At 66.2% G+C, this 230686-nt stretch carries 194 protein-coding genes, 2 tRNA genes and 3 pseudogenes (2 of these 199 running past the window's edge); 96 read left to right on the top strand and 103 right to left on the bottom strand.

The genetic code is table 11. From position 1 onward, the window contains the following. The 7 genes in view from IY145_RS14700 to IY145_RS14670 are tightly spaced (at most 11 nt apart) and all read left to right on the top strand, a layout consistent with a single transcriptional unit that may run on beyond the window. Positions 1-18: the end of a precorrin-8X methylmutase gene (locus tag IY145_RS14700; RefSeq protein ID WP_196408889.1), read on the top strand. 615 nt of this gene lie to the left of the window's left edge; the window shows 18 of its 633 coding nt (coding positions 616-633); its start codon lies off the left edge, out of view; it ends in the stop codon at positions 16-18. Continuing rightward, a complete protein-coding gene (locus tag IY145_RS14695) occupies positions 15-788 on the top strand; it encodes a precorrin-2 C(20)-methyltransferase (protein ID WP_196408888.1) in 774 nt (257 codons plus the stop codon). Before IY145_RS14700 ends, IY145_RS14695 begins: the two co-directional genes overlap by 4 nt. A gap of 11 nt (positions 789-799) precedes the next feature. Further along, entirely contained in the window at positions 800-1567 is a 768-nt protein-coding gene (gene cobJ, locus IY145_RS14690) for a precorrin-3B C(17)-methyltransferase (RefSeq protein ID WP_196408887.1), read from the top strand. Beyond that, the gene (gene cbiE / locus IY145_RS14685) at positions 1564-2775 is read left to right on the top strand and encodes a precorrin-6y C5,15-methyltransferase (decarboxylating) subunit CbiE (RefSeq protein WP_196408886.1); all 1212 of its coding nucleotides are present in this window, start codon (positions 1564-1566) and stop codon (positions 2773-2775) included. The genes cobJ and cbiE overlap by 4 nt, the downstream gene beginning before the upstream one ends. Then, a complete protein-coding gene (locus tag IY145_RS14680) occupies positions 2772-3227 on the top strand; it encodes a cobalamin biosynthesis protein (protein WP_246722047.1) in 456 nt (151 codons plus the stop codon). The genes cbiE and IY145_RS14680 overlap by 4 nt, the downstream gene beginning before the upstream one ends. Further along, positions 3224-3991, top strand: a complete 768-nt coding sequence (cobM, locus tag IY145_RS14675) for a precorrin-4 C(11)-methyltransferase (protein ID WP_196408884.1) — start codon at positions 3224-3226, stop codon at positions 3989-3991. The genes IY145_RS14680 and cobM overlap by 4 nt, the downstream gene beginning before the upstream one ends. After that, a complete protein-coding gene (locus IY145_RS14670) occupies positions 3988-5313 on the top strand; it encodes a cobyrinate a,c-diamide synthase (RefSeq protein ID WP_196410558.1) in 1326 nt (441 codons plus the stop codon). Before cobM ends, IY145_RS14670 begins: the two co-directional genes overlap by 4 nt. 283 nt (positions 5314-5596) lie before the next feature. Here IY145_RS14670 and IY145_RS14665 read toward each other — a convergent pair whose 3' ends face one another. Next, positions 5597-7117 (bottom strand): murein L,D-transpeptidase family protein, encoded by a 1521-nt coding sequence (locus IY145_RS14665; RefSeq protein WP_196408883.1) that lies wholly within the window; start codon positions 7115-7117, stop codon positions 5597-5599. Positions 7118-7361: 244 nt separating this feature from the next. After that, positions 7362-8315, bottom strand: a complete 954-nt coding sequence (locus IY145_RS14660; protein WP_196408882.1) for an acetyl-CoA carboxylase carboxyltransferase subunit alpha — start codon at positions 8313-8315, stop codon at positions 7362-7364. A gap of 393 nt (positions 8316-8708) precedes the next feature. Between IY145_RS14660 and IY145_RS14655 the strand changes: the two genes are divergently transcribed. Together IY145_RS14655 and IY145_RS14650 are read left to right on the top strand one after the other, a co-directional pair. Then, complete coding sequence (locus IY145_RS14655; RefSeq protein ID WP_196408881.1) at positions 8709-10802, top strand: ABC transporter ATP-binding protein/permease; 2094 nt, start codon at positions 8709-8711, stop codon at positions 10800-10802. Then, positions 10799-11491: an RlmE family RNA methyltransferase gene (locus IY145_RS14650; RefSeq protein WP_196408880.1), complete on the top strand. Its 693-nt coding sequence runs from the start codon at positions 10799-10801 to the stop codon at positions 11489-11491. Before IY145_RS14655 ends, IY145_RS14650 begins: the two co-directional genes overlap by 4 nt. 24 nt (positions 11492-11515) lie before the next feature. Here the strand turns inward: IY145_RS14650 and IY145_RS14645 are convergent, their stop codons facing one another. The 3 genes from IY145_RS14645 to map all read right to left on the bottom strand — a co-directional run bounded on the left by IY145_RS14645 (position 11516) and on the right by map (position 14593). Then, positions 11516-12922 (bottom strand): DHA2 family efflux MFS transporter permease subunit, encoded by a 1407-nt coding sequence (locus IY145_RS14645; RefSeq protein ID WP_196408879.1) that lies wholly within the window; start codon positions 12920-12922, stop codon positions 11516-11518. A 97-nt stretch (positions 12923-13019) separates the two neighbouring features. Then, entirely contained in the window at positions 13020-13760 is a 741-nt protein-coding gene (gene radC, locus IY145_RS14640; RefSeq protein ID WP_196408878.1) for a RadC family protein, read from the bottom strand. Continuing rightward, complete coding sequence (map, locus tag IY145_RS14635; protein WP_196408877.1) at positions 13757-14593, bottom strand: type I methionyl aminopeptidase; 837 nt, start codon at positions 14591-14593, stop codon at positions 13757-13759. Before map ends, radC begins: the two co-directional genes overlap by 4 nt. Before the next feature lie 168 nt (positions 14594-14761). On the opposite strand from map, the gene IY145_RS14630 reads away from it, so the two are divergent. Together IY145_RS14630 and gpt are read left to right on the top strand one after the other, a co-directional pair. After that, a complete protein-coding gene (locus IY145_RS14630) occupies positions 14762-15514 on the top strand; it encodes a molybdopterin-binding protein (RefSeq protein WP_196408876.1) in 753 nt (250 codons plus the stop codon). Between the two features lie 34 nt (positions 15515-15548). Further along, positions 15549-16034 (top strand): xanthine phosphoribosyltransferase, encoded by a 486-nt coding sequence (gene gpt, locus IY145_RS14625; protein WP_196408875.1) that lies wholly within the window; start codon positions 15549-15551, stop codon positions 16032-16034. A gap of 1 nt (position 16035) precedes the next feature. Here gpt and IY145_RS14620 read toward each other — a convergent pair whose 3' ends face one another. Beyond that, entirely contained in the window at positions 16036-17991 is a 1956-nt protein-coding gene (locus IY145_RS14620) for a hypothetical protein (RefSeq protein ID WP_196408874.1), read from the bottom strand. Positions 17992-18161: 170 nt separating this feature from the next. Between IY145_RS14620 and IY145_RS14615 the strand changes: the two genes are divergently transcribed. Continuing rightward, positions 18162-18247 (top strand) — tRNA-Leu (locus IY145_RS14615). 64 nt (positions 18248-18311) lie between these two features. Beyond that, positions 18312-19481: an acyl-CoA dehydrogenase family protein gene (locus IY145_RS14610; protein WP_196408873.1), complete on the top strand. Its 1170-nt coding sequence runs from the start codon at positions 18312-18314 to the stop codon at positions 19479-19481. Between the two features lie 10 nt (positions 19482-19491). Here IY145_RS14610 and IY145_RS14605 read toward each other — a convergent pair whose 3' ends face one another. The 33 genes and pseudogenes from IY145_RS14605 to IY145_RS14445 all read right to left on the bottom strand — a co-directional run bounded on the left by IY145_RS14605 (position 19492) and on the right by IY145_RS14445 (position 43156). Beyond that, positions 19492-19926, bottom strand: coding sequence for a hypothetical protein (locus IY145_RS14605; protein WP_246722045.1), 435 nt, complete (start codon positions 19924-19926; stop codon positions 19492-19494). Between the two features lie 34 nt (positions 19927-19960). Beyond that, positions 19961-21343, bottom strand: a complete 1383-nt coding sequence (locus IY145_RS14600; RefSeq protein ID WP_196408872.1) for a sensor histidine kinase — start codon at positions 21341-21343, stop codon at positions 19961-19963. Positions 21344-21349: 6 nt separating this feature from the next. After that, entirely contained in the window at positions 21350-22024 is a 675-nt protein-coding gene (locus IY145_RS14595) for a response regulator transcription factor (RefSeq protein ID WP_196408871.1), read from the bottom strand. Positions 22025-22058: 34 nt separating this feature from the next. Beyond that, positions 22059-22385: a PepSY domain-containing protein gene (locus tag IY145_RS14590; RefSeq protein WP_196408870.1), complete on the bottom strand. Its 327-nt coding sequence runs from the start codon at positions 22383-22385 to the stop codon at positions 22059-22061. Positions 22386-22505: 120 nt separating this feature from the next. Further along, positions 22506-22703: a hypothetical protein gene (locus IY145_RS14585; protein WP_196408869.1), complete on the bottom strand. Its 198-nt coding sequence runs from the start codon at positions 22701-22703 to the stop codon at positions 22506-22508. A 74-nt stretch (positions 22704-22777) separates the two neighbouring features. After that, the gene (locus tag IY145_RS14580; protein ID WP_196408868.1) at positions 22778-23236 is read right to left on the bottom strand and encodes a M15 family metallopeptidase; all 459 of its coding nucleotides are present in this window, start codon (positions 23234-23236) and stop codon (positions 22778-22780) included. Between the two features lie 46 nt (positions 23237-23282). Continuing rightward, entirely contained in the window at positions 23283-23807 is a 525-nt protein-coding gene (locus IY145_RS14575; RefSeq protein ID WP_196408867.1) for a DUF4376 domain-containing protein, read from the bottom strand. A 3-nt stretch (positions 23808-23810) separates the two neighbouring features. After that, positions 23811-25250 carry a DUF2793 domain-containing protein gene (locus IY145_RS14570; RefSeq protein ID WP_196408866.1) on the bottom strand — a complete coding sequence of 480 codons (1440 nt, stop codon included), beginning with the start codon at positions 25248-25250 and terminating at the stop codon, positions 23811-23813. A 6-nt stretch (positions 25251-25256) separates the two neighbouring features. Then, on the bottom strand, positions 25257-29123 hold the full coding sequence (locus IY145_RS14565; protein WP_196408865.1) for a glycoside hydrolase/phage tail family protein: 3867 nt from the start codon (positions 29121-29123) through the stop codon (positions 25257-25259). Positions 29124-29138: 15 nt separating this feature from the next. Further along, positions 29139-29576 carry an NlpC/P60 family protein gene (locus IY145_RS14560; RefSeq protein WP_196408864.1) on the bottom strand — a complete coding sequence of 146 codons (438 nt, stop codon included), beginning with the start codon at positions 29574-29576 and terminating at the stop codon, positions 29139-29141. Further along, entirely contained in the window at positions 29573-30463 is an 891-nt protein-coding gene (locus tag IY145_RS14555) for a DUF2163 domain-containing protein (RefSeq protein ID WP_196408863.1), read from the bottom strand. Before IY145_RS14555 ends, IY145_RS14560 begins: the two co-directional genes overlap by 4 nt. A gap of 12 nt (positions 30464-30475) precedes the next feature. After that, on the bottom strand, positions 30476-31117 hold the full coding sequence (locus tag IY145_RS14550; protein ID WP_196408862.1) for a DUF2460 domain-containing protein: 642 nt from the start codon (positions 31115-31117) through the stop codon (positions 30476-30478). A gap of 12 nt (positions 31118-31129) precedes the next feature. Beyond that, positions 31130-31720, bottom strand: a complete 591-nt coding sequence (locus tag IY145_RS14545; RefSeq protein ID WP_196408861.1) for a phage tail tape measure protein — start codon at positions 31718-31720, stop codon at positions 31130-31132. Further along, positions 31717-31920, bottom strand: coding sequence for a rcc01693 family protein (locus IY145_RS14540; protein WP_196410556.1), 204 nt, complete (start codon positions 31918-31920; stop codon positions 31717-31719). The genes IY145_RS14545 and IY145_RS14540 overlap by 4 nt, the downstream gene beginning before the upstream one ends. After that, complete coding sequence (locus tag IY145_RS14535) at positions 31917-32267, bottom strand: gene transfer agent family protein (protein ID WP_196408860.1); 351 nt, start codon at positions 32265-32267, stop codon at positions 31917-31919. Before IY145_RS14535 ends, IY145_RS14540 begins: the two co-directional genes overlap by 4 nt. Before the next feature lie 9 nt (positions 32268-32276). Beyond that, positions 32277-32687, bottom strand: coding sequence for a phage major tail protein, TP901-1 family (locus IY145_RS14530; RefSeq protein WP_196408859.1), 411 nt, complete (start codon positions 32685-32687; stop codon positions 32277-32279). A gap of 30 nt (positions 32688-32717) precedes the next feature. After that, positions 32718-33128 carry a DUF3168 domain-containing protein gene (locus tag IY145_RS14525; RefSeq protein WP_196408858.1) on the bottom strand — a complete coding sequence of 137 codons (411 nt, stop codon included), beginning with the start codon at positions 33126-33128 and terminating at the stop codon, positions 32718-32720. Positions 33129-33138: 10 nt separating this feature from the next. Beyond that, positions 33139-33465 (bottom strand): phage head closure protein, encoded by a 327-nt coding sequence (locus tag IY145_RS14520; protein WP_196408857.1) that lies wholly within the window; start codon positions 33463-33465, stop codon positions 33139-33141. Beyond that, the gene (locus tag IY145_RS14515; RefSeq protein WP_196408856.1) at positions 33462-34043 is read right to left on the bottom strand and encodes a head-tail connector protein; all 582 of its coding nucleotides are present in this window, start codon (positions 34041-34043) and stop codon (positions 33462-33464) included. The genes IY145_RS14520 and IY145_RS14515 overlap by 4 nt, the downstream gene beginning before the upstream one ends. Before the next feature lie 79 nt (positions 34044-34122). Continuing rightward, positions 34123-35352, bottom strand: coding sequence for a phage major capsid protein (locus IY145_RS14510; RefSeq protein WP_196408855.1), 1230 nt, complete (start codon positions 35350-35352; stop codon positions 34123-34125). A 261-nt stretch (positions 35353-35613) separates the two neighbouring features. Next, positions 35614-36240 (bottom strand): HK97 family phage prohead protease, encoded by a 627-nt coding sequence (locus IY145_RS14505; protein ID WP_409455306.1) that lies wholly within the window; start codon positions 36238-36240, stop codon positions 35614-35616. Further along, the gene (locus IY145_RS14500) at positions 36240-36413 is read right to left on the bottom strand and encodes a hypothetical protein (RefSeq protein ID WP_196408854.1); all 174 of its coding nucleotides are present in this window, start codon (positions 36411-36413) and stop codon (positions 36240-36242) included. Before IY145_RS14500 ends, IY145_RS14505 begins: the two co-directional genes overlap by 1 nt. Beyond that, complete coding sequence (locus IY145_RS14495) at positions 36414-36599, bottom strand: hypothetical protein (RefSeq protein WP_196408853.1); 186 nt, start codon at positions 36597-36599, stop codon at positions 36414-36416. Positions 36600-36816: 217 nt separating this feature from the next. Beyond that, a pseudogene (locus IY145_RS14490) lies at positions 36817-37320 on the bottom strand (phage portal protein); the annotation flags it as partial. A gap of 3 nt (positions 37321-37323) precedes the next feature. Further along, positions 37324-37644 (bottom strand): hypothetical protein, encoded by a 321-nt coding sequence (locus IY145_RS14485; RefSeq protein WP_196408852.1) that lies wholly within the window; start codon positions 37642-37644, stop codon positions 37324-37326. Between the two features lie 9 nt (positions 37645-37653). Further along, complete coding sequence (locus IY145_RS14480; RefSeq protein WP_196408851.1) at positions 37654-38112, bottom strand: RNase A-like domain-containing protein; 459 nt, start codon at positions 38110-38112, stop codon at positions 37654-37656. A 69-nt stretch (positions 38113-38181) separates the two neighbouring features. Then, positions 38182-39396, bottom strand: coding sequence for a phage portal protein (locus IY145_RS14475; protein ID WP_196408850.1), 1215 nt, complete (start codon positions 39394-39396; stop codon positions 38182-38184). 147 nt (positions 39397-39543) lie between these two features. After that, entirely contained in the window at positions 39544-40872 is a 1329-nt protein-coding gene (locus IY145_RS14470) for a DNA-packaging protein (RefSeq protein WP_196408849.1), read from the bottom strand. Then, entirely contained in the window at positions 40826-41377 is a 552-nt protein-coding gene (locus tag IY145_RS14465; protein WP_196408848.1) for a hypothetical protein, read from the bottom strand. Before IY145_RS14465 ends, IY145_RS14470 begins: the two co-directional genes overlap by 47 nt. 121 nt (positions 41378-41498) lie before the next feature. Continuing rightward, a complete protein-coding gene (locus tag IY145_RS14460; RefSeq protein ID WP_196408847.1) occupies positions 41499-41909 on the bottom strand; it encodes a hypothetical protein in 411 nt (136 codons plus the stop codon). Between the two features lie 116 nt (positions 41910-42025). After that, positions 42026-42340 (bottom strand): type II toxin-antitoxin system RelE/ParE family toxin, encoded by a 315-nt coding sequence (locus IY145_RS14455; protein WP_196408846.1) that lies wholly within the window; start codon positions 42338-42340, stop codon positions 42026-42028. Positions 42341-42344: 4 nt separating this feature from the next. Then, positions 42345-42599 (bottom strand): type II toxin-antitoxin system ParD family antitoxin, encoded by a 255-nt coding sequence (locus tag IY145_RS14450; RefSeq protein WP_196408845.1) that lies wholly within the window; start codon positions 42597-42599, stop codon positions 42345-42347. A 59-nt stretch (positions 42600-42658) separates the two neighbouring features. After that, a complete protein-coding gene (locus tag IY145_RS14445) occupies positions 42659-43156 on the bottom strand; it encodes a YcgN family cysteine cluster protein (RefSeq protein WP_196408844.1) in 498 nt (165 codons plus the stop codon). A gap of 155 nt (positions 43157-43311) precedes the next feature. On the opposite strand from IY145_RS14445, the gene IY145_RS14440 reads away from it, so the two are divergent. From IY145_RS14440 to IY145_RS14425, 4 genes are all read left to right on the top strand, one after another. Next, entirely contained in the window at positions 43312-45501 is a 2190-nt protein-coding gene (locus IY145_RS14440) for a transglycosylase domain-containing protein (protein ID WP_196408843.1), read from the top strand. Between the two features lie 10 nt (positions 45502-45511). Beyond that, complete coding sequence (locus IY145_RS14435) at positions 45512-46081, top strand: DUF1214 domain-containing protein (RefSeq protein ID WP_196408842.1); 570 nt, start codon at positions 45512-45514, stop codon at positions 46079-46081. Next, positions 46078-46671 carry a hypothetical protein gene (locus IY145_RS14430; protein WP_196408841.1) on the top strand — a complete coding sequence of 198 codons (594 nt, stop codon included), beginning with the start codon at positions 46078-46080 and terminating at the stop codon, positions 46669-46671. The genes IY145_RS14435 and IY145_RS14430 overlap by 4 nt, the downstream gene beginning before the upstream one ends. A gap of 86 nt (positions 46672-46757) precedes the next feature. Beyond that, positions 46758-47039, top strand: a complete 282-nt coding sequence (locus IY145_RS14425; RefSeq protein ID WP_196408840.1) for a hypothetical protein — start codon at positions 46758-46760, stop codon at positions 47037-47039. Positions 47040-47112: 73 nt separating this feature from the next. Here the strand turns inward: IY145_RS14425 and IY145_RS14420 are convergent, their stop codons facing one another. Further along, on the bottom strand, positions 47113-48198 hold the full coding sequence (locus IY145_RS14420) for an alkene reductase (RefSeq protein ID WP_196408839.1): 1086 nt from the start codon (positions 48196-48198) through the stop codon (positions 47113-47115). Positions 48199-48314: 116 nt separating this feature from the next. Here IY145_RS14420 and IY145_RS14415 point away from each other — a divergent pair, with 116 nt between their 5' ends. From IY145_RS14415 to IY145_RS14405, 3 genes are all read left to right on the top strand, one after another. Further along, complete coding sequence (locus IY145_RS14415) at positions 48315-49253, top strand: polyprenyl synthetase family protein (protein WP_246722042.1); 939 nt, start codon at positions 48315-48317, stop codon at positions 49251-49253. 8 nt (positions 49254-49261) lie between these two features. Next, on the top strand, positions 49262-49963 hold the full coding sequence (locus IY145_RS14410) for a DUF1345 domain-containing protein (RefSeq protein ID WP_196408837.1): 702 nt from the start codon (positions 49262-49264) through the stop codon (positions 49961-49963). A gap of 63 nt (positions 49964-50026) precedes the next feature. Beyond that, positions 50027-50389 (top strand): cupredoxin domain-containing protein, encoded by a 363-nt coding sequence (locus IY145_RS14405; RefSeq protein WP_196408836.1) that lies wholly within the window; start codon positions 50027-50029, stop codon positions 50387-50389. A gap of 220 nt (positions 50390-50609) precedes the next feature. Here IY145_RS14405 and IY145_RS14400 read toward each other — a convergent pair whose 3' ends face one another. From IY145_RS14400 to IY145_RS14375, 6 genes are all read right to left on the bottom strand, one after another. Beyond that, positions 50610-51782 carry an MbnH family di-heme enzyme gene (locus IY145_RS14400; RefSeq protein ID WP_409455305.1) on the bottom strand — a complete coding sequence of 391 codons (1173 nt, stop codon included), beginning with the start codon at positions 51780-51782 and terminating at the stop codon, positions 50610-50612. Next, positions 51779-52762 (bottom strand): MbnP family copper-binding protein, encoded by a 984-nt coding sequence (locus tag IY145_RS14395; RefSeq protein WP_196408835.1) that lies wholly within the window; start codon positions 52760-52762, stop codon positions 51779-51781. The genes IY145_RS14400 and IY145_RS14395 overlap by 4 nt, the downstream gene beginning before the upstream one ends. A 157-nt stretch (positions 52763-52919) precedes the next feature. Next, the gene (locus IY145_RS14390; protein ID WP_246722040.1) at positions 52920-55445 is read right to left on the bottom strand and encodes a TonB-dependent siderophore receptor; all 2526 of its coding nucleotides are present in this window, start codon (positions 55443-55445) and stop codon (positions 52920-52922) included. Between the two features lie 112 nt (positions 55446-55557). Next, on the bottom strand, positions 55558-56487 hold the full coding sequence (locus IY145_RS14385) for a FecR domain-containing protein (protein WP_196408834.1): 930 nt from the start codon (positions 56485-56487) through the stop codon (positions 55558-55560). Positions 56488-56594: 107 nt separating this feature from the next. Beyond that, positions 56595-57095, bottom strand: a complete 501-nt coding sequence (locus IY145_RS14380; protein WP_196408833.1) for an RNA polymerase sigma factor — start codon at positions 57093-57095, stop codon at positions 56595-56597. Positions 57096-57229: 134 nt separating this feature from the next. Continuing rightward, on the bottom strand, positions 57230-57637 hold the full coding sequence (locus IY145_RS14375; protein ID WP_196408832.1) for a hypothetical protein: 408 nt from the start codon (positions 57635-57637) through the stop codon (positions 57230-57232). A gap of 136 nt (positions 57638-57773) precedes the next feature. Here IY145_RS14375 and IY145_RS14370 point away from each other — a divergent pair, with 136 nt between their 5' ends. Further along, entirely contained in the window at positions 57774-58091 is a 318-nt protein-coding gene (locus IY145_RS14370) for a hypothetical protein (protein ID WP_196408831.1), read from the top strand. Between the two features lie 148 nt (positions 58092-58239). Here IY145_RS14370 and IY145_RS14365 read toward each other — a convergent pair whose 3' ends face one another. The 3 genes from IY145_RS14365 to IY145_RS14355 all read right to left on the bottom strand — a co-directional run bounded on the left by IY145_RS14365 (position 58240) and on the right by IY145_RS14355 (position 62339). Then, a complete protein-coding gene (locus tag IY145_RS14365; protein ID WP_210332672.1) occupies positions 58240-59424 on the bottom strand; it encodes a PepSY domain-containing protein in 1185 nt (394 codons plus the stop codon). A gap of 61 nt (positions 59425-59485) precedes the next feature. Beyond that, positions 59486-61774 carry a TonB-dependent siderophore receptor gene (locus IY145_RS14360; RefSeq protein ID WP_196408830.1) on the bottom strand — a complete coding sequence of 763 codons (2289 nt, stop codon included), beginning with the start codon at positions 61772-61774 and terminating at the stop codon, positions 59486-59488. A gap of 67 nt (positions 61775-61841) precedes the next feature. Next, positions 61842-62339 (bottom strand): hypothetical protein, encoded by a 498-nt coding sequence (locus IY145_RS14355; RefSeq protein WP_196408829.1) that lies wholly within the window; start codon positions 62337-62339, stop codon positions 61842-61844. 135 nt (positions 62340-62474) lie between these two features. Here IY145_RS14355 and IY145_RS14350 point away from each other — a divergent pair, with 135 nt between their 5' ends. Next, the gene (locus IY145_RS14350) at positions 62475-63152 is read left to right on the top strand and encodes a response regulator transcription factor (RefSeq protein ID WP_196408828.1); all 678 of its coding nucleotides are present in this window, start codon (positions 62475-62477) and stop codon (positions 63150-63152) included. Next, positions 63149-64534, top strand: coding sequence for a sensor histidine kinase (locus tag IY145_RS14345; RefSeq protein ID WP_246722038.1), 1386 nt, complete (start codon positions 63149-63151; stop codon positions 64532-64534). The genes IY145_RS14350 and IY145_RS14345 overlap by 4 nt, the downstream gene beginning before the upstream one ends. 37 nt (positions 64535-64571) lie before the next feature. On the opposite strand, the gene IY145_RS14340 is transcribed toward IY145_RS14345, so the two are convergent. The 7 genes from IY145_RS14340 to IY145_RS14310 are packed head-to-tail and all read right to left on the bottom strand — an operon-like array spanning position 64572 to position 70903. Further along, positions 64572-65813, bottom strand: a complete 1242-nt coding sequence (locus IY145_RS14340; protein WP_196408827.1) for a BatD family protein — start codon at positions 65811-65813, stop codon at positions 64572-64574. Next, positions 65813-66691, bottom strand: a complete 879-nt coding sequence (locus tag IY145_RS14335; protein WP_196408826.1) for a tetratricopeptide repeat protein — start codon at positions 66689-66691, stop codon at positions 65813-65815. Before IY145_RS14335 ends, IY145_RS14340 begins: the two co-directional genes overlap by 1 nt. Further along, complete coding sequence (locus IY145_RS14330; RefSeq protein WP_196408825.1) at positions 66688-67599, bottom strand: vWA domain-containing protein; 912 nt, start codon at positions 67597-67599, stop codon at positions 66688-66690. Before IY145_RS14330 ends, IY145_RS14335 begins: the two co-directional genes overlap by 4 nt. Next, a complete protein-coding gene (locus IY145_RS14325; RefSeq protein WP_196408824.1) occupies positions 67596-68561 on the bottom strand; it encodes a VWA domain-containing protein in 966 nt (321 codons plus the stop codon). The genes IY145_RS14330 and IY145_RS14325 overlap by 4 nt, the downstream gene beginning before the upstream one ends. Continuing rightward, positions 68558-69007, bottom strand: a complete 450-nt coding sequence (locus IY145_RS14320) for a DUF4381 family protein (RefSeq protein ID WP_196408823.1) — start codon at positions 69005-69007, stop codon at positions 68558-68560. The genes IY145_RS14325 and IY145_RS14320 overlap by 4 nt, the downstream gene beginning before the upstream one ends. Then, positions 68991-69908, bottom strand: a complete 918-nt coding sequence (locus tag IY145_RS14315; protein WP_196408822.1) for a DUF58 domain-containing protein — start codon at positions 69906-69908, stop codon at positions 68991-68993. Before IY145_RS14315 ends, IY145_RS14320 begins: the two co-directional genes overlap by 17 nt. Then, a complete protein-coding gene (locus IY145_RS14310) occupies positions 69905-70903 on the bottom strand; it encodes a MoxR family ATPase (protein WP_196408821.1) in 999 nt (332 codons plus the stop codon). The genes IY145_RS14315 and IY145_RS14310 overlap by 4 nt, the downstream gene beginning before the upstream one ends. A 352-nt stretch (positions 70904-71255) precedes the next feature. On the opposite strand from IY145_RS14310, the gene IY145_RS14305 reads away from it, so the two are divergent. The 7 genes from IY145_RS14305 to IY145_RS14275 all read left to right on the top strand — a co-directional run bounded on the left by IY145_RS14305 (position 71256) and on the right by IY145_RS14275 (position 82022). Then, complete coding sequence (locus IY145_RS14305) at positions 71256-74672, top strand: response regulator (RefSeq protein WP_196408820.1); 3417 nt, start codon at positions 71256-71258, stop codon at positions 74670-74672. Continuing rightward, on the top strand, positions 74669-75499 hold the full coding sequence (locus IY145_RS14300; RefSeq protein WP_246722036.1) for a protein-glutamate O-methyltransferase CheR: 831 nt from the start codon (positions 74669-74671) through the stop codon (positions 75497-75499). The genes IY145_RS14305 and IY145_RS14300 overlap by 4 nt, the downstream gene beginning before the upstream one ends. Next, positions 75496-77100 (top strand): response regulator, encoded by a 1605-nt coding sequence (locus IY145_RS14295; RefSeq protein WP_196408818.1) that lies wholly within the window; start codon positions 75496-75498, stop codon positions 77098-77100. Before IY145_RS14300 ends, IY145_RS14295 begins: the two co-directional genes overlap by 4 nt. Before the next feature lie 75 nt (positions 77101-77175). Then, complete coding sequence (locus tag IY145_RS14290; protein WP_196408817.1) at positions 77176-77577, top strand: DUF2946 family protein; 402 nt, start codon at positions 77176-77178, stop codon at positions 77575-77577. Positions 77578-77685: 108 nt separating this feature from the next. After that, positions 77686-78186: an RNA polymerase sigma factor gene (locus IY145_RS14285; RefSeq protein WP_196408816.1), complete on the top strand. Its 501-nt coding sequence runs from the start codon at positions 77686-77688 to the stop codon at positions 78184-78186. Positions 78187-78375: 189 nt separating this feature from the next. Beyond that, complete coding sequence (locus tag IY145_RS14280; RefSeq protein ID WP_312030592.1) at positions 78376-79368, top strand: FecR family protein; 993 nt, start codon at positions 78376-78378, stop codon at positions 79366-79368. 167 nt (positions 79369-79535) lie between these two features. Then, on the top strand, positions 79536-82022 hold the full coding sequence (locus tag IY145_RS14275; RefSeq protein WP_196408815.1) for a TonB-dependent receptor: 2487 nt from the start codon (positions 79536-79538) through the stop codon (positions 82020-82022). 27 nt (positions 82023-82049) lie between these two features. On the opposite strand, the gene IY145_RS14270 is transcribed toward IY145_RS14275, so the two are convergent. Then, complete coding sequence (locus IY145_RS14270; protein ID WP_196408814.1) at positions 82050-83030, bottom strand: LLM class flavin-dependent oxidoreductase; 981 nt, start codon at positions 83028-83030, stop codon at positions 82050-82052. 185 nt (positions 83031-83215) lie between these two features. Between IY145_RS14270 and IY145_RS14265 the strand changes: the two genes are divergently transcribed. From IY145_RS14265 to IY145_RS14255, 3 genes are read left to right on the top strand one after another with little or no spacing between them, the layout of a single operon-like run. After that, positions 83216-85573 (top strand): Orn/Lys/Arg decarboxylase N-terminal domain-containing protein, encoded by a 2358-nt coding sequence (locus IY145_RS14265; RefSeq protein ID WP_196408813.1) that lies wholly within the window; start codon positions 83216-83218, stop codon positions 85571-85573. Beyond that, positions 85570-86142 carry a GNAT family N-acetyltransferase gene (locus tag IY145_RS14260; protein WP_196408812.1) on the top strand — a complete coding sequence of 191 codons (573 nt, stop codon included), beginning with the start codon at positions 85570-85572 and terminating at the stop codon, positions 86140-86142. Before IY145_RS14265 ends, IY145_RS14260 begins: the two co-directional genes overlap by 4 nt. Positions 86143-86187: 45 nt before the next feature. Further along, complete coding sequence (locus IY145_RS14255) at positions 86188-86940, top strand: phosphodiester glycosidase family protein (RefSeq protein ID WP_196408811.1); 753 nt, start codon at positions 86188-86190, stop codon at positions 86938-86940. Between the two features lies 1 nt (position 86941). On the opposite strand, the gene IY145_RS14250 is transcribed toward IY145_RS14255, so the two are convergent. From IY145_RS14250 to aroC, 3 genes are all read right to left on the bottom strand, one after another. After that, entirely contained in the window at positions 86942-87253 is a 312-nt protein-coding gene (locus IY145_RS14250) for a hypothetical protein (protein ID WP_196408810.1), read from the bottom strand. Between the two features lie 106 nt (positions 87254-87359). Further along, on the bottom strand, positions 87360-88397 hold the full coding sequence (locus tag IY145_RS14245; RefSeq protein ID WP_246722034.1) for a histone deacetylase family protein: 1038 nt from the start codon (positions 88395-88397) through the stop codon (positions 87360-87362). A 4-nt stretch (positions 88398-88401) separates the two neighbouring features. Further along, a complete protein-coding gene (aroC, locus tag IY145_RS14240; protein WP_196408809.1) occupies positions 88402-89490 on the bottom strand; it encodes a chorismate synthase in 1089 nt (362 codons plus the stop codon). Between the two features lie 157 nt (positions 89491-89647). Between aroC and IY145_RS14235 the strand changes: the two genes are divergently transcribed. Together IY145_RS14235 and IY145_RS14230 are read left to right on the top strand one after the other, a co-directional pair. Continuing rightward, entirely contained in the window at positions 89648-89887 is a 240-nt protein-coding gene (locus IY145_RS14235; RefSeq protein WP_196408808.1) for a CopG family ribbon-helix-helix protein, read from the top strand. Then, positions 89884-90705: a DinB family protein gene (locus tag IY145_RS14230; RefSeq protein ID WP_196408807.1), complete on the top strand. Its 822-nt coding sequence runs from the start codon at positions 89884-89886 to the stop codon at positions 90703-90705. Before IY145_RS14235 ends, IY145_RS14230 begins: the two co-directional genes overlap by 4 nt. Positions 90706-90789: 84 nt before the next feature. Here the strand turns inward: IY145_RS14230 and IY145_RS14225 are convergent, their stop codons facing one another. Together IY145_RS14225 and IY145_RS14220 are read right to left on the bottom strand one after the other, a co-directional pair. Next, positions 90790-94887, bottom strand: coding sequence for a Pls/PosA family non-ribosomal peptide synthetase (locus IY145_RS14225; RefSeq protein ID WP_196408806.1), 4098 nt, complete (start codon positions 94885-94887; stop codon positions 90790-90792). Positions 94888-95385: 498 nt separating this feature from the next. Then, positions 95386-95796: a copper chaperone PCu(A)C gene (locus tag IY145_RS14220; RefSeq protein ID WP_196408805.1), complete on the bottom strand. Its 411-nt coding sequence runs from the start codon at positions 95794-95796 to the stop codon at positions 95386-95388. Between the two features lie 454 nt (positions 95797-96250). Here IY145_RS14220 and IY145_RS26175 point away from each other — a divergent pair, with 454 nt between their 5' ends. From IY145_RS26175 to ribB, 13 genes are all read left to right on the top strand, one after another. Beyond that, complete coding sequence (locus IY145_RS26175) at positions 96251-97654, top strand: SCO family protein (RefSeq protein WP_196408804.1); 1404 nt, start codon at positions 96251-96253, stop codon at positions 97652-97654. Positions 97655-97725: 71 nt separating this feature from the next. Next, on the top strand, positions 97726-98067 hold the full coding sequence (locus tag IY145_RS14210) for a hypothetical protein (protein WP_196408803.1): 342 nt from the start codon (positions 97726-97728) through the stop codon (positions 98065-98067). 107 nt (positions 98068-98174) lie between these two features. Beyond that, entirely contained in the window at positions 98175-98720 is a 546-nt protein-coding gene (locus IY145_RS14205; RefSeq protein WP_196408802.1) for a DUF1097 domain-containing protein, read from the top strand. 151 nt (positions 98721-98871) lie between these two features. Next, positions 98872-100950 carry a sigma-54-dependent Fis family transcriptional regulator gene (locus IY145_RS14200; protein ID WP_196408801.1) on the top strand — a complete coding sequence of 693 codons (2079 nt, stop codon included), beginning with the start codon at positions 98872-98874 and terminating at the stop codon, positions 100948-100950. A gap of 4 nt (positions 100951-100954) precedes the next feature. After that, positions 100955-101290 carry a hypothetical protein gene (locus IY145_RS14195; protein WP_196408800.1) on the top strand — a complete coding sequence of 112 codons (336 nt, stop codon included), beginning with the start codon at positions 100955-100957 and terminating at the stop codon, positions 101288-101290. 54 nt (positions 101291-101344) lie between these two features. Further along, positions 101345-103027, top strand: a complete 1683-nt coding sequence (locus IY145_RS14190; RefSeq protein ID WP_196408799.1) for an Hsp60 family chaperonin — start codon at positions 101345-101347, stop codon at positions 103025-103027. A 360-nt stretch (positions 103028-103387) separates the two neighbouring features. Further along, entirely contained in the window at positions 103388-104968 is a 1581-nt protein-coding gene (mmoX, locus tag IY145_RS14185; protein ID WP_196408798.1) for an aromatic/alkene monooxygenase hydroxylase subunit alpha, read from the top strand. Positions 104969-105102: 134 nt separating this feature from the next. Then, positions 105103-106290 carry an aromatic/alkene monooxygenase hydroxylase subunit beta gene (mmoY, locus tag IY145_RS14180; protein WP_196408797.1) on the top strand — a complete coding sequence of 396 codons (1188 nt, stop codon included), beginning with the start codon at positions 105103-105105 and terminating at the stop codon, positions 106288-106290. Positions 106291-106303: 13 nt separating this feature from the next. Continuing rightward, on the top strand, positions 106304-106720 hold the full coding sequence (gene mmoB, locus IY145_RS14175) for a methane monooxygenase regulator MmoB (protein WP_064032849.1): 417 nt from the start codon (positions 106304-106306) through the stop codon (positions 106718-106720). Positions 106721-106745: 25 nt separating this feature from the next. Continuing rightward, positions 106746-107255, top strand: a complete 510-nt coding sequence (gene mmoZ, locus IY145_RS14170; protein WP_196408796.1) for an aromatic/alkene monooxygenase hydroxylase subunit gamma — start codon at positions 106746-106748, stop codon at positions 107253-107255. A gap of 80 nt (positions 107256-107335) precedes the next feature. Further along, entirely contained in the window at positions 107336-107671 is a 336-nt protein-coding gene (mmoD, locus tag IY145_RS14165; RefSeq protein ID WP_196408795.1) for a soluble methane monooxygenase-binding protein MmoD, read from the top strand. A 17-nt stretch (positions 107672-107688) separates the two neighbouring features. Continuing rightward, entirely contained in the window at positions 107689-108720 is a 1032-nt protein-coding gene (gene mmoC / locus IY145_RS14160) for an aromatic/alkene monooxygenase hydroxylase FAD-binding subunit MmoC (protein ID WP_196408794.1), read from the top strand. Between the two features lie 210 nt (positions 108721-108930). Next, positions 108931-110013: a 3,4-dihydroxy-2-butanone-4-phosphate synthase gene (gene ribB, locus IY145_RS14155; protein ID WP_196408793.1), complete on the top strand. Its 1083-nt coding sequence runs from the start codon at positions 108931-108933 to the stop codon at positions 110011-110013. A 48-nt stretch (positions 110014-110061) separates the two neighbouring features. Here the strand turns inward: ribB and IY145_RS14150 are convergent, their stop codons facing one another. Continuing rightward, a complete protein-coding gene (locus tag IY145_RS14150; protein ID WP_196408792.1) occupies positions 110062-110676 on the bottom strand; it encodes a L,D-transpeptidase in 615 nt (204 codons plus the stop codon). A 226-nt stretch (positions 110677-110902) separates the two neighbouring features. Between IY145_RS14150 and IY145_RS14145 the strand changes: the two genes are divergently transcribed. Then, entirely contained in the window at positions 110903-111835 is a 933-nt protein-coding gene (locus IY145_RS14145; RefSeq protein WP_196408791.1) for a histone deacetylase family protein, read from the top strand. Positions 111836-111922: 87 nt separating this feature from the next. On the opposite strand, the gene ykgO is transcribed toward IY145_RS14145, so the two are convergent. Then, complete coding sequence (gene ykgO, locus IY145_RS14140) at positions 111923-112048, bottom strand: type B 50S ribosomal protein L36 (protein ID WP_196408790.1); 126 nt, start codon at positions 112046-112048, stop codon at positions 111923-111925. 266 nt (positions 112049-112314) lie between these two features. On the opposite strand from ykgO, the gene IY145_RS14135 reads away from it, so the two are divergent. Continuing rightward, positions 112315-114504, top strand: coding sequence for a TonB-dependent receptor (locus tag IY145_RS14135; protein WP_196408789.1), 2190 nt, complete (start codon positions 112315-112317; stop codon positions 114502-114504). Here IY145_RS14135 and IY145_RS14130 read toward each other — a convergent pair. Then, positions 114501-115946, bottom strand: a complete 1446-nt coding sequence (locus tag IY145_RS14130) for a lipopolysaccharide biosynthesis protein (protein WP_196408788.1) — start codon at positions 115944-115946, stop codon at positions 114501-114503. The genes IY145_RS14135 and IY145_RS14130 overlap by 4 nt on opposite strands. Between IY145_RS14130 and IY145_RS14125 the strand changes: the two genes are divergently transcribed. From IY145_RS14125 to IY145_RS14105, 5 genes are all read left to right on the top strand, one after another. Then, positions 115945-116184, top strand: a complete 240-nt coding sequence (locus IY145_RS14125; RefSeq protein ID WP_196408787.1) for a hypothetical protein — start codon at positions 115945-115947, stop codon at positions 116182-116184. The two genes, IY145_RS14130 and IY145_RS14125, sit on opposite strands and share 2 nt — an antisense overlap. Before the next feature lie 29 nt (positions 116185-116213). Beyond that, entirely contained in the window at positions 116214-118013 is a 1800-nt protein-coding gene (locus IY145_RS14120) for a hypothetical protein (protein WP_196408786.1), read from the top strand. Then, the gene (locus IY145_RS14115; RefSeq protein ID WP_196408785.1) at positions 118010-118993 is read left to right on the top strand and encodes a glycosyltransferase family 2 protein; all 984 of its coding nucleotides are present in this window, start codon (positions 118010-118012) and stop codon (positions 118991-118993) included. Before IY145_RS14120 ends, IY145_RS14115 begins: the two co-directional genes overlap by 4 nt. Then, a complete protein-coding gene (locus tag IY145_RS14110) occupies positions 118990-120279 on the top strand; it encodes an O-antigen ligase (protein ID WP_196408784.1) in 1290 nt (429 codons plus the stop codon). The genes IY145_RS14115 and IY145_RS14110 overlap by 4 nt, the downstream gene beginning before the upstream one ends. 93 nt (positions 120280-120372) lie before the next feature. Next, a complete protein-coding gene (locus tag IY145_RS14105; RefSeq protein WP_196408783.1) occupies positions 120373-121299 on the top strand; it encodes a DUF6492 family protein in 927 nt (308 codons plus the stop codon). Between the two features lie 74 nt (positions 121300-121373). On the opposite strand, the gene IY145_RS14100 is transcribed toward IY145_RS14105, so the two are convergent. Next, positions 121374-122702, bottom strand: a complete 1329-nt coding sequence (locus tag IY145_RS14100; protein WP_409455304.1) for an MFS transporter — start codon at positions 122700-122702, stop codon at positions 121374-121376. Positions 122703-122984: 282 nt separating this feature from the next. On the opposite strand from IY145_RS14100, the gene IY145_RS14095 reads away from it, so the two are divergent. The 6 genes from IY145_RS14095 (at position 122985) to IY145_RS14070 (ending at position 128447) form a co-directional block, all read left to right on the top strand. Continuing rightward, a complete protein-coding gene (locus IY145_RS14095; protein ID WP_196408782.1) occupies positions 122985-123704 on the top strand; it encodes a response regulator in 720 nt (239 codons plus the stop codon). Beyond that, positions 123701-125182 (top strand): HAMP domain-containing sensor histidine kinase, encoded by a 1482-nt coding sequence (locus IY145_RS14090; protein ID WP_196408781.1) that lies wholly within the window; start codon positions 123701-123703, stop codon positions 125180-125182. Before IY145_RS14095 ends, IY145_RS14090 begins: the two co-directional genes overlap by 4 nt. 148 nt (positions 125183-125330) lie before the next feature. Beyond that, the gene (locus tag IY145_RS14085; protein WP_196408780.1) at positions 125331-125696 is read left to right on the top strand and encodes a c-type cytochrome; all 366 of its coding nucleotides are present in this window, start codon (positions 125331-125333) and stop codon (positions 125694-125696) included. 69 nt (positions 125697-125765) lie between these two features. Next, positions 125766-126398: a 7-carboxy-7-deazaguanine synthase gene (queE, locus tag IY145_RS14080; RefSeq protein ID WP_196408779.1), complete on the top strand. Its 633-nt coding sequence runs from the start codon at positions 125766-125768 to the stop codon at positions 126396-126398. Next, positions 126395-126772, top strand: a complete 378-nt coding sequence (locus IY145_RS14075) for a 6-pyruvoyl trahydropterin synthase family protein (protein WP_196408778.1) — start codon at positions 126395-126397, stop codon at positions 126770-126772. Before queE ends, IY145_RS14075 begins: the two co-directional genes overlap by 4 nt. Before the next feature lie 409 nt (positions 126773-127181). Then, the gene (locus IY145_RS14070) at positions 127182-128447 is read left to right on the top strand and encodes an Hsp70 family protein (RefSeq protein WP_196408777.1); all 1266 of its coding nucleotides are present in this window, start codon (positions 127182-127184) and stop codon (positions 128445-128447) included. Between the two features lie 7 nt (positions 128448-128454). Here IY145_RS14070 and IY145_RS14065 read toward each other — a convergent pair whose 3' ends face one another. Together IY145_RS14065 and IY145_RS14060 are read right to left on the bottom strand one after the other, a co-directional pair. After that, positions 128455-129807 (bottom strand): ATP-binding protein, encoded by a 1353-nt coding sequence (locus IY145_RS14065; RefSeq protein ID WP_196408776.1) that lies wholly within the window; start codon positions 129805-129807, stop codon positions 128455-128457. After that, positions 129804-130466 (bottom strand): response regulator transcription factor, encoded by a 663-nt coding sequence (locus tag IY145_RS14060; RefSeq protein ID WP_196408775.1) that lies wholly within the window; start codon positions 130464-130466, stop codon positions 129804-129806. Before IY145_RS14060 ends, IY145_RS14065 begins: the two co-directional genes overlap by 4 nt. A 133-nt stretch (positions 130467-130599) precedes the next feature. Here IY145_RS14060 and IY145_RS14055 point away from each other — a divergent pair, with 133 nt between their 5' ends. The 3 genes from IY145_RS14055 to IY145_RS14045 are packed head-to-tail and all read left to right on the top strand — an operon-like array spanning position 130600 to position 136193. Then, positions 130600-131724, top strand: coding sequence for an efflux RND transporter periplasmic adaptor subunit (locus tag IY145_RS14055; protein WP_196408774.1), 1125 nt, complete (start codon positions 130600-130602; stop codon positions 131722-131724). Positions 131725-131736: 12 nt separating this feature from the next. Then, a complete protein-coding gene (locus tag IY145_RS14050; protein WP_196408773.1) occupies positions 131737-134877 on the top strand; it encodes an efflux RND transporter permease subunit in 3141 nt (1046 codons plus the stop codon). Then, positions 134874-136193 carry a TolC family protein gene (locus IY145_RS14045; protein ID WP_196408772.1) on the top strand — a complete coding sequence of 440 codons (1320 nt, stop codon included), beginning with the start codon at positions 134874-134876 and terminating at the stop codon, positions 136191-136193. The genes IY145_RS14050 and IY145_RS14045 overlap by 4 nt, the downstream gene beginning before the upstream one ends. 62 nt (positions 136194-136255) lie before the next feature. On the opposite strand, the gene IY145_RS14040 is transcribed toward IY145_RS14045, so the two are convergent. The 5 genes from IY145_RS14040 to IY145_RS14020 all read right to left on the bottom strand — a co-directional run bounded on the left by IY145_RS14040 (position 136256) and on the right by IY145_RS14020 (position 141482). Beyond that, positions 136256-137917 carry a L,D-transpeptidase family protein gene (locus tag IY145_RS14040; RefSeq protein WP_312030591.1) on the bottom strand — a complete coding sequence of 554 codons (1662 nt, stop codon included), beginning with the start codon at positions 137915-137917 and terminating at the stop codon, positions 136256-136258. A 584-nt stretch (positions 137918-138501) separates the two neighbouring features. After that, a complete protein-coding gene (locus IY145_RS14035; RefSeq protein WP_196408771.1) occupies positions 138502-139107 on the bottom strand; it encodes a TPM domain-containing protein in 606 nt (201 codons plus the stop codon). Further along, on the bottom strand, positions 139107-139949 hold the full coding sequence (locus IY145_RS14030; RefSeq protein WP_196408770.1) for a YgcG family protein: 843 nt from the start codon (positions 139947-139949) through the stop codon (positions 139107-139109). The genes IY145_RS14035 and IY145_RS14030 overlap by 1 nt, the downstream gene beginning before the upstream one ends. A gap of 14 nt (positions 139950-139963) precedes the next feature. After that, positions 139964-140560, bottom strand: a complete 597-nt coding sequence (locus IY145_RS14025; protein ID WP_108916219.1) for a LemA family protein — start codon at positions 140558-140560, stop codon at positions 139964-139966. 265 nt (positions 140561-140825) lie between these two features. After that, on the bottom strand, positions 140826-141482 hold the full coding sequence (locus IY145_RS14020) for a GNAT family N-acetyltransferase (protein ID WP_196408769.1): 657 nt from the start codon (positions 141480-141482) through the stop codon (positions 140826-140828). A 149-nt stretch (positions 141483-141631) separates the two neighbouring features. Here IY145_RS14020 and IY145_RS14015 point away from each other — a divergent pair, with 149 nt between their 5' ends. From IY145_RS14015 to ispG, 5 genes are all read left to right on the top strand, one after another. After that, positions 141632-143014, top strand: coding sequence for a M20/M25/M40 family metallo-hydrolase (locus tag IY145_RS14015; RefSeq protein WP_196408768.1), 1383 nt, complete (start codon positions 141632-141634; stop codon positions 143012-143014). 81 nt (positions 143015-143095) lie between these two features. Beyond that, positions 143096-145621, top strand: coding sequence for a cation-translocating P-type ATPase (locus IY145_RS14010; protein ID WP_196408767.1), 2526 nt, complete (start codon positions 143096-143098; stop codon positions 145619-145621). Positions 145622-145679: 58 nt separating this feature from the next. Then, complete coding sequence (locus IY145_RS14005) at positions 145680-146423, top strand: N-acetylmuramoyl-L-alanine amidase (protein ID WP_196408766.1); 744 nt, start codon at positions 145680-145682, stop codon at positions 146421-146423. After that, the gene (locus IY145_RS14000) at positions 146420-147289 is read left to right on the top strand and encodes an SDR family oxidoreductase (protein WP_196408765.1); all 870 of its coding nucleotides are present in this window, start codon (positions 146420-146422) and stop codon (positions 147287-147289) included. Before IY145_RS14005 ends, IY145_RS14000 begins: the two co-directional genes overlap by 4 nt. Positions 147290-147522: 233 nt before the next feature. Beyond that, entirely contained in the window at positions 147523-148818 is a 1296-nt protein-coding gene (gene ispG / locus IY145_RS13995) for a flavodoxin-dependent (E)-4-hydroxy-3-methylbut-2-enyl-diphosphate synthase (RefSeq protein WP_196408764.1), read from the top strand. Here the strand turns inward: ispG and IY145_RS13990 are convergent, their stop codons facing one another. Next, complete coding sequence (locus IY145_RS13990; protein WP_196408763.1) at positions 148819-149643, bottom strand: uracil-DNA glycosylase family protein; 825 nt, start codon at positions 149641-149643, stop codon at positions 148819-148821. It lies immediately after the preceding gene. Between the two features lie 132 nt (positions 149644-149775). On the opposite strand from IY145_RS13990, the gene IY145_RS13985 reads away from it, so the two are divergent. Further along, a complete protein-coding gene (locus tag IY145_RS13985) occupies positions 149776-150213 on the top strand; it encodes a hypothetical protein (RefSeq protein WP_196408762.1) in 438 nt (145 codons plus the stop codon). Between the two features lie 11 nt (positions 150214-150224). On the opposite strand, the gene IY145_RS13980 is transcribed toward IY145_RS13985, so the two are convergent. From IY145_RS13980 to IY145_RS13970, 3 genes are all read right to left on the bottom strand, one after another. Then, the gene (locus IY145_RS13980; RefSeq protein WP_409455303.1) at positions 150225-150431 is read right to left on the bottom strand and encodes a YbdD/YjiX family protein; all 207 of its coding nucleotides are present in this window, start codon (positions 150429-150431) and stop codon (positions 150225-150227) included. Continuing rightward, positions 150418-152511 carry a carbon starvation CstA family protein gene (locus IY145_RS13975; RefSeq protein WP_196408760.1) on the bottom strand — a complete coding sequence of 698 codons (2094 nt, stop codon included), beginning with the start codon at positions 152509-152511 and terminating at the stop codon, positions 150418-150420. Before IY145_RS13975 ends, IY145_RS13980 begins: the two co-directional genes overlap by 14 nt. A gap of 548 nt (positions 152512-153059) precedes the next feature. Further along, positions 153060-154433, bottom strand: coding sequence for a sorbosone dehydrogenase family protein (locus IY145_RS13970; protein ID WP_196408759.1), 1374 nt, complete (start codon positions 154431-154433; stop codon positions 153060-153062). Positions 154434-154602: 169 nt separating this feature from the next. Here IY145_RS13970 and fae point away from each other — a divergent pair, with 169 nt between their 5' ends. Together fae and IY145_RS13960 are read left to right on the top strand one after the other, a co-directional pair. Beyond that, positions 154603-155142 (top strand): formaldehyde-activating enzyme, encoded by a 540-nt coding sequence (gene fae / locus IY145_RS13965; RefSeq protein WP_196408758.1) that lies wholly within the window; start codon positions 154603-154605, stop codon positions 155140-155142. Between the two features lie 133 nt (positions 155143-155275). Further along, positions 155276-155668 carry an HU family DNA-binding protein gene (locus tag IY145_RS13960; RefSeq protein WP_196408757.1) on the top strand — a complete coding sequence of 131 codons (393 nt, stop codon included), beginning with the start codon at positions 155276-155278 and terminating at the stop codon, positions 155666-155668. A 136-nt stretch (positions 155669-155804) separates the two neighbouring features. Here the strand turns inward: IY145_RS13960 and IY145_RS13955 are convergent, their stop codons facing one another. Next, on the bottom strand, positions 155805-158126 hold the full coding sequence (locus IY145_RS13955; RefSeq protein WP_196408756.1) for a transporter substrate-binding protein: 2322 nt from the start codon (positions 158124-158126) through the stop codon (positions 155805-155807). A 197-nt stretch (positions 158127-158323) separates the two neighbouring features. On the opposite strand from IY145_RS13955, the gene IY145_RS13950 reads away from it, so the two are divergent. Next, positions 158324-159592, top strand: a complete 1269-nt coding sequence (locus tag IY145_RS13950) for an alpha/beta hydrolase (RefSeq protein WP_196408755.1) — start codon at positions 158324-158326, stop codon at positions 159590-159592. 37 nt (positions 159593-159629) lie between these two features. Here IY145_RS13950 and IY145_RS13945 read toward each other — a convergent pair whose 3' ends face one another. After that, positions 159630-160322 (bottom strand): SDR family oxidoreductase, encoded by a 693-nt coding sequence (locus tag IY145_RS13945; RefSeq protein ID WP_196408754.1) that lies wholly within the window; start codon positions 160320-160322, stop codon positions 159630-159632. A gap of 149 nt (positions 160323-160471) precedes the next feature. Between IY145_RS13945 and IY145_RS13940 the strand changes: the two genes are divergently transcribed. From IY145_RS13940 to IY145_RS13920, 5 genes are all read left to right on the top strand, one after another. Beyond that, positions 160472-161074, top strand: coding sequence for a DUF2975 domain-containing protein (locus IY145_RS13940; RefSeq protein ID WP_196408753.1), 603 nt, complete (start codon positions 160472-160474; stop codon positions 161072-161074). Position 161075: 1 nt separating this feature from the next. Next, positions 161076-161312 (top strand): helix-turn-helix transcriptional regulator, encoded by a 237-nt coding sequence (locus IY145_RS13935; RefSeq protein WP_196408752.1) that lies wholly within the window; start codon positions 161076-161078, stop codon positions 161310-161312. Positions 161313-161317: 5 nt separating this feature from the next. After that, complete coding sequence (locus IY145_RS13930) at positions 161318-162577, top strand: peptide-binding protein (protein ID WP_196408751.1); 1260 nt, start codon at positions 161318-161320, stop codon at positions 162575-162577. 85 nt (positions 162578-162662) lie between these two features. Beyond that, complete coding sequence (locus IY145_RS13925) at positions 162663-163862, top strand: YjgN family protein (protein ID WP_196408750.1); 1200 nt, start codon at positions 162663-162665, stop codon at positions 163860-163862. A 12-nt stretch (positions 163863-163874) separates the two neighbouring features. Then, positions 163875-164951 carry a M48 family metallopeptidase gene (locus tag IY145_RS13920; RefSeq protein ID WP_196408749.1) on the top strand — a complete coding sequence of 359 codons (1077 nt, stop codon included), beginning with the start codon at positions 163875-163877 and terminating at the stop codon, positions 164949-164951. A 33-nt stretch (positions 164952-164984) separates the two neighbouring features. On the opposite strand, the gene IY145_RS13915 is transcribed toward IY145_RS13920, so the two are convergent. Continuing rightward, on the bottom strand, positions 164985-166142 hold the full coding sequence (locus tag IY145_RS13915; protein WP_246722032.1) for a GNAT family N-acetyltransferase: 1158 nt from the start codon (positions 166140-166142) through the stop codon (positions 164985-164987). A 435-nt stretch (positions 166143-166577) separates the two neighbouring features. Between IY145_RS13915 and dxs the strand changes: the two genes are divergently transcribed. Beyond that, entirely contained in the window at positions 166578-168506 is a 1929-nt protein-coding gene (dxs, locus tag IY145_RS13910) for a 1-deoxy-D-xylulose-5-phosphate synthase (protein ID WP_196408747.1), read from the top strand. 230 nt (positions 168507-168736) lie between these two features. Here dxs and IY145_RS13905 read toward each other — a convergent pair whose 3' ends face one another. After that, positions 168737-169207 carry a hypothetical protein gene (locus tag IY145_RS13905; RefSeq protein WP_196408746.1) on the bottom strand — a complete coding sequence of 157 codons (471 nt, stop codon included), beginning with the start codon at positions 169205-169207 and terminating at the stop codon, positions 168737-168739. A 169-nt stretch (positions 169208-169376) separates the two neighbouring features. Between IY145_RS13905 and IY145_RS13900 the strand changes: the two genes are divergently transcribed. Further along, positions 169377-170552 (top strand): lytic murein transglycosylase, encoded by a 1176-nt coding sequence (locus tag IY145_RS13900; RefSeq protein ID WP_196408745.1) that lies wholly within the window; start codon positions 169377-169379, stop codon positions 170550-170552. A gap of 4 nt (positions 170553-170556) precedes the next feature. Here IY145_RS13900 and IY145_RS13895 read toward each other — a convergent pair whose 3' ends face one another. The 3 genes from IY145_RS13895 to IY145_RS13885 form a co-directional block, all read right to left on the bottom strand. Beyond that, positions 170557-171192, bottom strand: a complete 636-nt coding sequence (locus tag IY145_RS13895; protein WP_196408744.1) for an FMN-binding negative transcriptional regulator — start codon at positions 171190-171192, stop codon at positions 170557-170559. 28 nt (positions 171193-171220) lie between these two features. Then, positions 171221-171343 carry a hypothetical protein gene (locus IY145_RS26170; RefSeq protein ID WP_281433671.1) on the bottom strand — a complete coding sequence of 41 codons (123 nt, stop codon included), beginning with the start codon at positions 171341-171343 and terminating at the stop codon, positions 171221-171223. A 101-nt stretch (positions 171344-171444) separates the two neighbouring features. Further along, positions 171445-172770: a dihydroorotase gene (locus IY145_RS13885; RefSeq protein ID WP_196408742.1), complete on the bottom strand. Its 1326-nt coding sequence runs from the start codon at positions 172768-172770 to the stop codon at positions 171445-171447. Between the two features lie 186 nt (positions 172771-172956). On the opposite strand from IY145_RS13885, the gene IY145_RS13880 reads away from it, so the two are divergent. Beyond that, on the top strand, positions 172957-173799 hold the full coding sequence (locus IY145_RS13880; RefSeq protein WP_196408741.1) for a folate-binding protein YgfZ: 843 nt from the start codon (positions 172957-172959) through the stop codon (positions 173797-173799). Positions 173800-173866: 67 nt separating this feature from the next. On the opposite strand, the gene IY145_RS13875 is transcribed toward IY145_RS13880, so the two are convergent. Continuing rightward, complete coding sequence (locus tag IY145_RS13875; RefSeq protein WP_246722030.1) at positions 173867-174442, bottom strand: hypothetical protein; 576 nt, start codon at positions 174440-174442, stop codon at positions 173867-173869. A gap of 197 nt (positions 174443-174639) precedes the next feature. Here IY145_RS13875 and sppA point away from each other — a divergent pair, with 197 nt between their 5' ends. The 4 genes from sppA to IY145_RS13855 all read left to right on the top strand — a co-directional run bounded on the left by sppA (position 174640) and on the right by IY145_RS13855 (position 176659). Continuing rightward, positions 174640-175614 carry a signal peptide peptidase SppA gene (gene sppA / locus IY145_RS13870; protein ID WP_196408739.1) on the top strand — a complete coding sequence of 325 codons (975 nt, stop codon included), beginning with the start codon at positions 174640-174642 and terminating at the stop codon, positions 175612-175614. Between the two features lie 44 nt (positions 175615-175658). Next, a complete protein-coding gene (ihfB, locus tag IY145_RS13865; protein ID WP_196408738.1) occupies positions 175659-175949 on the top strand; it encodes an integration host factor subunit beta in 291 nt (96 codons plus the stop codon). Positions 175950-176002: 53 nt separating this feature from the next. Next, complete coding sequence (locus IY145_RS13860; protein WP_196408737.1) at positions 176003-176365, top strand: lipopolysaccharide assembly protein LapA domain-containing protein; 363 nt, start codon at positions 176003-176005, stop codon at positions 176363-176365. A gap of 218 nt (positions 176366-176583) precedes the next feature. Then, a tRNA-Thr gene (locus IY145_RS13855) sits at positions 176584-176659 on the top strand. Between the two features lie 112 nt (positions 176660-176771). Here IY145_RS13855 and IY145_RS13850 read toward each other — a convergent pair. The 3 genes from IY145_RS13850 to IY145_RS13840 all read right to left on the bottom strand — a co-directional run bounded on the left by IY145_RS13850 (position 176772) and on the right by IY145_RS13840 (position 180615). Further along, entirely contained in the window at positions 176772-177407 is a 636-nt protein-coding gene (locus IY145_RS13850) for a condensation domain-containing protein (protein ID WP_312030635.1), read from the bottom strand. A gap of 567 nt (positions 177408-177974) precedes the next feature. Further along, positions 177975-178886 (bottom strand): LysM peptidoglycan-binding domain-containing protein, encoded by a 912-nt coding sequence (locus tag IY145_RS13845; protein WP_196408735.1) that lies wholly within the window; start codon positions 178884-178886, stop codon positions 177975-177977. A gap of 361 nt (positions 178887-179247) precedes the next feature. Next, entirely contained in the window at positions 179248-180615 is a 1368-nt protein-coding gene (locus IY145_RS13840; RefSeq protein ID WP_196408734.1) for a glycosyltransferase family 4 protein, read from the bottom strand. Between the two features lie 593 nt (positions 180616-181208). Here IY145_RS13840 and IY145_RS13835 point away from each other — a divergent pair. From IY145_RS13835 to IY145_RS13810, 6 genes are all read left to right on the top strand, one after another. After that, the gene (locus tag IY145_RS13835) at positions 181209-188624 is read left to right on the top strand and encodes a type I polyketide synthase (protein ID WP_246722028.1); all 7416 of its coding nucleotides are present in this window, start codon (positions 181209-181211) and stop codon (positions 188622-188624) included. Between the two features lie 37 nt (positions 188625-188661). Continuing rightward, positions 188662-189915 carry a 3-oxoacyl-[acyl-carrier-protein] synthase III C-terminal domain-containing protein gene (locus IY145_RS13830; RefSeq protein ID WP_196408732.1) on the top strand — a complete coding sequence of 418 codons (1254 nt, stop codon included), beginning with the start codon at positions 188662-188664 and terminating at the stop codon, positions 189913-189915. Between the two features lie 8 nt (positions 189916-189923). Further along, positions 189924-191648, top strand: a complete 1725-nt coding sequence (locus tag IY145_RS13825) for a polyketide synthase dehydratase domain-containing protein (RefSeq protein WP_196408731.1) — start codon at positions 189924-189926, stop codon at positions 191646-191648. A gap of 139 nt (positions 191649-191787) precedes the next feature. After that, complete coding sequence (locus IY145_RS13820; protein WP_196408730.1) at positions 191788-192918, top strand: ABC transporter permease; 1131 nt, start codon at positions 191788-191790, stop codon at positions 192916-192918. Then, positions 192915-193634 carry an ABC transporter ATP-binding protein gene (locus IY145_RS13815; protein WP_196408729.1) on the top strand — a complete coding sequence of 240 codons (720 nt, stop codon included), beginning with the start codon at positions 192915-192917 and terminating at the stop codon, positions 193632-193634. Before IY145_RS13820 ends, IY145_RS13815 begins: the two co-directional genes overlap by 4 nt. After that, entirely contained in the window at positions 193634-194683 is a 1050-nt protein-coding gene (locus tag IY145_RS13810; protein ID WP_196408728.1) for an HlyD family secretion protein, read from the top strand. The genes IY145_RS13815 and IY145_RS13810 overlap by 1 nt, the downstream gene beginning before the upstream one ends. Positions 194684-194735: 52 nt before the next feature. On the opposite strand, the gene IY145_RS13805 is transcribed toward IY145_RS13810, so the two are convergent. The 5 genes from IY145_RS13805 to IY145_RS13785 all read right to left on the bottom strand — a co-directional run bounded on the left by IY145_RS13805 (position 194736) and on the right by IY145_RS13785 (position 211338). Next, positions 194736-196103, bottom strand: coding sequence for a TolC family outer membrane protein (locus tag IY145_RS13805; RefSeq protein ID WP_246722026.1), 1368 nt, complete (start codon positions 196101-196103; stop codon positions 194736-194738). 292 nt (positions 196104-196395) lie between these two features. Continuing rightward, a complete protein-coding gene (locus IY145_RS13800; RefSeq protein ID WP_312030590.1) occupies positions 196396-207462 on the bottom strand; it encodes an SDR family NAD(P)-dependent oxidoreductase in 11067 nt (3688 codons plus the stop codon). Continuing rightward, on the bottom strand, positions 207459-209603 hold the full coding sequence (locus tag IY145_RS13795) for an AMP-binding protein (RefSeq protein WP_196408726.1): 2145 nt from the start codon (positions 209601-209603) through the stop codon (positions 207459-207461). Before IY145_RS13795 ends, IY145_RS13800 begins: the two co-directional genes overlap by 4 nt. 152 nt (positions 209604-209755) lie before the next feature. Continuing rightward, complete coding sequence (locus IY145_RS13790; RefSeq protein WP_196408725.1) at positions 209756-210082, bottom strand: SCP2 sterol-binding domain-containing protein; 327 nt, start codon at positions 210080-210082, stop codon at positions 209756-209758. Between the two features lie 101 nt (positions 210083-210183). Continuing rightward, entirely contained in the window at positions 210184-211338 is a 1155-nt protein-coding gene (locus IY145_RS13785; protein ID WP_196408724.1) for a Rieske 2Fe-2S domain-containing protein, read from the bottom strand. Positions 211339-211740: 402 nt separating this feature from the next. Here IY145_RS13785 and IY145_RS13780 point away from each other — a divergent pair, with 402 nt between their 5' ends. Together IY145_RS13780 and IY145_RS13775 are read left to right on the top strand one after the other, a co-directional pair. After that, positions 211741-212529: a thioesterase II family protein gene (locus IY145_RS13780; protein WP_196408723.1), complete on the top strand. Its 789-nt coding sequence runs from the start codon at positions 211741-211743 to the stop codon at positions 212527-212529. A gap of 15 nt (positions 212530-212544) precedes the next feature. Then, positions 212545-220071 carry a non-ribosomal peptide synthetase/type I polyketide synthase gene (locus tag IY145_RS13775; RefSeq protein ID WP_196408722.1) on the top strand — a complete coding sequence of 2509 codons (7527 nt, stop codon included), beginning with the start codon at positions 212545-212547 and terminating at the stop codon, positions 220069-220071. A gap of 927 nt (positions 220072-220998) precedes the next feature. Here IY145_RS13775 and IY145_RS25745 read toward each other — a convergent pair. The 5 genes and pseudogenes from IY145_RS25745 to IY145_RS13750 all read right to left on the bottom strand — a co-directional run. Beyond that, positions 220999-222090 (bottom strand): annotated as a pseudogene (locus tag IY145_RS25745) (recombinase family protein); the annotation flags it as partial. Positions 222091-222108: 18 nt separating this feature from the next. Next, on the bottom strand, positions 222109-222342 hold the full coding sequence (locus IY145_RS13765; RefSeq protein ID WP_196408721.1) for a hypothetical protein: 234 nt from the start codon (positions 222340-222342) through the stop codon (positions 222109-222111). Between the two features lie 150 nt (positions 222343-222492). Then, on the bottom strand, positions 222493-222789 hold the full coding sequence (locus IY145_RS13760; protein ID WP_026598234.1) for a helix-turn-helix domain-containing protein: 297 nt from the start codon (positions 222787-222789) through the stop codon (positions 222493-222495). Next, a complete protein-coding gene (locus IY145_RS13755) occupies positions 222786-223142 on the bottom strand; it encodes a type II toxin-antitoxin system RelE/ParE family toxin (protein ID WP_246722025.1) in 357 nt (118 codons plus the stop codon). The genes IY145_RS13760 and IY145_RS13755 overlap by 4 nt, the downstream gene beginning before the upstream one ends. Positions 223143-223306: 164 nt before the next feature. Beyond that, on the bottom strand, positions 223307-223507 hold the full coding sequence (locus IY145_RS13750) for a hypothetical protein (protein WP_196408720.1): 201 nt from the start codon (positions 223505-223507) through the stop codon (positions 223307-223309). 66 nt (positions 223508-223573) lie between these two features. On the opposite strand from IY145_RS13750, the gene IY145_RS13745 reads away from it, so the two are divergent. Then, positions 223574-224334 (top strand): IS5 family transposase gene (locus IY145_RS13745; RefSeq protein WP_196408719.1). Its coding sequence is split into 2 segments (ribosomal slippage): positions 223574-223907 and positions 223907-224334, totalling 762 coding nucleotides; the frame shifts between segments, so codons are not numbered across the junction. Here IY145_RS13745 and IY145_RS13740 read toward each other — a convergent pair. Continuing rightward, entirely contained in the window at positions 224324-224719 is a 396-nt protein-coding gene (locus tag IY145_RS13740) for a hypothetical protein (RefSeq protein ID WP_196408718.1), read from the bottom strand. The genes IY145_RS13745 and IY145_RS13740 overlap by 11 nt on opposite strands. Positions 224720-224941: 222 nt before the next feature. Here IY145_RS13740 and IY145_RS13735 point away from each other — a divergent pair, with 222 nt between their 5' ends. Then, the gene (locus tag IY145_RS13735; protein WP_196408717.1) at positions 224942-225172 is read left to right on the top strand and encodes a helix-turn-helix transcriptional regulator; all 231 of its coding nucleotides are present in this window, start codon (positions 224942-224944) and stop codon (positions 225170-225172) included. Between the two features lie 132 nt (positions 225173-225304). Here IY145_RS13735 and IY145_RS25740 read toward each other — a convergent pair whose 3' ends face one another. Beyond that, a complete protein-coding gene (locus IY145_RS25740) occupies positions 225305-226561 on the bottom strand; it encodes a DUF3363 domain-containing protein (protein ID WP_246722305.1) in 1257 nt (418 codons plus the stop codon). A gap of 213 nt (positions 226562-226774) precedes the next feature. Here IY145_RS25740 and IY145_RS25735 point away from each other — a divergent pair, with 213 nt between their 5' ends. Then, positions 226775-227629: a hypothetical protein gene (locus IY145_RS25735; protein ID WP_246722021.1), complete on the top strand. Its 855-nt coding sequence runs from the start codon at positions 226775-226777 to the stop codon at positions 227627-227629. Positions 227630-228101: 472 nt separating this feature from the next. Here IY145_RS25735 and IY145_RS13725 read toward each other — a convergent pair. The 3 genes and pseudogenes from IY145_RS13725 to avs3a form a co-directional block, all read right to left on the bottom strand. Next, positions 228102-229180: pseudogene (locus IY145_RS13725) on the bottom strand (IS110 family transposase). Between the two features lie 570 nt (positions 229181-229750). Next, positions 229751-230467: an AVAST type 3 anti-phage proein Avs3b gene (gene avs3b / locus IY145_RS13720; protein WP_312030589.1), complete on the bottom strand. Its 717-nt coding sequence runs from the start codon at positions 230465-230467 to the stop codon at positions 229751-229753. Further along, positions 230418-230686 carry the end of an AVAST type 3 anti-phage nuclease/ATPase Avs3a gene (avs3a, locus tag IY145_RS13715; RefSeq protein WP_196408715.1) on the bottom strand. It continues 6040 nt past the right edge of the window, so 269 of the gene's 6309 nt are visible here — the last part of the coding sequence; its start codon lies beyond the right edge, outside the window — the gene reads right to left on this strand; the stop codon is at positions 230418-230420. Before avs3a ends, avs3b begins: the two co-directional genes overlap by 50 nt.

Here is a 230686-nt window from a genome sequence, read left to right as displayed (position 1 = left end):
GCGAGCGAAAAAGAATGAATATCGTCGATCCGAATTTGCGCGCCGACCAAGAAACGCCCGTCACGCTCGGCGCGCTCCTCGGCGTCGGCCTCGGCCCCGGCGATCCGGAGCTGATGACTCTCAAAGCCGCGCGGCTGGTGAGCGAGGCCAAGGTCATCGCCTATTTCTCCAAACGCGGAAAGCCGAGCCATGCGCGCGCCATCGCCGCGCGCTTTGTCGCGAAGGATTGCGCAGAAATTCCGCTCGCCTATCCGCTGACGACGGAAATCCCCTTCGACCATCCGGACTATGTCGCCGCGCTCGCCGCTTTCTACGAGGAAAGCGCGGAGCGCCTCGCGCTGCATCTGTCGCTCGGCCGTGACGTCGCTCTCCTCTGCGAGGGCGATCCGATGCTCTATGGCTCCTTCATGCATCTGCAGACGCGATTGTCGCCGCGCTTTCGCGTGGAGGTCTGCGCGGGCGTATCGGGAATGTCCGGCTGTTTCGCAGCGGCGCGCCAGCCGATGACCTGGGGCGACGATGTGCTCACCGTCATTCCCGCCACCCTGCCGCGCGATGCGCTCGCAGAACGGCTCGCTTCGACGGACGCAGCTGTGGTGATGAAGCTCGGCGGCAATCTGGCGAAGCTGCGCCTCGCGCTCGAGGATGCGAAGCTCGTCGAGCGCGCGATCTATGTCGAACGCGGCACGATGGCGGATGAGAAAATCATGCGCTTCACCGAGAAGCGCGACGACGAGGCGCCCTATTTCGCGCTCGTCCTCGTGCCCGGCCACGGACGACGTCCATGAATTCGGCGGCCATGAACTCTGCTGCAGTGAATGGGCGTCTCTCTGTCATCGGCCTCGGGCCGGGCGACGCGCGTTTTCTCACCCATGAGGCGCAAGAGGCTTTGCGTTCGGCGCAGGATATCATCGGCTATGCGCCCTATGTGGCGCGCGTTCCCGTCACGCCCGGCCAGACGCGCATCGCCAGCGACAATCGCGTCGAGATCGCGCGCGCCGAGGAGGCGCTGCGCCTCGCCGCGAGCGGACGCAGAGTCGCTGTCGTCTCGGGCGGCGATCCGGGCATTTTCGCCATGGCGGCGGCGGTGCTCGAGGCGATCGACACTGGCGATCCCGCGTGGCGCGATCTCGACATAGAAATTCTGCCGGGAATCTCGGCCATGCAGGCGGCGGCGGCGCGGCTGGGGGCGCCGCTCGGTCATGATTTCTGCGTGATCTCGCTCTCCGATAATTTGAAACCCTGGTCGGTGATCGAGACGCGTCTCGAGCTCGCGGCGCGCGCCGATTTCGTGATGGCTTTCTACAATCCCGCCTCGCGCGCGCGGCCGCAGCGCATTCATGACGCATTCGCGCTGCTGCGCCGCGCGCTGCCGGACGACCGCCTCGTCGTCTTCGCGAAATCCGTCGGACGCGCAGAGGAGGACGTCATCATCACCACGCTCGGGCAAGCCGATCCGGGTGTCGTCGACATGTCGACTCTCGTGCTCATCGGCGCCAGCGGCACGAAGCTGATTGCGCGCAGCGACGCGCCTCCTTTCGTCTATACGGCGCGGAAGGCGATATGAGCGCGGCGCGCTGGCTCTCGCTGATCGGACTGGGCGAGGACGGGCTCGACGCGCTGACGCCCGCCGCGCGCGCGCTCATCTCCAATGCTTCGCTGATCGTCGGCGGCGCGCGTCATCTCGATTTGATCGGCCCGCAGAAAGCCGAGACGCTATGCTGGCCCTCGCCGCTCTCCGCCGCGATGGAGACGATTCTGTCGCGGCGCGGCGCGCCGGTCGTGGTTCTGGCGAGCGGCGATCCTTTCTTCTTCGGCGTCGGCGATATGATCGCGCGCAATGTCGCGACGGAGGAAATTCTCTGCCTTCCGGCGCCCTCCTCCTTCGCGCTCGCCGCCGCGCGCCTCTGTTGGAGCCAGCAGGATTGCACGTTGCTGTCGCTGCATGGCCGGGCCTTCGAGCGCGTGACGCCGCATCTGCAATCTGCGCATCGGCTGCTCATTCTCTCCTGGGACGGGACGACGCCTGCACGCCTCGCCGCGCATCTCACCGCGCTCGGCATGGGCGAGTCGCATGTGCATGTGCTCGAGCATATGGGCGGCTCGAAGGAGCGTGTTCGCAACGCGCGCGCGAGCGATTTTTCGCTGAACGACATAGCGGCGCTCAACACCATAGGCGTCGAAGTGATCGCCGGGTCCGATGCGCGCGTTTTGCCGCTGACGCCGGGCCTGCCGGACGAGTGGTTCGAGCATGACGGGCAGATCACCAAGCGCGACATTCGCGCAGTGACTCTCGCAGCGCTCGCGCCGCGCCGCGGCGAACGCCTGTGGGACATTGGCGCAGGCTCTGGCTCCATCGCGATCGAATGGATGCTCGCCGACGCGGCCAATCGCGCGACCGCGGTCGAGCAGAATGCAACGCGCATAGCGCGGATCGCGCGCAACGCCGTCTCGCTCGGCGTTCCCGATCTCGACATCGTCGAAGGCGCGGCTCCACAGGCGCTCGCAGGCTTGCCGACGCCGGATGTCGTCTTCATCGGCGGAGGCGGCGATGCGAATGTGATCGAGGCGGCCTGGGACGCTCTTCTGCCCGCTCGCGGGCGCATCGTCGCCAATGCGGTAACGATCGAGACGCAAGCGCTGCTGATCGACGCCTTTCAAAGGAGAGGCGGCGAGCTGGTGAACATGGCGATCTCGAAAGCGCGCCCGATCGGCGGCTTTCACGCGCTGGAGCCGGCGCTGCCCGTGCTGCAATGGCGGGCGGTGAAGAGTTGAGCGCGCCTTCGGCGGTCATTGCGCGCTACGCCATCGGCATAGGCGCGCGCAGCGGCGTCGATGCTCGGGAAGCGGTCGCGCTGATCCGAAAGGCTTGCGAAACCTATGTGCGCGCCCCTTCCCCCGCCTTCTCCCATCAGTGGGAGAAGGAGTCGCGCGTCGAGATCGCGCTCTTCACCATCGATGCGAAGTGCGGCGAGCTCGGCCTCCACGAAGCCGCTCGACTGTTGGACATGACGATCGTCTTTCTGCCGCTGGAAGAGCTGCGCGCGCGAAAGCACGAAACCCTCACCCGCTCGCCCCGCGTGGAAGCCCTCACCGGCGTCGGCAGCGTGGCGGAAGCGGCGGCGCTCGTCGGCGCCGGGAAGGGCGGCCTCCTTCTCGGCCCGCGCCTCGCCAGCGCGCGGGCGACCTGCGCAATCGCGCGAAATGCGCTAGACGAGGGCCCATGACCATCCATTTCATCGGCGCCGGCCCAGGCGCCGCCGATCTGCTGACGTTGCGCGGCCGCGACATTCTCGCGCGCTGCCCGATCTGCCTCTACGCCGGCTCGCTGGTCGCGCCGGAGATTCTCGCCCATTGCCCGGAGGGCGCGCGCATCGTCGACACAGCGCCGCTCTCGCTCGACGCCATCGTCGCGGAAATGCTGGCGGCTCATGAGGCCGGGCAGGATGTCGCCCGGCTCCATTCCGGCGATCTCTCCATCTGGAGCGCCGTCGGCGAGCAGACTCGGCGGCTCGAAGCGCTCGGCATTCCCTACACCATCACTCCTGGCGTGCCGGCCTTCTCCGCCGCCAGCGCCGCGCTGAGACGGGAACTGACGCTGCCGGAAGTCGCGCAATCCGTCGTGCTGACGCGCACCTCGGGCCGCGCCTCGGCCATGCCGCCGACCGAGACGCTCGCCGCCTTCGCCGCGGCGCGCGCGACCATGGCGATCCATCTCTCCATTCATGCGCTCGTACGGGTCGTCGAGGAGCTCACGCCCTTCTATGGCGCGGATTGCCCCATTGCGCTCGTCTATCGCGCCTCCTGGCCCGACGAGCGCATCCTGCGCGGAACGCTCTCCACCATAGAGCCGCTGGCGGGCGTTGCGCCGATGGAGCGCACCGCGCTCATTCTCGTCGGCGAGGCGCTGGCGGCCGATGATTTCCGCGAGAGCGCGCTCTATGACGCGGGCTATGACCGCCGCTTTCGCCCCAAAGGAGCCGGACGCTGATCGCCCCCGGCCTCCTCGTCGCCGCGATCCGCTCCGGCGCGGGCAAGACGACGGTGGCGCTCGGGCTGATGCGCGCGCTGGCGCGGCGAGGCCTGCGCGTGTCCGGCGTGAAATGCGGGCCGGATTATATCGATCCCGCCTTTCACGCGGCCGCGACCGGGCGCGCGAGCTTCAATCTCGATTCCTGGACGATGGAGGCCGAGCTGCTGGGCCAGCTCGCGCTACGCGCCGGCGAGGACGCCGATGTGATCGTCGCGGAAGGGTCGATGGGCCTTTTCGACGGCGCTCCCGGCGCCCCGGCGCAGACGGGCGCCTCGGCCGATATCGCGGCCCATCTCGGCTGGCCGGCGCTGCTGGTGATGGACGTCTCGGGACAAGCGCAGAGCGCCGCCGCGATAGCGCGCGGCGTCGCGGCCCATGACGCGCGGGTGAAGCTCGCCGGCGTCCTGCTCAACCGCGTCGGCTCCGAACGGCATCGCAAGCTCGCGCAGGAGGCCATCGAGGCGATCGGCGTCAGAGTATTCGGGGCGCTGCCCCGCGACAGCGGGATCGCTCTGCCCGAGCGGCATTTGGGCTTGGTGCAGGCGGGCGAGACGCGCGGCCTCGGAGCACTGCTCGACGCGCTCGCGGAGCGCATCGAGACGCATGTCGACCTCGACGCCCTGCTGGCCGCCGCGGCGGGAGGCCCGGCCGGCGTCGCGCGGGGCTCGCTCGACGCCCCACGACCGCCGGGCGGGCGCATCGCCGTGGCGCGGGACGAGGCCTTTTCGTTCTTCTATCCGCATCTCGCATGCTGTTGGCGCGAGGCCGGCGCCGAGATCGCATTTTTTTCGCCGCTCGTCGACGAAGCCCCGCCCGACGATTGCGACTCCTGCTGGCTTCCCGGCGGCTATCCGGAACTGCACGCCGGCCGGCTCGCGGCGGCCACGAATTTTTTGGGTGGGCTTCGGCGCTTCGCTGCGACGCGCCCGGTCCATGGCGAGTGCGGCGGCTATATGACGCTCGGCCGAACGCTCACCGACGCCGCCGGCGAGCTTCATACGATGGCCGGCCTGCTCGATCTGGCGACGAGTTTTGCGCAGCGCAAACTTCATTTGGGCTATAGACGCGCGCGACTGGCGGCCGATTGCGCGCTCGGGACGGCGGGCGCAGAGCTCGCCGGGCACGAATTCCACTACGCCACGATAGTGAGCGAGAAGGGCCTGCCCTTTGCGATGGTTACAGACGCTTATTCGCAGGAGGAGCGGCCCGCCGGCCTGCGCGCAGGGCCGGTCACGGGAAGTTTCTTCCACGCAATGACGAAAAAAAAGGGCCGCCGGTAACGCCAGCGGCCCAAGTCAAGGGAGGAAACGCCCAAGGAGGGCTACGGAGCGAGAGAAGTTCTCGCTGCGTCGCACTGTTGTATTGCTGCGGCGCACAAGTGTCAAGCGCATTTTTGGAAGACCGTCGCTATGTCGCACCCCGATCGAATTTTCGGCGGAATTTTCAAGGGGCCGCCCGGCGAACAGTCGCGCTCAGGACGCCTTTTTCCGAGGAATGCGGGCAAAATTGAGACGATCCGCGCCGGGCGGATCGTCCAATTCCCAAAATATGGAGTGATGGCCGTCAGGGGCGAGCGGAGGGCGACAAACCTTCGCGCAACGCCGGTGCGCTTGCGGCGGCCTCGGCGACTTTGGCGCGATGCTCGCCGCCCAGCGACGCCTGCGGCTTTTTCGCGGGATCGACGCGATGCGGCGGCAGCGAGGCCGGCGCCTGAGACGCAGCAGACTGGCCGGTGGCTACGGTCTTGGTCGCAGAGGCCTTTACGGGCCCCGCCTTCCCCGCCTTGGCAACCTCGGTCTTGGAGAATACGGCCTTCGAGAGCTCGGCTTTGGCGGGCTCGGCTTTGGCGACCGGCGCGGGAGCCTCGCTCTGAGCCGCGGGCGCGGCCGGCGGCGCCTCCTTGGGGAAGCCGAGCAATCCGCCGATCGAATCGGTCGCGCCGGCGAAGGCGCTGAGCTTGGTCGGCTCGGCCGGCGCGGCTTCTGCGGGCTTGATGGTCGTGGCCGGCTGCGCGGCGATCTTGATCTCCGCCTCTTTCTTGGCCTTGGCGGCGAGCTTGGCCGCGCTCATGGCGATGAGCGGCGAACGCGACTTGGAGCCGCCGATCTTCTCGTCGAGCGCGATTTCGATCGGCGCGATGAGCGCGTCGGGTCGGCTCACCTCGGCGACGCGGGCATAGAAATCCGGATGCTGGCCGCCGTCCTGATAGACGACGCGCACCGGCCGCACGCCGGCCGCCGCCAGTTGCGCCACTTTCGCCTCGTCGGCGGCAGCCTTTTGCGCGACCTGCGCCTCTATCTCCGCATTGCGCCTCAGTGGCGGACAGGCCAAGGAGGCGTCGAGCGGCTGGCCATTGGCCGAGGCGGCGTCGAAAACATAGCGCCGCCCGCAAACGCCGACCGCGGGCTCCTTGCCGGCGATCTCGAAATGATCGGAGCCTTCCTTCAGCTGCTTCCAGAAGCCGATATTCGGGTCCATCCGATGCTTGGCCAGATTTTCCGCCGTCATTTTGAACGGATAGGACTGCATCTGGATCGAACGCTGCCCATTGTTGAACGACGTGCGCAGAATGGCGTAGATCTCGCCGATCTGCCGATCCGTCATCGAGAAACAGCCCGCCGAAGAACAGGCACCATGCACCATGATGGAGCCGCCGCCATGGCCGAAAGCGCGGTCATAGGCGTTGGGATAGCCGACGTTGAAAGAGAGATAATAAGCGGAGTTCGGATTCATCTGCCCCGGGGTGATGGAATAGAACCCCTCCGGCACTTGGCGGTCGCCCTCGCGAACCTTGGGCCCGAGCTGGCCGGACCAGCGGCACATGGGGAAGGTCTTGAGGTAGGCGTAACGGCCGTCGGGCCGCTGCTTCCAGACTTCGAACTCGGCTTCTTTCTTATAGGCGCGGATGAGCGTCGGCGATTCCTTGGTGACGCCGGCCTGCTCCATCATCGCCAGAGTCTCCGGCGGAATGGGCGTCAACGAGCGCTGGGAGCCCGAGCCGAGATCATTGCAGGCGGAGAGCGAGAAGGCGGCGCCGACGAGGCCCCAGCGGGCGAGACGCCCGGCGTTTTGGAAGAGACTCATTCTCGCCCCTCGATGTCCACGCCCGCAAGCGCGAATCACGCCTCGGGAGCCTAGCACGACAATAGACGTCGAATTACCAACGTCCTTCTAACGCAAGAGGAAGAATAAGGCCAGAGCGTGGCTGTCCACGCCTGACAGAGGGCGGGAAACGTTTGAAAGGTTAACCGATGGTTCACGCCGAGAGATCGGCGCCGATCGAGGATTCGTGATCGGCGAATGCTGGAAGACGCCGAATCTCGTCTGCTCAGACCTTGCGGCCGACCGAGAGAAAGCGATCGGCCCGCGCCTCGACGATCTGCGCGCGGGAAAGATTGGCGAGGCTCGCCAGCGCGTCGTCGATCCCCTCGCCGACGGCGGCGACAGCCGTCTCCGGATCGCGATGCGCGCCGCCCGCCGGCTCGGCGACGATGACGTCGATGATGCCGAATTTCAGCAAGTCCTGGGCGGTGATCTTCATGCTGGTGGCGGCGTCCTGCGCCTTGGAGGCGTCGCGCCACAGAATGGAGGCCGACGCCTCGGGCGAAGCGACCGTGTAGACGGCATGCTCCAGCATCAGCACCTTGTTGCAGCTGGCGATCGCTATGGCGCCGCCGGAGCCGCCCTCGCCCACCACGACGGCCACATTGGGCACGCCGAGCGACAGCGACACATCGATGGAGCGGGCGATCGCCTCGGCCTGGCCGCGCTGCTCGGCGTCTATGCCGGGAAAGGCGCCGAAAGTGTCGACGAGCGAGATGACCGGCAGGCCGAATCGGTCGGCGAGATCCATGAGCCGGGCCGCCTTGCGATAGCCCTCCGGCCGCGCCATGCCGAAATTATGCTCGAGCCGGCTCTCCGTGTCGGAACCCTTCTCCTGGCCGATGAGGCAGACCGGCTCGCCACGAAAACGCGCGAAACCGCCGACGATGGCCGCGTCCTCGCCAAAGGCGCGGTCGCCCGCGAGCGGCGTGAATTCGTCGAACAAAAGCCGCACATAGTCGGAGAAATGCGGCCGCTGCGCATGGCGTGCGACCTGTATTTTCTGCGTCGGGGTGAGGCTGGCGTAGAGATCGGCGAGCGCCTTGTGGGCCTTGGCCTCGAGCTTGGCGAGCTCGTCGGAGATGGACACGCCGTCGCCCTTGGAGGCCAGCGCGCGCAACTCCTCCACCTTGGTCTCCAATTCGGCGACGGGCTTTTCGAAGTCGAGATAGGAACGCATGTGGCGAACGACACGGGATTGCGGCTCGGAAGCCTAGCGAAGCGGCGCGGAAACTGGCCGTATCGGCGCGGGAAGTCAAGAATGCGCCCCTATCGCCGCGCGCGCGGCGGACGAAAACACCGAATTTTTTCCTCGGCCGCCCGATGCGACGCAAGATATTCTCTCCCGCGGGGGAAGGACGCAGGCTCGCCCGAGAATGCGGCGCAGCTCGAGCAAAATCCTTCCTCGTCGAAGGAGCGCGGCGCGGCGCGGCGATTTGCCCTTCCTCCCGAAAGCGCGCTATCGCAAGGCGAGGGCGACGCAGCGCGCCACTGCAAAGGCGCAATCTCGAGATTACTGCGCAGCGAAGCGACGCCCCGTGCGAATGCGGCGCGACGATTGAGAGGATGAGACATGCAAGGACTTGGCGCGGCCGTCGCGGTCTTCGCGGCGCTAACGCTCGCGGCGGGCGTTCATCTCGGCGACGCCAATCTCTTTCTCCTCGCCGCCGGCGCGGGCCTTTGCGCCTTCACCACCTGGCGCAGCGCGGAGATTTCGAGCTTTCTGAAGATTTTCGTCTCGATCTTCTCGGTGGAGACGGTCGTCTTCGGCGCCGCGCGCCTGCTGGAGGTCGAGGGCCTGTGGCCCGCCGCGCTCGCCAATTATGCGCTGCCGGAGAGCATGTCGCTCACCGTCGCCATATTCTCGATCATCGTCTTCGGCCTCTCGCATATCCCGGTCGTGCGCGAGATGACGCGCATCGCCGATCTCTATTTCGACGCGCAGGACCGCACCGAGCTTCGCCTTTGGGGCCTCCCGGCCTTTCGCGTGCGCGAGCCGTTGATCGCCATAGCGATGATCGTCACTCTGGTGCTCATGAGCCAGGGCCTCGTCGGCATTTCGGTGCGGCTCTCCTTCATCCGCCGCGATTACTACACGGCGCTGCAGGAGATGAACGCCGGAGAGTTCTGGCGGCTGTTCCTCTATGGTTTCACGCCCTGGGCCTTCGTCCATGTCGTCGTGGCGGTCATCGACTATGTGCTGCAATCGACGCTGATCATCCGTTGGCGACAGTGGCTCACCAAGCATTATGTCTCGCGCTGGCTCGGCGGGCGCCGCCATTACGCCATGGCGCTCGTCGGCGGCGTGACCGACAATCCCGATCAGCGCATCGCCGAAGACGTGAATCGTTTCATCGACGGCGGCGATTCCGGATATGGCATCTATTCCTATTCGATCCTGCTCATCTCCAAGCTGAGCTCGCTCGTCTCCTATTCCATCGTGCTGTGGGATATTTCGAGCGCTTTCACCTTCTTCGAGGCGAATATCGCCATTCCGGGCCTGCTGTTCTGGGCCGCGCTCATCTATGCCGCGATCGGCACGGTGACGACCCATCTGATCGGCCGTCCACTGACGTCGCTCCTGTTCGAGAAGCAGAGGCGCGAGGCAGACTTCCGCTTCTCGCTCGCGCGGCTGCGCGAATATGGCGAGCAGATCGCTCTGCTCCGCGGCGAAGGCGCCGAGGGCGCCTCGCTCGTGCGCCGCTTCGGCGCGATCGTCGCCAATTATTTCGCCATCATCGACCTGCGCAAGAAGCTCGTCTCCTTCACCGCCACCTTCAACCAATTGTCGATCATCATCCCCTTCGTGCTGACGGCGCCCTTCTACTTCGCCGGCAAGATAAAGTTCGGCGTGATGCGACAGACGGCCGACGCTTTCGACAATGTCGAGGCCGCGCTGACCTTCTTCGTCGACTATTACGTCTTCCTCTCTGACTTCAGATCGGTGCTCGACCGTCTCGCCTCCTTCGACGCCGCCGCCGACCGCGCCGACGAGCTGAACGCCGCGCAGCCGACAGAACGCGCCGAACGCCGTGACATCGCCTTCGATGTGACGCTCGCTCTGCCGGACGGTCGCCGCATCGTCGAGGCGAAGGGTCTCGAGCTCGCTCCGGGCGAATCGGCGCTGCTCACCGGCCCCTCGGGCTCCGGCAAATCGACGCTGTTCCGCGCCGTCGCCGGAATATGGCCCTATTGCGAGGGCCGTATCGAGGTTCCAGAAGGCGCCAATGTGATGCTGCTGCCACAGCGGCCCTATGTGCCGATCGGCTCCCTCGCCCGCGCCGTCGCCTATCCCGCCGAGCCCGAAGCCTATTCGCGCCACGAGATCGCCGAGGCGCTGGAGGCGGCGCGCCTGCCGGGCTTCGTCGCCAATCTCGAGGAGGAGAGCAATTGGGGCCAGCGCCTCTCGGGCGGCGAGCAGCAGCGCATCGCCGTCGCGCGGGCGCTGCTCGCCAAACCCGACTGGCTCTTCCTCGACGAAGCGACATCGGCGCTCGACGAGAAGCTCGAGGGCGAAATTTACGCCATGCTGCGCGAGCGCCTGCCGCAGACGACGGTCGTCTCCATCGGCCACCGCTCGAGCCTGCACGCCTTCCATCATCGCCATATCTCGATGGAGCAGGAGGCCGACGGAACCTTCGCGCCGCGCGAAGCGGTGCTCGCATGACGAAATCCGGGGCCTCGGGGCGGGAAGGCGGCCGCTCGCTGAAGGAGCGCGTGAAGACGGCGAGGAAGCGCTCGCTGTCCTCGACGCTCTGGCTGGAGCGCCAGCTCAACGATCCCTTTGTGGCGCAGGCCAAGCGCGACGGCTATCGCTCGCGCGCCGCCTATAAGCTGCTCGAGATGGACGAGCGCCACAAGCTGCTCACGCCGGGCAAGCGCATCGTCGATCTCGGCGCCGCGCCCGGCGGCTGGTCGCAGATCGCCGCTGCGCGCGTGAAATCCGCCGATGGCACGGGCAAGGTCGTCGCCATCGACCTGCTCGAGATGGAGCCCATCGCCGGCGTCGAGTTCACCGTGATGGACTTCAACGACGAGACCGCGCCGGAACAGATAAAGGCCATGCTCGGCGGCGGCGCCGATGGCGTCATGTCCGATATGGCGGCCAACGCCACCGGCCATAAGCAGACCGACCATCTGAAGATCGTGGCGCTCGCCGAGCTCGCCGCGGATTTCGCTCGAGACGTGCTGGCGCCGGGCGGCTTTTTCGTCGCCAAAGTGCTGCAGGGCGGCACGGAGCATCAATTGCTCGCGGCGCTGAAACGCGACTTCGCGCAGGTGCGCCATCTGAAGCCGGCGGCGAGCCGCCCCGATTCGGCGGAGCTCTATGTGCTCGCCACGGGATTTCGCGGCTGAGCGAAATCCGTTCCCGGTGAATAATCAGGCCGCTCCGTCGGCCTCGACCGCCTCTTTCCCCGTCAGCCCCTCGCCCGCCGTCGGCGCGAGCTTTCGGAAGATCAGGATCGAGGAGGCCGAAACAGCGGCCACGATGAGGAAGGCCGCGTCGAAATCCGCGAGCCGCAAGGCGTCGTCGCCACGCAGCGCGCGCGATGTCTCCAGCGCCGCAGCGCCGAGCGACACGCCCGCCGACAGCGACAATTGCTGGCCCGCCGAGGCGAAGCTCGTCGCCCGGCTCATCGCCTGATGATCGATATCGGCATAGCCGATCGCGTTCAGCGCCGTGAATTGGAGCGAGCGGAAGAAGCCGCCGGCGAGCAGCACGGCCATGATCGCCCAATGCGGCGTCGTCGGCGCAAAAAAGACGTTGAGGCAGTAGAACCCCGCCGAGATCAGCGCATTGACGATCAGCACGCGCCGAAAGCCGAAACGCCCCAGAATGGGCTGCGCCGTGGTCTTCATCGCTATGGCGCCGATAGCGGCGATGAAGGTCAGCGACCCCGATTGAAACGCCGTCAGGCCGAAGCCCGTCTGCAGCATCAGCGGCAGCAGGAAGGGAACCGCCCCGAGCCCCATGCGGAACAGGAAGCCGCCGAGGACGGCGGCGTGGAAGGTCGGCACGCGCAAAAGATCGAGATCGATGATCGGATGCGGCGTCCGCCGCGCATGACGCACATAGAGGACGAGCGCGGTCGCGCCCGCTGCGATGAGCAATGCCGCGACGGGCGCCGGGACGATTCCTCTTCCGATGACGCCGAGCCCGAAGACGAGGCTCGACAGTCCCAATCCCGAGAGAAGAAAACCCTTCACATCGAGCGGCGGGACGCCCTCCTCGCGCAAATCGGGAATATAGCGGGTGACGAGCGCGACGCCGAGAAAACCGATCGGCACATTGATCCAGAAGATGTAGCGCCAATGAAAATAAGTGGCGATGAAGCCGCCGAGCGGCGGCCCGACGACCGGGCCGATCAGCGCCGGAATGGTGAGATAAGCGAGCGCGCGCACGAGTTCATGTCGCGGGGCGACGCGCAGCAGAACGAGCCGCCCCACCGGCACCATCATCGCCCCGCCGAGCCCCTGCACCACGCGCGCCGCCACGACGCCGGCGAGCGAGGTCGAGAAGCCGCAGAGGATGGAGCCGAAGGTGAAGACGAGGATCGCCGCGCGAAACACCCGCCGCGCGCCGTAACGATCCGCGACCCAGCCCGAGAGCGGGATGAACACAGCGAGCGACAGCAGATAGGAGGTGAGCGCGAGTTTCAGCGCGACGGGGTCTTCGTGTAGATCGACGGCCATGGCGGGCAGCGCCGTCGCCAGCACGGTGCCGTCGAGGTTTTCCATGAAGAGCGCTGTGGCGATTATGAGCGGCGTGATGGCGAAGGAAGGCAACGGACCTCGTGGAAGCGGGTTGCTGGGGCGATTCGCGAAAGCGACGCGAGACAAACCGTTTATGACGATTTTCGCCCGAAATGTCGAAACGGCCGCGTCAAATGAACTTCAGCCCCTTCAAACTCGCATGGCCGTTGCGCCCCACGATCAAATGATCATGCACCGAGATGCCGAAGGGCTGGGCGATGGCGATGATGTCCAGCGTCATGCGAATATCGGCGGTCGAGGGCGTCGGATCGCCCGAAGGGTGATTGTGCGCCAATATCAGCGCGGAACAGCCCAATTCCAGCGCCCGCCGCACCACCTCGCGCGGATAGACGGGCGTGTGATCCACCGTGCCGACGCCCTGAACCTCGTCGGCGATCAAGGCGTTGCGCTTGTCGAGGAAGAGGATGCGGAACTCCTCGCGCTCGGCGTAGGCCATCGCCGTGCGGCAATAGTCGATCACATCCACGAAGGAGGAGAGCACGGTGCGCTTCTGCAGATTGCTGCGCGCGAGGCGCCGCGCCGCCGCCTCCATCAGCTTGATCTCGCAGATCGCCGCCTCGCCGAGCCCCTCGATCTCGCGCAGCCGCTCCGGCCGCGCCGCCGCAACCTCGGAGAAGGAGCCGAATCGCGCGATCAGCGATTTTGCCAGCGGCTTCACGTCACGGCGCGGAATGGCGCGGTAGAGCACGAGCTCCAAGAGCTCGTAATCGGCGAGCGCGGCCTCGCCCGCCTCCAGGAAACGGTCGCGGAGCCGCTGCCTGTGTCCATGAAAATGCGGCGCTTCCTCGCGCAGCCCGTCGGCGGCTTTGTCGCCGGCCGCCCGCCGCCGAGGCGCGCGCGGCTCGCTCATTCGGCGCTCGAGGCTCCGTTGGGATTGTCGAGCCCGGCGGGCGAGGCGGTGAAGATTTCGACGCCGGTCTCGGTGACGCCGAGCGAATGCTCGAACTGGGCCGAGAGCGAGCGATCACGGGTGACAGCGGTCCAGCCGTCGCCGAGGATCTTCACCTGCGGCCGGCCGAGATTGATCATCGGCTCTATGGTGAAGAACATGCCCGGCCGCAGCTCGACGCCCTGCCCCGGCACGCCATAATGCAGAATATTGGGCTCGTCATGGAACAGACGGCCGAGCCCATGGCCGCAGAAATCGCGCACGACGGAGCAGCGCTCGGCCTCGGCGAAGCGCTGAATGGCCGCGCCTATGTCGCCCGTCGTCGCGCCGGGCTTCACCACGGCGATGCCGCGCATGAGGCTCTCATAGGTCACATCGATGAGGCGCTGGGCGCGGCGCGGCACCTCGCCCACGGCGAACATTCGGCTCGAATCGCCATGCCAGCCGTCGACGATGAAGGTCACGTCCACATTGACGATGTCGCCCTCGCGCAGAGGCTTCTCGTCCGGAATGCCGTGGCAGACCACATGGTTGATCGAGGTGCAGATGGATTTGCGATAGCCGCGATAATCGAGCGGGGCCGGATAGGCGCCGTTCGCTATGGCGAAGTCGAAGACGAGATCGTCCAGCGCCTTGGTGGTGACGCCGGGCTTCACATGCGGGACGAGCATATCCAGCGCCTCGGCCGTCAGCCGGCCGGCGAGGCGCATGGCCTCGAAATCCTCGGGTCCATGGAGCTTGATCTGGCCGCTCTTGCGGCCTGAGCCCGCGAGGTGGGACTCGACGAATGTCATGCTGTGCTCTCTGTTGGTCGTCGCCGGCTTTAGCTTATAAATTAAGAAATTGGCGCCGCAAAGCAAGATGCGCGCGCGCCACGAACGGCCGAACCCCGAACGCCCGGCTGGCCTCGGCGCCGGCCCTGTCATAGAGTTTCGGCCAGACTGACCCGAAGGAGCGGCCCGATGGAGCGCGAAGACATAGTCACGGCCGCCGTGCTCGTGATTGGAGACGAGATCCTGTCCGGCCGCACGCAGGATCTCAACACCAATTATATCGCCAAATATCTGGGCGAATTGGGGATCGACCTGCGTGAGGCGCGCGTCGTGCCGGACGTGGAGGAGGAGATCGTCGCCGCGCTCGACGCGCTGCGGGGACGCTACAGCTATGTCTTCACCACGGGCGGCATCGGCCCCACCCATGACGACATCACCGCCGACGCCGTGGCCAAGGCCTTCGGCGTCCCGATCGGCGAGGACGAGCGCGCCATCGCCATGCTGCTGGAGCGCATCGCCCCGCAGGATCTCAATCCCGCCCGACGGCGCATGGCCCGCATTCCGCAGGGCGCGGAGCTGATCGAGAACGCTATTTCCAAGGCGCCGGGCTTCATGATCGGCAATGTGATCGTCATGGCCGGCGTGCCGATCATCATGCAGGCCATGCTGGACGCCGCCGCCGGGCGCATCGTCAAAGGCGTGCGCGTGCAGGTGGCCACCGTCGACGCGCATGGCATACCGGAGGGCCGCTACGCCGCCGATCTGGAGCGAATCGCCAAGGAGCATGAGCGCGTGACGGTCGGCTCCTATCCGTCCTTCTCCAGCGCCGGCGTGCGCAATCAGATCGTGCTGCGGAGCCGCGACGGCGCCGAGCTCGAGGCCGCGGCGCAGAAGGTGCGGGCGCTGATCGTGCGGCTCACCGCCAATGGAACGCCGCTCTGACGGCCGAGGAGACCGCTCTCGAGGAGACCGCTTTATGGGAGACAAAGCCTTTCCGGTGTCCTGGGACGCCTTCCACCGCGACGCGCGCGCGCTCGCCTGGCGGCTCTCGGCCGTCGGCCGCTTCTCGGCCATTGTCGCGGTGACGCGCGGCGGGTTGGTGCCGGCCGGCATCGTCGCGCGCGAGCTCGGCATTCGCGTCATCGACACGATCGGGGTCGCGAGCTACCATGAGGAGACGCAGCGCGGCGAGGTCCATGTGCTGAAGCCGCTCTCCGAGACGATTCTCTCGCGCCCGAGCGAGGATGTGCTGATCGTCGACGATCTCGTCGACACGGGCGCGACGGCGAAGGTGGTGCGCGCGCTGCTGCCCAAGGCGCATTTTGCGACCGTCTACGCCAAGCCACAGGGCCGGCCGCTGGTCGACACTTTCGTCACCGAGGTTTCGCAGGACACCTGGATCTTTTTTCCTTGGGACACGGGCCTCACCTTCCAGGCGCCGATCGCCAAAGGATCGCCCTGATCTATTGCGCCGGGGCCGGCCGATAGGCCGCGCAATCGAAGATCGCGTAATGCTCGATCGGCGTCCATCGCGGCGCCTCGCCGGAAAGATGCAGCGAAAAGCGCATCGGGCCGCGCCAAAAGCCGGCTTCCAGCCCCGGAGCGAGCGCATCCGGCGATTCGACGGCCCCCACCACGAAGGCCGGCGCATCGGCGCGTCCGCATAGTTTTTCCAGCGCGCCGCGCGTAAAGGGCGGAAAATCGACGCCGTCGCCGGGGCGCGGCGTCAGAGCGCCGTCCGCAACCCAGCCGAGATCGCGCAAAAACCCCATTCGCTCCCGCCAGGCCAGCGCCAGAGCGCGCGAGAATACGGCGCCCGACCCCTGCACATGCGACGCCCAATTGGCGCGACCGAGCCACACCCAAGGCGCGAGCTTCTCATTCAGCCAGAGAACCTCGCCCGCATGCGGCGCCACGAGCGCCTCGAGCTCCGGCGGGCGGATATCGGCCGAGCGCAGCGGGAAAGGCTCATGAGACCAGCAGAAGGCCGCGAGCGGCGCGGTGATCGCCACAGCCGATGCGGCGACGAGCGGGCGCGGCCGCCATGCGATGACGAGCATGGCGAGAGCGAGAAGGAGAAGCGGAACATAGGCCGGCTCGCCGGCGCGCAGCACCGAGGACAGGACCGAATCCTCGCTCGGGGCCGTGCGGGCGTATTCGCGCGCGAACCACAAAGCCACGCCGAGCACGCAGAGCGCGCAGAGACCGCAGAGCGCGAGAAACGCCCGCTCCAGCAGCGCGAGCGAGACGCCGCTCCAGCGCGCCCGGCTCCACCAGGCGAGAACCGCGACGAGAGCGAGAAAGGCGCTCTCGGGCGCCGCGCGCAAAATCCAGCTCGTCACGAGAAGCGCGAGGACGATGCGGCCCTGCGCCCCCGCGCGCCACAGCGCCGGCGCGCAGAGGCCCAACGCCAGCGGCGCGAAGGCGGCGGCGAGCCAGAGCGCGCGCCAGCTCTGCGCCTGGGCCGCGAGCTCACGCATGAGCAGATCGCCGAGCAGAAAGCTCGCCGTGAGGCCGAGGCCGACCGCCCCGACGACGCAAAAGAGCAGACGCCGCGCGCCCGGCGGAGCGAGGCTCGCCGCGAGCAGCAGCGTGCTCGCCTGCCGCAGGATCGCGATCCATGTGCTCGCCGGCCAATGGATGAGAAAAATATAATCGCTCCTCACCGAGATGATCGCCGCCCATTGCGGATCGATGCGTGCGGTCAGCCTCTCGAGCAGCGGCGCCCCGGCCAGCGCCGCGGCGAGCAGCCCCACCCCGCCGAACAGCGCGGCGATGAAAATGCGCCGATCTTTCCAGCCTTCATAGAGCAGCGCGACGAGAACGCCCGGCGCGGCGATGATCGGGTGAAAAGCTACGGCGGCCAAAAGGCAGAGACCGGCCGTCCAGCGCCGCTCGGACAGCAGCGCCGCGAAGGCCGCCAGAACGAAGGCCTCGGCGAAAGGCCGCGGCGTCGCGAAAGGCTCGGCGAAATGGAAGACGCCGAATCCGCCATAGGAGCTGTCGAAGCAGGCGGCGAGCAGCAGCAACGCCGACAGCGCCTCTTTGCGCGCGAGGCGCGAGGCCAGCGCCGCCAGCGTGGCGAACCAGAGCGTGCAGCCGACGAAGGCGAGCGATTTCGCCGCCGCGGCGAGGCCGAGAAGCGGAATGAGGAAATCGACGAGTCGCGAGAAGACGCTGAATTTCGATTGGCCGTCGAGGCGGAACATGATGTCGCGGCCGACGCCCTGCGGGTCGAGATCGGCGAGGCCGCGGCCCATATAGATCACAGCGTCATGCTCGAGCCCGTAATAGGGCCGCAGCAGAAGGAAAATCGCCGCGCAGGCCGCGAGCGGCGCGAGCGCGACGAGAGCAATTCGAGGCGCCCGCGCATCCACATCGCCGTCGCGGCGGACGATTTGATCGGTCGAGGTGAGCAATCGACTCCCCGGCGCAGGAGGCCCGAGGAGCCGCGCGGCCGCTCCGAGGCGAACCGCCGAGACATATCGCCCTCATGGTTAACCCGAGGTTGAGGTCGGCCCATCGGCGCGGGTCGGGCGCGAGTCCGGTTTGCCGAGGTCGGCGCGCTGCGCTATCACTTCGACGAATCGCGGACGTGGCGGAACCGGTAGACGCAAGGGACTTAAAATCCCTCGGGCTATGCCCATGCGGGTTCGATCCCCGCCGTCCGCACCAAAAGCCGCCTCACCTCGACGGCCCGACGGTCGTCGGCTCGTCCGCCCCGAGGAGCTTTTTCCTCATGTCCGACCTCGAGACCGAAACGAGATTTCAAAGCGATCCCGCGCTCGAGCCGCTGCTCGCCGATCTCGCCTCGACGGCGGCGCGGCGCGACACGGAAGGCGGCACGGCCAAGCGCGAGCGCGATCTCATTCGCGAGAGCGGCTTGCTGAGCCTCGCCATTCCACGCGCGCTGGGAGGCGCCGGCGCCGATTGGATCGAGATCGTGCAAGCCGTCCAGCGAATGGCCGCGGTCGACAGCTCGCTCGCCCATCTCTTCGCCTTTCATCATCTGATGGTGGTCACGCCGCAAATCTTCGGAACCGCCGAGCAGTCGCGCGCGCTGATGGAGAAGACCGCGCGGGAGCGCTGCTTCTGGGGCAATGCGGTCAATCCCAAAGACCCGCGCCTGCGGCTCTCCCGCGACGGCGCAATTCTGCGGCTCGACGGAGCCAAGACCTTCTGCTCGGGCGCGAGCGATTCGGACATGCTCATCGTCTCCGCCCTGGACGAGGAGGACAGGTTGAAGATCGCCGCGATTCCGACGCGGCGCGCAGGCCTGCGCATTCACGACGATTGGGACAATATGGGCCAACGCCAGACCGACAGCGGCTCCGTCTCTTTCGAGCGCGTGGAGCTGCGCGAGGACGAATTGCTCGTCGCTCCCGGCCCGCTCGGCTCGCCTTTCGCGGCGCTGCGGCCTTGTCTCGTGCAGCTGCTCCTCGTCGCGATCTTCGCGGGGCTCGCGCGCGGCGCGCTCGACGAGGCGAAAGCCTATGTGCGCGGATTGCCGAGCGAAGGCGCCGCGCGCATCGGCGCCGATGCGTTCATTCTCCACACGGCCGGCGAGCTGTGGACGCAGGCCGCCGCCGTGGAAGCCCTCCTCGACCGCGCCACGCGCGCCTTTCAGAGCGGCTGGGAGCGCGGCGACTCCATCACGCCGCGAGAACGCGGCGCCATAGCGATCGAGATCGCGACAGCCAAAGCCGTGAGCGCGCGCGCCTCGCTCGACATCGGCTCGCGCATCTTCGAGATCATGGGAGCCCGCGCGACCCATGCGCGGCTGCGGCTCGATCGCTTCTGGCGCAACGCCCGCACCCACACTCTGCACGATCCCATCGATCACAAGCTGAAGGAGATCGGAGATTTCGTGCTCAACGACGCCTATCCGACGCCGTCCTTCTATTCTTGAGAGAGGCGGCTCAACTCGCCACGCGCCAGCCGCCGTCGGGCTTCTTGCAGGCTTGGCCCTTGGCCTGCTGCGGGCGGCCGTCGATAAAAATCTTATGCGTATAGTCGCGGCAGCCGCCCAATGCGGCCTCCGGTCCCGGCTCGATGAAACCATAGGCGCCACGGGTTCCGCGCCAGCTCTTGCGCTGACCGGAAGCGACCGCCTCTTGCTGCGCGACGACGGCCATGGCGCGATCCGACGCATCGAGCTCACGGCCGATCGTCACGCCGACGACCCCAGGCGCCGGCGGCTCAGGAGCGACGACAGCCGCGACGGCGGGAGCGGAAGGCGCGGTCGAATTGCAACCGGCCACGGTCAGCGCCGCGCAAAAAAGGCCTGCGCCCATTGCAATTCTGACGATCGCCGAACTCGCCTGCGCCGACATGAACTCTCTCCGTTCTCGCAATCTCCTCTCCTCTTGCCGGAAGCTTTTCGCCCTGTCAAAGGCCGGGCAGGCGCGCCTGCGCCCGGAGGCCTCCGAGCGGACTGTCGGCGAGCGCGAGCGCGCCTCCGTAATCCGCCGCGAGATGCGCGACGATCGACAGGCCGAGCCCGGTTCCCGGCTTCGTCTCGTCGAGCCGCTGGCCGCGCCGCGTCGCCTGCGCGCGAAATTCCGGCGCGAGGCCCGGACCATCGTCGTCTATCGTGAAGACGAGCCGGCTGCGCCCGGCCTCCGCATTCTCCAGCGACACGGACAAGCGCACCTCGCTCGCCGCCCATTTGCCGGCGTTGTCGAGCAGATTGCCGACGATCTCCTCCAAATCCTGCCGTTCGCCGAGAAAACGCAGCTCCGGCGCCGCCTCGCCGGAGAAAGCGACGCCGCGCTCACCATAGATTTTGCCGAAAGTGCGCAGCAGCGCCGCCACCACGGGCGCGACCTCCGTCGTGGCGCCGATCGCGCCGGCGCGCGCCGCCGCCCGCGCCCGCTCGAGATAGAAGGATATCTGATCGCGCATCAGCGTCGCCTGCTCGCTCACCTTTGCGGCGAGCGGCGAGGGCGCGGCGTCCGCCTCATTGACGATGACGCTGAGCGGCGTCTTCAACGCATGAGCGAGATTGCCGACCTGCGTGCGCGAGCGTTCCACAATGTCGCGATTGGCGGAGATCATCAGATTGAGCTCATCGGCCAGCGGCGCCACCTCGGTCGGATAGGCGCTTTCTATGCGCCCGCGCTCGCCGCGGCGAATGAGCGACAATTCCCGCTGCAGCAACTTCAGGGGACGCAGGCCGACGCTCACCTGCACGGCGGTGGCGAGCGCGAGCGCTATGGCGAGCAGCGAGAAGGCCACCATCAGCGACCAGCGAAATCGCGCGATCTGATGCTCCGTCTCCTCCGTCGTCGCGGCGACCTGCACCAGATAGACGCCGATGTCGCCGACATCGATGACGCGCTCGACGATGCGCAGCAAGCGCCCGTCCGGCCCCAGCGCGACGCCGCGCCGCACGCCCCCGGTCTCCGCCGGCACATGCAAATCCGAAAGCTTGGGCAGACGCGCCGCGAACAGCGAGCGCGAGGCCTTTATCTCATGCGCCTCACCGTCGAGACGGGTGATCTGCCAATACCAGCCGGATCGCGCCAGCTCGAATTGCGGATCGCCGAGCTGGCCCGGCCCGCTGCGCCCGTCCTCGCCCGATTCGGAAACATCGGCGACGATGGCGCGCAGATAGACGCCGAGCCGCTGCTCGAACACTTCCTCCGCCGTGCGACGATAATATTCGGTGAGGGCGAGGCCGGCGATCATCAACACGACGGAACTCAGCGCCGCGGCGGCGAAGAACAGCCGCGCCGCGATCGATCGCCCCGGAAAGCCCAATCGCCGCATCGCGCTTCAGCGCTTGGCCGGTTCCGGCGGCGCCGCAATATAGCCGAGCCCGCGCACCGTCTGGATGAGATCGACGCCGAGCTTCTTGCGCAACCGTCCGACGAACACCTCGATCGTATTGGAGTCGCGGTCGAAGTCCTGATCGTAGAGATGCTCGACGATCTCGCCGCGCGACACGACGCGCCCGGAATGATGCATCAGATAGGCGAGCAGCCGATATTCGTGAGAAGTGAGCTTCACCGCGGCGCCGTCGACGACGACGCGTCCCGCCTTGGTGTCGAGCCGCACGGGGCCGCAGACGATCTCGCTCGTCGCATGGCCGGCCGCGCGGCGCAGCAGAGCGCGCAGCCTCGCGAGCAGCTCCTCCATATGGAAGGGCTTGGCGACATAATCATCGGCGCCGGCGTCGAAGCCCTGCACCTTGTCGCTCCAGCGGTCGCGGGCGGTGAGAATCAGCACGGGCATGATCCGCCCGGCGGCGCGCCACTCCTCGAGCACGGTGACGCCGTCCTTCTTCGGCAGGCCGATGTCGAGCACGACGGCGTCATAGGGTTCGGTCTCGCCGAGGAAATGCCCCTCTTCGCCATCGAAGGCGCGATCGACCGCATAGCCCGCCTGCTCCAGCGCAGAGACGAGCTGCCGGTTCAAATCCCTGTCGTCCTCCACGACCAGAAGCCGCACGCCGTAATCCCCTTCTCCCCGAGCGAATCGCTTTTCAACGTTCTTTATGGCCAGCATGGGGCTGGCCGGTCGCGGCGTCGAGATAAATCCGCACCACCCGCCCGTCGCGGCGCAGCAGGCTGATCTCATAGACGAGATCGTCATTGTCGCGGCATAGCCTGGCGTTGATGGGCTCGGCATGGGCGGCGAGGCTCGCAGCCTGCATGAGCGCGAAAGGATCGCCGAGCCGCCGGTCCGCGATGAGCTGCCGGGTCTCGGCGATCGGCAGGCACTGCAGGGCCGGCCGATCCGCGGCCCAGGCGAGCGCGGATGACGGAATGGCGACCAGCAGCGCCAATATTTTCGATACAGTCGGACGCATTCTCGCTTTTCCCCGCAAAATCTATGCGACGGGCCTGCTGAACGCCGAGTGAACGCGATATGCGAACGCCTGTGGACAGGCGGGCGGCGTCGAAGCCCCTCCGACGCCGCCCGAAAGGCCTCAGCCCAGCTTCTTCTCGGGCGCGACGACCGCGATCAGGCCGCCGAGCGCGGCCCCTGCCGCGAGCACGCCATCGCCGAGCGCGCCGGGCGCGATCGAATGCACGATCGCCGCCAGCACGCCGGTCCCGGCCCAGGTCGAGGGCTCCTCGGCCCGAGCGAGCAGCCAGCCATAAGCGGAAGAAAGCGAAAGACCCATGTGTTTCGTCCTTTCGTTTGGCCGGGAGACCGCCCGGCGCGGAATTTGACGCGCGGCGAGAACCCGCGCCGCGGTCACGGATAGAGCGCGAAGGGAAGCTGATAATGCGGACCGTCGCGCAACATGCGCCAATCGCCGCCCCATTCGATCGTCACATGCTCGGCCTGCGCGGCCGCCTTCATCGCGCGCGCGATCGGATAGATATGCGGCCACGACCATTGCGGGCGGCCGTCGACGAGCGGAACGAGATCGACCGCATGTCCCACCAGCCCATATTTCGGATCCAGCGTCGGCACATGGCGACAGCGGAACGGATTCTTCAGCGCCGACACTCCGCGCGCGATCAGCGCGCGTTCACGCGCGATCGAACGCACGCCTTCGAACACGACGAATGTCTGCTCGCAGCGCGCCGAGGCGGCGCGCACCACGCGCGCGAGATCGGGATGGACGCCTGAGAGCTTCGCCTCCGAGCTTTCCTCCAAAGCAAAACCTCCGCGCGGCGCGCGACGCGCCGCGACCTTCGTATCGATCATGACGAATGTCCTTTCAGTAGAGAAGCGCCGCGAACAAAATGCGGCGTCAGACGGGCCATCCCGTCTCTATTTCGATCGCCGCGAGCGCGGCGACGTCGGACGCCGCGCCGATCGCCGTGACGAGCTGCGCCTCGCGATCGAAGCAAGATTGCACATGAGCGCGCACGCCCTGCGCGACGGCGACGAGAGTCGCATGGTCGAGCAAGACGAAATTACCGTCCGCCAGCTTCCAATTCACCGCATAATCATTGTCCAGCACGCTGGCCACCACAGCCGCAGTCAGCTTCGCCTGCGTTTTCTCGTCGGTCGGCAGGTTCATGCCGCTCGCCATCGTCCCCACCGTTTCGGCGCGCCAACGACGTTCGGCGAGCGCCGCGAGCTTTTTTATCTTCGCCTCCGCGAGCGTCGGCGTCGCGAGGGGCGTCGGCACATTGCCGTCGGCGAGCCATTGGCGATAGGCGGCGCTGTCGACGCTGTCGGCGTCGATGGGCACGACAGCCCCATCGGCGATGCGCCGAACGACGCGCGCGAGCGGCGATCCAGAAACATCGGAGATGATCGAATAGCTCATGTCTCAAATCTCCGCGGAAGCGAATATGCCCAAATCACGGATCGAACCGAGGCTCCCCATGCTCGCTGTCGTCGTCGTTATATCGAGATACCCGCCGCTACCGTTCACCCCCGCCGCCGTGATCGCCAATGCGGTCTGAAACGACCAACCGAACTGCACGATTATCGTCGCGGACGTCGTGATCATCACTGTGGGCGCCGCTCTCATCGGAACGGCGAAGGCGCCTGCGACAGAGAGTTGCGTGCTGGAAACCTGCCATCCGCCGCACCAGCCGATGATCGGCTGGTAATAGCGCTGGCACACCGCCGACTCGACGCCCGGCGGCCGTCGCTCGAACCCCGTCGCATAGCCGCCCGGTTCGAATTGCGGTCGCAGAATTGTCCCCGCGGAAAATTCGACATTGGTCTGCGCGCCCGTCGTCAGCCCCGCGACGACGAGCGGCGCGCTTCGCGTGGCCGGCGCATAAGCGCCCAAACCCGCATAGCCCGTTCCCTGCCAGACACGCGCCTGCGCCGTTCCGTCATGCGCCAGCGCATAGGCTCCGCCTTCGATCAGAACGGCTTCGATCGGCAGGATCAACGAACCGGCAGTGACCGAAAGAGTCGTATCGATCTCGCTCACCGAAAATGTATAGCTCGCCCCCGCGGCCCCTGCCTTGACGCCGTCATGGCCATATTGTCCGGCCGCGAGCGTCACCGTCCCCGAGACGGCGCGCTGGTTGACCGCGAATGCGACGTTGCGCAGGCGATTGCGAAAGGCGGCGGGCGCGCCGTCGCCCGTTCCGCTCGGAAACGCCACCCGGCCGGTCGCTCGGTCGACGATGAGCGCCTCCCGCCATGTCGTTCCATCGGCGGAGACCTTCACATGGAAATCATCGTCGCCGATCAGCCCCGTCTCCGCGCGGCCGGACCAGTTGGATTGATAGAGCTGCGAGACCGTATGGCCCGCCGCCTCTTTCACGAGCTTGACGCGCAAGTCGCCGGCGCCGCCCTCCGCGATCGTCCGCGCCGCGAATAAAACAGCATTGGCTTTCACAGAGAGCGGATTGGCCGAGTCCGCTGTTGCGCCTAGGCCTAGCAGCGCCAGAGTCTGGAGCTCGCGCAGAGCGAGCCCCGCATCCACCCAAGCCGAACCGTCGTAGAGCAACGTCGTCTGCTCGGCCTCCACATAGGCGAGCCATCCCGCTTTCGGCGTGAGGAAAACCCAGCCGCCGGCGAGACGAACGGCGACGTTCTGCTCCTTCCCGGCGAAAGCCCCGGTCGCCGTGGCGATGACGAGATATCGATCCCCTTCGGCAGGCGCGGTCGGAGGGAAAGTCCGCTTCTCGATGACGGCGAGTTGCGTCATCGCGTCGAGGAGCGCCAGCGCCTCATTGTGAGTCACATGCTTTTGCGCCTGCGCCGCGTCAATGCGGGGCAGAGCGAGATGAATCGTTTCTGTCATGGAGGCTCACTCGATGAACAGCGTCGCGACGAGCGGAAAACCCCGACCGACACGCGCGCCGATTTGAAATATCGACAATGCGAAGCTCGTCTGCGGCGCTCCGAAATCGGCGAGCTCGTCGCTCGCCGCATAGACGACGGAATCGGTCGCAGAGCTCAGCACGCGCTCGCCGCCCCCCGGAAGCGCGACGACGATGTCAAAGGCTTCGCTCTCCTCGCCGAGCGGAATGTCGAAGGGCTCCCATGCGTCGGCGTCGATTCGTCCGCGCCGCGTGAACGAGATTTCCACGCCCTCCGTGGTTCGCCACGCCTGTGCATGAGTCGGCGAATAGGGAGCCAAGGATTTGCGCGTCGCCGCGACGTCGAGCTCGACAAAGGTCGGATCGCCATGATCGCGGTCCGCGGGTCCGATTCGATAGACCCGCGCCGAATCGATCTCTGCGACATCCACTGCGAGCGGGACGATCGCATCGTCGAGCAGAACCACCGTCGCCCCCGCCGCCACGCTCCGTGACGCGAGCGAATCTTCCCCCCCGATCCCGCGCAGCAATCGCGACAATCGATAAGTATCGGCCGCGACGAGCTCCGCGCGCGTGAAAGCGAATATCTCCCAAGCGCCGTCGGCGCCGCGGATCGCCATCGCCGAGCGCAGCGCGAAAGCGCTGCCGTCGTCCACCGAGGCGAGCGCGCCCGAGGCGAGCTTCACCGTGACGCTGGCGCCATGGTCGAAACATCCAAGCGGTCCGGGCGCGAGCGCATCCAGCGTCTCGCCGATCGTCGCGCGCTTCTCGATCAGCCCGATCGACTCGAAGGACGAGCCGATCTTGCGCCAGATCGCGAGCGCGCCCGGCCAGGGGTCGGCGAAAGCCGCTACATGCGACAGCGCCATCTCTCCATCTTTCGCGATCGCAAGATCGAGAACGAGGATACGCGGAGGCCCGATCACGCCCGGAGGCGCGAGAATCCGCCGCGCGACCGCATGCGCGCAAACATCGTAGACGCTCGGATCGACAGCGCGCGCCTCGATCGCTCGCGCCGCGCCATCGGTGATCTGCGTGACCTGCAAAAGACGGCCGGGAGCGCTCGCGAGCGACACCACATCGCCCGGCTCCAACATCACGAGTCCAGGCCGCACCGAAAATCGGGCTGTCTCGCGGCCAGCCCAAATATCCTGCAACCAAATGTCGGCCAATCGCTGCGCATTGGCCCGACCGATCATCACCGCGGTCTGCGCCTCGCTGCGTCGCGACGAATAGCCCTCGAGCCGCCGCGACAACACGCGGCCCGTGCGATAGTCGAACTCCGAATCACCGAAGGACAGCGCAATCTCATGCGGCAACTCGCTCTCCTGCGCGCGCCGCAGCTCGACGAGAGTGCCGTCCTGGTTCGGAACGAGATCGCCGTCTCCGATCTCGCGCACGATCTTCGCCGCATGAGAGACGAAGCGCAGCGCTCCGCCGGAGACGATGGGCTCGAAGCCGAACAACGAAGCGAGCGGCTCGATCGCCTCGCGCGGCGACATCGCCGCATCTAGAACATAGCCGTCGACAAAGCCGTGAATCGCCGGCCGCTCGACGCGCAAGTCCCCCGTCTCGATCGTCGATGCGAGCTCAGAAACGAGCCGATCGAGCGGCGCGCCTTCTAGCCTTCCATTCAACCAATGTCCCGTCTCCCAATTCGCCGCGTCGGCCCAAACATCCGAGCAGCCCGGAAAGGCGGGAAACGGCCGCGCATCCCAGCACCAGACATGGACGCGATCCGAGTCGACCATGCGCCCGCCATAAATCGGCGAGAGCGGATTGCGCGCGTCACCGCCGGGACTCGTCGGATCGAAATGCGCGATCATCGCTTCGAGAACGCGCGCCTGCATCAAATCATCCCGTCCGCCGCGCGAGAAATAAGGAAAGCCGCCTTCCGACGAATGCGCGTCTGGAAACACATTTGGCCCATTGGCGCCGCGATCGACGGCCGGACATCCCGTCTCGACGATCCAGATCGGTTTGCTCTGCGGCGTCCAGCCCGTCGCCGCGCTCAGCTCTGCGCCGCCGACACGCTCATGATGCGCGTTTGACCACCAGGCCACGAGATCCTTGACGCGGAACATCCATGGCTTGCCGAGCGCATCCGCGATCGGCGCGCGCGTTTGCGACTGCCGATCCGCCTCGCTCGCGTAAAACCAGTCATATCCCTCGCCAGAGGCGACGCGCGCGCCGAGATAATCGATCTCATAGACGCTCGCCGCGATTTGAGCGTCGAGATGATCGACCCCATCACGCCAATCCGAGAGCGGCCAATAAATGTCGATCCCGACGAAATCGATCGCCGTCGACGCCCAGAGCCGGTCGAGCGGAAAACGAACCTCGCCCTCCTCCAGAACCTGCCCGCCATATTCTGTCCAATCGGCGGCGTAACCGATCTTCACGCCGCTGCGAACAACGCTCTTCACATCGACGGCGAGCGCTTCCAGCGCGGCGACCGCAGGAAAGACTCCCACAGCCGAGCGAATGCGCGTCAGCGCGACCAGCTCCGAGCCGATCAGAAACGCGTCGACGCCACCCGCCTCCTCGCAAAGCTCGGCGTAATGCAAAATAAAGCTACGATATTGCGCGAAAAATGCCGCGACTTGCGTCGCCGCTTCGCTGGTTCCATCCACAGCGCCGGCGCGTCCCGGCGCCGGATCGCAAGTGATGCGACCACGCCAGGGAAACGCCGGCTGCCCGGCCGCGCCGGTGCGGGGGTCCGGCAAAATATTGTCCGGCGGCACATCCATCATCACGAAAGGATAGAACACGACCGAAAGCCCACGCGCTCTCAGATCCGCGATCGCCGCGCGCACAGAAGCATCGCTCGGCGTGCCGCCGAAGGCGGCTCGTCCATCGAGCTGAGAGACGAGCCGTGCGGAAGCGCGGTTCAGCCCCGCGACCGACCAATCCGCGGGCCAATAGGGACCATACACATAGTCGAATTCGCCGATCGTCTTGAAGGTCGCGTCGACACGCGGCGCAATGCTGCAATGACCCGCGCGCAAATCGTCGCCGAACCACGACACGACGAGCGCGACGCTCTCGAGGTTTGGACAGAGCGCCTGCAGCGCGTCGATCGACGCGGTCCAGTCGCTCGCCGCCGTCGACTGATGCCGATTTTCCGCACTGGTCGCGCCGGGCGAAAAAAAGTTCAATTGCAGCGACGGCTGATAGCCCGCCTCGGTGGCGCCGGGAATGACATCGATCGCGCGAATCATCTCGCCGAGGCCGGCGACCGGCCGGGTGACCTCGAAGGTGAATTGCGGAATGCGATTGCCGAAAGAGGCGAGCGCCAATTGCTCGAACACGATATAGGCGAGCCCACGATAGGCCGGCGCATTCTCAGCGCCTTCCTTGGCGACGATCAACGGATCTGGAAGCTGCTCTTCATCGCCATTGTAGATGCGGATCGGCAGGCTCGTCATATCGAGCTCATTGCCATCCGCGAAAATGCGCCGCACGAAAGCGATCGGCCCCTCGCAGAGACCGATCGCAAAATTGGCGTAATAGGAATAAGTGACATTGACGGTCTGAGACGATCCACCGCCGCCCTTGCCGCGATTGCCGGATCCGCCGTCCAGCGAGACATTCGCCTGCTCGAGAAAACGCGTCGCCCAGATCATCTGCCCGCCGATGCGCACCCGGCCGTAGACGCGCGGAATCGCCGCGCCCTCGGTCGAGGCCACGCCGTCCATCGCCTTCAAGCGCGGCCCGACTTCGTACCGCGTGGCCGCCCGCGGCTGCAATGCAGCGTCCACCAGAACCCCGCCGACGCCGGCGAGGACATTGCCGAGAATCGAACCAACTGGCGCGATCGCCGCGCCGGCCGTCTGCAATAAGAGTGTGGCCATATGGTCCTCGAAGAGTCAGTCCATGACGCCGGGAAAGACGAAAGCGTCGACCATCCTTTTTCGCCAAAGTCCGATGGGCGCCTCCGCGACGCACGCGCCGCCATGCGCGTGGACCATGTGAGTGGCGCTGGTCGCAATGCCGAGATGTTTCGCCCGCGCGAAATCCCGGAAGCGGAACAGCAGCACATCGCCCGCTCGAAACGATCCTGCCTCGACACTCGTAAAATGCCGATGCGCGGCGAGCGACAATGTTTCTTCGCCTTCCGCCTCCGCCCAATCCGGCGAATAGGGCGGCGTCTCCTCCGGCTCCGGCCCGACGAGCCCGCGCCACACGCCGCGCACGAGACCAAGGCAATCGCAGCCGACATGAATGAGCGAAGCCTGATGCCGATAGGGCGTCCCGATCCAACGCCGAGCCTCTGCGACGATCGCCGCGCGCGCGAGCCCGCTCACCGAAAAAAGCTCCCACCATCCATCGTCGGCGCGAGCGAACTCGGATAGGACATCACGACATCATTGCCCGGCATATGTGGAAAGCCGCGAAAATTGACGATGTTCGAAAATTTGCTTTCGCAGGTCGCAGCGCTCTTGTCGCATCCTGCGACAAGAGCGAAGGTGTCTCCGGACGCGATTTCGCCCGCGAGCTGCGACCATGGCGCCAGGCTCACATTTTCACCCGACCGTCGATGTGACTTGATCGCGACGCGCGCGCCGGCATTGTCGCCGCTCGTAAACGTCAGCGAACCGCCTGTGAAAAATTCATCGTCGAACGCCCCGGCGAGAGTTGCGACGATCGCACCCCGCGCCGCGCCCAGCACGGCGCCGGTGGTACGAAACGCCGAGGCGCCGACATCCACCTTGCAACACGCATCGCCGAGATCGGCGGAACAGCCGCGTTGAAAGCTGTCACCGCGCGTCTCGTCGAATAGATGGGCGAGCGAGCGCAGCTCCGCCCGAAAAGCGAACTCGCTGCGCGCCACTTCGCCGATCGTCATCGCGTCGACGAGCAGACGATTATCGACGTCGGACCAGTCGACCAGCCATATCTCCACACCCGCCCCATCATAGAGCCCATTGGCGAGATCCCGCTCCTCGAGACCCTCCGACTGCAGCGCTCCGACGATCTCGCCGCTACCGACCGCGAGGCCGACATTCGCCTCGATCTGAGTGGCCGTCAGCCCCGAGGCCGCCCGATAAGTCACGCCTGCGAACACAAGATCGCGATCATGATCGGTAAATCCTTGGAGCGTCCCATCCTTGCGCGCGAGGCGCCAGCAATTGCAGAAGCTCGAAGCGCGAGCGTCGAGACGCTCCCGCATCGTCGACGAAACAGAACGCATCGGATTTCTCCTTCACGGAATAATTTCGACGATCGGAATTTTCGGAATCGCGCCGGCCTCGAAGGCCGAGACGTCGATCTCGAGATAATCCGTATCGAAGCGGGCGGGCACATCGAAGAGAAAGCCTGCCGTCACCGCTGCCCCGCTCGAAGGAATCGCCGACGGCGCGAAGGACACGAGGCCATTCGTCGCATCCACATCGAAATCCGCGCCCCGCGTCTTCTCGATTCCGGCGACGGCGACGCGGACGCTCTCCTCCACAGGCTTGGCGATTGCGCGCGCATAAGGCGCGAAGCTCGCGCCATAGATTTTGACCAGCTGAAATTGCGTGCTCACGCCATCGCCGACGCCGAGCGTCTGATCGACCGGCGAATGCGCTCCACCGAGCCGCGCAGAAGAACAATCAGCGCGATCACGCCAGCGAAAGCCGATAAGGCGACCACGCCGCTCTTCGAAGAAATCGATTACGACAGCGAGCTGCGCGAGCGATTTGACGCCATAGCCCGCTTCATAGCGCCGGCGCGAATGCGCCCATCGCGCATTACGCGCCTCGCGATTCGAGCCGAGCGTGACGACATCCGTGCGTCGCTCCGGCCCACCGCGTCCGTTCAACGACACATCGAGCGGAAAGCGCGTCTCGTGAAACTCCAGCATGCCGAAGGCTCCTCACAGATTGCGCCGACCGCGCGCCACTGCCCGCGCGAGCGCCGCCGAGATCTGGCCCTCCGAGCGCCGAAAGCTCTCGACGTCATGCGCCGCTATGTTGACGGTGACGGCCACGGCGTCGCGCGCGCCCTGCATCGCGACGCCGAGGCGCCCGTCCGGCCCGCGCGCGAGCGGCATGATCGCCTCGGCGCCGCGCTCGCCCATCAGCCCGATCGCGCCATTCGCGCCGAAGAAGGTCGGGCTCGCAACGACCCCGCCTTCTGCGAAAGGCGCCACGGAAGCGCCGCCTCCCGCTCCAAAGGCGCCGGAGATCAGCGCGCTCAATCCGCTCGACACGCCTTGCGCCAATACCTGCGCGCCTGCGCTCACACCGAGCTTGGCGAGCGAACGCGCTATGGAGGCGAGAGTCGTGTCGAAGCTCTTTCCGCTCACGGCCGCTCCGGCGAGTCCGCTGGACAAAGATTTTGTCGCCGAAGCGGCGACGACATTGATATCCTGCAGCAGCGACTTCGTCGTCTTCAGATCGAGCGCCTGAAACGGAAGATCGAGAGACGATTGCGCTACGCTGTCACTGCTCGTCGAATCTGTCACTTTGCATCTCCGTCTGGAAACGCTCGCATCAAGGCGGCGAGCGTGTCTCGCGAAGGCGCGCCCGCCGCGCGCCCATAAACGCCCTCCGCGGCGCACGCCAACTCACGCGGCGTCATCGCCCAGAAATCGCGAGGCGACAGGCGCAGAACGCCGAGTCCGAAAGCCATCGCCCGCGCCCAGGGGAAGGCCGGCGGCGTCAGCCGCTCGCATCCCGCGGCGCCGTAGGGTTTGCGATTTCGCTTTCTCCGAAGGTCGCCGCGAGGAGCGCGGCCGCAATTCGCACATAGTCGCCGAGCCCGCCCGCGACCGTCATGCGCGCGACGTCGTCGTCGCTCACCTCATGCCCGCCGCCGCGCAATCCACAACCGATGATGCGAATGAGATCGCGCGCCCCGAGCCGCCGCCCTTCGAAGCGTTCGGCGAGCGCGACGAGATCGCTCGCGCCGAGTCCGCTCTCGAGCTCGGCGAGCGCGCCGAGCGTGAGACAGAGGCGATAGACTTTGCCATCGAGCGCCGCCTCGACGTCTCCGCGTTTCCGATTGACCATGACGAGGCCTCAAGCCGGCGTGAAGGAGATCGCGCTCGCCGATTCGAGCGCTATGTCGAATGTCATCTCGGCGTTGTGCTCGCCGCGATAATCGAGGCTCGTGATCTGGAACGCGCCGGCCATGACGCCGAAGTCCGGAACGACAATTCGCCAATCGCGCAGCAGCCCATCGAAGAAAAGCTGGCGAATGAGCGCATCCGACGCCTGATCCTTGAAAATGCCGGTTCCCGCGAGGCTCGCACGCTTCACGCCAGCGCCATCGAGCAACTCCCGCCAACGCCCCGCGGATTCCGCATCTGTGACATCCACGGTTTCGGCGTTGAATGAGAGACGCCTCGTGCGCAGGCCGGCGACCGAGATGAAAGTCCCGCTTCCATCGTCGAGCTTCAACAGCAGATCTTTTCCCTTTTGTGCGGACATGCGAGGGCTCCAAATTTCGAAATGGCGACGTCAAAGGACTTCCGTGGTCGCGCGAAAGCGTAGATCGACGCGGGCAAAGCGGCCGTTGTGCTCGCGCCGCGTCTCGCTTCCCTGATGCCGCAGATCGACGAGATGATGGCCATCGAGCGTCAGCGGCGCCTCATCGAGCAGAGCGACGATTTTCTCGCCTATGGCGAGCCCTTCCGCCGCGCCCCGCTGATTCGAGACGATCGAGAGCGTCACGAATTGCTCGGCGCCACGGGCCTCCGCAGTCGACCAGTCGCGCAATCTCGTGTCCGTGAACAGCAGGTAGGGAGCTTCGGCGCCGCGCGGCGCCTCGTCATAGATTTTCGCGCCCCCGAGCGCGGCGAGGAGATCACCATTCGCCGCGAGGCGCGCGCGCATCGCCTTGCGTAGCGCGAGGATCGCCGAAAGACTCATTTGCGTCTCCTCATTCGATGTCCTCGCAACGACAGAGCAAGAAGCGGCGTCGACCATCCGGATCATGGACGGATTTGACGCGCAGCCTGCGGGCGCCGGCGACGAGCCGCATTTCGTTCGTCACATCCGACCGCCATCGAATATGCGCGATCCATTCGACTGCCTGCTCCTGCCGCTCGGCGACGAATTGCGCATCGGCGGAGAGCGGCGACAGCATCACCCATAGGTCGCCGACGGGCACATAGCTGCGCGTCATCGCGCCACTGTCATCCGGCGTGTCGACAGCGGCCTCGAGCGACATGCGCAACCGCATCTCGCCGATGCTTGGCGCGCTCATGTCAGGCGCTCGCGTCGAAACGGCTTGGCCAGCGCGACAACGAGCGTCGGCAGAGGCGCGCCGACATCGCCCGCGTCACCTCGATTTTCGTGCCAATGCGCGACGAGCGCGAGAATGGCCCGACGCAGCGGCTCGGGCGTGTCCGTGGCGGCGTCGCCATATCCGGCGACGACGTCGATCTCTATTCCGTCCCGGGCGCGTCCGGGTTGCGCAGGCGCATCGGCAAAGACTACGCGCCCCGAGTCGCGCGTCGCCGGCGCGCGATAGGAGGCGCCCGGCAACGTCTGTGAGACGTCCGAAGAATCGAACACGCGTATCGCCGACACACTCCGAAACGGAGCGAATGGAATGGCGAGAGTTCGGCGCCGCAACGTGTGCGGGGGCCAGGCGTCGAGTCTCATTCGCCAACTCTGCGTCACGAAGAAGCGCCGCGCATAGGCTTCGACCGTCATGCGCGCCGAGACGATCAGCGCCGACAGCAACTGATCCTCGTCGCTCGAATCGAGTCGCAGCCAGGCCTTTGCGTCGTCGAGCGACACGGGCTCGAGGGCCGGCCCGAAGAGGAGTTCTGGAACCATAAATTCGTCCATTGCGTGATTGGTGAATGCGAGCGCCGCGAGCCGCGGCGCTCGCCGCTTACGATTTAGCGGCTCACATTCAGGCCGTTCCGAACTTCAGCAGCTTGATCGCCTCGAAGTCCTGCACGCCGCCGCCGACACGCTTCGTCGTGTAGAAGAGGACGTAAGGCTTCGCGGAATAAGGATCGCGCAGCACCCGCACGCCGAGGCGATCGACGACGAGATAGCCGCGCGCGAAATCACCGAAGGCGACCGAGAAGCTGTCGGTGCCCATGTTCGGCATGTCCTCCGCCTCCACGACGGGGAAATTGAGCAGCGAGGCGGGTTGATCGAGGCTCGTCGGCGGCGCCCAGAGATATTCTCCGGTCGTCGTCTTGAATTTGCGGATCGCCGATTGCGTCTGGCGATTGAGAATGAATTTGCCATTCTGCCGATAGCCGGCGCGCAGCGCATAGACGAGATTGAAGAGCGCGTCGGAAGGATTGCTCGCGGCGAACCCGCCAGAGACGCCGGTCGCCACATAGCCGATATTGCCCCAGCTCCAACTGGCGTCTGCGACTGTCGCATAGGCGAGAATACCCTTGGGCTTGTCGGCGCCGTTGCCATTCACGAAAGCGGCGCCTTCCTGCTCGGCGAAGACGGTCTGCACTTCCTCGGCGATCCATTGCTCCACATCGATCGCGGAATCATCGAGCAGAGTCTGCGTCGCCGCCGGCATGGCGTAGAGCTCCATCGCCGGAAAGGTCAGATCGACGATCTGCTGGCTGCTCGTCTGCGGGCGGGGATCCGCCTCGGCCACCCAGCCGGCCGCCGGACCTTGCGTCGAATAGGCCTTGCGCAGCGAATGAGTGGAGATTTCGCGCACGCTGGCTATGGCGCGAACGGGCGAGAGACGCGCGAGACGACGCAATATCTCCTGCTCCGCCGGCGTCGGCACGAGATAACCGCCGTCGGGGCCCGACCCAGCCGAGAGCGCCTTCGATTCGAGCGCCTTCAATCCGACCGCTTCGCCGCTGCGCATATAGAGCGCGAAAGCGGATTTGTGCTCGCGCGCGGGCGAATCCTCGCTCGGCGCGCCGGAGAGGCGCGGGCGCGAGAGATCGAGCGCGACACGATCGATGCGACGCTTGGTCTCGTCGACAGCGCGATCGATGCGTTGCAGCTTCTCCTCGGTGAGCGCATCGACGCCCATGCGCGTCTCGATCTGCGCGAGCCGCTCGTCATTCGTGTCCTTGAAGGCCGCAAAGGCGCGGTGGAGATCGGCGAGCGCCTCCTCGCCGGAGAGCGTCTTGGTTTCGAGAGACGACATTGGCAAGATCCTCTTTCTTTTTGACGTGAAGGCGCGCGGATGCGCCGCGCGGGATGCGCGGGCGAGCGTGCGCCGGGTGGAATGAAGACGTCTCGCGAGCTGCGCCGAGCGCGGCGATTTATGCGACGACCGAGCGAATGCTCAGATGCGGAGGTTCATGGCCGCGGACACATCGTGGAGACGTCGTGGTCGGTCAGTAAACGTCGAATGCCGAGAGGCGTCGGACCTCACATGCGCGTAATGACCGCAGCGGTCCGGCGATCAGCGCCAGTCGAGAGCAATCGATGCGCGCCGCAGCTTCGTCTCGAAGCTCTGCGCGGCGCTCTGCATGCGTAGTCGCGCGAGCTTTTGGCCCAAGTTCGCCGCGGCAAGTCGCGGCGCTGCGGCGAAGGCAGGCGCAGCGTCGATACGCGCTTGCGTCAGCGCGGGAAAGGTGACGATCGAAATCTCGACGAGATCGACGGCGAGCAGTCGCCGCGCGCCAGTCGTGGGATCGCTCGCCGCGCGCAACGTGCGAAAGCCGATCGACAAACCGTCGAGCGCTCCGGCGTGGATCAGCGACTGGGCCTCGCGCGCCCGCACGACCGAGAGATCGAGCCGTCCACGCACTTTCAACCCACGCGCGTCTTCTTCGATCGTGGTCCAAACGCCGATCGGCTCCTCCGCGCGATGCTGCCACAGCATTTTGACGTTCGCGGCGCCACGCTGTCGCAAGCTCGCGGCGAAAGCGCCCGGCGCAACGATGTCGCCGCAAGCATCGCGCACGCCGAAGAGGCTGGCGTAGCCCTGGAATATCCCATCGACGCCGATCGCCGCCGGAAGCGGCGCGCGCTTCGTCTCGAGGCGCATGTCGGCGACGTGAATGTCTCGCTTCAGAGCGATAGGCATCAGGCTTTCTCCCGCGTCGCGCCGATCGCCGCCGGCCCTCCGCCGCGCGGCGCGTCGCGCAGGCGCTCCAATGCGCGCATGAATGTCTTGAACACGATTTCGGCCTCGAGACGCGGCGGCTTGCGCGGCGCGCGGCGCTTCACGAACCGAAGAGGAAAGGCAGAAAGACTCATTCATTCGCTCCCATAACGGCGGTTGAATCGGGCGAGCTCGCGCACGAAAGCGTCGAGCCGGCGCGTCGAGGCGCCGAGCTCGCGCAAGGCGCGCAGAGCAAAGAGTGTCGCCGCGCTCGCCCAAAGGAAGAGCGCGAGATGGGCGAGATCGCCGCGCTCGATGATGGAAGTGACGATCTCGGACATGGAAGACCTGCGAAGATGCGAACAGCCGCCAGCCGCTCTCGGGAGCGGTCGTCAAAGCGACTTTCGATTGTGTGATAGCGAGCAGCTCGGCTGCTTATTCGCGATCGTGTTCAGCACGACCTGGACGATCGCTCCCGTCGTCGCTCGTCCACTGCCCGCCCTCGGGCGATCCGGCGGCGACGCGCGGCTGATCCGCCGAATATTTCGTCCGCTTGCCCATCGGGCCGTAGCCCGCCGCTTCGCGCTGCTCGTCCATGGTGAGGAAAGCGGCGCCGCCGATGCGGCTCCATTCGAGCGCGCGCTCTTTGGCTAAAGCATCGATGCGGTCGGCGTCGTAATCGAAGCGGAAAGGCGCGAAGCCCGGCTGCGCCCAGGCGTGAAAGGCTTTCTGCAAACGTTGCACCAGCGGAATGATCGTCTGGCGCCAGAAGGCGCGATTGGCCTCCTCGTAATTTCGAAATGTGTTGTCGCCCGGCAGGCCGATCAGCAGCGGCGGCACGCCGAAGGCGAGCGCGATCTCGCGCGCGGCGGAGGCTTTCGTCTCGGAAAAATCCATGTCTTTCGGCGAGAGCGACAGCGCCTTCCAATCTAGGCCGCCTTCCAGCAGCAGCGGACGGCCGGCGTTGAAGGCGCCGGAGAAATTCTCCTCCAACTCCTGTTTCAATCGCTCGAACTGTTCGTCGGTGAGATGTCCGCCTTCCGGCCCGGCATAGACGAGCGCGGCCTACTTGTTCTTCTGCGAAGCGAGCGAGGCCTCGAGCGCGGCGCGTATCAGGCCAAGAAACGCCTCCGCATCGCCTTCATTGCCACTGGATATGCCAAAGCCGCCGCCGCCGCCGAGAGTCTGGTCCCAATTTGCGACCAGCTGCTCGTCGCTATAATTCCTACTCAACAGCTCGTCGAGATATGCTTTCGCGATCCGCATCTCCTCCACCGTCAATTCCACAAGGCTCGCGCGCACTGCGTCGTCCAATGTTTTGTAGAACATATGGGTGTCTTGGTGAAATGTATTGGCGATCTTGTCGAATGCGTCGGGAATGGTCATGGCCGCGCTCTATCTGTTGAAGGGAAAGGCGGATTGAACCCTGAAGCCGCGCGGCGAAGTTACATCATGCCACAAGACCACGGCAACCCACCATGTATCACGAATATCAGGCTGTCCTCGAGCGCTCGCGACAAAGGCTTCCTTGCCCGTCGGTGAATTGAATTCGGCATTGACGCGCTTGGGCTCAGTGACGCCGAGAACGCCGCGTGCGACAAGTTCGACGGTGTCTTGTTGTTGGACGATCGCCGAATTGACCAGCTTCTGCGCCGCTTCCAACGAAGGAAACGACCCGACACGCGGCGTCGTGCTGAATGGCCCCCACTCGAAGCGCTTGCTTTGAACGCGCCGCAGCAGATATTCATCGCTCTTGCCGACATGCTCACTGATGGCGTGTCCGCCATTCGCCTCCTCATCCCGCAGATCGATAAAATCGCCGACCTGCGTGACGAGCCCGCCCACATCACTCACGACACCGGCGATCGTGCTCAGCGCGACCTAGACGAGATTGCCTCCGCCGTTCCCGTCGCCTTTCGTCCATTACCCGCCCTCGGGCGATCCGGCGGCGACGCGCGGCTGATCCGCCGAATATTTCGTCCGCTTGCCCATCGGGCCGTAGCCCACCGCTTCGCGCTGCTCGTCCATGGTGAGGAAAGCGGCGCCGCCGATGCGGCTCCATTCGAGCGCGCGCTCTTTGGCTAAAGCATCGATGCGGTCGGCGTCGTAATCGAAGCGGAAAGGCGCGAAGCCCGGCTGCGCCCAGGCGTGAAAGGCTTTCTGCAAACGTTGCACCAGCGGAATGATCGTCTGGCGCCAGAAGGCGCGATTGGCCTCCTCGTAATTTCGAAATGTGTTGTCGCCCGGCAGGCCGATCAGCAGCGGCGGCACGCCGAAGGCGAGCGCGATCTCGCGCGCGGCGGAGGCTTTCGTCTCGGAAAAATCCATGTCTTTCGGCGAGAGCGACAGCGCCTTCCAATCTAGGCCGCCTTCCAGCAGCAGCGGACGGCCGGCGTTGAAGGCGCCGGAGAAATTCTCCTCCAACTCCTGTTTCAATCGCTCGAACTGTTCGTCGGTGAGATGTCCGCCTTCCGGCCCGGCATAGACGAGCGCGCCGGAGGGCCGCGCGCTATTGTCGAGCAGCGCCTTGTTCCAGAAGCTCGCGGCGTTATGCGTGTCGAGCGCCGTCTGCGCGGCGGCGAGCGGCGCGAAGCCGTAAATATCGTCCAGCGGATTGAACAGGCGGATGTGCAGGATCGGCTCTATGCCGCGGCCCTGAATCTCATAGCGCACACTGTCGCCACCCGCCGAATAGACAAAGGCCGCCGGCCAGCCATTGCGTCCCGCGACGACGCTCATGCGATCGGGCCGCAGGCAATAGGCCTCGCGCAGCAATCCATCGACGAAAGCGCCTTCCACATAGGCGTTGCCATAGAGCAGAAGATTGGAGACGAGCGCCTCGACGAAAGAGACGCTCGTATCGGAAGGATTGGGGCGCTCGACGAGACGCAGAAGCGGATGCTCGGGATTTTCGACGCGCCCTTCATAGGCGAGCCAGGGCACGGAAGCCGCGCCTTCCGCCACCATGCGAACCGCGCGATAGCAAACGGCGTTGCGTTCATATCCCGCGCGCGTCAGCGCGACATTGTTGCGCGCGGTCCATTGCGGCGCCGCCATCGAATGCAGTGAGAGCATGGCGCGCGAGGCTTTCTGCTCCGGCGTGCGCGCGCCGAAGAGGCGGGAGAGGAATGAGGGCATGAGGTTTCCGTTTTTGGTAGAGCCCCTCCCACCCCTTCTCCGCTCGCGCGGGAGAGGGAGCAGACTCGGGGCTTCATCGAAAATTCGCGCGACGCCGATCGTTAGCGCTTTCGCCGCCGCGACGTGGCGAAGTGTCGAAGAACGGATTCAGAGTCGTCGAATCCGCGGCTCGCTCGCACGCGGCGCCAGCGCCAGTGCATGAATCGCCCACACCAGAGCGTCGAGACGATCGGGGCTTCTGCCCGACGACAATCCGTCGAGCGCGAAATCGCACATCTCGTCTTCCAACGCGGGCAAGGCGCCCACATGCCGCACGCGGCCCTGCTCATAGAGCTGCGCGACCGGCGCCGCGCGCAAATATTTGCCGCGCGTCGCGCGCGCCTCCTTCACCGGGACGGAAGGATCGGCCTCGTGAATGACGGCGCGCACCATTTCGCCGCCCTGATTCACTTCGGCGATCAGCGTATCGGCCTCGAGCCTGTGATAGAGCGCGACTGCGGCACGCGCCCATTGCGCGGGGCGCGCCGTGGCGAGCGTCGCATCCTCGAGCACATGGACGATTCCGCTCGCGATCCCCGCTGCGACAATGCCGCAACGATCGGCGCGCTTGCCGGAGGAGGCCGGCGGATCGATAGCGACGACGATGCGCTCCATCGGCGGCGCATCGGCGATACGCGCCGCCTCCAGCATGTCGCGCGACCACAGCGCGTCGGCGCGTTCTTCGACGATCTCGCCGTCGAGCTCCTGACGGCCCAATCGCGTGCCGGCATATTGCGCGAAAACGCTCTCGAGAAAGGATGGCGCGAGATTGGCGGCGTTCTGCCGCGTCGCCGCGCGCGTCGTCACCACGCCTCTCTCGCTCATCAGCCGTTTCAACAAGGGAATGGGCCGCGGCGTGGTGGTGACGATCTGGCGCGGCCATTCACCCAATCGAAGCCCGAATTGCAGCATGTCCCAGCTCTCCTGCGCATAGCGCCATTTCGCGAGTTCGTCGCACCAGGCGGCGGAAAATTGCGGGCCGCGCAGGCTCTCGGGATCTTCCGCAGAGAAAGCCTGCGCGACGACGCCATTGTCGAAGGTCAGCCGCTTGCGCGAGGGCTCCCACAAAGGTCGCTCGCTGCGTCTGTGCGCAGCGAGAATTCCAGAGACGCCTTCGATCATCACATCGCGCACATGGGCGGCGCTCTCGCCGACGAGCGCGATGGGCGACAAGGGCCGCGAAGCGAATTGCGGCCGTCCGCGCGCGATGGCGCGCACCCATTCGGCGCCGGCGCGCGTCTTGCCGGCGCCGCGCCCGCCGAGGATCAGCCACACGCGCCAGGGCGCGCCGTCCGGCGCGAGCAATGGCGGCCATTGATCCTCGCGCGCGCAAAACTCCCAATCGGCGAGCAGCGTCGCGAGCTCGCGCGCGGAGAATCCGGCGATCAGCTCATCGAGCCTCCCCTTCGCCGCACATGCGCTCGAGGCGGCGAGCAAGCTCCTCGCGGAGCTCGGCCAATTCGCGGGGAGGCTCGTCGTCGAAAGCGTCTCGGCCACGCCCGTCCTCCTCTCGCAGCGCGCCAGCGTCGCGATTCATGCGCTTCAATTCCGCGAGGCTGCGCACTAGGCTCGCGAGCACGCGCGCGCTCGTCTCCATCGTCTTCGGCGCCGCCTTGGCGCCGCAGGTCGCGAGCGCGGCTTCGGCGCGGACGAATTCGCGCTCCACCGCCTCTTCGAGCCGCGCGATGAGACTGCGCGACTCCGTCTTGGACCGCGCTGGCTGCTCGGTCTCCGACGCCTTTGTAAGGGGCTGCGCGGCGCTCTTGCACTTGATCGGCGACGGCCGCATCAGCCATCCCTCGCGCACGCGATAGCGCCGGAACGCTCGTTCGCTCATGCCGAGCATCGCGCTCAGCTCGGCGAGCGGCGTGACGCCGGCGTCATAGAGAAGCTTCGCCTGTGCGACGACGTCGCGCGGGAGCGCGTCCTGCTTGCCCGCCATGCATTGGCCTCCGTAGAAAAACGCGCATCGAGCCTCGAGGACTCTCGCGCGCGCTCAGCGAATGTAGAGAGTTCGGGAATGCGCGAGAGCGCCTGAAGGCGCGCGGTCCAGTATCGCGGGCTCAGAAAAACCCGTCGAGAAACGCCGCCGTTGCGTCCGAGACGCCGACGATCTTATTCGTCGCTTGGCGATAGAATTTGAAATTGAGCTCGCTCTGCGGCTGTCCGTCCTTCCAGTCTTTGAAAGACTTCAGCTCATCGCGTCCCAGCGGCCGCGTGGCGAGCGCGTCGCGCCGTATCGTGACGCTCACCCGCGGCGTCTGGCGTTCGACTCCGGCGGTCTTGGCGACCGCCTCAGCAAAGACGACGACGCCGCACGCGACGAGCCCGGTCCCGCCTTCATTCTCGCTCGCGAAGAGAAACACCCTGTCGCCGGCGGCGATGGCCTTTCCGCCGTACATCGTCTTCTGCGCGGAGAAGACGAAAGTCGCGGCGCGCGGATCGGCGATCTCGGTTTTGATCGCGAATTCCATCTCGAAAGTCTCCCCGAGAAGCGGGGCCGCCGCCCCTCGCCCCAAGCGCAATTGTGGAGCATGGGACTTGTCTATAGGACCACCGTCCCGGTGTCAAGGAATAAATTCATATCTTCTCAGGCGCGGAAGTCCTCGCGAAAGTGGTCGATCTGGTGCATGCGTTCGTGCAGGATCGTCACAATGCCGATGTCGCCGTTCGACAGCCTTCGCCAATAGACGACATGCCTCTCGTATCGACAGAAAAACCCGTCGACGCCGAGCTCCACCGGAACCGGCCGCGACATCTCCCGATGCGTCTCGATCCTGTCGAAGGCTTCGAACAACCCGCGAATATAGCGATCGGCCTGCTCGCTTCCCCAGCGGTCCCGTGTGTAGCGATAAATCTCGTCGAGACGGAAAGAGGCGGCTTCCTGAACGCGGACGGCGGCCAAACGGTCAGCTCCGGTTTCGCGCGATCACATCGGCCGCGGTCAGCGGCGCGTAAGCAGCTTCCGGCGCGGCGAAAGCATGAGCGAGCTCGGCTTTCAATCGCTCGAAGGCCTCTTTCTCGGCTCGCTCCTTGTCGCGGCGGATCAGATCGCGAATATATTCGCTGACATTCTCATAGGCGCCATTCTCGCCCACATTCGCGGCGACGAAATCGCTCAACGCGCCGCTGACGCGAACGGTCATCGTCGTGGTTTTGGACATGGCGCCGGCCTCTCGAATGTCTGCAATATAATCAATATCGAATACGCCGCAAGCGCGCATTACGCCGCCCGGCCCTTCTTGCGCCGCGGCCAACGCTTGGGCCACAGCACGATGAAATTGGGCAGATCGTCGGTCTCCACCTCCTGCTCCCGCGCCGCCACGCGGCCTCGCACGGAGACGCCGGCGGCATGCACGCTTGCGGGGTCGCCGGTCAGCAGCGGGTGCCATTCGGGCAGCGGCTTGCCTTCGGCACGCAGGCGATAGGCGCAGGTCGGCGGCAGCCAGGCGATCCCGGCGAGCGCCTTCGAGGTGAGGCGCACGCAATCCGGCACTTTGGTCTGGCGACCGGCATAGTCGCGACAACGCCCGGTATCGCCGTCCAATAGGTCGCAGCCGACGCTGGTATGATAGATTTCCCCACTATCTTCATCCTCGAGCTTGACCAGGCAGCAACGCCCGCATCCGTCGCAGAGCTTCTCCCATTGCGCCCGCGTCAATTCGCCCAAAGGCTTCGTCCAGAACGGTTCGCCCGTCTCTTTTTCCCCGCTCGTCGTCATACTCTGTCTTCGGCCCTCGTCTGCGGCGCAGCGCGCGCTCTATTCATCCTGCCGGCGATCCTGCGGGCCGGCCATCGTCAAGGCGGCTCGAGGAGTGCTATCATCCGCCTCCCGGTTCGCATGTTCGCCCAGATGGGCCCAAGGGAGCGGCGCAATTGCTCGAACCTATTCGATCCTCGCGCTTATACAAGCGGGCCGCAAGGCTTCTGCTGGCGTTCGACGCCTATATCGACTCGAGCCTCTTCGACTCGAGCCGCGGCGCGCGCGAGGCCTATGAGAATTTTTCGGCCTTCATGAACCGCTTCCAGGTGCGCGGTCTGCGCCGGGTCGCGGTGGAGATCGGCTGCGAGTCGCTGACGCTCGCGCTCGGCGGCGGCATTGTCGCGCTCGCGCTGTCGGTCTCCGCCATGCGAATGACGAGCGACGATTGGCTGAAGAAGCAGGATCTCTCCGTCACCTTCCTCGATCGCTATGGCGCGGTCGCCGGACAGCGCGGCATCAAGCATGACGACGCCGTGCCGCTCGATCAATACCCAGATTATGTCGTCAAGGCGGTGCTCGCCACAGAGGACCGCCGCTTCTACGAGCATTTCGGCATAGACATCGTCGGCACGGGACGCGCGCTCACGGTGAACGCCCGTTCGGCGGGCGTGGTGCAGGGCGGCTCGTCGATCACGCAGCAGCTCGCCAAAAATGTCTTCCTCTCCAATGAGCGCACGATAACACGCAAGATCAACGAGGCCTTTCTCGCGCTCTGGCTCGAGCAGCGCCTCACCAAGCAAGAGATTTTGAAGCTCTATCTCGACCGCGTCTATATGGGCGGCGGCGCCTTCGGCATTCAGGCGGCGGCGGAATTCTATTTCGGCAAATCCGTGCGCGACGTCTCGCTGTCGGAAGCGGCGATGCTCGCCGGCCTGTTCAAGGCTCCGACCAAATACGCCCCGCATGTGAATCTTCCCGCGGCGCGAGCCCGCGCCAACGACGTGCTCGACAATCTCGTCGACGCCGGCTTCATGACGCAGAGTCAGATCGTCGCCGCGCAGCGCAATCCGGCGACGCCGGTCGAGCGCAAGCGCGACCAGAGCCCGGATTGGTATCTCGACTTCGCCTTCAAAGAGGCGCAACGCCTCGCCGAGGCCGGCAAATTCGGCGACGACCGCGTGCTCGTCATCCGCACCGCGCTCGATCCCAATGTGCAGAAGCGCGCGGATGAAGTGGTGGAGGAAAATCTGCGCGAGAGCGGACGCTCCTATCACGCCAAGCAGAGCGCCTCGGCCTTCATGGATCTCGACGGCGCCGTGCGCGCGCTGGTCGGCGGGCGCGACTATGGCGCGAGCCAGTTCAATCGCGCGACGGAGGCGGCGCGCCAGCCGGGCTCCTCCTTCAAGCCCTATGTCTATCTCACCGCGTTGATGAGCAATAAATTCAAGCCGACGACGGTGGTGACCGATCGCCCCACCTGCATCGGCAATTATTGCGTGCATAATTACAGCGGCGGCTACGCCGGCTCGCTGCCGCTGTCGCTGGCGCTCGCCAAATCGCTCAACACCATCGCCATTCAATTGTCGATCGCCATCGGCAATGGCGATTCTCATGCGGGCCGCGCCAAGATAATCGACACCTGCCGGCGTCTCGGCATCACCACGCCGCTCGAGGACACGCCCTCTCTGCCTGTCGGCCAGAGCGATGTGATCCTGCTCGAGCATGCGGCGGGCTACGCCGCTTTCGCCAATGGCGGCAAGAAGACGACGCCCTACGCCGCCGTGGAGGCGCGCAACAGCCGCGGCGATATTCTCTATCAGCATGATCGCGACGCGCCGCCGCAGGAGCAGGTCGTGCCTTTCGAGAAAGTCGCCGAGCTCGACACGATGATGAAGCGCGTCATCGACGAAGGCACGGGCGGCAGAGCGCAGCTCGGCCCGGGCGTCGACGTCATCGGCAAGACCGGCACCACCAATGGCTATAAGGACGCCTGGTTCTGCGGCTATACGGGCAATATGGGCGGCTGCGTCTGGTATGGGAACGACGACAATGAGGGCATGTCCAATATGACCGGCGGCACCTTGCCGGCGAAGACATGGCACGACATCATGGCCTATGCTCATCAGGGAATCGCCATCAAGCCGATCCGCGGCCTAGCCTCGCCCGCCACGCTCGCGGCGGCGGCGGCCGCTCAGCCCAAGACGGTGGAGCTCGGCGCGCCGGCGCGTCCCGCGGCGCTCTCGCGCGGCGCGCTGGATGCGCTCGGACAGATCGAATCGAAGATGAAGCTCGACGAGCTGCAGCGTCCCGCCTCCGAATCGCCGGGGGCGCGTCCCGCCGACAAGCGCGCCGATCGGCGCTGACGGATTTCGCATGACCAATTATGTGAGGGCTTTCGCCGTGATGATCGCGGGCCTCTTGCTCGGCTTCGCGTTGACCGCCGTTTCACTGGGGCTCGGCCGCGGCTTCGGCGCGCTGCATGCAGGCCCCTGGACCGCATGGCCGCGACACGGCGCCGATATGGACCCTTATGCGCGCGCTGTGCTCGCGCGCTCGGGCGAGGCGCCGCTCGGCCGCGATCAAGGCCTCGCCTTCTTCGCGCGTACGGATTCGAGCGGCGCGCCACTCGACGGGCGCTGCGACTATCGCATCCTCGATTCGACTCCCGCGGCGCGCTTCTGGACGCTCGGCGCGGCGAGCGCCACGGGCCGGCTCATCGACAATCCCGCCGATCGCTACGCCTTCACCTCGAGCGAAATCCTGCGGCGTGAAGGCGGCGCCTTCGAGATCGAGATCGGCGCGCAGGCGCGTCCCGGCAATTGGCTTCCCGTCGCCAAAGATCCCTTCGTGCTGGTGCTGCGTCTCTACGACACGCCGCTCGACGTCGAGTCCGCGCCCGACCCTGCGACATTTCCGAAAATCGTGAAGCTCCATTGCGCATGAAAATGTCTCGCGACTATCTCGATTGGCTGCCCTGGGCGCTCGCGACCATCTGCGTCGCGGGCTCCGTTCACATCGTCTCCGTGCTGCTGATGCCGGAGGTCGCGCCACGCAACGCTTTCGCGCGTCTCGCCGCGGCGGCGCAGAGCGCCGAGACGACGCCGAATGGCGTCGCGCTGCTGCCGCGCGCCAAGCCCGGCGCGGAGGTCACGCCCTTCGAGGATTCGGCCTTCGTCGAGGGCGTCTGCGTCTTCGATCTCTCCAAGGGGCTGATGCGCGTGCGGGCGGACGCCGATCCGGAGGATCTCATCGCGCTCTCCTTCCATGCGCGCACGGGCCGCGTCTTTCATTCGGTGACCGACCGCTCGGCGATCAAAGGCAAGATCGACGTGCTGATCGGCGACGCGCGCCAGATCGAAGCGGTCGAGGGCGAGGACGAAGCAGCGCCGCCGCAGCAGGTGCGGGTGATCGCGCCCTCGACGCGCGGCTTCGTGCTGCTGCGCTCGCTGGCCAAGCGCGCCAGCGACCGCGATCGCGCCGGGCAGCGCCTGCGCGCCGTCTCCTGCGAGACCGTCGCCGAGCCGGAGAGCTGAAGAACAGGACAAGTCGCCGCATTGCTATCACGCCTCCCCGCGACCATTTCAAGAGGGGAGGCCGAAGCATCAGCGAGGGCGAAACGATGAAAAAAATCATTCCCACACTGGCGGCGGCTCTTCTGGCGGCGACGATCGCGCCGGCGTTGGCGGAGACCACCGTCGAGACCAAGCCCGTCGCTCCGCAAGAGGAACACGGCGGCGGCCATGAGGGCTGCTGCAAGATGATGCATGAGATGCGTCAGATGCACGAGCAGATGATGGATCACATGAAATCCATGCATCAGGGCCATGGCGAACATGGCGGCGAGCGCGGCGCCGGCGAGCATGGCGGCGGCCACGAGCACGAAGCGCCCAAGGCCGAGTAAGCGCGCCACAGAGCTCGTTTCCTCGCGCAGGGAGGCTCGTTTCCCCTCGAAGGGAGAAACGAGCCGCGCGTGATTACACCGCCGTCAGCGCCGGATAATCCGTATATCCTTCGGAGCCTTGGGCGTAGACCGTCTGGTAATCGACCTCGGCGAGCGGCGCGCGGCGGCGCAGACGCTCGACGAGATCGGGATTGGCGATGAATGGCCGACCGAAGGCGATGAGATCGGCGCGGCCGGCGGCCAGCGTCTCCTCGGCGAGTTCCAGCGTATAGGCGTTATTGGCGATATAGGCGCCGGGAAAGCTTTTCCGCAGAGCGAGATAATCGAAGGGCGCGACGTCGCGCGGCCCTTGCGTCGCGCCTTCGATCACATGAATGAAGCCCAGCTTCTTTGCCGCCAGCTTCTCCACGAAATAGAAGAACACGCCCTGCGGATCGCTGTCCGACATGTCGTGGACCGGGCTCACCGGCGAGATACGCACGCCGACGCGCGCGGCCTCCCATTCCTCGAGCACGGCGTCCACGACCTCCAGCCCGAAGCGCGCGCGATTCTGAGGCGAGCCGCCATAGGCGTCGGCGCGCTTATTGGAGCCGTCGCGCAGAAATTCGTCGATCAGATAGCCATTGGCGCAATGGACCTCGACGCCGTCGAAGCCGGCCTCCCTGGCGTTGCGGGCGGCCTTGCGATAATCGGCGACGATTCCGGGGATTTCATCGAGCGCGATCGCCCGCGGGGCCGAGCAGTCGACGAAGCCCGTCTCGATCGCCACCTGCTTCGTCGTGGCGATGGCCGAGGGCGCGACCGGCGCGCCGCCGCCCGGCTGCAGCGAAACATGCGACACGCGCCCCACATGCCAGAGCTGCAGGATGATATGGCCGCCGGCCGAATGCACGGCGTCGGTCACCTCGCGCCAGCCGGCGACCTGCTCCGGCGAATAAATCCCAGGCGTGAAGGCGTAGCCCTGCCCCTGCTGGGAAATCTGCGAGGCCTCGGCGATGATGAGGCCGGCCGACGCGCGCTGGCGGTAGTGCTCGGCCATCAGCGCATTGGCGGCGTTGGTTCCATGGGTGGCGCGCCGACGCGTCAGCGGCGCCATGACGATACGATTGGCGAACGAAAGATCGCCGAGCCGAAAAGGTTCGAATAAAAGATCGGTCATATCCGCGAATGTCCTCCGCTCCCGCGCCGCGCGCGCAGTCCCTCGCCCACTTGGGGATTGATCGCAAATTTGTTAGGTCCGGACCAGATGGAATGATTTTCTCGGGAAAGGGCCCCATGACCGACGACGCAGAGACCGACGACGCAAATTTCCGCCGCCGCCTGGACGAGGCCGCGAGCGCGACCGAGGCCAAGCTCGCCGCTCTGCTCGGCTCCGAGCCGCTCCCGGGCGAGATCGCCCGGCCGGCCCGGCTCATGGAGGCGATGCGCTATGTGGCGCTCGGCGGCGGCAAGCGCCTGCGGCCGTTTCTGGCGCTCGAATCGGCCCGCCTTTTCGGCGTCGAGGGCGAGGGCGCCCGGCGCGCAGCGGCGGCGATCGAGATGATCCATTGCTATTCGCTCGCCCATGACGATCTCCCCGCCATGGACGACGACGATCTGCGCCGCGGCCGCCCCACAGCCCATAAGGCCTTCGACGAGGCGACCGCCATTCTCGCCGGCGACGGCCTTCTGACCTACGCCTTCGACGTTCTGGCCGATCCGGCGACCCATGCCGATGCGCAAATCCGCGCCCGCCTCGTTCTGGCGCTGGCCCGCGCGGCCGGGCATGGCGGCATGGTCGGCGGCCAGGCGCTCGATCTCGAGGCCGAGAAGGCGACGAGCCCCCTCTCCCAGGAGGAGACGCTCCGCCTGCAGGCGATGAAGACCGGCGCGCTGCTGCGCATCTGCGTCGATTTCGGCGCCATTCTGGGCGGCGCCTCGGCTCCCGTGGCCACCGCGCTCGGCCGCTATGGCGACGCGCTCGGCGCCGCCTTTCAGATCGCCGACGATATTCTCGACGCCGAGGGCGACGAGGCCGCGCTCGGCAAGCGCGCCGGCAAGGACGCCGAGCGCAACAAAGCGACGCTGATCGGCCTGCTCGGCCTCGACAAGGCGCGCGAGCGGCGCGACGCCCTCGTCGAGGCGGCCATCGCCGCACTCGGCGAGACGGGACTCGGCGCGGCGACCGGCGTGCTGGCGAAGGCCGCGCGCTTCGTCGCGCTGCGCAGCAATTGAGCGGCGCGATGAGCCGAACCGGCGAAGCGCGCCCGCGGCGCCCGCTGCTCTGGCGCGTCGCCAAAGCGCGCGCGCGGCTGTTTTTCTGCCTTTTGGCGGGCGCGGTCGTCGGCCTCCTCCTGCCCGCGAGCTGGCGGGAGGTCACACGCGCGCTCGTCGGCTGGGACGCCTTCGTCACGCTCTATCTGCTGCTCTCGGCGGAGCTGATGGCGCGCTCGACGCCGCACACCATGCGCCGCCGCGCGCAATTGCAGGACGAGGGCCGGCTGGTCATTCTGGTGATGACGATCGCCACGGCCTGCGCCTCCGTGGGCGCGATCGTCGCCGAGCTCGGCCCGGTCAAAAATCTCGAGGGATTTTCCAAGCACGCGCATATTTCGCTCGCCGTGCTGACCGTCGTGCTCTCCTGGCTCTTCGTCCATCTGACCTTCGCACTGCATTACGCGCATGAATATTATTTCGAGCGCGCCAGCGCGCCGGACCGCGCGCCCGAGCTGCGCGGCGGCCTGATCTTTCCGGGAACAGAGCAGCCCGGCTACATAGATTTCCTCTATTTCGCCTATGTGATCGGCGTCGCCTCGCAGACGGCGGACGTCTCCACCTCTTCCGCCACCATGCGCGCGGTGGCGCTCGTCCAGGGCGTGCTGGCCTTTTTCTTCAACACCGCGATTCTGGCGCTCACCGTCAATATCGCCGCGGGCTTCGTATGAGCGCGATGGAGCGCGTGAGAGGAAGCGCATGAGCTGGCTGCGAATTCGACAGAGGAGCGCCGAATGAGCCGTGAGAAGGGCGCGCTTCGGAGAAGCGCGGCGGCGGCGCGCATGGCCGTTCTGACAGCCGCCTCGCTCGTCATTTGCGCCGCCGCTCCGGCGCCGACGGTCAATGTCGAAATCGAGCGTTTCGCCTTCTCGCCAGCGCGTCTCACGATAAAGGCCGGCGCGGTGATCGTCTTCACCAATCACGATCAGGTTCCGCATTCCCTGATCGGCGTGATGGGCGCCGAAGAGGTCTTCCGCTCGCCCGAGCAAATAGACGAGGACGAAAGCTTCCGCGTCATTCTCTTGCGCCCCGGCGAAGTGACCTATCGCTGCGGGCTGCACTCCCATATGACAGGGGTGATCTCCGTCATCCCGTGATGACAGCGTCCGAGCGACGCCGGTCCTAGAGTGTTTTCGAGCGAAGTGGGAACCGGTTCGCGTGAAGAAAACACGACAGAACAAGGAGATCTAGAGTCATTCCGGTTCAATCTGAACCGGAATGACTCTAGGGATCGCTTCGTCGCTACGCGCCTCGCAAAGACGAGCCCCGCATCGAGTGGGAAAACGTCGCATGGACCTGCGCCCATGCGACGCGCGCTCATTTCTTCGCGGCCTGCGCCTTCCACGGATCGGAGAAACGCGGCGAGGTGAGCAGCGTCTCATCGGTCAGCGTCTTCAAAAAGGCGAGCAGATCGGCCTTCTCCTGCGGCGTCAGATCGACCCTGACGATCAGCGGGCTCTTCAGCGGATTCAAAGCGCCGTCGCCCTTGTTCGGCCCCGTCTCGATCTTGCGCCCGCTGCGCGCATAAATGTCGATGACCTCTTCCAGAGTGGCCACCGTCCCGTCATGCATATAGGGGCCGGTCACCGCTATGTTGCGCAGGCTCGGCGCGCGGAACTTGCCCATATCTTCCGGGTCTTGGGTGATGTCGTAGAGGCCGTGATTGGGCTCCGGATAGGCGCCCTTTCCGTCGATATCGTAGAGACCCGTGTTGTGGAAAGGCGTCTCCGCCTCGCGCGTCTTGGCGTGGATGAACTGATCGTCGAGATTCACGCTGCCGTGACAGTGATGGCACTCCGCCTTCTCGCCGAAATAGAGATCATGTCCACGCTGCTCCGCCTCGCCGAGCTTGATCTTGCCTTGCAGATATTGATCGTATCGGCTGTCGAAGGAGATGACGCCGCGCTGGAAGGCCGAGATCGCCTTGATGATCGTGTCGAAGGAGATCTGGTCGGCCGGCTTTTTTTCCGGGAAGGACGCCGCGAACCACTTTTTGTAATCCGCATCGGCACGGAAGCGCCCGACGATCTCGGCCTTATTGGCGTCATTGACGCCCATCTCGATCGGCCGCTCGCCATAGAGCGGATTTTCCATCTGGCGCTCGAGCGTCACCAGCGCCGGATTGGCCCAGGTGAATGTCGCATGCCAGCCGGAATTGACGATCGATGGGGCGTTGCGCGGCGTCTTCTCGCCGGTCGAGCCGACGCTGACGACGCGCCCATCGGTGAAGGCGCGCTCCTGCAAATGGCAGGAGGCGCAAGCGATCGTCCCATTGCCGGAGAGGCGCTTGTCGAAGAACAAACGCCGACCGAGCTGGAACTTCTCCTCCGACATGGGATTGTCGGCGGGCACGCGCGGCGGTGGAACATATTTGGGCAGATCCCAATTCCATTCCGCCTGCTTGTCCGGCTGCTTGGCCGTCTCGGCCGAAGCGGCGTGGGCCGCCGCGGCGCCGAGCGCGGCGAGCCCGATGAGCCAGCCGCGCCTCACTGTTTGGAGCCCACGACTTTCGCCGGCGTTCCGCCGCCGACCTTGAAGACGGGCGAGACGCCGGCCTTGGTCTGCTTGCCGCCGTCGCCAGCCCCGGCCGCGCTGTCGCCGAGATTGAGCCCGAGCGCCGCGAACACCGCCAGACATTCCGGATCGTCGAGCGCGCTCATGCAGCCGATGGCGCCGCCCTTGTCGGCCACTATGTCGGAATTCTCGAAGAGGCGCGTCAGATCGAATTCGACGCGCTGCGTCTTGGGATCGAAGCGATCGAAGGCGACGGTGAAGCGGTTCTCATGCGCGCAGGAGACGATCTCGCCGGTCGCCGGATTGCCCTTGCAGTTGGTGGAGCCGATATGGACCATCCATGTCCGCGCCTTGGAGCCGTCGGTCTTCACCACGGGGGTCGGCGGATCGACCTCCAAAGTGACGAAACGGCGGCCCGCCTGCCAGTTCCACGCCATGCCGACCACATCGAGCGGAGGCGGCGCGGTCTCGACATTGGAATGATTGATGGAGACGGGCTTGCCGTCGACGATGGTCTCCACCGGCGCGCCGACCGCGAATTCGAGGCCGACATAGGAGCCCGCCGGCGCGGCGCCGACGAGCTTGGTGTTCTTGGCCGGATTGCCCGCGGTGCAGGGCGCATTGCCGCCACGCGCGTCCTTGAAGTCGAGCAGAGCGACGTCGCCATATTGCCACTCGTTTTGCTCCAGGGCCACGGGCGTGCGAGCGCCTTTGGCGTCGATGAGCTTCACGCCATAGACATAGAAGCGCGCCTCACGCAGCTTCGTCTCCAAATGGCCGCTGCCTAGATTATGCAGGGGCGCGCCGCAGCCGACCTCCTTGCCGTCCGCCGTCAGCGCAAAAGTGACGGCGATGGGCTGCGTCTTGCCGCCCGCGGCGAGAGCCGCCCCCGAAGCGAGGAAAAGACATCCGGCCGCCGCCGCGGCCGCAAATCCGACATTTCGCAATTTCCGCATCTCGACTTCCTCCGCTTTTCGGCCGGGCGTTTCGCCGTCCGCAATATGTCTCGAGGGGCCCGCCTGTCTTATTAGACGAATGACTACGCCAAAAAGGAACCTCGGGACGAAAGATTTTTTGCCGCAGCGCGAATCCCCGTCCCGCGGCCCCACCCGATCAGAACTCCACCCGCAGCGATCCGAGGAAGGTGCGCGGCGTTCCGGTCTGAATCAGCAAGCGGCTGGCGGCGGACGGGTAATAGACCGCATCGGTGATGTTCTTGACGTTCAGTTGCGCGGTGACGGTAAAGCCTTCGATCTTGGTCGTATAGGCGATCATTCCATTGAGCAGCGCATAGCTGGGAAGAACGAAGGAATTCGCCGTGTCGCCGAACTGGTCGGAGCTCACATTGACGCCTCCGGCGAGGCTGAGCCCGTGGAATGCGCCATCGGCGTCGTATTTGATCCACAGATTGCCATAGTTGCGCGGGCTGCCCGGCAAAATGCCGCCGGCGACCGCGATCTGCCGCGTATAGGCGCTGAGCGGATCGGTGGCCGTGCCGACGAGAGTGCGCACATCGTCATGCGTGTAATTGGCGATGACGCTCCAATTATCGTCGACGCGGCCGGTCAGATCGAACTCGAAGCCCCGGCTGCGCGCCTTGCCGACCAGCAGCGTATTGTTGGCATTGCTCGGATCGGTCACCGGGACATTCGTCTTGGTGATGTCGAAATAGGCCATCGTCAGCATGAGGCGCTTGTCGAAGAGCTCGGCCTTGACGCCGCCCTCATATTGCTCGCCCCTCTGCGGCGCCAGAGTGATATTCTGCGTCGTGACTTGATTTGCGCCGAGCGACTGCGTGAAATTGCCATAGAGCGACAGCCAGGGCAGCGGCTGATAGACGACGCCGACGCGCGGGCTGAAGCCCTTGTCATAGGACGACCAATAGGTGGCCTGGGCGAGAAAAGGCGAGGTGCGGACGCGGCTGAGGGCCGTCTCCGCCCAATCATATCGTCCGCCGAGCAGCACATGGACCTTGTCGTCGAGGAGGGAGATCATGTCCTGGGCGTAGACGCCCATCCATTTCGCGCCGTTCATGAGAAACTGCGGGCTCCGGTAGATCGCCTCGAACTGGTAATAGTTCGGCGCATAGACATTGAGCGCCGAACCCGCGGGCTGGAAGCCCGTATACATCGGATTGAAGAAATTGAAGTGATCGAAGCCGACCAGTATCGAATGCTCTAGCGGCCCGGTCGCGAATTTTCCTTTCACGTCGAGATTGGTCGCGAACATTTTGTCGGTGAAGCCGGGATTGATCGTCAATGAGCGGGTCATCACGCCGGTCGCTTGGTTGAAGCCGAGCGGAAAGACGTTGTTGGTCTGAAGTCCGACGTTCGAATAGCTCAACCTGTTCGTCACGCTCCATCCGGGCAGAAAATCATAGGTCCAATCATAGGCGATCCGCTTCTTGTCGAAATTGTCGAGCAGCGCTTTATTGACCAAAGTCGGCTGCAGATAACGGCTCCTGGGAAGATTGGCCGGCCCCCCGGCGATGGCCGGATAGACCGGATAATCGTCCACCCAGGTCCGGTTCTGATATTCGAAATCTATGTTCATTCGGAACTGCTCGATCGGATGGAACGAGAGCGTCGGCGCGATGAGCACGTTTCGATCGGTCACGAAATCGCGATAAGAATCTGTACGGTAGAATTCGCCATTGAAACGATAGAGAATGGATTTGTCGCTGGTGACCGGGCCGGTCGCGTCGACCGTCGTCCGCGTCATCCCATAAGATCCGACCTGCTGCTCCACCGAATAATAAGGGATATCGAGCGGACGCTTGACCACCATATTGACCACGCCGCCGGGCTCCATCCTGCCGAAGAGCATTGCGGCGGGGCCTTTCAACACGTCGACGGATTGCAGATTTGTGGTGTCGTAGTAACGGTAACGATATTCCTGAAGTCCATTCTTATAGGTGCTTCCGAAGGTCGAGAAGCCGCGCACCTTGAGAACGTCGAAGAAGTTTGGAACGATGGTCACGCCGCTGACATTCGAGACGACGGCGTCTCTCAGGCTGATCGCCTGCTGATCGTCCATCGTCTGGCGCGTCACGACCTGAATGGACATGGGCGTCTGCATCAGCGGCGTGTCGGTCTTCAATGTCGTCGGCGAGGTCGCGCTCGGCCGGTATCCCGTGAACCTGTCGCCCGGCCCTCGCGGCGCGCCGGGCGCAGGCCGCCCCTTCTCCGCGCCGACATCGATCGGCGGCAGCGCCTCCGCGCCGGAGGCGTCGGTCATCGTTCCGCGATCGTTCTGCGCCAAAATGATGGACACGGTCCTGCCCTTGGCGGCGAAGCGCCACGACAGCCCCGTCCCCGAAAGCAGCCGATCGAGCCCCTCGCCGACGGCGAAATCGCCGTCGAGTCCGCCCGTCTTCAGCCGGCTCGTCACCTCGGCGTCGTAGAGAATCTGCAATCCGTTGAGATCGGCGAAGGCGTTCAGAGCGCCCGGCAGCGGGCCGGACGCGATGCGATAGCTCTGCACCAGCCCCGCGCGCTCCTGCGGCGAAATGGCCGCCTGCGCCGGCGAGTCGGAGACTCCCGAGCTCAGCGCCAGAGCGCCCATGGCGGCGATCGCCAGCGTCGATCCCATCCTGCCTTCGCCCACTCCGAAACCGTTGCGATTATCCCGATCCGCCATTGCGCCGCCTCTTCATTGCCGGAGACGGTTTTTGTCCCCTGTGACAGCCCTCCACGCGGCAGACGGGCAAAGAGGAGGTCGGCCAAGAAAAAATTTTCGTCCTACGGCGCTTCTATTCGTGGACGATGGTCAGATATTTGGTGACATGCGTCGCATGCAGGCCGAGCGAGGTCTCGATTTCGTCGAGAGCGGCGATCGGATCCTGAGCGTTGAACACGCCGGTCACGCGCCGCGCCTTCAGTGTCGGATCGAGGAAATAGACGAAACCGCGATGATAGCGGCCGAGCGCGCGCACGACCTCGCCGAGCGTCCGATTTTCGAACATCAGCTTGCCGCGCCGCCAGGCGGTGGCGCGCGCGAGATCGACCGGCTCCGGCGCCGCCGCCGTCTCTCGCGCGGCATAGGCGCTCTGTCGCCCCTCCTCGACGACGACCTCGCCGCCGGCGCTCGCGACGCGCACGCGATGGCTCGTCACCGTCACGCGGGCCTTGCCGTCCTCGAGCGAGACGATGAAAGCCGTGCCCAGCGCGGTCGCCGTCCCGCCGGCCGCCTCGACGATGAAGGGCCGCGCCGGATCGGGCGCGACGTCGAACCAAGCCTCGCCCTCGAGCAGAGTCACCCGCCGCTGCGTCGGGCCGAAATGGAGAGCCACCGCGCTGCGGGCGTCGAGTTCGATGCGCGAGCCGTCGGCGAGCGTCGCCTGTCGCGTCTCGCCGGGACCGGTGAGGAAATCCGCGCGCAGCCGCAGCGCGATCTCGTCTAAGAAGACCAACGCCAGCAGCGCGACGCTCGCCGCGGCGGCCGCTTTGCGCCGCCGGCGCCGAATCTTGCGCTGCGGGCCGGCGCCCGGCCAGCGCGGCGCCATGAAATCGCCGAGCGCGGAAAGGCTCTCATAGGCCGCGCGATGAGCGTCCTCGGCGAGCCAGGCCTCGAAGGCCGCCTGCTCCTTCTTGGAGAGCGTCGCCTCATTGCGCCGCAGCCACCAGTCGATCGCGGCGTCGCGGATGGTGGGCGCAGCGGTCGCGCATTTCTTCTCGGACATGACCTCATCCATCGCAGAGCCACGCCGGAGCCCGCGGCGAGCGAGCGGCGTCCTGCGCAGCATCCCACGCGCCAGATTGCGAAAAAGGAGGCCGCACGCGCAAAATTCTATTCCAGCGCCGCCCAGCAGCGCGCCATGGCGAGCCGCATGTGCTTTTGCGCCATATTGCGCGATATGCCCAGCCGCTCGGCGATCTCGCCGAGGCCGAGCCCCTCCCGCATATAGAGCAGAAACACGTCGCGGCAGCGCGGCGGCAAGCCGTCCACGGCCTCGCACAGCAGGCGCCATTTCTCCTCGGCCTCGAGGCGGGCGTCCGGCGATGCTCCGGTCGCGACGGCCTGCTCGGCGTCGGCGCCGAGGTCGACATATTTCGCTTCCGTGCGGCGGCGGCGGGCGTGGTCGCGCGCGAGATTGACGGCGATGCGCTGCAGCAGCGACGGCGGATCGGCCACGGCCTCGAAACGATCGCTCCGCAAGGCGCGCACAAAGGTTTCCTGCAGCAGATCGGAGGCGTCCTCGCGTCCCACGCGGCGCGAGAAATAGGCGATGAGCTCGCGCCGGCTGCGCAGGAACAATCGACCGAAGAATCGCGATTTCTCATCCGACATCGACAATGTCCGGCGACGGCCGAAGCGCCCGGCGACGGGCCGGGGTTCAGCGAGAAATTGGCGAGAATGCGGGCGGGCCGTTCATGCGACGCGCCGGCTCGGGCGAAGAAGGCGGCGCAGGAGGCCGCCGCGGATCAGCCCAAAGACGGTGGCGCGCGCGACGACCAGGGCGGCGCCGGCTCGGGACCGCGAGCGTCGGGCTCGACGGCGAAACCGAGCGTCGTCGCCTCACCCGAGGAGACGCGGAGCGCGACCGAGGAGACGTCGCTATCGAGCGGCGAAAGGGCTGCGGACCCCAACGCGCAGCATTGCGGATGCAGCGGGCAGGCGGGCGGCGGAGCCTCGCCTCTATGCCCCGGCGCGCGGCAATCGGCGGAAGCGACATCGAGGCCCGCCGGAGCGCCGACTCCGGCCGCAGAGCGATGCGCGTGACCCGAGCCGATCGCAAAGAAGAGGAGGAGCGCTTGCAGCATTGCGGCGAGAACGGCGATCGGACCGATCGTCGCTCGCTTCGAAAAACCTCTGCCGCGCAAACTCGCCATAGGGAACGATCCGGCGCCGCGCGATCGATCGGCGAGGGCCGACGGAAAAGCGCGCGCTCGATTCCTAGAACGCGCGGTCACGGCAAGTCAACGGGCGGCGCCGTGAGGCGGATTGGATTTCCGCGACGAGGCGCCGGTGACGGACAGCGCGCAGAGCGCCGGAGTCGGCGTCGAAAACGACCATTGCTCGCGTATTCGCTGCGATGTTTGGCGAACTGCGCGCGACAAGCGTATAGACGCCACGGCTGCGATCAAAAGAGAGAAGCGCCTCGTTCTCGACGGCAAAGCCCTCTCGACGCGCCCGCTCGGCGAGAAGCCTGCGCCCGACGGCGCGCGCCGCGCGCAGATGTTCTCGTGGCGAGGTTCGCGCCCTCCTCACGACGCCAGCTGCGCCCTCACCACCCGCCTGATCGAATTTCGCATGTTGACGGTCGCCCGCCTTTTCCTCGCGTAGGTCCGTTCGAGAAGTGGGCGTATGGCGTCGAGAAGGCCGATCTCCCCCTGTCCGAACTCAGGCTTGCCGATGCGTCGATTGATCCGGACGACCAGAGGCCGCCGGTCGTCGCGAGGATACGACGGCGGGCGACCGTCGCGCCTGGCGATCATAGGGTCCAGCGAGCCGAGATCGACTTGCGGGCCGTGCGCTTCTTCCACCAGACATACACGCCTGTCGCGCTCAGCATGACGATCGCCAGACCGAGACAGGCGACGAAAATGCGGTATGGGGTTCCGAAGACATTCGCCGTGTGGAGCTCGACGAGCCATGTCGTCAGCGTCGCGCCACTGTGCTGGCCGGTCGGCAGGCTGAGCGCGGTCAATTCGCCGTCGCGCGCGTCGAAGAGGATGGATGTCGATCCCGCCTTGTCGCCGATGTCGCGCGACGAGCGCACGCGATATTCGAAGAGGCCTTTCTCGCGCAGATCATAGAGCGCAAGCGGGCGTTCGATCGCAAATCCGTGAATGCGCGCCTGCTCCGCCATCAGGCGCTCGCCGATCGCTTGCGCTTCCTCCCAGTCCATGAGCGGACGCGTTCCATTGCGCGGAGGCGCTTCCGCCGCCCAGACGGGGCCGTCGTATCGGAAGAAGAGCTGCGTCGCTTTCGTGTATAAATTGGGGAAGGTGAAGAAGACGCTCGACCAGGCGAAGACGAGCAGAATCGCCCAAAGCCACAGGCCGCCGGCGCGATGCAGATCGAAATTGAGCCGGTAGAAGGAACCCGACGGCCTGATCAGCCACGCCCGCCGCCACCGCGCGAGAAAGCCGCGACGCGCCTGTCCGCCGGCGGGCGGCAAAGTGAGATAGAAGGCGACGAAGCAATCGATCGTCCAGGTCAGCGCGACGGCGCCGAGAATCCAGTCGCCGATCCCGCTCATGGCGAGATACATGTGCAGGCCATAGACGAAGGGCATGATGTCGTTCTTCGTCTTGGGCAGTCCATGCCAGACGACGCGCCCGCGCTCGCTCCCGTCGATCGGATCGAGATGGAGAAATTCGAAATCGAGCGGCGGCGCGCCGTCCCGGGCCTCCATGCCTATCTGAACCGTGCCGGGATAGCCGAGATAGACGGTCCGCGCGCGCGCCTGCGGAACGAGCGCCTCCGCGCGGCGGGCCAGCGTCGCGGAGTCGAGCATGACGCCGGGGCGTTCGCCCGGATAGAGATCAGGCGTCAGCCATTGATTGATCTCCAGCCAGAAGGCGAGCAGGCTGCCGGTCAGCCCGACCAGGATCAGAAATCCCGCCATGGCGAGGCCTGCCCAGCGGTGCAGCCGAACAAAAATATTGCGCATTATGTCACCCGTTCGTGAACAGGTCGCCGCCCTCGCCGAAAAGCGAGGGCGGCGAGGCGTCTCACCATTCGAAACGCAACGTTCCGATCGCCGTGAAAGGCGGCGCAGGAAGCGCCGACAGCGGCGGATTGTAGTAATTGAGCAAATTGTCGACGCCCGTATAGTAGCGCGTATTGGTGATGTTGCGTAGATTGAGCTGCGCGGTCACCTTGTGGCCCTCATAGAGGGTCGTATAGCTCGCGAAGCCGTCGAGCCGCGCCCAGCCGGGAATGACGAAAGTATTCTGAATATCGCCCCAGGCGTGCGTCGAGGCGGTGACGCCGCCGCCGACGCGCCAGCCGAGGCCGCTCTCGCCGAAATCATAGGTGAGGAAGACTTTTCCCGAGTGACGCGGCGTATTGTCGAGATGGTTCTGATAGACGCCGCTCGGACCGAACCAGCCGAACGGATTGAGCGGATCGCGCCAATTGTCGGAGATCACCTTCGCGTCGATATGCGCGTAATTGGCGATGACCGTCCATCGATCGGTGATGCGGCCGACGACGTCGAGCTCGATTCCGCGGCTGCGCTGCAAACCGGCGAGTTTCATTGCGAATGGATCGGGCGACGTATAGTCACGCGTCGCAATGCCGGATTTGGTGATTTGGAAGAAGGCGAGCGTCGCGGTCAACCCCTCGAGCGGCTCGGCCTTCAGACCCACCTCCCATTGCGCGCCGCGCCGCGGTCCGAGATTGACGCCATTGGAGTCGACGCCATTGTTGGCGCCGAAGGAGCGCGAGTAGCTGCCATAGACGCTGAGCTCGGGCAGCACGTCATAGACCAAGCCGAAACGCGGGCTCCAGGCCTTGTCGTTGCGTGACTTCGCATGATTGCGCGCGGCGCTCGCCGTATCCGCGCTGGCGCTGAGATCGCCGCCGAAGGACGAGGACGTTCCCCGTGTGATGTCGGCGACGTCGTAGCGCACGCCGAGCAGCAGATGCGCCTTGTCGTCGAGCGCGGTGATCTGATCCTGGACATAGAAGGCCTTCTGACGTTGCAGCTCCGAGGAATGGTATTTGGAGCCGACGCCGGCCACGCTCGCGAAATAGGCGTAGGGCGAGACGGTCCCATAGATCGGATTATAGATGTCGATCGAGGAAGCCCCGCCATTGTCGGCGAAGTAATAGTCTGTGAGGCTGTTGACATAGTCGAGCCCGAATAGGAAATCGTGCTTCGCGCCGAATGTCGTGAATTTCCCTTCGACGTCTATGTTGGTCGCGAAGGTTCTCCCGGAAACCCATTGATACTCGCCGATGCGCGGCAAATTGCGCATATTGGTCGAGTCGACGCAGAACGGATAGCCGCAGAACATGGTGACCATGTTCTTCTCCATCGTCGGCGTCGCCGCGAAAAGAAAGCGATTGGTCACTTTCCAATTCTCATCGAGATTTTGCCGGAAGCGATATCCGATGTTGAAGCTCTCTATATGGTCGCGCGGATCGTTCGGCTCCTGGAACGAGCGATAGAAAGGCAGATTTGCCGGCGCCGAGCCGATCGTCGGCACGCCGATGTCGCTCTGCGCCTTCTGGCCGAGGAATTGCCCATCGATGGTGAAGTCTGTCCATTCCGTCGGCCGATAGCTGATGACCGGCGCGATGAGCACGCGTTCGCCGCCTTGGAATTTGCGGAAGGAGCCATTGTTCTGATAGGCGCCCGACACGCGATAGGCGAGCCCGGGAACCTCCGGCAGAGGCGTCGAGAAATCCCAGCTCGTGCGATAATGATCGAAGGAGCCGATCTGCTGATCGATGACATAGCGCGGCTTGTCGAGCGGCTCCTTGGTGACGATGCCGATGAGTCCGCCGGGCTCCGCGCGGCCATAGAGGACCGAGGCCGGTCCTTTCAGCACCTCGATTCGCTCGATATTCGCCGTATCGAAGCCGCTCGGATTGGCGCCGCCGCCGGGAATAGGGAGATTGTTGCGATAAATATAGAGGCTGTCGAAGCCGCGGATCTTGAAATTATAGCCCTCGAGCTCGTTGCTGTTCGAGCGCACGCCGGGAACATTCTCCAGCGCATCGACGAGGCTGGTGAGAGCCTGATCGATGATGACTTGCTTGGGCACGACATTCACCGACGCCGGAATCTCGCGGAGGGGCGTGTCGGTCTTGGTGGCGGAGCCGGCCTCCTTAGCCACATAGCCGTCCTGGGCGGTCTTCGGCTCGCCGCGAAAGCGTGAGGCGGATGGAGCGGAAGTGGATTCGCCGGCGACATCGATCGTCGGCAGAGCCTCCTGCGCAGAGGCGTCGAGAGAGAGAAGCAAAGCGAGAACGCCGGTCGAGGCGCCGCGCGAGAGACGAGACGAAATCATGAACATGCTCCCGAGCGCCCGCCGCGGGTGCTCGCCGAATAGGGTTGTTCGGAAAAGGCGAGGGAGGTCAGACCGTGCGGGCGCGGCGGGGCGGCGCGCGCGACGACCAGGCGGTCGCCCAGCCGGCGAGGGCGAGGAAGTCCTCGCGCGCGGTATACTGTGCCGGGGCGCCAGAGGAGGCGGCGCGCAGAACCAAGCCGCGTAGCGCCGGAATATCGGCATGCGCAGGCTGGTCGCACCCTGCCGCGCAGCAAAGACCGCCGAAGTGGCATTCGCCGCGGCGCGAGTCGTCGCTCGTCCGCTTGGATCGATGGTCGGCGCAATCGGCCGCGATCGAAAGGGCGAAGCCGCCGTCGGGCGCGTGCCGCGACCAGCGCGGCAGCTCCGCGAGGAGGCCCGCGACGAAGATCAGCAGCGCCATCAGGCCGGCGACCGACGCGCGCCGGCGCACGGCGCCCATGCGCCGCGCCGCGCGCGTCGAATTTCGTTTCGATTGCCGCATCGCCATCGTCGTTTCGACCATCGCCCACCACAATAGCCAAGGCGAAGCGACGGAACCTGACATGAATCTGGCGCGGCCGCCTCGGGATCAGATTTCCGCCGGGCGTGTCCTTCCGGCCACAGCGCCGGAGTGATATGGCTGCAGTCGCGCCAGCGGCGTCGCGAGATTGCGCCGCGCGCCAGTCGGAGCGGCGTCCGGATGCGTATATTGCTGGTGGAGGACGAGTCGGAGGCGGCGCGGCTGATCGCGTCGCTGATCGGAGCGGCGGGTTTCGCCGTCGATCGCGCGGCGTCGATCGCGGCGGCGCGGGAGGCCGTGGCGAAGACGGCCTATGATCTCGCGCTGCTCGACCGCCGGCTGCCGGACGGCGACGGCCTCACTCTGCTGGCCCATCTGCGCGCCGCCCTGCCCGGCGTCCGCGTGATGATGCTGACCGCCATGGACAGTCTCGACGAGAAAGTGTCCGGCCTCGACGACGGAGCCGACGATTATGTCACCAAGCCGTTTCAGGGCGAGGAGCTGATCGCACGCATCCGCGCCTGTCTGCGCCGTCCCGGCGGACCGCGGCTCGCGCCGATCGTCGTCGGCGCCTTGTCCTTCGACGTGACGACGCGTGAAGTGTCGATCGCCGGCAGGAACGTGGCCCTGCATCGCCGCGAGCTCGATCTGCTCGAGGCGCTGATACGCCGCGTGAGCCGGGTGACGCCGCGCGAGACCCTGTTCGAGGAAGTGTTCGCCGCGGGCTTCGACGTGCAGGACAATGCGCTCGACACCGCCATATCGCGCCTGCGCAGGCGGCTGGACGCGCTCGGCGCCGGGGTGAGCGTCCATACGCTGCGCGGCGTCGGCTATATGTTGACGGAGCATGTCGGTTGAGGGGGCCGTCGCTCGTCGCGCGAACGGTCGCCTTTCTCGTCGTCGCGCAGATCGTCGCTTTCAGCGTCGCCTGGTTCATGACGCTCGGTCTCGGCCTGGCCGGCATCGAGCGGTTCACCTATTCGCTGGACGAATTGTCGACGGCTCGCGCCCAAAAGCAGGTCGTCGCGTCCCTGGCGCGGGACGAGGACGGACAAATCGTGATCGCCCCGACGCCCGCGCTGCGGCACGAATTGGCCCATTCTCCGACGATGAAGGTCGCGGCCTTCGACACGCTTCGCGGGCGGCCTCTCGGCGGCTCGGCGCCGGAGCTGGTCGAAGCGTTGCGCCCCTTGATCACCATGCGTCCCACCCATGTGCATTTCGTCCTACCGGGCCAACTGCCCTCCGTTCGCCTCGGGCTCCTCGAGCCGCAATGGACACGCTTCGGCCCGGTGCATGTCGCCGTCTATGAAACGAGGTTTCATCTGAGCGATATTCTCGACGATGCGGTGGAGGCGTCGCTCGGGCTCGCCGCCTATATTCTCATGGCGATCTTGATGAGCGGCGTGGCGGCCTGGATCGCCGTGCGCTGGGGCCTGCGGCCGTTGCGCGAAATCGTCGCCGAGGCGGCGCGCATCGACATGGACTCGCTGCATCAGCGTCTGTCGTTGAAAGGCGTGTCGGCGGAGATCGGTCCGCTCGTCGAGGCCGTCAATGGCGCGCTGGCGCGGCTCGACGCCGGCGTCGCACGGCAGCGCCGCTTCACGGCGAACGCCGCCCATGAGCTGCGCACGCCGGTCACCATTCTCGGCGCCCGACTCGACGCGCCCGAGGAGCCGAGCTTCAAGAACGATCTGAGGCGAGATCACCGCAGGATTCGTAATATCGTCGAGCAGCTGCTCGCCGCCGCGCGCCTGGGCGGCAATACGGCGCGCTTCGAGGAGGGGCTCGATCTCGCCGCATTGGCGCGCGCCATGATCGGCGACGCCGCCCTGCTCGCCGTGCGATCCCGGCGTCACCTCATCCTAGAGGCGCCGCAGACGCCGGTTCTCGTCACCGGAAATCGCGTCGCGCTCGAATCGGTGATCGCCAATCTCATCGATAATGCATTGAGGGCCGAGCCCGAGGGCGGGACGGTGCTCGTCCGCATTTTCGAGGATGCGTCGCTCTGGGTCGAGGATCATGGAGACGGCGTCGATGAAAATGACCAGGCGGCGATTTTCGAGCCTTTTTGGCGTAAGAGCGACGCGGCGCCGGGCACGGGTCTCGGCCTTGCTATCGCCAAGGAGCTGATCGATGCCCATGGCGGCCGAATCTGGGTCGAGACGACGCCCGGCGGCGGAGCGACGTTCAAAATTTCATTCGATCCTCGCGTCGGCAGGAGAGAACGCAACTCCTGATGCGCCTCCGTCATAACCGGAAAGTCGAGCTTTCCCCCTACCCCCTGCCGCGCAATTCCTCGCCTCTTCTCGCCCAGCCGGCGGCGATGGCGCGCCCGAGCGGCGCGAGCGCCGGAGGGCTCGCAGCCGAGTCCCGCCCATAGAGAAAAGCGTCGAGCGCGGCGAGCTGCGCGCCAATGTCCTCGCGCGTCACGACCGCCCGCCAGCCCGCGCGATCGGCCTGCGCCAATTGGCTCGCCGCGCGACGAAATGCGGCGGCGTCCCCGGCGCGGGCGGCGCGGCGCAACGCCCCGAGCGCCGCTGGCCGGCGCGCGAGACGTCGCTCGGATGATGCGGCGGCGAGAAGAAAGACGAGAGCCGCCGTCGCGACGAAACTCGCCAAAGCGGCGATCAGCGGTTGCGGCGCCAGCAGGCCATGGCTCTCGCGCAGTCTCGCCGCGGCCCGCTCGCGCGCGGCCTCGATGAAAGCGACGCGGCGCTCGGGCGCGACCGCCTCGCGCATTCTGCGCGTCGCTATATCGAACCAGGCGATGCGGATCGGCGGCGCGAAGGCGGAGATGGACGACACCGGACGCACGCTCCAGCGATAGACGGCGCGCGCGATCGGCCCTTGGTCGGTGACGATCGTCCGCCGCTCGACCGGCGCGGCGAAAGTGATGATTCCGGGCGCGCGGAAATTGGGCAGCGGCGGCAGGCGGTCGGCGGTGACGCCCTCGGCTTCCACCGTGACCGTGCGCCGCGCCGTCTCGCCGAAGGGGATTTTGTCCGGCTCCGGCTCCCAGGCGTCCGAGATGCGCAGGCTCTTGGCCGGCAAAAAACTCTCGCCCGGCGGCGCGAGGCCGTCCCGCGCGCGCACCTCGATCTCGAAAGGCGCGGAGGCGTATTCCGCCTCGACCTTGCCGCTCTCTTCTATGCGATAGGCGATGCGGCGCGTGAAGGGCGGAATCGTCAGCCGCCCGGCGCGCAGCGGATAGATCATCAGCACGCGCTCGACGACCGGCGTCCAGAAACCGTCGATCATCTCCTCGCTCGAGGAATCGACGCCGAATTGCTGCCAGTCGAAATCGACGAGAGAGGGCTGGATGATATGGTCCAGCAAAATGCGGCCGCGTATGGCGGAGCGCAGCACGAGGCGCAGCGGCTCGCCGACATAGGGCGTCTCGGCCGGCAGCTCGACGCGAATCTCGACGCGGCCGACCGGCGCGTCATTCTCCTGCGCCGCGACGCGCGCGAATGAACAGAGCGCGAGGCAAAGAACGAGCGCGAGCCGCAGCAGCATCAATCGTCCTCCTCCAACGCGCCGCCGCCGGCGCGCAACCGCCGCGCCTTCTCGGCGGCGATGCGCAGCTTCAGGAAACGGCCGGGATCGTCGGCGAGGCTCTGCAGCCATTCCGGGCTCGGCCGCACGGAGCGCGCCTCGAGGCGCCGGCGCACGCGGCGGTCCCGCTCATGCAGCAAAGCGGCGACGTCGATCTTCTGCCCGCCGGTGCGGCCCGCGCCCTCCGAGGCGCCGACGGCGCCGGTCGCGCCGCTGCCGCTCTCTGTCGCCTCGCCCTGCCCCTTGCCGACTTTGGACGCCTTGGCGCCGCCCCGCTCGCCTGGACGCGAGCGCGTCTCGCGATCGCCGGCTGCGCCTTCGCCCGAGCCGCTGGCGTCATCGTCCGGATTGGCGCGCGCACGCTGCTGGGCCGTGGCCGGCGAATTGGCCGTGGCGGCGCCGTCGGCGTTCTCGCGCTCGATCAAGCCGAGCAGCAGATCCTTGTTGAAGGCGGCGTCTTCATCGTCTGGATCGGCCTGCAAGGCGCGGTCATAGGCGGCGATCGCCTCCTCGTAACGTCCAGCGAGCGCGAGCGCGCCGCCGAGATCATAGGCGCTCGCTGGATCGCGCGCGAAAGCCGCGGCCGCCTCCTCCCACCGCCCCGCCGCATAGAAGGCGACTCCCGTCCAAGCGGGATCGGCGAAGACATGGGCCGCAGCGGACGAAAGCCCCAGCGCCAATAGCGCGCGGCCGGCGAGCTGGGGCCCGAGCGTCCAGCCGGCGCCGAAAAGGGAAAGGAGCAGGAGGAGAGCGAGGGCGAGCCTGAAGGCTCGCGGGCCAGGGAGCGCATCGGACCGCGAGTCTTCAGGCTCGCGTCGCAACGAATCGTGCGACGTCATTCGCCCCTCCCGCGCAGCACGAGGAGCAGCGGCGCCGCCGCGAGAATGAGGATGAAGCGCCCATAGTCCCGCCATTCCAGCGCGCGCAGCTCGCCCCGTCCGACATGGGCGACCCCGCTCGCGGCGATTTCTTCGGCGATCTCCTGCGGATGGGCGGCGTCGCCGGCGCGGCCACGGCCGGCGACGGCGAGCGCCGACATGGCGGCGCGGCGGGCGGGAGCGAGCGCATCCGCCCCGGCGCGGGCCGAGACGAACATGGTGTGGACCCTATGCCCCTCCCGCGCCAGCGCGGCGGCGAGACGTTCGGCGCGGGGATCGACGCCCTCGCCATCGGAAATCACAGCGACATCCGCCGCCACGATCTGCGCTTCGCGCAGCAGGCGGCGGGCGAAGGCGAGCGCGCGATCGGGCTTGGTTCCGCCGTCGGGAACCGTCATGTCGTCGATGGCGAAGAGAAGCGATTGGAGCGCTTTCGCATCATCGGTCAGCGGGCTCGCCAGATAGGCGTCGCCGGCGTAGAGCGCAAGGCCGAGCTGCCTCGCGCCCGAACGCTCGAGCAGGAATTGCGCCGCCGCCACCGCCTGCGGCAATCGCTCGCCGCGGGAGACGTCCAGCAAGATCAAGGTCGCGTCGAGATTGCGAAACTGCTCCGCGCCGGGCGTTTTCAGCGCCGGCCCGCAGAGCGCCAGAGCGATGAGCGCGACGCTCCAGAACAGCGGGCCGTCGCGCCGCGACGCGCCGCCGATCACATGACGACGCGAAATGGCGGCGAGCAACGACGGATCGACGACGCGCCGCCAATCGCCGAGCGCGTCGCGCCGTCGCGTCGCGATCAGCAGCAAAGCGAGCGCTGGCGGAACGAGCAGCCAGAACGGCCGAAGCAGAGCGAAATCGCCGAAGTCGATCATCGCCGCTCTCTCGTCGAGAGAACGAGCGCCGCCGCGGCGACGAAAGCGAGCGCGCCCGGATAGATCCAGAACTCGCGAAAGATGATCGTCGGCGGCGCGGGAGCGGGGCCGGCGACGAGCGCCTCGATGGCGCGCGTCGCCGCGCCGAGCTCCGCGCCGGTGCGGGCGCGAAAGGCCGCGCCGCCGCCGATCTCGGCGATGTGCTGCAAGGCCGCGAAATCGACGGCGTCTGGATCGTCGGGCTTGCTGGATGTGTCGTCCACGCCGAGGCCGATGGTGAAGATTTTAACGCCCATGCCGCGCGCCAGCTCGGCGACGGCGGCGGGCTCGCTGGAGCCGGTGTTATTGGCGCCGTCCGAGAGAAGAATCACGAGACGCGAGGGCGCTGTCGAGTCGGAGAGGCGCTTCAACGCGAGGCCGAGCCCTTCGCCGATCGCGGTGGAGCGGCCGACGAGTCCGATCTCCATCTCCTCGAGCGTCGCGCTCACTGCGCGAAGGTCGAAGCTCGACGGCGCGGCGGCGAAGGCCGTCTCGGCGAAGACGACGAGGCCGATGCGATCGCCGGCGCGGCGGCGGATCAATTCCGCGCCGACATGTTTCAACACGGCGAGACGACTCGCGGCGACGCCGTCGAGCTCGAAATCCGTCTTGGTCATGCTGCCGGAGAGATCGAGCGCGAGCATTATGTCGCGTCCCGCGGCCGGCAGTGCGGCGACCTCGCCCGCGACGCGCGGCCCGGCGAGCGCGAGCACGAGACCGATCCAGGCGAGCGCGGCCGCGATCTCGCGCCAGGAGAGTCTCAAGCGATTTGCGGAGGCGCCGGCGCCGAGCCGCTCGCGAATGGTCGCCGGAAGCGGCAGGCCGCCGCCCGGCGCCGCGCGGACGCCGAAGAACGCGCGCAGCAGCAACGGCGCGGGCAATAGCGCCAGAGCGAAGGGCGTCGCCAGCTCGAGCCCGTTCATCGGTCGAGCCTCGCCAGCAATTTCCGCAAGGCGCGATCGAGCGTCTCGCTCGGATCGTCGGCGCGCTGGCGATAGAGCGCGTCGCCATAGGCGCGGCCCTCTCCTTTGCTGAAGAGAGTCGTCGCGAAGATCACGTCGAGGCGCGCGAGCCAAGGCTCGCCATGCAGACTCACGACGCCTCCGTCGAGCGCGCCGGCGACGTCGCGCAGCATTTTCGCCTGCGCCGCGAGCCTCTCGGCCGCCGGCAGAGCGCGCGCCGCCGTGAGCGCCGAAAGCGCAGCGCGGCGTAGAGGCCGGCGGCGCCGGAGCCAGAACAGAATGGCGAGGGTGAGCGTTGCGGCGGCGACGCCGCCGGCGAGCGCCATGAGGGCGATCTCCGCCGTTCCGTCCGGCGGCGGCGCGCGCAGCGGCCGCAATTGCGTGATGAGCTCAGCGGGAGCGGCCATCGAAACGCTCCCCATCGAAGCGCTCGAGCGCGCGCGCGATCGTCTCTGCGTCGAGGCCCGCGTCGATCTCCAGCGCGCGCGCGCCGAGCCGGCGCAGACGCGCCTGACGCGCGTCCGCCGTCGGCGCCGCGCCGCGCGCGATGCGCAGCACGCCGGCGTCCTCGCGCGTGCGAAACGGATAGAGCCCTGTCGGCGGCGCCAACTCGAAGCGATCGGCGACGAGCAGGACGGAAAGATCGCGCCGACGCGTGATGCGCCCGACGATCGTGTCGAAACCATCGCCCGGCGCATCGAGCGCCGTGGCGAGCGTCATCGCGGACGATCCGCCGACGCTCTCCATTTCCTCGAGCGCTTCTGCGAGCGGCGGCTCGTATCTCTCGGCTTTGTCGTCGAGAGCGGCGCGATGCGCCTCGGCCAACGCGACGAGCAGCGGCGGGAAGCTGCGCGCGCCCGTGGCCCAGCCGAAGACACGCGCGCCCGCAGAACCGATCGCGGCGAGACCGACGCGGCCGTGTCCATCGATCACGCGCCAAGCCGAGGCGACGACGGCCTCGGCGGCGGCCACCGAACGAAAGGCGCGGCGCGTGCCGAACAACATGGATGCGCGAAAATCGACGAGGTAGAGCGCGCAGCGCTCGCGCTCATCGTGAAAGGTGCGGACATGCGGCGCGCCCGTGCGGGCGGTGACATTGCGGTCGAGGCTGCGAATATCGTCGCCGTCCGACCAGGGCCGCACGTCATAGGTCTCGGCGCCGCGTCCGCGCCGACGCCGGACCACGCCGCCATGCGGCGCAGCGGCCGCGGCTCTGCGCGCGTCGCTCCGTGCGGAGAGCAGCCGCAGACGCATCAACGCCTCGACCTCGAGATCGACGCCGGCGACGCGTCCCTCCGCCGCGCTCATGCAGGCGGGACCGCGTCGAGATAGGCGCGGATGATCGCGCGCGGCGTCTCTCCCTCGGCGAGCGCGCGCCAGCCGAGAATGGTGCGATGCGAGAGAACATCGACGGCGAGCTCGCTCACATCCTGCGGCGCGGCATAATCGCGCCCGTCGAGAAAAGCCCGCGCCTTGGCCGCGGCGGCGAGCGCCAGCGTGCCGCGCGGCGAGGCGGGATGCTCGATCTTCGCCGCGAGCTCGGGCGCGGTCGACGCATCGCGCGGCGCGGTGACGAGGCGCACGATATAATCCTTGATCGCGGCGGAGAGAAAAACCGACTTCGCCGCATGGCGCGCGGCGGCGATCTCCTCCACCTCGAGCGCCGCCGGCGGCGCGACGGGCTCGCCCTGCTCGCTCTCGACGAGATCGAGAATGAGGCGCTCGGTCGTCGCATTCGGCAATGCGAGCTCGACATGAAGCATGAAGCGATCGAGCTGCGCCTCGGGCAGCGGAAACGTGCCTTCGTGCTCGATGGGATTTTGCGTCGCCACGGTCATGAAAGGATCGGGCAGCGCATGGGTCGCGCCGGCGATCGTCGCCTGACGCTCGGCCATGGCCTCGAGCAGCGCCGATTGCACTTTGGGCGGCGCGCGATTGATCTCGTCGACGAGCAGCAGCGAATGGAAGATCGGCCCCGCGGCGAATTCGAAGACGCCTTTGTCCTGCCGCCAGATCGACGTGCCGGTGATATCCGCGGGCATGAGGTCGGGCGTGCATTGAATGCGCGCGAAGGAGAGGTTCGAAGCGCTGGCGAGCAGCTTGACGGCGCGCGTCTTGGCGAGGCCGGGCGCGCCCTCCAGCAGCACATGGCCGTCGGCGAGAAGGCCGATCAGCAGCCGCTCGACCAGCGCATCCGCGCCGATGAGACGCTCTTGCAGAAATGTCCTGATCTCCGCGATCCGGGCGCCCGGATCGCCGGAGCGGCCTTGGGTGACAGTGCGAAGCGGTTCCGTCAGATTCATGCGATGGGTCCATCGGCCGCAGTTGCGCGGCACCGACGGACTTTCGCCTCTGAGGCGTGCATTGTCGAGGGAAAACAGACCAGAAGAAACGGGCAATTTTCCCGATTTATCAGAGAATTCGACCCATGACGCGGAGGCCGCCGCAGCCGCCGCCCCACTCGATCGCCGCCCGACCGGCCTATTGACGGCGCTGTCCCACCATCTATACCGATAATGCGAACGGTTGTTTCGGCTTCCGTTCGGGCCATTTCGCGAGCGTAAGCCTTTTCACCGTCCGGACCCCGATGATGCGCGACTATCTGGGAAGACTCTCGCGCGCCCGAGGCGGCGCTTTCGCACGCGGTGGGCGATAATGTCCCCCGGCGAGACGAGCGCCATTTTCTTGGTGGACCAGGCCTCGCTGCGCGCGACGCATGGGCTCGACGAGTCGACCTTCGACGACGTGCGCTTCGTCGGCGCAACGCTCTCGCCCCGCGTGCCGGAGCTGATCGAGGATTTCTACGCCTGGCTGCGCGGCTTCACCGATTTCGCCCATTTCTTCGCCGATCCACGCATGCTGCTGCGCGTGAAGGCGCAGCAGAGGGACTATTGGACGGATTTTCTCGCCGCGGAGGTCGACGACGCCTATGTCGAGCGCCGCCGCGTCATCGGGCGGACGCACGCACGCATCGAGCTCGGCCTGCTGATCTATCTGCTCGCCATGGAATTCGTCTCGGCATGGCTGCGCCGCGCGATAGAGGCTGACGAGCGGCTGCGCGAGAACGCCACCGCCGCGCTTTCCGTCCGCAAGCTGATCGCCTTCGACTCGGCCATCGTCGTCGACACTTATGGCGCGCTCACGGCGCAAAATCTCGAGGACCATCGCGAGCGCCTGCATCATGTCGCCAGCGTGATGCGCGCGGTGACGGAGGGCGATCTCGACCGTCGCATCGAGCTCGCCGGCCCCGGCGACATTCTGGGGCTTTCGCTCAATGATCTCGTCGACAGCCTGCGCGGCGTCGCCGGAGAGATGGAGACGATCGCCGGCGGCGATTATTCCGCGCAGCCGGCGCCGCGAAGCGAGAAGGATCAGCTCGGCAAATCGCTGCAGGCGATGACCCGCGCGCTGCGCGAGGCCGCCGAGCGCAACGAGCGCCAGATGTGGCTCGCCGAGAACGAGACCGCGCTCGGCCAGGCGATGAGCGGCAATCCGACGATGCGCGAGCTGGCGCATCGCGTGCTCTCGCTGCTCTGCCGCGCGCTGAACGCGCAAGTCGGCGCGCAATATGTCGCCGAGGACGGCGGCGCGACGCTGCGCCTCGCCGGAACCTACGCGGCGGCCGGCGGCATGCGCGAGCGATGGCGGCTCGGCGAGGGCCTCGTGGGACAGGTCGCGCTGGAGAAGCGGCGCGTCATGGTGACCGACATTCCCGAGGATGGGCTCAACATCCATTGGGGCCTCGGCGAGACGCCGCCGCGCCATCTCGTGATCTTTCCGCTGCTGCACGAAGGCGAGACGCGCGGCGTCATCGAGCTCGGAGCGCTGGCGCCCTTCTGCGAAAGGCGTCTCCATTTTCTCGATTTCGTCTCGAGCGGCGTCGGACAGGCGATCGGCTCCGCGGAGGCGCGGGCGCGCATCGAGCAATTGCTAGAGGAATCGCGCGCGCAAGGGGAAGAACTCACAGCGCAGCAGGAGGAGCTGCGGCAGGTCAACGACACGCTGGAGGAGCACACGCGAGCGCTCGAGCTGCAGAAGGAGAATTTGCTCGCGACCGAAGCCGCGCTACGGCAGAAGGCCACGGAGCTCGAGCGGACGAGCCGCTACAAATCGGAATTTCTCGCCAATATGTCACATGAGCTGCGCACGCCGCTCAACAGCTCGCTCATTCTGGCGAAGCTGCTCGTCGACAATAGAGACGGCAATCTCGCGCCCGAGCAGATCAAATATGCGCAGAGCATCTATTCGGCGGGCAATGATCTGCTCGTGCTCATCAATGATATTCTCGATCTCTCCAAGATCGAGGCCGGCAAGATCGAGATCGATTTGGAGCCGACGGCGATCGCCCCGCTCGTCGCCGATCTCGAGCGCCGGTTCGAGCCGCTGGCGGCGGAGCGGCGGCTGCAATTCTCCGTCGTCGTCGAGCCCGGCGCGCCCGACACGGTCGAGACCGATCGCCAGCGCCTTCAGCAGATACTGTCCAATCTTCTCGCCAATGCGGTGAAATTCACCGAGCGCGGCGGCGTGCGCCTCGCCGTTCGCCGGGAGGATTCGCAGCGGGTCGCCTTCATCGTGGAAGATACGGGGATCGGCATAGCCGGCGACCAGCAGGAGGCGATCTTCCAGGTCTTTCGTCAGGCCAATGGCGCAATCAACCGGAAATTCGGCGGCACGGGCCTCGGACTCTCCATCTCGCGCGAATTCGCCGAGCTCCTGGGCGGCGTGCTCACGGTGCATAGCGAGCCGGGACGCGGCAGCGCCTTCACTCTGCTGCTGCCGTTGCGCGCGGATGGCGCGCCGGCGCCGGCGCCGGTCGCAAAGCGCGACGAGGCGCCGCCCCAACCCGTGGAGCGCCCACCAGCGCGGATCGCCGACGACCGCGACGCGGTCACCGATTCACGCCGCGTCGCGCTGATCGTCGAGGACGACCCCGCCTTTGCGGAAATCCTCCGCGACCTCGCGCGCGAGCTCGGCTTCAAATGCATCATCTCCGGCGCGGCCGGCGACGCGCTGCTGCTGGCGCGACAATTCCGTCCAGAGGCCGTGGTGCTCGACATCGGGCTTCCGGACCAGTCGGGCCTCACCGTGCTCGAGCTGTTGAAGCGCGATCCCGCGATCCGCCACACGCCGATCCATGTGGTGTCTGTGCATGATTATCAGAAGGTGGCGCTGGAGATGGGCGCCGTCGGCTATATATTGAAGCCCGCCAAGCGCGAACAGATCGTCTCGGCCTTCCGCCTGCTCGAGGAGCGGCTCGCGCGCGACAAGAAGGCGATCCTGATCGTGGAGGACGAGGGCGTCCAGCGCGCCGCGCTGATCGACCTCTTGTCCGCCGCCGATGTGGAGATCGTCGCCGTCGCGACCGCCGAGGAGGCCTTGCGCGAGATCGCCGACCGGCCCTTCGACTGCGTCGTTCTGGACCTCATGCTGCCGGGCGTGAGCGGCTTCGAATTCCTGGAGCGCGTGAGCCGCGACGAAATACGCGCCGCGCCGCCGGTGATCGTCTATACGGCGCGCTCGCTCAGCATCGACGAGGAGCAGAAGCTGCGGCGTCTGTCGAAATCCATCATCGTCAAAGGCGCGCGCTCGCCGGAGCGCCTCATCGAGGAGACGACGCTCTTCCTGCATCAGGCGGAATCGAAATTGTCGCCCGAGCAGCAGCATATGCTCGAGATCGCGCGCAGCCGCGACAATGTTCTCGACGGCCGCCGCCTGCTGCTGGTCGAGGACGACGTGCGCAATATATTCTCACTGACCGCCGTGCTCGAGCGCGAGGGCGTCGCGGTGCAGATCGCCCGCAATGGCAGGGAGGCGCTGGAGCGCATCGATCACGATCCGGCGATCGACCTCGTTCTGATGGATCTGATGATGCCGGAGATGGACGGTCTCACCGCGATGCGCGCGATCCGCGAGCGCGAAGCGAAAGCCGCGCTGCCGATCATCGCGCTGACGGCCAAGGCCATGCCCGACGACAGGGAGCAATGCCTCGCGGCCGGCGCCAATGATTATATTTCCAAACCGATCGACGTGGAGAAGCTCTTGTCGCTGATCCGCATATGGATGCCGAAATGATCGCTCTCGACGCCGACGAAAAAACCGAGATCGAGCTGGACCTCTTGCTCGAGGCCATCTACCGGCTCTACCAGCACGACTTTCGCGGCTATGCGCGCTCCTCGCTGCGACGCAGTGTCGCGCGGGCGCAGATCGCGCTGCGATGCGCGACGATCACCGATCTGCTCGATCGCATCGTCCATGACACAGGCGCCTTCGCGGAAGCGCTCCGCCATCTGACCATCCAGGTGAGCGATCTGTTCCGCGATCCCGGCTATTTCCGCCGGTTGCGCGAGACGATCGCGCCGCATCTCGCGACCTATCCGTCCCTGCGCGTCTGGATCGCGGGCTGCGGCACGGGCGAAGAGGCCTATTCGATCGCCATTCTCCTGCATGAGGAGGGGCTGCTCGAACGTTCGCTCATCTATGCGACCGACATCGACAAAACGAGCATGGCGGTCGCGCAGACCGGCGCCTACGAGCTCTTCCGCATGGGCGGATTCGCCGAGAATTATCACGGCTCCGGCGGGCGCGCGACGCTCTCCGACTATTTCATCGCCCGCGGCGCATATGCGACGATCGTTCCCTTTCTGAAGCAGCGCATCTTGTTCTGCGACCATAGTCTGGCGACCGACTCCGCCTTCGCGGAAATACATCTCATCTCTTGCAGGAATGTGCTCATCTATTTCGACAGGGCGTTGCAGGATCGCGCGATCGGCCTGTTTCGCGAGTCGCTCTGTCCGCGCGGCTTCATCGGCCTCGGGCCGAATGAATCGCTCACCTTTTCGCGTCATGCGTCTTCTCTCGAGATTCTTTCGACTGACGAGCAGATCTATCGGGTGAAATGATGAGAGCGATCGAAAACTCTTCGAACCCGTCCGGCCGTCGGCGGTCGTCGACGGCCAATTTCGACGCCGGCCGCACGTCCAAGCTTCCTGTCGTGCTCATCGTCGACGATTTCGCGGAAAATCTGATCGCGATGGAGGCCATGCTCCGCTGCGACGAATTCGAGATCGTCACCGCGCAATCGGGTCGCGCCGCGCTCGACATTCTCCTCGACAGGAGCGTCGCGCTCGCCATCATCGACGTGCATATGCCGGAAATGGATGGATTCGAGCTGGCGACGCTGATGCGCGGCGTCGAGAAGACGCGCTATGTGCCCATCGTCTTCGTGACCGCGCATTCGCCGGACGTCGCCCGCATGTTCAAAGGCTATGAGGTCGGCGCCGTCGACTATCTGTTCAAGCCGATCGACCAGCAGGTGTTGCGCGGCAAGGTCGACGTCTTCGTCACGCTCGAGCGGCAGCGCCAGCAGCTGCTGCAGATCGAGCATATGCGCGAGATGTTCGTCGGCATTCTGGGACACGATCTTCGTAACCCGCTGCAGAGCATTCTGACCTCCGCCGAGCGCTCGCTGACGCATGCGCAGGACGACAATCTGCGCAAGGCGCTGCAGGTCATTCGCCAGAGCGGCGGCCGCATGGCGCGGATGATCGAGCAGATCCTCGATTTGACGCGCATCCGAGTGGGAAGCGGGCTCGCCATCCGGCCCGCCGCTGCGGATTTTCGGCGAATCGTCGAGCAGATCGCCGATGAATTCGCCGGGCGCGACGGCGCCCTTCGACTCGACTTCTACGGCGACATGCAGGGCGCCTGGGATGTCGACCGCATTCTTCAGCTCTTGTCCAATCTCGTCGGCAACGCCGTGGAGCACAGTCCGCCGGGCTCGGAGATCGTGCTGCATGTCGACGGCGCCTCGGCCGACTGGCTGAGGATCGATGTCTGCAACGAAGGACGCGGCGTGCCCGGCCCGCTCCGCGACGCGCTGTTCGAACCCTTCACCAGCGGCGACCGCATGCGCGGGCTCGGGCTCGGTCTGTTCATCTGCCGGCAGATCGTGCTGGCGCATGGCGGAACGATCGAATACGAATCGGACGATGATCACGGCACGCGCTTTCGCATTCTGCTGCCGCGCCGCTGCGCGATCGAGACCCGCCCCACCTTCGAGCTCCGCGACGCCTTCGGCGACGGCGCTCGCATGGGTTTCGGCCCGCGAACATCCCGCGTGGGCGTGATCCTCGTCGTCGACGACGACCCGGATGTGCGCGACTCGCTCGAGCTGCTGCTGACGACCGAGGGCCATGAGGTGCTCTCGGCGGCGGACGGCGACGCGGCGACGGAACTCGTGGTCGCCCGTCGCGCCCGACCGGACATGGTCATCATAGACTATCATCTGCCGAACGGCGCCCATGGGCCCATCGTCGTGCGGCGGCTGCGCGAATTGCTCAACCGCGACCTGCCGGCGCTGGTGCTGAGCGGCGGCCCCACGGACGCGGAGGCGGGCCGCATCCCGCTCCAGAACAGCGCGCAGCTCGGCAAGCCGGCGGATGTCGAGCGCCTGCTCGAGACGATACAGAGGCTGCTCCTCGCGAGCGCGGGACAGTCGTGAGCGGGCGAGGCTCCGCCGGCGCGAGCGGCGCTTTTTCCCCTTGACGCTTCCGCTTCGATTGTCGACCCTCGGACAATGGAGATTTTGCGGCCTCGCTCCAGCCAGATCGCGCGCGCCTTTTCGAGGGGCGTGATCGCGCTGCTGTTCGTTCTGCAGACGCTGGCGCTTCTGCCGGGCGAGAGCCGCGCGCGCGACCGCTCGAGCGCCGCCGCCGTCGCATCGGGCGAAATCTGCCGGCCCTCCTCCGACGGAGTCCATCCGGCCCACGACACGCTGGACCACAGGTGCCGCCATTGCGCGCTATGCCCGCTGCGCTGTGACACCGCATCGTCCGGCGCGGGGCTTCCGGCCTCCATGCTCGCCCTGCCCCCGGCGCGCAGCGACGCCGCCTCCGGCCCGCGGCCCGTGGGAAATGCGGAGCTGCGTCCGGTTCGGCGCATCGTCTCCTGGTCCTCGCGCGCGCCGCCGCTCGGCTGATCGCCGCGCGCAGCGCCCCTCGCGGCCGCGCGCGCCCATCCACGCCTCGACGACGAGCCGCCAGGGCGCCAGCGCCCGGCGGGAGAGACAGGCCGTCGGAAGCCGATCATGCTTGACGAGAAATCCAACTTCCTCCGCGAGCTGTTCCTGCGCCACAAGCGGGATCTGCTCAATTATCTGAGGCGCCGCGTAGGCCCGGAGGACGCCTCCGACCTGCTGCAAGAGACGTTCGTGCGCGCGCTCCGACGCTCGGAATTCGACACTGTCGCCGATCCGCCGGCCTTTCTGCAGCAGATCGCCGTCAATCTCAGCCGCGACTTCGCCCGCCGCCGCCGGATCGAGGCCGGTTGCCTCGAATTCGGCGATCCGCCCGAAGAAAAAGCCTCGGAAGAGGCTGCGCCCGGCGCCCGCCTCGAAGCCGATGAGAAGACCCGGCTGCTGCGGGAGGCCGTGGAGGCGCTGCCGCCGCGCTGCCGCGAGGCCTTCATTCTCTATCTCTCCGAGCGGCTGCCGCTGGACGAGGTGGCGCGCCGACTCGGCGTTTCACGCAATATGGCGCAGAAACATGTGCGTCTCGCCTTCCAGCGCTGCCGCGCGGCGCTGGACTAGAGTGTTTTCGAGCGAAGTGGGAACCGGTTCGCGTGAAGAAAACACGACAGAACAAGGAGATCTAGAGTCATTCCGGTTCAATCTGAACCGGAATGACTCTAGAGTGTGTTTCCAGCCGAAGAGGATGCCGGTTCGGCGTTGGAAACGCGTCAAAACAAAGGCCTAGATTTTCCGGCGCGAGCCTCCTTTTTGGCGAGCTCGCGCGTCGACCATAAGGAAGGCACGGCCTCGCATGACAAGGGAATCGGCGTCGTCTCGATGAGCCCGAAAGACCAAAACAGCGCGCGCGACGCTGCGATCGACTGGCTGATGCGCCGCAATGAGGGCCGTCTGTCGCGACGCGAGCAGCGCGCATTCGACGCATGGCTCGCGGCCGACCCGGCGCATCGGGCCGCCTTCGGCGATATTTCGGAAATGTTCGGCCGACTGACCGAGATGCGCTTCGATCGCGCGACGGCGCGCGCCTCGCGGCGTCGGCCGCTCGCGGCGGCCCTCGGCGCCGCGGCGGCGCTTTTTCTCGGCGTCGCCTTTTTCGACGATCTGTCCCTGCTCATTCAAGCGGATGTCTATGCTGGACCCGGCGGCACGAAATCGGTCGCCTTGCCGGACGGCTCGCACGCCCAGCTGGACGCGCGATCCGCCATAGCGCTGCGCTATGAGGGCGGCGAACGGCGCGTCGCTCTGCTCGCGGGCCAGGCCTGGTTCGAGGTCGCGCCCGATCCGGCGCGGCCCTTCGTCGTCGAGGCCTCGGGCGGAACGGTCACGGCGCTTGGCACCGCCTTCGACGTCTCTGTCGAGCAGGAGACGACGCGCGTCACCGTCGGCGAGCATCGGGTCTCGGTCGCGAGCGGCGGTCGCGCCGTCACCGTGGGCGAGGGCGAGCAGAGCGCCTATGCGCCGGGCGCCGCCGCGCTGCCGCCCTCGCACGCCGATCTCACCCGCGCCACCGCCTGGCGCAACGGCTCGCTCATCTTCGAGAACGCCACGCTCGGTGAAGTGGTCGCGACGCTCGGCCGCTATCACCGCGGCCATGTCTTCTTCGCCGATCCGCAGATCGCCACGCGCCGCGTGACCGGCGTGTTCGGCGCCAATGATCCCGTCGAGGCGCTGCGCGAGATCGAATCCGCGCTCGGCCTGCGCATGGTCGCGCTGACGAGTTATCTCATCGTTATCTACAGCTGACGTTGTCTCCGTCGCGCGAGAAAATTTATTCTTCGTGCGACCTCCTCGCCGCCCCGCTCGTGCGTCGGTCACGATAAAGGGGCGCAGAGCCCCGCGGCAGGGGATCTCGGACTATGGCGAAGCGGTTTGTTCGGAGCGGCGGAACGAGCAAGGGCGAGGGTAAGAGAGTGGGATCGACGCTCGCAATGACGGCGTTCGGCGCGCTGGCGATCGGCGCGGGCGCCGGCGATTCACCGGCGCAGGCCTCGATCTCCGCGCAAGAGCGCCTCGGCTGGGTGCAGGCCTATGACATCCCACGCGGCCCCATGGCGCCGGCGCTCAACGCTTTCGCCTATGTCAATGGGCTGCACATCGCCTATGACGCGCGCGTCACGCAGCGTTTGACGACGCCCGGCCTCGCCGGCGCTTATTCGGTGCGCGAGGGATTGAGCCGTCTGCTCGACGGAGCGGGTCTCGCCTATCGCTTCTCCGACAATGGCCGCGCCGTCTCCATCGTGCTGGCGCAGAACGATCGCGCGACGATGAATGACGCCGGCGGCGCGACACCGCTGCCGACGATCGACGTCGGCGCCGACGCCGCGCGCCCGAAGTCCAGCGGCGCATCCGGCGCCGCCAAAGGGCCCGGCGACCGCCATACGGGCTATACGGCCGAGAGCGCGCCGACGACATTGAAGACCGACACGCCGCTGCTGAAGTCGCCGATATCGGTGCGCGCGGTCACGCGCCAGACGATGGACGATCAGCAGGCCATCTCCGTCGGCGACGCCGTGCTGACCAATATCTCCGGCGTGACGCCGATTCCCAATCTTCTCGACGTCTACAAGATCCGCGGCTTCTCCGTCTCGCAGAGCACCTATAAGAACGGCCTGATCGAGCTTCGGTCGCGATATCTCGACACGGCCAATCTGCAATCCATCGACGTGCTGAAAGGCCCGGCCGCCATGCTGTTCGGACGCAGCGAGCCGGGCGGCCTCCTCGATCTCGTCGTGAAACGGCCTCTGGAGACGCCCTATTACTCGATACAGGAGCAGGTGAAATCCTTTGGCGGCACGCGCACGACGATCGACGCGACCGGCCCGCTGACGGCGGACAAATCCCTGCTCTATCGCGTGAACGCCGAATATTATCGCACCGATTCCTATCGCGATTTCGTCACCGATCGCAATTTCTTCGTCGCGCCGACGATCTCCTATCGGCCGATCGAGCAGTTCCGCATCAATGTCGATTTCGAATATCAGAACAAGACCTGGGTCGATGATTACGAGCTGCGGCCGGCGGTCTATGATCATCCTGCGAATATTCCGATCTCCCGCTATCTCTCCGCGCCCTATCTCACCACCAATCTCAAAAATCACTTCGACAAGAAGCGCATCGCCTATGATTGGACCTATGACATATCGAAGGATTGGAGCCTCACCAATCGGCTGAGCTATACGAGCCTCGGCACCACCAATGGCAATGTCGCCGGCGCCGGCTTTAATCAGATCACCGGCGTGCTGAGCCGCACTTACGTCTATTTCCCCGGCAATACGGACAACACCTTCGCCACCAATCTCGATCTCAAAGGCAAGTTCGAGACCGGGCCGCTATCCCATTCGGTGCTGGTCGGCTTCGACTATCTCAGCAATTATTGGGGTATGAAGAGCCAGATCATCACGCCGATCAGCGCCATCAACATCTATGCCCCCAACTATTACACGCTCGACGTTCCGCGCGGCGGCGGCTTTGCGCATTCCGGCGAGCAATGGACCGGCGTCTATGGGCAGGACATGATCTCCTTCTTCGACGACAGCGTCCATGTGCTGCTCGGCGGACGCTATGATTGGAACGCCGTGAGCTCATCGGGCGGCTATAATTCCAATTGGTTGACCGGCTACGGCAATTACAAGACCGTCTATTCCTCTGCCTTCAGCCCGCGCGTCGGCGTCGTCTATCAACCGCTGCCCTTTATGTCCGTCTATGGCAATTTCGCGCAATCCTTCGGCTCCAACAACACGACCAATTACAGCATGCCGCAGCCGCCGCAACGCGGCGAGATATGGGAGGCAGGCGCCAAGGCGGAGTTCTTCGACAAGCGCCTCACGCTGACCATGGCCTATTTCGACATCACCAAGACCAATATTCCGACGGCCGATCCGCTCAATTCGACCATCACCTATCTGATCGGCAAAGCGCGCAGCCAGGGCTTCGAATTCGACCTCACCGGCCGCATCGACGACAATTGGAGCGTCATCGCCAACTACACCCATGACGATGTGCGCACGGTCGAGGGCTCCGCGGCCAATGCGCTCACCGTCTACAACAGCAATCTCGCTGTGGCCGGCAAAGTGCTGGCGTCGAGCCCGCGCAACTATGGCAATCTCTGGGTGAAATATGACGCCGACGACGCTTTCAAAGGGCTGAGCCTCGGCGCCGGCCTCACGGTGACGGGCAGCGCGCTCGGCGACAACGCAAATTCCTATGTGCTGCCGGGCTATGCGCTGCTCAATGGCATGATCTCCTATACGACGAAGATCGACGATTTCACCGTGACGGCGCAGATCAATGTGAAGAACATCACCGACACGGTCTATTATCCCGCCTCGCAGGATCGCACCTATATCAAGACCGGGACGCCGCGCACTTTCCTCGGCTCGCTGCGCGTGGAGTTCTGAGACGGCGCGTCGAGTTCTGACGCGCGCTCAAACGCCCGCGGCGCCGAGCCGCGGGCGAATCTTCGCGGCGAAATCATCGAGGCTCGCGAGCGCGCGCGCCTCATTCGCCGTCGCCGGCTTCAGCAGCAGCGAGCGCACGCCGAGGCGGCGATGAATGTCGACGATCTTCTCGGCGATCTCCTCATAGCTGCCGATCAGCGAGCGCTCGACGAGCTCCGCCGGATCGAATGAGGCCGGCGCATTCTGCGCGAGAAAAATGCCGCGCATGCGATCGGCGAAGCGCGCGATGAAGGGCAGCGCCTCGTCGAGCGCGCGCTCGCGCGTCTCGGCGGCGTAATAGAAGCGCGCCAGAGCAAGACGCGGATCGGCGCCCGGCAAGGTCGCGCGATAAGCAGCCACCGCCTGCTCGATCTTCGCGATCGGCGCCGGCGAGGCCGCCATCAAGCCGAAGCCATTGCGCGCCGCATGCTCGATCGCGGCCGGAGTCGATGTCGCGATCCAGGTCGGGATCGGCTTTTGCAGCGGCTTGGGTGAGAGTGCGAGATCATCCACCTGGAAATGCGCGCCGGAGAAGGTGACGTGATCCTCATAGAGCAGACGCTCGATCAGCTCGAGCGCCTCCAGCGTGATATCGCGCGTCTCGTCCTTGGCGGCATGAAAATGCTTGTTCTGCGCGGGAAAGGGCCCGCCCTTGGCGACGCCGAAATCGAAACGGCCATTGGAGAGCACGTCGAGCGTCGCGACATCCTCCGCCACCTGAATCGGATTGCGGAAAGCGAGCAGCACCGCGGCCGAGCCGAGCCGCACGCGCGAGGTGACGCCGGCGAGATAGGCGAGCAGCGTCAGTATCGACGGGCTGACGGCGTCATCGTCGAAATGATGCTCGGCGACCCAGGCCTCCTCGAAGCCCACCTCCTCCGCGCGACGCACGAGGCGCGTCTGCGCATCGAAGCAGCTCTTATAGTCGCGGACTGGATTTTCATAGGTGCAGAACACGCCGATGCGCATGTCGATCGGACCCTCCCCGCCGCGTTATATAGGCCATCTACATAGCTTAGGCCGCGGTCCCGCCGGCGGCAAGCGGCCGATTGCGCAAATTTCGAGCGGGGAAACGCCGTCATGATTGTGTCATCGAACAAGGCTGTGAGTGCGCGACTCCTCCTCTCCTCCGCCAGCGCCACAGGCCGATTCGAATGGACTTCTCCCGTCGCTTCACTTTCCTCTTCTCCGCGCCCAATTTCGAGGCCGACGACCTCGAGGGGCTGCGCGTCAATCAGATCATCACGGCGATCGAGAGCATGGGCTTCCAGGTCGTGCGCGCACGCCGCGTGGAGGACGCCGAGATCGTCGTGCAGACCGACGCCGCCATCGGCTGCCTCGTCGTCGATTGGGGCAAGAAAGGGCTCGAAGGCAAGACCGCTTCGCTCATCGATCTCATGCGCAAGCGCGGCCTCGAAATGCCGATCATGCTGCTCATTCGCCGCAAGCGCTTCGAGGATATTCCGGTAGAGGTGTTGGATTTCATCGACGGCTATGTCTTCCTCGCCGAGGAGACGCCGGAGTTCATCGCCAAAAATCTCGTCTCGCGCCTGAAGCAATATGCGGAGACGCTGAAGACGCCTTTCTTCGGCGCGCTGGTCGATTACGCCGAGGAGGGCAATCAGCTCTGGACCTGCCCGGGCCACAATGGCGGCATTTTCTACAGCCGCAGCCCGATCGGCCGCATCTTCATGGAGCATTTGGGCGAAGCCGTGTTCCGCGACGATCTCGACAATTCCGTCATAGAGCTCGGAGATCTGTTGACACATGAAGGCCCGGCGCTCGCCGCGCAAAAAGCGGCGGCGGAAATTTTCGGCGCCGAAAAAACCTATTTCGTGCTCAACGGCACATCGACTTCCAACAAGGTCGTGCTCACCAATCTGATCGCCGAGGGCGACCTCGTATTGTTCGATCGCAACAACCACAAGGCCGCGCATCATGGCGCGCTGCTGCTCGGCGGCGGCGTGCCGATCTATTTGCCGACGACGCGCAACGCGCATGGCCTCATCGGCCCGATCGATCACGAGGCCTTCGACGAGGAGAAATTGCGCGAGCGCATTCGCGCCAATCCTCTGGTGAAGGACAAGGACGCCTGGCGCAAGGAGCGGCCCTTCCGCGCCGCCGTCGTCGAGCAATGCACTTATGACGGCACCATCCATAACGCCGAATGGATCGTCCAAAAGATCGGTCATTTGTGCGACTATATTCTCTTCGATGAAGCCTGGGCCGGCTTCATGAAGTTTCATCCGCTCTATGAGCGGCGCTATGCGATGGGGCTGAAGAACCTCACCGAGGCCTCGCCCGGAATCGTCGCGACGCAATCGACGCATAAGCAGCTCGCCAGCTTCTCGCAGGCCTCGCAAATTCATGTGCGCGACCGCCATATCAAAGGCCAGCGGCGGCGCGTGGAGCATCGCCGCTTCAATGAAGGCTTCATGCAGCACGCCTCCACCTCGCCCTTCTATCCGCTGTTCGCCTCATTGGATGTCGGCGCGCAGATGATGAAGGGCCGCTCCGGCGAGCTGTTGTGGGACGACACCATCCGGCTCGGCATAGAGCTGCGCAAGAAGCTGCGCGCGGTGCGGCGCGAGTTCGAGGCCAAGGAGCAGGATCCGGCGCGGCGCTGGTTCTTCGATCCTTTCGCGCCCGATTGGGTCTCGATACCGGACGCGGCGCGCGAATCCGGCGCGCATCGCGTTCCCTGGGAGAGCGTGTCCACCGATCAGCTCGCGCGCAATCCCGATTTCTGGGCGCTGGCGCCGGACGCCCGCTGGCATGGATTCTCCAATATGGCGCCGGGCTTCGCGATCACCGATCCGGCCAAGCTCACTCTGCTGACGCCGGGCTTCGATCGCGAGAGCGGCGCCTATGCCGATCATGGAATCCCGGCGCCGATCGTCGCGCAATATTTGCGCGAGAATCGCATCGTGCCGGAGAAGAACGACCTCAACTCGCTGCTGTTTCTGCTAACGCCGGGCGTCGAATCGAGCAAGGCGGGAACGCTCGTCTCCTCGCTCGTGGCCTTCAAGCGCCTGCATGACGACAATGCGCTTCTGCAGGACGTCATCCCCGAATTCGTCGCGCGCCGCGCCGCGCGCTACAAGGGCGTGCGGCTGCGCGATCTTTGCGCCGACATGCATCGCTTCTTCAAGGAGGCCAACGCCAGCGCTCTGCAACAGGCGCAATTCCGGCAGGAGCATCTGCCCGAGATGGTGATGACGCCGCGCGAGGCTTACCTCCGCCTCGTGCGCAATGAGGTGGATTTTCTGCCGATCGACGAGATCGACGGCCGCATAGCGACGACGCTTTTCGTCATCTATCCGCCAGGCATTGCGACGATCGTTCCGGGCGAGCGGCTCGACGAGAAAGCGCGGCCCATGCTCGACTATCTGCGCATGTTCGAGCGCAGCGCCAATCTCTTCCCCGGCTTCGATTATGAGATTCAGGGACTCTACAAGCAGTGGAACGGCGAGGCGAAGATGCGGCTCTACACTTATGTGGTGCAGGAATGACCGCACCTCTCGCCGCGCAGGCCGAGCGCACGACGCTTCTCGTCCGTCCCTCGCGCGACGATGACGTCGACGCCATGCTGGCGATCTATCTGCAGCATGTGCGCAAGGGGCTCGATCCTTCAGAGGCGCCGCTCTACGAGCCGCCGCAGAAAGAGGATTTGAAGCGCCGGCGCAAGAATATGGGCAATCATCGGCTGCCGCATCTCGTCGCCGAGCATGAGCGCGCCGTCGTCGGCTACGCCTATGTCGTGCCCTTCCGCAAGCGGCCCGCCTATCGCTATGTCGTCAAGCATTCGATCTATGTCGATCCACGCCATCTGCATCGTGGCGTCGGCCGGCTGCTGCTGCAAGCGCTCGTCGATTCCTGCGCGGCGGCGGGCTTTCGGCAAATGATCGGCTATGTCGACGCCTCTAATGAGGCGTCGCTGAAGCTGCATGAGGCGATCGGCTTTCGGCAGGCCGGATATCTCTCCGGCGTCGGATTTAAATTCGGCCGCTGGACGGATTCAGTGATCTTGCAGCGCTCGCTCGGCCCCGGCGCGGCGACGCCTCCCGATGCGCGCAGCTGACGCCGCCCCCGCGAGCGAATCGGCGCATCATGCTATGATCGGCGCATGATTCCGCTTTACCGCCTCCTGCCCTTCGCCCTCTTTCTCATCTTCGCCTCGCCCGCGGCCACGGCGTCGCGCAATCCTTGCCAGGATGTGGAGGATGCGGGCGCGAGCTACACCATCTGCGTCTTCGACACGCGCAGCGATTCCATTCGCCTCTTTCTCGCCGATGCGAAAGGCGAGGTCTATGGCTCCTTCTCGGCGCTCGACGCCGCGCTCGCGCAGAAGGGCGAAAAGCTTCTCTTCGCGATGAACGCCGGAATGTATGACGAGCGGCGCCTGCCGATCGGACTCTATGTCGAAGGCGGCCATATGGAGAAAAGCGCCAATACCCATTCGGGCGCCGGCAATTTCCATATGAAGCCCAATGGGATTTTCTGGGTGGAGGGCGCGCGCGCCGGCGTCACGGAGACGCAGCGCTTTCTCAAAGAGCGGCTGCATCCCGCCTATGCGACGCAATCGGGGCCGATGCTCGTTGTCGGCGGACGCATCAATCCGCGCATCCACGACACCGGAACGTCGATGAAGATTCGCAATGGAGTCGGCGTGCGCGACGGCCATATCGTCGCCTTCGCCATCTCCAATCAGCCGGTGACATTCCACGCTTTCGCGACTCTCTTTCGCGAGCGTTTGAAATGTCCGGACGCGCTCTTCCTCGACGGCTCGATCTCGGCGCTCTATGCGCCTTCGCTGTCGCGACACGACCGCTTCCGCCCCATGGGGCCGATCGTCGGCGTCATCGAGCGGGCGCGATGACTCACGCCGCTTCGTTGACGGTGAAGGCGCCGACGAAATCGGGGTCCGCGAGAATCTCGCCCGTCTCCCACAGCAGATAATCGCCGGGGCCGGCGATGCGGAAGCGGCCGAGGTCCGGCGGCAGGCGGACCTTGCGGCCGGCGTCCTTGCCTTCGAGCTCTATGTCGACGCCGGTTCCGTCAATGGCGGCGATCGTGCCGAACATCTGACGCAGCACCTTGCCGTGCGGCGTCACGCGGGTGAGACCGATGAGCGCGCGCTTGCCGATCATTTGCGCGCGGGCCTGGCTCCATTCGTTCCTGCCGAGTTCCATTGTTCTCTCCCTTCACAGATTTTGTGCACGGCGTCTCTGTGGCCGTGATGCCATGATCGAGATCGTCATTGATGTGCGCCCGCGCACGCGCCGGGCGGGGACGGCCTCACGCCCCCATCAGCGCGCCGACATGAGCGGCGACGCAGGCGGCGAGGTCGTCCGGCCGATAGCCGCCCTCGAGCAATGAGACGATGCGCCCGCTACAGCGGCGCGCGGCGATCTCTGCGAAGCGCAGCGTAAGCTCGGCGAAGTCCTGACGATGCAGGCGCAACCCGCCGAGAGGATCGTGCAAATGCCCGTCGAAACCGGCGCAAATGAGGAGGATGTCCGGCGCAAAATCGTCGAGGCGCGGGAGAATCGCCTGCGTCCAAGCCTGCGCGAACTCTCTGCCGCCGGAGCCTTTGGCGAGCGGGGCGTTGACGATGTTGTCATGCGCGCCGCGCTCGCTCGCGGCGCCGGTGAAGGGATAGTGCGGCGATTGATGCGAGGAGCAATAGAGGATGTTCTTCTGCGACCAGAATATCTCCTGCAGACCATTGCCGTGATGCACATCGAAATCGACGATGGCGACGCGCTCGACGCCATGGGCGGCGATGGCGTGACGCGCCGCGATGGCGGCGTTGTTGAAGAAGCAGAAGCCCATGGCGCTCTCGCGCGTCGCATGATGGCCTGGCGGACGCATGGCGACGAAAGCGTTGCGGGCGGCGCCGCGCATCACCGCGTCGACGGCAAAGGTCGCGGCGCCGGCGGCGCGCAGCGCGGCCTCGAGCGAGCCGGGACTCATGACGATATCGGGGCCGAGAGTCGCGAGCCCGCTTTGCGGCGCGGCTTTCTCGAGACGCTCGAGCAGAGACGGAGCATGGACGGCGAGGATCGCCTCGCGCGAGGCGGCCGGCGCTTCCGCGCGACGCAGCGCGGAGAAGCGATCCGCATCCAAGGCGACGGCTATGGCGCGCAGCCGCTCGGGCTGGTCGGGACGGCCGGCCCCGACCTCATGCGCGAGGCCGGATGCGTGGGTGACGAGGAGGGTCGTCGGCTCGGCGCCGCCCGCCGCAACGAAATCGGGCGAAAGCGCCAACCCCGCCGTTAACGCAAGCGCCTGCCTACGGGTGAAGGTGGATGACGCCGGCGCTCGTCCGACCATCGGCTCAGCCGCCGACCTGCCCCCTGTGCCGCAGGAAATGGTCGGCCAGCACAATGGCCATCATCGCCTCGCCCACCGGCACGGCGCGTATGCCGACGCAAGGGTCGTGGCGGCCCTTGGTGACGATCTCTGTCTCCTGGCCGTTGCGGTCGATCGTGCGGCGCGGCGTCAGGATCGAGGAGGTGGGCTTCACCGCGAAACGCGCGACGATGGGCTGGCCGGTCGATATGCCGCCGAGCACGCCGCCTGCCTGATTGGAGAGAAACTCGGGCTTGCCGTCCGGACCGGCGCGCATCTCATCGGCATTGGCTTCGCCGGAGAGCTCGGCCGCGGCGAATCCCGCGCCGATTTCGACGCCTTTCACTGCATTGATCGACATGAAGGCGCTGGCGAGATCGGAGTCGAGCTTGCCGTAGATGGGCGCGCCCCAGCCGGCGGGGACGCCCTCCGCCACCACCTCTATAACTGCGCCGATGGACGAGCCCGATTTGCGCACGCCGTCGAGATAATCGGCCCAGAGCTTCGCAGTCTCCGCATCGGGGCAGAACAGCTGGTTCTTCTCCACCTCCGCCCAGTCGAAGCGGGCGCGGTCGATTTTATGCGGGCCGATCTGCACCAGAGCGCCGCGGATGGTGACGCCGGCGAGCACTTTGCGCGCCACGGCGCCGGCGGCGACGCGCGCGGCCGTCTCGCGCGCCGAGGAGCGCCCGCCGCCGCGATAGTCGCGAATTCCATATTTCGCGTCATAGGCGTAATCGGCGTGGCCGGGACGGTATTTCTCGGCGATATCGCCATAGTCCTTGGAGCGCTGGTCGGTGTTCTCGATCAGAAGCGCGATCGGCGTCCCGGTCGTGACCTGCCGGCCGGCGGAATCGGCGAAAACGCCGGACAGGATTTTCACCGCATCGGCCTCCTGCCGCTGCGTGGTGAAACGCGACTGGCCGGGCTTGCGCTTGTCGAGAAAGACCTGAATCTCGGCCTCCGTCAGTTCCAGCCCCGGCGGGCAGCCGTCGACGACGACGCCGAGCGCCGGCCCATGGCTCTCGCCGAAAGTGGTGATGCGGAAGAGATGGCCGAAGCTGTTGTGGGACATGGAGCGCCGATCACATTTATACCGAGGGCCGGTTGTAGGCGCCCCCCGCCGCGGGGTCAAATGAATGAGCGCTCGTCGAGCGGCGGAGCGTTGAAGCGAGCGACTCTTTCGTCTAGTCTCTGCACTGAGAATATAGCGCAGTCAGGACTTGGCTCTCATGACCGCTTCAGTCACCGTCCGGCTCGACGAGCCGACGCTCGCGGCTCTGGACGAGATGGCGCGCAAGACCTCGCGCTCTCGTGACGAGATCGTCGCCCGCGCGGTCGAAGATTTCGTCGCATCCGACGCTCGGCTGCTGGAAAAGATCATAGAAGGCCTCGCCGCCGCCGACAGCGGCGATTTCGCCTCGGACGAGGAAGTGGCGCGGGTGCGAAGGAAGTTCCTTTCGCCGTCATGAAGGTGCTCTGGACGAGGCCGGCGCTGCGCGATCTCGAACAGATCGGCGACTATGTTTGGCGCGACAATCCCGCCGCCGCCGCGAAGCTCATTGCTCGGATTTGCGAGCGCGTCGATGCGCTCGCACAGCCGCCTCGCCTCGGACGGCCGGGCCGCGTTCCGCAAACCAGAGAGCTGGTGATCGCCGGGACGCCATTTCTGGCGCCCTATAGGGTGCGCGCCGAGGTGGTGGAAATTCTAGCGATATTTCCACGGCGCACGTCTCTGGCCTGGGGAATTCGAGCTCGGGCAGGAGCAGAGCGACGACAAGGACCCGACCGCATGATCACCCCCGCCTTCGCGCAGAAAATGGCGCGCTACAACGCTTGGCAGAATGAGAGCCTCTATGCGGCGGCCGATACGCTGTCCGATGAAGCGCGCCGCGCCGATCGCGGCGCCTTCTTCAAATCGATCCACGGCACGCTGAGCCATCTGCTCTGGGCGGACGCCATGTGGATGAGCCGCCTCGCCGGCGACCCGAACCCGAATGTGTCGATAGAAGACTCGGCCTCTTTCCGCGCCGATTGGACGATCATGAAATCGGAGCGCGCAGCGATGGACGCGCGACTGATCGCCTTTGCGGACGCCTTCGACGAAGCGGCGCTCGAGGGCGATTTCTCCTGGTATTCGGGAGCCAAGCAGTTGGACATCGTCAAGCCGCGCAAGCTCGTCATCGTCCATCTCTTCAACCATCAGACCCATCATCGCGGGCAGGCCCATGCGATGCTGACCGCGGCCGGCGCGCGGCCGCGGGACACGGATCTGATCTTCATGTCGTGAGGCGGGTTCGATGCGAGCCTCTAAGGCTCGCAGTCCAGGGGGCGCTCGGACCGCGAGCCTTAGAGGCTCGCTTCATGAGCGGCCTCACGCCGCCTTGCTCTCGCGTCGCGCCTCCGCCACAGCGGGCGTCGTCTCGGCCGGCTCCGCCGGCGCGCCGATCCATTCGGAATGCGCCGGAATCTTCTCACCCTTCATCACCACGGTGAGCGGGCCGAGCCGGGCGAAATCGCCGACATGGGTGTCGTAGAGCACGGTGGAGCCGGCGCCGACGGTCACGCCGCGGCCGATCACGACGCGACCGACCTTCATCACGCGGTCCTCATAGAGATGAGTCTGCAGCGCCGCGACCTGATTTAGCGCCGCATAATCGCCGACGCTCACACAGTCGAATTCGGTGATATCGGTCATGTCCATGAACACGCCCTTGCCGAATTTGGAGCCGAACAGGCGCAGCATCCAGGGCAGGAAGGGCGTGCCGCGCAAATGCTCGAGCAAGATTTTGCCGGCGAGGCCCCAATAGAGCACGGCGCAGGCCTCGGTGCGCATGGCCCAGAAGGACCACATGGGCTTCACCTGCGGCTCGTAGCGCCCCATGGTCAACCATTTCACCGCCACCACGACGAGCGTCATGCCCAGCGAGATGAGCGTCGAGGAGAGCACGAACAGCCAGAACACCGACCAATAATCGCCGTCGATGAGCTTTTGGCCGAAGCTCTCCACCGCCCAAGTGCCGAAGGTGATGAACAGCATGGTCGGCAGCGAGACGTTGATCGCCTCATAGACCGCGCGCGCCGCTTTTTTCCAGAAGGGCGGCTGATAGGTCCAGGCGGCGCCGCCGCCGTCGAAGGTCTGGCGCACCGGCAGCTTCATCGGCGGCGAGCCGAACCAGGTGTCGCCCTCGGAGAGCTCGCTATTGGCCGGCGGCTTGGATTTGATGCCGATCAGCGCGCCGCTGGGAATTTCGGAGCCCGGCGGCACCACGGCGTCATTGCCGACGAAGACGCGCGCGCCGGTCTTCACCTTTTTCAGATACATCCAGCCGCGGCGCATATCCTCGTCGCCGAGCACCACCTCATCGGCGATGAAGCACTTCTCGCCGATCTCGACGAGATCATAGCGGCCGGAGAGATTGGTCGAAATCTCCGAATCCTTGCCGATCTTGGCGCCCATCAGCCGGTACCAGGTGCGCATGTAGAGCGTGGCGAACAGCGAGGAGAGCGTCTCCAGCGTCACCTCGGTGGCGAGCGCCACCGCCCATTTGCGCAGATAGAAGCCGGACCACACCGAATAGGTCCCCTCCGAGACGCGCGGCAGCACGATCCAGCGGAAAGCCACGATGAAGGCCACGGTGACGAGCACCAGCACGAAAGCCGTCGGCCAGGCGAATACGGGGATGGCGGCGAGATAGAGGGCGTGGTCGACATCGGTTATGCCGAGCCAATTGTCGAAACGGTCGAACACCCAGAAGGCCGGGAAGATCGGCAGCAGGCCGAGCGGCGGCAGCGCCAGCACCAGGACCGTGAACATGAAGCCCATGGCGAGCCGTTGCGGCGTCGAGGCCGTCGATTGCGGATCGAGCGTGCGGGCGTCGACATCGCCCTTATAGCGCGCCGGCGACCCGTCCCAAATCTCATAGGCGCCGATATGCGAGCCGGCGGGAACCGAGGTCAGATCCTCGAGCGCGCCGCCCTCGCCGATGATGACATTCTCCTCGATGACGCAGGATGTGCCCACATAGGCGTCCGCGCCTATGTCGATCGTGCCGATGATGAGCTCGTTTCCGACGACGCGGGCGTTGGCGAGCTTCAGCTTGGAGCCGAGGCTCGCGCCATCGCCTATGCTGACGAGATCGATCGCGCCGACGTCCAATTCGCCGATGATGGCGTCCTCGCCGATCTTCGCGCCGAGCGCCGCGAGATAGAGGCGCATCAAGGGCGAGCACTGGAACCATTTGGCGTGGGTGAGGCCGATGAGCCGCTGCGCCAGCCACCAGCGATAGTAATAAACGCCCCACAGCGGATAGCGTCCTGGCTTGGTGCGGCCGATGACCAGCCATTTACCGATGATCGACACCGCCACCGTGGCGATGTTGACGCACATATAGACGCCGAGCAGCGCCGCCACCTCCTCGAGGATATTCGCGTCCGGCGAGGTGAGCAGCTGATAGGAGACGAAGACGCCGAGCCATTGCGAGGTGACGAAGGCGAGGATGAAGGGCAGCGCGGCGGCCTGGGCGAGGCCGCAGAGGAAGCGCCGCAGCAGCGGCGGCGGCGTGAAGGAAAGATCGCGCGGCGGCCCGGCGAGCGCCGCCTTGCCGTCGAGATGCGCGGCGAGGGCGCGAAGATTGCGCTCGGAATAGAGGTCCTGCAGCGTGATCGAGGCGAGATGCGCGGTCTCGCGCACCACGGAAACGAAACGTGCCGCGAGCAGCGAATGGCCGCCGAGATCGGTGAAGAAATCCGCGTCGAAGGGGATGGCGCCGGGCGGCAGCACGCGCTTGGCGGCGTCGAGCAGCGCGGCCTCCGTCTGGGTGCGCGGCTCCTCCTGCGCCTCCGTGTCGATCAGCGGGGCGGTCAGCGGCGCCCGCTTCAGCGCCTTGCGGTCCACCTTGCCGGAGGAAAGCCGCGGCAGCGAGGTCACGACCTCGAACCGGCCCGGAACCATATAGGAAGGCAGAAACTCGCGCAGCTTGGCGCGCAGGTCGCGCGGGTCCGGCGACACGGCCGTCGCGCCGACGAGAAAGGCGACGAGTTCGTCCAGCCCATTCTCATTGCGCAGAACCACGGCCGCCTGGCGGATATGGTCGAGGCGCGAGAGCGCGGACTCGATCTCGCCGAGCTCGACGCGGAAGCCTCTGATCTTCACCTGATCGTCGATGCGGCCGCGGAAATGGAGGTCGCCGTTCTCGTCCAGCGCCACCGCGTCGCCGGAGCGATAGAGGATCGGATCGGAGCCGTCCGACGGATAAGGATTGGCGATGAATTTCTCGGCCGTCAGCTCGTCGCGGCGCAGATATCCTCTGGCGACGCCGGGCCCGCCGATCAGCAGCTCGCCCTCGACGCCCGGAGGCAGCAACGCCAGATTTTCGTCGACGACATAGCAGCTGTAATTGGGGATCGGCTTGCCGATCGTCACTTTCTCATTCGGCCAGACCTCCGAGACAGTGGCGACGACCGTCGCCTCGGTGGGGCCGTAGCTGTTGAAGATGGTGCGGCCGATGCGGGTCCAGCGCTCCGCCACCGAGGGCGGGCAGGCCTCGCCGCCGAGAACGATCGTCTTCAGCGTCGCGACGTCGCGCGGCATGGCGGAGAGCAGCGTCGGCACAGTGTCGAGCACGGTGACGCCGGCCTCCTCCAGAATATCCGGAAGCGCCTCGGTCTCGCCGATGATCTGGGGCGTGGCGACGAAGAGCGACGCGCCGGCGAGATAGGGAATCCAGATTTCCTCCATGGAGAGATCGAAGGCGACGGAGGCGCCCTGGAACACCACATCGGAGGCGGAAATCCGGTAGATCTCATTGGCCGAGCGCAGATAATGGCAGATGTTGCGCGCCGTGACGACGATGCCCTTGGGCGTGCCCGTCGAGCCGGAGGTGTAGATCAGATAGGCCGCATGATCCCCCGTCGCGCCGAGCCCGCGCGGATCGGGGCAGGAGCCGCCGGCGACCGCGATCTCCGCGTCGACGAGCGTCGGCGCCGGGATGGAAGGGCCGGCCTTGGCGGCGAAGGCGGCGGAGGTCAGCAGCGCCTTGGCGCCCGCGTCGGCGAGGCAGACGGCGATGCGGTCGACCGGCGCGTCGGCGTCGAAGGGCAGCCAGGCGGCGCCCGTCTTGGCGATGGCGATCTGGGCGATCAGCAGCTCCGGGCCGCGCGCGCCCCACAGGCCGACGACGTCGCCCGGCCCGATGGCCCGCGCCGAAAGGCCGCAGGCGATGGCCGAGGCCTGCGCATCGACCTCGCGAAAGGTGAAGCGCCGCTCCAAAGTCGCCATGGCGAGCCCATTGGGCGTCGCCGCGACGCGGGCGGCGAAAATCTCGCAGAGCAATTCGTCGCGCAGCAGATGCGGCATGGCCGCGCCGCGCAGCACGGCGCCCGCAGCCGCGGTTCGAGGCTCGTCCTCGTCGATCGGCCTCTTCTCGTCGAGAAGCGCGCTCTGCGCGAAATTGGGGTTCAACTCATTCATCGCGTGACATATCCGCGGGAAATCCGCGCTCATCTAGCATGAGAGCGAAGGCCGATCCTATCCCGCATCCAGGCTGAATGCGGGATGAACCCCACTATGGGAGGGAATTTGTTGCCGAAAAGACCGGCGCAAATGGAGCCGGCCCTTTTTGCGTCATATTCATGACGAACTGGTTACAAAGGAAGCTCGCCTCGCCTGACGGCCGTTCATGATCTGGCTCTGAGATATGGGCTCGGCCCCGCCTCGTCGCGGCGCAGCGGCGGAGCCCTGCGCGCGAGGGTTTCAATTTTCGTAAATTTCGCATGCAGACGGCTCTCGCACAATCCGGCGGCGGTCTCGTCTCGGCGCGATGCGGCGGCCGGGGCCGCGCCGCCCCTTCCGCATCTGGCCGATCCGCCTGGACCGCGGCCCGTCCCGCGATCTTCATCCGAAAGATCGAAATAGGGGCGGCTGGCGATTCGGCCATCCGGGCATGATCCAGGACAAGCCGAGCGCCGATCAGGGCGTGTGCGGCCGCTCGACATGGAAAAGCACCGGCCGCGCCCCGGCATGCTCGAAGCGCAACGTCCCGCGCACGGTCTCGCCCTCGGCGAGCGGCCCCCTCAGATCGACCAGCATGAGATGATAGCCCTTCTCCCGGAAGTCGACGAGCGATTCCGCCGGCAGGGCGACGCCGTCCGCGAGCGGCCGCATTCGTCCGACGCCGTCGGAGATTTTCGTCACATGCATCTCGACGCGATGGGCCGCTTCGGCCTCCACGCCCAGCAGCCGGTCCTCTGTCGGGCCGCCATTGCGCAGAGCCAGATAGCAGGCGCCGGTCGTCACGCCCTTGGGCGGCGGCGCGCACCAGGCGCGCTCCACCACGATCGCGGCGGGCGCCGCGAGCGTGGCTGTCGCGAAAAGAAGCAACGGGACACAGACCGCCCGCCGCATCCAAAAAGTCCCGAATCCTGCAGAGGAAGGAAGGTCGCGCCGCCGCGGCGAGCCTGTAATCATGTCTCGAGCCGATCGTTAACCATGCCCCTCGGCGCCCGGTCCGCAACTTCGGCGCCAGAGCGCGACGAGACACACATAGCGCGAAAACGTCGCGCACTGCCAATTGCGGAATGAAATCTGGACAGCCGTATCGCTTTCGCACGCCCAGCAACGATCACGATCGTACGAGTGGTCGTTCAGTTTCTGCACGCGACGTCCGGTCGCATGCCCATCATCCGCCTTCGCGTTGACCTATATGCGCAATTGCTGTTTTCGATAAGACGGCGCGTCGCTTCGCGGGCCGCGCGACTCGAAGCCGCGACATGACGCCGTGACAAGCCACCCGTGACATGCCACCGCGACAGGAATTCGCGACATGGAGCCCTGCGTGACGGAGCCCTGCATGCAGACCGCGCCGACGAAGCCGCATTCAGCCCCTCCCGCCGTCGACGGCTCACACGCGGCGACGACCGCCGTCGTTCGCAGCGCGCCCTATTCGCTCGCTTCGCTCGCCATGCTCGCCGCGACGAGCGCGGCGAACGCGCTCGCGTCCTTCTGCCGCCTCGTCGCCGGAGACGCGCCGGCGCAGCGCGGCGAAGTGGTCGAGCGCGTGACGGTCGAGAACGGCGTCGTCTGCGTCGCGCATTATATCCGCGGCCGGCTCGTCGACCAACGCCGCGTCAAGGCCGCGGAGCTCGTCATCGAGCGGCGTCTCGATCGCGCGCGCAGATGCATGCGCGTCGATATCACCACTGCGGGACGCACGCTCGAGATCGGGCGTCACGCGACGCCGGCGGAAAAGGAGAGCGCCGTCGAGCGGCTCGCGGCCGGCCTGCGCGGAATCGAGGTGGAGCCGCGCATTCGCACCACATTCGTCGAAGCCCTGCGCCGCGCGCCGCGGACCGGCGCCCGGCTCGCGGCGCGTTTTCGTTTCCTTCTTCGTCGACGCGGCGTTCGTCGTTCGAGCGGAGCCTCGGTCTCCATCCCGCCCGAGAGCTCCGTTCGCTCGAGCCGCCCGGCGGGCGTCCGCGCCGCGCCGGGCGGCGGACGCCGCTTCCCCTCCGCTCTGCGCTCGCGCCGATGGTGGATCGCCGCCGCCGCCGTGATCGTTCTGTCGAGCGCCGCCGCGCCGCGCTTCGCGCCGCATTCGAACGAAGCCACAGCGCGCGGATTTACGCCCTCATTTCGCCTCACGGCGACGAATGGCGACATCGTCGACGAAAAAACGATGCTCGGCCGGCCCTACGCCATATTCTTCGGCTTCGCGCGATGTCCGGAGGTCTGCCCGAGCACATTGCTCGAGGTCGCGCGCGCATCGAATGCGGCGGACGCCTCCGGCTCCGGCTTCGACATTCTCTTCGTCACGCTTGATCCGGAACGCGACACGCCCGAGACGCTCGCCGATTTCGTGTCCTCCTTCGAGCGCCGCATCATCGGCTTGCGCGGCGCGCCGGCGGAGATCGATCGCGCGGCGCAGGCGTTTCGCGTCTATCGGCGCAAGGTTCCGCTGGAGGGCGGCGACTATACGATCGATCACACCACGCTCGTCTATCTCGTCGATCGCGAGGGCGTCATGTCCGGCGTCGCCTCCTTCACCGAGCGCGGCGACGAAGCTGCGAAAACACTGAAGGATTTCATTCGGCGCCACAGCGCGTCGCAACGTCGCAGCGGCTCGCGTCGCGTCGCGAAGCGCGGACGAAGGCGTGAGCGGGCGCTCGCGACAACATGCCGCATGTGCGCGAGGGAGCGTCGCTTGACGCTACCCGGCCCCGCTCGTACGGTCGAAGCCTGAACGCTTCAGAGCACTTTGCCTTGAGAATCCTGGGCCGGACACATTCGAGCGTCGAGCGAGCGGCCCTGAGCATGGTCGCAGCGCTGCTGTTCATGCTGCAATCCACCGGCGTCGGCTTCGCCGCCGGAGCAACCGCCAACAGCGCGCAACTCTCCGGCGTCGTCTGCGCGTCCCTCACGGCAGACTCATCCAAAAGCGATTCCTCTCCGGTCGAGAACCATCATGTCGGGCCCTGCTGCATTCTCCATTGCAGCTCGGCGATAGACGTCGACGAAGAGCGCGTCCTCATCGCGATCCTTCCGCTCGAGATGTTCTCCGACACGCCGACGCCGATCTATGTCATCGACGCCGTGATCGCCGCGCCGGAGCTGCTGCCTCTCTTTCCACGCGCGCCTCCAGCGCCTCTCGCCTGAACCCCCCGAACCTCATTTTCGAAGATCGACGGTGACGAACGCGCCGTCGAGGGATTCATGCGACCTGCGCCGATCATCGATCGCGCGCAAAGCTGGAGGCTATTGTCATGAGCATCACATCCTATAAGGCCGTGAGCGTCGGCGCTCTCGGCGGACTCGCCGCATTTTTGGCGCTCGGCCCCGCCGCTCCGCATGGCGCGCAGCTTTTCGCCGCGCTCATCGGCTGGGCCGGCTATCAGCATTTCGGCGGCAAGCTCGAGGGGCTGAAGAAATCGGTCCTCCATTATCTGTTCGGCGTGTTTCTCGCCGCCCTGGCCCTCGTCGTCTCGACGCGTCTCCCCTATGGCGAGACGATCGGAGACGCCGCCTGGACCGCGATCGCCGTCGCGATCACGCTCGGCCTTCTCGTCCTCGCCTCCAAGCTGCCCGCGCTCGGCGAATGGCCTGTCGCCCTCCTCGCCTATGCGACGCTGTTCGCGACGACGCGCGCCGACGAGATCGTCGCGCTCGCTCCGAGCAATCCCGTGCTCCTTGCGGCGCTCTCGCTGATCGTCGGCGCGATCTTCGCCTTCGCGGCCGAGCACCTCGCCGAAGCGCTGCAAAAATATCTGCCCCTGCCCGGACAGAAAGCGCCCTCGGCCGCGCGCTCCTGAGCGCCCGCCGACTCGAGACCGTCTCGACGAAAGATCGCCCGCCGTCCCGCGCGACGGTGGGCGACCGCCATCGCATGAGCCGCCCCTCGAGGGTCAGCGCCATGCGCAACGATACGCCAATTCGGGAGGATCGCTTTTGAGCGATATGGCAATGAGATCCCCCTTGCTCGATCGCGCCGCCGCCTCGGTAGCCGCGCTCCACGTCGCCGAGGAGACCGGCTTCTACGGGGTCGACCGTCCGGGCGTCGCCTGGGACTGGATGAAGCAGACGGGCCAGGCGCCCGCCGGCGCCGATTGGGTGCGCCCGCAGGTCGCCGAGGCCTGGGCGCGCTGCGTCGACGACCATGCTCTGCCCCCAGGCGCGGAATTCGCGCCGCGCCAGCGCCGTAGCGAGACCGGCTCGCTGGAGCTCGACGCCTGGCGCCGCAATTCGCTCGACGGCGTCGCCGGGCGCCTCTCCGCGCTCGTCTATGACCTGCGCACGCTGCTCGACGAGACCAATGTCGCGCTGCTGCTCGCCGACCCAGCCGGCGTCGTCGTCCAACTGCTCGACTCCGGCTCGCGGATCACCGCCAGCGGCGCTCAAATGGGCCGCATCGGCGCCGATTGGAGCGAGGCGAGCCTCGGCAACAATGGCGTCGGCACGGCGAGCCTGCTGCGCGAGCCGATCGCCTTCGACGGCAAGGAGCATTTCAACGGCGCCTTGCATCGCTTCGCCACCGCCGGCTGCCCCGTCTCCGCTCCCGACGGAAGCGTCTGCGCGATCCTCGGCATGATCTCGGATCGTCGCGACACGGCCAAGCTGGCTCTCGGCTTTCTCGAGATCGCCCGCCGGCTGCTCGAGGCGAGCCTGTTCGACCGCCTCGCCGCGGACGGCTATCTGCTGCGCCTGCACGCCGTCGGCGAAGCGGCCCCGCGCTTCGCCGGCGAGGGCCGCGTCTTCATCGCCGCGGACGGCGTCATTCGCGGCGCCGACCATGCGGCTGTCGAGGCGCTGGGCTCGACCTTTTCCGCGCTCGTCGGGCAGCGCGCGGCGACGGCGCTCGGCGTCGATCCGCCCGCGCTCATCGCCGCGCATGAGAGCGCGCGCGTCATCGCTCTTTCCGTCTCGCACGACGCGCGCCCGATCGCCGCGGAGGTGCATCGCTGTCCCAAGCGCGAGAGCGAGGCGACCGCGCCGCGCCGCGGAGCCGGCCGCGCCGACGCCGCGCCCTGCGGGATCGGCGCCGAGGGCGATTGGAGCGACAGCGTGCTGGAGGCGGCGCTACGCAAAGCCTCCGGCCTGCAGGAGCGCAATATTCCAATCCTCATCACCGGAGAGTCCGGCGTCGGCAAGGACTATCTGGTGCGGCGCCTGCACGCCGGCGGACCGCGCAAGGATCGCCCGCTCGTCGCCATAAATTGCGCGGCCATTCCGCGCGAGCTCATCGAGAGCGAATTGTTCGGCTATGAAGGCGGCAGCTTCACCGGCGCGCGCGCCAAGGGCAAGGCCGGCAAATTCGTCGAGGCCGACAAGGGCATATTGTTCCTCGACGAAATCGGCGACATGGCCGCCGATCTTCAGGCGACGCTGTTGCGCGTGCTCGATTCGAACGAGGTCGTGCCGATCGGCTCCAGCAAGCCGATTCGCGTCGATGTGCGCGTCGTCGCCGCCACCAATCGCAGCCTGCAGGAGATGGTGCAGAAGGGAACGTTTCGCCGCGATCTCTATTATCGCCTCAATGGCGTGCAACTCTGGCTGCCGCCGCTGCGCGAGCGACCCGATCGCCTCGCGCTTCTCGCGCAACTCTTCCGATTGGAGAGCGAGGCGTTGGGATCGACGGATGATCTGCGCTTTTCCGATGAAGTGTGGCGCAATTTCTTCAAGCATCCCTGGCCCGGCAATATCCGCGAAGCGCGCAATGTCTTGCGCTCCTGCATCGCCGTCGCCAAAGGGCCGGTCATAGAGATCGACGATCTTCCGATCGACTTCATGCAGGAGCTCGACTTCGACCAGCGCGTGAACGACAGCGAGGCGCAGGACGTCTCTCTCGTCGAAGGAGTGATCGAGAGCGAAACCGGCTTCGACCTCTCCGATTGGGAAGCGCGCGCCGTGCGACATGCGCTCGCCTCGAGCAAGGGAAATATAGCAAAAGCCGCGCGCAGCCTCGGCATCACCAGAGCGACGCTCTACCACAAGATGGCGCGCTACGGCCTGCGAAGCGACCGGCGCATCGTTTCGAAGAGGTGACGCGATGGGACCAGAAGACCGCGCTTTTATCGAAGAAGCCGCCCGTGCGCTCGACGCTTCCATGCGCGAGCTCGAGGAAGAGGAAGAGCGCCTGAAAGAGATCATCGGCGAGGAGCGCACGCAGGAGCTCGGAGCTTATCTGCGCCGAGAATTCGAGCCTGTCGACATAGAGGAAATACGCCGCACGCTCGACTTCGACGATCGCCGGCTGATCTCCGTGTGGATACGTCTCGAGCGCAATCGCGCGCGCCGCGTGGCGGCGGGCCGCAGCGCCATGACGCTCAACGCCGGACGTGACGACATCGACATAAGCGCATTCGACAAACCAAAGAAAAAATAAAGGAAACGCGCAACGGGCCGCGGCGGCTCGTCGCATGAGTGGAGGATCAGAGTCGTGGCCAGGAATATTCGCTTCGGCGACCCCGTTCGCATGAAATTGCTCGATGGACTCAATGTTCTCGCCGACGCTGTCGGCGTGACGCTCGGCCCGCGCGGCCGCAATGTCGTCATCGAGCATCGCGCCGCCGGCCTCCCGCCGGTCGCGACCAAGGACGGCGCCACCGTGGCGCAGGCCGTCGAAATCTCCGGACGCACGCAGAGCCTCGGCATAAATCTCGTCCGGCAAATGGCGACGACGGTCGCCAAAGAGGCCGGCGACGGCACGACGACCTCCGTCGTGCTGACGCGTCGCGTCGCCGCCGAGACGCGCAAAGCGCTCGCCGCCGGCATGAATCCCCGCGACATCGCCATCGGCATGGAGCTCGCCGCGCGTGCGGTCGAAGCCGATCTGCTACGTCGCGCGCGACGTTGCGACGATCAGCGTTCTGTCGCCCATGTCGCGACCCTCGCGGCCGGCGGCGACGAAGAGATCGGCGCGATCGTAGCCGAGGCGCTGACGCTCGCCGGCGAAGGCGGCGTCGTCGACGTCGAGCTCGGCAATGGCGTGACCGACGAGATCGAATCTGTCGAAGGAATGCGCTGGGAACAGGGCTATCGCTCGCCCTATTTCATGACCGACAGCGCGCGCAAGATCGCCGAGCTCGAGAATCCTTACATTCTCATCTACGATCGCGTCATCAATGATTTTTCCGAGCTGGTTCCGGCGTTGGAGCTGGTGCGCCGTCGTGGCGGCAGCCTGCTCGTCGTCGCCGAAAACATCATGGAGGAAGCGCTTCCCGGGCTGCTGCTCAATCACATTCGCAAAAATCTCTGCTCCATCGCCGTGAAGGGGCCGGGATATGGCGACAGCCGCTATGAATATCTGCTCGATCTCGCCGCGCTCACCGGCGGCCGCGCTATCATGGAGGCTTGCGGCGAAGATATTTCCAATGTCACGATCGAACATCTCGGCCGCGCGCGGCGCGTCGTCGTGCGTGAGGACGACACGCTCGTCATCGGCGGCGAAGGCGATGCGGTCGCAATCGCGGAACGTCTCGCCGCGGCGAAACGTCAAGCCGATTGGATCGTCGACGGCGATTCGTCGAAAGGCTCGCCGAGCGGCAAGCGCCACGAGCTCGGAAATCTGCAAACGCGCATAAAAGCCTTGTCAGGAAGGATGGCGACGATCCGCGCCGGCGGATTGTCGGACATTCTCATCAAGGAGCGCATGCAAAGAATCGAGAATGCGCTGAACTCCGCGCGCTCGGCGCTGAGCGACGGCGTCGTCGCCGGCGGCGGCGTAGGTCTCTACCGCGCGCGCGCGGCGCTCGCGCAATTGCGCGGCGAAAATCTCGATCAGGATCACGGCGTCGCGATCGTGCGCGCGGCGCTCGACGAGCCGATCAGGCGCATCGCCGCCAACGCCGGAATCGACGCCGATGAATTCCTGTTCGAACTGCGTCGATCGAATGATGATTTCTGGGGAATGGACATGCGCAGCGGCGTATGCGGCGATCTCTTTTCCGCAGGCGTCATCGATCCCGTGCGCGTGACGCGACTAGCGCTGCGCAACTCCGTCGCGACAGCCGCTTCGCTGATGACGGTGGAATGCGCGGTCACCAATATTCCGCCGAGCGATCCGACTTTCGGATTCGATCCGAATGTCGCAGCGCAGACGCGAGAAGACCCGCGCGCTTGAGCGCAGGCTCGATCGCCGCGATCACAAGATCGCGGCGATCGAAACAAGCGACGAATATCGTGCGTATGCTTATTTGACAGCTGTATCGAGCGCCATCCGCGAATAATGCCGCGCTCACGTCGCAAGACTTCCCAGAACCTTGCGAATCCCTTGCAAAACCTACGATTCTACGAAGTTTCGATCACTGGCACGAGGCTTGCCATAACTACTATGTGTCGGCGCTTCCGCAATCGGTGAATTGCAGACGACATCGAAAGTTTCAACTTCGAAAGTTTGGAAAGCGGCGCTCACGTTCGGATTTTTCGACCACAGACCAGGTCGCGAATCCGAGAAACAAAAAGTCTGTGAGGAGGAAGAAGCATGGCGATCAGTCTCGCGACAAAAGCGGCGACCGATGCTCTGAAGGTCAACCGCGCTCCGGTCGGCGTCGAGCCGCAGGAGGTCCACAAGTGGCTGCAGAGCTTCAACTGGGACTTCAACGAAAACCGCACCAAATACGCCACAAAATACCACATGGCGAACCAGACCAAGGAGCAATTCAAGGTCATCGCCAAGGAATACGCCCGCATGGAGGCGGCCAAGGACGAGCGCCAATTCGGCACTCTGCTCGATGGTCTGACCCGTCTCGGCGCCGGCAATAAGGTCCATCCCCGCTGGGGCGAGACCATGAAGGTGATCTCGAACTTCCTCGAGGTCGGCGAGTATAACGCCATCGCCGCTTCGGCCATGCTGTGGGACAGCGCCACCGCCGCCGAGCAGAAGAACGGCTATCTCGCCCAGGTGCTCGACGAAATTCGTCATACGCATCAGTGCGCTTTCATCAATCACTATTATTCCAAGCACTATCACGACCCGGCCGGCCACAATGACGCCCGTCGCACCCGCGCGATCGGCCCGCTGTGGAAGGGCATGAAGCGCGTCTTCGCCGACGGATTCATCTCCGGCGACGCCGTGGAATGCTCGGTCAATCTGCAGCTGGTCGGCGAAGCTTGCTTCACCAATCCGCTGATCGTCGCCGTCACCGAATGGGCCTCGGCCAATGGTGACGAGATCACGCCGACGGTGTTCCTGTCGGTGGAGACCGACGAGCTGCGCCATATGGCGAACGGCTATCAGACGGTGGTGTCCATCGCCAATGATCCGGCGGCGGCGAAATATCTCAACACCGATCTGAACAACGCCTTCTGGACGCAGCAGAAGTATTTCACGCCGGCGCTCGGCTATCTGTTCGAGTATGGCTCCAAGTTCAAGGTCGAGCCCTGGGTCAAGACCTGGAACCGTTGGGTCTACGAGGATTGGGGTGGAATCTGGATCGGTCGCCTCGGCAAATATGGCGTGGAGAGCCCCCGCTCGCTGCGCGACGCCAAGACGGACGCCTATTGGGCCCATCACGATCTGGCGCTGGCCGCCTACGCTCTGTGGCCGCTCGGCTTCGCGCGTCTGGCTCTGCCGGACGAAGAAGATCAGGCTTGGTTCGAGGCGAATTATCCGGGTTGGGCCGATCACTACGGCAAGATCTACAACGAGTGGAAGAAGCTCGGCTACGAGGATCCCAAGAGCGGGTTCATCCCCTACGCCTGGCTGCTCGCCAACGGTCACGACGTCTATATCGACCGCGTCTCGCAGGTGCCGTTCATCCCGTCGCTCGCCAAGGGCTCCGGCTCGCTGCGCGTGCATGAGTACAACGGCAAGAAGCATTCGCTCACGGATGATTGGGGTGAGCGTATGTGGCTGTCGGAGCCGGAGCGCTACGAGTGCCACAGCATCTTCGAACAGTATGAAGGACGCGAATTGTCCGAGGTGATCGCCGAGGGCCATGGCGTTCGCTCCGACGGCAAGACGCTGATCGCCCAGCCTCACGTGCGCGGCGACAATCTCTGGACGCTCGAGGACATCAAGCGCGCCGGATGCGTCTTCCCCGATCCGCTCGCCAAATTCTGATCGAGGTTCGAAGTTTCGAACTTTCGCAGCGGTTTCCCGGCGCGGGCTCATGCTCGCGCCGGGAGATCGGACGGTCGATTGCGCCGTCCGACAAGCACGAAGCACGAAAAATCCCTTAGTGGAGGACGTCTGAAATGTCACAGCCTCAGAGCTCTCAGGTTACGAAGCGAGGTCTCACCGATCCGGAACGAGCGGCGATCATCGCAGCCGCGATTCCGGATCACGCGCTCGACACGCAGCGCAAGTATCATTATTTCATCCAGCCGCGCTGGAAGCGCCTGTCGGAATATGAGCAGCTGTCCTGCTATGCGCAGCCCAATCCTGACTGGATCGCCGGCGGCCTCGATTGGGGCGACTGGACTCAGAAGTTCCACGGCGGCCGTCCGTCCTGGGGAAATGAGAGCACCGAGCTGCGCACGACCGACTGGTATCGTCATCGCGATCCGGCCCGTCGCTGGCACGCTCCCTATGTGAAGGACAAGTCGGAAGAGGCGCGCTATACTCAACGCTTCCTGGCGGCCTATTCGTCCGAGGGCTCGATCCGTACCGTCGACGCCTATTGGCGCGATGAAATCCTCAACAAATATTACGGCGCGCTGCTCTACAACGAATATGGGTTGTTCAACTCGCATTCGTCGGTCGGCCGCGACTCGCTGTCGGACACGATCCGCCAGACGGCCATTTTCGCGGCTCTCGACAAGGTGGACAATGCGCAGATGATCCAGATGGAGCGTCTGTTCATCGCCAAGCTCGTTCCGGGCTTCGACGCTTCGACGGACGTGCCGAAGAAGATCTGGACGACCGATCCGATCTACGCCGGCGCCCGCGGCGCGGTGGAAGAAATCTGGCAGGGCATTCAGGACTGGAACGAGATCCTGTGGGCCGGTCACGCCGTTTATGACGCGACTTTCGGCCAGTTCGCCCGCCGCGAGTTCTTCCAGCGTCTGGCGACGGTCTATGGCGACACGCTGACGCCCTTCTTCACGGCGCAGTCGCAGACCTACTTCCAGATCACGCGCGGGGCGATCGACGATCTGTTCGTCTACAGCCTGGCGAATGATCCGGAGTTCGGCGCGCATAATCGCACCTTCCTCAACGCTTGGACCGAGCATTATCTCGCTCGTTCGGTTACGGCGCTGAAGGATTTCATCGGCATCTACGCCAAGGTCGAGAAGGTCTCGGGCGCGACCGATCGCGCCGGCGTCTCCGAGGCGCTGCAGCGCGTCTTCGGCGATTGGAAGGTCGATTACGCCGACAAGATCGGCTTCAAGATCGACGTGGACCAGAAGGTCGACGCCGTTCTCGCCGGCTACAAGAACTAAAGGAAACGCACCTATGTCCAGCGCACATAACAATTACAACGCCGGCATCATGCAGAAGTCCGGCAAGGCCTTCGCGGACGAGTTCTTCGCGGAGGAGAATCAGGTCGTCCACGAGTCCAACGCCGTGGTTCTGGTGCTGATGAAGAGCGACGAGATCGACGCCATCATCGAGGATATCATCCTCAAGGGCGGCAAGGCGAAGAATCCGTCTATCGTCGTCGAGGATAAAGCGGGCTTCTGGTGGATCAAGGCCGACGGCGCGATCGAGATCGACGCGGCGGAGGCCGGCGAGCTGCTCGGCAAGCCGTTCTCGGTCTACGACCTTCTCATCAATGTGTCGTCGACCGTCGGCCGCGCCTACACGCTCGGCACGAAATTCACCATCACCTCGGAACTCATGGGCCTCGATCGCGCCCTGACCGATATTTGATCGGTCGACGACAAGGATTGCCACAATGGCGAAAAGAGAAGCGATCCACGACAATTCCACTCGCACCGAGTGGGAAGGAAAGATCGCGAAGCTGAACAGTGTGGACCAGGCGACGAAGTTCATTCAGGACTTCCGCGTCGCCAATTCCTCGCCGTTCCGCAAGAGCTACGATCTCGACGTCGATTATCTGTATATCGAACGCAAGATCGAGGAGCGGCTTTCGGTCCTCAAGACCGAGAAGCTCTCCGTCGCGGATCTCGTCACCAAGGCGACGACCGGCGAGGACGCCGCTGCGGTGGAGGCGGCCTGGGTCGCCAAGATCAAATCCGCGAAGACCAAATATGAGGCGGAGCGCATTCATGTCGAGTTCCGTCAGCTCTACAAGCCGCCGGTCCTGCCGGTGAACGTGTTCCTGCGCACGGATGCGGCGCTCGGCACTGTTCTGATGGAGCTGCGCAACACCGACTATTACGCCACGCCTCTCGAGGGCCTGCGCAAGGAGCGCGGCGTCAAGGTTCTGCATCTGCAGGCCTGACAACGGCGACCCCAACAAAAAAGAACGTGCGTTCGGGCGGATTTCCGCCCGAACGTCGTCTCTTGAAGAGGAGAGAAGCCATGGCGCATTCGGCGGAACAAGCGGCGGAGGAGCAGCGGATTCTGATTCACTCGGATTCGCGCTACGTCGCCTATACGATGGACCTCGATTACATGTGGCGCTGGGAAATCCTGCGCGACGGCGAATTCGTTCAGGAGGGATGCTCGCTGTCGAAGGATTCGGCGCGCGAGGCGGTCGCTCATGTGCTGCGCTTCTTCGCTCGACAGGACGCGGCCGCCGGCACGCCGGGCGACAATAGCGAAGAGATCCGGCGGCTGCTGCGCGCGCTCGGCACGCCGGAGCCGATCAACGACACGACAGACGCGACCAAAAACGAACTGGCGCAGCCAGAGTAGCATAGGGCGGAAGACGTATGTACCAGATCGTCATTGAGACAGAGGACGGAGAAACCTGTTCATTCGAATGCGGACCGAGCGAGGACGTCATTTCCGCAGGCCTTCGTCAGAGCGTGATCCTTCTCGCGTCCTGCCGCGCCGGCGGCTGCGCGACCTGCAAGGGCGACTGCACGGATGGCGACTATGAGCTGATCGACGTCAAGGTCCAGGCGCTGCCGCCGGACGAGGAGGAGGACGGCAAGGTTCTGCTGTGCCGCACCTTTCCGCGCAGCGATCTGCACGTCATCGTGCCCTACACCTATGATCGCATCTCCTTCGAGGCGATCCAGACCAATTGGCTCGCCGAGATCGTCGAATGCGATCGCGTGTCGTCGAATGTCGTGCGGCTCGTTCTGCAGCCTCTGACCGCGGACGGCGCGGCGCCGATCGCGCTGAACTTCGCCCCCGGGCAATTCGTCGACATCGAGATTCCGGGGACGCATACGCGCCGCTCCTATTCCATGGCCTCGGTCGCGGAGGATGGTCGGCTCGAATTCTTCATTCGACTGCTGCCGGACGGCGCCTTCTCGAAATTCCTGCAGACGCAGGCGAAGGTCGGCCTGCGCGTCGCGCTGCGCGGACCGGCGGGCTCCTTCATGCTGCACAAGAGCGAGCGGCCGCGCTTCTTCGTCGCCGGCGGCACTGGGCTGTCGCCGGTGCTGTCGATGATCCGGCAGCTGAAGAAGGAGAGCGATCCGCAGCCCGCGACATTGTTCTTCGGCGTCACCAATTACGAGGAGCTGTTCTATGTCGAGGAGCTCGAGGCGCTGAAGAGCGCCATGCCGAGCCTCGATGTGCAGGTCGCCGTGGTCAATGCGCCAGAGGGCAATGGCGTCGCCAAGGGAACGGTCATCGATCTCATGCGCGCCGAGCTCGAGAAGCTGCGCGGCAAGCCGGACATCTATCTCTGCGGTCCGCCCGGCATGATCGAGGCGGCCTTCGACGCCGCGGCGACGGCGGGCGTCCCCAAGGAGCAGGTCTATCTCGAGAAATTCCTGGCGAGCGGCTGATCCCGCGCCTGGTTCCCGTCTTCGCTCGGCCGCGCTCGCCGAGCGGGGCTCCCGACTTCCCTGCCCGAGGCGACTCGGGCAGGCTTTTTGCGTTACGCCACGATTGAGCCGGCGCCGATCGCCGCGAGCCGCCACGAATGTTTGAATCCGCTCGGGCGGGGGAGTAGAACAGCCGCGCCGGCCCCTGCGCCGGAAACAGCGGAGCCCATCTTGTCCCATTCCGTCACCGAGGCCATAGAGGCGATCGGGCGCGGCGAGATCGTCGTCGTCACCGATGACGACGACCGCGAGAACGAGGGCGACCTCATTGTCGCCGCCTCGCTCTGCACGCCCGAGAAAATGGCCTTCATCATCCGCCATTGCTGCGGCATCGTCTGCGCGCCGCTGACGCTGGAGGACGCCCGCCGCCTGCATCTCGCGCCCATGGTCGCCGCCAATGACGCGCCTCTCGGCACGGCTTTCACCGTCACCGTGGACGCGCGCGAGGGGCTCACCACCGGAATTTCCGCCGAGCAGCGCTGCAATACGGTGCGGGCGCTCGCCAATGGCAATCGCGGCCCGCATGATTTCGTGCGGCCCGGGCATGTCTTTCCGCTCATCGCCAAGGAAGGCGGCGTGCTCATGCGCTCCGGCCATACCGAGGCCGCGGTCGATCTCTGCCGCCTCGCGGGTCTTCCGGCCGTCGGCGTCATTTGCGAGCTCGCCAATGACGACGGCACGGTGATGGCCGGCCAGCAGATCGTCGATTTCGCCGCCGCCCATGGGCTGAAGCTCGTCTCCACCGCCGATCTCATCGCCTATCGGCAGGCGCGCGAGAAGCTGGTGGAGCGCGTCGCGAGCTTTCCGGTCAAGACCTTCGCCGGCGACGCGACCTGCTACGCCTATGTCAGCGCCTTCGACAGCGTCCAGCATTTCGCCTTTGTCGTCGGCCAGATCGGCGACGGCAGGGGCGTGCCGGCGCGGCTCCATCGCGCCGACATCATCGCCGATGTGTTCGGCGGCGCGGACGCCATCCGCCGCACGCTCGAGCGTTTCGCGGCGGAGGGGCGCGGCGTGCTGGTCTATCTGCGCGACGGCGCGGCCGGCGTTCCGGTCAATCCGATCGTCTCGGACAGTCGCAATTCGCAGGAGGCGCGCGCCGCGCAATGGCTGGATGTCGGCCTCGGCGCGCAGATTCTGAAAGATTTGGGCGTGAGTTCGATCCGCCTGCGCACCTCCAAGCCCAAGCCCCGCACCTATGTGGGGCTCTCGGGCTTCGGCATAGAGATTCTCGCCGTGGAGCCGCTGGACTGACGGAAACGCTCCCTCTCCCCGCTCGCGGGGAGAGGGAGAAATCATCCCTCAGATCACCACGACATTCGCGCCGACCTTCACCCGACCGTAGAGGTCGATCGCGTCTATGTCGCGCATGCGGATGCAGCCGGAGGAGACGCTCTGGCCGATCTTCTCCGGCTCATTGGTGCCGTGGATGCGGTACAGCGTGTCCTTGCCGTTCTCGAACAGATAGAGCGCGCGGGCGCCGAGCGGATTGTCCGGGCCGCCGGGCAGGCCGCCGGCGTCGGCGGTCGGCTGCAGATGCGGCCAGCGCTCCAGCATGTCCTTGGGCGGAATCCAGCGAGGCCATTCCTGCATGCCGCCGATAACGGCGCGGCCGGCCCAGCCATAGGCCTCCTGCCCGGTGGCGACGCCGTAGCGGATCGCTTTGCCGTTCGGCTCGACGAAATAGAGGAATTTGTTCTTCGTATCGACGACGATGGAGCCCGGCGGCTCGCTCGTTTTGAAGTCGACGAGATAGCGCTCATAGACCGCGCCGACGTCGGCCGTCGGCACCAGCGCCATGAATTGCGCGTCGCGCCCGCTGAGCTGCGGATCGGGCAGGCGAGGCCCCCCGACGGCGTTGCAGCCGGCGAGCGACAGAGCGAGAACCGCCGCGACGAAACCATGCCTCGAATCCATGAACGCGCCCTTTCTCAACGCCCGGAGAAGCTATTTAGGAATTTGCTTACCATAATCTTACTGAAGGAAAACATCGGCTCCGAATAATTCCCGACCTGTGTCCGCGACGCAACGGCCGCGGGATGGAAGACGGCGCCTTTTTTGAGAATTTTTCCGGCGCCCTTCCGGCGCGCCGGCGTGCTAAAAGAGCGGCGACTTCTTTGGCAGGGGCGTTGAGCGGCTGGCCATGACGAGGACCCTGTTCATCACACATGAGAGCGGCCTCGCGCATAAAATGGGCGCGGGCCATCCCGAGCAGCCCGATCGGCTGCGCGCGATAGAACGCGAGCTCGAGGGCGAGCGCTTCCAGCATCTCATCCGCATTTCCGCGCCTGCCGTTGCGCGCGAGGCGTTGCTGCGCGTCCATCCCGAGCGCCATTTGCGCGCGATCGAGGCCGCGGCGCCGCGCGAGGGCCTCGTCGCGCTCGACTCCGACACGATGATGTGTCCCGATTCGCTCACGGCCGCCCTGCACGCCGCCGGCGGCGCGGTCGCCGCCGTGGACGAGGTGATGACGGGGACCGCGGACACGGCCTTCGTCAGTGTGCGGCCGCCCGGCCATCACGCCGGGACGACGACGCCCATGGGCTTTTGCATCTTCAACAATGTCGCGGTCGCCGCGCGGCATGCGATCGCCGCCCATGCCGCGGAGCGCGTCGCCATCGTCGATTTCGACGTCCATCACGGCAATGGGACGCAGGAGATCTTCTGGGCGGATCGACAGGTCATGTTCTGCTCCACCCATCAGGCGCCCTATTATCCGGGCACGGGGGCGACGAGCGAGACCGGCGAATTCGACCAGATCGTCAACGCCCCGCTCTTTGCGGGCGCGACGGGCGACGATTTTCTAGAGGCGCTGACGAGCCGCATTCTGCCGCGGCTCAAAGATTTCGCTCCCGATCTCGTGCTGATCTCGGCCGGTTTCGACGGCCATAGGGACGATCCGCTGGGTGGGCTTCGTTTCCTCGAGCGAGACTATAGCGAGGCGACCAAGCGCATCATCGACGCCGCGCTGCGCAACGCCGACGGGCGCGTCATTTCGCTGCTCGAGGGCGGCTATGATCTCGACGCGCTGGGCCGCTCGGCGGCGGCGCATGTGCTCGCGCTGATGGGCGCCTGACGGACGAGCGGCGCTTCACGGGCTAGCTTCACGGACGAAAAACGCGCCGCTGCGAGGCGGCGCGCCATCATGACAGGAGGCGAAGGCTCAGCCCTGGCGGGCTTTGAAGCGCTTCTGCACCTTATTGATGACGTAGACGCGGCCCTTGCGGCGCACGAGCTGGTTGGCGCGATGGCGCGAACGCAGAGACTTCAGCGAATTGCGGACTTTCATCGGTCGATCCCCGGGCAAAAGGTCTTAACAGCCGGGGTGAACGCCCAGCGCCTCGTGGCCGCAGCCTATGCCCGATTTCGCGTCCGCGATCAAGCCCTCCGCCGCCACGCCGGCAAAAGGCGGGGTTTTTGTCGAATAAGCGCGTCGCATTTTTTGTGAAATCGGGCTCATCCGTCGCTCGCCGCGCCGCAGCAGATTGACAGCGGCCGAGCCTCCGGCGCATTATCTATGTTATGTTATAACATATGCTCTCGGGGGCGAGATTCATGGAAAAACCTTCTATCCGCTTCGTCATTTCGGGCGGAATTCTCGTCGCGGCGCTCGGCCCCGGCCCGTCGTGGGCGCAGGAGTCCCTGCCAGATATCGAGATCGCGGCGTCGAGCCCGATCCAGCGGCGCGCGCCAGCGACGCCGCAAGCGACGGCCGCGCCCGAGACGCGCGGCGTTCTCCCCATAGTCGCGGATCAATTCGCCACTGTGACAGTCGTCGATTCCGACGAGATTCGCCGCTCCGGCGGCGCGACGCTCGGCGATCTCTTATTCTCCAAGCCCGGAATCACCGGCTCGAGCTTCGTTCCGGGCGCCGCCAGCCGGCCGATCGTGCGCGGCCTCGACGCCCATCGCGTTCGCATACAAGAGAATGGCGTCGGCTCGAGCGGCGTTTCCGAGCTCGGCGAGGATCATGGCGTTCCGCTCGATCCGCTCGGCGTCGGCCGCGTCGAGGTGGTGCGCGGCCCGGCCACGCTGCGCTGGGGCTCGCAGGCGATCGGCGGAGTCGTCAACGCCACCAACAACCGCATCCCGGAGGCCCTGCCCTGCCGCGGCGACGAGCAGTCTCCCGGCCCCTGCATGCGGCTGGAGACGCGCAGCGCCGTCTCCACCGTCGACGCCGGGCTGGAGCAGGCGGCGCTCGTCGATGTCGGCCAGGGCAATTTTGCTCTGCACGCCGACGCGCATGGCCGCCGCACGAGCGATTACGCCATCCCCTCCTACCCCTATCTCACGCCGACCGATCCGGCGCCGCTGGTCTATGGCCGGCAACCCAATTCCTATATGCGCTCGGGCGGCTGGTCCGCCGGCGGCTCCTACATCTTCGATCGCGGATTCTTCGGCGCCTCGGTCACGCAATTCGAGAGCGTCTATCGCATCCCCGGCATGGATTCGACGGAGAGCCGCACGCGCATAGAATTGCGGCAGACGAAAGTGACCGCCAAGGGCGAATATCGGCCGCCCGCCTCCTTCATCGACGCCATTCGCGTCTGGGCCGGCGCCAGCGACTATAAGCATCATGAAGTCGGCTTCGAGGGCGGCTTCGACGGCATACAGCAGACTTTCACCAATCAGGAGCAGGAGGGCCGCCTCGAGGTCCAGCTCGCCCCCTTCGATCTGCGCTTCGCCTCGCTGACCACGGCGCTCGGCGTGCAGGGATCGCATCAGCGCCTCACCGCGCCCGGCGCCGGCGGCAATCTGTTCGACCCCAATGAGTCGCGCAGCATCGCCTTCTATCTGTTCAACGAATTCAAGCTCACCGATTCCTTGCGCCTGCAGGTCGCCGGCCGCATCGAAAACGTCGAGACGACGGGGCAGACGCCGGATTTGTTCGTCGATCCGACGATCTCCTTCAAATACGCCCGCAATTTCACGCCGAAGAGCGTTGCCGTCGGCCTGCTGCAGGACTTGCCTTTCGACACGGTCGGCAGCGTGACGGCGCAGCATGTCGAGCGCGCGCCGCGCGGGCCCGAGCTCTTCTCGCATGGCGTCCATGACGCGACGGGAACCTTCGACATCGGCAATCCGCTGCTCGGAATCGAGGCGGCCGATACTGTCGAGATCGGCCTGCGTCGCGCCAAAGGGCCATTCCGCTTCGAGGCGACATTTTTCTACACGCATTTCGACGGTTTCATCTATCGCCGCCTCTCCGGCGAGACCTGCGCGGATGATTTCGACAGCTGCTCGCCGGCCGGCGCCGGCGGCGCGCTCAATCAAGCGCTCTATTCGCAGCGGGACGCGACCTTCCGCGGCGGCGAGTTCCAGAGCCAATGGGATGTCCTCCCACTGGCGAGCGGACTGCTCGGCGTCGAGAATCAGATCGACGTCGTGCGCGCGACTTTCGCGGACGGGACCAATGTGCCGCGCATTCCGCCGGTGCGCCTCGGCGGCGGCCTCGTCTGGCGCGACGCCAATTGGCTGGCGCGCGTCAATCTGCTGCACGCCTTTCCGCAGAATAATATCGCCTCGATCGCCGAGACGCGGACCAAGGGCTATAATCTGCTGAAGGCCGAGATCAGCTACAGAATCGCGCTGCCCAAGGGCGAATTCCCGGCGCGCGAGGTGAGCGTCGGAATCGTCGGCGACAATCTGCTCAACGCCAATATTCGCAACAGCGTTTCTTATAAGAAAGACGAGGTTCCGATGCCGGGCGCCAATGTGCGGCTGTTCGCCAATTTCGTGTTCTAGCCGACAGGGCTCTGGCAGGCGCGCGCGCCGCGCCGCCGAGCCAAGCCGCCGACGAGCCCGCGCATTTCCGCGAGATCGAGCGCGAAGGCGATGGGCGCATAGACGCCGACGCCGGCGCTGACCAAAAGCGCGAGCGCGAGCGCCGGCGGCAGCGTCGCGGCCTCGGACGAGAAGGCGTGGACCGCGAGCGCCATCGCCGCCGTGGCCGCGCCGACGAGAGCGATCCGGCCCAGCGGCAATGGCATGGCGAAGGCGATACGGCTCAGAGCATAGGCCTGGGCGCAGCCGAACATCTCCGCCGCCAGCCGGCCCCACACCGCGCCGGCGAGGCCGAAGCGATAGATCAGCAGCGCCGAGACGATGAGATTGAAGACGAGGATCGAGCCCGTGTTCACCAGATAGAAACTATTGCGGTTGGACAGCAGAAAGCTCGTGTGCAGATATTGCTGCGTCAGAATTTGGAACACCACCGCCATCGCCAGAATGGGCATGGCCCAGCGTCCCGTCTCGCGAAACTCCGGGCCGAGCACGAGATCGGCGATCTGCGGCGAGACCAGAGCGAAGCCGACGCAGGCGGGCAAAGCGACGGCGAGCAGCAGCTCCGCCGATTTCGCGAGATGGCGGCGCGCCTCGGCCTCGCCGCGCTCGGCGAAGAGCCGCACGGCCATGGGCACGAAGGCGGTGGAGACGCTGATCGCCGGAATGATCAACGCCTGCCGCACGAGATCGAGACTCGCGCCATAGCGCCCGGCGTCGGCGACGCCCGCGAGCTCGGCGAGCAGAAAGCGGTCGGCGACCGTCGCCAGCGCCATCAGCGACATGGAGAAAGTGAAGGGCAGCCCGGCCTTGGCGATGTCGAGCAGACGCGCGCGATCCAGCCGCGGCCGAGCGTCGCCCCAGGCGGCGCGCCAGAACAGCGCCGTCGCCACGACCAGCGCCGCTGACGAAGAGGCGAGCAGCGCCGCGCCGCTCGCCGAAGCGAGAGCCACGCCGACGCCAAGGGCCGAAACGAGCAGCGCGCGATAGACCGTGCCGCGCAAATAATCGAGCGGCCTCTGCGCGGCGCGCAGCGACTCCTGGCTCGTCTCATAGAGCGTGACGGCGAAGGCCAGCAGCACCGAGGCCGCCGCCACCGGCGTGGACAGCCCGGTCAGCCGCGCCGCCATGAAGAACAATGGAGCCATGGGGGCGAACAGCGCCATTGCGGCGAGGATCGCGCCGCGAATATCGGCGCCGTCGCCCTTGGCCTGCTCGCGCAATATCGCGAGCTTCAGCGCGCTGGCGAGGAATGTGGCGAGCAGAGTGGCGAAGGCGAAGCCCAGCAGATAATCGCCATAGGCGGCGACGGCGAAGACGCGCGTGAACACGATGGTGTTGAGCAGGCCGAAGATTGCGGAGAACACATTGGCCGCGAAATAGACGACGGTCTGCCTGGCGAGCATGAGCGCTGCTGTCCTTGTCGAGAAGCTGAAGCCACTGTGCCATTCGGGGACGCACGAGCGGCGGGCGCGGCAAAATCTCGAAGAATCGTGCCAGCCGACCGCCGAGGCGCGCTGGCATGGATTCTTCTTCGTTTCGGCAGGCGGCGGTTTTTTGCGCCGATTTGAACCGAATGGAAAGCCTGAGCCGAGGAATAGATCGCAGCTCCGGGAAGAAAGCCTTAAACCGAGCATGGTGTGATTATGCGTGAGCGTGAGCGAGTTGAAGACATGAATTCCACCCCGGTCGCGATTGGCGAGAGCTTCGGCTGGCTTCATCACGCCGACGGGGACCGCGGCGTCATCATGTGCGCCTCCATCGGCTATGAAGGACTTTGCGCGCATCAGTCCTGGCGCATCCTCGCCGACCGTCTGGCCGCCGCCGGCCTGCCGACTCTGCGCTTCGACTATCCGGGCGAGGGCGACTCGCTCGGCGATCCCGCCGATCCGGCGCTCGTCGATGGTTGGCGCGACCAGATCCGCGCCGCCGTGCGCTGGATGCGCGAGGCGATCGGCGTGCGCGAGGTGACGCTCGTCGGCCTGCGCCTCGGCGCGGCGTTGGCGGCCGAGGTCGGCGGCGTCGAGCGTCTGGTCCAGATCGCGCCCGTGGTGAAGGGCTCTAGCTATTTGCGCGAGCTCAAGATGATGGCGCGCGTGCTCGCGGCGAGCGGAGCAACGCCCGAGGCGAGCGTCGCCACAGCGACCGCCGGCGACGACATTCATCTCGAAGGCTTCACGATCACGCAATCCATGGCCGCGGCCATAAAGCGCATCGATCTGACGCGCCTCGAGGCCGCGCCCGCCGAACGCGTGCTGCTGCTGCATGATCCCGCGGCGAAGCCGGCGCCGGAATTCGTCCAGCGGCTCGAATCGCTCGGCGCGCGCGTCACGACGCGCGAGCTGCTCGACTATCGCGCGCTGACGCCGGCGCCCATGCCGCCGCCACCGCCGCTCGCCGATCTCGACGCCGTCGTCGCCTTCGCCAGCGAAGGCGCGGGGCGCGCGCTGACGTCGCGGCCGCCGCAGGGCGCGCTGGCCTCGGAGCATTTCATCGAGCGCGCGGCTCTCTTCGGCGAGCATCGACAACTCGCCGGCGTGCTGTGCCTTCCGCGCGGCAAGCCGAAGATGACGGTGCTGATACTCGACACCGGCGCCAATCACCACATAGGCTGCGGCCGCTCCGCTGTCGATTTCGCTCGTTCGCTGGCGCGTCAGGGATTCGCCTCGCTGCGCATGGACACGCTCGGCATCGGCGATTCCGCCGTCGTCGAGGGCGGCCCGCGCACGGCTCTCTATGCGAAGGAGCGCGCCGCGGATGTCTCGGCGGCGCTGGATTTCCTCGAGATGCGCGGGCTCGAGGAGGTGACGATCTATGGCGTGTGCAGCGGCGCCGCGCTCGCGCTCTACGCCGGCCTCGCCGATGAGCGCGTGAAGGCTCTGGCGCTCGCCAATCTCCAGGTCTTCGGCCATGTCGCCGGCGAGGACCGCGACAAGCTGCTCGAAATGGGCTTTGCCGCGACCGCCACTTATGTCTCCAAGGCGATGAGCGCCCGCGCCTGGGCGCGCGTCGTCAATGGCGAAGTCTCGGTCGGCAAGCTCGTCGACATCGCGTCCGCGCTGCTGCGCCGCAAAGCGTCGGCATTCGCCGGCGCGCTCGCCCAACGCCTCGGCGTCGCGCATGGCAAGGCGCGCGAGGCGCGCGCCAATTTCACGAAATTGTCGGCGCGCGGCGTCCGCATCCTCGTGCTGCACGGCGATCATGACGTCGGCCGCGAGGAGCTCGACGTCTGCTTCGGACCCGACGCCCGCTATTTGAGGAGCCTGCCCAATGTCGCGATCGACGTCATCGACGGCGCCGATCATGCGCTCTCCTCCGCGCTCTCGCGCGAGGCGCTGCTGGAGAAGATGACTTTTTTTCTCCAGGCGGCCGACCGCGACGCGGACCCTGGCCGCGACAATCGCAGAGCGACGGCCGGCGCTCTGACCATGGCGACCCTCGGCGCCTTCACCCTCACGACGAATGTGGAATGACCCAAACTTCGCGACGCCTCCCCGAACCCGCCGCGGCGCCTGTCTTCGACGCCTCTTCCGTCGAAGCGGTCGTCTGCATTCCGACCTTCCGTCGTCCCGACATGCTCGCGACGACGCTGGAGTCGATCGAAGCGCAGGCGACGAAAGTCGCCTTCGCCGTCGTCGTCGTGGACAATGACGCCGCCGCGCCGGTCGGCCTCGAGGTCGCGCAGTCCTTCTTTCGCGATGGACGTCTTTCCGGCGTCGCGACGGTCGAGCCGCGTCAGGGCAATGTCCATGCGATCAACGCGGCCTTTCGTCTGGCGCGCGAGCGCTATCCCGCCGCGCAATATTTTCTGATGATCGACGACGACGAGCGCGCCGAGCCGCAATGGCTCGACGAAATGGTCGCCTGCGCGCGTCTGCAGGGCGCCGATATCGTCGGCGGCCCGGTGACGCCCATCTTCCCCGAGGAGGCGAGCCCCGCTTTTCGCGATCATCCAGTGTTCTGGCCCGCTTTCGGCGAGACCGGCCCGGTGCCGATCATCTATGGCACCGGCAATTGCCTGCTGCGGCGCGAGGTGTTCGACGGGCTCGCGGCGCCCTCGCTCGATCCGAGCTTCAATTTTCTCGGCGGCGGCGATACGGAGTTCTTCACGCGCTGCCGTCGCGCCGGCTTCACCTTCTTCTGGCGCCAGGAGGCGCAAATCTATGAGCAGGTGACGCCCGGCCGGCTCGCGCTCGGCTGGGTGCTGCGCCGCAGCCTCGCCACCGGCGCGATCAATTACAGCATAGACCGCCTCGCCGCGCACAGCCTGCGCGAGCGCTTCGTGCTCGTCGCCAAGAATTTCGCTCTGGCGCCGGTCTCGCTGCAGCGCGCATGGCGCATGTTGAGAGAGTCCAGGCATCCGCTCGCCGCCACCCATCCGATCGGCATCGCTGTCGGCCGGCTGCTCGCCTCGGTGGGGCTGATGCCGCAACCCTATCGCTATTCCTCATGACGGATGCGGAAGCGTCATCCGCCGGGGCGCTGGACGAGCTCGACGGCCGCGGAGTGGTGTTCTGCGCCATTCTGCTCGTCGGCTGGATCACTTTTTCGCCTTTCGCCGATCTCGCTTCGCCGGAAACGCTGGAGCTGGCGGAAGGGCGCGACGTTCAGCTCTACGCAGCCTTCGGCCTGATGGCCGCGGCGTCGTTCTTCTATGTCTGGCGGACCGACCGGCAGGCGCTCGCCAGCCTCGCCACGCCCACCAATCTGGCGCTCGCGGCCTGGATCGGCGTGACGCTGGTCACCTCGCAGGAAATCTCCAACTCGCTGAAGCGCGTGGTGATGCTCGCCTGCGTCGGAACCTGCTGCCTCTCGCTCTTCCTGCTGCCGCGCGGCCGCGACGATCTCGCCAAATTATTGAGCATCGTCGCGCTCATCATCGTCGGCCTCTCCTATTTCGGCCTGATCTTCCTGCCGCATTTCACGATCCATCAGGCGACCGACATAGGCGAGCCGCAGCTGGCCGGCGACTGGCGCGGCGTGTTCGGCCACAAGAACATCGCCAGCGCGATCTTCTCCATGCTGACCTTCATCGGCATTTTCGTGCTGCGCGCCGGACGAACCGTCGAGGGATGGACGATTTTCGTCCTCTCGCTGCTCTTCGTGCTCTGCTCGGGCGGCAAGAGCTCGACCGCCATCTGTCTGACGACGATCATTCTCTCCTTCCTCGCCGAACGCACGCGCAATGTCGTCTTGTGGTCGATCATCGTCTTCTCGCCGCTGGCGCTGCTGAATTTCTTCGGCATAGGCTCGATCCTCTTTCCGCAGATCGGGGCCATCGCCGGCTCCCTGCCGCTCGACGCCTCCTTCACCGGCCGCACCGACATATGGACTTTCGCGATTCCGAAGGCCGGCGAGACGCCGATCTTCGGCCACGGCCTCGGCGCATTCTGGAACACCGCCGCGCTGCGCTTCGGCGGCGAGGACACGACGATCTGGGCCGGCAACGCCGCCCATGCCCATAATGGCTATCTCGACACTGTGCTGGCGATGGGCCTGCCGGGTCTGGCGCTCGCCTTCGCGGCGCTGATCGTGCAGCCGGCGCGCGATATTCGGAGCGTCTGCAGGCGCGGCGACGAGCCGGCGGTCTCATTGCTTTTCCTACAGATTTGGATGTTCAGCCTCTATCTCAACTCGCTCGAGAGCTTTTTGTTCGAGCGCGCAAATCCGAGCTGGATCGGATTGCTCTTCGCCCTTTTCGGCATTCGCTACCTCGCCGAATTCAAGATTCGGCGCTGACCGGCCCCAGCCTTGCGACCTCGAATGAGAAACCGGGAAATTGTCCCATTCTGGCACGGCGGCGGCCTGCTCCAACGACATCGGGGAACGCCTATGGAACGACCGATCGCGCTCATCACGCCCACTCATCGCGCCGACCGCGAGCGCTTCGCGCTGCTCTGCGAGAGCGTCGACCAACGTCTGTCCGGCTATGAGCGGCACTATGTCATCGTCAATGACGACGATATGGAGCTGTTCGCGCAATATGCCGGCCCGCGCCGCGTCATCCTGCCCTGCTCGCGTTTTCTTCCGCGCTGGCTGCGGCCGGCGCCGCGCATCCTGCTGCGCAACGGACGGCGCGTGTGGTGGTCGTTCCGCTCGCGGCCGGTGCATGGCTGGCACATTCAGCAGATGCTGAAGATCGCCGCCGTGCTGCAATTGCCGGAGCAGCGTTTCTGCATCGTCGATTCGGACAATGTGATCATCCGCCGCTTCGACATCGGCGCCTATGCCGGCGGCGCGCGCTCGCCGCTCTATGTCGCGCGCGGGGCGATCTCCGCCGATGCGCCGCTGCATTCCAAATGGATCGCCAATAGCGACCGCCTGCTGGGCCTGCCGCCGAGCAGCTTCCCGGCCGATGATTACATCGGCAATCTCATCGTCTGGGACAAGGACGCCGTGCGCGCCATGACGCGGGCGATAGCGGAGGCGACCGGGGTCGACTGGTTCCTGGCCCTGTGCCGCACGCGCGCCTTTTCGGAATATCTGCTCTATGGCCAGTTCGTGCGCCATTCGCCGCGGCTGATGGCGGCGCATGAGATCGTTCCGCAGAGCCTCGCCGTCGCCTATTGGGACGAGGCCCCGCTCGATCACGCCGGCCTCGCCACTCTGCTCGACGCCGCCTCGACCTCCAAGATCGCGCTCTGCGTCGAATCCTTCTCGCACACGCCGGTGCAGGCCATTCGCGAAGCGGCGGGCCTCGCCGTCCCCGCGACCGCCTCGCCCTTCGCGCCTCGGCTCGCCGGCGGCGCCGCCGCCTGATAGGCGATCGGTCGGATTATCGTTTCGCGCAGCCTTCGCCGCCTTCCTTCTCCCCGCTCGCGGGGAGAAGATCGTCAGCGGGCGCGCTCCGCATCGATTCGCGAGGCGGAGCGCGTCTCCGGCATCCGCGCATAGACGATCAGCGAGCAGAAGATCGCCGCGCTGACATAATAATAGAACCAGCTCTCATGCCCCTCGCGCTTGAACCAGAGCGCGACATATTCCGCCGTACCGCCGAACAACGAAACGGCGATCGCATAAGGCACGGCGACGCCCGTCACCCGCACCGAGGCGGGAAACAGCTCCGCCTTCACCAGCGCATTGATCGACGTATAGGCGCCGACGATGAGCCAGCCCGCCAGCACCAGCGCAAAAGCCGTCCAAGGATCGCGCGCGGTCTGGATCGCCGTCATCAGCGGCACGGTGAACAGGCTTCCGAGAACGCCGAAGGCGATGAGCAGCGGACGCCTGCCGATGCGATCCGACAGCGCGCCATAGGCCGGCTGCAACGCCATGGCGAAGGTGAGCGAGCCGGCGCTGATCCATGTCGTCTGCGCGTCGCTGAGCCCGGCGGAGAGCTTCAGGAATTTCTGAATGTAGGTGGTGTAGACATAGAAGGCGAGCGTGCCGCCCATCGTCAGCCCGACGACCGTCGCCGCCTCGCGCGGATAGGATAAAAGCGCGCGCAAGGAGCTGCGCCGCCGCCGCGAAGCCTCCGCGGCAAAAGCCTGCGTCTCCTCGAGATCGCGCCGCATGATCAGCGCGAACAGCGCCAGCCCTGCGCCGATCGCGAAAGGAGTGCGCCAGCCATAGGCCCGCAACTCCTCCGGCGTGAAGACGAGATTTTGCAGGACGAGCAGCACGAGAAGCGCCGTCAGCTGGCCGCCGATGAGCGTGACATATTGGAAGCTCGAATAGAATCCGCGCCGGCGCGAGGCCGCCATCTCGCAGAGATAGGTGGCCGAAGATCCATATTCGCCGCCGAGGCTGAGGCCCTGCAGCAGCCGCGCGAACAAGAGCAGCGCCGGCGCCGCCTCGCCGATCGTCGCATAGCTCGGCGTCGCGGCGACGATGAGCGAGCCGAGACACATCAGCAGCACGGACAGAGTCAGCGCGCGCCGGCGCCCGAAACGATCGCCGATCTCCCCGAACAATGCGCCGCCGATCGGCCGCATGAAGAAGCCGAGCGCGAACACGCCGGCGCTCGACAGCATTTGCGCGACCGGATCGTCGCCGGGGAAGAAGGAATTGGCGAAATAGAGCGAGAAGGCCGAATAAACGTAGAAATCATACCATTCGACCAGATTGCCGAGCGAGCCGACGACGATCGCCTTCAACCGGCGCGCCGCCTCCGCGAGGCTCTCGTCTTCGACGTCCGTCAGCCCCTCGCTCGTCTCCGGCAAAACCGCCCTCGCCTCACGCTCATTACCGCGAGGACTATGGGCCGGGGCCGGCTCCGACGCAAATCCGCGCATCTGCACGGAGGATTCCGCATTTCCACCGTTTTTCCGCTCCGCGGCGCAGATTTGCGAAAGAAGGCCTCTCGTCCCAAAAATGGCGAAAAAACGCCTTGCTCGCGCCCGCCCAAGTTTCGACCTGGAAACGATCGGGACATATTAGCGGGATAGGTCTCGAATGGACGCGACGGAAACGCCGCCGCGCGAATTCCCGCGGGTGCGCTCGACGTGACGAAGACAGATGCGATCCTCCTGGTCGAAGACGACGCCGAAATCGGCGAATTGATCTCTCGCTATCTGCAGACCCATCAGATCGACGTCGTCGTCGTCGCCGATGGCGGCGCGATGGACACGGCGCTCTCGCGGCGCGAGTTCGATCTCGTGATCCTCGATCTCAATCTGCCGGGCGAGAACGGCCTCTCCATCTGCCGCCGGCTGCGCGCCGACCGCAATCTGCCGATCGTCATCGTCACCGCGCAGGGCGAGGACGTCGACCGCATTCTCGGCCTCGAGATGGGCGCGGACGATTATCTGGTGAAACCCTTCAATCCGCGCGAATTGCTCGCCCGCATCCGCTCCGTGCTGCGCCGGGCGCGCGCCGCTTTCACCAGCCGGGACGAAGCCAGCTCTCGCTACTATCTCTTCGAGGGATGGCGCGTCGACATAATGGCGCATCAGGTGACGACGCCGGCGGGCACCAAAGTGGCGCTGACCAGCGCCGAATTCGATCTCCTCTACGCGCTGTGCGAAAGACCCAACCGCGTGCTGACGCGCGACCAGCTCATCGATCTGACGCATGGCCCGACCGCCGGCCCCTTCCAGCGCAGCATAGACGTGCTCATCAGCCGGCTGCGCCAGAAGATGGAGGGCGACCCGAAGAACCCGCGCTACATCCAGACCATTCGCTCGGAGGGCTATTTGTTCACGCCGCAGGTGGTGCGCGCGTGAGACGTTTTTGGCGCGGGCTGCGGCCCGATCATCTGGGTGGGCAGATCGCCATTCTAGTGCTCGCCTCCATCGTGCTGTTCCACGTCTGCGTGACGATCGTGGTGCAGCTTTTCCACTATGAGCGCACGTTTCGAGAAGACCGCGTGTATCGCGAGGAGCGCGCGCCGCACTCTCACGGCGCGTCGATCGAGACGGCGGCCGCCCTCGCCTGGGCCTTCGATCTCGCGCCTGTGGACGAGCGCGAGCAGCTTCTCGCCACGCTCGGCGATCTATCGCGCGGACCGCGGCCGGAGCTCGCCGCGGAGCGTCCGCCCGCGGCGCAGACGGCCCGCGCCGAGCCCTCGCCCGGCGCTTTGCGCACGCGTCTGTGGCCGGGCGCCGAAATCTTCGCATCCGCGCCCGACGGCCATTCCGTCACCGTCGCGCTGCGCAAGGGCGGCTATCTGACGCTCACCCCGCCGCCGCGGGAAATGCGACGCGAGGGCTTCCGCGATGGCGGCCCGCGCGGCCCGCCGCCGGGGGGCGATTTCCCCGGCGCACAGCCTCCGCCACAGAGCAGCCTGGCGCCGCCCCCCGACCTGCCGCCCTTGACGGGCATCTGGCTCGGCTCGGCGCTGCTCTTCCTGATCTGCGCCGCAATACTGACCTTCTGGACCTCGAGCGCCGTCGTCGCGCCGCTCGTCGCGCTCGCGCGCCAGGCCGAGAAATTCCCGAGCGATTCGGGCGAATGCGAGCTGCTGGTCGAGAAAGGACCGCAGGAGGTTCGCGATCTGACGCGCTCGCTCAACCGGATGCAGGCGCGCATCTATTCGATGATCGCGGCGCGCTCGCGCGTCTTGGCGGCGATCAGCCATGATCTGCGCACCATCATCACGCGCATGCGTCTGCGCGCCGAATTCATCGACGACGAGCCCTTGCGCGCCAAAATGCTGCACGACGTCGACCTCATGGATTCGATGCTCTACAAGAACCTTCTCTTCCTGCGCGAGGAGCGCTACCGCCACACGCAGGAGATCGTCGATCTCGACAGCGTGCTGCAGACCGTGGCCGATCAATTCGCCGATCTCGGCCATGACGTCGCCTATGAGGGCGACGGGCGGCGGATGGTGATCGGCTCGCTCACCGATCTGCAGCGCGTGTTCGCCAATCTCGTCGAGAACGCCGTCGCCCATGGACGCAGCATCGTCATCTCGGTGGCCCAGACAGCCGAGGATGGCGTCCAGATCGACGTCGCCGACGATGGGCCGGGCATTCCCGACGCGGAGAAGGCGCAGGTCGTCGAGCCTTTCGTGCGCGGTCAGCCGGGGCGCAACCTCAACGAGCATGGCGGCTTCGGCCTCGGCCTCTCCATCGTGCGCGCCCTCGTCGAGGAGGCGGGCGGCACGCTGCGGCTGCTCGATCGCGAGCCGCATGGGCTCGTCGCCCGCGTGACGCTGCGCCCGGCCGAAAAGGCGACAGCGGAGGTGGCGGCGGCCTGAGCCCCGCCCCGCCTGCGCTGTCTGGTCGCGGCCCCTCGGCGCGACCCGCGATTCTCGCCGACGCGGATTCATGGTCTCATGTCTCTTCTGCGAGTCGGGCGGCGCATTCCGCCGCCACGCTCGCTAAAAAGCCGACGAGGAGCCTCGCATGAACTTTCCGCGCCGCCTCTTTCAGTCGCTCGCCCTTCTCGCGGGTTTTTGCACGCCGGCCGTCGCCGCCGACGCCGCCCATGGCAAGCGCATCGCCGAGCGCTGGTGCGCGTCCTGCCATGTGGTGACGAGCGCCCAGAAATCCGCTTTGGCGGACGCGCCCTCCTTCGCCGACGTCGCCCAGCGCCGCGCCGACGCCAAGGCTCTGGCCAATTTCCTGGTCGATCCGCATCCGAAAATGCCGGACATGCATCTGTCGCGGCGCGAGATCGACGATATCGTCGCCTATATTCGCAGCCTCGACCCCCGCCCGCGCCCGCCCGAGCAGCAGCTCGACCGCTATGAGCGGCCGAAGAACGGGTGAGCGCCGCCCCGCTGGACCCCCGCCGCGCGAGGCCGTAATCAGTCCCGATCGCTCCACGGGACAAAAACCATGGCCTATGCGGTCAAAGAAGCCTTCAAGACGCTGCAGGGGGAGGGTCGCCATGCCGGGCGGGCCGCCGTCTTCTGCCGTTTTGCCGGCTGCAATCTGTGGAGCGGCCGCGAGGCCGACCGCGCGGCGGCGACCTGCCGCTTCTGCGACACGGATTTCATCGGCGTCGACGGCGAGAATGGCGACAAATTCTCGGGCGCCGAAGCCCTCGCCGCCCATCTGGCGCTTCTGTGGGGTGAAAGCCGCGAGCGGCGTTTCGCCGTCTTGACCGGCGGCGAGCCCATGTTGCAAATCGACGCCGCGCTGCTCGACGCGCTCCATGCCGAGGGCTTCGAGATCGCGGTCGAGACCAATGGGACGCTCGCAGTCCCGACTGCGGTCGACTGGATCTGCGTCAGCCCCAAGGCGGGCGCGCCGCTGGTCCAGACGACGGGGGACGAGCTCAAGCTCGTCTATCCGCAGAAGGGCGCCGAGCCGGAGCTGTTCGAGGGGCTCTCCTTCGACCATTTCCTGCTGCAACCCATGGACGGGCCGGACGTATTGCGCAATACGAGGGCGGCGATCGACTATTGCCTGGCGCATCCGCTGTGGCGGTTCTCGCACCAGACGCACAAGGCTATCGGAGTGAAATGACCATCCAGTTCGAAGTCTATCGGGAGTTCTGCTTCGAGGCGGCGCACGCCCTCTATGATCCGGAGCACCCGACCGGCGGCAAATACCGCAATCTGCACGGGCATTCCTTCCGCGTGCGGGTGACGCTGCGCGGGCCGCGGCAAGCGGGCGAGGAGTGGGTCATGGACCTCGGCAAGCTCGGCGCGCGGCTGCAAGAGCTGCGCGAGCGGCTGGACCATTCCTTCCTCAACGAGCTGGAAGGCCTCGGCAAGCCGACGCTCGAGAATTTGTGCGTCTATATATGGAAGGATATCGAGTCCTCGCTGCCGGCGATCCACGAGGTCGGCGTTTTCCGCGACACCTGCAACGAAGGCTGCGTGCTGAAGAAGCAGTGAGGCCGCGAGACCCTCCCCTTCAGGGGGAGGGTCGGCCGGCCATAGCCTGGCGCTTGCGACGGGCGTTCTTAATAGAACGCCCTACGGCCGGACAGGGTGGGGTTCTCCCCAAGACTCGGGGCGTCACCCCCTCCCGAGCGCCTTCGGCGCTCGACCTCCCCCCTCGAGGGGGAGGTAGGAACGCCAAGACGTCGCATGCTTCTGTTCTCCGCCGGATCGCGCCCCTCGAATTTGCAAAATCGCGCGAAAAATTGCAGTTTCGCGCGAGATTCGGACGGCCTGCCCTCCCCGCGGCCTCGTCCCAAAGCCCAGAACCCCCATCCGTCCGTCATCCGACCGACGCTCGTCGGAGCGGCGGCGCGCTTTTCGCTCTGCGATCGCGCGCAATGGACAAGAAGGAGACAATCGCGTGAGCCTCGCTTGCGGGATCGATTTCGGAACCTCCAACTCCTCCGTCGGCTTCATGGCCGACGGCGAGCCGACGCTCGTCCCGCTCGAGGGCGAGAGCGTCGCCATGCCGAGCGCGATCTTCTATCCGGCCTATGGCGGCTCGCTCAGCTTCGGCCGCGCCGCGGTCGGACTTTATATCGACCGCGAGAACGGCCGGCTGTTCCGCGCGATCAAGAGCATTTTGGGCGGCTCGCTGATCCATGAGACCACCGCCGCCGGCGGCAGGCGCGTCGCCTTCACCGCAATATTGGGACGCTTTCTGCACCATTTGAAGGAGAAGACCGAGCTTCGCGCCGGCCGCTCCGTCGAAAGCGCCGTGCTCGGCCGTCCGGTGTTCTTCGTCGACGACAATGAGGCGGCCGATCGCGTCGCGCAGGATCAGCTCGCCGCGGCCGCCCATGCGCAGGGCTTCAAAAATGTCCTCTTCCAATATGAGCCCATCGCCGCCGCGCTCGACTATGAGCGGCGCATCGAGCGGGAGGAGATCGCCCTCATCGCCGACATAGGCGGCGGCACCTCCGACTTTTCCATCGTGAAGGTCTCGCCGAAGAACCGGCGCAAGATCGAGCGCAAGGACGATATTCTCGCCAATGCCGGCGTCCATGTCGGCGGCACCGACCTCGATTATCGGCTGAGCCTCAAACAAGTGATGCCCTTGTTCGGCTATCAGACGCGGCAGCGCAAACGCCCCGAGCTCGATCTGCCCAATGGCTATTTCCACGATCTCGCGCAATGGCATCGCATCGCCTTCCTCTACAACAACAAGACCCTCGAGGAGCTGAAGCAGCTGCGCGCCGTCGCCGATGAGCCGGAAAAGGTCGATCGCTTCGTGCGAGCGATCGACGATCGCGCCGGCCATCGCGTGGCGGGCGATGTGGAGGGAGCGAAGATCATTCTCTCGGACGCGGCGACCGCGATGATCGACCTCGCTTATATCGACGAGACGCTGCACATAGAGACGTCGCGGCGTCTCTTCGAGGAGACGATCGCGAATGAATGCCGCAAGCTCTCCGATTGCGTCGCCCATTGCCTGAAAACGGCCGGCGTCGCGGCCGCGGAGGTGGATACGGTGTTCTTCACCGGCGGCAGCACTTTCATTCCGGCGATCGAGCGCGCCTGCCTCGTCCATACGCCGCAGGCGAAGATCGTGCGCGGCGATAAATTCGCCAGCGTCGGCGTCGGGCTGACGATCGACTCGGGGCTGAAATTCGGGTCCGGCGCCTGAGCCGCGTTCAACCCGCCGTCTGCAGCCCGGCAGCGGCCGAGAGATCGACCTCCACGCGCAATCCGCCCAGCTCGGAGCGCGAGAAACGCATATCGGCGCCATAGGCGTCGAGAACGTCCTGCACGATGGCGAGGCCGAGGCCGGCGCCGCCGGTCTCGTCCAGCCGCCCTCCGCGACGGCGGATGAGCGCCTCGCTCCCCTCCGGCAGGCCGGGCCCGTCGTCCTCGACGACGAAACGCCCCGCCACGGCGGAGATGCGAATGCGCGCGCGGGCGTGGCGCGAAGCGTTCTCCATGAGATTGCCGAGAATCTCCATCAGATCGACGCGATCGACGGCGACGCGCGCGTCGGGCGCGATCCGCATGTCGAAGCTCGCCTCTGTCCCGGCCGAGGCGAGCGTGCGCGCCAGCGCGTCCACCACCTCGGCGACCGGGGTCTGCTCGCCGCCGCGCGAAACGCCGCGGCTGCGCGCCCGCGCCAGCTCGCGCGCCACATGACGATGCATGGCGTCGCCGATGCGATCGAGCGAGCGCGCGATCTCCGTCTCGCCCTTCTCGCGCAAGAGGCGGGCGTCGGCGGCGAGCGCGGTGAGCGGCGTCTTCAGCCCATGGGCGAGGTCGGCGGCGCGATTGCGCGCACGCTCGATCGCCTTGTCGCGCTCGTCGAGCAGGCCATTGACCTCGTCGATGAGCGGTTGCACCTCCGGCGGCGCCGGCGAATCGAGCCGACGGCGGCGGCCCTTGGCGATCTCGCCCACCGCCACGCCGAGCCCGGCGAGCGGCGCGAGACCGAGCCCGACCTGAATCCAGGTGGCGAAAGTCAGCCCGACCGCGATGAGCAACAAAGCCGCGACCAGCTCCGCGGCGAAAGCGTCGCGCGCGCGGGCGACGCCGGCGAGATCGAGCGCCACCAGCACCCGGATGCGCAGCGGCGCCGCGCCGCCGAGCGCGATGCAGCGCTGCCCGCCGAGCAGCGCATTGCCCCAGGGCCCGCGGAGCCGACGATACAAAATACGGTCCCCGCCTGCGCAGCCGGCCGCGAGCTCCAGCGCCTCCTCGCCGAGCGAGAGAGAACGCTCGACGTCGCGGCTGTCGTCGCTGGCCACCTGCCAATAGAAGCCGGAGCGGAACCGCGCAAAACGCGGGTCCGGCGCGGCGGTGATGACTCGCAGGCGGCCGTCCGCATCGACGGCGAGATCGGAGACGAGCTGGCGGACATAGGTTTCTATGTCGTCGTCCATCGTGCGCTCGACATGATGCTCGAACAACAGCACGAGGCCGAAGCCGGCGAGCGCGAGGGCGGCGGCGATGGCGGCGGCCCCGGCGAGGAACAGCCGCAGGCGCAGCGAGCGCGTCCTCATGCGTCGAGATCGGGCATCAGATAGCCGAAGCCGCGCTTGGTCTCGATCGCCTCGGCGCCGAGTTTTTTGCGCACGCGGCCGATGAGCACCTCGACGGCGTTGGAGCTCTGCTGGTCATTGCCATAGACATGCTCGGCGAGCTCGGATTGCGCCACCACCTGCCCGCGGCGGTGCAGAAGATAGGCGACCAGCCGATATTCGATCGCCGTGAGCTCGACCGGCGCATCTTCGATCTTGATCGTCATGCTGCGCTCGTCGAGCGAGAGCGCGCCATTGCGCGTCACCGAGGAGGCGTGGCCGGCCGAACGGCGGATGATGGAGCGCAGCCGCGCGAGAAGCTCCTCCGGCTGGAAAGGCTTGGGCAGATAATCATCCGCGCCGGCGTCTATTCCGGCGACGCGCTCGCTCCAGGAGCCGCGCGCGCTGAGCGCCAGCACGGGCGTGCGCCGGCCCTGCTCGCGCCAGCGCTCGAGCACGGCGAGCCCGTCCAGCCCCGGCAGGCCGAGATCGAGAATGACCGCGGCGAAATTCTCGGTGTCGCCGAGAAACCAGGCGTCCTCGCCATTGGCGACGGTGTCGACGACATAGCCGGCCGCGCGCAGCGCCTTCGCCACGTCGCGGGAAATGCGCTCGTCGTCTTCCACCAGCAAAATTCGCATAATGCAGAGCTGCAGTGCTATGATTCGTGTGGGCGGCGGCCGTCGCGTCAGCGTCGAGTTCGAGCTCGTCAGCTTTTGGTCAGCTTCGATAAGCGAAATTGCGCCCCGACGCAAAGACCCGGTTCCAGGCGGAATGAAAAGAAAACAGTTTCAGTACCTTGCTCTCGCCCTCGGGCTCGCCGGCGCGCTCGGCGCCCGCGTGGCCCTGGCCGCGGAGGACGTCTCCATTCCGCTGCGCGAGCAGGATATTCAGGCCGCGGGCATAGAGACGAAGCCGGTCGAGAAGGGCACGGGCTCCGACGAGCTCGTCGTGCCGGGCGCGGTCACGGTCCCGCCGCAGCAATTGCGCATGGTGGCCGCTCCCGCAGCCGGCCTCGTCGAGACGCTGCTGGTTTCCCCGGACGAGGAGGTGAGGGAGGGCGACGCCATCGCCACCTTGAAATCCTCCGAGCTGATCGAGGCGCAGCGCGCCTTTCTCCAGGCCGCAGCCGACGCCGCGCTCGCCAATGAAAAGCTTCGCCGCGACGAGCAGCTCTATAAGGAGCGCATCATCGCCGAGCGCCGCCTGCTGGTGACGCGCGCCGAGGCCGCCCAGGCGCGCTCGCTGCTCGACGAGCGCGGACAGCTGCTGGCGCTCGACGGCATGACCGAGCCGGCGATCGAGGCCTTGCGCAAGGAGCGTAAGCTCGCCGCCGCGCTCACCGTGCGCGCGCCGATGTCCGGCGTGATTCTCACCCGCCACGCCACGGTCGGTGACCGCGTGATGGCCTCGGCGCCGCTCGTCACCATCGCGCGGCTGAACCCGATCTGGGTCAATCTGCAAATCCCCATCGGCCGCGCCTCCGGGCTCGACCGCACGGATAAGGTCGTGCTGCCGAGCCTCGGCGTCGAGGGCAGGCTCATCCGCATCGGCCGCACGGCCGATCCGGCGACGCAATCCGTCAGCGCCGTCGCGGAATTCTCGCCCGGCAAAACCCCGATTCGACCGGGACAGGCAGTCCAGGCCATTCTGCGACTCAAAGGAACGGGAGGAACGCTCTGGCGCGTGCCGGCCGACGCCGTCGTCCATTTTCGCGACAAGGACTGGGTGTTCCTGCGCTCGCCGGACGGCTTCCGCGCCGTGCCCGTCGGGCTCGTCTCGGAGACGCCGCAATATGCGTCGATTCAAGGTCCGCTGACCGCTTCGGACCAGGTCGCGACGCGCGGCATGCTGACCTTGCTCGCCGAGCTGGCGGCCAAGGATCCGAGCGCTAAGTGAGCGAAAGGCGACATGCTCGATAAACTCATCCAAGCGGCTCTCGGCCAGAGGCTCCTCGTCTTTCTCGCGGCGATCGCTCTCGCCGTCTGGGGCGCGCACGCCTACACCAAGCTGCCGATCGACGCCTTCCCGGATGTCGCGCCGGTGCAGGTGCTCGTCTCCATGCGCGCGCCGGGCCTGACGCCCGAGGAGCTGGAGAACAGAGTCACCGCGCCGATCGAGATCGCCGCGCGCGGCATTCCCAATCTCGTCCGCATGCGCTCGACGACGCGCTATTCGGTGGCGCTGCTCACTTTCGAATTCGCCGAAGGCACCGACATTTTCTGGGCGCGCACCCAGGTGAACGAGCGTTTGGCCTCGGTCGCCGACCAGCTGCCAGCGGGCGCCTCGGGCGGCCTCGCGCCCATCGTCACGCCGCTCGCCGAAATGCTGATGTTCACCATCGTCGGCGGCGGCCTCACCCCCACCGAGCAGCGCAGCCTCGTCGACTGGACGCTCCGCCCGGCGCTGCGCGGCCTGCCCGGCGTCGCCGACGTCAATGTGCTCGGCGGCTTCGTGCGCACATTCGAGGTCGCGCCCTCGCCGCCGGCCATGGCGGCGCGCGGCATCACCGTGAAAATGCTGAAGGACGCGCTGGAGGAGAACAACCGCAACGACGGCGCCGGCCGCGTGCGCGACGGCGAGGAGGCCCTGCTGGTGCGCGCCGAGGGACGGCTGCGCACGCTCGAGGACATTCGCTCCGTCGTCGTCGCGGCGCGGCCGGCCGGCGTCGTGCGCGTCGCCGATGTCGCCGAGGTGCGCAATGGCGCGCTGGCGCGCAATGGCGTCACCACGCGCAATGGCGAGGACGAGGCGGTCTGGGCGCTGGTGCTCGGCCTGCGCGGCGCCGACGCCAGCACGGTCGTCTCGGGCGTGAAGGCCAAGCTCGCCGAGCTGAAGCCGAATCTGCCGGAGGGCGTCAAGATCGAGGTTTTCTACGACCGCAGCGAGCTCATCGGCAAAGCCGTGTGGACGGTGCAGAAAGTGCTGATCGAGGCCATCGTCCTCGTCGTCATTCTGCTCGTGCTCTTCCTCGGCAACATGCGCGCGGCGATCGTCGTCTCGCTGATCCTGCCGCTCGCCGCGCTCTCCACTTTCGCCATCATGCGGCTCTGGGGGCTCTCGGCCAATATCATGTCGCTCGGCGGCCTCGCCATCGCCATCGGCATATTGGTCGACTGCGCCGTCGTCGTCGTCGAGAATGTCGAGCATCGCCTCGCCGGAATGGAAAAGGCCGACCTTCAGGACCGCATCCGCGTGACCTATGAAGCGACGCGCGAGGTCGCCGGGCCGCTGGTCTCCGGCGCCGTCATCATCATCACCGTCTTCCTGCCGCTGCTCTCGCTCGAGGGTCTCGAGGGACGGCTGTTCGCGCCCGTCGCGCTCACCATCGCCTTCGCGATGGCCTCGGCGCTCATCCTCTCGCTCACCGTGGTGCCGGCGCTCGCCGCCACTCTGCTGCGCGCCGGCGGCAGCGACGAGCCCTGGCTCGTGCGTAAAATCTCCGCCTTCTACGATCCGCTGCTCGAGCGCGCGCTGCGCCGGCCGGTCGTCGTCGGCGCCGCGGTGACGGTCGGCCTCGCTCTGGCGCTGCTCGCCTCCAATCACATCGGCCAGACCTTCATGCCGGTGATGGACGAAGGCACGCCCGTCATCACCGTGCGCAAGCATCCGACGATCAGCGTCGACATGACCGCCGAGACCGACATGCGCATCGAGCGCGCGATCATGGCGCGCGTGCCGGAGGTGAAGGGCATGATGGCGCGCGCCGGCGCGGACGAGCTCGGCATCGACCCCGTCGGCCTCAACGAGACCGACATGTTCCTGACGCTCGCGCCGCAGGCGACATGGCGCGGCAAGAATCTGGACTGGCTGCTCGGCGAAATCCGTCAGGTGCTGGACAGTTTCCCCGGCATCTCCTACGCATTCTCGCAGCCGATCGACATGCGCGTGCAGGAGATGATCATCGGCGCGCGCGGCGATGTGGTGGTGAAGGTCTTCGGCGACGACATCGACGAATTGAACCGCCTCGCCCGCGAGATCGCCGCGAGCTTGCGCAAAATAGACGGCTCGCGCGACGTCTTCGCACTGCAGAATGACGGAATGCGCTATCTGACCGCCCGCATCGATCGCCTCGCCGCGGGCCGCTTCGGCCTCAACGCCAGCGAGATTCAAGACGGCTTGCGCATTTGGGTGGACGGAACCCAAGTCGGCCTCGTGCTCGAGGGGCCGGTGCGCACGCCGCTCGTCATCCGCGGCGCTCCCGTCTCGCGCCGCTCGCCGGTGGATTTCGCGCGCGTGCCGGTCGTCTCCGCCGACGGCAAAGTGGTGGAATTGTCGCAGCTCGCCGACATACGCGCCGAGAACGGCCCCATTCAGGTGATCCGCGAGGAGGCGCGCCGCTACGCGACCGTGCTCTCCAATGTCACCGGCCGCGATCTCGTCGGCTTCGTCGACGAGGCCAAGGCCGCCGTCGCCAAGGATGTCCATACGCCGCCCGGCTATCAGCTCGTCTGGGGCGGGCAGTTCGAGAATCAGCAGCGCGCCTCGGCCCGGCTCGCCATCGTCGTGCCGCTGGCGCTCGGGCTCATCTTCCTTCTGCTCTATCTCACCTTCAATTCGGCGTCGCAGGCCCTGCTCGTCTTCTGCAACGTGCCTTTCGCGGCGATCGGCGGCGTGATCGGCCTGTGGCTCTCCGGCGAGTTCCTCTCCGTCCCGGCCTCCGTCGGCTTCATCGCGCTCATCGGCATCGCCGTGCTCAATGGCGTGGTGCTCATCTCCTATATCAACAAGCTCGTCGCCGAGGGCCGCAGCGTTCACGACGCCGTGCGCGAAGGCGCGCGCCGCCGCATGCGGCCGGTGCTGCTCACCGCGACGATCGCCGCGCTCGGCCTCGCGCCCTTCCTCTTCGCCACCGGCCCCGGCGCGGAAATTCAGCGGCCGCTCGCCATCGTCGTCATCGGCGGCCTCGTCACCGCGACGGCGCTCACACTGCTGCTGCTGCCCATTCTCTACGACCGCTTCGACTTCAAGCGCCTGCTGCGCGTGCGCGCCTCGACACAGGCGCCCTCCTCCGCGACGCCGGACTCCCGCTGGCGGATCCTGCGTCGATGACACACTCGCGCGGCGGCGCACGTCCGCTCCTCTCCCTTCTGCTCGTCCTTCTCTACGCCTCGGGCGCGGCCGGCGAGACCAAGCCAAAGCTCTCGGTCTCGCCTCTTCCCCCGGAGACGAAAGCAAAGCCCAGAGCCAAGCCGCCGGGAAAACCCTTCGGCCTCGTGCTGGCGCGCCATCTCGATCAGGCGATCGGCATAGACGCGCAGAGCGCAGCGCTCGACGCGCAGCGCCGCGCGGTGGCGGCGCGCTATGCGCAGGCCAATTCCTTCACGCCCGGCTCGCCCTATTTCGGCGGCTCGCGGCAGGAGCGCGTCAAAGGCAATGTGCAGGGCTATCGCGAATCGGAGCTCGAGATCGGCATGCCGATCTGGCTACCCGGCGAGCGCGAGGCCTATGAGCTGAACGTCAACGCCGGCGTCGTCGAGCTCGACGAGCGCCTGGCGCTGCGACGGCTCGATGTGGCGGCGCTGGTCCGCGACGCCTGGTGGACGGCGCAGCGCACCGCCAAGGACGCGTCGATCGCGCGCGATCGGCTGGCGACGGCGCGCGATATCGGCAATGACATGAAGCGGCGCGTCGAGCTCGGCGAGAACGCCGGGCAGGACGAATTGCTCGCCCGCAACGAGACGCTCGCCGCCGAGACGGAAGTCGCGCAGACCGACGCCGCCGCCAAGGCCGCGCGCGTCGCCTATGAGGTGCTGACCGGCGGCGCGACGCCGGACGGAACGCTGGAGGCGCCGCTGCCGGCGCGCCCGCCCGAGGATCATCCCGCGCTGCGCACGCCGGTCGCGGCGCTCGGCAAGGCGCAGACGCAGATGCGGCTCATCGAGACCGGCTTCATCGACAATCCGGAGATCGCCGTCTTCGGCCGCAACGAGCAGGGCACCGAGCCCGCCACGGAAAATCCGCTCCGCTCCAACAATAATACGGTGGGCGTGCGCTTCCGCATTCCGCTGCCGACGCCGGGCCGCAATATTCCGCGCATCGCCGAGGCGCAGGCGGAGGTCGATCGCGCCACCGCCGAATTCGCCCGCGCGCAGCGGCTCGTCGCCGCCGAGATCAACGCCGCCCGCGCCGCCGTCGCCGCCGCGCGCCGCGCCGACGGCCTCGCGGCGAAGCGTCTTTCTGTCGCCAGCGAGCAATTCGATCTGGCGAGGCGCTCCTTCCGGCTCGGCGAGATCAACGCTTTCGATCTCTATCGCGTGCGCCAATTGCAGCTCGACGCGCAGCGAGCGCGGGCGAGCGCGGCGATCGATCTCGGCGTCGCGCTGTCGCGGCTCAATCAAGCCTTCGGCTACGCGCCGACTTTGTGACGCGTTTTCCTTCTCCCCGCGAGCGGGGAGAAGGAGGCGACCGGCGCTGCGCGAAGCCGAGATTATCCCTCGAGCCCCAGCGCCTGACGCACTTTGGCGGAATAGCCATAGAGATCGCCGCGCAATTGCAGCCGACCGTTCTCATCCACGAAAGCGGTGAAATATTCGATGTGGATCGGCAGCGGACGCGAAAGATTGATGTAGCGCTCGCTCGCGCCGACGAGCTTGCGCACGCGCTCCTCCGGCCAGCCGCTGCCCGGACCGAGCACCGCCTCCGCGAGGCGGAAGGGCTGGTCCACGCGCACGCAGCCATGGCTCAAGGCGCGATGCGCCGAAGCGAACAGCCCATGATTTGGCGTGTCGTGCAGATAGACGGAGAAGTCATTCGGGAACATGAATTTGATGCGCCCGAGCGCATTGGATTCGCCCGGCTTCTGCCGCACGAAGGTCTGCCCCTTGCGGGAGATCACCTCATAGCCGCTCGCCGCTATCGCGCCGAGGTCGCCGCCATATTTGGGCAGCATCTCCTTCGTCAGAATCGAGGGCGGCACATTCCAATAAGGATTGACGATGATGAATTGCATCTTGTCGGAGAACACCGGCGTCGGCGTGCCCTCCTTGCCGACGATGACGCGAGCGCGATGCGCGACCCTGCCCTCGCGCACCAGAGCGAGCTCGAAATCCGGAATATTCACCTCTATGCGGCTCTCGCCGAGATTGCGCGGCAGCCAGCGCCAGCGCTCCATATTGGCGATGATCTCGGCTTCCACCTGCGCATTGGAGCGGCGCGCCGGCGCGCCCAGCGCCTGCGCGCCCGGCGCCGCGTCGCGCGCGACGGAATGCGACGCCTCGGCGAAGCGCCTGTCGAGCTCCGGCAAGCCGGCGCTGCGCAGCTCCATCAGCTTGCCGCGCAAAGCGCGATAGCCTTCATGCGGCGGATTGTAATCCTGCAGCACGTCACCGGCGCGCGGCCCCGCGGCGGCGATCGCCCCGAGCACGGCGTCCGCCTCCGGCAGCGCGGGATGCGCGCCGATGAGCCGCGACAGATGGCGCGGATCGATGCGCCCGCCGGCCGCCTGCGTCGCATAGGCGACGACGGCCTCCGAAAGCGCGAATTCATCCGTGTCGCCCGAAGGCTTCGCCTCGGAGGGATAGACGAGGCCGCGCAGATCGAGACCATCGTCGCGCGCGCGGCTGAGCCGCTCTATCGCGGCGGGCGCCGAGACGCGCCAAGTCGCGCCCTCTCGCAACAGCGTCGCGCCCTCTCGCCACAGCGGCGCATAGGCGCGCTGCGCATAAAAACCGGCGACCGCCTTGCGGCGCGCGCGTTGCTCGGCGCCGCGCGCCGCCCCGGTCCAGGCGTCGAGCGCCGCGGCGAAAGCGCGCTGCTCCTCGCCGATCAGCGCCTCGGCGACATCGAAGCCGCCAGAAGCGGGCGGAACGGCGATCGAAATGGAATTGGCGACAGGAAGCAGAGCAGAGGTCTCCGCCTGTGCGAAGAGCTCCGCCGGCGGCTCGCCCACATGCAGCCAGGACACCTCGAGCTGCTGGACGAGCGGCGGCGGCGCAACGGCCAGCGGCGCGCGGAACGGCGCGCGTGGCGCCGGCGCCGCGGCGACGAAGGACGAACCGAGCCCGACTGCGAACGCCAAACCAGACGTGCGCGCGAAACGTCCAGACTTGCGCGTGAAACTGCCGCGGAACACCATGCTCTTCTGCCTCACGCCACTTCGGCGGCGCCGCCATCTGGCCACGCCCGCTTCCCGAACAATGCTCGCGCGACCCCCGCCGCCCGACTCGCGCTCTACGGATATTAACGTAAACGAGTTAATGCTTGGAATAAGCTTCGCGCACCGCGACCTCCCGAAGATTGCTTTTTCATTAACGGCGAGCAGGCCGCAGAGTCGAGTTGCGGCTATCGCGCGTCCGTCTCGCAATTTGCAGGGCGCGACCTTTTGTAGCGAAGCCGCCTCGACGAGATTTTCGCCGCGAATTCAAATCGCTCTGGAAATTCCGCGCCATTCTGCCGCACGCGCGCGCAATTGCCGGCGGCGTCTCGACGGAGCAGTTTTATCGTCGACGATGCGATGCGTCGTCGACACAAAAAAATTTCACTGAGGGAGAATCGTCATGCACAGCAATGCGGAGCTCGTCAAAGCAGTCGCCGGCATCATCGGCGCGCTCGCCTTCTTCATCGTCGTCATTCACCAGCTCACCCGCCTGCTCGGCTGAGAGCCTTCTCCTCGCGCGACTTCCCGGAGCGTCCCCGCGGCGCCTCCGGGATTTTTCTGAATCGACGCGGCTATTTTCAGATCACATAGATTCTGTCCGCCAACTCCTCATGGCCGCCGGGCGGCACATGTTTCGACAGCAGCCGCGCGCATTCGCCGATCGCGTCGACGAAACCATCGGCGATGCGGCCCTCGCGCACGCGCGCGAGCAGCAGATCGAGCGCGGCGCGCCAATCCTCCTCCGGAATTTTCGCCGCTATCCCCTCGTCCGCGACGATGCGCGCATAGCGCTCGCCCAGCGAGACGAAGATCAGCACGCCGGTGCGATCCTTCGTCGCCGAGACGCCGCGCGTGAAAAATTGCTCGATCGCTGCGCGATGAGCGCGCTCGCGCTTCACGAAGCCCGGCGTCAGCGCGAGCCGCAGCGGCGGCAACGAAAAGAGCAGCGCCGCGCCGATGAAGACGAGAATCTGAATGGCGAGAATGAGCCGCACGCCGAGCTCGGTGAAAATCACCAGCGGCCAGGGCGCGACGAGCGCGACGAGAGCGGCGAGCAGCGGCGGCACATAGGCGTAATCCGAGGAGCGACGCGCCAGCACACAGACGATCTCCCCCGCCGTGCGCCGCTCGGCGGCCGCTATCGCCGCCGCTATGCGCGCCTGATCCGCGTCTGAAATGGGCATCACCAATCCCCCGAGGCTCCGCCGCCGCCCGACGAGCCGCCGCCGCCTGAAAATCCGCCGCCGCCATCGCCGCCCCAAGAAGACCCGCCGCCGCCCCAGGAGGAGCCGCCGGACCAGCTGTCGTTCGACGGCGGGAAATAGATGATCGGCCCGCGTCCGCCGCGATAAATGCGCCGCCCGCCGCCGCGCGCATTGGCGAGCATGGAGAAGAAGACAAACAAAAACAGCGCGAAGACGATGAAGGGCACGATCTGATCGAAACCCGGCTCCTGATGCTCGGCGCGGACCTTGATGCGCTTCTCCCATTCGGCCGAATCGCCGCTCAGCACCTCTATGATTCCATCGACGCCGCGCTCGACTCCGGCGCCGAAATCTCCGGCCTTGAATTTCGGCGTGACGGCGGTGGCGATGATGATCTTCGAAAGCGCGTCGGTGAGCGTGCCCTCGAGGCCATAGCCGACCTCTATGCGCATCTTGCGCTCATTGGGCGCGATGAGGAACAAGACGCCATTGTTCACCTTGGCCTCGCCGAGCTTCCAGAAACGGAACAGGCCATTGGCGAAAGTCTCTATATCCGTGTCCTGAAGCGACGGCACTGTGGCGACGACGAGCTGAATGCCGGACTTCTCCTCCAGCTCTTTCGATTTCGTCTCGACATCCTGCCGCGCGGCCGGAGGAAGAATATGGGCGTCGTCGACGACGCGGCCGGTGAGCGCAGGAAAATCGAGCGCTGCGAAAGCGAGCGCCGGCAAAAGGAGAAAGACCAGCAGAGCGAGGCTTCGCGCCCCTCGCATCGCGGGCGAGGGGCCACGACGCGAAGGACAAGACGGAAGCGGCGGCATGAGAAGCAACTCCGTCAGAACTTCACCGTGGGCGCCTGCTCCGCGCCGGCGTTGGCGGTGAATTCGGCGAGCGGCTTGGTTCCGGCGAAGACGGTCTTGGCCCAGAGCAGCGTCGGGAAGGTGCGCAGCGATGTGTTGAACTCCCGCGCCGCCTGAATGTAATCGCGCCGCGCCACATTGATGCGGTTCTCCGTGCCTTCGAGCTGCGACTGCAAGGCCAGGAAGTTGGTGTTGGATTTCAGATCGGGATAAGCCTCGCTGACCGCGAGCAGCCGCCCCAGCGCGCCGGAGAGCTGCGCCTGCGCCTCCTGAAACTGCTTCAATTTTTCGGGATCGGTGAGCTGCGAGACATCGACCTTGGCCTGCGAGGCGTGAGCGCGCGCCTCCGTCACCGCGGTGAGCACGTCCTTCTCATGCTTGGCGTAGCCCTGCACGGTGGCGACGAGATTGGGGATGAGATCGGCGCGGCGCTGATATTGCGCCTCCACCTCGGCCCATTTGGCCTTGGCTTCCTCCTCTTGAGTCGGAATCGTGTTGTAGCCGCAGCCCGAGAGGGAGAGCGCGAGGAAGAGAGCGGCCAGCAGAGACGGCCAGCGGAAGGAAAAATTCATCCGAAAGTCTCCTCATGACGTCATCCGCCCCACCGAACGGAGCGCGCCTGATACTTAGGCTCCGCATGAGGGGTTGGGAAGTGCGGGCGACGCCGGAAGGGGGACGAGTGGTGGGTCGGTTTGGATTTTGGCTTGTTACCCGAAGCAGTCATTGGACCGTTACAAAAGTCTGAAGCAAAACGGGCCATTTTGCAGGGAGTTTTTGCGACAGAAATTCACGGTGCAATTCCGCGTCGCCCATTTGTCGTGAATCTTAGGAGTTATACTATAAATTGCGCAATCGTTTTTCCATCAGGACGGAATGCGATCTGATCGTCTGCCCTTCAAAGGGTTTAACTTCTCCTGTCAGACCGAATCCCATCTTCATCCAAAAACCGATGACCGGATTGGTTTCTACCACGGCCAATCTTAGCGTTCTCGCCTTGAGGCTGTGGAGGGCGATCCGTTCTCCTTCCCGAAAAATCGCTCCACCAACGCCCAGGCCTTGCGCGGTTTCTCGAACTGCTAGAAGTCCGATGAACGCCGTCCCGAGTGAAGGATAACCGTCGAGGATATCTAGAAGCCCGACAGCCACCCCTCCACGCTTTGCCAAAAATGCATATTTGTGGCGCGCTTCGAATCCGGGCGGGAGTGCATTCAAGAACTCATAGGCCGCATTACTGCGTTTCGAGACACCGTCGACACGCAGAGAGTAGTTGGTGAGATCATCGAATACATCGTCTATTTCGCTCAGATCGTTCGAAGTGACTGGCGAAAGAGATACGGTGATATCGTCTTGCATCACGTCTCCAGCTTTTTTGTCGCGATACTCCCCAATTGGGTCAACACTTGTTTTCCGATTTTCGCAACGTCGCAGAATAGAGAGTCTTGCGACGACCGCAATGACCGCTTCTGGCATCGCGGGAATTTCAACCCAAGCCATTGCCTACGGAAGCGATGAATCCAGCCGAGCAGACGCCGCTCTTTTCATGACACTCCATTCGCACTAGCTTCGAGACCAACTTGCAGTTTTCGTCGCGACTCGCGCCATCCCGTAACGCGCGCGGCGCGACCCGCAGCGGAGCCCCTTTCATGTCGACCGAAACCATTCTCGACTCCTTGGACGCCGATCTGCCAGCCGCCACGGATCGCCTCTTCGATTTTCTGCGCATCAAATCCGTCTCCACCGATCCGGCCTTCGCCGGCGAATGCCGCCACGCCGCCGACTGGCTCGCCGGCCAGCTGCGCGAGCTCGGCTTTACGGCGAGCGTGCGCGACACGCTCGGGCATCCGATCGTCGTCGGCCACGCCAAGGCCAAGCGGCCGGATGCGCCGCATGTGCTGTTCTACGGCCATTACGACGTGCAGCCGCCGGACCCGCTCGATCTCTGGGTCAGCGATCCTTTCGATCCGCGCCTCGTGCAGGGGGACAAGGGCGAGGAGATCGTCGCTCGCGGCGCCTCGGACGACAAGGGCCAGCTGATGACCTTCCTCGAGGCCTGCCGCGCTTTTCAGCGCAATGGCGGGCTTCCCTGCCACATCACTTTCCTCTTCGAGGGCGAGGAGGAGACCGGCTCCCCATCCCTGCCGGATTTCTTCGCCGCCAATCACGAGGAGCTGTCCGAGCCGGCGCTGGCGCTCGTCTGCGACACCGGAATGTGGAACGCCAAGACGCCCGCCATCACTACGATGCTGCGCGGCCTCGCGCAGGAGGAGGTGATCCTCAAAGCCTCCGACCGCGATCTGCATTCCGGCATATTCGGCGGGCCGGTCGTCAATCCGATCCATGTGCTCGCCAAGATCATCGGCGATCTCCACGACGCCGAAGGCCGCGTGACGCTGCCCGGTTTCTATGACGGCGTCGCCGAGCTGCCGGAGGAGATTGCCGCGCAATGGCGCGGGCTGGAGTTCGACGAGACCGCGTTTTTGAAGAGCGTCGGCGTCGCGCGCCCGGCCGGCGAGCGCGGGCGCAGCGTCATCGAGCAAGTGTGGTCGCGCCCGACCTGCGACGTGAACGGAATCATCGGCGGCTACACCGGCCCCGGCGCCAAGACGGTGCTGCCGGCCAAGGCGAGCGCGAAAATCTCTTTCCGCCTCGTCGGGACGCAGGACCCGGAGAAGGTGCTGGAGTCGTTCCGCGCTTTCGTGCGCGAGCGTCTGCCGGTCGACGTGCGCGCGGAATTCGTTCCCCATGGCGCCTCTCGCGCGCTGCAGCTGCCCTTCGGCTCCGAGGCGCTCACGCGCGCGCGGCGGGCCTTGCAGGAGGAATGGGACAAGGAGGCGGCGCTCGTCGGCTGCGGCGGCTCCATCCCGATCGTCGGCGCCTTCAAGCGCGATCTCGGCATGGACACGCTGATGATCGGCTTCGCGCTCGAGGACGACCGCATTCATTCGCCCAACGAAAAATACGCCTATAGCTCGTTCAAGAAGGGCTCCCGCTCCTGGGTCCGCGTCCTCGCCGCCCTGGCGGCGTGAGGCGTCTTCACCCTCCCCTCGAGGGAGAGGGTCGGATCGTGAAGCGGTCCGGGGTGGGCAGCCGGAAGGCAAGGGAATCGAATGGGGCTCCGCGCATCACGACCCGAGCCCCGGCCGGCGGGCGATTTCGCGCCGCTCGGCGAGCGCGAGGCTACGGCGCGCCTCGCCCATTTCGGCCCCAATGAGCTGGAGCAGCCCGCGCGCCGCTCCTGGCTGCTGATCGCCTTCGCCGCGCTGCGCGAGCCCATGTTCGCGCTGCTCATCGTCGCGGCGCTGCTCTATCTCGCGCTCGGCGACATTCACGAAGGCCTGCTGCTCACCGCCGGCGCCTTTCTCTCCGTCGGCCTGGTGGTGGCGCAGGAGACGCGCAACGAGAATGCGCTCGCGGCTCTGCGCAGCCTCGCCGCGCCCAGCGCCCGCGTGTTGCGCGCCGAGGGCGAGCGCCGCATTCCGGCGCGCGAGATCGTCCCCGGCGACATTGTGCTCGTCGGCGAGGGCGAGCGCGCCCCGGCCGATGGCGCGCTGCTGCGCGGCGACGTCCTCTCCGTCGACGAATCGACGCTGACCGGCGAATCGGCGCCGGTCTGGAAAGCCCCTGCGACGCTGGTGGACCCGCTGCTCGATCCCGAGCCCGGCGAGGCGGCGCCTTTTCTCTTCGCCGGAACGCTGGTGACGCTCGGACAAGGCGCGATGCTGGCGACGCGCACCGGACGCGCGACGCGGCTCGGCCGCATCGGCCGCTCGCTCGAATCGATCGAGCCGGAGGAGACGCCGCTGCAAAAGAGCACCGGCCGCATCGTCGCGATCTTCGGCGCGCTCGGCATAGGCTTCTGCCTTCTCGTGGCGCTCGCCTTTGGCCTCGCCTTCGGCAATTGGATTCAAGCGGGCCTCACCGGCATCACCCTCGCAATATCGCTGACGCCCGAAGAATTCCCCATGGTGCTGGCGGTGTTTCTGGCGCTCGGCTCCTATCGTCTGGCGCGACGCAATGTGCTGGCGCGCCGCTCAGCCGTCATAGAGACTCTGGGCGCGACCGACGTGCTCTGCGTCGACAAGACCGGCACGCTGACGCAGAACCGCATGGAGGCGGCGTTTTTCCTGCGCGGCTCGGACATGTGGCGGCCGGGCGAGGACGCTATGCCCGACGAGATCGCGCCATTGCTGGACGCCGCTTTGCGCGCCAGCGCCGCCGATCCCTCCGATCCGATGGATCGCGCGCTGCATCGCCTCGCCAGCGATCCGCCCGCGAGCGCGGCGATCACGCGCAGCTTTCCGCTGCGGCCGGAGACGCTCGCCTTCGTGCAGACATGGCGCGCGGCCGATGAAGGCGTCGCCTCCTTCGCCAAAGGCGCGCCCGAGGCGATCGCCGGCCTCTGCCGCCTGGACGGCGATGCGCTGCGCCTTCTGACCGCCGAGGTCGCGACCATGGCGACGCATGGGCTGCGCGTTCTCGCCGTCGCCACATATGAGGGGCCGCTGCCGCGCGAGGACGATCCCGGCTCCGGCGTCTTTGCGCTCGAAGGGCTCGTCGGCTTTCTCGATCCGCTGCGCGAGGATGTTCCAGAAGCGGTCGCGCTGGCGGCGCGCGCCGGCATTCATGTGGTGATGATCACCGGCGATTATCCGGCGACGGCGCTGGCGATCGCGCGCCAGGCCGGGATAGAGGCGCAGGGCGGCGCGCTGAGCGGAGCCGAGATCGCCACTTTGGACGAGGCCGCGCTGGACGAAGCCGTCGAGACCACGCGCGTCTTCGCGCGCATCCGCCCGGAGCAGAAGCTCGCTCTGGTGGAGGCTTTCAAGCGCAATGGCCATATCGTCGCCATGACCGGCGACGGGGTGAACGATGGCCCGGCGCTGCGCGCCGCGCATGTCGGCGTCGCCATGGGCCAGCGCGGAACCGACGTCGCGCGCGAGGCGGCTTCGATCGTGCTGCTCGACGATCGTTTCGCCTCCATCGTCGCGGGCGTGCGCAGTGGGCGGCGCATCTTCGCCAATCTGCGCAAGGCGCTGATCTTCGTGACCGCCATCCACGTGCCCATCGCCGGCCTCGCGCTCACGCCCATTCTGTTCCTGCTGCCGCCGGTGTTCTATCCTGTGCATGTGGTGGCGCTGGAGCTCGTCATCGACCCCATTTGCGCGCTCGTCTTCGAGAACGAGCCGGCCGAACGCCATATGATGGAGGAGCCGCCGCGCTCCCCCGCCGAGCCTTTGTTCGGCCTGCGCCAGATCGGCGCCGGCTTTCTCGACGGCGCGGTGCTGCTCGCGGCGCTGCTCGGCGTCTATTTCGTCTCGATGCGGGTCGGCGAGGGCGAAGGGGAGACGCGCGCGCTGGTCTTCGTCGGCCTCGTCATCGGCAATCTGGCCATGGCCTTCGCCTCCGCCGCCGAACCCGGAACCGCTCTTTTCGACAAGCGGCGCGTCGCCTTCTGGATCATAGCGACGATCACGACGCTCGCGCTCGCGCTGATCGTCTATCTTCCTGCGGTGGCGGAACTGTTCCGCTTCGCGACGCCGGAACCGAAGGCGCTGGCCTATGTCATTGCGACGGCGCTGGTCGCCGGCGGCTGGTCGGGAGTATACAAGGCCTTCCGCAAACGCCGAGGATGACACTCCTCACGGCCGAGGCCCTTCTCGCAGAGGAGCGGCGGAGATCACCGGAATCGCAATGCCCTCACCCGACACGCCGCACGCCGCCGATTTCCGCGCCTCGCCCAATCATGGCGAGCGGCTGCGGCCGATCTCCTCGCTGATCCTGCATTACACCGGCATGCCGACGGCGGCGGCGGCGCTGGCGCTGCTCACCAGCGCCGAGTCGCAGGTCTCCTCGCATTATTTCGTCGATGAGGACGGGACCATTCTCCAGCTCGTGCCCGAGGCGCGCCGCGCCTGGCACGCGGGCCGCAGTTTCTGGGCTGGCGAGACCGATCTGAACTCCGCCTCCATCGGCATAGAGATCGTCCATCCAGGCCATGACGATCCGCGCCCCTTCCCCGATCGGCAGATCGAGGCCGTCGCCGCGCTCTGCCGCGATATTTGCGGGCGGCAGGGCATTGCGTCGCGGCGCGTGCTCGGCCATTCGGACATCGCCATCGGACGTAAGATCGACCCCGGCGAGTTCTTCCCATGGAAGGCTTTGGCGGAGCAAGGCGTCGGACATTATGTCGCCCCCGCGCCGATCGTCGGAGGCGCCGCGCTGGAGGCGGGCGCGAGCGGCGAGCAAGTGACCGAGCTGCAACGCGCCCTCGCCGATTACGGCTATCGGATCGACGTCTCCGGCGCATATGACGCGGCTTCGGAGGGCGTGGTGGCGGCCTTTCAGCGGCATTTCCGCCCCACCCTCGTCGACGGCCGCGCCGATTCCTCGACGATCGCGACGCTGCGCGCGCTCACGGAGGGCATAGGCGCTTGAGCGAGCAGCGATCCGTCGTCGTCACCGGCGTCTCCACCGGCATAGGCTATGCGGTGCTGGAGTCGCTGACCCGCGAGGGCTTTCACGTTTTCGGCTCCGTCCGCACTCCGGCCGACGGGGAGCGGCTGCAAGCGCGCTTCGGCGCGGCGAGCTTCACCCCGCTCCTCTTCGACGTGACCGACGCCGCCGCAGTGGCGCAGGCGGCGCGGGAAACCGAGCGGCGGCTCGACGGCGCCGGTCTCACCGGGCTCGTCAACAACGCCGGGGCGGCTTTTCCGGCGCCGCTGCTCTATCAGCCGATAGACGAGGTCCGCCTTCAGCTCGAGGTCAATGTGATCGGCCAGATCGCCGTGACCCAGGCATTCGCGCCATTGCTCGGCGCGAGCCCGGAAAAGCGCCGCGGGCCGCCGGGCCGCATCGTCAATATGAGCTCGGTGGCGGGAAGCCTCGCCTCGCCCTTTCTCGGCGCCTATGCCGCCTCGAAACATGCACTCGAAGGATTTTCCGATGCGCTGCGGCGCGAGCTGATGATTTTCGGCGTCGATGTGGTGGTGATAGAGCCGGGCGTGATCGCCACGCCCATATGGGACAAGGCCGAGAGCGCCGATTTCGGCCGCTATGATTCCACCGTCTACGGCCCTTCGGCCCGCAGGCTCCAAAAATGGGCGGTGGAGAAGGGCCGGCTCGGGCCCCCGCCGGAGCGCGTCGCCGCCGCCGTGCTGCGCGCGCTGACCGAGAAGCGGCCCCCGGCGCGCATTCGCGTGGTGCCGAACTATCTATTGGACTGGCTGCTGCCGCGCCTGCTGCCGGCGCGGCAGGTGGACCGCATCCTCGCCAAGCGAATGGGGCTGCTGCCGCCGGCTTGACGCGGGACACGTTCCGGCCCACCAAGGCTCGATAGATTCCCGGTGATGGGTTCGCCGTATTTCCCCCTCTCCCCGCGAGCGGGGAGAGAGTCGGGGTGAGGGGCTCGGGGCTCGAGCCCCAGCGGAAAACGCCCAAGCCCCACATCCTCACCTTCTCCCCGCTCGCGGGGAGAAGGAAGGCGGCAGACCTCACGCGAAACGATCCAAATCCCATCGAGGGGACAAGACCGACGATGACCGACGAAATCGAGACCCGCCTTCCCGACCCCATCACCGCCGAACCCGCGCCGCGCCACAGAACATGTGCGGTCACGATCGGCGGCGGGCCACGCGCGGTGACGATCGGCGGCGGCGCCCCCATCGTCGTGCAGTCCATGACCAATACCGACACGGCGGATGTCGACTCCACCGTCGCCCAGATCGAATCGCTGGTCCGCGCCGGCTCGGAGTTGGTCCGCATCACCGTCGACCGCGACGAGGCCGCCGCCGCCGTGCCGCATATTCGCGATCGTCTCGCGCAAAAGGGCGTAGACGTCCCGCTGATCGGCGATTTTCACTACATCGGCCACAAGCTGCTCGCCGATCATCCGGCCTGCGGCGAGGCGCTCGATAAATATCGCATCAACCCCGGCAATGTCGGCTTCAAGGAGAAGAAGGACCGGCAATTCGGCGCCATCGTCGAGCTGGCCATAAAGCATGGCAAGGCGGTGCGCATCGGCGCCAATTGGGGCTCGCTCGACCAGGAGCTGCTGACCCATTTGATGGACATCAACGCCAATTCCGCGGCGCCGCTCGACATGCGCGCGGTGACGCGCGAGGCGCTGGCCCGCTCGGCGCTGATCTCCGCCGAGCGCGCCGAGGAGATCGGCCTCTCGCGCGACCGCATCGTCATCTCGGCCAAGGTCTCCGCGGTGCAAGACCTCATCGCCGTCTATCGCATGCTGGCGCTGCGCAGCGATTATGCGCTGCATCTCGGCCTCACCGAGGCGGGCATGGGCTCCAAGGGCGTCGTCGCCTCGGCGGCCGCGCTCGGCGTGCTGCTGCAGGACGGCGTCGGCGACACCATCCGCGTCTCGCTGACGCCCGAGCCCGGCGGCGACCGCGCCAATGAGGTGCGCGTCGCGCAAGAGATTTTGCAGACGATGGGCTTCCGCACCTTCGTCCCGCTCGTCGCCGCCTGCCCCGGCTGCGGCCGCACCACCTCCACCGTGTTTCAAGAGCTGGCGCGCGATATTCAGGCGCATATTCGCGACCGCATGGCCGTCTGGCGGCAGGATTATCCGGGCGTCGAGACGCTGAATGTCGCGGTGATGGGCTGCATCGTCAACGGGCCGGGCGAGTCGAAGCACGCCGACATCGGCATTTCGCTTCCCGGCACGGGCGAGGCGCCGACGGCGCCCGTCTTCATCGACGGCAAGAAGGCGATGACCTTGCGCGGCGAGGGCATAGCCGAGGAATTCACCCGCATCGTCGAGGATTATGTCGCCCGCCGTTTCAGCGGCGGCGCGAAGGGCGAAGCGGCGGAATAATCAACCGAGCGCCGCCGCGAGCACGCGCAGGTCACGCCAGGCGCGACGCTTCAACGCCGGCGTCCTCAGCAGGCTGGCGAGCGACGGCGCGAGCAGCGCGAGCAGCGTCCCGCCGCCGCAATCATAATCGAAGCAGGCGCCGCGATAACGCGCGACATCCGGCGCGCCCAGCGCCGCGCGGGCGGCGAAATCGCCGAGGATCAGCAGCGCGCGCGGCGCGGCCAGCTCCACATGACGGCGCAGGAAGGGCAGCAGCGCCGCCACCTCCACGGCGTTGAGCTCGCGCGCGCCGGGCGGCCGCCAGGGCGTCGCATAGGCGAGATAGGCGCTGGAGCGATCGCGCCGAATCGCCCGCAGCATATTGTCGAGCAGGCGCGCCTCCGGCCCGACGAAAGCCTCTCCGCCGCGCTCCTCCTCCTCGCCGGGCGCGAAATCCAGCACCATGAGCGGCGCGCCGGGCGTTCCCGCCGAAAAGAGAAAATGGCCGGCGGTCGCCTTCAACGCGCAGCCGTCGAAAGCCTCGAGCCGCGCCTGCAGCTCGTTGATCGTCGAGGCCGCGGCGGCGGCCTCGCGCGCCGCGCGGGAGGCCTCCTCCGGAAAGATGGGAGCGCTGCGGACAGGACGCGTCTCCCGGGTGGGCGCGGCGGCGCGCGGAGAGGCCGCAGCCGCAGGGGCCGGCGCAGCGGCGCGCGCCGGCGGCGCAGCGCTCTCGGCAAAGCGATCATGCGGCGTCTCGTCGACGGCTATGTCGACGCCGACCGACAGATACCAGTCGACGAGCGCGGCGAGGCCCGGCTCCGGAGCGAGATCGGCGTCAGCGGACATGGCGAGAGATTAGAGCAGGCTTCGACAAAGGTGAAGGCTTCCGATGGGGCGAAGGCTTCCTCCGGCTCGGAGCCTTTCCAGCGGGCGAGGGCGAGGGCGATCGCCATTCCTCCGATTGCCCCGATGGGGAGCATGACCGTCCTTCACTCATCGGCGCGACTGCGTAGATTATCGATCTACGCCGCGCCCTGCGTCGGACATAGGCTGGCCACAATCAAGAATGTGCCGAAGGTGGAAACAGGCGTTCTCCAAATCATCCCTCACATCAGAGAACTTCACATGATCGACCTGATCGAAAACGTCGCTAGAGCGTTGTTCGGGAGATTAGGGTCCAAGCGGGAACATTGGGACGAGGCGTCGCTCGCCGAGCGCGAGGCGTTTCGTCACGCCGCGGAAGACGTGTTGCACGAATTCGCCTCCCTCGCCCCCGTCGAGACCGCGGAGCTCGTCGAGAAAATTCGTGAAACGCGGCAAACGCGTCTCGGATTTCTCTATATGGCCTATGCGCTCAACACTTCGGAAGCCGCCGCGCTACTCGCCTATCGGGCGCTCGGACGGGCCGAATGCTGAAGACGCGCCGCTCAACAACAGCGCATTGCGCGCCGGCCGCCCTCGCCGAAGCGGCTCGCCTGACGCTCGAGGAAGAACTCCTCGCGCGTCATCGGCGGCTCGTCGGGATGGTTGGCCCGCCGATGCGCGACATAGGCGTCATAATCGCCCTGGCCGATCATCAGCAGCGCGCCCTCGCGCAGCTTCTGGCCGAGCTTGACGAGGTCAAGCGCGGGCAATCCGCAGATCGTGCAGCTCATCGCTGGTCTCTCTGGTGGTGACGCTCGTCGCCCGCCGCGCTTCGCGGATCGCTCTCACGCCGAAGAACAGCATGGACAGAACGAGCGCGACGAAGACGGCGCAGAGCGTCGTGTTCACATAATCGTTGAAGATGATGCGGCTCATTTCCGCGACCGTCTTGGCCGGGGCCATCAGCCTGCCCTCCGCCGCGGCGGCGGAATAGCGCGCCGCATGGGCGAGGAAGCCGATCTTGGGATCGGGATGGAAGATTTTCTCGGCGCCCGCCGTCAGCGTGCAGATATAGAGCCAGGCGGCCGGCGTCGCGACGACGACGGCGTAACGCTCCCGCTTCATGCGGAACAGCACGACGGTGCAGAGGGTGAGCGCGATGGCCGCCAGCATTTGATTGGCGATGCCGAACATGGGCCAGAGCGTGTTGATGCCGCCCAGAGGATCGACGACGCCCTGATAGAGGAACCAGCCCCAGCCGGAGACGGCGAGCCCCGTGGCCATAAGATTGGGCGCCCAGGCGCGCGTATGCTTGAAGCGCGGCCAGAAAGTCCCGACGAGATCCTGGATCATGAAGCGTGCGACGCGCGTGCCGGCGTCGACCGTGGTGAGGATGAACAGCGCCTCGAAGAGAATGGCGAAATGATACCAGAAGGCGGTCATCGACGCGCCGCCGATCGCCCCCGACAGGATTTTCGCCATGCCGACGGCGAGCGTCGGCGCGCCGCCGGCGCGCGAGAGCACCGTCTTCTCGCCGACCTCGGCGGCGGCCTGATTCAGCGCCTCCGGCGTGATGGCGAAGCCCCAGGCGGAGATGGTCTGCGCCGCCGTATCGGCGCTGGCGCCGATGACGGCGGGCGCGCTGTTCATCGCGAAATAGACGCCCGGCTCGATCACGCTCGCCGCGACCAGCGCCATTATGGCGACGAAGGACTCCATCAGCATGGCGCCATAACCGATGAAGCGAATCTGCGTCTCGTCGCCGATCATCTTGGGCGTCGTGCCGGAAGAGACCAGCGCGTGAAAGCCGGAGATGGCGCCGCAGGCCAGAGTGATGAACAGGAAGGGAAAGACGCTGCCCGCGAAGACCGGGCCGGTCCCGTCGATGAAGCGGCTGACCGCCGGCATTTTCAGCTCCGGCGCCACATAGAAAATGCCGAGCGCGAGAGAGGCGATGGTGCCGATCTTGAGGAAGGTGGAGAGGTAATCGCGCGGCGCGAGCAGGAACCACACCGGCAGCACGGAGGCGACGAAGCCATAGCCGATCAGCATGAAGGCCAGCGCCTCGCCCTTGAAGGAAAACAGCGCGGCGAGCGCCGGCGTTTCCGCGACCGTGCGGCCGAGCGCGATGGAGGCGATGAGCAGCACGAAGCCGATCGCCGACATTTCGAAAATGCGACCCGGCCGCAAATAGCGGCCATAGACGCCCATCAGCACGGCGATGGGCAAAGTGGCGAAGACGGTGAAGAAGCCCCATGGGCTGTCGGCCAGCGCCTTGACGACGATGAGCGCCAGCACGGCGAGCAATATGACCATGATCGTCAATATGCCGATCATGGCGACGAGGCCGGCGGCCGGGCCGAGCTCGGTCTTGATGAGATCGCCGAGCGAGCGCCCGTCGCGCCGAGTCGAGATGAACAGCACGACGAAATCCTGCACCGCTCCGGCGAAGACGACCCCGGTGAGCAGCCAGAGCGTGCCGGGCAGATAGCCCATTTGCGCCGCCAGCACCGGGCCGACCAGCGGCCCCGCCCCGGCTATGGCCGCGAAATGATGGCCGAACAGCACATATTTGTCGGTCGGCACATAATCGAGCCCGTCATTGCGGCGATGCGCCGGCGTCTTGCGCTCCGGATCGAGGCCCAGCACGCGCTCCGCGATGAACAGCGAATAGAAGCGATAGGCGACGAGATAGACGCAGATCGCCGCCGCCACCAGCCACATGGCGTTGACCGTCTCGCCCCGCGCCGTCGCCAGCGTGAAGAGCGCGAAGACGCCGATAGCGGTGACGGCGGTCCAGAGGGCGATCGAGCCGAGCTTGCGGCCCGGCGTGGCGAGTGGGAGGGACATTGCGCGAAGCCTCGGCGTTTCCGGGATGGGCCTGGGGACGTGATCGCCTCCCGGCATTTTTCCCAAGAAATAGGCCAAAGACGCCCGCCGCGTCCAGCCGCGAGGTCTACACCAAAGCCGGCGACGCTCGGCGTCCTCGGGCTGTGGAGGGCCGCGCCGTCACGGAACAAGAGCGACCCGCTTTTTTGGAACTTTTTGAAGGACCGCAGATTGAACAGCTCGGGCGACGAGTTCTGACAGGAGAAGCTGATGCACTGCGGAGATTGTCGTTTTTGGCGCCAGCCGGACAACCAATGCCGCCGAAACGCCCCGTTGCCGATGCGCGGCCAGCAAGGAACCATGGATACGGCCTGGCCCCTCGTGGCCTCAGAAGATTGGTGTGGCGAATACCAGCCCGGTTACATCGACAGGACCAGCCTGCCCGTGGAAGCCCAGGCTCGCGCCCGGGCCGGACACAAGGAACGCGCCCAGCACTGACGACGCGACGTCGAGCAGCCAGAGGAGGCTTCGCCAGAATGGCGCGGCCTCCTCGGCGCAGCCTTCTCGATTCACTTCACTGAGGTCTGCACCGGCTTGGTCGCGCCGCTATAGGACACGCGCCAGATCGTCCCATTGCCGTCCTCGCTCACCAGAAGCGAGCCGTCGCGCGCCACGGCGACATCGACGGGGCGGCCCCAGACGCGCGTGTCGTCGACGACGAAACCTGTGAGAAAATCCTGATATTCGCCGGTCGGAACGCCATTTTTGAAGGAGAGGCGCACGATCTTGTAGCCGGTGCGCTTGGCGCGGTTCCAGGAGCCATGCAGCGCGACGAAGGCGTCGCCCTGATAGTCCGCCGAGAACTGGCCGCCCTCGTAGAAGGCGATGCCGAGCGGCGCGGAATGGGGCTGGAACAGCACATCCGGCGTCGTGATCTTGCCGGCGAGATCGGGCCGCTCGCCAGCGTGGCGGGGATCCTCATGGGCGCCGATATACCACCAAGGCCAGCCGTAGAAGCCGCCCTCCGTCACATGCGTCGCGTAATCCGGCGGCAGATCGTCGCCGAGCATGTCGCGCTCATTGACGACGCACCAGAGCTCGTCGGTCTTGGGCCGCAATTGCAGGCCGGAGCAATTGCGCAGCCCATTGGCCACTGTGCGCCGGTTCTTGCCATCCGGATCGATGGCGAGCACCACGGCGCGCTCGAATTCGACGCCCGCGCTCGCGCCGACTCCACGCGCCGCCTCGAGCTGCGCGACCTCTTGCGTGGCGGGACGCGGATGGCCTTCGGCGACATTGGTCTTGGAGCCGACGGCGACATAGAGCGTCTTGCCGTCGCGCGAGAAGACGAGATCGCGCGTCCAATGGCCGCCGTCGGCGCCGGGCAGCGAAGCGATCGTCTCGGCGGGGCCGGAGGCTTTCAGATCGCCGTTCCTATAGGGGAATCGCAGCAATTTCGTCGGCGTGCCGATATAGACGAAGCGCGGCTCCGGCCCCGGCGGATAGAATGCTATCCCATAGGGGCGCTCGAGTTCGGAAGCGAAGACATGCGAAGCGGCGGGCGCGACCTTCCCATCCTCGAGGCGGAAAACGCGCACGCGGCCGCCGACGCTCTCAGTGACGAAAATATCGCCATTGGGCGCATGGCGAATGACGCGCGGGCCCTCGAGGCCGGAGGCGAAAACCTCTGCCGAAAAGCCTTCCAGCGTCTTGGGCGCGGCGCCGTCCGGCCGCGCGACGACCTGCGAGCGCGCGGCGGTGGGCTCGCTGGCGAGCGGAGCCGGCAAATCCGGCGGCGCGATCTTGCGCCAGGTTCCGGGCGCATCCTGGCGCCAATCGCTGAAGGCGGTCGGGCCGGCGAGGCGACGCGCCGGCTCCGATTGCGCGAAGGCGAGACCGGCGAAGGCGCCGGTGAGGAGAAGGGTCGGGGCGAATGTCTTCATTGGCGGCCTCTTTCGAAACAAGACCGCACTCTAGCTCGGCTAAATCATATTTAGAAGATAGAATTAAAAGATGTCATCCGGCGCCATTTGCGCGCTCTCGGGACGCCCCTTCCTGCGGCCTTCGGCCGGTGCTATTCGACCGCCTCCGACGAATGGAAGGAAAAGCGATATGAGCGAGATCTGGCTGGCGACGGGCGAGGCGACGGTTCTGGCGGCGGATGGGCAATATACGGACGCCATGCCGGAAGTGCTGATCGGCAATGTGAAAGGCCCTGTGGGGACGGCTTTCGCGTCGATGACGGGACAGGTCGCGGGGCATCCGCGCATGTTCGTCATTCGCGATCTCAATCAGCAGGTGCGCCCCGCCACCATGATGACGACCAAGATGACCGTGCGCTCGAATGATTATGTGGAGCTGCTCGGCGGCGTCGTGCAGGCGGCCACGGGCGACGCCATCGTCGATGCGGTTTCGGAAGGAATCATTCCGAAAGATCAGGTGAATGATTTGGTCATGATCATCATGATCTGGCTCGATCCGCGGTGCGCGACCGATCCGAACCTCGACCGGCGCGACCTCTATCGCACCAATTACGAGGCGACGAAGCTGGCGATTTCCCGCGCTTTGAAGGGCGAACCGACGATCGACGAGCTCATCGCCAATCGCAAGACGGTGACGCATTATGCACTGGAAGGCGTGTTCGACGAGTGATTTTGCGCAGCCGGCATTGCAAAAATCGAGCGTTGCGCCGATTGCGAATCACCTCTCGAAGCGTTAGCAAACGAATACTCACGTGACGCGTTCGATGCGACGCGCCTCTTTATCGATTCGAGGGAGATTTGCGATGGCCAAGGCGAAGAGCGACAAGCCTGCGGCGGTGGCCAGGAAGGCCAAGAAGCCCGAAGCCGCCACGGTTCGTCCGGTGAAGGAGAGCTTGACCAAGTCTGCCCTGATCAATCTTCTCGCCGAGCAGAACGAGCTGCCGCGCAAGACCGCCGCGGCGGTCTACGCCACGCTCGAGGAAGTGTTCCTCGGCTCCGTGCATCCGCGCGGCGTCGGCGAGTTCACCCTGCCCGGCCTGCTGAAGGTGTCGCTGCGCAAGGTTCCGGCGCGCAAGGCCGGCACTCTGGTGCGCAATCCCGCCACCGGCGAGATGGTCAAGGCCGCCGCCAAGCCGGCGAGCGTGCGCGTGAAAATTCGCGCCCTCTCCAAGCTGAAGACGGCCGCCACGCCCTGATTTCCGACAGGTGGAACGCGAGCCTGAAGGCTCGCGTTCCGAAGGCTCGCTATTCTCGGCGCGCTTTGGACCGCGAGCCTTCAGGCTCGCATCGACGCCGGTGATCGAGCCGTTCTTTCGAAACCTCCTCCGATCGTCACGCGGCCTTCGCCTTTCCGGCTCCGTTCTTGGTGAGCCAAGGGCTCCAGGGCTGCGGCGCGATCAATTCCGCCCCGACCCAGACCGGCAATATGCGCCCGCGCGCGACGCGGCCGACGAAGGCCGGCTTGTGCAAATGCTGCGTCTCCGCGTCCAGCCGCAGCGCGAAGCCGCTCGGCGCGCGGATCATATGCAGGCCGAGCGCGCGGCGCACCGCCGCGACATCGACGCAGCCGGCCGCGGCGACGGCGGCGCGCCAGAGCTCGAAGCCGAGATAGGTCGCCTCCATCGCGTCATTGGTCGTGGCGTCGGGCGAATTCTTGTAGCGGCGCCATTGCTCCACGAAGCTCCAATTCTCCGCGCAATCGATCGCATGGAGATAGTTCCAGGCGACATATAGGCCGTCGATCTCGCAATGGGCGAGCGCCGGCAGCTCGGCCTCGCCGATCGACAACGACATGATCGGCGTGTCGGAAGCCAGGCCCGCCAGCGCGCTGAAGAAGCGCAGATTGGCGTCGCCGCTCACCGTCGAGACGATCGCAGCGCCGGGACGCGCGGCGAAGCGGCGAATATCCCTCGCGATCGCGCGCCAATCCTCGAGGCCGAGCGGCGCGTAGATTTCGACGATATCCTCCCCGCCGACGCCTTTGGCTGCGAGATAGGCCCTCAGAATGGCGTTGGTGACGCGCGGATAGACGTCGTCATTGCCGATCAGCAGAAAACGCCGCGCGCCGAGACTGCTCAGAAAATCGACGGCCGGAATCGCCGTCTGGCTCGGCGTGCCGCCGGCATAGACGACATTGGGGGAGCGCTCCTCGCCCTCATATTGGCTCGGATAGAAGAGAAGCCCCCTCGCGTTTTCGACCACTGGAAGCGCGGCCTTGCGCGAGGCGGAGGTCCAGCAGCCGAAGATCGCCGCGACGCCGCGCTCCCCTAAGAGGATTTGCGCCTGCTCCGCATAGAGTTTCGGATCGGAGCGCGGGTCCATGATCACCGCTTCGAGCGGGCGTCCGAGCAGGCCGCCCTGCGCATTGCAGCGCTCGATGAGCATCGCCAAAATCTCCTGCAGCGGGCGTTCGCTGCTCGTCATCGTGCCGGAGAGGGAGTGCAATATTCCGATGCGGATCGCGCCATTCTCGAGATCGGCGAAATAGCGGTCGACCGCGCCGATGAGCGATCGCGAATGATCGAGCAGCGCGTCGGTGGCCGAGAGCGCGGAACGGCCGGCCGTCTCCACCTGCGCCACGACGTCGCCGACATCGGGCAGCGCCTCGCCGACGCCGCGGGCGACGACCGCCGCGCGCGCGCCGATACGGTCGAGCTCGGCCGCCTCCCGGCCCAGAGTGTCGGCGAGGTCGCGGTTGACGCCGGCGACCGCCTCGACGCTCGACGACACTTCGGCGATCGCGCCGACCGTCTCCTCCACCGCGAAGTGAATGGCGTCGATCTGCGTCTCTATTTCGGCGGCGGCGCTCGACGTCTGATTGGCGAGCGTCTTCACTTCGCTCGCCACCACGGCGAAGCCGCGTCCGCTCTCGCCCGCGCGCGCCGCCTCGATCGTCGCGTTGAGGGCGAGCAGCGAGGTCTGGCCGGCGATCGACTGGATGAGCTTGCTCACCGCGTCGATGCGCCCCGCGGCGGCGGCGAGGCCGCGCACGATCTCCTCCGCGCGCGCGAGATCGGTCACGGTGCGGTCGGCCGCCTCGCGCGCCGCCTCCACCTGACGCGAGGAGCGCGCGACGAGATCGGCGATGGCGTTGCGCGCCGCCAGAGCGAGGCCGTCGACATCCTGCGCGGCCGTGGTGGCCGCCGATGTCGCCTCGGACACGCGACGGAGCATGTCGCCATTGCAGGCGGAAAGATCGCCGGCGGCGGCCCGCGCCTTCGCGCTCACGGCGTCCAGCGCGCCATCGGCCTCGGCGGCGCAATCGCGCAGCCGCTGCGTGAAGAAGGAGCGGCCCGCCTCGCGTATCGTCAGCTCCGCCTCGCGGCTGCGCTCGGCGGCGGAGAGCGCGTCGGCGACGACGAGCGCGCGGCGCATTTCTTCGGCGACGCGCTCGAGCCGCGCCGACAGAGGGCCGCCCTCACGCGGAAAGCAGGCGTAGCGGTCGCCCGCCGCGATCATTTCCAGCGCCGCGATCTGCGGCGAGAGGCGCCGCTCGACATAGAGAGCCATAGCGACTGCGGCGATCGCCGCGGCCGCGCAGGCGCCGAGCCGATCGCCGCTCGCCCAGCCGACGACGAGAGGCGCGAAGGCGGCCGAGACGCTCGCCGCCAGGAGGGAAAAACCGGAAAGTTTCACGGCCGAATCGTCCGCCATGCGGCCCCGCTATCAGTCTGAAATTGCGTGCATAATATCGCTACATAACGGTTACCAACCCCTTTCGGCGCCGCGCTTTCCTCGCCTCGATTGTCGGCAATCGGCGCCGAGATTTTCGGCGCCGCCGGCGGCGGAACGCGGGAAGCGCGTGACTCGCATCCGTCGGCGGTTTATTCGGAGATCGGGAGCTTTGCCGAATGAACGATGTGTCGAGGCGATTGCGTCTGCCGATTCTCGCCCTTTGTCTCGCCGTCGCGATGGGCGGCTGCGGCGGACGTCCGCATGGCGTGCTGACCCCTCAGCCGCGAGTGGCCGGGACGACCCCGGTCGAATTGCTCGTCGCCACGACGCGCAGCCCCGAGGGCGCCGCGCCCGGCGATCTCTTCACCGGCGAGCGCGGCCGCAGCCTCGCCTTCGCCGATATCGCCATCTCCATTCCGCCGGATGGCGCGCGCCAGATCGGCGAGGTGCAATGGCCGAGCGCTTCGCCCGGCGACCCCGCCCGCGAATTCGTCACGCTGCGCGCCGATCCGCTCGGCCAGCAGGAGGCGGTGCGCCGTTTCGACGCGCGCATCGTGAAGACGCCCAAGCGTCAGGCGCTGGTCTTCGTCCACGGCTTCAACACGCTCTTCGCCGAGGCGGTCTTTCGCTTCGCGCAAATCGTCCATGATTCGGGCACGAACGCGCTGCCGGTGCTGTTCACCTGGCCCTCGCGCGGCAAGCTGCTCGACTATGGCTATGATCATGAGAGCGCGAGCTATTCGCGCGATGCGCTGGAGCATTTGCTGCGCACGCTCGCCAAGGATCCGTCCGTCGGCGAGATTTCGATCCTCGCGCATTCCATGGGCAATTGGGTGACGCTGGAAGCGCTGCGCCAGATGGCGATCCGCGACCGCGGCCTCGCGCCCAAGATCAAAAATGTCATGCTCGCCGCGCCCGATGTCGACTACGACGTCTTCTCGCGGCAGATCGCCGAGATCGACGAGCATCGCGCCATTTTCACCCTCTTCGTCTCGCGCGAGGACGAGGCGCTCGCCGCCTCCCGCCGCGTATGGGGCGACAAGGTGCGGCTCGGCGCGATCGATCCGCAGCGCGAGCCCTTCAAGGACACGCTGGCGGAACGCCGCTTCACCGTCGTCGATCTGACCACTGTGAAATCATCCGATCCGCTCGGCCATGGCACTTTCGCGCAATCGCCCGAGATCGTGCGCTCGATCGGCGCGCGTCTCGCCGAAGGCCAGACGCTGGCGGATAGTCAGAGCGGCGTCGGCGAGCGGCTCGGCCAGGTGGCGACGGGCGCGGCCTCGGCTGTGGGCGCGGCGGCGAGCGTCGCCGTCTCGACGCCTTTCGCCGTTGTCGATCCGCGCACGCGCGAAAATCTCGGCGATCAGCTGCAGCGTCTGGGCGAGCAGATGGGCGATACGGCGACGGCCGGCGCCGATGTGGTCGCGCGGCCGCTACGCTGAGAGGCCGCCAGGGCGGAGATTTCACCGAGGCGGAAGCTCACCAAGGAACGTCGCGGCCGCGATAATCGATGAAGCGGCCCGTGTCGGCGAGGGTCAGCGCGTCGATCGTCTCGATGATGCCGACGGCGCTCTCCTCGACCGAGAGATCGGCGTTTTTGCCGCCCATATCGGTGCGAACCCAGCCGGGGCTGAGCGCGACGACGGTGACCTTCTCGCGCTTCAGATCATGCGCCAGACCCTGCGCGATCTTGTTCAGCGCCGCCTTGGCCGCGCGATAGGCGATATTGGTCGAGCCCTCCGTCGCCATGGAGCCGAGCCCGCTCGACATCAGCGCGATGCGCGGATTGTCGGCCCGCAGCATGGCCGGCAGAAAAGCCTGCACGAGCCGCAGCGGCCCCAGCGTATTGACGTCGAAGAGATCGAGCGCCCCCGGAAAATCCATGTCCAGCGTCGATTGGCTCTGCGGCCCATAGGCGCCGGCGTTGCAGACGAGCACATCGAGCGGCGCGGCGAGCTCGCGCGCGGCGGCGCGAATCCCCGCCTCGTCGCGCGTGTCGAAGAGCAGGATCGAAAAGCGCGCGCGATGGCGCGCGACATCGTCTTGCAAACGCGCGCGCGCCTCCTCGCTGCGCACGGAGGCGGTGACGTCGTCGCCGCGGGCGGCGAGCAGACTCGCGAGCCCATGGCCTATGCCCTTATTGGCGCCGGAAATGAACCAGTGCTCCGCCATCGGCCGCTCCCGCATTCGATGGAGAGAATATAGAGCCTGTTTCCCCGCCGTCAGCGCGCCCGCGGCGGAGGGGACGCCAAGGCGCCACAAATTATCCAAATTTGAAAAATAATTACTGTGATACAATAATTTTAGTTCGGGGTTTGGCCATGACGAATATTCTGCTTTTCGACACTCCCGAGCCTGCGCCGGTCGAAACGCCGCTGCGCCGGCGGCTTCGACGCAACAGCGAGCTCCTCTGCGCGCTGTTTTCCGCGCTGCTCGCAACGGCGGCGCTCTTCGCCATCGCGCTGGTCGCGGCCGTGCTGTTCTACCAGGGCGAGTTCGTCTCCTTCGGCCCCGGAGGACTCTGGTTCGGGCGCGGGCCCGACGCCGCCGCCGGACGCGTCGCGCTTTCCAGCTTCGGCGCGCCGCAGAGGCTCGCCGGCGCTTTCGCGCTGACGCTGCTCGTCGCGCCGGCGGCCTATATCTTCCTGCGCCTGCGCATGCTGTTTCGGCTCTATGCCCGAGGAGTCGTCTTCTCGCCGCGCAATGCGCTTTGCCTCAGACATGTCGGGCTCGGCCTTCTCGCCTATGCGTTCGCGCCTTTCTGCGCCAATCGCATCGCGCTCCTCGCCGGCGTCGGAAACGATCCGAGCTGGTTTCACCTCTATGAGATTCAGGCCGCGATTCTCGGCGCGCTCGTCTTCGTCATCGCCGATGTGATGCGATGCGCGCATGAGATCGAGGCCGAGCGGGACGGATTCGTCTGACATGCCGATAATCATGCGCCTCGACGTCATGCTGGCCAAACGCCGCATGCGCTCCAAGACTCTCGCGCGCGCCATTGGCGTCACCGAGGCCAATCTCTCGCTGCTGAAATCCGGCAAGGTGAATGGCGTGCGCTTCTCGACGCTCGCCGCCATTTGTCGCGAGCTCGGCTGCCAGCCAGGCGATCTCATGGAATATGAGCCGGACCAGGCCGCCGAAAACATTGCGAAAGCGGGATGAGCGCCATGTCGGAGACAGCGGCATGGTCGCTCCGCGCCGCGGCCGCGGCCCTTCTCGCCTTCTCGCTCGCCGCCTGCGCGATGGTCGCTGGCGTCGTCGATATGGAGGGATGCGTCGGCGCTGACGGCTCCGCCAATGTCCCCATGATCCTCGACGGCGATCAGATTCTCTTCGAGTTCGAAGCGCAGAGACCGAACGGGAGTTGGCGGAGCGGCCTCGCGCTGCTCAATATGGGCCAATCGCCGCCGATCCTGAAACAGAACCTCTATGACGAGCTCGCCATAGGCGCAGGCCGCCCGCTGCGCTTGCGCATCGGCGCGCGGAGAATGGCCATCGCCGCAGGCGCCGTGCGCAACGAGCCGGACCGGCCGATCGGCGAAAGGCAATTCGGTTCGTTTTTTCCGTCTCGCCGCGTCGATATGGTCCTGCAATCCGGCGCCTTGGCGGCAGGAGAGCTGGTCATCGACTATCCGGCGCGCCGGCTCGCCTTCACGGCGCCGGGCGCGGCGCCTCACGAGGGCGTCGCCGTCCCGATCCGCATCGACCGCCGCAGCGGCCTCGCCATCGTCGACGCCACGATCGACGGTAAATCCCACGCCTTCGTCATCGACGCCGGCAGCCCCTATAGCTGGATGCGTGGCGCGCTCGCCGCGCAATGGCTGGAGCGCCATCCCGATTGGCTGCGCGGCCATGGCGCATTCGGCCCGGCCAATTACAACATGCTCGATCTGCCTTTCGAAAAGGACGGCGATGTGCTGCGCGTTCCGCAGATCGCGCTCGGGGCTCTCGAGATGAAAGACGTCGGCCTGATGGGCTCCGGCCCCTCGCTCGGCCCGGCGGACGGGCTCATCGGCGAAGCCTTCTGGAACGTCTGGCAGGAGCAGGCCGGAGAAACGGTCGCCGGCTGGCTCGGCGCCGACGTGCTGAAACGATATCGGCTGACGATCGATTATCCCAACGCCATCTCCTATTGGCGAAAGGGCGCGGAGCCCGACGCGCGGGAATTCGATCGCGTCGGCGTGACGCTCGTCTATGAGCGCGGCGATTATTTCATCGGCGGAATCATCGCGAGAGCGGGCCGGGCGAGCGTCGACGGCCTCGAGATCGGCGACCTTCTCGTCGCCATCGACGGAGAGCCGACGCATGGGGCGCCGCGCGAGCGCGTGCTGACGGCTCTGCGCGGCGCGCCGGGCGCGCGAAAAATCCTGCGCGTGGCGCGTGGATCGGCCGAATTGGATGTCGCCGCGGAGATTGCCGCCTTCTGAGATTCGAATCGGCTTGCCGCCGCCGGCGCCGTTGCTTACTGTGCAAGCCGGTTACATTACGAAGTCATTGCGAAAGGCGGTTCGCATGAGTGACATTTCCCTCGCGGACGACAGCGTCGTCACGCAACCTTCCCGAGCTCCAGCGGCTGCGCCGATCGTCTTCACCGGCGACAATGGCGAATTCCGCCGGCTGGTCACGCGCGGCGCGCTGCTCGAATTGGTGACGGCCGGCTTCTATCGCTTCTGGCTCGCCACCCATATGCGCCGCTATCTGTGGTCGAGCACCGTCATCGGCGGCGATGCGCTGGAATATGTCGGCAAGGCGCGCGAGCTTTTGTTCGGCTTCTTCTTCGCGCTCGCCATTCTCGCGCCCGTCTATCTCGCTTATCTGCTCATCGGCCTCGAGGCGGAGCGGACCCGAGCCTTCGCCTCGCTGCCGCTCGGCCTGTTCTTCGCCGCCTTCGGCCAATTCGCCATCTATCGCGCGCGGCGCTACCGGCTGCACAAGACGTCCTGGCGGGGCTTGCGCTTCGGCATGGGCGGCTCCGGCTTCGCCTATATGTTTCGGGCGATCGGCTGGGGCTTTCTGCTCATGCTCACACTCGGCCTCGCCCTGCCCTGGGCGGAGGCCGCGCTGGAGCGCTATAAGATGCGCCATACATTCTATGGCGCGCTGGAGGGCGACTTCGTCGGACGCGGCGGCGATTTCTTCAAGCGCGGCTGGTGGATCTGGGCGGTGTCGCTGTTCGGCTCGGCGGGGCTGTTCGGACTCGCGGCGGCGCTCGGCAAGGCGGGGGGACCGCTGCTCATCGCCGGCCTCGTCATCATTCTGCTCGCAGCGCCGGGGCTCTACGCCGCCTTCAAGACCGCGCAATGGCGCTGGTGGCTCGAGGGGCTGCGCCTCGGCGACATACGCGTCGAAACAAAGCTCAGGACCGGCTCGCTGCTCGGCAATTATTTCGCCTTTTTCGGCGTCTCCATCGGCGTCGTCCTCGCCATTGGAACGGCCGTCGGCGTCGTCGTCGCGATGAACCGCAACAATATCGTCGGGACCAATCTGCCGATCGGCGTGCTCATCTTCGTCGGCGTCGCCTATCTCGCCACCTTCCTCACCATCGGCGTCGCCTCCCGCATCTTCCTCACGCAGCGCGTCTGGAAGATCGTGACGAGCTCGCTCGCCGTCCATGGCCTCGAGGCCGCCGACGCCGTCGCGACGCGGGCGAGCGCGGCGGAGAACGCCATTGGCGAGGGCTTCGCCGACAGTCTCGACGTCGTCGGCTTCTGAAAGGACGAAGCGATGACCGAGGGACCGCCCGAGGAGGGCGCGGCCGCCATTTTCTTCGACGGCTGGAGCAGTCGCAAACGCTTCGTGCAACTGCGTTTCGGCGCGACGCTCGAGATCGTGCAGGATGGCGCGACGCTTGCCTCCTGGCCCTATGACGACATCCGGCGCATCGAGGCGCCGGGCTTTGCGCTGCGGCGCGAGACGGCGAGCGCGGGAGAGCTGGCGCGGCTCGAATTGCGCGATCCGCGCCTGCATAACGAGTTCATCGCGCGTTGCCGCTTTCTCGGCGGGCTGGCTCCGGCCGGCTCCGACCGCGCGCTCGTCTATTGGTCGCTGGCCGCGACGGCGAGCTTCGTCGCTCTGGTCTGGTTCGGCATTCCCTTCGCCGCCGACCGCATCGCGCCGCTCGTTCCGGCCTCCTTCGAGCGGCGGCTCGGCGAGGCGGCGGAGGCGCAATTGCGCTCGATCTTCTCCGCCAATGCCTGCGGCGACGAAAACGGCTCCGCCGCGCTCGCGCAATTGTCGGAGCGGCTGCAGTCGCACGCCGCGCTCGAGGAGCCGGCGCGGATCGAGGTGCTCAAATCCACCGTGCCCAATGCGCTCGCTCTGCCGGGCGGCAAAATCTATGTGTTCTCGGCGTTGCTCGCGCGCGCGCAGACGCCGGACGAAGTCGCCGGCGTCATCGCCCATGAGCTCGGCCATCTGAAGCATCGCGACGCGATGCGCCGGCTCATCGCCACAGGCGGAACCTCTTACCTCATCGGTCTGTTGTTCGGCGACGTCACCGGCGCCGGCGCGCTGGTCTTCGCCAGCAAGGCGCTCATCGGCGCGGCCCATTCGCGCGAGGCGGAGGCGGAGGCCGATGGTTTCGCCGCCGATCTGATGGCGCGGCTCGGCCGGCCGGCCAAGCCCCTCGGCGAACTTTTGACGCGCATCTCCGGCTCGGAGAACGCCGCCTTCGGCCTGCTGCACGACCATCCGCTGACGGCCGATCGCCTCGCCGCCTTCGCCGCCGCCGACAAGGGCGAGCGCGGTCCGCCGCTCATCGACGACGCGCGCTGGACGGCGCTGAAGGCGATCTGCAAGTGACGCGCCGCGCCGCGCGCGAGAGCGGCGACCGTCTCAGCGCGCCTTGCGGTTCAGCAGGCGGTGATAGGCGGTCTTCGCCGCCTCACGCAGGCGCCGGCGCCAGACTTCCTTGGCGTGCGCCTCGGCGAATTGCGTGACCCCGTCGGTCTTCGCCTGCACCATCAGATCGCAGACGACGAGGCGATCCGGCCAGCAGCGCTCGATCATGACATGGCCGGGGATGGCGCAGGAATCGGTGAGCGCGATATCTGCGCGCTCCGACTGCGTCTCGGTGAGGGCGTAGACGAGCTGCACGCCCGGCGCCTGCGCGCGCAGGCTCTCGTCATAGGCGATCTTCCAGAAATAGGCGCGGCCGCCGCTCTCTATGACGACGCCCATGGCGATCGGCTTGCCCGCGAGCTCCAGGCTGTGAATGCGAATTTTACCCTCGCGCGCCAGGAGGCGCGTCGCGCTGCGCACGAAAGTGGCGAGCGAAGGATGGCCGAGCAGCGCGCCGCGCTCGGCCTTCCAGCCGCTCGCCTCGAGGGCGAGAAAATCCTCGGTGGCGCGGGGAATGTCGGCCGGCGTCGAATAGATGACGCGCTTCAATTCGCCGGTCTCCTCCAGACGACGACGGCGGCGGCGCATCTCGCTCAGCGCCTTGCGCGAGGATGTGCGGGTCCAGACCTCCTCCGGATCGCCGCCCGCGAGCAACGCCGCACGCTCATGGCGGTCGAGCACGCGCCAGTCGCGCCCCGTGGCCCGCGCGGCGCGGGTGAAGGCGGCGAAGACCGGCCCGCTCATGGGCGTCCTGGGGATGAGCACGGCGCCCGCGCGGCGATTGCCGGCGAACCAGTCGAGCAGCGCCGCGGCCGCCTCCTCGGCGCAATCGCGGTCGAGCAGCGGCGTCGCCAGCGCGGCCTGCTTGTGCAGCCAGCCCCGCGCCGTCGCGGCGCCGAAGGAGAAACCGGGCGCGGCGATCGGGAACAGCGCGACGAGGCGGCGCGCGCCCTGCGCTCCGACCCGCTTCCAGACCACGACGAAGACCGGGCGCGACTTCGCCGGAAAATGGCGCGCGGCGGGAAGCGCGAAACCAGGCTCCAGAAAACCATTGGGCTCGGCCGAGCGCTCGACGAGATCGGCCCAATCGCGGATGTGCTCGCTCATCCGCTCGACGCCGAGCGCCTCCGTCTCCAGCACTCCGTTCGTCATGACGCCTTCGCGGCCGGCCGCGCTCTGTTCGGAGGCTCTCGCAGGGCCGGGAAGACTTCCCAGGAACGCCGTCCTATTGATCCAAAATGGCGCCGTGGCCATGATTCGTCCCTCGTCGCTTCTCAGTTTCGCGCAGGTTCCACGCCATTGCGAGACGAATCGCGCCGAACCGCGGAGAGCGTTTCAAGAGCGAGGCCAAGGCGGACGCCCTATCACACCGAGCTCGGCTGTGGGAAATTTGTCACAGAGTAGATAAATATTTGGGGATCAAGGGGATCGGGAGAGCGACCGTGCTCGTCCGCGGTTGCGTGTGCGCTTCGTCCCGTGTCAGAGTGACACTGCCGAGGTCCGGCATTTGCCGGATGTGGCGGACCCGCTATATGAGTTCACCTGCGGTCGAGTCCTTTTCGGCCCGTCCAGACCAGAGTAGGCGCTTTGACGACTTCGAAGACCCCCCTTCTCGACCGGATCGAAACGCCGCAGGAGCTGCGCAAGCTGCAGCCGAGCCAGCTCCGCCAGCTCGCCGACGAATTGCGCCGGGAGACCATAGACGCCGTCTCCGTCACCGGCGGGCATCTGGGCGCCGGGCTCGGGGTCGTCGAGCTCACCGTCGCCCTGCATTATGTCTTCGACACGCCGAACGACAAAATCGTCTGGGACGTCGGCCATCAGACCTATCCGCACAAAATCCTGACCGGCCGCCGCGACCGCATCCGCACGCTGCGCCAGGGCAAGGGGCTCGCCGGCTTCACCAAGCGCGCCGAGAGCGAATATGACGCCTTCGGCGCCGGCCATTCCTCGACCTCGATCTCGGCCGGCCTCGGCATGGCCGTCGCCCGCGACCTCGCCGGCGGCTCCAATCATGTCGTCGCCGTCATCGGCGACAGCGCCATTTCGGCCGGCATGGCCTATGAGGCGATGAACAACGCCGGCGCGCTCGATTCGCGGCTCATCGTCATCCTCAACGACAATGACATGTCGATCGCGCCGCCGACCGGCGCGATGTCGGCCTATCTGGCCCGGCTCGTCTCCGGCGGAGCCTTCCGCACCTTGCGCGAGACGGCCAAGCAGCTCGCCCGCCATCTGCCGCATTTCCTCTATGACAAAGCCCGCAAGGCGGAAGAATTCTCCCGCAGTTTCATCACCGGCGGCACTTTGTTCGAGGAGCTCGGCTTCTATTACGTCGGGCCGATCGACGGGCATAATCTCGAGCATCTCCTGCCCGTGCTGACCAATGTGCGCGACAAGGACGACGGCCCGGTGCTGGTCCATGTGGTGACGCAAAAGGGCAAGGGCTATGGCCCGGCCGAGGCCGCCGCGGATCGCTATCACGGCGTCAACCGTTTCGACGTGCTGACCGGCGCGCAGGACAAGCCCAAGGCCAATGCGCCCTCCTACACCAGCGTCTTCGCCAAATCGCTGGTGGCGGAGGCCGAGCGCGACGACAAGATCGTCGCCATCACCGCGGCTATGCCGGCCGGCACCGGCCTCGATCTGTTCGAGAAGACCTTCCCGGAGCGCATGTTCGACGTCGCCATCGCCGAGCAGCATGCCGTGACCTTCGCCGCCGGCCTCGCCTGCGAAGGCTACAAGCCCTTCTGCGCGCTCTATTCCACCTTCCTGCAGCGCGGCTACGACCAGCTGGTCCATGACGTCGCGATCCAGCATCTGCCCGTGCGCTTCGCCATCGACCGCGCCGGCCTCGTCGGCGCCGACGGGCCGACCCATGCGGGCGCTTTCGACATCGCCTATCTCGGCTGTCTGCCCGGCATGGTGATAATGGCGCCGGCGGACGAGGCCGAGCTCGTCCATATGGTCGCGACCTCCGCGGCTTTCGACGAAGGGCCGATCGCCTTTCGCTATCCGCGCGGCGAGGGCGTCGGCGTCGAGCTGCCCGAGCGCGGCGAGATTCTGGAGATCGGCCGCGGCCGCGTCATTCGCGAGGGCTCGAAAGTGGCGATCCTGTCGCTCGGCACACGGCTCGCCGATGCGCTCACGGCGGCCAAGGAGCTCTCCGGGCGCGGCATTTCGACCACCGTCGCCGACGCCCGCTTCGCCAAGCCGATCGACCGCGACCTGCTGCTGCGTCTCGCCGCCAATCACGAAGTCCTCATCACCGTCGAGGAAGGCTCGATCGGCGGCTTCGGATCGCAGGCGTTCCAGATTTTGTCGGACCATGGCGCGCTCGACGGCGCTCGCGGCGCGTTCAAATTCCGCTCGATGACGCTGCCAGACGCCTATCTCGACCATGACAAGCAAGAAATCATGCTCGCCCGCGCCAGCCTCGACGCCCGCGCCATAGTGGCCAAAGCGCTGGAGGCGCTAGGCGACGAGCGCGGCGCCGCCCGCGCGATGATCGCCTGATTCCAAATCTGACGGCGCGACTCCTTCTCCCCTCGCGGGAGAAGGCGGCCCTCGCGTCAGCGAGGGTCGGACGAGGGCTCTTCAGGACGCCTGAAATCTCGCCGCGATCAAAAGAGTTTCCCGCGAATTACGATGAGTCCCGCCCCCTCTTGGCGCGCCCTCATCCGACCCCGCTTTGCGGGGCCACCTTCTCCCGTAAACGGGAGAAGGAAACACCTGCCCCTTCTTTTTTACTTGTAGGTGTTGCCGTCCGGGCCCTTCCAGCCGTCGCCGTCGGCGTAGAAGCGATATTCCTCGTCGAATGAGATCGTCTCGCCCGGCGCCACAAATTGCTTGCCCTTGGGATCGCTGTTACGCGGCGCGGTCACATAATGCTTGCTCGCCGAGCAGCCGTCGGGAGACTTGCCGGCGTCGTCCGGCTTGCATTCGAGATTGGCGCCGTCCGGAAAAGCGACCGAGGCGTTGAAGAAGAGCTCGAAGCCCTTCTCGCCGGTCGCATGCATCTCCAGCCGCTCGGTCATCGTCTGCTTGAAGGCGAGCACTTTCGCGGGCTTGTCGAAACGCTGCTTCAGCAGATTTTCGAAAATCTGGCGCGCATGGGCTTCGGTCGGATCGGGGCAGCCGAACCAGCAGATTGCGGCAGCGCGGTCGATGGTCAGTGGCGCGACGGCGAGCGTCAGCGCGAACAGTCTCGAGAGCATGGGGTTCCTCTTTTTTTTGGTGTGTGTCGCGCCAATTTCGGGCCGGGCGCCGTCGCCGCCCGTCTCCATGCGGGCTTGGGCCTCAAAATAGCCGATCTCAACGCCGAAATGAACCGCAACGGACGATCGCGGCAACGAAGCAGTAACCATAGGTTCCTAGCATCCGATTATGAAGATCGCACATAAGCTTCCGGCTCTGCTGGCCCTTCTGCTCTGCGCCGCGCCGGCGCGGGCCGATTTCTCCTCCTGCCTCGCGGGCCTGCGTCAAGCGGCCGCGGGCGCCGGCGTCTCGCAACGCGTCATCGAAAGCGCGACCAATGGGCTCGAGCCCAATGACGCTCCGAGCTTCATGGACAAGCAGCCCGAGTTCAAGACGCCGATCTGGGACTATATCGCCGGCCTCGTCGACGAGGAGCGCGTCGAGGAAGGCCGCGCCATGATGCGGCAGCACGCCTCCGCCCTGCATGCGGCGGAGCAGCGTTACGGCGTCGATCCCGCGACAGTCGTCGCGGTCTGGGGCGTCGAATCGGATTTCGGCAAGAATTTCGGCAAGCGCAGCGTGGTGCAATCGCTGGCGACGCTCGCCTGTGAGGCCACGCGCCGCAACGACTATTTCAAAGGCGAGTTCATCGCCGCGCTGAAGATATTGCAGAGCGGCGACATAGCGCCGGAAGAGTTCATGGGCTCCTGGGCCGGCGCCTTCGGACACACGCAATTCATGCCCTCGACCTTCCTCGGCACGGCTGTCGATCTCGACGGCGACGGGCGGCGCAATATCGCCAGCTCGGCGGCCGATTCGCTCGGCAGCACGGCGAATTTCCTGCGCAAGGCCGGCTGGCGGCCTGGCCTGCGCTGGGGCTTCGAGGTGAGCGTGCCCGCAGGCTATAGCGGTCCCTCCGGCCGCACCAGCCGGCAGCCCATATCCGCCTGGGCTTCGCGCGGGATCACGCGGCTCGATGGCGGTGGGCTCGGCGATGGGCAGGCGGCGCTGTTGCTGCCGGCCGGCCGCAACGGCCCCGCCTTTCTGGTGACGCACAACTTCGACGCCATTTATTCCTACAACGCCGCCGAGTCTTATGCGCTGGCGATCGCCGTGCTGTCGGATCGGCTGCGCGGACGGCCCGGCATTCAAGCGCCCTGGCCGACCGACGATCCTGGCCTCTCCCGCGCCGAACGCCGCGAGATGCAGGCCCTGCTCAACCGCCAGGGCTATGCCGTGGGCGAGCCGGACGGCGTGATCGGAACCAAGACCAAAGAGGCGCTCGCAGACTTCCAGGGCCGAGCCGGGCTCAAAGCCGACGGCAGAGCGGGCAAGAAGACGCTGGAGGCGCTGCGCGCGCGTTGAGGCGTCACGACGCCTTCGGGTCCAGCGCCGTTATCACCTTCGCCATTCGCCCGGCAGCCTCGCCGCCCTCCGCCTCGAGCCCAGCGATCACGCCGGCGCGATCGGCGGCCTTGCGATTCTGGCTGAGCTTGCGCTTCGCCTCGATCCGTGTGATCGACAATTCTATCCCGACGATCGCCTTCAGCAGAGCGTCGATGAAATCATCCGGTGCATCTTCGAGCGCCCAAGGCGCCGGCCGCGCCGACTCGTGGCGCGCCGTGAGATCGCGCAGCAGCGTGCGAATCCACTTTGGATCATCGATCGCGCGCAGGCGGCCATAGACGTGGACCGCCTCATAATTCCAAGTGGGCACGACCTTTCCGGTCTCGCGCTTCGTCGCATACCAGGAGGGCGTCACATAATGGTCGAGGCCGGTGAAGATCGCCAGCGCCTCGCTGGCGGGATCGAAATCCCGCCACAGCGGATTGGCGCGCGCGATATGCGCTCGGAGCACATTGGTCTTCGCGTCGAAGAGAAAGGGAATGTGATCGGCGACGATCGCGCCGTTCACGATATGCGTGAGCGCTCCGAGCGGATGCGCCTCGATCAGCGCTGCGATCGTCTCGAAATCCTGCTCGTGAAATAGGTCTGGCAGATACATAGCTCAGAGCCTGCGCCCGACGCCGCAATCAGCGCATGAATTTGATCGCGGCGAAAATAAAGCCGCCGAGCGCGAGCTGAGTCACGACCAACCAGCGAAGAATGTCCACCTTCAAATCCGCGACGGCTTCCTTCAGGTCGCTTTTCGTCATGAGTTGTGAACCGCCGATTTCGATCTGAGAAACGGCGAGAGTGTCGATGGTGAGCGCGCTCATGGCGTAAGATTAAGCGCTCGCCATCCTCAAATCAACGCTCACAACGCCTGTTGAAACCGTATCGGCGCGCCTCGCGATGGCGCCGCCAGCTCGCCCTCCCACATCACCCGCGCGCCGCGCACGAAAGTTCCGACCGGCCAGCCAGTGACCTCCACCCCGTCATAGGGCGTCCAGCCGCAGCGCGAGGCGATCCAGCTGTTGCGGATGGTCTCGCGGCGCTTCAGATCGACCACTGTGAGATCGGCGTCATAGCCCACGGCGACGCGCCCCTTGCCGGCGAGGCCGAACAGCCGCGCCGGGCCGGCGCTGGTGAGGTCCACGAAGCGCTGCAGCGTCAACCGCCCGGCGTTCACATGATCCAGCATCAGCGGAACCAGAGTCTGCACGCCGGTCATGCCCGAAGGGCTCTCCGGATAGGGCTTGGCCTTCTCCTCGAGCGTGTGCGGCGCGTGGTCGGAGCCGAGAACGTCGACGATTCCCTGCGCGACGCCCCGCCATATCCCCTCGCGATGACGCGCGTCGCGCACCGGCGGATTCATCTGCACGAGCGTGCCGAGCCGCAGATAATCCTCCGACGTCAAAGTGAGATGATGCGGCGTCACTTCGACGCTCGCTATATCCTTGTGACGAGCGAGAAACTCGATCTCCTCCGCCGTCGATATATGCAGCACATGGACGAGCGCGCCTTTTTCGCGCGCGATGCGCAGCAGCCGCTCGGTGGAGCGCAGCGCGGTGATCTCGTCGCGCCAGACCGGATGCGAGGTCGGATCGCCCGGAACGCGCAAGGATTTGCGCTCCTCGAGCCGATATTCGTCCTCGCTGTGGAAGGCGGCGCGACGGCGCGTCTTGGAGAGGATCGCGCCGACCCCGGCGTCGTCGGCGACCAGCAGCGAGCCGGTGGACGAGCCCATGAACACTTTTATCCCCGCTGCGCCCGGCAGACGCTCGAGCTCGGGAATGTCCTTGGCGTTCTCATGCGTGCCCCCGACCCAGAAGGCGAAATCGCAATGGGCGCGGCCCGAGGCGCGCGCCACCTTGTCGGCGAGCTCGGCGGCGCCGGTCGTCAGCGGCTTGGTGTTGGGCATTTCGAACACCGCCACGACGCCGCCGAGGACGGCGGCCCGCGTTCCGGTCTCGAGATCTTCCTTATGCGTCGGGCCGGGCTCGCGAAAATGCACCTGCGTGTCGATGACGCCGGGCAAAATATGAAGGCCCGAGCAGTCGATCCGCTCGCCGGCCGCGGCCAGCGAGAGGTCGCCGATCTCGGCGATTTTGCCATCGCGGAGTCCGATGTCGCGCGGAGCCACGCCGTCCTGATTGACGAGCGTCCCGCCGGCGAGAATGATGTCATAGGTCTTGGGCATGGCTGGCGCCTCGCTTGCAGGTGTCGCCGAGACTGTGAAAATTTCGACGCGAACGGGGCGTCGCCCTCGCTAGACGATCTAGCGCACATTGGAGCGGGCCGGAACCCGGGAGCGGGCCGGAACCCGCTCGCGCGACAGCGAGAGGCCGCCTGTCGGTTCGCCGACCTCATTGGAGCACATCGGACAATGACCAGCGCCACACTTCTCTCGGACCGGGGCGTCGTCGAGGTCGCCGGCGCCGACGCCGCCAAATTTCTGCACGGCATTCTCACGCAGGACGTGAAGTCGATCGCCGCCGGCGATCTGCGCTTTGCGGCGCTGCTCACGCCGCAGGGCAAGATCATCGTCGATTTCTTCATCTTCGCCAGAGCGGGCGAGGAGGGGCTGGTCCTGCTGCTGGACTGCGCCTCCGATATGATCGAGACGCTGCTCGACCGGCTGAAATTCTACAAGCTGCGCGCCGCGGTGACGCTGACCGACCGCAGCGCCGATTACGCCAGCGTCGCCTTCCCGGAGGCGAGCGCCAAGCCCGAGCTCGACGCCATCGCCCTCGCGGCCGACCCACGCTCGGCCAATCTCGGCTGGCGCGGCCTCGTCACACGGGAGATCGCCGCGACCATCGCCACAGCGCCGCGCGCCGCCTATGACGCCAAGCGCATCGCCGCCGCCGCGCCCGAGGGCGGAGTCGATTTCGTCTATGGCGACGCCTTCCCGCATGAGGCCAATATGGATCGTCTCGCCGGCGTCGACTTCAAAAAGGGCTGCTTCCTCGGCCAGGAGGTGGTTTCGCGCATGAAGCATCGCGGACCCGTGCGCAAACGCGTCGCCACCTTCCACGCCGAGGGCGCAGCGCCGTCGCCAGGCACGACGATCAAGGCCGGCGAGGTGGAGATCGGCGTCACCGGCTCGGCCGTCGGCGGCGAAGGGCTGGCGCTGATCCGGCTCGACAGGCTGGCCGACGCCAAGGCCGGCGGCGCGACCCCGCTCGCCGGCGGCGTGCCGTTGGAATTCACCGTGGTGGAAGGCTGAGCGGCAATTCCACCCTCCCCTTCAGGGGGTGGAAACGCCTTTCCGGCATCGGATCGTCGCGCGGCGGTCAGGCTGCGACCTGCCGCTTCTTGAGCGCCACATAGCCGAAACGTCCGCCGACGCCCGCAACCAGCAGGCCGAAGAAGACGTAGGCATAGAGTTCCGTATTGTCGATGAGCCCCACGGTGAAATGGTGGCGGCCGACATAGTCCTTCGCGCTGTCGTCGCTCGAGAGCCGCGCATAGAGCGCATATTTGCCCGGCGTCCGGATATCGACGTCGAAATTCACCATGCCGTTGCGAAACTTCTGCAACGGCAGGCGCAGCACCGTGTCGCTCTCGGCCGGCTCGCCATCGCCGTCGACGTCGCGGACGACGCGAATATCCCAATTCATCTCACGCAATTCTGCGTCTGGGGCGTCCAGCGCGATCACCGTCGCGCCCGTGTCCGGCAGCACGTCGCAGACGCGGTCGATGTTCTTCTTAGGCTGCATGGCGACGAATTTCATCGCCTTGTCGGCGCCGAGCGCGACAGGGCATTCGGGATCATAATAATGCCAGCCCGCGGCTCGCGCGGCGGAGGCGGAAAGAGCGGCGCCGACGAGGGTGAGCGCGGCGGCGAGACGCAGACGAGGCGAGACCAATTTCCCTATACTCCCCGAGACTTCCGATCTGCGGCGAAACTGCAATTTTTTATGGGATTTTGCAATTCACTCGATGAGCCGCGCCAGGCCGCCAAAGCGAAGCTCGCGCAAGCTGCTCGCCGGCCGATTCCCTCCGGGCGCGAAACAGGCTAGTGTCGCACGCGTTGCGTCCTTTTCTGTCGAGCCCGAGCCACGGCATGTCGCTTCCCAATGAATATCTGATCGATCGCCGCCGCCTTCGCCGCAAGCTCGGCTATTGGCGCATTCTGGCCGTCGTCGCGGTCGCCCTCGCCGGACTCGCGGCTTTTGCGCGATTTGGCGACGGCGGGCCCGGCCCCGCCGCCAAGCTCTCCCCTCATATCGCCCGCCTCTCGATCGGCGGCATCATCACCGGGGACAAAGCGACGCTCGATCTCATCAAATCGATCGGCGAATCACATGCGAGCGCCGTGCTGGTGAATATCGACAGCCCCGGCGGCACGACGACCGGCTCCGAGAAGCTCCACGACGAGCTGCGCCGCCTCGCCGAGAAAAAGCCCATGGTCGCCGTCGTCGGCACGATCGCGGCGTCCGGCGCCTATATCGCCGCCATCGCCTCCGACGAGATTTTCGCGCAGGGCAATTCGCTCGTCGGCTCGATCGGCGTGCTGTTCCAATTTCCCAATGTTTCCCGGCTTCTCGATACGGTGGGCGTGAAGGTGGAGGAGGTGAAATCCTCACCCTTGAAGGCGGCGCCCAATGGCCTAGAGCCGACGAGCGACGCGGCGCGCGAGGCGATCGCCGCGCTCGTCGCCGATTCCTACGACTGGTTCAAGAAGCTGGTGAAGGACCGCCGCAAGCTGGACGACGAGGAGCTCGCCAGAGTCGTCGACGGCCGCGTCTTTACCGGACGCCAGGGCCTGCCGCTGAAGCTCGTCGACCAGCTCGGCGGCGAGCGCGAGGCGATCGAATGGCTGGAGACGAACAAGGGCGTCGCCAAAAAGCTGCCGGTGCGCGACTGGAAAGACAAGAGCACGCTGGAGAAATTCGGCCTCGTCGATTCGATGGCGTCCATTGCGCGGACGCTCGGGCTTTCGGCGTTCGCCGCCGCGTTGGAGCGGGCGGGCGTCGTCGCTCAGCAGGGGCTGCTTGACGGTATGGTCGCGATTTGGCACGCTCCCATGCCCGATTGAGGCTCCGATCGATGCGGTCAAGTCGGTAAAAACTGGAACGTCGCATGATCAAATCCGAACTCATTCAAAGAATCGCCGCCCGCAACGGGCATCTCTATCAACGCGACGTCGAGACGATCGTCAGCACGATCCTCGACGAGATCACGCTGGCGCTCGCGCGCGGCGACAGGGTCGAGCTGCGCGGCTTCGGCGCCTTCTCCGTGAAGCGGCGAGAGGCGCGCACCGGCCGCAATCCGCGCACCGGCGAGCAAGTGTCCGTCGACGAGAAATCCGTGCCCTTTTTCAAGACCGGCAAGGAAATGCGCGAACGGCTGAACGAGGCCGACCACGGCTGACCAGCCGCAGGGGCGTCCCGGCGGAATTGGGTGGGCGGAATTGGGAAGGTGACATGAGATCGGTTCTGCGCATCCTCGTCTTTGTTCCGCTGGGGCTCGTATTCTTATATTTCGCCGTGGCCAATCGCGGGCCGGTGAAGATTTTCCTCGACCCGTTTCCGGGCGCCGGCGAGAGCGGCCCGTCATTCGAGGCGCCGCTCTATCTCGTGGTGCTGGCGGCGATCGCGCTGGGCGTCGTCGCAGGCGGCCTGTCGTCCTGGGTGGCGCATGGCCGCTATCGCCGCGCCGCCAAGGCCGCGCGCGCCGACGCAAAAAAGGCGCGTTCCGAGGCGGACCAGCTGCGCGGCCAGGCGCTGGCGAGCCTTTCGCCGGCCCCCGGAGCGTCGAACCGCGCCTTGCGCAACGACCTGGGATGAAAAGAGCCATCGCGCTTGAAAAACCCATTCGGCGCCGCTAAGAGGAACGCCTCGACGACGAGGCCCTCGAGCCTGCGTCCTCGCCGCGACAGCTCGGTAGGTGGAGCACATTTTCGCAATTGGCGGCTCAGCCGCTGAAAGCGACGCTCTATCGAAGCTCTGGCGCAGGCGAGCGCAAGTGAGTAAGGGATTGTTCGGGCGCGAGCCTGAAAGAGTATGCCGCTTTAGCTCAGCTGGTAGAGCACATCATTCGTAATGATGGGGTCGGGGGTTCGAATCCCTCAAGCGGCACCACATCTCTCCAGCGAGATGACGCGCGCCACTCCACAAGAGGCAGAGCTGCGCCGCCGCCGAACTCGGCTCGCCGCGGTCGCTGGCGCAATCGACCAAACAGCAATATCGCGAATTATAGAGCCCGATGCTCCGAGGCGCGCCGTGCTCGTATATTTCGCCGATCGAACTCATATTGGCGAATGTCGAGATTGTCCGACAAAATGTCGCGCAGCCAATCGACGACGCGCTTCCGCGGGTCTATTCGCACGCGCAGAGGAAGACTGTTGATGAAGAGTCCCAGCGTCGCCTCGGCGCCGTCGAGATCTGTCGGTCGACCGGAGACCGTGACGCCGAAAACGACCTCGTCCACGCCGGCCGCCCGGCCGAGCGTGAGAGCAAGCGCTCCCTGGACAAAAGTATTCAGCGTCAGTCGATTGCGCTGAACGAGAGCTTTGGCGCGATCATAGACATCGTCGGGAAGATCGAGGACCATATCCTCGACCTGCGAGACGAGGTCATTCTGCGACCGTTTCACGCCTATGAGCGGCGTCGTCTCGGCGAATCCATCCAGATAATTGCGCCAAAATTTTTCCGCGGCGTCCAGCCACTTTGCTTCGATCCATTCGATGTAACACCGGAATTGCGGCGCGGCCGGCAGATCGAGGCGCTCGCCTCTCGACGCCGTCGCGTAGTGCCGACGAACATCGAGGATCAGCTGCGACGTATACCAGTCGTCGAGAATGATGTGTTGAAAACTCCGCACGCAGATACGATGCTCCGCAACGAGACGCGCAACAAGACGGCGCTATGGCGCGTCGCCAATTCTTGGAGTTGGTCAGACCGTCCTGCCGTCCAATCGACGAGCCGAAGGCCAGAGACCTCGGCCTCGATGACACACAGAGACTCTCCGAACGTCGGCCAAGTTTGGCGTCTCGACAAGTCCTCGGCTCGAAGGGAGACGGGCTTGCGACGCGCGGCGGCGGCCCATGGCGGAGCATTTTGTCCAGGCTTCATCGGCCGCCCCTTTCCACAACGCTTCGAAATCCCCACTCTCGACGCATCGGCGCGCCGAACGCGCAAAGGCGTATCGGTTTCGCCGGCGCCTCGTCTCTCGAGAAAGATTCGCCCGAGAGCGACACGACATTCTTTCCGATCGGACTCTCGGTCTTCGCCGATAAGACGTGCGAGCCCCTTTGAAAGCGCCACGAAAATTCACGAATGCGGGATTCTTTTCGATTGACGCCTGAATGGACTCGCAATGCGGGCTCGCTGCGGAAGAAGCGCCGCTTTATGACCTCGGCGCCTTTTTGGCGCCTGACGATGTGCTGACGCGCATTCAAGGGCCCGATGCGGGAACAGCGCCCATCTTCGGTAGCGCTATCGTCGCGCCGACCGTCATCCGGCGCGGATCGAGGCCGGGATTGGCTTTCACCAAGTCACGCCACTTGCCGGCGTCGCCATAGTGGCGTAGCGCGATGCGCGCCAATGTGTCGCCTGCGACGATGCGATAGGAGCTCGTCGCATCTGCGGCGGCCCTTTCTGGAGCGGCCTGTAGAGGTTGCGCTTGCTGCAGCGTCGCTTCTTTCGGCGCGATCGACGGCCTCTCCGGCTCCGCCGTCGCCATGGCGGGCGGCGTCGACATCGTCGGCATGGACATCAGGAGCTGCATTCCGACGAACATATAGCCCATCGAAGCCGCCATCACGGTCATGCAGAAATTCTCGACGAGCGGCGATCGACGTTCGAAGCCCGCGATGGCGAGCGACCCGCCGCCGCCGGAAACGACGGCGCCGACGCGCGCGAGGCTCTGCGCGCTGCACAGGCCCAAGGGCCAGGCGATCGCCTCCAGCGCGAAATAAACGGCGAGGCCATAGCTGACCCAAGGCTTCCAGTAATTCATCGGCGCCCACATGTAGATCATCGCGCCTTGTTGGATCAGCGCCAGCGCCCATAGGAAGTCGAAAGAGCCGTGTCGGAGAAGTTGATATGCGATCAAGACGAGGATCGCAGCGGCGATCGCGACATAGAGCGCCGTCCAGACGGACGACGACACCAAGTCCCAGCCAAAAGCGGAGGCGCCGAACATGTAGACCATGCCGATCGCCATCGCGATATGGGTGGAATGGAACCAGCGGCACTCCCGGCACCCCTGAGCGATATGCCGGCAATGAAAAGCCAAGACCGCGGCGAGCGCCACGATCCACACCGCCGAGAAGGGCGCGCTGAGCAAACCTGAAGCCGCATACATGGAACGAAGACTCCGCCGCAAAGTCGGTCGTCTCATTCAGATAGGGGCGATCCGAAGGCTCGCGAGTCGATTCGCGGTCGAAAGACAGATTCTGTCGGCGGATGCGCCGCGAGACGCCGACCGGCGAAGGTAGAGCGCCACTATTTCCAACACGAATCGAAACTGCCGCGTTCTTGCTTCTACGCTCGTTCATCAGCGATCGAACGGCCTCCTGCTGGGCCGATCACGGAAGTTCGACACTCCATTGAACGTCAGCTCTCGACGTGGGACGCGCTCGCCATCCTCGAGCTCGGCGCGGGGTCACTTATCGCGCTCTATCGGGCAAACGCGAGGCGCCAGGGCAAACGGGTGAAGGCGAACTTCAAATATCGATTTTTTCGGGCGCCGTCTCGAGAAGGCCGCCTTGCGCCGGCGCCCTATGCGGCAGGCCGAGATGGTCGAGAAAACCGTCGACCATGCGCGACGTCGAGAAACGCGCGGCCAAGCGGCGCGCATTTCCGGCGAGCTCCGCATGCAATGCGTCGTCGGTCAGCAGGCGCTCGAGCTGCCGCGCGAGATCCCCGCTGTCCCAGCACCGAAAGATCAATCCGCCCGCTTCGTCGTCGCCCTCGACCACCTCGGCGACGCCGCCATAATCCGGCACGACGGCAGGAGCGCCAAAGCTCATCGCCTCGGCGACGACCAGCCCGAAGGGCTCGCCATTGATGGAGGGGCAGGCGACGCAACGGCAATGCGCGAACAGAGCGTCCCGCGTCGCGACCGAGACGGCGCCCGAATGATGGACATAGAGGCCGAGATGCGTGACGATATCCTTGATCGCAGTCCGATAGGCGAGGCCCTTCGCCGTCGCGCCGCAGACGACGAGCTGGAAGCGAACGCCGCGGGCGACGAGCATCTTCGTCGCATAGAGAAGCAGATCGATTCCCTTCTCGCTCTCTTGGCGACCGACGAAAGCGAGAATGGGAAGATCGCGCCGCAGGCGCGGAAAAGTCGCCGTCAGTATGGAAAAATCGGGAGCCGCCGTTTCGCTCGGCAGATCGATCCCGCAATAGAGGATCTCGAGGCGAGAGCCGTCCAGGCCGAGATCCTCGACGAGACGCGTCGCATAGCTGCGACTGAGAACGAGCGCCGGCCAGCGCGCCTTTCGCACGGCCTCGTCGACGCGGCGGCGATAGACATCCGCCACACCGCACGCCTCGGCGAGGCTGGCGAATTCCTCGTCGCCCTGGAAGGTCACCAGATAGTCGAATTTCTTTCGCGCGTGCTTTTGTGCTTCGAGCGCCAGCGCGCCGATCGAGCCGAAACTCATTTTGACATGCGTGACGCCGTCCGCTTCGACGAAGCGCGCCAGCCGCTTGGCCAAAGCGACGTCGGTCCTCTCGTAGCAATAGAGCGAGCGCACCAGATTGCGCATGAGATTTTCGACGAAGCCAGGCACGCCCTGAGCGACCGCTCGCCGTAATTTGCGCGGCAGGCGAAAGGCGATGCGCCCGATGACCCGATCCATGAACTCCGAGGGGCGCGCGAATTGATAACGCGGGCCGTGGCAGAGCATTCTCTGCGCGACGCCGTCGGCGACGAGCTCGGGCGTCTCCTCGAGCATCCAATAGACGACGACCTCGTAGCCGCGGCGTCGCAGCGCATTGGCGAGGGTGACGTCATGGACCGTCGAGCCGAGATACGACCCGCTCCCGATGGTGACGATTGCGAATTTGGGACATGACGTCACGGGCGCGGCGACCTTTCCTCGATTGAAATTATCGAATCGACCGGGCGACGCCTCGCTGCGGCGCGCAATCGAGCGACGGTCTCCGTCACCCGCACCGCATCATCATCATTATCGGAAACCGCGATGTGCGCCAAGTCACAGTGTTTTCGCGGAAATATGCTGCATGGTCCGGCTCGGCGAGCGGGCGATCGCGTCCCCGACGAAAGGGGCGCGCGAACCGCGGATCGGCTTCGGCGAGCAATTCCGCCTTGTGCCGTAAAGGGATGGCGCAGAGCTTGCTATTGAAGCGAAGCGCTCGTGAACGAGGGCGAGATCGATTTGAAACGACGAATATCGTGAATGAATCGCTGACATTGCGACGGCGCGACGAAGCGCAGACTGCTCGCCGACATCTCGAAGCCGCGCATTCGACCAAATTGCCCGGTTTCTGAGTGCGGCGCACAATTTAGGCGCCGCTTTCCGGGACGTGACAAGTAACAACTTGATAAATTAAAGGATTTTGCACCCTTTGAAACGGGGATGTTGCGTCTGCGGACGCGAATGGGCGGGGCTGAAAAATGGAGCGAGTCGCGGCTGTTTCTCCCAGCCGATACATGGACGCCGGGATTGTGGTCGCGGCCAGCCGGGCCGGCGGCACGGGGCTTCTCGATATCGGAATGGACGCCGATCTCGAAAAACTCAATGCGGCGCTGGCGCATATTCGCGGCAAGGCGGCGGCCGGCGGATGGGGCTTGCGCTGGGACGCGCAATTTTCGAGCGTGACGAGTGTCGTCGAGCTCGAGCGGCTCGTCGACGGCCGCATCGACGTTCTGATCGTCGCCGGAATCCAGCGCGAGGATGCAGCGGCGATCCGCGAGAGCGCCGGCAGATTCGTCCGCTTCGTCGCTCTCGAGGTCCATGATCTCGAGAGCGCGCTCGCAGCGCAGGACGCGGGCTATGACGGCGTCGTCGTCAAGGGGAACGAGACCGGCGGCCGGATCGGCAAATCCTCTTCTTTCATCCTCTTGCAGGAATTCTCGGGCGCTCTTCGCATCCCTTTCTGGATTCAGGGCGGCATAGGTCCGCGCAGCGCCGCGGCGGCGACCCTCGCCGGCGCGGCGGGCGTGGTGCTCGCCGAGCAGCTCTGGCTCACCGAGGAAGGGCCCTATGGGGCGCCGGCTCTCGCCGCCTCGTGGAGCCGGCTCGACGGCGGCGAGACGGTCGTCGTCGGCGAGCGTTCGACCATGGCGCGTCTGTCGAGCCGACACGGCCGCCAGAAGCTGCGCGCATTGGAACGCGCCGTCGCGGCGGGCGAGGACTGGCCGGCGCTGCTGCGCCGATCATTGCAGGACGACGACGATCCGGTCGCGCTCTTGGGTCAGGATATCGCTTTCGCCGGCGCCTTCGCGCGCCGCTGGGGCACGACCGGGCGCGCCGTCGCCGCCATCGCCGAAGCGCTGGAGAGCGGCGCGCCGTCGGGCCTCGACGATCTTCTGAGCGAGGGCTCCGATCTCGCGACGATTCATGGCGTGCGCTATCCGATCGTGCAAGGGCCGATGACGCGCGTCAGCGATGTCGCGCCTTTCGCGCGCGCCGTCGCGGACGGCGGCGCGCTACCCTTTCTCGCTCTGTCGGTTCTGCGCGGGCCGCAGGCGCACGCGCTGCTCTCGCAGACGAAGGCGATCATGGGCGAGAAGCCTTGGGGCGTCGGCATGCTGGGCTTCGCGCCATTGGAGCTGCGCCAGGAGCAGATCGACGCCATTTCCGAGGCGAAGCCGCCTTTCGCGATCATCGCCGGCGGGCGTCCGAGCCAGGCGCGCGAGCTCGAGGCGCTCGGCGTCTCGACCTATCTGCATGTGCCCTCTCCCGGCCTGCTCGAGGGCTTTTTGAAGGAAGGCGCGCGAAAATTCATTTTCGAGGGCGGCGAATGCGGCGGCCATACCGGCCCGCGCGCGAGCTTCGTCCTTTGGGAGTCCGCGATCGAGATTCTGGCCGACGTCAAAATCGCCGATCCGCGCTCCGTTCAAATCCTCTTCGCCGGCGGCGTGCATGACGCGCTCTCGGCGGCGATGGTCGCGCGCCTCGCCGCGCCGCTCGCGGCGCGCGGCATGAAGATCGGCGTGCTGATGGGCACCGCCTATCTCTTCACCCATGAGGCGGTGAGCGCCGGCGCTATTCTCGAGGAGTTCCAGCATCAGGCGCTGCGCTGCGACGAGACGGCGCTGCTGCAATCGGGCGTCGGCATCTACACACGCTGCGCGCGAACGAGCTTCTGCGGCGAATTCGACGAAACGCGCCGGCGCCTCATTCGCGAGGAGAAATCGGACGAGCAGATATTGATGACGCTGGAGCTGCTCAATGTCGGTCGCCTGCGCATCGCCTCCAAGGGCCTCGCGCATAAGGGTGAGCGGACGGGCCTCGACGAATCCGGCCGCTATATCGAGCTCGACGTCGAGGCGCAGCGTCGCGACGGCCTCTATATGATGGGCGAGGTCGCACGTCTGCGCCGCGCCACGCTCGGCGTCGCCGAGCTGCATGAAGAAGTCTCGCGCGGCGCCGCCGAGCTGCTCGCGAAGCATCGCGCCGCCGCCGAGCCCGCGCGCGTGGCGAAAGAAAAGGGCGAGGACATCGCCATCGTCGGCATGGCCTGCGTCATGCCCGGCGCGGAGGACGCGCGCGCCTTCTGGCGCAATATCGTGCAATCGATCTGCATGTTCCGCGAAGTCTCCGAGGATCGTTGGCGGCCGAGCGATTTCTTCGACACGGCCCGCGCGCCGGATCGCATCTATTCGAAATGGGGCGCCTTCCTCGACGAGATCGCCTTCGATCCGACCGCCTATGGCATTCCGCCGGCGAGCCTGCCCTCGATCGAGCCGGTGCAGCTATTGGCGCTGCATGTCGCGACGAAAGCGCTCGCCGACGCCGGCTTCGATCGCCGGCCTTTCCCCAAGGACCGCACCGCGACGATCTTCGCCAGCGGCGCGATGAACGAGCTCGGAACACTCTATGTCTTCCGCACGCTGCTCTCGCATTACCTGCCGAAGGTCGCCGGACTCTCCGAGGAGACGCGCGCGCACATCGTCTCCTCGCTCTATGGAAGCCAGCTCCCGCAATGGACGCCGGATTCCTTCCCCGGCTTTCTCGCCAATGTGGCGGCGGGCCGCGTCTCCAACCGCCTCGATCTGCGCGGCGCCAATTTCACCGTCGACGCGGCCTGCTCCTCCTCGCTCGCCGCGCTCGACGCCGGCATTCGCGAGCTGCAGTCGCATGACGCCGATGTGGCTCTGATCGGCGGCATAGACGGCGCCAATGGCTGCATGGCCTTCATGTCCTTCGCCCAGACTCATGCGCTGTCGCCGACGGGCGTCTGCCGCCCCTTCTCCGATACGGCGGACGGCATCGTGCTCGGCGAAGGCGTCGCGGCGATCGTGTTGAAACGCCTTTCCGACGCGGAGCGCGACGGCGACCGCATCTATGCGGTGGTCAAGGGCGTCGGCAGCTCGAGCGACGGCCGCAATCGCAGCCTCACCGCGCCGGACAATAGAGGCCAGGCGCTGGCGCTTCAGCGCGCCTATGAGAAAGCCGGCGTCGATCCCGCGAGCGTCGCGCTCATCGAGGCGCATGGCACCGGCACGGTCGTCGGCGACAAATGCGAGATCAAGTCGATGACTCAGGTCTTCGGCGAGGCCGGCGCGGAGCGCCAGTCCTGCGCGGTCGGCTCGGTGAAATCGATGATCGGCCACACCAAAGTGACGGCCGGCCTCGCAGCTTTGGTGAAAGCGTCGCTGGCGCTGAAGCATCGCGTGCTGCCGCCGACGCTCGGCGTCGACAAGCCCAGCTCGCGCGTCGATTTCGCGCAGACGCCCTTCTACGTCAATACGCGCGCGCGGCCCTGGTTCGCGCGCTCGCCGGACGAGCCGCGGCGCTGCGGCGTCAGCGCCTTCGGTTTCGGCGGCACCAATTTCCACGCCGTCCTCGAGGAATATGCCGGCGGCTACCGCGAAAGCGACGTCGAGAATTTCACGCCGCGCGCCGCCGAGCTCATCGTGGTGACGCGCGCCGACGGCGCCGAGGTCGAGCGCGCGGCGCAGAGTCTTTTGGCCTCGCTCGTCCATCCAGACCTTCTCTCGCTCGGGCAGCTCGCCTATTCGCTGCATCTCGACGAGCAAGCGCTCCGCCTGCCCGCCGGCGAGCCGGTGAGCCGGCTGGCGATCGTCGCGACCTCGGTCGAAGACCTGAAATCCAAGCTCGAATTCTTCCTGCGCCAGGGCAAAGGCAAGCGCACGATCAAGGCGCCGCAGGGAATCTATTTCCACGATCGCGGCGCGGAAGAGGCCGGCGGCGGCGTCTGCATGCTGTTCCCCGGACAGGGCTCGCAGAAGCTCGACATGCTGAGCGATCTCGTCCTGTCGCGGCCATCGAGCTTTGGCCTCTTCGAGCGCGCGGACTCGGCTTTTGCGGGCGAGCTGCCGCAGCCCCTCTCCCGATACATCTACCCGCTCCCGAGCTTCACCGAGGAGGAGCGAGAGCGTCGCAAGGCGGAGCTCGACGACACGCGCATCGCGCAGCCGGCGCTCGGTCTCGCCGATCTCACCGCCTATGACATTCTCGCCGAATTCGGCCTCGCGCCGGATTTCGTCGCCGGCCACTCCTACGGCGAATATGTCGCGCTCTGCGTCGCCGGCGCGATCTCGCGCGACGATCTGCTGCGCCTGTCGCAGATCCGCGGCCTGCTGTCCGCCGAGGCCGCCGCGGCGGATGGCGGCACGATGGCCGCCATCGCCGCAGACGAGGCGCGCGTCGCGCAAGCGATCCGCGCGCTCGGCCTCGAGGTCGCGATCGCCAATCTCAACGCGCCCGATCAGACGATCGTCGCCGGCGGCGGCGCGGCGATCGACAGAGCGGTCGAAGCCTTCCGCGAGCAGGGTCTGCGCGCCAAGCGCCTGCCGGTGACCGCGGCCTTTCATTGCGCCGCGATGGCGCCGGCGCAGGCGCGCCTCGCCGCGCAATTGTCGAAAATCGCCTTCGCCGCGCCGAAGCTGCCCGTCTACAGCAATACCACCGCTTCTCCCTATCCGAGCGAGGCGCCGGAGATAGAGGCGCTGCTCGCGCGCCATATCGCCGAGCCATTGCGCTTCGTCGAGGAGATCGAGCGCCTCTACGAGGCCGGCGCGCGCGTCTTCATCGAAGCGGGCCCCGGAATGACGCTGAGCGGCCTCGTCGACCGCATTCTCGGCAAGCGTCCGCATGCGACGCTCGCCGTCGACGCGCCGGAGCGTCCGGGATGGCTGCAATTTGGCCATTTGCTCGCCCAGGCGATCACGCTCGGCCTGCCGGTGGACGTAGCGCAATGGTTTCGTCATCGGGGCTTCGCGGAGATCCGTCTCGACGCTCTGTTCGAAAAGGCCGAGGCCGCCGCCAATCCGCCGGCCTCCGTCTGGCGCGTCAGCGGCGGCAAGGCGGTCCCTTGGCGCCGACCCGCTTCGACGGCGGAGAAAGAGCCAGCGCCGGAGCCGATCCGCATTCCGAGCGAGAAGCCGCCGGCGCCCGTCGCCGTCAATGGCGCGAGCGGGCCCAAAAAGCCGACCGAGCCGAATGGCGTCGCAGCGACGCCGATCCTGCATCGAAGGAGAGAGACCGTGAATGAAGGCGAGCCGAAATCCGGCGATCCCGCGCCCGCTGCGGCGCGTCCACGAGGCTCGCCGCTGACGCAGATGCGCAGCGAGTTGACGCAGCTCATCGAATTGCAGCGCGAGCAGCAGGTGACGCTGCAACGCTACATCGCGCTGCAGGAGCGGCTCCTCTCCGGCGCCGACGCCGGCTCCGCGTCTTACGTCGAGCAAGCGCCAGAGCTCGCCCGGTTCGAAGCGCCGCAGCGCGCCGAGCCCATCGCGCCGGCGCCGACCGCGCCGCATCGGCTGCTGACGCCGAGCGTGCCGGTTCCCGTGCTGCCAGAGGCGGTTTTCGCCGCGGTCGATGGAGCGGCGATCCGCCCCGCCACGCCCGCCGCCGAAGCGCCGCCGCGCGCCAATGGCGCTGCGGCTCTAAAGGCAGAGGGCGCGCCGACCGAAATGCCGCCGACCGCGCAATTCAAGGCCGAGCTTCTCGCGACCATGATCGAGCGCACCGGCTATTCTGCGGAAATGCTCGATTTCGACGCGCATATGGAGGCCGATCTCGGCGTCGACTCGATCAAGCGAATCGAGATTTTCAATCAGCTCAAGGATCGCTTTCCCTTCATGGAGGGGCAGGACGAAGAGACGATCTTCGACGAGCTCGCAGGCCTCAAGACATTGAACGCCGTCGTCGAATGGTACGACGGTCTGCAGGCGCGCCGCGCCGGGACCGAAGGGACCGACCCGGCAAAAAAATCCCCGGCTCCGTCGTCTCTGTCCCCGCTGGGGACGGTGGAGTCCAATAGTCGGTCAGCGGGTTCCGAAGAAACGCTTCGCTATGTGCTCAGCCCCCTCCCCGCGCCGCGCGCCGCGCGGGCGTCGGAAATGGACGGCTATCCTTATGAGCGCGTGATCCTCGTCGTCGGCGAGGCGACGCCTGTCGCCGAGGCGCTCGACGCGGCGCTGAAGGCGCGCGGCTATCAGGTCTGGCGGGCGCTGCCTGGCGACCAGACGACGACGCTTGCGACGGATGCGATGACGATCGACTTCGCCGATCCAGAAGGGGTGAAGGCGCTGGCGACGCGTCTCGCCGAGGGCCGCCATCGCGTCGGCGCGCTGTTCAACCTCGCCGGGCTCGACGCCGAGTGCGTGGACGATCGGCGCCGGCTCGACTGCGCGCGCAATCTGTTTCAGCTGCTCAAGACTTTCGAAGGCGATTTGAAGGACAGCGCGGGCCGCGGCGGCGGCTGGCTCGTCAATGTGACGGCGCTCGACGGTCAATTCGGCCTGCGACGACAGCAAAGGTTTTCCGCTGCTGTGGCGGGCTCGCTCGGCGTCGCCAAATCCGCCGCGCAGGAATGGCGGGATTTGCGCGTGCGCTGCATCGACGTCGATCCGCATCTCGCGGCGGACAAGATCGCGCGAGAACTGATGATCGAGGCCGGCCTGCGCGCCTCGCCGCTCGAGATCGGCCTCACCGAGGACGGGCGCTGGACGCTCGATCTCGCCCAGGCGAGCGCCGCGGCGGCCGAGATCGAGAGCCTGCGTCTCGATCCCGAGGCCGTCGTTCTCGCGACCGGCGGCGCCTATGGCATCACCGCCGATATAGCGAGAGCAGTCGCCTCCGCCTATCGTCCGCGGCTCGTCCTCGTCGGACGCAGCCCTGCGCCGGCGGCGGAGCCCGAGGAGACGCGGCGACTTTCCGCGAGCGAGCTGAAAGAGTTTCTGATCGGCAGGCTGCGCGCCGAGAATCCGAAGGTCAAGCCGGTCGAGATCGAGCGCGTCTGGAAGCGCATGCTGAAGGATCGCCAGATCCTCGCCAATCTCGAGGCGATGACGTCTGCCGGCGCGCGCGTCGAATATCATTCACTCGACATCACCGACGCCGACGCCTTCGGCCGGCTCATCGATGACGTGTACGCGCGCTTCGGCCGCATAGACGGCGTGCTGCATGGCGCCGGCGTGCTCGACGATCGCCTCATCCGCGACAAGACGCTCGACTCCTTCGATCGCGTCTTCGCGACCAAGGCGACGCCGGCCTTCACGCTGATCGAGAAGCTGCGTCCCGAAGGGCTGCGGTTCCTGCTGTTCTTCTCGTCGATCGCGGGGCGTTTCGGCAACGCCGGCCAGAGCGACTATAGCGCGGCCAATGAGGTGCTGAACAAGCTCGCCTCGCGGCTGAGCCTCGAATGGCCGAAAACGCATGTCGTCGCGATCAATTGGGGGCCGTGGAACGGCGGCATGGTCACCGACGAATTGCGCCGGCTCTACGAGTCCAAGGACATTCGCACGCTCGAGATCGAGCAGGGTCGGCAGGAATGCCTGGACGAGCTGGCGCGCGGCGCAACCGGAAATCCGGAGATCGTCGTCGCGGCGAGCATGCAGAAAATAGCGCAATTGGCGCTGCGCCAGTAAGGCGTCGAAGCGGGCGGGTCGAAGAGGGGGTTGAGAAATGTCTTTTGCACTTACCGAGCGCTTGACGCGCGCCAGCGTTAAAAATGCTTGTTGTCTCACCGATTTCGTTCCGGTGCGCATGGCCGATCCGACGCCGCAGGGGCTGACGCTGGAGCTCAGCGCCTATGGATTCGCGCGCGCCTTCTGCTCGCGCAACGGCCTTACCGACAAAGAGGCGTTTTTCGCCAAGCATCAGGAGATCAGGCAGAAATTCTCGAACTACGGCCTGTCTCCCGCTGTCGTGAAAGCGCGACAGCTCGTCTTTTTTCCGCGCCTCAAGGACATCGTCTTCGCCGACGGGGAATTCTCCGTCAACGAGCCGGAAGAAGAATATATGCGGCTCTTCGACAATTACCGCGATCTCAATCCGAAGGATTTGAAGGCGCGGCACGAGAGCTACGCCCACGTCGCGGATGATTGCCTCGAGAAAATGTACGCCGACGCTTTCGAGGCGCCCGACGATCTCATCCATGTCACCTGCTCGGGCTATCTCGCGCCGAGCCCGGTCGAGCGCATGACCGCGAAAAAGGGCTGGCTGCGCACGACCGTCACGCATAGCTATCATATGGGCTGCTACGGCGCCTTTCCGGCCATACGCATGGCACATGGATTTCTCGCCTCCTCTCATATGGGCGTCACGCCGCCCAAGGAGCGCGTCGATATCGTGCATACGGAGATTCTCTCCGCGCATCGCGACGCCGAGGAGCTCACCGCGCAGAACATCATCACCATGACGCTGTTCGCGGACGGCTTCATCAAATATTCGGCCGTCACCGAGGATTATCTGAGGAACCAAGGTCTCTCCGGCCTCAAAGTGCTCGCCTATAATGAGCATCTCCTTCCCGACTCCGCCGACGACATGACCTGGGTACCGGGTCCGACGCGCTTCCATATGAGCCTGTCGATCATGGTGCCGGTGGTCATCAAGGCCGCGGTCAAAGGCTTCGTCGAGGATCTTCTCCAACGCGCCGGGCTCGATTTCGAGCGTGAGCGCAGCCGGCTCTATTTCGCCATTCATCCCGGCGGACCCAAGATCGTCGAGCATATCCAGTCCGAGCTGAAGCTCGACGACGATCAAGTGGCGATGAGCAAGAATGTGTTCTTCGAGAATGGCAATATGTCCTCGGCCACCGTGCCGCATATTCTGAAGGCGATCGTCGAGGAGCGCTCCATTCCCACCGGCGCGCATGTCGTGGCGCTGGGCTTTGGCCCCGGTCTCACTGCGACCGGCCTCGTGCTCGAGAAGATCTGAGCGCGCGCATGGACGCCGTGCTCGAAGCTCAGGATCGGATCGTATCGAGACGCGGCGGCGCGCTGCCTTTCGTCGGCCGCGTCATCGCCGCGACGCCCGGCGAGAGCGTCCTCGTCGAGCGCGTCCTCCATCTCGACGAGGACCTCTATCTCGCCGACCACGCCTTTGTTCACGCGCCCGGCGTCAAGCCGCTCTCGGCCTGCCTGCCCGTGCTGCCGATGACGATGAGCATAGAGGCGATGGCGGAGGTCGCCGCCTGTGTCGTTCCGGGACAGGGGCTCATCGGCGTCGAGGAGATCAAGGCGACGAGATGGATCGATCTCGTCGATGTCGAGGCCACGATTCTGACGATCGAAGCCCGTCTCGACCGCTATGACCCGCAGCGCGAGGCCACATTCGTGCGCGCCGCCATTCGCGCGGAAGGTCAGAGCGGGCCGTCGATCGAGGCGACGCTGCTGTTCGGCCGCCATTATCTGTTGGAGCTGTTCCCGGATTTCGGCGCGCTCGACGCGGGAACGGCGCTCAGGATCGACGCCGCGAGCCTCTACGCCGAGCGGCATTTGTTCCATGGGCCGGCCTTCCGCTGCCTCTTCGGCGAGGTTTTCGTCGAGGATCAGCGCATCGCCGGCCATTTGCGTGTCCCGTCGCCCACCGACCTGTTTCGCTCCACAGTGGAGCCTCAGCTACTGCTGCAGCCCTGCGTGCTGGACGCGATCTGCCAAATGGTCGGCGTCTATGCGATGCAGCGCGATCGCTATGCTTTTCCCGTGGGGCTCGGCAAGCTCGAGCTCTACCGACCGACGCCGCCGGCGGGAACCGTCGCGCCCGTACGCATCGAGCTGCGGAAAACGGACGGCAAGACCATTCACGCCGATGTCGAGGCCGAGGATGGCGAGGGCGGCGTCTGGATGCGTATCGCAGATCTGCGCTGCTGGAAATTCCAATGGGAGCGGCGGCTGGTCGATCATCGCCGCGCGCCCGGACAGTTTCTGCTCGGCCGCCCGGCGCCCGTCGACAATTCGGCCACCGGCCCTCTGGCGCTCCTGCTCGCCGAGCCCGATCTCGGCAAATTCGATCCGCGAATGCTCGCGCGCGATTGTCTCGGCCTCGAGGAGGCCGCCGTCTATGAGAGTTACGCCCGCTTTCCGGCGCGCCAGCGTCAATGGCTGCTCGGCCGCACGGTCGCCAAGGATTGCGTCCGGCGCTGGATCAGCGACCGTACGGGGGCCGAAATGGCGCATCCGGCCGCGATCGTCATCCGATCCGACCCGGCCGGCCGCCCCTATGTCGCCGGCGAAGACGGGCGCGAGGCCCTGCCCCATGTCAGCATCGCCCATTGCGAGGATCGGGCGATCGCCGCCGCCCATAGCGGGCGCGTCGGCGTCGACATAGAGCGGATCGCCGATCGGGACGACGGATTTCTCGCCGCTGTCGCCGGCCCTGACGAGCGAGAGAAGGTGAAGGCGCTCGGGAGGGCACGCCGCGCCGAATGGATCACCCGGCTCTGGGGAGCGAAGGAGGCGGTTGGAAAGCTGCTCGGCTCCGGCGTCGACGGAAGGCTGAAATCGCTCGAAGCGGTCGATTTTTCGCCAGAGGGGAGCGTTCGAATCCAGGATCGGGCAACCATGTTCGTCTATGCTGTCGAGACTATAGAAAGCGAGGGCTTTATAATAGCTTGTGCGACGGAGGACGCCCCTCTTCCGCCCCGAGGCGAGGAATGCGCCTCGGCTTGAGTATTTTCCGAGGGCGCCGCAATGTCCCCTAGGGGCGGCTGGCGGCGAGGTGGAAAGGGTCGATGTGTCCGGCGATACCCTATTTGCGTTGAAAAGTCGGGCCGAGAGCGCCTCGGCCGCCGCGTCGAAAGGCGCGCGCATGACTTTGCTCATCGCATGGCGAAATCTCGTCCACGACCGCATCCGCTTCGCGATCACCCTCACCGGCATCGCATTCTCGACGATATTGATGGGCATTCAGCTCGGCATGCTGCTGAATTTCGTCCATACGATCTCGACCGTCGTCGATCACGCGGGCGCCGACCTCTGGATCACGGCGGAAGGCGTGCCCAGCGTCGATCTCGCGACGCCTCTGCAGGAGCGGCGGCGCTTTCAGGCGATGTCGGTCGAGGGGGTCGCGGCCGCCGAGCCCTATATGCTCCATTTCGGCTTTTTGAAGCGCCCGGACGGCGTTCGGCAAATCGTCATCGTCATCGGCATCGATCCCGATGCGACGATGGGCCTGCCCTTCGCCATGGTCGAGGGGCCGAGCGCGAAAGAGGCGCTGGCGGAGCCGGACGGCGCCGTGATCGATCGCCTCTACGCCGATAAGCTCGGCATTCGCACGCTCGGCGAGACAGTCGAGATCAACAGCCACAGAATTCGCGTGGTCGGCTTCACGGACGGCATAAGGACCTTCACCCAGGCGCCTTATGTCTTCATGTCGCTGGCCAAGGCGCGATCCTTCTTCTATGCGCCGGACAATGACATCGCCTATGTGCTGGTGCGCGTCGCCGAGGGCCATAAGCCCGAGGCCGTGGCCGAGGCGCTCGCCGCGCGCATGTCGGAGGTCGAAGTGCTGACGGCGGGACAGCTCGCCTGGCGCAGCCAATATTATTGGCTCGTGACCACCGGCGCCGGCATCACGCTGGTCAGCTCGACTCTTCTGGCGCTGCTCGTCGGCGTCGTCATCGTCGCGCAGACTCTCTACGCCAGCACGATGGATCGCCTGCCCGAATATGCGGTCATTCGCGCCATGGGCGGCCCGCGCTCCTATCTCTACCGCATCATCGTGCAGCAGGCCGTGCTCGGCGGCGTTTTCGGCGCGGCGATCGGTCTCGGTGTCATCGGGGTCGTCGTGATCTTCACCCGCCATCTCAGCTCGGCGCCCGAAGTGCCGCTCTGGCTCGCCTTCGGCATCGTCGTGGCGACGATGCTGATGTGCGTCGCCGCCTCGATCGGCTCGCTCGGCAAGGTGATGACGATCGATCCGGTGAAGGTGTTCCGATGACGCAGCCCATTTTGAGCGCGCGCGGCCTCGTTCACAATTTCGGCGAAGGGCCGAGCGCCGTCCAGGTTCTGAGGAATATCGACATCGATATTCTTCCGGGCGAGGTTCTGCTGCTCGTCGGGCCCTCCGGCAGCGGCAAGACGACGCTCGTCCATATACTCGGCCATCTGCTGCGCCCGACAGCGGGCGCGATCACCATTTGCGGCAAGTCGACCGAATCCCTCGATGAAGATCGGCTGGCGGCGCTGCGCCTTCAACACTTCGGCTTCATCTTTCAGGCGCATAATCTGTTCCCTATGCTGACGGCGACGGAGAATGTGATGGTCGCGCTCGATCTCATGGGCGTCGAGAAGGATGTTGCGCGCGTCCGGGCGCATGAGCTGCTCGACAGCGTCGGCCTCGGACATCGCATCGACGCTTTTCCCGCAGAGCTCAGCATCGGACAGAAGCAGCGCGTGGCGATCGCCCGCGCGCTCGCCGCCGATCCGGAAATTCTCATCGCCGACGAGCCCACCGCCGCGCTCGATTCCGAGAATGGTCTGAAAGCGATGGAGCTGCTGCAGGCGCTCGCGCGCCACAGCCGCCGGGCCGTCGTCATCGTCACGCATGATTTTCGTATTTTTCAGTTCGCCAACCGAGTTCTGCATTTGGAGGACGGCCGTATCGTCGACAAGCCTCCGGAGTCGTCCCACACATTCGGCGCAGGGAGCGCGTGATGAAATTCGATCGGCCGTCGCTGGCCATTCTCCTCGTCGGCTTCGCCGCCGCATCATCCACGATGAGCAGCCGAGCCGAGCAGGCTCTTTCCTCGAGCGCCAAGCTCGTCTCGCAACATCGCGTCGCCGCCGCGCCCGGCGTCGTCGAGCCGAACAGCAAGGAGCGTGAGATCTCCGCGCAGATCGTCGGCGTCATCAAGGAATTCAAGGTCGAGGAAAACGACGAAGTGACGGCGGGACAGATCATCGCCGTCATCGACAACGCCGAGCAGAGCGCGCGCGTCGCCTCCGCCCAGGCGCAGCTCGCGCTCCGCCAGGCCGAGCTCGACCGAATCCTGCACGGCGCGCGCGTCGAGGAGCTGCGCGAGGCCAAGGCGGCGCTCTCCGAGGCCGATGCGGGGCTCAAATATGCGCGCCGCGATTATGAGCGCAGGCTCCCGCTCGCCAAGCGCGGGGTCTCGCCGCAAGCGATGCTCGATCAGGCGAAGGCCACGCTCGACGCCAATGAAGCGCGCCACACCGTCGCCGCCGAGCGGCTCGCGCAATTGGAGACGGGCGCCCGTCCCGAGGACATAGACGCAGCGCGCGCGCGGCTGCGGCTCGCCGATGCGGAGCTGGCCTCGGCGAAGGCGATGCTCGACAAGACCTTCATTCGCTCTCCGGTGGCGGGAACCGTCTTACGCCGCGCGCATGAAGTGGGAGAAACCGTCACCAATGTGCCGCCGACGGCGGTCGCCATCGTCGGCGATCTGCGCGGCCTCAAAGTGCGCGCCGAGGTGGACGAGACCGACATCGGCAAGGTGACGCCGGATCAGCGCGTCGAAGTGGTCAGCGACGCCTATCCGGGACGCAGGTTTCAGGGCCGGGTGAGCTGGGTGTCGTTCCGAATGGGCTCGAAATTCGTGCAGACGGGACGTCCGGCCGACCGCGTCGACACCAAGGTTCTGCAAGTTCTCATCGATCTCGACGAGGACGCCAAATTGCCGGTCGGGCTCAGAGTGGACGCCTATCTCTTCGGGGAGCTCGTCGCCGCCAAACCGGCTCGTTGAGGAAGCCGGTTCGTTGAGAGGGCGCATTTCGCGTCGTCGGGAAGACTGCCGATCAGGGCGTGTCGATGCCGAAGAATTTTCCGCGCACCTGCTCGAAGTGCAGCTCGGGATCATATTGCTCGGCGTCGAGATTCAGCGCCTGTCGGCTCAACCTGCCGATCGCCGAGAGCGCGGCGTAAGAGGCGACGACGACGTCATGCTGTGAGACGACCGTGTTCACCCGCGCATGGAGCAGGCTCTGCTGCGCGTTCAGAACATCCAGCGTCGTGCGCAGGCCGACCTTCGCCTCCTCGCGCACGCCGTTCAGCGCCAGTTCAGCCGCTTTCACCGTGGCGCGGTCGGACTTCATCTGCAGCTTGGCCGCCTCCAGCGAGGCGTAGCTGCCGACGACATTGGCGCGCGCATCGCCCATCTGCGAATCCACGCCGAAGCGGGCTTGGCCCACCTGCTCCTTCGCTTGCCGAATCGAGGCGAAATCGCCGCCGCCCTGATAGAGCGGAACGCGGAAGTTCACATTGACGCCATAGCTGAACTGCCGCCAACCGGGCAGACCGAAGATGAAATCATTCTGCTGCGAGAGCTGGCCGTTCACGGAAGCCGAGGGGAGGAGATCGGCCTCCGCCGCATGCACGGCGAACTGCGCCACATCGACCTGATGATGCGCCGCCTCGACGCCGGGATGCCCCGCGGTGGCGATGGCGACCGCCTCTTCGACGCTGCGTGGCAGCAGCTTCTCGACCGAGCCCGCCGGCTGCAGCCGCTTGGGCTCCTCGCCGACGATGCGATGATAGGTGGCGGCGCTCTTCTTCAGCCGCGCCTGCGCGCCATAGAGATCGGAGCGCGCCTGCGACAAGGCCGCATCCGCCTGGGCGACGTCGGTCTCGGTCAGATAGCCGGCCGCCGCGCTGTCCTGCGTGTTGCGCAATTGCAGCTCGAGCACGCGAATATTGTTCTGGCGCAGAGACAAGATCGCCGTGTCGCGCAACACGTCCATATAGGCGGTCGCGGCGTTCAGCAGGATCGCCTGCTCCGTCAGTCGCAGATTGGCGCGCGCCGAGAGGACCGTCGATTCCGCCTTCTTCACATTGTTGAAGGTGCGGCCACCGTCGAAAATCGTCTGCGAGACATTGACGGACACGGCCTGCGGATTGCTGTTGCCGTCGTTATGAATGTAGATTCGCTCATGCGTGAAGGGCAGTCGAATCGTCGGCACGAGCAGATCGGTCCGTTGAGCGCCGAGCCCCGCGATCACAGAGGCGTTGGGCCGCAGCCCGCTCCAGGCCTTGGCGACGCTCTCGTCATGGACGCGCACGCCGGCGCGCTGCTGGTTGAGATCCGGATTATAGGCATAGGCGCTCGCCAGCGCCGATTGCAAAGTCTCGGCGCTGGCGGGCCGGAGTATCGCGCCGACCGCTGTCATGCCGAGGATCAAGCATGCATGTATTTTCATCCGAGGCAGCCGCCCTTCAGAGCGAGAGTTGCTAACGCGACATAAGCCTACTGCCCGGTGCAGCCAGAATTGACGATAGGTTTACCGTACTAGCTTTGGAAACAAAGTCTGTCAAGAAAAGCTAGTCTCGACCGATTGCACGCAAAGGCAAAAAATTGCTTGCGAAAGCTCCTTCGCCCGCGGGCGCCGTCATAGGGTTGCGAGCAAGGCGCGCCGCTGCGTTTTCACACGCGGCGCGCGCATGGTCGGCGTGGTCGGGCGGTCAGGACGGCGTCCCCTCCAGCTCTTTTTCTTTTTCCGAATCGGTCGGCGTCGTCGCGGGCGGAGCCGATTCGCCGGCGCCGCCTTCCGCCGTCTGGCTGGCGAGATATTCGGCCAGCGCGCGCACCGTCGGATGATCGAAGACGACGGTCGAGGGAATAGAGACCGAGGCGCCGAATTGCCCGAGCAGGCGATTGCGCAGCTCCACCGCCATCAGCGAGTCCATGCCGAGCTCCAGGAATCGGCTGTCCGGCGCGGGCGGCTGCGCGAGCCCCAGAATATGCTGCAATTGCCCTTGCAGATGCTCGGTCAGGAAGTCGGCGCGCTGCTCCTCCGGCACTTTTTCGAGCTGCTTCAAAAAGGCGCCGTCGAAGGCCTGCGCCGCGGCGGCCTTGGGCAGCACATGCTCCAGCATGGGCGGGCGGGTCGGTCCCATCAGCTTGGCGATCCGCTGCCATTGGGCGCCGATGACGATCGCCTGCGCCGCGCCATGACGGATCATCTCCGCCATGGCCGAGAGCGCCATCGTCGGCTTCAAAGGCGTCAGCCCCTGCCTTCCGAGATTGACGCGCGCGGCCTCGCTCGCCGCCATGCCGGCGTCGGCCCAAGGCCCGTAATTCACGCTCGCCGCCGGCAGGCCCAGCGCATGGCGATGCGCCGCGAGGCCGTCGAGGAAGGCGTTGGCCGCCGCGTAATTCGCCTGCCCAGGCGAGCCGAGAACGGCCGACGCGGAGGAGAACATCACGAAGAGCTCCGGCGCGTCCTCGAGCGTCAAAAGATGCAGCAACCAGGCGCCGAGCGCTTTCGGCGCGAGGGTCTTCAGCACTTTTTCCGGCGTCTGCTGCGGGATCAGCGCATCGTCCAGCACGCCGGCCAGATGGAAGACGCCGCCGAGCGGCGGCCCGTCGCGCCGCACGCCCTCGAGCAGCGCGCGAAGGCTCGACTCGTCGCCGACATCGGCCGTGATGGCGTCGACCCGGCAATCATATTGCGCCGCGATCGCCGCGATCGCCTCTTTCGCGCTGTCGTCCGGCGGCCGGCGGCTCGTGAGCACGAGACGTCCAGCGCCCTGCTGCGCCAGAAATTCCGCCGTGCGCAGGCCGAGCGCGCCGAGGCCGCCGGTGACGAGATAGCTTCTATCGCGGCGGGGCTTGGGCGCCTCCGGCACGGTGAGCACGATCTTGCCGATATGACGGGCCTGCTGCATGCAGCGGAAGGCCGTTTTCGCCTCGGTGATCGGATAGGCCATGAAAGGCAGCGTCTGCAATTCGCCTCGACCGAGATCCTCGGCGAGCGAATCCAGCATTCGCTCGATGCGCGGAAGATCGTCGCGCATCACATCGTCCAGCGCCAATATGTGATAGGCGATGTCGGGCCGCGCCTTTGCCATCGCCTCGGCCGTCCATATGTCGCGCTTGGCGATCTCGATGAAGCGGCCGCCCTGCGCCGTCGCGCGCACCGTGGCGGCGACGAAGCCTTCGCTCGTCAGGCTGTTCAGCACGATATCGACGCCGGCGCCGCCTGTGTCCGCCAATATCTGGTCGGCGAAGTCGAGCGTGCGCGAGTCGTAGATATATTCGACGCCGAGATCGCGCAGCGTCTGCTGCTTGGGCGCGCTCGCCGTGGCGTAGACGATCGCCCCCGCCTTTTGCGCGAGCTGCACGGCCGCGAGGCCGACGCCGCCAGAGGCCGCATGGATCAGCACGCGCTCGCCCTTTTTCGGCAGCGCCCATTCATAGCCGAGCATGACGGTCAGCATGGCCGCCGGCAGCGTCGCCGCCTCCGCCGCGCCGACGCCCGCCGGCTGATGCGCGAGGAAGGGATAGGGCGTGTTCACCGCGGTCGCGAAAGCGCCGCCCGGCGCGAAGCCGAACACGCGATCGCCGATGGCGAAACCTTCGGCGTCTTCGCCCACCGCCGTCACCACGCCGGCCAGCTCGCCGCCGATCTCGCCCGGATCGCCGGGATAGAGGCCGAGGACGTTCAGAACGTCGCGGAAGTTCAAGCCGCCCGCGAGCGGACGCAGCTGGACATGCCCCGGCCCCGGCGGCGCGAAGCTCTCGGGCGCGAGGCGCAGATTGTCGATCGCGCCGCGCTCGCTCGGCTGCAGGCGATAATCCTGCGGCGGCGCCGCGAGCAATCCGCTGCGCGCCCAGGGCATCAGCCGTGGAGCCATGCATTTTTTCCGGCGCAGCGCGAATTCGGGCTCCGGCGCGCCGGAGAGCAGCGCATCGGCGAGGGATTGGATCGCTTCGGCGCTCCCATCCGTGTCGATCAGCGCGCAATGGGCGTCGGACTGCTCGGCGAGAATGGTGCGGCCGAGGCCCCAGATCGCCGATTGCGCCGGATCGACATTCTCGCTCGGATCGGCGGCGACGGCGCGCTCGGTGACGAGCCACAGCCCCCGCGCCGGCGCCGTCGCGCCCGGACCGACGAGATAGCGCGTCGCGCCGATGATTCCGTCGAGATTATTGGCGAGGCGAGCGCGTAGCGAGTCGGCCGTCTCGGTCTCGATCGGCCCGGCATGGCCGGTCGCCAGAAAGACGAGGGCGAAGGCGCTCTCGCCCGTTTCGGCGAGAGCGAGAAAGGCCTTGCGCCAATGTTCTGCGTCGCGCGGATCGAGCGTGAAGCCGTCGTCCCGCCGCTCATAGGCCGCGGCCGGGGCAATCGTGACGATGCGGCGTCCACGCTCGGCGAGCGTGGCGCGCAGAGCCGGCAGCCGCGGATGATCGGGCGCCGCGACGATGAGCGCGACTTCGGACGGCGTCGCCTCGGCGGCCGGCGCCGCGACGAGCGGCCGCTCGCGCCAGCTCAAGAGATGCAGCAATCGGCTGGCGTCGACGCCGAGGCCGCGCAGCAGCGCCTGACGCGGCGCGCGCTTGACGACGAAATCGTCTATGCCGCCGAGATAGCGTCCCTCGCCATCGACGAAGACGAGATCGAAAGCCTGCGTCTCGGAGCGCTCGTCGGCGTCGGCGCGCCAGCGCGCATGGCAGTAGAAGCGGCGCGGCATCTTCTCGCGCAGAGTGACGCGCTCGTAACGCAGCGGCAGGAACAGGCTGCCGTCGTCGGCCGCGGCCTCGGGCGCTGCGGCGAGCAGCACGGCGCCGGCGACGCCGGTGCAGAGATCGAGCAGCACCGGATGGATGGGCTCGCTCGAAATATGCTCGGAAAGCTCCTCGCCGGCCTGCAGCTCGCCCACCGCCTCGGGGCCTTCCGCCCAGAGCGCGCGCAGCGAGCCGGACCAGTTCGGCCCCCAGCGCAGCTCATTCTCCGCGAAGCCCTCGAAGAGACGTTGCGGCGGCATGGGCGACAGCCGGCCGATGATCGTGTCTATGGCCTCGGGCGCTTCGACGCCGATCGCGGTCTCGAGCTCCACGCTGCCGGAGGCGTTGAGCGACCAACTCGCGTCGCGATCGCCGCGCGGACGGCTGTGAACCTCGAATTTGCGCAGGCCCGGCGAGGCTTCCTCGCTCGCGCGCAGCGTCAATTGCACATCGCGCTGCTCCTCGCCGGTGAAGACGATCGGCTCGTAGAAGAACACCTCGCGCAGCTGCGCCGGCGCGCCGACGGCGGCGAGCGCCATGGAGGCGTAGGTGGCGCCGGGCACGACCATGGCGCCATAGATCACATGGTCCTCGAGCCAGGGCAGATGCTTCACGCTGAAGCAGGTCGCATAGAGAGTATCGCCCGAGGGGAGATCGCAGAGCGAGCCGAGCAGCGCGCCGGCGCCCGCCGCGCCGCCGCCACGCGCGACAATGGCGCGCGGCCAATATTTCTTGCGCTGGAACGGATATTTCGGAATGTCGACCTTGCTGCGCTTCCACGGCGCGTCGATCGCCGCGAAATCCGGCCGCGCGCCCGCGACATAGAGCTGGCCCAAGGCCTCCTCTATCTGCCGCGCGTCGGAGGAATCCCGGCGCAGCGAGGCGACCGCTTGCGGCGCGGGCCGCGCATCCGGCCAGGCGCGCAGCGACATGGCCGCGAGCACCGGCTGCGGGCCGATCTCCACCAGCACGCGGCAGCCCAGATCGGCGAGCGTCTGCACGCTCTGCGCGAATTGCACCGACTGGCGTGAATGACGACGCCAATATTGCGCGTCCAATCGCGTCTGCGCGTCCAGCGCCCGGCCGGTACGATTGCAGACGAGCGTATGCGTCAGCGTCTCGAAAGGCGTTTCTCCGGCGAAGGCCTCGAAAGCGTCGAGCGCCGGCTCCAGCAGCTCGGAATGGAAGGCGTGCGAGGTCTCCAGCTCTTCCGTGCGGCGCCCTTCGCCGCGGAAAGCCTCGACCAACGCTCGAACATCCTTCTGCGGACCGCTGATGACGATATTCGCGCCATTATAGGCGGCCACGGAGACGCGGGGATAGGACGAGAGCCGCGCCTCGACGAGGCCGGCCTCGGCGAAGACCGCCGCCATCGAGCCGCCGGCCGGCAGATCGCCGAACAGACGCCCGCGCTCGGCGAGCAGACGCGCGCCCTGCTCCAATGAAAAGGCGCCGGCGACGCAGGCGGCCGCATATTGGCCGACGCTATGGCCGAGCACGACGTCCGGCGTCATCCCCCAGCTGCGCCACAGGCGCGCGAGGCCCATCTCCAGCGCGAACAAGGCCGGCTGCGCATAGGATGTATGATTGATCGCGCCGTCCTCGCCGAACATCACCTCCAGCAACGGGCGCGACAGAATATCGCCGATCGCCGCGGCGCATTGGTCCAGCGTCTCCTTGAAGAGCGGCTGCGTCTCATAGAGCTCGCGGCCCATGCCGGCATATTGGCTGCCCTGTCCGGTGAACAGCCAGGCGGTCTTCGGCGGGTCCGCCGAAATGCCCGAGTGAAGTCCCGGCGCAGGACGCCCCTCGGCGAGCGCCGCCAGCAGCCGCGCGGCGTCGGCGCCATCCTGCGCGACGATCGCCGCCCTATGCTCGAGATGGGAGCGCGCCACGCCGGCCGTGTGGCAGATATCGGCGAAGGCGGCCACAGAGGGCAACGCCTCGACGCGCGCGGCATAGGACTGCGCCAGCGCCTGCAACGCCGGAGCGCTGCGCGCCGAGAGCGGCAGCAATTGCCAGGGACGCTCGGCCGGAGCGGCGTTCTCGCCCGCCGGAGCCGCGGCGGGAGCCGGCGCTTCCTCGAGGATCACATGGGCGTTGGTGCCCGAGAAGCCGAACGAGCTGACGCCGGCGCGCCGCTTGCGATCGGAGCGCGGCCAGGGGCGCGCCTCCGAAACGATTTTAAGCGGCAGCTCCTTCCACGGAATATGCGGCGAAGGCGTCTTGAAATGCAGATGCTTGGGCAGGAGCCCATGCTCCAGCGACAGCACCACCTTGATGACGCCGGCGACGCCCGCCGCGGCTTCCAAATGGCCGATATTCGTCTTGGCGGAGCCGATGAGCAAAGGCCGATCGGCCGGCCGTCCGGCGCCGAGCGCGGCGGCGGCGGCCTGCGCCTCGATGGGGTCGCCGAGCGAGGTGCCGGTGCCGTGGGCTTCGATATAATCGACATCCGCCGGGGCGAGGCCGGCCTGATCCAGCGCCGCGCGAATGACGCGCTGCTGCGCGCGGCCGTTCGGAACGGTGAGGCCGCTGGAGGCGCCGTCCTGATTGACGGCGCTGCCGCGCAGCACGGCGCGGATGCGGTCGCCGTCGCGCTCTGCGTCCGACAAGCGTTTCAGCACCAGCACGCCGACGCCCTCGCCGCGCGCATAGCCGTCCGCCGAAGCGTCGAAGGTCTTGCAGCGGCCGTCCGGCGAGAGCATGCGCGCGCGGCAGGCGGCGATCATCGTCGCTGGGCTGAGCAGCACATTGACGCCCGCGGCGAGCGACATGTCGCATTCGCCCGCGCGCAGGGCCTGGGCGGCCTCGTGCAGCGCGACGAGAGACGAAGAGCAGGCGGTGTCGATCGCCATCGCCGGACCTTCGAGCCCGAGCGAGAAGGCGACGCGGCCGGCGATCACATTGAGCGCATTGCCGGTGATGAAATAGGCCTGAATCTCCTCCGGCGAGCCCGCCAGAAGATGCGAATATTCATTGGCGCCGACGCCGACGAAGACGCCGGTGCGGCTGCGCGACAGTCCCGCCGGGCCGAGCCCCGCGTCCTCGAGCGCTTCCCACGCCGTCTCCAGCACGAGGCGTTGCTGCGGCTCCATCCACAGAGCCTCGCGCGGCGACACGCCGAACAGCTCGGAGTCGAAGAGATCGACCCCCTCCATATAGCCGCCGTTGCGCGTATAGACTTTGCCGGCCGCTTCGGGATCGGGATCATAGAGCTCGTCTATGTCGAAACGCTCGGACGGGGCCTCTCGTATGGCGTCGACGCCATGCGAAAGCAGATCCCAATAGGCGTCCGCGCCGCCAGCGCCGGGCAGGCGGCAGGCGAGGCCGACGATGGCGATCGGCTCGTCGGCGCGCAAAGTCTGGACGACGGGCGCGGCCTCGGCCTGCGCCTCATTCTGCAATCCGATGCGCGAGAGGAGGAAATCGGCGGCGTCGGTCAAGCGCGGATGGTCGATCGCCATGGTCGCCGGCAGCGTCTCGCCGAGGTCTTTTTCCAGCCGCTTGCGCAGCTCGATCGCCATCAGCGAATCCATGCCGAGATCGAAGAAGCCGGCCTCCTCGCGAATCTGCGCCGGGTCGAGACGCACCACCTCGGCCAGCACCTGCCGCATATGGTCGAGCAGCATGCGCTTGCGGCCCTCGGCCGGCGCCAGCAGCAGACGCTGCGCCAGCGCGCCGCCGCCGATGATCTGCTCCTCGCCCTCGGGCGTCTCTTTCTCCAGCTCCTTCATGAAGGCGCGCCGCGCCTGCAGCTGGAACACGGGCAGGAAGCGCGCCCAGTCGACGCGCGCCACGACGCCGCGGCCATCGGCGGATTCGAGCACCGCCTTCATGCCGTTCAGCGCCAGCTCGGAGGAGAGCTCGAGCACGCCGCGCTTGGCCAATTGCTCGCGCGCCGCCTCATCCGCCATGCCGGCGGACCAGGGGCCGAAATTCACGCTCGCGCCCGGCATTCCCTGGCGGCGCTGCCAGGCGGCGAGCGAGTCGAGGAAGCCATTGGCGGCGGCATAGGCCGTCTGGCCGAAGCTGCCCCACACAGAGGCGATGGAGGAGAAGGAGATGAAAAAGTCGAGCGACGCGCCTTCGAGCGCGCGCGTCAGCCGATAGGCGCCCCAGACCTTGCCGGCGAAGACTTTCTCTATGTGCTTTTGTTCGAGCGCGGTGAGGCGCGTCGCGTCGATCTCGCCGGCGGCGTGAATGACGCCGGCGAGCGGCGGCATGGACTCGCGGATGCGCTCCAGAATGCGCGCGACATCCGCCTCTGAGGAGACATCGCCCGGAATGACGCGCAGCTCGCAGCCCTCATAGCGCTCGCGCAGCGCCTCGAGACGCTGATGCGCGCGATCGTCCGGCGTGCGCCGGCTGGTGAGCGCGATGTGACGCGCGCCCTGCCCCGCGAGATAGGCGGCCGCTTCCAATCCCAGCGCGCCGAGGCCGCCGGTCACGAGATAGGTTTTTTCTGGCCCGATATCGAGCGGCCGCGCCGCCGCGATCGTCCGGCGGCGCAGGCGAACGATGAAGGTCTGTCCGCCGCGAATGGCGAATTGATCCTCGCTCTCGCGCGTCTCCGCGCGCAGAATATTCGCGCAGGCGCGCCAGTCGGCGGCCGACGCTTCGGCGGCGGGAAGATCGACCAGGCCGCCCCAGAGATCGGGATGCTCGAGCGCCAGCACCTTGCCGAAGCCGAAGGCGCAGCCCTGCGTCGGATCGATAGCGTCACTCTCGGCGACCGGCTGTGCGCCGCTCGTGACGAGGAAAATGGGCGTCTTCGCGCCCGAGGCCGCGAGAGCCTGGGCGAGACCGCAGGCGCCGGCCATCACGACGGACTCGAAGCGCTTCAGCGAGGCTTCGCCGAAGCCCTCGGGCGTATCGATATTGGTGAGGATCGCGACGCGCGTCGGCAGAGCGGCGGCGACGAGACGCGGGAAATCCGCGGCGGCGGCGAGATCGACGAAGCGCGCGGCGTGGCCGGCGCTGGTCAGCTCGTCCATGAGTGGACGCGCCGACGCTTCGCTGCAAGCGGTGACGAGCCAGGAATGCGCGCTCGTCGAGGGCGAGAAATCGCGGCCGGCGCGCTTGCTCCAGGCGAGCTCATAGAGATTTTCGGCGGTGTTCTGCGAGAAGCGCTCGCGCTGATAATGATCGTAGAGCGCCTGCAGAACGCGCTGCGTCGCGCCATTGTCGTCGGAAAGGCGCAGCCGGCCGCCGAGCTCCTCGAGCTGGCCATCCTCGATCATTTGCAGGATTTGCGAGTCGGCGCTCTTCTTGTCCTGCGCCGGCGCGCGCGTCTGCTTGAACCAGAAGCGTTTGCGCTGGAACGGATAGAGCGGCAGATCGACCTTTTTGCGCTTCCACGGCGCCTCGACGGCTTTGAAATCGATGCGCGCGCCGGCGACATAGAGCTGGCCCAAAGCCTCCTCGATCTGCCGAGCGTCGGAAGAGTCCCGGCGCAGCGAGGCGACCGGCTGCGGCGCCGGTGTCGCATCCGGCCAGGCGCGCAGCGCCATCGCCGCGAGCACCGGCTGCGGGCCGATCTCCAGCACGACGCGGCAGCCGAGGCTCGCCAGCGTCTGCACGCTCTGCGCGAATTGCACGGGCTGGCGCGAATGGCGACGCCAATATTGCGCGTCGAGCCGCGTCTGCGCGCCGAGCGCCTTGCCGCTGCGGTTGCAGACGAGCGTGCGCGTCAAATTCTCGAAGGGAATTTTTTCGGCGAAGGCTTCGAAAGCATCGAGCGCCGGCTCCAGCAGTTCCGAATGGAAAGCGTGCGAGGTCTCAAGCGCCTCGGCGCGTTTGCCTTCGCCGCGGAATTGCTCCGTCACCGCCAGAACATCCACCTGCGGGCCGCTGATGACGATATGCGCGCCATTATAGGCGGCGACCGAAACATGCGGATAGGCGGAAAGACGCGCCTCGACGGCGGCCGCCTCGGCGAAGATCGCCGCCATGGAGCCGCCCGCCGGCAATGCGCCGAACAAACGTCCGCGCTCGGCGAGGAGACGCGCGCCCTGTTCCAACGAAAAAGCGCCGGCGACGCAGGCCGCGGAATATTGGCCGACGCTGTGGCCGACCACCACATCCGGCGAGACGCCCCAGCTGCGCCACAGACGCGCGAGGCCCATCTCGAGCGCGAACAGCGCCGGTTGCGCGTAAGATGTGTGATTGATGGCGCCGTCCTCGGCGAACATCGCCTCGAGCAGCGGACGCGGCAGAATGTCCTTTATCGCCGCCGCGCATTCGTCGAGCGTGTCGCGGAAAATCGGCTGCGTCTCATAGAGCTCGCGGCCCATGCCGGCATATTGGCTGCCTTGGCCGGTGAAGAGCCATGCGGTCTTCGGCGGATCGGCCGAGACGCCCATGTGAACGCCCGGCGACGGACGCTCTTCGGCGAGCGCCGTGAGCAGCCGCGCCGCGCTCGCCGGATCTTCCGCCACGATCGCCGCGCGATGCTCGAGATGCGAGCGGCCGACGCCCGCCGTATAGCAGACATCCGCGAAGGCCGCGACCGAAGGCAGCGCCTCGACGCGCTCGGCATAGGCCTGCGCCAGCGCCTTCAGCGCCGGAGCGTTGCGCGCCGAAAACGGCAGCAGACGCCAGGGACGCTCGGGGATGCGCGCGGTCTCGTGCTGCGAGGCGGCAGGCGCGGGCGCCTCCTCGAGAATCACATGGGCGTTGGTGCCGGAAAAGCCGAAGGAGCTGACGCCGGCGCGCCGCGCGCGCTCGGAGCGCGGCCATTCGCGCGGCTCCGACACGACTTTCAGCGGCAGCTGCTTCCACGGAATATGCGGCGATGGCGTGCGGAAATTGAGATGTTTCGGCAGCAGCTCATGCTCGAGCGAGAGGACCACTTTCAGCACGCCGGCGACGCCGGCCGCGGCCTCGAGATGGCCGATATTGGTCTTGGCCGAGCCGATGAGCAGCGGCCTGTCCGCCGGGCGGCCTGCGCCGAGCGCGGCGGCCGCGGCCTGCGCCTCTATGGGATCGCCGAGCGATGTTCCCGTGCCATGCGCCTCGAGAAAGTCGATCTCGCCGGCGACGAGATTGGCCTGCTTCATCGCCTCGCGAATGACGCGCTGCTGCGCGCGGCCATTGGGGACGGTGAGGCCGCCCGAGGCGCCGTCCTGATTGACGGCGCTGCCGCGGATCAGCGCGCGAATGTTGTCGCCGTCGCGCAAAGCGTCGGATAGGCGCTTCAGCACTAAAATTCCGCAACCCTCGCCGCGCACATAGCCGTCGGCGGCGGCGTCGAAGGTCTTGCACTTCCCGTCCGGCGCGAGCATGCGCGCGCGGGAGAAGTTGATCATCGTGCCGACATTGTAGATGACGTTCACGCCGCCCGCGAGGGCGAGCTCGCATTCGCCGGCGCGCAGCGCCTGCGCGGCCTCGTGCAGCGTGACCAGCGAGGAGCTGCAGGCCGTGTCGATGGTGACGGCCGGCCCCTCGAAGCCGAGACGGAAGCTCACGCGTCCGGCGCAGGCGGCGGGCGAGGTGCCGGTGCCGAAATAGGCCTCGATGACCGCATAGCCCAGCTTGCCGGACAGCAGCGTCAGATAGTCATGCGTGCTGAGGCCGACGAACATGCCGGTGCGGCTGCCCTCGAGATCGGCGGGAGCTATGCCCGCATGCTCGATCGCGTGCCAGCTCGTCTCCAGCATCAGGCGATGTTGCGGATCCAGAAACTCCGCTTCGCGCGGCGACACGCCGAAAAATTGCGCGTCGAAATTGGCGACGTCGTCGGCAAAGCCGGCGCGACGAGTCGTCACCTTGCCGGCGGCGTCGGGATCGGGATCATAGAAAGCGTCGGCGTCCCAGCGGTCGGCCGGAATCGGCGAAACGCCGTCCCGCCCTTCGCTCAGCAGGCGCCAGAAGGCCTCGGCGTCGCGCGCGCCGGGCAGACGAGCGGCATAGCCGATGATGGCGATGGGCTCGGCGCGGGCGTCCTCGAGCTCGCGCACGCGGGCGCGCAGCGTTTCTATGGCGAGGAGCGCCTTCTTCTTGAAGTCGGCCTCGCTCACGAGCGTCTATCCATTTTGAGAACCGCGTCTATGCTGCCCTCGAGCAGCGCATCCAGAGCGGCGTCGTCGAGCAGGTCGATCTCCTGCTCGAGCGAGGCGCCTTCCCAGGCGATGGGCGGCGGAGGCTCCGGCTCCGGCTCGGCGGGCTTCATCCCCAGCGCCTCCTCGCGAATGAGCCGGGCGAGCGCCTCCACTGTCGGATGCTCGATCATCAGCGTCACCGGGAAGGAATGCTGGAAGGCGGCGGACAGCGCATTGCCGAGCTCGACGCCTTTCAGAGAGTCGATGCCGAGATCCATCAATGGCGTCTTCCAGCTGATGTTCTCGACGCCGCATTCGCGCTGCAGCCAATCGACGAGCTGGCGCTCCAGCACGCCCGGCTGCGTGAGCGGCTCGCCGGTGAAATCGATGGGCGCGACCCGCATGGTCGAGCGCCACTCGTGCAGCGTCGCGAGCGTTCCGTCCTCGAGCGCGGCGCGGCAGGCGGCGCGCTGGACCTTGCCGCTCGACGTCTTGGGCAGGCCGAAGGATTTGAGCAGCACGATGCGATGCAGCGCGACCTGATGCTCGCGGGCTGCCTCGCGCCGCATGGCCATGAAGACCTCGGCCGCATCGACGGAGCGCCAGGCGCTGCGGCGCAGCTCCTGCACGGCGACGAGGCGCACCGCGTCGCCCTCCTCGACGCCGAAGACGGCGCAGGAGGCCGGCTGCAAGGCCGGATGGCTCGCCTCGATCGTCTGCTCGAGATCCTGCGGATAATAATTGACGCCGCGAATGACGATCAGATCCTTGCGCCGCCCGGTGACGAAGAGCCGGCCCTCGCTCAGAAAGCCGAGATCGCCCGTGCGCATGAAGGGGCCTTCGCCCGCCGCCGTGCGCGCGCCGAATACAGCCGCCGATTCTTCCGGCTTGTTCCAATAGCCCTGGCCGACGCTGCCGCCGCCGACCCATATTTCGCCGACCTGCGAAGCCGACGCCTCGACGAAGGAGTCCGGGTCGACGATGCGGACATCGACGCCGAGCGCCGGCTCGCCGGAGCTCACCAGCGGCTTGCCGCGCGCATCCTCGGCGCCGCAGAAGACGACGCTGTCACTGCGTAGCGCGGACTCGTCGACCGCGCGAACGAGCGGCCGGACGGGACCGCGCTTGCCGGTGACGAGCAGCGTCGCCTCCGCGAGGCCGAAGGCCGGCGTCAGCGCCTCCGCACGGAAGCCGGCGGGCGCGAAAGTCTTTGCGAAATCATCGATCGTCGAGGCGCGCACGGGCTCCGCGCCATTCCAGGCGATCGTCCAGGAGGAGAGGTCGAGCCCCGCGACGCCATGCGCGCGGGCCGCCTCCACGCAGGCCTGATACGCGAAATTGGGACCGCCGCCGATCGTGCCACGATAGCGCGAGATGGCGCGCGGCCAGCGCAAGGGGCTCTGCACGAAGCTCGCCGGGCTCATGAGATAGACGGGACATCCGGCCCATGTCGGCGCCAGCGCGCCGGCGATGAGCCCCATATCGTGGAACAACGGCAGCCAGCTGACGAAGACCGAATCCGGCGTGGAGCCGAACCCGTCATGCAGCGCCATCAGATTGGCCGCCACATTGCCATGGCCGACCATCACGCCGGCCGGCGAGCGCGTCGAGCCGGATGTATATTGGAGGAAGGCCAGATCGCCAGCGGCGCGGGGAATGTCGCGCCAGTCGCCGCTCTCGTCGGCGAGCCCGTCGACGGCGATGATCTGCGTCGTCGCCGCTTCTCCCTCGGCGAGGCGGCGCTGCAGCAGCTCGACATGCTTTGCGGTGGTGAGGACGAGCTTGGCGCCGCTGTCGGAGACGATGAGCTCGAGCCGCCTGTCCTTGCCATGCGCGAGCGGCAGGGAGGCCGGCACGGCGGGCATGCCGGCGAGGAGACATCCATAGAAGGCCGCGAGAAAATCGAGGCAGGTCGGAAAGGCCAGCACCACGCGCTCGCCGGGCGCGCCGTGCTTTTGGAGAAAGGCGGCCATGGAGCGCGCCCGGCGATCGAGCTCGCCGAAGCTCCAGGATTGGCGGATTGCCAGATCGTCGTCGAGAAAGGCCGCCGCCAGCCGGTCGGGATAGGCGACGGCGTGACGCCGCAGCCGCTGTGTCGCAAGTTCCTCGACTTCGCTCAATGAATTCGTCGCGCCCATTTCGTCGCCCCCAACGCGCACGCGTCCGATCACGCCGCAGCTGCGGCATGGACGCTGTGTCGAATCTCGTCCGGCATTACGGCTTCGCCCCTCGTCGCCCCCCGCGACCGACGAAACCCGCTCGTCCCCTCATCTCACGCCGAAGCGATCATCTTCTTCAGCTTCAACGCGAGCCCCATATCGCCATCGACTTTCAATTTTCCGGCGAAGAACAGATCACGGCTGTCCACCTCTCCCTCGGCCATGCGGACGAAGTCGGCGGCGGCGACGCGGATCGTGCAATCGGCCTCCGCCTCGCCTTCGCACACGCCGGGATTGTCGGCTGTGAGATTGAGCACGAAGGTGCAGGCGCCATCGCCCTTCAGCACGAATTTATAGCGGGCGCCCAGAGAGCCGGCCTTGTCTCTGTGCGTGTCGATCATCTGGGCAGCCCGATCCAATATGTTCCTCACCGTGGGCATGCGCCCTCCTCGAATTCTCGAGCGCGCGACAAACGCTGCTCAGAGTCTTTTGAAAACGCGGGATTTTCAAAAAATCTGCTCCCGCTTTTTCGAAATCCCGCTCACGCGGGCTCGGCCTGAAATTCATCGATCTGCGCGAGCAGCCGCTCGTCCGGACCGGGAAAGGCCGTCGGCGGCTCTCCCTTCTCGATTCGAGACATTTCCCGCGTGTAGAGCTTCCTGAGCAAAATGATTGCCGCATCGGAGGCGCCGAGGCGATTTTTCGAACGATCGGGAATGATCCCTTGGCCCACCAGCACGATGCCGTCCTCGATGAGCAGGAGATCGGGCCGCGAGTCGATGTCTTCCCACCGCTTCTCGCCGGAGAGCACCGATCGAATCACCTCCTCCACCGGAGGCAAGGACGAAGCGACGTAGCGCATGCCCGAACGCACGCCCTCGGCGACGTCGCGGCCATCCTCGGGCGACAGATGCGCCGCGACGAGGAGAAAGAACATTTTGTGGCTGACGTCGTCGACCGGCACATTCCACAAGAAGCTCTTGAATCCGCGCAGCATGCCGGCGCCGGAGGTGAAATAGAGCATGTTCGGCATGAACAGCGCGAGCTTGCGCAAATAGCCGTTGGGAAAGGACGTATATTGCATCAGGCCGAATTCGGTCTCGAGCGCCGTGGCGGCGGGAATCTGCCCGGCGTTGGCTGCGTCCTGATAAATGCCCTCGGCATGCACCCAGCGCTGATGCACATCGTCGACCGTATTCTCGAGATCGTGGAAATAATTCCACTTTCGTAGCTCTACGACATGGAAATAGCCGCATTGCTCGAGCGACGGCCAGCGCGGCAGGGGCGGCGTCGGCGCGGGGCCGAAATAGACCCAGATCAGGCCGAAATATTCTTCGACAGGATAGCTGCGCACGCGCACTTTGGCGGCGAAGCTCTTGGGCTCGAAGGGCTGCTCGACGCATTGGCCGGTGGCGTCGATCTTCCAGCCGTGATAGCGGCAACGTATGCTGTCGCCCTCCACCTTGCCGACCGACATCACGAGTCCGCGATGCGGGCAGCGCCCGTCGATGACGCGCGCCACATTGTCCTCGCCCCGATAGAGCGTGAATTCTTCGCCCAGAATTTTCAGAGGCTTCGGATGCGCGACCGGAAGCTCCTCGGAGACGAAGACGGGTTGCCAGTAGCGCCGTAGCAATTCGCCCGCCGGGAGTCCGGGGCCTGTGTGCTCGAAGTCGACATGCGTCGATCCGCTCATTCTACTTTTTCCCAGAGATAGTTGGACAGAAAAACTCGTCGTCGTCCGAAATGAAAAATTCTCGTCGCGCGCCCGCGCCTAGATTTGAAGTAGACCGCCGAACGTATCCGACGTTCTATCATCCGCTAACCGTAACGAGCGATGCGTCGAGCGTTCCCCGCCTCGTCCGCGACGGCAGGATGGCGTTGCATCGCTTAGGACCGTAGCGTAAAAAGCAAAGGCGGCCAAGCGCGATGTCAGGGCGCTGCGGCGCGAAATATTGCACTTGCAATCGAACATGCGGGTGGTTTCATTGATCGGCCCTTCGGAGTCTATAACGACTTCTTCGCTATCTACTTCGATAGCAGATGCTCTCGGAGCGCGGTGTGCGCTGCAGCACATCGCAATCGGTCGGGACGACGCATGAACGAGTCCCATCCGACCTCGCTCGATTGGCTGAAGCGTATGTCCGCCGACGATCACTCTTTGGTGACGATGATCTGCTTTCCGCCCGCAGGCGGCGGCATGATGGGGTTTTGGCCCTGGATCGCGCCGCTGCGCGGCCGCGCGAATGTCTACGCCGCCGCCCTGCCGGGCCGCGATCAGCGGCTGCGCGAGGAGCCGGCGCGCGCGCTCGAGGCTCTCGCCTCGCCGCTCGCCGAGGCGGTCGCCGCGCTCGCAGACAAGCCGCTGCTCGTCTTCGGGCATAGTTTCGGCGCGCTCGTCGCCTATGAGATGATCCATCGCCTTTTCGCGGAGGGGAGCGTCGCGCCGGAGCGCGTGCATTTCCTGGCCTCGGGCCGCGTCGCGCCGCATCTTCCCTCGCGGGCGCCGCGCGTGTCGCATCTCGCGCCGCGGGACGTCGTGTTCCGCGTCGCGGAGTTGCACGGCAATATTCCGGTCGCTCTGCTCGAGCAGCCCGAATTTGTGGCGATGATCGGCCGCGCGCTGCAGGCCGATCTCCACATCAATGAGACTTACGCCTGGACCGAGCGCGCGCCTCTGCCCTGCCCGATGACGGCCATCGGCGGCGACGCCGACCCCGTCGTGTCGGAGGCCGAGCTCGACGCCTGGGAGCGTCACGCGGGCGGCGGCTTCGAGCGGCGCCTCGTCGCCGGGGATCATTTCTACTTCCGCCCGGCGGCCGGACAGCAGACGCTGATGGAGATCGTCTCGGCCTGCTGCGCCTCGCTCGCCGCCACGACGCAATAACGCGCGAGACCCGATATGAGCGAGCTCGAATTCAAGAAAAAGGCGATCGTCGCTCTGGAGACGCTCCGCCGCCGGGTGGCCGAGCTCGAGGGCGCGACCCGCGAGCCGATCGCGATCATCGGCTATGAGGCGCGCTTTCCGGGCGGGGCGGACGCGGAAGCGTTTTGGGAGATGCTGCGGGAGAGCCGCGAGGGCGTCGGCGAGGCGCCGCTCTCCCGTTGGGACGCCGAGGCGGTCTATGACGCCGATCCGGACGCGCCGGGAAAATCGCTGACGCGGCGCGCCGGCCTATTGGACAGCATCGACGATTTCGACGCGCATTTCTTCGGCGTCGCCCCGCGTGAGGCGTCCTGCATGGACCCGCAGCACCGTCTGCTGCTGGAGACGAGCTGGCGCGCGCTCGAGCACGCCGGCGTCGCCGCCTCGGAGCTGGAGGGCGCGCGCGCCGGCGTCTGGGTGGGCGTCAGCACGCATGAATATCTCGGCCTGCTCGTCAACAATACGACGCTCGAGACCATCGACGCATACTATGCAACGGGAACGTCTCCCGCGGCCGGCGCCGGACGCATCAGCTATCGTCTCGGCCTCGAGGGACCGGCGGTGACGGTCGACACGGCCTGCAGCTCCTCGCTGGTGGCGATCCATCAGGCCTGCCAGGCGCTGCGCTTGCGCGAATGCGATCTCGCGCTCGCCGGCGGCGTGAACGCGATCCTCACGCCGGCTCTGATGATCAGCATGTCGCGCGCGCGCATGCTGGCGCCGGACGGCAAATGCAAGACATTCGACGCCGCCGCCGATGGCTATGTGCGCGGCGAAGGCTGCGGCGTCATCGTGCTGAAGCGACTCTCCGACGCGCTGCGTGACGGCGACCGCGTGCGGGCCGTGCTGCGCGGAGGGGCGGTCAATCAGGACGGCGCCTCGGGCGGCCTCACCGTGCCGAGCGGCCGCGCGCAGCAGCGCGTCATCCGCGCGGCGCTGGATCAGGCCGGGCTCGCGCCCGCCGATGTCGATTATCTCGAGGCGCATGGCACCGGCACATCGCTCGGCGATCCGATCGAGGCGCAAGCCGCCGCCGCCGCGCTCGGCCCGGGGCGCGCGCCCGACCGGCCGCTGCTCATCGGCTCGGTGAAGACGAATATCGGCCATCTCGAAGCGGCGGCGGGCGTCGCCGGCGTCATCAAGGTCACGCAGTCGCTGGAGAACGAGCTGCTGCCCGAGCATCTGCATTTCCGCACGCCCTCGCCGCATATCCCATGGAAGCAATTGCCGCTGAAGGTCGTTTCGCAGGCGCGTCCCTGGCCGCGCGCCGAGCGCAAGCGGCGCGCCGGCGTCAGCTCTTTCGGCTTCTCGGGCACCAACGCCCATGTGATCCTCGAGGAGGCGCCGCCGCGCCCCGAGATCGCGCCTGAGGCGGCTGCGCCTCGGGCCGAGCGCCCTTGGCATATGCTGCCCTTGTCGGCGCGAAGCGTTCCGGCGCTGAAGGCGCTGGCGCGATCCTATATTCAGCGCGTCGAGACGCTGCCCTCGGCGAGCGCTCTCGCCGATGTCTGCTATTCGGCGGGCGTTGGGCGCTCGCATCTCGAGCATAGGGCGGCGATCGTCGCGCAGGACGGCGCCGCGGCCGCGCGTTTGCTGGAGGCGTTCGCGGAAGAGCGCGCCTCTGCGGGAGTCTACACAGGCTTTGCGGCCGATCCGCCGAAGACGGCCTGGCTCTTCACCGGCCAGGGCGGCCAATATTCCGGCATGGGCCGCGAGCTCTATGAGACGCAGCCGCTCTTCAAGGAGACGCTGGATCGATGCGCCGCGGCGATCGCGGATATACTTCCCCGCCCGCTGCTGGAGGTCATGTTCGCCGAGGACGGCGCGATCAATCACACCTCTTACGCGCAGCCGGCGCTGTTTGCGCTCGAAATGGGTCTCGCGCAGCTGTGGCGCAGCTGGGGCGTCACGCCGGATGTGGTTCTGGGCCACAGCGTCGGCCAATATGCCGCGGCCTGTGTGGCCGGGGTCTTCACGCTCGAGCAGGGCGCGCGTCTGCTCGCCGAGCGCGGGAGATTATTCGGCGCCTTGCCGACGGGCGGCCTGATGGCTGCGATCTTCGCCGAGGCCGACCTTATCGAGGCGCGGCTCGCCGCTTTCCCGCATGTCTCGATCGCCGCCTATAATGGCGCGCATATCGTCGTCAGCGGTCCGCAGCAGGATGTGCGCGCGCTGGCGGAGATGTTTCGCGGCGAAGGGCGCCGCACGGAAGAGCTCGAGACCTCGCACGCCTTCCATTCCGAGCTGCTGGAGCCGGCGCTCGACGCCTTCGAGGCCTTCGCCGGTGAGACGCCCTTCGAAGCGCCGACGCGCACGCTCATCTGCAATCGGACGGGCAAGCCGCTTCCGACCAATCCGCTCGACGCGCAATATTGGCGGCGCCATTCGCGCGAGCCGGTCCGCTTCGCGCAGAGCGCGCAGACGCTCGCGGAATTGGGCTGCCGCGTGTTGCTCGAGGTCGGCCCGCAGCCGGTGCTCGCGGCCATGGCGCTGCGCGCTTGGCCGGAGGGTCGGCCGACGCCGCTGGCGGTGGCCTCGCTGCGCCGGGATTCCTCCGACGCTCGGCAGATCGAGGAGGCGCTCGGCCAGCTCTACGCCGCCGGCGCGCGCATCGACTTCAGAGCCGTCGACGCGCCATGGAGCCGCAGCAAAATCGATCTTCCCAAATATCCGTTCCAACGCAAGCGCTTCTGGTTCGAGGCCGCGCGCCGCGACGCCCATTCTTTCGCGGGGTCCGGCGCAGAGCGCGCGGCCGCGCTCGCCTCCGACGCCCCTCTCGCTCTTGCCGCCGACGCTCCCCTCGCCGACGCTCCCGCGCCCGACTCCTGGCTCGCCGATGCGCCGCAGGAGGAGCGGCTCGGCCTCGTCGTCGAGCGTCTGAAGGCCGAGATCGGCCATGCGTTGCATATGAGCGCCGCCGAAATCGATCCGCATGCGGCCTTCGCCGCGCTCGGAATGGATTCGCTGACCGCGATGGAGCTGCGCAGCCGCTTGCAGGCGGCGCTCGGCGCGGCCATTCCGGTCGCGCTCTTCATCGAGAGCCCCGATGTCTCCACTCTCGCGACGCGCCTCATCGATTGGTGGGGAGAGCAGCGCGGCGCAGCGGCCAAACGCCAGCCGCCGATGACGCGCCGGCCGCGCGATCGTTCGCCTCTGCCGCTCTCGTTCAATCAGGAGGCGTTGTGGTTTCTGCACGAGCTGGCGCCTGGCTCCAGCGCCTATAATGTCGCCGCCGCGGTGCGCATTCGCGGCGCGCTCGACGCCGCGGTGATGCAGCGCAGCCTCGACGCCATCGTCGCGCGGCATGAATCGCTGCGCACGTCGTTCCGCAGCGAGCGCGGCGTCGCGCAGCCGCATGTGGTCGCCTCGCTGCAGCTTCCCTTGCCTGTCGAGCCCGTGCGCGACGAGGAGGAGGCCGCCGAATGGGCCCGGCGCGAGGCCGGCGCGCCTTTCGATCTCGCACAAGCGCCGTTGTTTCGCGCGCGCCTGCTACGCTTCGACGAGACGCATCACATTCTGCTGGCGACGATGCATCACATCGTCACCGACGGCTGGTCTTTCGCCGTGCTGCTGCGCGAGCTCTCGGCCGTCTATCGCGCATTCACGACAGGCGAGCCCTGGCCGCTTCCCGAATTGCCGATTCACTACGCCGATTACGCCGCCTGGCAGCGCGAATGGCTCGCGGACGAGACGCTCGACGAGCTGCTCGCCTTTTGGAAGGCGGAGCTTTCCGGCGTCGCGCCGCTGGCGTTGCCGACCGATCGACCGGCTCCGCGCACGCCGAGCTTTCGCGGCCGACGTCTCCGCTTTTCGCTCGGCGCCGAACGCGCAAAGGCGCTGCGCGCGCTGGCGCAAACGCAAGGCGTGACCTTGTTCGCGCCGCTGCTCGCCGCGCTCGCCGCCGTGCTGCAACGCCACAGCGGCCAGGACGAATTCATCGTCGGCGCGATGAGCGCCAATCGCGGCCGGCTCGAGATCGAAGGATTGATCGGCCTTTTCGTCAATGCTCTGCCGGTGCGCGTCGTCCTCGACGGCGATCCCGACATGCATGAGCTGATCGCTCGCCTCGGCGCGCGCACGCAAAGCGCGATGGCGCATCAGGACGCGCCCTTCGATCATGTGGTCAACGCCGTCGAGCGCGAGCGCGACGGATCGCGCAATCCGCTCTATCGCGTGCAATTGCTGCTGCAGGCGGGGCTGCTGCCGCCGGCGCTGCCGGGCCTCGAGATCGACGTGCAGGAGATCGACACGCAGACGGCCAAGCGCGATCTCACCTTCACCATCTTCGACGACGCTGCGATGGCCGGCCATGTCGAATATTCGACCGATCTCTTCGACGCGCCGCGCATCGAGCGGCTGCTGCGGCATTTTCTCTCAGCGATCGACGGTATTCTCGCCGATCCGTCGCGGCGCCTCTCCGCGCTGCCGCTGCTGACGCCGGAAGAGCTGGCTGCGAGCCGCATCCCGGCGCCGTCGCCGCCGCCCTCCCCGCTCACAGTGGCGGAGCTGTTCGAATCCGTCGCCGCCACGCGCGCCGATGCGATCGCTTGCGAGGACGGCGAGCGCCGCCTCACTTATGCGCAGACGCAATCGGCCGCGCGACGCCTCGCGCGCTGGCTGCGGGCCAAGGGAATAGGCCCCGGCGCGGCGGTCGCCATGCGAACAGAGCGCAAGGTGGATATGATCGTCGGCATGCTCGGCGTCATGAAAGCCGGCGCCGTCTATGTGCCGATCGACGAAGCCTATCCGCAGGACCGTATCGCGCATATGCTCGCCGAGGCGAATGTCGCGCTCGACGTCGCCGCCCCCTTCGACGCCGAGGTCGCAAACCAATCGGACGCGCCGCTCGAGACGATGGTCGGACCTCTAGACCCGGCCTATATCGTCTTCACCTCGGGCTCCACGGGCCGGCCGAAAGGCGTGGTCATTCCGCATGGCGCCGTCGCCGAATATGCGCAGACGCTCGGCGCCGAGCTCGGCGTCGCGGCCTCCGACGCCTGGCTGCATACGGCGTCCAGCGCCTTCTCCTCCTCCATGCGGCAAATGCTGGCGCCGCTGGCCGCCGGCGCGCGCATCGTCATCGCCAGCGACGATGAGCGGCGCGATCCCTTCGCTCTGCTCGCGCGCATCCGGGCCGCCAAGGCGACGATCATCGATCTCGTGCCCTCCGTGCTGCGGCAGCTCGTCGACGCGCTGGCGAGCCTGCCCGCGGCCGAGCGCGAGGCTCTGCTCGACAATGAGCTGCGCCTGCTACTCACAGCGAGCGAGCCTCTGCGCTATTCGCTCGCGCGCGATTGGCGCGCGCTCGTCGGCGACAAATTGCGCTGGGTGAATCAATATGGGCAGACCGAGACCGCGGGCATCGTCAGCCTCTATCCGGTCGGGGCGCAGACGCCCGCGGATCCGCTGGCGATCGTGCCGATCGGACGTCCGCGCGCCAATGTCCGAATGCTCGTGCTCGACGCGCAAAAGCGAATCGCGCCGATCGGCGTCGCCGGACAATTGCACATAGGCGGCTCCTGTCTCGCGCTGCGCTATCTCGGCGATCCGGCGCCGACCGCCGAGCGCTTCCTCGATTTCGACGACGGCGAGACGGTGCAGCGGCTCTATGCGACCGGCGACATCGTGCGGCTGGAGGAGGACGGCTTTCTCTCCTTCATCGGCCGCGACGACCAGCAGGTGAAGATTCGCGGCGTGCGCATAGAGCTCGGCGAGATCGAGCGCGCATTGCTCGACCATCCGCGGACGCGCGCCGCGGCGGTCACGGCCTATGACGTCGACGGCGAAGCGCGGCTCGCGGCCTATCTCACTTTCGACGGCCCGCCGCCGAGCGTGCAGGCGCTGCGCAATCATCTGCGCCGTCATTTGCCGGACAATATGATCCCCGCCGCTTTCGTGACGCTCGAGAAAATGCCGTTGACCGCGAATGGCAAGCTCGATCGCGCCGCGTTGCCGCCGCCGCCGCGCATGGCGGCCTCCGACGCGGCCTATGTCGCGCCGCGGCCGGGCGACGAGGAGAGCCTCGCGGAGATCTGGCGCGATCTGCTGAAGCTCGAGCGCGTCGGCGCCAATGATAATTTCTTTCTGCTCGGCGGCCATTCCATGCTTGCGGCGCAATTGCGCGCGCGCATTCATCAGAGCCTCGGCGTGGAGCTGCCGCTCGGCGCCGTCTTCGAGGATCAGACTCTCGCCGCGCTCGCCGCGCGTCTCGACGGCGCAAGACGCGGCGCGACCGTCGCTCTGCCGGAATTCGCCGCGGCGCCCGCTGGCGTCTCGGCGCCGGCCTCGATGGCGCAGCTCAACGCCTATGCGGCCGAAGCGGCTTCGCCCGGCGCGCCGGGCCAATGGATCGACGTCGGCGTGCGCATCATCGGTCCGCTGGACGAAGAGCGCCAGATCGAGAGCATAAAAGACGCGTTCCGGCGCCACGCCATTCTGCGCACGATCCTCGAGCCCGCAGCCGACGGCGGATTGACGCAGCGGATCGTCGACGCTTTGCCGGAGACGGCGCTGCTCGGAGCCGAGGAGACGACCGACCCTCTGGCGCCTGTCGCGTCGGACAGCGGTCCCGCGATACGAATCTCGCTGCAGCGGCTTGCCGACGATGAACGGCTGCTGCGGCTGCGCTGTCATCGCTCGCTCGCCGACGGCGCGACGGTTCGCATGCTGTTCGGCGAAATCGGGGCGCTCTACGCCAATGGCCTCGAGGGAATGGAGCTGTTCCCGCTGCTCGATCGCACGCTCTCCTATGCCGATTATGCGCTCTGGGAGCGGCAATGGCTGACGTCGGAGCTGCGCAGCGGCCAGACGGAATATTTCCGGCGCCTGTTCGAGAGCGGCCTGCCGGCGCCGATCCGCGCCGACCGGCTGCACGGAGGCGGCGCGCTCGCGCCCGAGGGAGCCGTCTTCCGCTTCGACTTTCCGCAATCGGCGGTCGACGCCGCCGACGCCCATGCGGCGAAGGAACGGGCGACGCTCGCCATGACTTTGACGGCGGCTTTCGCATCCGCTCTCGCCGAGCGCGCTGCGGACGATGCGCTCGCTCTGACGATTCCGGTCTCGCTACGGCATCACGCGGCCACGCATCGCATGCTCGGGCCGTTCATGAACACGCTGCCATTGCGCATAGAACGTCCGAGCGACGGTTTCGATGAGCTGTTGCCGCGTATCCGCGACACGACGCTCGCGGCGCTCGCCAATCAGCATGCGCCTTGGCGAGACGTGATGGCGGCGCTGCGCGCGGATCATGGGGTGGACGCCGAGCGCGTCGGCGATGTCGCTCTCGTGATCGAGGACGCCCCGCCGCAGAAGGTGCAATTCTCGGGGCTGACGCTTTCTCGCGCATCCGCGGATCGAGTCGCCGTGCGCCGCCCGCTCACTCTCTCCGTCTCTCTGGACGAAGGCGAGATCACAGGTAGCCTCATCTATGCGACGAGCCTGTTCGAGCGCCTCTCGATCGAAAGGCTGGCGGAGCGCGTCATCCTCGCCCTTGCGCCGCGCTGAACGGGACGGGCGAGCTTTACGGGACGGACGCCGCCGAGCGCTTCGAATCAGCCCGAAACGGAGGCGCCGCTCAAATTTGGACCGGAATAGCGAGACGCACAGGCAAGGCGGCCGGCAAATCGCCCGCGGTTGATTCGTCGCGATCTCCCAGCGCGGGCAACAGAACGTCCCGAATTCGGAGTGCGGGGAACCAAAGATGAAGAGAAAATAGCGGCCGCCATCGACGTTGCGCAGAGCGACGCTCCGATGGAGACGCCTCGGTTTGCTTTCGGGCAAAAAGAAGCCCGACGTCCTCACGGAAGCCGGGTTGCTTGGCGATTTTTTATTTCCTGGAACGCAAAAGGCCCGCCGGAGAGGCTGGCCTTTTGTGAGACATTGGTTGCATGGACTCGCTGCGACCGCTGGCATGAATTTCATATCCGGTTGGTTTTCATCGGCTTTTACGAAGTCGAGGATGCCGAACAACTCGCCGCGTAGCTCGGCGTGAACCTCGCCGCGTTTCGTTCCGGGCGTCAGCACAATTTCGCCGATGAGCGAGCGTAATGCTTCCGCCGCCTGCCTGCCGTCGTCCGTATCGTCGAGCGCTTCCATGAAGCGGTCGATGCGAAGCCGATAGACATTGGCGATGTTGGGATGCACGTCTGGAATATCGGTCGGAGCCTGCGACAAGCGCGCGACGATGTCCGCCTTCTGCCGTTCGAGGTCTTCCATCCGCGCCTTCATGGATGGCTGGTACATGCCGTCCTCGATCGCCGTCATGATGCCGGCTATCCCCTGTTCGATCTTCTGAAGCGTCCGGCGGTCGACCTCGGCCTGCGCCCGCCGTTCATGATTCAGCCGGTTCATCTCTTCGGCGTAGGCGCGCACAGCCTCCGCAACCGCGTCGGAGGACACAAGGCGGTCCTTCAGCCCCACCAGCACCCGCCCCTCGATCTTCTCGCGAGGGATGGTGCGGTTGTTGTCGCACGTCCCGCGACGATGATGGTTGAGGCAGCCGTAGCGGCCGGGAGTCAGGATGCCAATCTTGCCGCCACAACATCCGCAGGTGAGAAGGCCGGAAAGAAGGGAGATAGGTCGGTTGGCCAGATGTAGCCGCTTCGCCCGCCCTTCCCGCGTGGTCGCAGGGTTGGGGCCGAAGATCGCCGAGATTTGCTGCTGCCGATCTCGCGCCGCCTGCCAAAGCGCATCGTCCACGACCCTGAGATGCGGCACTTCGGTCCTGATCCACTGATTTTCCGGATTCGGCCGCGAGACACGCTTGCCGGTGGCCGGGTCTTTGACGAAACGCTGCCGGTTCCACACCAGCACGCCGGCATAGAGTTCGTTGTTGAGGATGCCGGAGCCGCGCGAGACGTGACCCCGAATGCTCGTGTCACCCCAGGCGCGGCCCAACGGGCCGGGAACGCCTTCCTTATTCAGTTCGACCGCGATGGCCTTCGGGCTCTTACCGGCGGCGAAGGCGCGGAAGATGCGCCGGACGACATCCGCCTCCTCCGCGATGATCTCACGATCGCCTCGGATCGGCTCGCCATTGGCGTCGAGTTTCTTGGCCACGCGATAGCCGTAGCAGAGGCCGCCGCCCGCCTTGCCCTTCTCCACCCGGCCGCGCAGACCGCGATGGGTCTTCATTGCGAGGTCTTTCAGGAACAGGGCGTTCATCGTGCCCTTCAGGCCGACGTGAAGCTCGCTAATCTCGCCCTCTGCGAGGGTGACGATGGAGACGCCCGCGAAGCGCAGATGCTTGAACAACGTGGCGATATCCGCTTGATCGCGGGAAATCCGGTCCAGCGCCTCGCCCAGCACGACGTCGAACTGGCCGCGCTGCGCGTCCTGCAACAGCGACTGGATGCCGGGCCGCAGGATCATGCTCGAACCCGAGAGGGCGGCGTCGTGATAGGCGCCCGCGATTTTCCATCGCTCGCGCCCGGCATGTTCCTGGCAAAGGCGAAACTGGTCCTCGATCGAGCTTTCGCTCTGGTTGTCCGACGAATAGCGGGCATAGAGCGCGACGCGGGTCATGGGCGGTCTCCGTTCCTTCTATTCCTCGTCCTCGGCGTTCTGTGCGTCCTCGGGCCTGTTGTCGTTCGCGGCGCCGAGCGCCGCGAACTGATCTCGTGCGATCCGTCGTCCGATCAGCCGCGCGATGGTCAGCGCCACCTGCTCCAACTGTCGCCGCGTCTCCCGGTCCGGTTCATCCCGTTTACCGTCCGGGCCTCGATTGTCGTTGGCCGGTATGAGGTCGCCCGGCTCGGATTCCGTGTCATCCGCCATGCCGTCGCTCGCTTTCTTTCCGAAATCAAACGGGCATGAAGCAGCGGCAAGTCGAGCATGAGAAGATGGAAAACCCGTTCGTCGTATGGCGGCGCAAAAATACTCGCGAACGGCGATTCTGGCGTAGTTGTCCAAAACACTCTACACGCATCACACGGCCCGCAAAGCCTTCTGGACTGCCTTGGGCGCGCGCTCGATCACCAGAAGATAGGCTCTGGTCGGTCCTTCCGGCTGTCGCGAGCCTTGTTCCCAATGACGCAGCGTGTTGACGCTGAACCCGAACCGGCCCGCGAACTCTTCCTGCGTCATGTCCAGGCGTGTGCGGATCGCCTTCACGTCGATCTTCTCCGGCACATGGACGCGATAGGCGCTCTCGTCCGCCCTGCCCTCGGCATAGGTCACCGCTTCCTCGAGCCCGCGCCGGATGCTGTCGGCAACCTTGCTCATGGCGTTCTCCTCTTGAATGCCTCGACCAGCAGCGTCGTAAGCTGCTGGAAGTCATTGCGGTCCTGCTGGCTCAAATCGGCCCGCTCATTCTTGGCGAAAGCGGTCAGCGCGAAGAGCGGCATGCCGGCGTCGTGGTGGAAATAGATCACCCGCGCCCCGCCTCGCTTGCCGCGGCCTTCCAATCCCCAGCGCAGCTTCCGCACGCCGCCCGTTCCGGGGATCAGATCGCCGGCCGTCGGATTGTAGGCGAGATAATCCACCAGAAGCGCCCGTTCCTCGTCGCTCATGAGCTTGCCGGTCGCCGACAGAAACTCCGGCGTTTCGACGACGCTGATCGGAGCCGTTCGAGCCATGAGAGATACTACTCCAATGAGTCAGTCTAGACAACAGGAAACATGATCCAATGAGTCAGATGTGCCCTCCCCGCGTTTTGTGAGCAAAGAAGCGCCTCACCACAATTTCGGGCCGAGGAAGCGCAGCTCGAAATTGTGCGATAACATCTTCGGCGCCAGCCACTTCAAAACTCGGGAAACGAGTCGAGGCGACCGATTCGGATCAAGTCGATCAGCGCCGAGCGGACTTGCGGCCAGGGAAATTCGGGGCAGTTCTCGCACCATTCACCCTCGCGGAGCACGGCGTGGAGCTTGGCGGCCACGCCTTCGACGGAAGACGCCGGCGTGGCCGCCAGCGCATCGGCGAGTTCTTTCGCTATATCCACGGCTAGGCTCAGGACCTATTAATTTGGAGTGAGGCGTGATTCAAGGTCTCCGAAATGGAGGCTTTGATGGGTGATTTGTTTTTGCTGAGCGAAGCGGAGATGGCGCGAATTTCCCCTCACTTTCCCTTGGCGCACGGCGTGCCGCGGGTGGACGACCGCCGCGTGGTCAGCGGGATCGTCTACGTCATCAAGAATGGCCTGCAATGGAAGGACGCCCCGAAGGAGTATGGGCCGCCCAAGACGCTCTACAATCGCTTCATCCGTTGGAGCCGGCTCGGCGTCTTCGATCGTATCTTCGCCGCGCTCGCGGGAGAAGGGCCGAAGCCGGAGCGGATCATGATCGACTCCACTCATCTGAAAGCGCATCGGACGGCGGCGAGCCTCCTAAAAAAGGGGCTCTTTCCCGCTGTATCGGCCGCACGAAAGGCGGGCTGAACTCCATGCTCCACGTCGTTTGCGACGGCGCCGGCAAGCCGCTTGTCATGATGCTGACCGAAGGGCAGATGAGCGATCACAAAGGCGCGAGGCTGATGCTCGACGCGCTGCCGCCGTCCTCGGCCCTGATCGCAGATCGCGGCTACGACAGCGACTGGTTTCGGCGAGCGCTCGCGGAACGCGGGACCGAGCCCTGCATTCCGCCGACAAAGAGCCGTAAGAAGCCTCTCGATTACGACAAGGCGCTCTACCGGCAACGTCATAAGATCGAGAACCTCTTCGCCAAGCTCAAAGACTGGCGGCGCATCGCCACCCGTTACGATCGATGCGCGCACGCCTTCTTCTCCGCCATATGCATCGCCGCCGCTGTCGCCTTCTATCTCAATCAATGAGTCCTGAGCCTAGCTCCTCCTCTTTTTTCGCTTCGGAGTAGCCGACAGCCAAATCGGCGGCCGCCCAGCGGGCGCGCTCATCCTCTTCCTGAGCGGCGCGGTCCGCCTCAGCGCAATCAGTATTGTCGATTGAGCAGGACTCGCGAATCAACTGCATCAATTGGGTTTCCAAGCTTTGCTGCTTCTGGCAGAGCACGTCGGCGGCGTCCTGGGCAGCCCTCCATTGTGTCCACATGGACATCGCCGCGTCGGCCGCTTCTATACGCGACGTGTCGAGAGGCGCGATTTCCCCGAAAGACGCCGGCGCGGCAGCGCCGACGCTCGCGACCAACAGGGTCCTTCGGGTGAAAGAAGGCGCACGCGTGGTAATCTCGGGTTCAGCCATGATCCGAGTTCCTCATTAGCCAGGGGGATATGCATGAGCGAGGGCCTCTCATCGTCCAGCAGAACGGCAGTTCTGCTGAGCTTTGGTCAAATGCAAGCCTCGGCGAACGCCGGAAATTGATTTTCCGGCGTCGGATGGCGTGGTAATGGTTTTGTCACGACGCTCTCTTTTTAGCGCCGAATTCTAATAACGTCAACCCAAAAATAGAACGACGTGCTAAAAATGCTAGCTGTTCAATGCAAGATGGCGCGCGTCGCCCTGGGAATTGGCGTGCGTGAGCTGGCAGAACTGGCGCAGGTCGCGCCGGCGACGGTTTCTCGTCTCGAGGCGGGAGAGGAACTGAAACCCCGCACGGTCGCTGCGATCCGCGCGGCCCTCGAAGCGGCGGGCGTGATCTTCGTCGAGGAGAATGGCGAGGGGCCGGGTGTGAGGCTACGGAAAAAACAGCCATGAGCCGGTAGCGGCGGCAGGTCGGCCAACCTCGGCTCACGGCAAGGCTGACGATTCCTTTCAAGTGGCCGTCGCTGCGCCTGTACCGCTTTGCAAGAACTCGCTTGCGGCTCCAAATGGAAAGGAGCGACTCCATCACAGCCCCAGCCCGCGCTTCCGGCCGAGGTCCCACTCGATTCCGCCACCATCGCGGTGGACACCGCTGAGATATTGGCCGATGCGCTTTTCGAGAACGGGCTGCCAGGGCACGAGCTGGAAGCCGAGGCCATCCTCGATCATCGCGAAGCGCCCGCTGGCCAGATCGGCGACGCCGGCCAGCCGCCCCGACACATATTCCCCCGGCGCGCTCGGCGAATACGACAAGCCGCGCTCGGCCGCCATCTGCCGGCCGACCCGCTCCACCTCCCGCCGCTCCAGCGTGGCGATAGCGCTGCGCAGGATGGAGATGGATTTTCCATCGTCCGTGGCGAGACCCATTTCCACCAACCGCTCTCCGCGCCGGTTGAGCGCATTCTTCACGTCCCGACCGAAGCCTGCTTCTGCTAACGGAATCGGCTTGTCGGTGACGAGTTCGCGGTCGAGCCACGTCGCTCCGTCGCTGGCGATCTGCCGTTCGAGGTCGAAGGTCGAGAGCGTGCGCACACGGAGTCCGTCGCCACCATGGGCCAAATCATAACTTTGGCCGCGCTCGACGATATCCTTCGGAACGCGCCAATGGTCCGCGTCGACGCGTTCGACATGCCCGGCCCGGCGCAGCGCCTCCAGCCGGCGGACATGGAAGCGGACGAATGCGTCCGGGTCCTTGCCCTGCCGCTCGAAGCTCTCGCGAATGCGTTCGAGATGAGCGCTCGGCCGGTAGAGGCCGTCGTCCTCCGCGACGATGGCGATGTTGCGGTCGGCGGGCCTCGGACCGGAAACGGCGGGCGCGGCTTCGACGATCATGCCTCGGCCGACCTCCTCGATGCGAATCGGATCGGCGAACTCCATGTGATGGACTCGTCCGTCGACGCCGTCGACGACGAGATAGACTCGCTCACTCATCTCGTCGCCGGCCAGGCCTTTGGCCAGCACCCGGCCGACGATCTGCTCCTTTCCGGTCTCCCCGTGGCAAGCATATTGCGCGCCGCCGCGCTCGTCCGCCAGACCGTGACCGGCCAGCGCCCGACGGATGGTCTCGATCGCTTCGTTGCGCGCTCCCAATTCTTTCAGCATCGGCTCGGCGCGGTCGGAAATGGTCCACCGTCCTGTCTTGAGTTCGGTGGCGAGGCCGTAGCGTTCCAGACACCGCGCGCGACCGAGCAGCAGCGCCCGGTTTTCTCGGACAAGATAGGAGGCGCCTTCCCCGAGCCTGAGATCAATGACGCCTTGTTCGCGCTGCTCGGCGAGCAACATCTTGTCGAGCCGCGTCAACCGCTCCGCCGCAACTTCGTTCGCGAGCTTCGTCTGAAGCTCGATCTCGCTCTGATGGCCGAGCTCCAGCGTGACGAGTTCGCTTGCCCGGTGACGAACGCCGTGAGCGATATAGTCGCCGGCGATATTGAGGATGCGGCCGTCGTCGAGCACGCCCCGGACGATGATGTGGGTGTGAGGATGGCCGGTGTTGTGATGGTCGACGGCGATCCAATCGAGGCTCGTGTCGAGGTCCTTCTCCACCTGCCGCATGAGGTCGCGGGTGAAGCCTCGCAGGTCGGCCATATCGCTGGCGTCCTCCGGCGCGACGATGAAACGGAATTGGTGACGATCGTCGCGTCCGCGCTCGACAAAGGCGCGGCCGTCTGCCTCATTCTCGATCTCAGAATAGGCGTGGCCCTTCTCGCCGTCGCGAGTGACGCCATCGCGTTCGAGATAGCGCAGGTGAGCGTCGAAGGCCTTGCTCGCGGCGCCGCGCATTTTTGGACCGCGCGTTCCGCGTTGCGGGTTGAGCTTCACGACCCGCGCCTTGACGACGACGCGACGCGATCGAAACCGTCCAGCGGAGTCGCGTCGCCAGCCGCCGCCGTCTCTCGGCAGCGACGCCGCCACCTTCGCGCCTCGTCCCCGCGCGTTGAACCGGCCGCTTCCTTCTCCTTTCCGGCCGCCAGCCGCCGCCGCCGGACCTCGGCCGATGCGTCCCGGATCGCCGCCAGCCTTTTGGACAGCAATCTCGACCTGCCGGACGAAGGGCAGCGAGCGCGGAGTGACGCTCCTTCCGCCAGCTCGAGATCGACCGGGTCGAATGTGGAAATCGTCTCTGTCGTCGCTCGCCATTCCGAGACGATCGGCGTCGAAATCGGTCTGCGCAATGACCCTCGAGCGCCGATCGTAGTTCAGCGCAAAAATACCGGCAGTAGCGTAGAAGCGGCGGGACATGCCACGCCGCACCTCGCGAGCGCTGGCGTCTATCACGCTGCAAAGACGAATAAATTCGATTCTACCGGAAACCGCCGCACATCGCGCAGCGCCATACATGCACATTTGTAGGCTGCAAAAACAAATGTGCAGACAATCACTTACGAGCGCAGCGAGACGCGAACGTCAGTTCGCTTTATCTTGCCCTCCTAATTGGGCGACGTCCCGAGCCTTTCGTCCCCATATCTTCCTCCATCGGTCAATCGTAGGCAAGCGTGGTCTCGCGCGCAAAGGCGCGCTTTGTCGGTCGACGGCGTAATCAATCGGCCTCGACACGTCAGGAACCCTCCGGCGTCGAACGCAGCTCTGAGGCGCCATGCACTCCTCCGTGCTCTGCGGCGTCAATGAAGCGCCGCGGCACATGTCCGCATCGGGATCGCGGGGCATCAACCACAAGCACTAGAGCGTGGTCGCGCGAGCGCGCCACAGGCAAGATATCGTGCTTCCCGCCGCCCTTGGTCTGCATCAGAACCGTTCTCCGCTCGCGCGGATTCCTCACATTCGAAGCGTCGTGCGCGCGCCGTCGGCGCGTCGTTTTTCGTTCTTACGCGGTGGCGGCGAGGAGCTTCGGCGCGCGCTTGCCTTGCTGCTTCTCCTGCGTCTCCACCGCCTTGAACCGGAATGTCGAACCGTCGCGCCACATCGCATGCATGATCACCGAAAGCTTCCGCGCGACCGCCACGTAAGCGCGCTTGTGACCGCGCTTCTTGGCGATCTTCAAGCCCCAGGCCTTGAGGCTGCTGAAGCCCTTGAAGCGCGTCAACATGATATTCGCCGCCTCATAGAGCGGGTGTCGGACCTCGCCGTCGCCGGCCTTGGAGATGTGGCCGGAAACGTCAATCGACGTTCCCGGCTGCCACCATCGCGCCGTCAGCCTGAGGTAGGTGCCGACGGTCTTCGAGCGGCGGAACTGGCGCGGATCGTCGACCGAAGTCTTGAACGGCAGAGCGCTGATCGGCCCGACGCCAGGTATCCCTATGAAGCGCCGGCAGACGTCGTCCTTGCTCGCGACAGCGACGACGATCTTGTGCAGCCGAAGATACTCCTGCCACAGCGCCGCGCGCGCCCGCGGCATGCAATCGACGACGCCGGCGATCAGCGAATCCTGCGCGACGAGCTCGCGCACGCGCGCTTCGAATTGTCCTCGGCTGACGGCGCCGAGCTTCAGGCCGAAGGTCTTGATCGAGTGGCGGATGGCGTTTTGAATGTCGAAAGACTTGCGCTTCAAGTTACGCCGGTGCGTCACCAGGAGCCGCAGCCGGTAGCTGTCCTCGCTCTTGAAATGGACTTGCTTGAACCAGCCGGTGCGCACGATATGGGCGATCCCCTGCGAGTCGGTGCGATCCGTCTTGTTGCGCATGGCCGAGAGCGCGGAGCGGGCATGATAGGCCTCGAGGCACACCATCGGCAATCCGCGCTGCTGCAGCTCCGCTTGCAGCCGCGGCGAAAAGGAGCCCGCCTCGTGGCCAACGCGTCGCAGGCGTTCGGCGTAGGGTCGCAGCGCCGCGAAATCGCGTCCGGGTCGGTTTCGACCTTGGTTTCGAGCACAAATTTTCCTTCCTGATCGATGACGCAGATCGAAGTCTCTTCCATCGACACGTCCAATCCGGCAAAATACTCCATGGCTGTCCTCCGTCGGCGTTTGGGGCGCTCAACCGACCCCGATTTTACGCTGTCATCGTGGAGTACAGCCATCAACTTCGCCGAACCCGCGCAAATCCACTCGCGCACCACGCGCGTTGTGAACGACACCGATAAGCGCGAAAATCACCCGACGACGCGTGGAAGAGTAAGCGGGTCGGATGACGGGCGGAATGCGCAACGCTGGTCATCTGGTGGGCATCCGACGCGCAGATCGGATGCATTTCGGATCTCCGTCTAGGAGCCGCCGAATTGCAAAAAGCGCACGTTCGCCGGGCTTTCGTCCTATGGAGCTCGCACTCGACGAAGAGCTGTAGCCGGGTCTTTTATTGCCGTCGCGATGCCAATTGACGCAAATTCCAGCGCTCTCACGCCGATCTACGGCACGAGATTGCCGAGGCGAAAGTATTTCGCCGCCCCTCTCGTCCTCACCAAGGACAAAGTGAGCGCGTCACACGCTATGCCGACACGCACGTCGGCTACGGCGGCTTTCGTGCGGATAGAATATGCTCGCACTGAGCATATCTCTAGACGATCTTTGCGGACGTTCGATCACTCCGCCTCTGGAAATTCCTGAACGCGCCGCTTCAGATCCGATGCCAGCGCGTTGGCCATCTGCGTGAAGCCTTCCAGCCGATCGATGCGGTCCTGCAGCTGTTTTCGGTTGGCCTCATTCGGATCGGACTTTTTCAACAGGCTATTCTCACCAACGAGGACGCGAATTATCGGAAGTTCAACCCCATTGTCTGCCCCGGCCGCCTCAGCAAGTGCGACCCATTCCCTCGATTTATCGAGCGCAACCTCCGCAGCTTGCGTTAGGCAGTAACGAATAAGCATTCTTGCCGAATAATCCAAGCTGTCGATGAGCTTCAGCCACGACTTCGCCTTTCCGTCCATATCAGCGTCGTCGGCAGCAGCGCGTGCCGAACGAAAATATCTTGGCGTGCTGTCGTCCGGATCAAGGCTTTCAAGCGCTCTCAGGATCGGTTCGAGTTCCTCAAATGGACGCTTACCGTTTGGCAATTCGTGACGATGTTTCCATAGGCTGATGATGACTTCGCAGCACGCCCGAATCTTAGCCGGTCGTTCTTCGCCGCTTGCTTTCTCAGCGTCTTGGATCAGCTCGGCGACATAGTGAGCCATCCACCGGCCTAGGGTATCCACGGACCGATCGAGGTCGAGCTCACTCGTCAGCTTCCTGCCGAGCTCAAGCGTCGCCTCACAGCGTGCTGAGACTACCGTCGGACTTGAGGAGGAAGAGTCGTGCACTTGGCAGAATGAATCCGAGGTCATCGTTCCTACTACTTTCCCAGCGAGAATAGCAGCGCCGCCGTTCAATTTCTACCTCCACGATCAAATCCATGCGTAGCTTACGCAAGAGCGCAAGAACGAACGCGAACGACGCCTGAAAACGAGAACCAGTCTCGCCTTCCGTTTCATCGTCATCCTTGTCGCGGAAGTGTCCCCATACTTGTGACCACGCGACAT

Origin of the sequence: Methylosinus sp. H3A (genome assembly GCF_015709455.1) — a bacterium.
In the GTDB taxonomy this organism is placed as follows: domain Bacteria; phylum Pseudomonadota; class Alphaproteobacteria; order Rhizobiales; family Beijerinckiaceae; genus Methylosinus.
Note: the sequence above shows the minus strand (reverse complement) of the source record. Positions and strands in the feature narration are given on the sequence as shown.

Excerpts from the sequence above, each read along its gene's own strand:
- IY145_RS14695 (WP_196408888.1), top strand. The coding sequence starts at position 15 with ATGAATATCGTCGATCCGAATTTGCGCGCCGACCAAGAAACGCCCGTC.
- cobJ (WP_196408887.1), top strand. The coding sequence starts at position 800 with ATGAACTCTGCTGCAGTGAATGGGCGTCTCTCTGTCATCGGCCTCGGG.
- cbiE (WP_196408886.1), top strand. The coding sequence starts at position 1,564 with ATGAGCGCGGCGCGCTGGCTCTCGCTGATCGGACTGGGCGAGGACGGG.
- cobM (WP_196408884.1), top strand. The coding sequence starts at position 3,224 with ATGACCATCCATTTCATCGGCGCCGGCCCAGGCGCCGCCGATCTGCTG.
- IY145_RS14665 (WP_196408883.1), bottom strand. The coding sequence starts at position 7,117 with ATGAGTCTCTTCCAAAACGCCGGGCGTCTCGCCCGCTGGGGCCTCGTC.
- IY145_RS14660 (WP_196408882.1), bottom strand. The coding sequence starts at position 8,315 with ATGCGTTCCTATCTCGACTTCGAAAAGCCCGTCGCCGAATTGGAGACC.
- IY145_RS14655 (WP_196408881.1), top strand. The coding sequence starts at position 8,709 with ATGCAAGGACTTGGCGCGGCCGTCGCGGTCTTCGCGGCGCTAACGCTC.
- IY145_RS14650 (WP_196408880.1), top strand. The coding sequence starts at position 10,799 with ATGACGAAATCCGGGGCCTCGGGGCGGGAAGGCGGCCGCTCGCTGAAG.
- radC (WP_196408878.1), bottom strand. The coding sequence starts at position 13,760 with ATGAGCGAGCCGCGCGCGCCTCGGCGGCGGGCGGCCGGCGACAAAGCC.
- map (WP_196408877.1), bottom strand. The coding sequence starts at position 14,593 with ATGACATTCGTCGAGTCCCACCTCGCGGGCTCAGGCCGCAAGAGCGGC.
- IY145_RS14630 (WP_196408876.1), top strand. The coding sequence starts at position 14,762 with ATGGAGCGCGAAGACATAGTCACGGCCGCCGTGCTCGTGATTGGAGAC.
- gpt (WP_196408875.1), top strand. The coding sequence starts at position 15,549 with ATGGGAGACAAAGCCTTTCCGGTGTCCTGGGACGCCTTCCACCGCGAC.
- IY145_RS14610 (WP_196408873.1), top strand. The coding sequence starts at position 18,312 with ATGTCCGACCTCGAGACCGAAACGAGATTTCAAAGCGATCCCGCGCTC.
- IY145_RS14600 (WP_196408872.1), bottom strand. The coding sequence starts at position 21,343 with ATGCGGCGATTGGGCTTTCCGGGGCGATCGATCGCGGCGCGGCTGTTC.
- IY145_RS14590 (WP_196408870.1), bottom strand. The coding sequence starts at position 22,385 with ATGCGTCCGACTGTATCGAAAATATTGGCGCTGCTGGTCGCCATTCCG.
- IY145_RS14585 (WP_196408869.1), bottom strand. The coding sequence starts at position 22,703 with ATGGGTCTTTCGCTTTCTTCCGCTTATGGCTGGCTGCTCGCTCGGGCC.
- IY145_RS14580 (WP_196408868.1), bottom strand. The coding sequence starts at position 23,236 with ATGATCGATACGAAGGTCGCGGCGCGTCGCGCGCCGCGCGGAGGTTTT.
- IY145_RS14575 (WP_196408867.1), bottom strand. The coding sequence starts at position 23,807 with ATGAGCTATTCGATCATCTCCGATGTTTCTGGATCGCCGCTCGCGCGC.
- IY145_RS14570 (WP_196408866.1), bottom strand. The coding sequence starts at position 25,250 with ATGACAGAAACGATTCATCTCGCTCTGCCCCGCATTGACGCGGCGCAG.
- IY145_RS14565 (WP_196408865.1), bottom strand. The coding sequence starts at position 29,123 with ATGGCCACACTCTTATTGCAGACGGCCGGCGCGGCGATCGCGCCAGTT.
- IY145_RS14555 (WP_196408863.1), bottom strand. The coding sequence starts at position 30,463 with ATGCGTTCTGTTTCGTCGACGATGCGGGAGCGTCTCGACGCTCGCGCT.
- IY145_RS14550 (WP_196408862.1), bottom strand. The coding sequence starts at position 31,117 with ATGCTGGAGTTTCACGAGACGCGCTTTCCGCTCGATGTGTCGTTGAAC.
- IY145_RS14535 (WP_196408860.1), bottom strand. The coding sequence starts at position 32,267 with ATGGTCAATCGGAAACGCGGAGACGTCGAGGCGGCGCTCGATGGCAAA.
- IY145_RS14530 (WP_196408859.1), bottom strand. The coding sequence starts at position 32,687 with ATGTCCGCACAAAAGGGAAAAGATCTGCTGTTGAAGCTCGACGATGGA.
- IY145_RS14525 (WP_196408858.1), bottom strand. The coding sequence starts at position 33,128 with ATGAGTCTTTCGGCGATCCTCGCGCTACGCAAGGCGATGCGCGCGCGC.
- IY145_RS14520 (WP_196408857.1), bottom strand. The coding sequence starts at position 33,465 with ATGAGCGCGCCAAGCATCGGCGAGATGCGGTTGCGCATGTCGCTCGAG.
- IY145_RS14515 (WP_196408856.1), bottom strand. The coding sequence starts at position 34,043 with ATGGTTCCAGAACTCCTCTTCGGGCCGGCCCTCGAGCCCGTGTCGCTC.
- IY145_RS14510 (WP_196408855.1), bottom strand. The coding sequence starts at position 35,352 with ATGTCGTCTCTCGAAACCAAGACGCTCTCCGGCGAGGAGGCGCTCGCC.
- IY145_RS14505 (WP_409455306.1), bottom strand. The coding sequence starts at position 36,240 with ATGCCTATCGCTCTGAAGCGAGACATTCACGTCGCCGACATGCGCCTC.
- IY145_RS14500 (WP_196408854.1), bottom strand. The coding sequence starts at position 36,413 with ATGAGTCTTTCTGCCTTTCCTCTTCGGTTCGTGAAGCGCCGCGCGCCG.
- IY145_RS14495 (WP_196408853.1), bottom strand. The coding sequence starts at position 36,599 with ATGTCCGAGATCGTCACTTCCATCATCGAGCGCGGCGATCTCGCCCAT.
- IY145_RS14485 (WP_196408852.1), bottom strand. The coding sequence starts at position 37,644 with ATGACCATTCCCGACGCATTCGACAAGATCGCCAATACATTTCACCAA.
- IY145_RS14475 (WP_196408850.1), bottom strand. The coding sequence starts at position 39,396 with ATGCCCTCATTCCTCTCCCGCCTCTTCGGCGCGCGCACGCCGGAGCAG.
- IY145_RS14465 (WP_196408848.1), bottom strand. The coding sequence starts at position 41,377 with ATGGCGGGCAAGCAGGACGCGCTCCCGCGCGACGTCGTCGCACAGGCG.
- IY145_RS14460 (WP_196408847.1), bottom strand. The coding sequence starts at position 41,909 with ATGGAATTCGCGATCAAAACCGAGATCGCCGATCCGCGCGCCGCGACT.
- IY145_RS14450 (WP_196408845.1), bottom strand. The coding sequence starts at position 42,599 with ATGTCCAAAACCACGACGATGACCGTTCGCGTCAGCGGCGCGTTGAGC.
- IY145_RS14445 (WP_196408844.1), bottom strand. The coding sequence starts at position 43,156 with ATGACGACGAGCGGGGAAAAAGAGACGGGCGAACCGTTCTGGACGAAG.
- IY145_RS14435 (WP_196408842.1), top strand. The coding sequence starts at position 45,512 with ATGACCAATTATGTGAGGGCTTTCGCCGTGATGATCGCGGGCCTCTTG.
- IY145_RS14430 (WP_196408841.1), top strand. The coding sequence starts at position 46,078 with ATGAAAATGTCTCGCGACTATCTCGATTGGCTGCCCTGGGCGCTCGCG.
- IY145_RS14425 (WP_196408840.1), top strand. The coding sequence starts at position 46,758 with ATGAAAAAAATCATTCCCACACTGGCGGCGGCTCTTCTGGCGGCGACG.
- IY145_RS14420 (WP_196408839.1), bottom strand. The coding sequence starts at position 48,198 with ATGACCGATCTTTTATTCGAACCTTTTCGGCTCGGCGATCTTTCGTTC.
- IY145_RS14415 (WP_246722042.1), top strand. The coding sequence starts at position 48,315 with ATGACCGACGACGCAGAGACCGACGACGCAAATTTCCGCCGCCGCCTG.
- IY145_RS14410 (WP_196408837.1), top strand. The coding sequence starts at position 49,262 with ATGAGCCGAACCGGCGAAGCGCGCCCGCGGCGCCCGCTGCTCTGGCGC.
- IY145_RS14405 (WP_196408836.1), top strand. The coding sequence starts at position 50,027 with ATGAGCCGTGAGAAGGGCGCGCTTCGGAGAAGCGCGGCGGCGGCGCGC.
- IY145_RS14395 (WP_196408835.1), bottom strand. The coding sequence starts at position 52,762 with ATGCGGAAATTGCGAAATGTCGGATTTGCGGCCGCGGCGGCGGCCGGA.
- IY145_RS14390 (WP_246722040.1), bottom strand. The coding sequence starts at position 55,445 with ATGGCGGATCGGGATAATCGCAACGGTTTCGGAGTGGGCGAAGGCAGG.
- IY145_RS14385 (WP_196408834.1), bottom strand. The coding sequence starts at position 56,487 with ATGTCCGAGAAGAAATGCGCGACCGCTGCGCCCACCATCCGCGACGCC.
- IY145_RS14380 (WP_196408833.1), bottom strand. The coding sequence starts at position 57,095 with ATGTCGGATGAGAAATCGCGATTCTTCGGTCGATTGTTCCTGCGCAGC.
- IY145_RS14375 (WP_196408832.1), bottom strand. The coding sequence starts at position 57,637 with ATGGCGAGTTTGCGCGGCAGAGGTTTTTCGAAGCGAGCGACGATCGGT.
- IY145_RS14365 (WP_210332672.1), bottom strand. The coding sequence starts at position 59,424 with ATGCGCAATATTTTTGTTCGGCTGCACCGCTGGGCAGGCCTCGCCATG.
- IY145_RS14360 (WP_196408830.1), bottom strand. The coding sequence starts at position 61,774 with ATGATTTCGTCTCGTCTCTCGCGCGGCGCCTCGACCGGCGTTCTCGCT.
- IY145_RS14355 (WP_196408829.1), bottom strand. The coding sequence starts at position 62,339 with ATGTCAGGTTCCGTCGCTTCGCCTTGGCTATTGTGGTGGGCGATGGTC.
- IY145_RS14350 (WP_196408828.1), top strand. The coding sequence starts at position 62,475 with ATGCGTATATTGCTGGTGGAGGACGAGTCGGAGGCGGCGCGGCTGATC.
- IY145_RS14340 (WP_196408827.1), bottom strand. The coding sequence starts at position 65,813 with ATGCTGCTGCGGCTCGCGCTCGTTCTTTGCCTCGCGCTCTGTTCATTC.
- IY145_RS14335 (WP_196408826.1), bottom strand. The coding sequence starts at position 66,691 with ATGACGTCGCACGATTCGTTGCGACGCGAGCCTGAAGACTCGCGGTCC.
- IY145_RS14330 (WP_196408825.1), bottom strand. The coding sequence starts at position 67,599 with ATGATCGACTTCGGCGATTTCGCTCTGCTTCGGCCGTTCTGGCTGCTC.
- IY145_RS14325 (WP_196408824.1), bottom strand. The coding sequence starts at position 68,561 with ATGAACGGGCTCGAGCTGGCGACGCCCTTCGCTCTGGCGCTATTGCCC.
- IY145_RS14320 (WP_196408823.1), bottom strand. The coding sequence starts at position 69,007 with ATGGCCGCTCCCGCTGAGCTCATCACGCAATTGCGGCCGCTGCGCGCG.
- IY145_RS14315 (WP_196408822.1), bottom strand. The coding sequence starts at position 69,908 with ATGAGCGCGGCGGAGGGACGCGTCGCCGGCGTCGATCTCGAGGTCGAG.
- IY145_RS14310 (WP_196408821.1), bottom strand. The coding sequence starts at position 70,903 with ATGAATCTGACGGAACCGCTTCGCACTGTCACCCAAGGCCGCTCCGGC.
- IY145_RS14305 (WP_196408820.1), top strand. The coding sequence starts at position 71,256 with ATGTCCCCCGGCGAGACGAGCGCCATTTTCTTGGTGGACCAGGCCTCG.
- IY145_RS14300 (WP_246722036.1), top strand. The coding sequence starts at position 74,669 with ATGATCGCTCTCGACGCCGACGAAAAAACCGAGATCGAGCTGGACCTC.
- IY145_RS14295 (WP_196408818.1), top strand. The coding sequence starts at position 75,496 with ATGATGAGAGCGATCGAAAACTCTTCGAACCCGTCCGGCCGTCGGCGG.
- IY145_RS14290 (WP_196408817.1), top strand. The coding sequence starts at position 77,176 with ATGGAGATTTTGCGGCCTCGCTCCAGCCAGATCGCGCGCGCCTTTTCG.
- IY145_RS14285 (WP_196408816.1), top strand. The coding sequence starts at position 77,686 with ATGCTTGACGAGAAATCCAACTTCCTCCGCGAGCTGTTCCTGCGCCAC.
- IY145_RS14270 (WP_196408814.1), bottom strand. The coding sequence starts at position 83,030 with ATGCGCATCGGCGTGTTCTGCACCTATGAAAATCCAGTCCGCGACTAT.
- IY145_RS14265 (WP_196408813.1), top strand. The coding sequence starts at position 83,216 with ATGGACTTCTCCCGTCGCTTCACTTTCCTCTTCTCCGCGCCCAATTTC.
- IY145_RS14260 (WP_196408812.1), top strand. The coding sequence starts at position 85,570 with ATGACCGCACCTCTCGCCGCGCAGGCCGAGCGCACGACGCTTCTCGTC.
- IY145_RS14255 (WP_196408811.1), top strand. The coding sequence starts at position 86,188 with ATGATTCCGCTTTACCGCCTCCTGCCCTTCGCCCTCTTTCTCATCTTC.
- IY145_RS14250 (WP_196408810.1), bottom strand. The coding sequence starts at position 87,253 with ATGGAACTCGGCAGGAACGAATGGAGCCAGGCCCGCGCGCAAATGATC.
- IY145_RS14245 (WP_246722034.1), bottom strand. The coding sequence starts at position 88,397 with ATGGTCGGACGAGCGCCGGCGTCATCCACCTTCACCCGTAGGCAGGCG.
- aroC (WP_196408809.1), bottom strand. The coding sequence starts at position 89,490 with ATGTCCCACAACAGCTTCGGCCATCTCTTCCGCATCACCACTTTCGGC.
- IY145_RS14235 (WP_196408808.1), top strand. The coding sequence starts at position 89,648 with ATGACCGCTTCAGTCACCGTCCGGCTCGACGAGCCGACGCTCGCGGCT.
- IY145_RS14230 (WP_196408807.1), top strand. The coding sequence starts at position 89,884 with ATGAAGGTGCTCTGGACGAGGCCGGCGCTGCGCGATCTCGAACAGATC.
- IY145_RS14225 (WP_196408806.1), bottom strand. The coding sequence starts at position 94,887 with ATGAATGAGTTGAACCCCAATTTCGCGCAGAGCGCGCTTCTCGACGAG.
- IY145_RS14210 (WP_196408803.1), top strand. The coding sequence starts at position 97,726 with ATGGTCGCAGCGCTGCTGTTCATGCTGCAATCCACCGGCGTCGGCTTC.
- IY145_RS14205 (WP_196408802.1), top strand. The coding sequence starts at position 98,175 with ATGAGCATCACATCCTATAAGGCCGTGAGCGTCGGCGCTCTCGGCGGA.
- IY145_RS14200 (WP_196408801.1), top strand. The coding sequence starts at position 98,872 with ATGAGATCCCCCTTGCTCGATCGCGCCGCCGCCTCGGTAGCCGCGCTC.
- IY145_RS14195 (WP_196408800.1), top strand. The coding sequence starts at position 100,955 with ATGGGACCAGAAGACCGCGCTTTTATCGAAGAAGCCGCCCGTGCGCTC.
- mmoX (WP_196408798.1), top strand. The coding sequence starts at position 103,388 with ATGGCGATCAGTCTCGCGACAAAAGCGGCGACCGATGCTCTGAAGGTC.
- mmoY (WP_196408797.1), top strand. The coding sequence starts at position 105,103 with ATGTCACAGCCTCAGAGCTCTCAGGTTACGAAGCGAGGTCTCACCGAT.
- mmoB (WP_064032849.1), top strand. The coding sequence starts at position 106,304 with ATGTCCAGCGCACATAACAATTACAACGCCGGCATCATGCAGAAGTCC.
- mmoZ (WP_196408796.1), top strand. The coding sequence starts at position 106,746 with ATGGCGAAAAGAGAAGCGATCCACGACAATTCCACTCGCACCGAGTGG.
- mmoD (WP_196408795.1), top strand. The coding sequence starts at position 107,336 with ATGGCGCATTCGGCGGAACAAGCGGCGGAGGAGCAGCGGATTCTGATT.
- mmoC (WP_196408794.1), top strand. The coding sequence starts at position 107,689 with ATGTACCAGATCGTCATTGAGACAGAGGACGGAGAAACCTGTTCATTC.
- IY145_RS14150 (WP_196408792.1), bottom strand. The coding sequence starts at position 110,676 with ATGGATTCGAGGCATGGTTTCGTCGCGGCGGTTCTCGCTCTGTCGCTC.
- IY145_RS14145 (WP_196408791.1), top strand. The coding sequence starts at position 110,903 with ATGACGAGGACCCTGTTCATCACACATGAGAGCGGCCTCGCGCATAAA.
- ykgO (WP_196408790.1), bottom strand. The coding sequence starts at position 112,048 with ATGAAAGTCCGCAATTCGCTGAAGTCTCTGCGTTCGCGCCATCGCGCC.
- IY145_RS14135 (WP_196408789.1), top strand. The coding sequence starts at position 112,315 with ATGGAAAAACCTTCTATCCGCTTCGTCATTTCGGGCGGAATTCTCGTC.
- IY145_RS14125 (WP_196408787.1), top strand. The coding sequence starts at position 115,945 with ATGAGCGCTGCTGTCCTTGTCGAGAAGCTGAAGCCACTGTGCCATTCG.
- IY145_RS14130 (WP_196408788.1), bottom strand. The coding sequence starts at position 115,946 with ATGCTCGCCAGGCAGACCGTCGTCTATTTCGCGGCCAATGTGTTCTCC.
- IY145_RS14120 (WP_196408786.1), top strand. The coding sequence starts at position 116,214 with ATGAATTCCACCCCGGTCGCGATTGGCGAGAGCTTCGGCTGGCTTCAT.
- IY145_RS14115 (WP_196408785.1), top strand. The coding sequence starts at position 118,010 with ATGACCCAAACTTCGCGACGCCTCCCCGAACCCGCCGCGGCGCCTGTC.
- IY145_RS14110 (WP_196408784.1), top strand. The coding sequence starts at position 118,990 with ATGACGGATGCGGAAGCGTCATCCGCCGGGGCGCTGGACGAGCTCGAC.
- IY145_RS14105 (WP_196408783.1), top strand. The coding sequence starts at position 120,373 with ATGGAACGACCGATCGCGCTCATCACGCCCACTCATCGCGCCGACCGC.
- IY145_RS14085 (WP_196408780.1), top strand. The coding sequence starts at position 125,331 with ATGAACTTTCCGCGCCGCCTCTTTCAGTCGCTCGCCCTTCTCGCGGGT.
- queE (WP_196408779.1), top strand. The coding sequence starts at position 125,766 with ATGGCCTATGCGGTCAAAGAAGCCTTCAAGACGCTGCAGGGGGAGGGT.
- IY145_RS14075 (WP_196408778.1), top strand. The coding sequence starts at position 126,395 with ATGACCATCCAGTTCGAAGTCTATCGGGAGTTCTGCTTCGAGGCGGCG.
- IY145_RS14065 (WP_196408776.1), bottom strand. The coding sequence starts at position 129,807 with ATGAGGACGCGCTCGCTGCGCCTGCGGCTGTTCCTCGCCGGGGCCGCC.
- IY145_RS14060 (WP_196408775.1), bottom strand. The coding sequence starts at position 130,466 with ATGCGAATTTTGCTGGTGGAAGACGACGAGCGCATTTCCCGCGACGTG.
- IY145_RS14055 (WP_196408774.1), top strand. The coding sequence starts at position 130,600 with ATGAAAAGAAAACAGTTTCAGTACCTTGCTCTCGCCCTCGGGCTCGCC.
- IY145_RS14050 (WP_196408773.1), top strand. The coding sequence starts at position 131,737 with ATGCTCGATAAACTCATCCAAGCGGCTCTCGGCCAGAGGCTCCTCGTC.
- IY145_RS14045 (WP_196408772.1), top strand. The coding sequence starts at position 134,874 with ATGACACACTCGCGCGGCGGCGCACGTCCGCTCCTCTCCCTTCTGCTC.
- IY145_RS14035 (WP_196408771.1), bottom strand. The coding sequence starts at position 139,107 with ATGCCCATTTCAGACGCGGATCAGGCGCGCATAGCGGCGGCGATAGCG.
- IY145_RS14030 (WP_196408770.1), bottom strand. The coding sequence starts at position 139,949 with ATGCCGCCGCTTCCGTCTTGTCCTTCGCGTCGTGGCCCCTCGCCCGCG.
- IY145_RS14025 (WP_108916219.1), bottom strand. The coding sequence starts at position 140,560 with ATGAATTTTTCCTTCCGCTGGCCGTCTCTGCTGGCCGCTCTCTTCCTC.
- IY145_RS14020 (WP_196408769.1), bottom strand. The coding sequence starts at position 141,482 with ATGGCTTGGGTTGAAATTCCCGCGATGCCAGAAGCGGTCATTGCGGTC.
- IY145_RS14015 (WP_196408768.1), top strand. The coding sequence starts at position 141,632 with ATGTCGACCGAAACCATTCTCGACTCCTTGGACGCCGATCTGCCAGCC.
- IY145_RS14010 (WP_196408767.1), top strand. The coding sequence starts at position 143,096 with ATGGGGCTCCGCGCATCACGACCCGAGCCCCGGCCGGCGGGCGATTTC.
- IY145_RS14005 (WP_196408766.1), top strand. The coding sequence starts at position 145,680 with ATGCCCTCACCCGACACGCCGCACGCCGCCGATTTCCGCGCCTCGCCC.
- ispG (WP_196408764.1), top strand. The coding sequence starts at position 147,523 with ATGACCGACGAAATCGAGACCCGCCTTCCCGACCCCATCACCGCCGAA.
- IY145_RS13990 (WP_196408763.1), bottom strand. The coding sequence starts at position 149,643 with ATGTCCGCTGACGCCGATCTCGCTCCGGAGCCGGGCCTCGCCGCGCTC.
- IY145_RS13985 (WP_196408762.1), top strand. The coding sequence starts at position 149,776 with ATGACCGTCCTTCACTCATCGGCGCGACTGCGTAGATTATCGATCTAC.
- IY145_RS13975 (WP_196408760.1), bottom strand. The coding sequence starts at position 152,511 with ATGTCCCTCCCACTCGCCACGCCGGGCCGCAAGCTCGGCTCGATCGCC.
- IY145_RS13970 (WP_196408759.1), bottom strand. The coding sequence starts at position 154,433 with ATGAAGACATTCGCCCCGACCCTTCTCCTCACCGGCGCCTTCGCCGGT.
- fae (WP_196408758.1), top strand. The coding sequence starts at position 154,603 with ATGAGCGAGATCTGGCTGGCGACGGGCGAGGCGACGGTTCTGGCGGCG.
- IY145_RS13960 (WP_196408757.1), top strand. The coding sequence starts at position 155,276 with ATGGCCAAGGCGAAGAGCGACAAGCCTGCGGCGGTGGCCAGGAAGGCC.
- IY145_RS13955 (WP_196408756.1), bottom strand. The coding sequence starts at position 158,126 with ATGGCGGACGATTCGGCCGTGAAACTTTCCGGTTTTTCCCTCCTGGCG.
- IY145_RS13950 (WP_196408755.1), top strand. The coding sequence starts at position 158,324 with ATGAACGATGTGTCGAGGCGATTGCGTCTGCCGATTCTCGCCCTTTGT.
- IY145_RS13945 (WP_196408754.1), bottom strand. The coding sequence starts at position 160,322 with ATGGCGGAGCACTGGTTCATTTCCGGCGCCAATAAGGGCATAGGCCAT.
- IY145_RS13940 (WP_196408753.1), top strand. The coding sequence starts at position 160,472 with ATGACGAATATTCTGCTTTTCGACACTCCCGAGCCTGCGCCGGTCGAA.
- IY145_RS13935 (WP_196408752.1), top strand. The coding sequence starts at position 161,076 with ATGCCGATAATCATGCGCCTCGACGTCATGCTGGCCAAACGCCGCATG.
- IY145_RS13930 (WP_196408751.1), top strand. The coding sequence starts at position 161,318 with ATGTCGGAGACAGCGGCATGGTCGCTCCGCGCCGCGGCCGCGGCCCTT.
- IY145_RS13925 (WP_196408750.1), top strand. The coding sequence starts at position 162,663 with ATGAGTGACATTTCCCTCGCGGACGACAGCGTCGTCACGCAACCTTCC.
- IY145_RS13920 (WP_196408749.1), top strand. The coding sequence starts at position 163,875 with ATGACCGAGGGACCGCCCGAGGAGGGCGCGGCCGCCATTTTCTTCGAC.
- IY145_RS13915 (WP_246722032.1), bottom strand. The coding sequence starts at position 166,142 with ATGACGAACGGAGTGCTGGAGACGGAGGCGCTCGGCGTCGAGCGGATG.
- IY145_RS13905 (WP_196408746.1), bottom strand. The coding sequence starts at position 169,207 with ATGCTCTCGAGACTGTTCGCGCTGACGCTCGCCGTCGCGCCACTGACC.
- IY145_RS13900 (WP_196408745.1), top strand. The coding sequence starts at position 169,377 with ATGAAGATCGCACATAAGCTTCCGGCTCTGCTGGCCCTTCTGCTCTGC.
- IY145_RS13895 (WP_196408744.1), bottom strand. The coding sequence starts at position 171,192 with ATGTATCTGCCAGACCTATTTCACGAGCAGGATTTCGAGACGATCGCA.
- IY145_RS26170 (WP_281433671.1), bottom strand. The coding sequence starts at position 171,343 with ATGACGAAAAGCGACCTGAAGGAAGCCGTCGCGGATTTGAAGGTGGAC.
- IY145_RS13885 (WP_196408742.1), bottom strand. The coding sequence starts at position 172,770 with ATGCCCAAGACCTATGACATCATTCTCGCCGGCGGGACGCTCGTCAAT.
- IY145_RS13880 (WP_196408741.1), top strand. The coding sequence starts at position 172,957 with ATGACCAGCGCCACACTTCTCTCGGACCGGGGCGTCGTCGAGGTCGCC.
- sppA (WP_196408739.1), top strand. The coding sequence starts at position 174,640 with ATGTCGCTTCCCAATGAATATCTGATCGATCGCCGCCGCCTTCGCCGC.
- ihfB (WP_196408738.1), top strand. The coding sequence starts at position 175,659 with ATGATCAAATCCGAACTCATTCAAAGAATCGCCGCCCGCAACGGGCAT.
- IY145_RS13860 (WP_196408737.1), top strand. The coding sequence starts at position 176,003 with ATGAGATCGGTTCTGCGCATCCTCGTCTTTGTTCCGCTGGGGCTCGTA.
- IY145_RS13845 (WP_196408735.1), bottom strand. The coding sequence starts at position 178,886 with ATGTATGCGGCTTCAGGTTTGCTCAGCGCGCCCTTCTCGGCGGTGTGG.
- IY145_RS13835 (WP_246722028.1), top strand. The coding sequence starts at position 181,209 with ATGGACGCCGGGATTGTGGTCGCGGCCAGCCGGGCCGGCGGCACGGGG.
- IY145_RS13830 (WP_196408732.1), top strand. The coding sequence starts at position 188,662 with ATGTCTTTTGCACTTACCGAGCGCTTGACGCGCGCCAGCGTTAAAAAT.
- IY145_RS13825 (WP_196408731.1), top strand. The coding sequence starts at position 189,924 with ATGGACGCCGTGCTCGAAGCTCAGGATCGGATCGTATCGAGACGCGGC.
- IY145_RS13820 (WP_196408730.1), top strand. The coding sequence starts at position 191,788 with ATGACTTTGCTCATCGCATGGCGAAATCTCGTCCACGACCGCATCCGC.
- IY145_RS13815 (WP_196408729.1), top strand. The coding sequence starts at position 192,915 with ATGACGCAGCCCATTTTGAGCGCGCGCGGCCTCGTTCACAATTTCGGC.
- IY145_RS13810 (WP_196408728.1), top strand. The coding sequence starts at position 193,634 with ATGAAATTCGATCGGCCGTCGCTGGCCATTCTCCTCGTCGGCTTCGCC.
- IY145_RS13805 (WP_246722026.1), bottom strand. The coding sequence starts at position 196,103 with ATGACAGCGGTCGGCGCGATACTCCGGCCCGCCAGCGCCGAGACTTTG.
- IY145_RS13790 (WP_196408725.1), bottom strand. The coding sequence starts at position 210,082 with ATGCCCACGGTGAGGAACATATTGGATCGGGCTGCCCAGATGATCGAC.
- IY145_RS13785 (WP_196408724.1), bottom strand. The coding sequence starts at position 211,338 with ATGAGCGGATCGACGCATGTCGACTTCGAGCACACAGGCCCCGGACTC.
- IY145_RS13780 (WP_196408723.1), top strand. The coding sequence starts at position 211,741 with ATGAACGAGTCCCATCCGACCTCGCTCGATTGGCTGAAGCGTATGTCC.
- IY145_RS13775 (WP_196408722.1), top strand. The coding sequence starts at position 212,545 with ATGAGCGAGCTCGAATTCAAGAAAAAGGCGATCGTCGCTCTGGAGACG.
- IY145_RS13765 (WP_196408721.1), bottom strand. The coding sequence starts at position 222,342 with ATGGCGGATGACACGGAATCCGAGCCGGGCGACCTCATACCGGCCAAC.
- IY145_RS13760 (WP_026598234.1), bottom strand. The coding sequence starts at position 222,789 with ATGAGCAAGGTTGCCGACAGCATCCGGCGCGGGCTCGAGGAAGCGGTG.
- IY145_RS13755 (WP_246722025.1), bottom strand. The coding sequence starts at position 223,142 with ATGGCTCGAACGGCTCCGATCAGCGTCGTCGAAACGCCGGAGTTTCTG.
- IY145_RS13740 (WP_196408718.1), bottom strand. The coding sequence starts at position 224,719 with ATGGCTGAACCCGAGATTACCACGCGTGCGCCTTCTTTCACCCGAAGG.
- IY145_RS13735 (WP_196408717.1), top strand. The coding sequence starts at position 224,942 with ATGCTAGCTGTTCAATGCAAGATGGCGCGCGTCGCCCTGGGAATTGGC.
- IY145_RS25740 (WP_246722305.1), bottom strand. The coding sequence starts at position 226,561 with ATGTTGCTCGCCGAGCAGCGCGAACAAGGCGTCATTGATCTCAGGCTC.
- IY145_RS25735 (WP_246722021.1), top strand. The coding sequence starts at position 226,775 with ATGGTCGACGGCGATCCAATCGAGGCTCGTGTCGAGGTCCTTCTCCAC.